This is a genomic window from Neorhizobium descurainiae (assembly GCF_051400715.1).
Lineage (GTDB): Bacteria > Pseudomonadota > Alphaproteobacteria > Rhizobiales > Rhizobiaceae > Neorhizobium.
Genome location: NZ_JBLFFK010000013.1, coordinates 1 through 173,982 on the forward strand (window position 1 = coordinate 1; position 173,982 = coordinate 173,982).

Below are 173,982 nucleotides of genomic sequence, written 5' to 3' on the forward strand. Positions count from 1 at the left end.
CATGCCGAAATCCACCGCGCGGTGGGTGACGTACATGTCGAACTCCTCGAAGGAGCCCTCGTCCAGCAGCACCTCGATGCGCTCGCGCGCCGTCAGCTTCCCCTTGGCATGCTGTGCCTCGATCCGCCTCTCACCACCGCCAAGCCGTGCTTCGGATCGACGCTTCTCGACCTCACCCAGAACTGCGCGCATGTGATCTCCCGGACTTCGCCTGCATGTCTTAAAACCGAAAGCCCGATTGGGCAAACCATTCAGCGCGCCAACATGTAGAATTACTTTCTCCCAATAGCTCGACGAAGGGAATAGATAGTCTATTTATTTTATAGAAAATATCCCACCCTGCCGTGCATCGCTCCCTGCAACCTATAACGGGAAAGATCAACGATGACATTGGCAAAGACATTGAAGACCGCCCTGTTCGGTCTGCTTACCCTCGGCGCGATCCACAGCGCGGCGACTGCCCAGGCGAATGCGCCCCTGCTCCCCAAGGTGCCGCCGGGGACGGTTCTGACGATCGGCGATCCGACGACGCAAAAAGCGCTGGAACTGTCCGGCCTCGTCAAGGAACTCACTTTCGAGGTGAAATGGGCCAATATCAGCGGCGGACCTCAGACTTCCGAAGCTTTTCGCGCCAGGGCGCTGGACGTCGGATCGGTGGCCGAGATCCCGTCGATCTTCGCCAACTGGAACAACCTGCCGGTCCGCAACATCGCCTATCGCGAACGCCGCGATCCGATCGCAAACCCGATCTACCGGTTCGGCATCGCGCCGGGCGCCGATGTCAAGACGCTGGCGGATTTCCGCGGCAAGCGCATCGCGTTCAGCCCCGGCCAGGCGCAGGGCACTCTCGTGCTGCGCGCCATCCATGCCGCGGGCCTGAAGAAGAGCGACGTCACGCTTGTCGAACTGCCGAGCACCGGCGACGTCTATCCGAAGGCGCTGGCGAGCAAGCAGGTCGACATCGCTCCGCTCGGCGGTGTGAACATACGCCGCTATATCGCCCAGTACGGTCCTGACGGCGCAACGCTCGTCGAGCATGGCCTGCGTGACGATCCGGGCCATCTCTACGCGCCGCAATGGGTGCTGGACGATCCCGCCAAGGCGGCGGCCCTCGCCGAATATGTGGGTCTGTGGGCACGGGCAACCGAATGGGTCAACCAGAACCCGGAGACCTGGATCAGGGAATATTACGTCGGCCAGCAGGGCCTCAGCCGCGAGGACGGGGAATATCTCGTCAAGCTGACCGGCGAACAGGTCGTACCCGACAGTTGGAGCGACGTGAAGAAGCGCCACCAGGAGACCATCGACCTGCTGGCGGAAGAGCTCGGCTACGAGCCTTACGACGTGGAAACGATCTTCGACAACCGCTTCGAAAAGCTCGGCGCCGCGGCTCTGGCCAAGAGCCAGTAATCGTCGGCATCCAGTCCAAGAGGAGATCTGAAGCATGGCGACCACCTGGGATGTGGATGGGGGAAAGTCGATCCGGACGCCCCACCGCGACATTGCATATGCCGGTTCAACCGCAACAAAACCGGCCGGCCCGCGCGCCCGCCGCAAACTGGGTCCCGGACCCGCGATACCTTTCGGCCTGCAGATCGGACCGGCGCTGCTCGTGCTGATCTGGGTGGCCGGCTCGGCTCTCGGATGGATCGACCCGCGCATCCTGTCTGCGCCGTGGACGGTCATCGAGGCCTTCGGAAGGCTCATCGAGCAGGGCCGCCTGCAGGACAATTTCGTCACCTCGGCGACGCGCGCCCTGCTCGGCCTCGGCATCGGGCTGGCGGTCGGCACGATCCTCGCCGTCATCGCCGGTCTCTCCCGCATCGGAGAAGCGCTGATCGACGGCCCCGTCCAGATCAAGCGCGCCATTCCGACGCTGGCCCTGATCCCGCTTCTGATCCTGTGGTTCGGCATTGGCGAAAGCATGAAGGTCACGACCATCGTGCTTGCCGTGATCGTGCCGGTCTACATCCACACCCACAATGCGCTTCGCAGCATCGACAGCCGTTATGTCGAACTGGCGGAGACGCTGCGCATGAGCCAGAAGGACTTCATCCTCCAGGTGGTCCTGCCCGGTGCGTTGCCCGGCTTCCTCCTGGGATTGCGGTTTGCCGTGACCCTCTGCTGGGTCTCTCTCGTCGTCGTCGAGCAGATCAACGCCACCAGCGGGCTCGGCTACATGATCGATCTCGCCCGCACCTACGGGCAGACCGACGTCATTCTCGTCGGCCTGGTGGTCTATGTGCTGCTCGGCCTCGTCTCGGACGGTCTCGTCCGGCTGCTCGAACGGAGGGTTCTCTCATGGCGTCGCACTCTGGCCAGCTGAAGCCTGCAACCAAAGCCGTCCATGTCGAAAACCTCGTCAGGAGGTTTGCGGCGAAGACGATCCTGGACGGCGTGGATCTCGATATCGAAAGGGGCGAGTTCGTTGCCCTGCTCGGCAAGAGCGGTTCGGGCAAAAGCACTTTCCTGCGGGCCCTGGCCGGTCTCGACCACGAAGTCGAGGGAACCGGCACGCTCGACGTGCCGGAGAACCTTTCGGTAGTATTTCAGGACGCCCGCCTGTTGCCGTGGCGCAGCGTCATCCAGAACGTCACGCTCGGACTGCCCGGCACGTCCGGCCAGGAGGCGGGACGGAAGGCCCTTGCGGAAGTCGGCCTTCAGGGGCGCGAAAACGCCTGGCCGAACCAGCTTTCGGGCGGAGAGCAGCAGAGGGTCGCTCTGGCCCGCTCCCTCGTTCGCGATCCGGCCCTGCTCCTCGCGGACGAGCCGTTCGGCGCGCTGGACGCGCTGACCCGGCTGAAGATGCACGACCTCCTGCGGGAGTTGTGCGCAAGGCACCGTCCCGCCGTGCTGCTCGTCACCCACGATGTCGACGAGGCGATCTCCCTCGCCGACCGGATACTGGTGCTCGACGAGGGCCGTTTCATCGAGGATCTCAGGATCGACCTGCCGGCGCCGCGCGACCATAGCGATCCGCGGTTCGCGCAGATCCGCAGTCATCTCCTGAGCCGGCTCGGAGTCGACGTCTCGGGCAGCAAGGCAGCGTAGAAAACAACCGGAGGCAAGCCAAATGAGCAAACAAAAGAGACAGATGCGGCTCGGTGCGTTCATCATGGCAACGGGCCATCATGTCGCCGCCTGGCGCCATCCGGACTCACAGGCCGACGCCGGCCTGAACATCGACCACTACCGGGAGCTTGCGCAGACCGCTGAACGGGGCAAGTTCGATCTGGTCTTCGTGGCCGACAGTCCGGCCGGCTGGGAACGGGCCAAGGACCCCGAAGTGCTCCGCCGTACCGCCCAGGGAGCACATTTCGAACCGGTGACGCTCTGGGCGGCGCTGTCGCAGGCCACGAGCCGCATCGGTTTCGTCGCCACGGCATCTACCACCTACGAGGATCCCTATCTTCTGGCCCGCAAATTCGCCTCCCTCGACTATATCTCGAAGGGGCGCGCGGCCTGGAACGTCGTCACCACCGGCGCCGACGTTTCGAAGAATTTTTCGATCCCCGGCCATCCCGCCCATGCCGACCGCTACGCGCGGGCCGAGGAATTCGTCGATCTCGTCAAGGGCCTGTGGGATTCCTACGAGGACGACGCCTTCATCCGAGACAAGGAAAGCGGTATCTATCTCGATCCCGACAAGGTGCATCTCGTCGATCACAAGGGCCAGTTCTTCTCGGTCACCGGCCCGCTCAATGTCGGCCGTCCCGTCCAGGGCTATCCTGTCATCGTGCAGGCCGGCGCTTCGGAGCCCGGGCGGGAACTGGCCGCCCGCACGGCGGAGATGATCTTCACCGCCAACCAGACGCTCGAGGATGCGCAGGAATTCTATTCAGACGTCAAGGGGCGGCTCGCCCGCTACGGACGCAGGCCGGACGAGCTGCTGATCAGCCCCGGCATCTTCGCGGTCCTCGGGGGGACCGAAGCGGAAACCCAGGCGAATTACGACTATCTCCAGTCGCTGGTTCATCCTTCCATCGCCTGGAACATCCTTGCACGCCACTACAAGGGCGTCGACCTTTCCGGCTATTCGCTGGACGATCCGGCTCCGCCCCTGCCGCAGGACACCGAACTCAACAAGAGCCGCCTGAAGCTGGTCTCCGATCTGGTTTCGCGCAACAACCTGACGCTGCGCCAGTTCTATCTGGCGGTCGCGACCGCCCGCGGACACCGGACGGTGGTCGGCACGCCGGAGCAGATCGCCGACGCGATGCAGGAATGGTTCGAGAAGGGCGCCGCGGACGCCTTCAACATCATGCCGCCGATCCTACCCACAGGCCTTGCCGATTTCGTGGACCAGGTGGTCCCGATCCTCCGCAAGCGGGGACTGTTCCGGGACGAATATGAAGGCACGACGCTCAGGGAAAACCTGGGCCTGAAACGTCCGCAGAGCGGCTTTGCGCTTCGGGCACGGCAGGAGCAGGAGACGCGTGCGGCCGGATGACGATCCATCCCGAAGCGGCTCCGGCGGAGAACCTGCCACGCCGATGTTGAGTTCGCCGGTCATCACCAATAGCATTCAGCCGGGATGTCTTCCCGGCGATTTCACCAAGCCAACCATACAGAACTGCAGGCCCATCGCATGAGCAGCAATTCCGAATTTCTCTGGTATATCCCGAACGACGTCAAAGCCGGTCATCGCGGCGATTCAGCGACCGAAAACCACAACAGCCTGGAGACGCTGACCAGCCACGCGAAGGCTTTGGAGGAGCACGGCTGGAAGGGTGCGCTCATCGGCACCGGCTGGGGCCGGCCCGACACTTTCACCGTCGCGGCCTCGCTCGCCGCGCGAACCACCACTTTCGAGCCGCTCATCGCGATCCGGCCGGGCTACTGGCGGCCGGCGAACTTCGCGTCCGCCGCAGCCACGCTGGATCACCTCACCGGCGGCCGCGTGCGGGTCAACATCGTATCGGGCCAGGACAACCTTTCCGCATACGGCGACAGCGAAGGCGATCAGGCGCACCGCTATGCCCGCACCAAGGAGTTCATGCGGCTGGTCCGCAGACTGTGGACGGAAGAGAACGTCACCTATGCGGGCGAGCACTTCCGGGTCACCGGCTCCACCGTGGTGCCGCCCATCGCGGTCCGCGGCGAACGCCGTCACCCGAAGCTCTATTTCGGCGGCGCTTCGGAGGCGGCCGAGCGGGTCGCCGCCACCGAAGCCGATGTCCAGCTCTTCTGGGGCGAACCGCTCGACGGTGTCCGCGAGCGGATCGAGCGGCTCAAGGCGCTGAGCAGCAAGCTGGACCGCGACCTGCCTCCGCTGGAGTTCGGGCTGCGGATCACCACACTGGTCCGCGACACGACGGAAGAGGCCTGGGCCGACGCCGAGGCGAAGGTGACCGAGATGGCGAAGGCCAAGGGCGCCGGCTGGAACGATCACAGGCGGGCGGTCGCGGTCGGACAACGGCGGCTGCTCGACCTGCACGAGCGCGGCGACGTCCTCGACGACAACCTCTATACCGCGCCGGGCAAGTTCGGCGGCGGCGGTGCCGGCACCACCTGGCTGGTCGGCTCAGCGGTGGATGTCGCCGGTTCGCTGCGCAAGTACCGGGATCTGGGCATCACGCATTTCGTGCTCTCTGACACGCCGTACTTGTCGGAAATCAAGCGGCAGGGCGATCAACTGCTGCCGCTCCTTCGCGGGTGACGCCCTGCCAAACGGCTCACTCAAGCAGGACTTGAGGTTCGGGCCAGGAACTCCCGAATGGCGGCTATGACCGTGTCATGTGCCTCCACATGGACCGCGTGGTTGGCGCCGGGCACTTCGAGAAGCTCGCCCTTCGGAATCCGTTCGGCGATCAAGCGCGAGTGGTTGGGCGGGCAGATCCAGTCCTCGGCGCCGCAGACGACGAGTGTGGGAACCGGGATATCCTTGAGGCGATCGCGCAGATCGTAGAGCCGTTCCTTGAAGAGCGCGTTGTGCGTCTCCGCGTGGAGATGCATGGTGCGCGTCCGTTCCAGCGCCGCGTCGGGATCGAATTTTTCGTAGTAGAGCGGCTGCAGCGCCAGCCAGATGAGGCGCAGTTCCGTATCGTCCTTCACCTTGTCGGAAAACATCTTGTCGAGCATCGACAGAGAGGCGCTGGTCGCCTTGTGAATGCGCTCCTTGAACACCACCATCGCATCGTCTTCATGGTGATAGCTCGCCGCCGTGCCGCGCAGGATCAGCCGTGAAAGATTGTGACCGTACTTGACGGCGTAGGTGAGCGCGATCATGCCGCCGAACGAACCGCCTTCGAGAATGATCTTGCGGCCGCCGCAGAGGTTCACGCGGAAGGCTTCGACATCGTCGGCGAGCTGCTCGAACGTATAGGGAGGCGTAAGGCTCGTCTCGCCGCAGCCGCGCTGGTCATAGGCGATCACCCGGTACTTGTCCGCGAGCACCTTGTAGGCGCTGAACTCACCCCGCCGGTCGCCGATGCCCCGCCCGCCATGGAGCGCGATGATGGTTTCCGCGTTCGGATCGCCGATATCGTCGTAGACGAAGGTGGCATTGTTCAAGGTCACTGTCGGCATGGGATATCCTCGGGTCTGGCGGGAAGCATCCCGCGTCCGAAAGGAACGCGGGATGCGGGATCATCAGTTGGCGGGCTTCATGTCGAAGGCGCGCACCCAGTCGTCGCCGCGCGGCGTCCAGGTGATGCGCTTGGAAAGCCCGAAGGTCGCCGGCTGGGTATAGAGGAAGAGCGCGGGCGCCTCGTCGCACATGACCTCGGTCGCCTTCTTGTAGGCGGCCAGACGCTTTTCCTTGTCCATCGTCGACCGGCCCTCTTCGAGAGCCTTGCCGAACTCGGCATTGTTCCAATAAGCGTAGATATTGCCCGGCGCGAAGAGGGTGAGCAGACCGTCCGCATCGATCGTCGGCCAGGCCTGGCTGAGCAGGCTCAGGCGGGCCAGATCCTTGGTCTTGAGATACTTGTCCATATAGGCGCTGAACTGCATCTCGACGATCTTCGTCTTGACGCCGATCTCCTCGAGCTGGCTCGCCACGGCCTGCACGACTTCCTCGCCGTTGAGGTAGGTGCCGCTTGGAACGTCGAACTCGATCGGCTCGGACGGCGCGCCGCCGGCCTGTTCCAGGAGCTCGGCCGCCTTGTCCGGATCGTATGGATAGGGCTTCAGGTCCGGATTGAAGCCGAAATAGGTCTTCGACATGACTTCGCAGCGGGCAATCTCCGCCTGATCGTTGAAGATCGCCTTGACGATGCCTTCCTTGTCGATCGCGTAGTTCAGCGCCTGGCGGAAGAGCTTGTTGTCGAGCGGCGGTTTCTGCGTGTTGAACTTGATGAACACGGTGCGCGTGCTCGGCACGGCACCCGCCTGGGCGCTGCCGGCATCCTGGATGCGCTGGATTTCGGTGGTCGGGATCGAGTTCACGAAGTCCACTTCGCCGGCAAGGAGGGCTGCGACGCGGCTCGCCGGCTCGGGGATCACGCGGACGACCACCTGGTCGAAATCCGGTTTCGGCCCCCAGTATTGCGGATTGGCTTCGAGCGTGAAGCTCTCGCCCGGCTTGACCGCCGTCAGGACGTAGGGACCGCCGGATGCGGTCTCGGTTGCCGGCTTGTGCTCGGCCGCCCATTTTGGGGGCAGCAGGAAGAACATCGAAAGCTGCTCGATCATCGCCGGATAGGGAGAGCTCGTCCTGATCTCGAGCTCGGTCGGGCTCACGACCTTCACATCGGAGATCAGCGTGAACCAGGCCTTGATGCGGGCATTGACGGCCGGATCGCGGACGCGGTCGAAGTTCCACTTGACCGCTTCGGCATCGATCTTCTCGCCGTCGTTGAACACCGCGTCGGAACGCAGCGTGATCCGCCAGGTATTGTCGTCGACGCTTTTCCATTCGGTGGCGAGCGACGGGACGATCTTCATGTCCGGCGCACGCAGCACAAGCGACGGATAGATGTGGCTGAGCAGGCTCAGATCGGTGCCGACCGAGGCCGTCATATGCGGGTCGAACGTGTTGACCGTATTGGTGATGCCGATGGTCAGCGTCTTGCCCTGGGCAAGCGCCGTGGTCGACATCAATGCACCCAGCGAAAAGGCGGCGATTGCCGCCGATATCAGTTTCCTATTCATGCTCCAGCTCCTTCTGAATTGATAAATGCCTTCAATTTCAATGCCCTTATCCGCCGGCGACGATCACTTCGCCTCGACGGGAGTGGAATGGCCGAGCGTGTGCATCAACCGGTTGGCCCAGCCGAAGATCGCCGCCGAATGGATGAGATCGATGATCTCGGCTTTCGACAGGCCGTGATCGCGCAAGGCCTGCACCTGCTCCCTGGTCACACGGGAGGGCGTCTCGGAAAGCGTCCTGCAGAAATCGACGATCGCCTGAACTTTCGGTTCGAAGGGGCCGTCGAGCCCGCGCATGTAGATTTCCTCGACGACATCCGAACGGTCGGAGAGTTCGACATAACGGCGGGCATGCACCGAGGCGCAGTAGACGCAGCGGTTGACCGCCGAGGCGACGAGCGCGCCGAGTTCACGCTCCGCCCGGCCGAGCCCCCCTTTGGCGTACATGATGGCGTTGAAGAGCTTCGTGCGCGCCACATAGGATTCCGGATCGTGCGCAAGGGTCCGCACATAGGGCGATACCTTGGTGTTGGAAGGCGTCACCTGCATGGCGGCGAGCTGTTCCTCCGTCGCCGCCGCGACATCGACCGGTTCGATATAGGGCGCCCAGGAAAGCGCCTTGACCTTGAAGCCCGCCCCGCTCATGCCACCAGCTCCAGAACGCTGAGGCCGACGATGACGCGGGCCTCGAAATTCACGAAGGCGATCAGTTCCGACAGCGCAATGATCTGCGGATTGGTGAGCCCGGCTGCTTCAAGCCGTTCGATATCCGCCCTGATGCTGTCACGCGGCGTTTTTGTAACGAAGTCGGCGTGCCGGACGAGAGCTTTCGTGAAGGCATCGGCCTCGGGTGGCAAATCCCCCGTCGAGGCGATGGCGGCAAGTTCGTCATCGCTGCCGGCTTCATCCAGCATCAGGTCATAGGCGCGGGCGAGATCCTCACGGCCGATAAAGCGCGCCATGCGGGCGGCAAGCGCAGCACGCATAGCATGGCTGATGCCGAAGCCATTGCGCGGCGCAAGCACGGTTTCGCGGCAAAGCTCGGCGCCATCCACGAATTCCGGCCGCTCACGGCGAGCCCGGTAGACTTCGGAGTCCGGTTTGAGGCCGGAGAGGATGTCGATCTGGTCCATGTTTTCAATCCTCATGCTGTTCGCCCAGACGATCCATCCCGAGGGCCGCGCCAGGGACGGATCGAGACCAGGCAGGAATTCGGCGCGGTCGCCTGCGACAAATGCGAGGCAGGCGTGATCGCGGTGAGCGTATTGGGATTGCCGCCGTGGTCGACGCCTGCGGCATCTGGCCGGAACCAGCCGCCGGTCGGCAGGATGGCCACGCCCGGCATCAGGCGATCGTCGACCGCCAAGGCGGCAACCGTGCTGCCCCGGTCGTTATACAGCTCGCAGAGCTCCCCGTCCTTGACGCCGAGCCCATCGGCATCGGCCGCGCTCAGCTGAAACCGCTCGTACCCGTCGAGCTTGGCTCTCCGGCTGACCGGGCCGTATTCAAGCTGTCCATGCAGGCGATGCGCCGGCTGCGGCGAAAGAAGATGGAAGCGATGCCGCGAGGCGAGCGGCGAACCGAGCCATTCCTCCGGCTCATTCCAGGCGGGATGGATGCCGATATCGGGATAGCCGCAATTGCCGATCTTGGCGGAACGGATTTCGATCCTGCCGCTCGGCGTCTTCAGCGGCGCGGCTTCCGGGTCCCCTACGAAACGGCGGAAGTGATCGGCGGGCGCCGGGGCCACCTCGCCCTCGTCCAGCGCCGCGAAACCGCGGAGACGAAACGCCTGGTAATCCGGCAACTCGGGATAGCGGTCGCGATAACCCTCGTAGATGCGCGCCAGCCATTCGTCGATCCCGAGATTTTCGTCGAACCTTTCGCGGCAGCCGAGCTTTTCGGCAATCATCCGATAGGCTTCGTGATCGGTATGCACGCCAGCGGGCGGGTCCATGACGCGGCGGCTGTAGACCAGCCAGTTGTCGCGCGAGGAGGCCGCGATATCGTCCCGCTCGAAGGGAAAGGCAGACGGCAGGACGATATCCGCCATGCGGGCTGTGGCTGTCCACATGTTCTCGGTGACGATCACCGTTTCCGGCCGCCGGAACGCTTCGGAAAGCCGGTTGAGGTCCTGATGGTGGTGAAAGGGATTGCCGCCCGCCCACCAGATAAGCCGGATATCGGGAAGTTCGAGGACTTGGCCATCGTAATCGATCCGGCCGCCGGGATTTTCCAGGAGCTCGGTGATGCGCGCCACCGGAATGAAATGGCGGACCGGGTTGACGCCTTGCTCGAAGGCAGGACCTTTCAGACGCCGCACGGGCTGGCCGACGGAATTCGCGGCCGTGAGACCGAAGGCGAAGCCGCAGCCCCGCTTACCGACATGGCCCGCCATCGAAGCGAGCGCGATCGCCGCCCAGAAAGGCTGTTCGCCAAAGCGGGCCCGCTGCAGAGACCACGCGACGTTGACGAGGCTGCGCAGATCGTGCAGATCCTCGGCGATCTCGACGATCGTTTCGGCCGGCACTCCCGAAATCTTCGCGGCCCATTCGGCATCCTTGGCAACGCCGTCCATCTCTCCGACGAGATAGCTCTCGAACTCCCCGAAACCCACCGTGCAGCGCTTCAGGAACGGGCAGTCGAGCAGGCCTTCCGTGAGCAGCGTGTGGCACATGGCGATCATCACGGCCGTGTCGGTATTGGGCCGCAGCGGAATATGGCGGACATTCGGCCCTTCGGGCGCGTCGCTCGCCGCCGGGCTGAACACGGTGATGCGTACGCCCTTTTCCTGGCAGTGGCGGAGCCATTCGACGGCGCGGTGGCTTCCCGTGCCGCCGGCCTCGACCTGCGAATTCGTCAGCCGGAAGCCGCCGAACCCGACGAGAAGCTCGCAATTGTCCGCGATATCGCTCCAGGACGGCGAGGTATCGCAGGCATCCTTGTGGTCCGGCCCGAGAATATGCGGCAGAAGCACACCGGCCGCGCCGTAGGAATAGGTGTTGACCGAAGACGTGAAGCCGCCGGCAAGATTGAGCAGCCGCTTGAGCTGGCTCTGCGCATGATGGAAACGGCCGGCGCTCGCCCAGCCGTACGAACCGCCGAAGATCGCCTGATTGCCGTGGGTGGAGCGAACGCGCCGCAACTCCTCCGCAATGAGGCTGGCTGCCCTGTTCCAGTCCACCTCGACGAAATCCTCGCGGCCGCGCAAACCGCCCGAGCCGGCGAGCGGTCCCTTCTCCAGCCATGAGCGCCGCGCCATCGGAGCGCGGATGCGTTCCGGATGATCGGCGAGATCGAGATAACCAAGCCCTATTTCCGATGGATCGGGATCGTGCCGGAAAGGCAGGAGCCGTGGCTTTCCGTTCGCATCCGCGCCGACCTCATAGGTTCCGAAATGGGTAGCGAACAGGTGCATGCTGCCTAGACTCCCAGAACGAAGTGCCGGTCTCCGACAGACCGCAACACGGCCTCCTCGGGCGGCAGGTTGGCATTGACGTCGAAAGCGATGGGTCGGCGGTTCCGTTCGATGTCCGGATCGGGAACCGGGATCGCCGAGAGGAGCGCCCTGGTATAGGGATGCTGCGGATTTTCGAAGATCGCCTCGCAGGGACCGATCTCGACGATGCGCCCGCGCAACATCACCGCGACCCGATGGCAGAGATAGCGGATCATCGACAGGTCGTGGGCGATGAAGAGATAGGTGAGTCCGAGCTCGTCCTGCAGGTCCTGGAAGAGGTTGACGATCTGCGCCTGGATCGAGACGTCGAGCGCCGTGATCGGCTCGTCCGCCACGATGAAGGCGGGGTTGAGCGCGATCGCCCGGGCGATGCTGACGCGCTGGCGCTGACCGCCAGAAAACTCGTGCGGATAGCGCTTCATGAAGGAAGGGTCGAGGCCGACTTTCGAAAAGAGCGTTGCGACGCGATCCTCGCGCTCCGATCTGGAGCCCGCAAGGCCATGGACATCAAGCGGTTCGGCAACGAATTCGCCCACCGTCATGCGCGGATTGAGCGATGCATACGGGTCCTGGAAGATGACCTGCATGTCGCGCCGATAGGGTTTCAGCGCCGGCTTCGAAAGGCCAGTGATGTTTTCGCCCTTATAGAGGATGTCGCCGCCGGTCGGCGCTTCGAGCTGCAGCAGGACCCGGCCGGTCGTGCTCTTGCCCGAGCCGGATTCGCCGACGAGGCCCAGTGTTTCGCCGGGCGCAATGTCGAAGCTCACATTGTTGACCGCCTTCAGCAGCGGTACCGCACCGCCTATCAGGCGCCGCTCGCCGCCGTAGTGCTTGCTGAGCCGGTCGACCGAAACGAGCGGCGCATTCATGGGGGCATCCGTCATGGCTGGCCCTCCATGCGCGCGAGCTCAGCGCGCAGATCGTACCAGGCGGCGACCTTGTGGCCTGGCACGCTGTCGGCGGCGTCGAGAAGCGGCGGCGTCTCGACCAGGCATCGCTCGGTCGCAAAAGGATTGCGCGGCGCGAAGGGATCACCGACCGGCTCCTGCGTCAGGTCCGGCGGATTGCCGGGGATCTGATAAAGACGATCGACACCGCGCTTGCCGCCATGCGGCAGGGATTTCAAAAGACCCCAGGTATAGGCGCTGCGGGGATCGTGAAAGACAGAGCGGGCCGGGCCTCGCTCCATGATGCGGCCGCCATACATGACCTGCACCGTATCGGCCAATCCGGCAACCACACCCATGTCGTGGGTGATCCAGATGACCGTCGTGCCGATCTTCCGCTTCAGGTCGCGCACCAGATCGAGGATCTGCGCCTGAACGGTCACGTCGAGCGCGGTCGTCGCCTCGTCGGCGATCAAGAGCTTCGGATTGCAGGAAATGCCGATGGCGATCATCACGCGCTGGCGCATGCCGCCCGAGAATTCGTGCGGGTATTGCCGGGCGCGGCGGGCGGCATCGGGGATGCCGACCAGTTCGAGGAGCTCTATGACGCGCGTGCGGGCCTGGCTCGCCGACATGCCCAAATGGCGGCGGAGCGGCTCGGCGATCTGCCGCTCGATGGTCAGCACGGGATTGAGAGAGGTCATCGGGTCCTGGAAGACGAAGCCGATCTCCTTACCGCGCAGGTCGAAAAGCTCGCGCGGCGAAAGGGCCAGCAGGTTGCGGCCGTTGAAGACCACCTCGCCGCGCACGATACGGCCGGGCGGCGTGGCGATCAGCCCGACCATCGAGAGGGCGTGCACGCTCTTGCCCGAACCCGATTCCCCCACGATGCCGAGCGTCTCGCCTTCCTCAAGGCTGTAGGAGACGTCGTTGACGGCATGCACCGTGCCGGACGGCGTGTCGAACGCGACAGTGAGATTGCGGACCTCGAGCAGCGGAGCCATCGACGCTCAGACCTCCAGATAGCCGCCGGCCGAGCGGGTCAGGTATTCGCGCCCGGTCCCGGTGACGAGCACGGTGTCGGAAATCTGCGTGGCGCAGACGCCCGGCACGCGGATATTCGGCTCGAAGGTGAAGATCATGCCAGGCTCCAGCACCAGCGGCGAGGCGGCATCGAGCGACGAATGCTCGTGCGCGCCAAGGCCGATGCCATGGCCGATGCGGCCAGGGATATTGGCGCCGTAGCCGCGTGCCTTCAGACCTTCACGCGTGCGCTCGAACAGCTCCTTGTAAGGCGTGCCGGGCTTGATATGGGCGTCGACCTCCTCGCGGATTTCGAGGATGGCGTCGAGCGCCCGCTTGTTGACGTCCGGCAGCGGGCCAATGGCGACCGTTCGCTCATTCTCCGCATGGATGCCGTTGGCGATCGTCCAGATGAGGACGGAGACGGTTTCGCCGCGCTCCGGCTTGCGCTGGGTCGGGTTGTCGCAATTGAAGAACATGCGCGGGCCCGAAAGAACCCAGGTCCACAAACCGTTCTGCACGCCGCCTTCTAGCGAGCCGAAATCGCAGACCTCGACATCAGGGTAGTTTGCGGCCCAGAGCTTGTTCATCTCGTGCATGGAGGCGATAGCGACATCCCGTTCCGTGCCGCCGGCGGCGAGTGCCGCAACGGCAGTATCCATGCCGACGTCGGCGATCTTCGCGGCGATCCGGGCATGGGCGATCTCGTCGGGATCCTTGATCAGACGGCAATGGTCGATGAGGTGGCTGACATCGGTAAATTTCGCCTCCGGCAGCGCCTTGCGAAGCTGGTTGAGCCGCTGGATCGAGATGAATTCCTCCTCGATGCCGACCGTCTTTCCGGCAACGCCGAGATCGCCCAGGATCGAGGCCAATGCATCCTGCCAGTTCGGCCCCATCGTCACCTTGGTGGACCAGGCGCCGTAGAGGCGGATATCCGGAACCCAGGCGCTCGCCCGGCCATGATCGTCGCGCAGCGCATGCACCAGCATGATCGGATCGTGGTCGCGGGTGAGGATCGCGATCACCGGATGGGAATAGATGATCGGGTTGAAGCCGGTGAAATAGAAGCTGTTTTCCGGCTTGAAGGATACGATGACGTCGACGTCCTGCCTGGCCATGCCGGCTTTCAGGCGTCCGACGCGGGGCGGCAGGGTGGAACGGGAGAGCTGGTTCATCGCGTGGTCCTCAATTTCGGATCGAAGTAATCGCGCAGCCAGTCACCCAGAAGGTTGACGCTGAGCACGGTGAGAAGGATGGCGATCCCGGGGAAGGTGACGATCCACCAGGCCGTAGAGATGTAGACGCGGCCGTCGGCGAGCATGCGGCCCCAGCTCGGATTGGGAGGCTGGACGCCGAGGCCGAGAAAGGAAAGTGCGGCATCCATGATGATGATGCGCGCAAGCTCCAGCGTCGCGATGACGAGTGCCGGAGTGATCACGTTCGGCAGCAGGTGCTTGATCATGATGCGCCAGGTGCTTGCTCCGATCGCATGCGCCGAGAGGATGAATTCCCGCTCGCGGAGCGCCAAGACCTGGCCACGGATGATGCGGGCGTAACGCAGCCAACTCGTCAGCGCGAGCACGACGACGAGGTTGGTGGTCGAAGGACCGAGCGCTGCGATCACCAGAAGCGCCAGCAGCATCAGCGGCAATGCGAGCTGGATGTCGACGATGCGCATCAGCACGCGATCGACCATGCCGCGATAATAACCGGCGACGATGCCGAGCAGTGTCCCGACGATGCCGCCGAGAACGACCGCTGCAGCCGCGATCGTCAGCGTCACCCGGCTCCCGTAGACAATGCGGGAGAGGATATCGCGGCCGAGCTCGTCGGTGCCGAGCGGATGGGCGCCCGGCGAGAAAAGGCCGGTCCAGGTGGGCGCCGCCATGCGGGCGACGAGATTCGAGCGCGTCGGCACCGGCAGGCCGAGATAGGGTGCGAGCAGCGCCGCCAGAACGAAGATGACGACGAGAACGAAACCGAACAGTCCGGCGCGGCTTTTGAGGAGGGCGAGGAAAAAGGACTTCATGGGCCGCTCCTATCGCCGACGGATGCGCGGATCGAGCACGCCGTAAAGCAGATCGACCAGCAGATTGACGAGGATGAAGATGGCGGCGACGAGCGCGACACCGGCCTGGATGACCGGGAAATCCTGCGCCTGGATGCCTTGCATGATGATGCGGCCGACGCCCGGCCAGGCGAACACCGTCTCGATGACGACCGAGCCGCCGAGAAGCTCGCCGGCGATGATGCCGATCATGGTGACGACGGGGATCAGCGCATTGCGTGCGATATGCCAGAGGAAGACAGTGCGCGGCATCAGGCCCTTGGCGCGCGCCGTACGCACATAGTCCTCGCGCATGATGTCGAGCAGGGAGGAACGCAGCAGCCGGGCGATGGAGGCGGAGACGAAGACCGACAGCGTCAACCCCGGCAGCACGAGATGGGCGACCGTGCCCGAGCCGCCGGTGGGCAGCCAGCCGAGATCGACGGAGAAGAGGAGGATCAGCATGATGCCGAGCCAGAAGACCGGCGTCGCCTGGCCGAGAAGGGCGGCGATCATGACGATGAATTCGGAGATCGTGCCGCGCTTCAGCGCCGCGATCGCCCCGGCGACCGCACCGATCAGGGTTCCGAACAGGAGAGCGGTGCCGGCCAGCTCGAACGTCGCCGGCATGCGCTCCAACACCACGTCGATCGCCGGCCGGTTATGCTGGAAGGAAATGCCGAAATCGCCGCGCAGCATGGCGAGCAGGGAAATCAGATATTGTTCGAGGATCGGCCGGTCGAGGCCAAGCCCCGCACGCAGGGTATCGAGATCCTGCTGGCTCGCGCCGACCGGCAGAAGCAGCACGGCCGGGTCCCCAAGCACGCGACTGACGAAGAAGACGATCGTCACCACGCCCCAGATGGCGACGAGCGCTTCCACCAGCTTGGCGAGGAGGTAGCGGGTCACGGCCGGCGTCCTCCGGTTATGAAGACGGTGCGCTTCATTCGGCGGCACCCTTGCGGAGTTCATCGAGGGTCGCGGCCGAATCGGTCCACTCGTCACCGAGAAGTTCCGGCGTCTCGTAGGCCATGAGGTTGGCGAAGTGCTGCTCCCGATCGGCGACGAAGAGGCTGCGGGCAATGCCGCGCGCCAGCCGCCGGCCGCCGTCGCTGACGGCTGGGATATCGCCGGAAAGCTTGCCGTGGCTCAGCGATGCCGGATAGTTGAAGCAGTGGACGAGGCGCAATGCCGGGCAGGTTCCCGGCACCTTTTCGAGGAATTCGAAATCCGGACCGAGATAGGGGGAGGTCGCAAGCTCGCCGTTCTCCATTTCCTCCGGCGGCGTAAAGGTATCCTGCCAGAAGCGGATGAAGGGCGCGAAGTTCTGCAGTTCGGGACGCCGGTCGAGATCGACGCGGAAGCCGGTGGCAAAGATGACGAAATCGTATTCGAGATCACCGCGGCTCGTTTCGACCACCACGTTGCCGCCGCCCTGACGCAGGCCACGGACAGCGGTGTCGAGAAAGAAGCGGCCGTTCGGATGACGCGACACGCGCAGCGTCGAATCACGCGGCGGCGGCGTCTGGGCGCCGAGCACGTAATCCATGAACTTCCATTTCCAGTCGTCGCTCAAGCCCGCGAAGCCCTGGACGACGCCCTGGCTGGAAATGCCGGTGAACTTGTTGACGCGCGGCATCTCCTTGCGCCGGATGATCATGTCGACGCCGCCCGCTCCCGCCTCGAGCGCGGTGGCGGCGTTGTCCATGGCCGAGGCGCCCGCCCCGATCACCGCAACCCGTTTGCCCCTGAGCGCCGCGAAATCGATGTCGTCGGCGGAATGGGCCCAGAACCTCGGATCGATGCCGTTGGCGAGTTCCGGCACATAACTGCCGCCGAGACCGTCGCGGCCGGTCGCCAGGATGACATGGCGCGCATAAATCCGCTCCTCTCTGCCACTCGCCTTATCGGTTGCGTCGAGCGCGATCAGGTCGTCAGTCACCGCCTCCATGTCGGTAACGGTGACAAGATTGCGAACAGGCAGACGAAGCACCTTCCGGTACCAGACGAGATATTCCATCCACTGGTCCTTGGGGATCTTGCCGAGCGCTTCCCAGGCTTCCGCACCGAACTGCGCCACATACCAGGCCCGGAAGGTCAATGCCGGCAGGCCGATCGCAGGGCCGGTGAGCTGTTTCGGCGAGCGGAGGGTCTCCATGCGGGCATAGGTAATCCAGGGCCCTTCGAGCCCCTCCGGCGCACGATCAAGGCAGATGACATTGAAAATGCCGAGCATCTTCAGCGATGCGGCAGCCACGAGCCCGCACATGCCGGCACCAATGATGACGGCGTCGTAAGCCTGCTGGCCGTCGTATTCGGTTGCCGGCACCCAGTCCTTGGGAGGAAGTTCCAGCAGAGAAAGGTCTTCCGCCAGCCGCTCTTCGAGGCTTGCGAGACCACTTATCGGCTGCGGGTTCTGCACGTCCAAGATCAATGCTCCTGTGTATTCCGATCGGCGCCGAACGTGGCGTCGGCAACGCGCTCGATATGGCCCGGATCATGGGCCACGAAGCCCGGCATGCGGGCGGCCGAAATCCGGATGATCAACTGGATAAGCTCGAGGACATTGTTCGGAAGCGGCCTGGACGCAGCGGAGAAAATTCCCCAGAGGAACGGGATGTCCATGTCGAGCGGGCGGATTTCGGCATTCTTGAGCTCGATGCCATAAGCGGTCGCGGGCTCGACGATCGCGACCCCGAAACCGGTCGAGGCGAGCCGGACCGCATTGAGCGCCGTATTCGTGTCGACGAGCCGCAACGGCCTGACCTTGGCGGCCTCAAGAGCCTGATTGACGCGCCGGCGCAGCCGGAACGGGTTTGCCATGGTGATCAGATTGCGATCGGCGAGATCATGCATGGAGACCGTCGGCTTTGCCGCCAGCGGATCGTTCGAGGCAACCGCTGCCACGCAGGGCGACTGGAAAAGTCCGTGGATTTCAAGACCGGGATGCTCGACGGGCAGCGACGCAACGCAAAAATCAGCCGTCCTTGCAAGCACAGACTGAACCGCCGCCTCGGCGGAAATGCTGCGCAAATGGACGTTTCGCGGCAGGAGGCCCTCCGGCATTTCGGCAAGCGCCAGCGGCACCAGGCCGCTCGCAAAGGCAGAAATCGCGGCAATCTCGACCGGCCCCAGCTCTTCCGACGCGATCGTCTTCGCCCGCTCCTTGAGCTGGCCGATGCCGGTCAGGAACCGCTCCGCATCCGCATGGAAGGTGACCGCTTTCGAGGTCGGCGTGATCCTCGGTCCGTTCCGCTCGAAAAGCGCAAAGCCGATCGAAGCCTCAAGCTCCTGGATCAGCCGCGTCACCTGCGATTGCGAGCGGTCGAGCAACCGTGCAGCGGCAGTGATGCTTCCGGCCGACATGACCGCGAGGAACACTTCGAGCTGCTTGATTTCCATCGCTCACCCATGATGCATATATTGCAGCATTGACCACTATCAATTCAAGAATTGCATAATATAATAATTGTGCAACAAAAACTTTTGCTCCAATTGTGGGCAGAGCGAAATCATTGCCTTCGTGATTGCTGAGGAGGAGCATGGGATTGCGCCCGCTCACCACCCTGCGTATTCAGCCTCGCCAGTGGCCGAACGGCGGTTCTCGAACAGGCGATCGATAGGACCGAGGAGCCAGGGCCGCTGCGGTCGATGCCGGGTTTTTCCTTTTGATTTTGCGGCTTCGACTTTCGGCTAACCACCAAGGGCCTTCATCTACTCCTAAGGATTAATCTTAATGGGCGCTTCGCTCCTTGCAAAGTTTTAGTTATTTCTTAATTTAATTCTACATAATATAATGGTGAATAATCGGGGACGGTTATGTATTTGACCAAGGAGTCAGAACACTTAGTTTCTGATACCGAGAAGCAAAAACTCATACGCGGCTTGCGCAGACTTGCAGAGGACCTGGAACGGGGCTTGTTTCCGCTGGAGAACCTTCCGTGCCTGGTCTCACTTAGCGAGGAAGATCGGGATGAGGCTCATGTCATATGCATCCTTTCTCCGTCGCAAGTCGAAGCCTCCCGGCGGGCCAAGGCACTCCTATCAAGTCTCACCCCCAGGCAGCTCGGCATTCTCGACAGGATCATGGCCGGCAAGTCCGCAAAAGTAATCGCCTATGAACTGGGGGTAAGCCAGCGAACGGTGGAGAACCATATCGGCACCATCCATCGAAAAGCCAAAACTCGCCGATTGCCCGAGTTGCTGGCACTGGCTTATGCTCGATTGCCGTAGTCCGGACCTAAGCGCCTCATCCACCTTCCCGCCGCCCTCGTACTCCGAAAAGAGGGATATGCTTAACGGACCGGACGAGCAAAAATCCGAGAGGATGGAAGCCGCTCTTCCAGTACGAAAATCAGGTTATTGACCTTGAAACGGCGCCGTCTAAAAAAGATTTCGCGTATGGGCCGCAACGCGCGCATTGGCGGCCGTCATGCGTGAGGGCCCGGCGGGCAACCGCCGGGCCTTTTTCTTGCTCCCATGGCTTTCAGGGCGGTGCCGTGCATCGTTATTGCCGATAGCGCCGGACATGAAAATTCCTGCGGCGCTATTCCTCCCTGAAGGCACGCATCATCTGATCGGTGAACGGCTTCGTCAGGTAGGAAAGGGCACTGCGTTCGCCGGTTTGCACATAAACCTCGACGGGCATGCCCGGCATCAGCTCTCGGCCACCGAGTTTCGACACGTCGTCGAGCGAGAGGGTCGCGAGGTAGAACGGCTGGCCGGTGCTTCGATCCGTCGACGTCGCAGCGGCGACGACTTTGACCGCGCCATGAATTTCAGGCGTCGTGCGCTGATTGAAGGCCGTGAACCGCATGCGCGCGGGCTGGCCGGGCGCGATCCGGTCGATATCCACCGGGGCGACACGGATTTCCACATTCATGTCATCGCTTTGCGGGGCAATGGACATAACCGTCGTGCCGGCGCCGATGATGCCGCCGATCGTGTGGATCTGAAGGTCGTATACGAGGCCGTCGACGGGCGCCTTGACTTCCATCCGAGACAAGCGGTCACGAGCGGCGATTTCGCGCTCCCGCATTTCGGCGATCTTAGACTCGATTTCCACAATCTCGCCCTGCGCCTCCTTGCGCATATTCTGGTCGACGGAGAGCAGCTTCATCCGCGTTTCGCTGATCTCGCTTTCGGCCTCGGCGATGCGGGCGGCAAGCTCTCCGTGGGTGCCTTCTATGCGTGCCATCTGGCGCAGCATGTCGCGCAGCTGCGCAACCGGCACCAGACCGCCTTTTACAAGCCGCTCCATCTTGGCAACCTCCTGTGTGACGATTGCCTTTTCGCGGTCATTCGATTCGTCCTGCGCCTGGAAGCCGCGCACCTGCTCCTCCAACTGGCGCACCTGCAGGCGAAGCTGTTCGCGCTGGTTGGAGAGCATCCGCCGGTTCTCCTTGAAGAGCTTGGTTTCGCTTTCGATCAGCCCCTGTGGAACCTGACCGCCGGAGAAATCGATCGCATCCCTGCCGTCGCGCTCCGCCTTGAGGCGGGCCGCCATGGCGACAAGCTGTTGAAGCTGGGTTCTGACGATCGCGAGTTCGACCCGGGTCTGCGTTTCGTCCAGCCTCAACAGCACGTCGCCCTTGCGGACGGCGTCGCCGTTGCGCACGAGAATCTCCGAAACGATGCCGCCGTCCCGGTGCTGGATCATCTTCACCTGCTGCGAGACGACCACCTGGCCCTGCGCGATGATCGCGCCCGAAAGCTTGGCCTGCGCCCCCCACCCCCCAACGCCGAGCACGAGCAAGCCGGCAAGCACGGCCGAGAGACATACCCTCGCGGAGATGCCGAACTGTTCCTTTTTCTGCGCTTTCCTGGTGTCTTCGATCATTTTCATGCCTCCCAATCGCCCCGTCCGTGCCCAGCCTTTCAGCCGCGCGTCGCCAGATCATCCGCCGCGCTCTGCATCGCAGCGAGTATGAAGTCCCTTTCCATCAGCTCATGACGGCCGTAGAGCAGGATCTCGACGTCCTGATCGCGTTCAAGGTCGACGATCGCCTTGACGATCGTCCGCTCGCCGTCGGCGAGCGTCTGATGGTAGAAGGTGACGCGCCGGACATCCGCACCCTCGGCTTCGTCCATCAGGCTGCGGAACACAAGCCCTCCCACCTGCGACGCGATTTCGGAGAAATCTATGCGGTCGCCCACGCCGAAGTCCCTGATTTCGTCCCGGCCAAGTCCTTGGTTCATGACGGAATCGAGGTTGCGGAAGACGAAGACGTCGGCTTGCCCGCCGCCCGCGAGAAAATTCACGGCGCCATTGGCAACGATGGTATCCGCTCCATTTCCACCGATCGCCGCCTCGAAGCCTTCGAGACGGTCGGCCCCGATATCGCAACCGCCTGCCGTGCCGCGATCGAGATCGATCACGACCGCCTGCACCGTGGCGGAGGCATCGTAGGTATCATTGCCCGCACCCCCGCAATAATTGTCGTTGCCGTCGCCGGCAGGTCCGGCGTTGGAAATCACGGTGACCACGATGGTATCGTTGCCCGCACCGCCGGAGACCGTATCGTTGCCGCTACCGCCGGCCAGAATGTCGTCGCCGCCGCGACCGGTCAGCCGATCGTCACCGTCGCCGCCGGCCAGAAGGTTGGCGCCGGAATCTCCGGCCAGCCGGTCGTCGCCGCTGCCGCCGACAACCGCCTCGAAGCCGTACACCCGGTCCGAGCCGACTTCGCCACCGCAAGCGAGTTCGGCTTCGAGATCGGCCAGCACCGCCTGCACCAGTGGCGTCAGATCGAGCGTGTCGAAGCCGTCACCGCCGAAATAGGCGTCGTTGCCGTCCGATGCGGTAGCGTCTTCGACTTGCACTTCCTCTCCACCCTGGCCCGCCACGATCGTGTCGTCGCCCGCACCACCGGTGACCATATCGTCACCGCTATGGCCACTCAGCCGGTCATCCCCGTCACCGCCTGCAATCGCATCGTCCCCTGCTTGGCCGTCGAGACGATTTCCCCCGACATCGCCCGTCAGCAGGTCGTCGCCCGACCCGCCGACAACCGCTTCGATACTTTCGAGCCGATCGCTGCCGATCTCCTCGCCCGTCGCCGTGCCGGCAGCAAGATCGACAACGACGGAATGCTGAGCCGTGCTGGCATCAAGCAGGTCCAGGCCTTCGCCACCGGAATAGACGTCGTCTCCATCCGATGCGGCGATCTCCGCCGTCCGCCCTTCCTCGCCGCCCGTGCCTGCGACGATCTCATCGTCACCCCCGCCTGCGACAACGACGTCATTTTCACTGCCGCCGGTTAGGCTGTCGTCGCCTTCGCCGCCGTCGAGAAGATCTTCACCCTTCCCGCCGAGGAGATCGTCGCGGCCATCGTCTCCGAACAGCCTATCGCCCCCGCTGCCGCCATCGAGCCAGTCGTCGCCACGGCCGGCAAGGAGCTGGTCATCTCCTTCATCGCCGAAGAGCATGTCGTCGCCGTCCCCGCCGAAGAGGATATCCCTGCCGCGCCCTCCGGAAAGGTGATCGCGGCCGGCGTCACCATAAAGCAGATCGTCGCCGTCGCCGCCGAGCAGCCGGTCGTCGCCATCCCCGCCGACGAGGATGTCGTCGGCTTCGCGGCCATAGATGGTATCGCCGCCGCCCAGCCCCGCGACGATGTCTTCCTGGGGCGTCCCGAGAAGCACGTCATCGCCTTCGGTACCGAAGAGTTCGCGCGGCGGATGCTTCAGGAGGTCGAAGACGGCCTGGGAGGCGACCACGCCCTGGCCGTCCGAGACGCCGTAGGAGAAGGTTACCTGCCCGAGATAGCCACGCTCCGGCGTGTAGATCCAGGCGTCGTCGCCATAGGCCCGGATCGCGCCGCTGGAGACGGTCAGGTTCTCGACCGTCAGCACGTCGCCGTCGAGATCACGGACCATCGCCAGCAGGTCGTCCAGCATGATCACCACGGACAGGTTCATCAGGCCGTTTGCAAGCTGGGCCCTGCCAAGCGAGAAAGGCAGCCGGTTGTCACGCGCGCCGTCGTCGTCATCGTCGGTATCCGGCAGCGGATCATCGTCGTCTTCGATTGCAGGATCGTCGTCCCTGTCAGTGCCGGGAAGCCCTCCATTCCCCACCGCGGGCGGTTTCCGGCCAGGGGGCAGGGAGGGGTACTCGAAATTTTCGGTCCGGTCGACGACGCCCAGATCATTGTCGTTGGCACTTCCGGCGCGAAGGGTGCGGCCGCCCGCCGAAAAGCCGGCGACATCGGCGAAAGCAAGGCGCGCGGAAGCGACGCTGCGGACGGGCCCTCCCTCATCTGCGGTAGGGCCTATCTGCGCGGCCATCTCGCGGAGGAAGGCTGCGACCTCCTCGATCACTTCGATATCGGATCTGGCCTCTTCCTGTGGCGGCGCCGTTTCTTCCGGTTCGGCGGCCGGCTGGCCGTCCTCCCGAGCCTGATCGGGCTGAACCTTGCTCAGGACCGCGCCCATGGCGCCGAAGAGGGCGGCAGGAAAAAGCACCATCTTCCTGCGGCCGCCCGTCTTCTCGGCGATTTCGAACTTGTTCATGGGGGCGATCGCCGACTGCGCGTCGGGCAATCCCAAAACCAGCTTCGTCTCCATTCATCCCTACTCCCCGTTTGCGCGCTATTCGCCGACCAGCGATTTCTGGCGCTCGCCGCCCGTGCTCTTCTCGACCACGAGAGGACGCGCCTTCGAAGGCTGGATGATCTGCTCCTTGGGTCCGAAAGCCGTCAGCCGGCCGCCCTGCACCAGACCCACCATGTCGACGGCCTGAAGCGCGCTTGGCCGATGGGCTACGATGACGACGATGCCGCCGCGCTCCCGCACCGCCGTGATCGCCTTGGTCAGGGCCTCCTCGCCTTCCGCATCCAGATTGGAATTCGGCTCGTCCAGCACGACGAGGAACGGATCGCCGTAGAGCGCGCGGGCGAGCGCTATGCGCTGGCGCTGACCCGCCGAAAGCGCCGTTCCATGCGGGCCGAGCTCGGTCTGGTAGCCATCCCGCAGATGGACGATCATTTCGTGAATGCCCGCGGTCTTCGCCGCATGGATGATCTTCCGGGCATCGGGCGTTTCGGCGAAGCGCGAGATGTTTTCCGCGATCGTCCCGTCCATGAGCGCGACGTCCTGCGGAAGATAGCCGACATGTTCGCCGAAGAACGCGTCCGTCCACTGGCCGAGATCGGCTCCGTCGATGCGCACCGAACCCCGCAAGACCGGCCATATTCCGAGTATGCTGCGGGCGAGCGTCGTCTTGCCGCCACCGCTGGGGCCGATAAGGCCGAGCGCCTGACCGGCTCTCACCTCAAGGCTGACATCGCTGAGCAGCACGGCGCCGGTCGTAGGCGCCACCGTCGTGATGTTGTCGACAACCAGGTTTTGTTGCGGAGCCGGCAGGTCGATCAGGGCCGATTTGTCCCTGAGCACGGCCAGCGTTTCGCTGATGCGGTGATAACTGCGGCGGGCGGCGACCACGCCCTTCCATTGCGCAATCGCCTGGTCGACCGGTGCGAGCGCGCGCGCCGTCACGATGGACGAGGCGATGATGGCGCCGGCCGACATTTCCCCCTTTATCGCGAGATAGGCGCCAAGTCCCAGTATCGCCGACTGGAGCATCATGCGAAGGACCTTGGAAATACCGGAAAGCGTGCCGCCGATGTCGGACGTCCTGGTCTGACATTCCAGATGGCGGCGGTTGGCGCGTTCGAACCGCTCCACGGCCCGACGTGTCATGCCCATGGCGTGCAGCACGTCGCTGTTGCGGGTGTTCGAATCCAGGACGGCATTTCGCGTCACCGATATCTTGACCATCGACCGGGCATGCCGTCGCGTCAGGATTTCGGCCACGAGCGTCAAGAGCGCCAGGACCAGAGCTCCGCCGACAGTCAGCATCCCGAGCATGGGGTGGAGCAGCCAGACGAAGATCAGATAGACGGGCATCCAGGGCAGATCGAAGAGCGCCACCGGCCCCTGGCCGGCCAGGAAGCTCCGCAGCGTATCCACGTCGCGGCCCCGCTCGGCGGCCTCGGCGGTGGAGTAGCCGTAACGCGGCATCTCGATCACCACTTCGTGTGCCAGCGGCGCGAGCCGCGAATCCAGCCTTGCTCCGAGCCGGACCAGAATCTGCGAACGCAGGATGTCGAAAATGCCCTGGAAGAGGTAGAGCCCGATCGCCAGCACCGAGAGAGCTATCAAGGTCGATATGCTACCGCTGGTCAGTGCCCGGTCATAGATCTGCAGCATGTAGAAAGCGCCCGTGAGGGCAAGGATATTGATGATGCCCGACAGGCCGAAGAGGTAGACGAAAATGCCGTGCAGCCCTTCGATCCCGGTATGTGATGTCTTCTTCTTCTCGGTCATGACACGCCCCATCCCAATACGGAAAATTCACCCCATGGCCGGACCTGCCGGCCATGGGGCCCCCTCCGGCGGTTACGACACGCCGTTGAAATCGGCAGCGCGCAGATTGTGCGTGCCGGCAAGGGTGAGTTCGAAGTCGGCTCCGGCATCCCCGTCGACATTGCCGCGGATCAGCGTGAGTTCCTCGCCGCCGACGGTCTGATGGCTGACTGAGATCTGGCCCACGGCCGTCAGCGTCCCGGAGGTCAGCGTGAAGTGCTGCACTCCGTTCGCCCCGGCATTCGCATCGATCTGCGAGAAATCGATCTTGTCGCCGGGCTGGAAGCCGTAGATCTTGTCTCCCTGCACCGCCGATGCCGAGGCAAAGCGGAAGACATCGTCGCCGAGACCACCGTCGATGATGTTGGCGACGGCGGAGGCCGTGATCACATCATGGCCGGAACCGCCCACGAAGTTTTCGAAGCCGTAAGAGATTTCCGTTCCGACCCCTCCGCCAGAGACGCTGCCGCGCTGCATATGGCCGTTGCCGAGATCGACCGTCAGGCTTCCGGTGGCTGCGGCGTAGTTCAGCGTGTCGCTTCCCTCTCCGCCCCAGTAGGAATCCGACGCTCCATCGCTGGTGGCCAGGACCGTGTCGTCGCCGGCACCGCCCCAGACCTGGTCGTCGCCGTCTCCGCCTTCGACGATGTCGTTGCCGTCTCCGCCGTGGATCCTGTCGCTTCCGGCATTGCCGAAGAGCATGTCGTTGCCCGCATGGCCGTGGATTTCGTCGTTGCCGGCGCCGCCCGAGGCGACATCGGCGCCGCCGCCGCCGGTCAGGAGGTCATCGCCGTCCTCGCCACGCAGGATGTCGTCTCCATCCTCGCCGGCCAGCAGGTCTGCACCCGCCCCTGCCAGGATGGTGTCTCCGGCAGCGGCGCCGAGCAGCACGTCGGCGCCTACGGTGCCCAGGAGGGTCCGCGCCGCAACCGGCGCGGGCTGACCATTGTCGTCATCCTCCTGCCCGCCGCACCCGTCATCCTCGACGTCGTCATTGCCGCCATCGGGATGATCGTCATCATCATCCTCTTCCTCGTCGTCGACCTCCTCGAAGGTCGGCATGCCGTCGCTTACGAAGGTTATCGTATGCGTGCCGTTGGTCATCGTCTTGACGCCATTGGCTTCGCTGACCGCGTATTCCTCCACCGTCGTGCCGGCCGGAAGCTCGATCACGTCCTGCGAACGAAGCGTGCCGACGATCGTGTCGTTGCCGCCATTGGAGCGGAAGACAATCCGGTGCGCGGAAGTCAGCGCCGAGATATCGACCGTATCGTCGCCCGCATCGCCGTCGATCGTGACGGTGTTCAGGCGCAGATGCGTGCCCGAAAAGTCTCCGATGAGCTCGAAGCTGTCGTTGCCGGCGGTGCCATTGCCGGCGGGATCCGCGCCGTTGATGCGGATCTCCTCGATCTCGGTCAGCTCTGCGACGATCGATGCGTTGTTCACGCCGTTGCGGGTGATCACGATCTCCGTCGCCGGATTGAGGCTGGTGATGATGTTGCCGGGGATCGCGTCCCAGGCCTGCCGCGTGTAGATGCGATAGATCTCGGCCGCCGCATTGCCGTTGACGACGAAAGTATCGCCCGCCGTCGTCTCGGTGTCGCCGTTGACGATGTCGCCGTTGACGATGTCGCGACCGTCGGTCGTCGCCCCAGCATTGGCGTTCCAGACGATCGTGTCGTCACCTGTGCCGCCGGCGATCGTGTCATTGCCGGTGCCGCCGGTGATCGTGTCGTTGCCGGCATTGCCGTTGACCGTATCGTTGCCGCCAAGCGCGTCGATCGTGTCATTGCCGTTCCCGCCGTTCAGCGTGTTGTTGCCGTTGGTCGCACCGCCGACCGGCGCCGATGTCGTCGCGAGGATGAAATCGCTGGCCGTGATGTCCAACCCGTCCACTTCTTCGACGAAGATGGTGCCGATCACGGCGTTGCTCGCATCGCGGACGGTGATGCGGGTATCGTCGGTTCCGGCATCCTGGATATCCTGGATCGTCACGCGGCCGGCGAAGTTGGCGGCCGTGATGCCGAGCGCACTGAGATCGATGCGATCCTGCGTCGCGGCCGTTCCGCCCGAGGCGTCGAAGTTGTTGATCGTATCGTTGCCGAAGCCCGCTGCATTGTAGACGACGACGTCGTTGCCGCTGCCGACATCGACGGTATCATTGCCCGCGCCGCCGATGATCGTATCGGTATCGTTGCCGTCACCGCCGTTCAACGTATCGTCGCCGGTGCCGCCGTCGATGAGATCGCTGCCGTCGCCGCCGTTGACCGCATCGTTGCCGCCGCCGCCGAAGAGCTGGTTGGCGCCCGAATTGCCGACAATGGTGTTGGAGAGTGCGTTGCCTGTGCCGTTGACGGCCGCGTTACCGGTGAGCGTCAGGTTTTCTAGTTCGTTGCCTAGCGTGTAGTTCGCCGCCGATTGGACGGTGTCGGTGCCGCCGTTCGCCGCCTCGACGATGACGTCGCCCGCCGTGACGACATAGGTGTCGTTGCCGGCAAGACCCGTCAGCGTATCGACCCCTGCTCCGCCTTCGATACGGTTGTTCAGGGCATTGCCCGTGCCGGCGAAGGTGGCCGCGCCGGTATAGGTCAGGTTTTCGACGTTTGCGGCCAGCGTGTAGGCGCCGAGCACTGTTTCCACTTCGTCCGTGCCGCCGCCGAGGGCTTCGACCACGACATCACCGGCGTCATCGACCGAATAGGTGTCGTTGTCGGCCCCGCCGACCATGGTATCGGAACCCGTGCCGCCGATCAGCTCGTCGTCTCCCGTGCCGCCGACCAGCAGGTCGTCGCCCGCTCCGCCGTCGAGATCGTCATTACCGCCATGACCGAACAGCAGGTCATCGCCGGTGTTGCCGAGGAGCCCGTCACCGCCGGTCGTGCCGGCAAGCGCCGTATTGACGCCGGCCTGGGCACTTCGTGTTCCGAAGTCGTCGGTGCTGAGCGCATAATCGCCGTCAAGGACGTAACCTTCGTAGGTGCTGCCGCCGAAGTTGATGAATTCGACAGCCTCGCCGGCAGTATCGAAGTGATCGGTGACGGTGATCTGCTGACCGTTGAACTGGATGACCAGGTCATCGTTTCCGGCGCCCGCCGTCGTTTCCGAGAAAGCGAGACCGGTCAGCGTCCCGCCGCTGATCGTGATTCGGTCGATGCCGCCCGTCTCGTTGATCGTGTCGGAACCGTCGGCAAGGCCGAAGGCATAGGTATCGTCGCCGAGGCCGCCGTTCAGCGTGTCGTTGCCGGCGCCGCCCATCAGGATGTCGTTTCCGGCATTGCCGTTGAGCGTATCATTGCCGCCGAGCCCGAGGATCAAATCGTCGCCCGCCGTGCCGTTCAGCGCGGTCGCACCCGTATCGTTGCCGGGCGTCCCGGTGATCACGTTGAGCGAGCTGCCATTGAACTGCAGCCGCTCGATGTTGCGCAGCTTGTCTATGCCGTCGGATACCAGGTTGGCGCCGTCGGGTACGTTGGCGGTATCGAAGCCGGTATGGGAGACCAGCAGCCCTCCATCCGCGTCGAGCGAGAAGCTGTAGTTGTTGCGGACGTCCCAGTAGGCCGCGGTATCGATGTCCCCCGCCACCTCGCCGTCGAGAATTTCGCGAACGATGTTGAGCTGCACCGGATCGATCGCTCCGGACAGCATCAGGGACTGCAGTGTGCGCCCGTTCCACTGGGCGTAGTAGGGATGGTTCTGCGGCAGGGTGATGACGGCCGCCATGCTGTCCACGGTCGCAAGCTGGGTGCCGTTGGTGTCACGGATGCTGATGCGGACATTGAGCCAGGCGTCGCCATCGATGAGATCGTCGCCGCCGCGGCCACGGATCGTGTCGTCACCGCCGCCACCGATGAGGATGTTGCCACCGTCGAAGGCGATCACCTTTTCCAGATCGACGCCCGGGCCGGTCGGCGCGGCCGGCGCCCAGCTTCCCAGGAGCTGCCGCAATCCGGCGATGCGGTCGACGCCGGCCTGGCTCAGCTCATGGCCGACCATCGTGTTTTCCGCCCCCGCCAATCCGGGATTGCCTTCGACCTCGCCTTCCCCGTTCGTGTCGCCACGGTCGTCGCCGCTGAGATGATCGTCCTTTTCCCAGCCGGACAATGCTTCGACGGCATCGAAACGATCGCGCAGGATATCCTGCTCGTCGGTGGTGAAGATCGGCACGGTGAGGTCGGAATCCGCCGTCTGGCTGTTGCCCTTGTGGATCGACCAGTCGTAGCCCAGCATGCCTTCGTTGCGCATGACGCTTTCGCCCTGGACCATGATGTCGTCACCGGTTTCAGCGTCGAAATCATGTTCATTCTGACCGGCGAACATCACGTCGTGACCGATGATCGTGGAGTTGAAGAAGAGCTCCGAATTGTCGCCCGCGGTGGTGTCGAAGCCGTTGCCGCCTTCGATCCAGTCGCTGCCTTCGTTGCCGAGCAGGAAGTCGCCGCCGTCGCCGCCGAGGATGAAGTCGTTGCCCTCACCGCCGAAGATCTCCTTGCCATCGGGGCCGGCGACGAGGAAATCCTGGCCCTGGTTGCCGAAGACCAGCGCAAGGCCGGAGCCGCCGTGGATGACGTCGTTGCCTTCCTCGCCATGCAGCATGTCGGTTTCGCCGATGTCGGTGCCGTTGTTGGTGATGATGTCGTTGCCGGTGCCGCCATGGATCTTATCGACGCCGTAGCCGGCCTCGATGCGGTCATTGCCGCCGCGCCCCCAGACGGAGTCGTCGCCGCCGCCGGAAACGATCTCGTCGGCATTCTCGGTTCCCTGGATCAGGACATGGTCGTTGGTATTGACGCGGATATAGCTTGCGACCGCCGCCGGATTGGCGACCGGGTTGATGAGACTGCCGCTCGCATCGCGGCGCTCCACCATCGGCGAAACCGCTTGCAGGAAGGGATCCTCCTGCTGCGGATCAACGTAGCCGAAGGCGTTCTGCTTGGCGTGATCCATGTAGAGCACATGATCCGGCACCGAGAAGATGTCGCCCGGAAGGGCGTAGCCGCTTTCGCCGAGATCCGTATTGTTGAGCACCATCTTGGCCAACGAGTTGTTTTCCAGCTCGTTGAGCAGGTTGAGCCCCTGGACGCGCGAGAGATAGTAGAACCGGTCGCCGTTCTGGAGGTTCTCGAGCTGCAGTTCGAAGATGAAGGAGAAGGTGGAGCCGAGCATGCCGCCGAAGGCCATCTTCTTTTCAGCGAGACCGCCAACCCACAGATCGACGAGATCGAGACCGCCGAGGTTGTCCGCATAAGCATTGCGGCCGTTCAGGAAGTCCTGCCGGTCGGCCTCGTTGAGCGACGCGTCGCCGAAGACCAGCTTCATCGCCGCGTCGCGCTTGGCGTCGACGGTGGTGGCGCCGGTGATCGTGGCGTGCGTGCCATAGGCGGCGATGAAGTTCACGATCGATGCCGGGTTCTTCATGTTGAGCGCGAAATCCACCCAGCTCTTGTAGGGGTCGAGCTGCGTATCGCCATTGGCCGCTTCCTTGAACAGCGCACGCGCTTCGTTGAGCGAAGGGATGCCGGTGTCGCGGCCGCGGGCGATGTTGATCGCCGCCAGGTCGAGGGGAATGCCGACGAGCTGGTTGCGCAGAACGTGGGTGACGAATTCGTCGATCTCGTTACCGACCTGGCTGGTCATGCCGCGCACGATCGCGCCGGCTGCGGCGTCGTGATCGATCGTATCGGAACCGAAGGCCAGCGGGTTGAGGAAGGCGTCGAAGAGGTCGAGGCTTGCGTCGCTGCCGTCGCTGTTGGTTGCGGCGACCTGCTCACGCAGCATCGAGTGACCGAAGCGATAGACGACGTGGGCGAATTCCGCGAAGATCGCCGGGTTGATGTCGGTGCTGGGGTTGAAGACGAAGGCATCGACGTCCGGCTGCACCTTGCGGGCGAATTCCTCGAAGACCAGGTGCTGGTACTGCATTTCCGTCGTGAAGCGCGCCGCCTGGAAGAGACGCTCGCCATCCCATTGAAGGGCGGCGATAACGGCGGGATCGGTCGGGATCGCCGTCACGTCGACGCGCAGCCAATCGTTGAGGAAGGCGAGATCGCCGGAGGCCAGCGCCTTGTCCTTCACCTGCTGGACCATGTGGTTGTGTTCGGAATGGAAGACGTGATGGACGGCCGAAAGGCCGATGTTCTCGTTGCCGCGTCCGTCGCCGGTGATGTAGTGCGCGTCGAGAAGCTCGTCGTCATAGACGAGGGTTCCGGCGGCAAGGCCCACCTGGTCGTCAGCGTCGGCGGTCAGTACCTGGCCGCGATCATTGACGGTCTTCGCGGCATGGGCGATGTCGTCGAGGAAGGCGTGGCCGGTCCGGAACGCCCCCGCGGGGATGGCGACGCCGAGGCCTCCATTGGCGGCCGGGTTGCCTTCCAGCAGAACGTCGTCGGCCGTGCCGAAATCCCCGTCCGCGCCGAGACCGATGACGAGCTGCGGAAAACCGTTCGGCCCGCGGATGAACTCGCCATAAGCATTGACGGCGAAAAGCGGGATATTGCCGACATCCGCATCGGTGAGCTGGAAACCGAGCTTGGTGGCCGCCTGTTCCTTCACGTCGCCCCAGGTGGCGAGGCCGCGATCCCCCTCCAGAAGCTTGCCCGTCGCGAGCGGCTTGCCGTCGACCATCGCATATTCGCGCAGGAACATCTGATGCGAGGCATGCGACGTGTAGGTCTGGTTCTGGTCGACCCAGGGCGTCGTCAGGTTTTCGGCATCGGGTGTCGTGCGCGTCAGCACCATGAAATTGGTGCGCGGGCTGTCGGGATTGTAGAGCGGGTCATCGGGCTGCAGCGGGATGAAGACGGTGCCGCTCTGCTTGGCCACGAGATCGAGGCCGTGGTCGAAGAACTGCCCGAAGAGCGTGAACCAGGAGTTGTAAGGCGCGGAAAGGCCTTCATCGGGCGCGACGTTGGGGATGATGACGGTATTCCCCTCCATCTCGATGCTATGTGTCTCGAGCAGGGTATCGAGCGCAGCCTGGGCGGCCGCTACGGCTGCGGATGCATCAGAGTTCGCGGCCTGGGCATCGGCCAGAGCCTGTTGTGCGCTTGCCAGTGCCTGCGCGGCGGTCGCGGCTTGCGCGGCCGCCGCCGCTGCCGCAGACGCGGAGGCTGCGGCAGCAGCGCCAAGGGGTTCTGCGACCGCTTCCGCCTGATCGAGGACCGCCTGAGCCTGGGTAACGGCGACGACCGCCGCAGTCTCCGCCTCCGGCTGCGGAATTCCGTCCGTCAACAAGGCAATGAGGGCTGCCGTCGCTGCGGAGACGCCGGCAGCGGCAGTTGCGACATTCGCCTGTGCAGCGTCATAGAGTGCCTGGTCCGCCGCCGCCTGGGCCGCCGCGGCGTTCGCCTGGGATTGAGCCTGGTTGGCCTCAGTCTGGACAGCCGTCACCGCGGCCTGAAGAGCGGGGATGTTCCCTCCCGCCGTGCCGGAATTCCCGATCGCCGTGTCGAGGGTGGATTTGGCCTGGACGATAGCGTTGAGCGCGGTATTGAGCGCGGCCCCGGAATAGCCCGCGTAAAGCAGGGCCGAATAGATCGCGGCGGGATTGTCGAGCGTCTGATCGACGATCAGATTGGATATGATGCGCGGATCGGCATCGACGACGTTTCCGGGCGTACCGTAGTCGTTGTTCTGGTCTACAAGCGGTCCACCGGCGTCGGGAATGGTCGCGTCGGGCCCGACATAGCCCGGAAACGGCATCGCGTCGTCATCCTCGTCGCGATAGACCGGATGGGTGACGTAGGGAAACGGATTGTCCGCAGCACCCCACTCCTCGCGCCCCTCGATCAAGTTGTTGAAGCTGCCGTCAACGGTCCTCAGACCATAGGGGGCCAGCGGATGGCTGATTGCCTGAACGGCTCCGGCCGTGCCGGCGGGCACGACATTGCCCGCCGCATCCACGTAGATTTCCGTCAGCGCAGTGCCGGCCGAATGGGCTTCGGCAATCTTGATCTGCTTCAGAATGAAAGTGAGGTCGTGCGTGTTGATCTGTACCATTTTCCCCTCCTGGGCGCCGGCTGCGCGGCAGTGCCCGTGCGTTGTCAAAGCTTCGCCTCGGCCAGAAGAGCCCGAGCTCCGCTGACAGCGAATTTTCCCTCGATCTGGACGGTTTCCCTCTCCAGCAGCTTTACGCCGTGATCCCATCCTCATCCAAAGCAAGCGACGCGTGAACGGCAGATGGTCGGACGAAATTTTCGATTTTCGTCGCAAGGGAGCGCCGGTCGTTCGGCCGGGATGAGGATGGCCGGCGGCCAGGCAACCAACTGGCCTAGAGGACAGGGTCCTCTCAGCCCTTCGGCCAGGGTCGGAGGGGACTTTTATTTTCTCTAATATATTGTCATCATTGACCTATGACGGCGGGGAGAGGAGCCTTGCTCGAAATGTCTGACACCGGGACTGATGCCATGCCTGCAGCCGCGCGGCCGAGGAACGTATCACTCCCGCTCGACTGGTTCCGGGCGCAGACGCTTTCGATGCAATTCCTCGCGGGAAGCGGCGTGCTCATCCTTTTCACGACCCTGATCGCCGGCTATCTCATATCCGAAATCACTTCCGGCAGCGCCGTGCACAACAAGGCGGGTGCGGCGGCCGTCCTCGTCCAAAGCATGACCGAGCCGATCGTCCAGGCGCTCGCCACGCAGAACATGCTGCCCGCAGAAGCCATCGAGCAGCTGGACGAGCTTCTCGCCGATCCCTCGTTCCGGCAGCGCTTCCCGCATCTGGAAGTGTGGCGGCCGGAGGGAACGGTCGCCTATTCCCTGTCGAAGGAACTGATAAACCGGGAATTCCCTCCGCCTCCCGGACTCAGGCAGGCGCTCTTAGGCGAAGTGGCGGTCTACCGCGCCGACCTGACGGCACCGGAACATACGACGCGCAACTTTCGCATCCCCTATCTGGAAATCTACAGTCCGCTCAGGGAGCATGCGTCCGGCCGGATCATCGCCGTCGCGGAAATCCACGAGGCCGTGCTGGCAGAGGAGGCCGCCAGGCTGCGATGGATGAGCTGGGCCGCGGTGGCCCTCGTCTCAGCCTTCCTGATGGCAGGCCTTTTCGGCATCGTCCAGCGCGGCAGCAGGACGATCGAGCTGCAGAAGCGCCACCTCATGCAGCGCGCGGAGGAAGCAGAGACCACTTCAGCCGAACTCCTGGAGCTGCGAGACCGCGCGCGGCGTGCCTCGCTGGAACTTGCCGACCTCAATGAAAAATTCATCCGGAGCATCGGCGCGGACCTGCATGACGGCCCTTCGCAGCTGCTGGGCTTTGCCATCCTGCAGATAGAGCAGGTTCGCACCGTCAGGACCGCCGCGCGCCGCAGGATTGCGCTCGCCGCACTGAAGGACGCGCTCGATGGCGCGCTTTCCGAAATACGCATCATCGCAAAGGCGCTCGTGCTTCCGGAAATCGAACATCTGGGCGCAGAGGCGATCATCGCCCGGGCCATCAAGCTGCACGAGGCGCGCACCGATACCAAAGTGGCGTTCGAACCGGGCGGCACCGACCTCGACCTGCCGCCGGCGATCAAGACCTGTCTCTACCGCTTCGTGCAGGAGGGCCTCAACAACGCCTACCGCCATGCAGGCGGTCACGATCAGCGGGTCCAATGCCGTATCGATGAGCGGATCATGGAAGTGTCCGTGCATGACAGCGGCAGGCCGATCGGAGCCGGATCGGGTATCGGCAAGAATACCGGAATGGGAATTTACGGATTGCGGCAACGGATCGAAAGTCTCGGAGGAAGGCTCTCGTTCGAGCGCCAGCCGGGCCGGGGCGCCCGATTGAAGATGATTTTCGAACTTGGGGAAGGAACCTGGCTTGGACAAACCGGCGTCACTCATCATCGTTGACGATCATGCGCTCTTCAGGATGGGCGTGGCGCAGACGCTGGCCCACAACGGGGAAATCAAGGTCGTGGGCGAGGGATCATCGAAGGCTGACGCGATCGCGCTGGTCGAAGCCCTGTCGCCCGCGATCGCGCTGCTCGATATATCGATGCCCGGCGGCGGCATGGACGCAGCCCGAGAGATTCATGGCCGCTGGCCCGCCGTCAAGATCGTCATGCTGACCGTTTCCGAAGACGAGGACGACGTGCTGCAGGCGTTGGAAACGGGCGCCGCCGGCTACATACTGAAGGGGATAGGAGCACCGGATCTCGTCGCGGTGCTGACGGCGATCGGCCGAGGAGAGACCTATCTCGACCCCAAAGTCGGCGCGCTCCTCTTTAATGCCATCAAGGCGCAGTCCCATCAACGCGACACGTCACACCTGCTTCAGACGCTCTCGCCAAGGGAGCGGGAGATATTCCGTCTCCTCGGGCGGGGAGCCAGCAATCCGCAAATAGCCGCCGAAATGGGGATACAGGTAAGAACCGTGAAATTCCACGTCTCGCGGATCCTCGTGAAGATGAAGGTGAAAAATCGCATTGAAGCGGCGCTGGTCGCGCAGCATCACCGCCTCGCTCAGCGTCGTGGCGCCGTCAGTTGAATCGTGCGCCCGCCTCGGCGAAGGCCATTTCCACAGAATTATCCAGCTTCTGGGCCGCAAGCACGACTTCGAGCCGGTTGCGCGCGTCAAGCTTCTGCATCAGCGCCGTCATGTAGTGCTTGACAGTTTTTTCGCTGATATCAAGCATCTGGGCGATTTCCCGGTTCGTCTTGCCCATCATCAGGTAGCTGACTATCTGCTCTTCGCGCACGCTCAACCGTTTCTCCACCCGAGTCCGCCGGCGCAGTTCGGACGCCTTCATCGACAGGATGATCTTTGTGGCAAAGCCCGGGGTTATGAAGGTGTTGCCGCCATGAACGATCCTGATCGCTTCGTGCAGATCCCTCGCCGTGCTGCCCTTCAGCACATAGCCGCAGACGCCGAGGTGGAGGATGCGGATCGCGGTTTCGATATTCGAAGCCTCCGTGAACACGATGATTTTCGTGGGATGGCAATTGCGCACGATCTTCTCGATCGTCGCCAGGATGTCGCCGGGGACGTTGAGATCGAGGACAAGGACATCAGGGCGCTTCTCCTCGGCGATCCGTAAGGCATCTATCGCATTCTCACCCTGCGCCGAGACAAAAAGATCGTCCTTGCCGGAATAGAGACTGACGAGTCCTTCGAGCAAGATCGGATGATCATCGACAAACGCAACCGATATCGGCATGTCTTATTCCCCTCCCCATGTTTTATTGAATATATTCTATGATTAAGCAGCAAGAACTCCTTTCATCGGGCACCGATTAGTACTTAAGGCGTATCACAATTGAGAATAACCCTGCGAATTAAGTACTCCATATCGACATAGAAACCTTCCGCATTTCGACAGGTTTTGCCCGCCAGATGGTCCATCGCGGTGACGTTCCATGAGGAGTTCGGGTACCAGCGCCTGTTTCCACAGCCAGCAAAACGGCGCTTTTGACGAGGCAATGAGGAGATAGGGTGCGGCCGGTCCATCACGACGCGAGGCAGCAAGGAAACCCATGATTTCCAGCGGCCTCGGGAGGCTTGGCTACCAATCGTTTTCCCGCCAGCCCCAGCACGGATGTGGCCATGTTTGGCGATGAAGACGGAGGCGGGCCGGATCAAGCCCGGAAGGGCTTTAAAGCGAAGGGCGGCCACGCGTCAATTGCGTCTGATAGCGCGGCGGCTCAACCCGCTCGAAGCCTGCCTTGCGCTTGTTCCATTCCTCTGTCGGGAGGAAGAGCGTGTCCGGCTCGCGAAGATTGGCCTTCACGGCTTCCAGATCGAGATCGAGACCGAGGCCTGGCAGGTCCGGAACCTTCACGTAGCCTTCGTCGAGATAGTTGGGTGCAAGTCCGGTCACAAGGTCCTCCCAGAAGGGGACGTCCAGACCGTGATGCTCCACAGCCATCAGGCTGTTGATCGCCGCCCCGCAATGGACGTTCGCCATGAAGCCGATCGGAGAGCAGCAGGAATGCAGTGCGGTCGCGAGACCGTAGCGGGCACCGTAATCGGCGATGCGCTTGGTTTCCAGCATGCCACCGGACGTCAGGAGATCCGGGTGCAGAACGTCGAAGGCCTGGGTTTCGATCGCTTCACGGAAGCCATCGACGAGATAGAGGTCCTCGCCGCCGGCGACCGGGGTCAGCAGGGCGTCAGCAACCTTCTTGTGCCCCTTGATGTCGTGCCAGATGACCGGGTCCTCGATCCAGGCGAGGTTGAAGGGCTCCAGCGCCTTGCCGATGCGGATCGCCTCGTCGGCGGTGACATAACCTTCGCCGAAATGGTCGACGCAGAGCGATATCTCGCCGCCGACCTCCGCGCGAACGGCACGCACGATCTCGACAGCCGTTTCGATGCCCTTTTCGGAAATCTTGGCGCCGCGGCCGGAACCCGGCGCGCGGGTGCTCCGGCCGAGATCGTATTCGTATTTTGTGGCGGAACCGACGAGCGCGCCTTCAGTCGTTTCGAAGAGCCTCGGCGGCAAGTCGAACTTGATGAAGGTGAGCCCCATATCGGCCCGCGCGCGCACGGCTTTTGCATAGGCTTCGGGCGTCAGCTTTTCAGGCGCCGGCGTGTCGCCGTAAATGCGGACCCGGTCGCGATACTTGCCGCCGAAGAACTGGTGGCAGGGCACGCCGTAGATCTTGCCGACAAGATCCCATAGCGCGATTTCAATGCCCGAGATGCCGCCCCCCTCACGGCCGTCGCCGCCGTAGAGCCGCAGCGCATTGAAGATCATGTCGACATTGCAGGGATTCTGCCCGAGGAGGAAATGCTTGAGCCGGAGCGCACTCTCCGGGTGTCCCCCGTCGCGGACTTCGCCGAGCCCGTAGACGCCCTGATTGGTGTCGATCCGGATGATCGGGTAATAGCAGATCCCCGTCACCACGGCGATGCGCATGTCGGTGATGCGGATGTCGGACGGACGGGAATGCGTCCGGACGGTGTTTTCCACAGCCTCCAGGGCTGCGGCCGCGTCGATGGGCTTGTTCACTCTCATTCTCCTGGTTTGAAAGCCGGTCTTGGGAACCCGGCTTCTGTAAAAGCGCCGCCGGCTTCAGGCTGCGTTCAATCGGGCGCCCGACTGGCGGTCGAAGACGTGCACGAGTTCCGGGGCGACCGAGGCTTCGAAAGCTTCACCAGTCAGGACCTGGCGTTCGCCGTCGACGACGGCGACGATATCGCGCCCGCCGAGATCGAACGTCACATGGGTGAGGGCTCCGGTCGGCTCTACGAACCGGGCCGGACCAGCAAGCCTGGTGCCGCTGCCATGTGCGGTAAGATGTTCCGGACGGAAGCCGATCGTTACGGGCCTGCCCTCTTCCAGACGTATGCCATCGACGCGGATCGCCTCGCCGCCCGGCAATTTCGCGAGCGGACCGAGATCGTCGCTGCCGCCGACCGCATCCACGAAATTCATGGCCGGCGTGCCTATGAAACCCGCGACGAAAAGATTGGCCGGCTTGCGATAGAGTTCCAGCGGATGCCCCTGCTGCTCGATGCGGCCGCCATGCATGACGACGATATGGTCGGCGAGCGTCATGGCCTCGATCTGGTCATGGGTGACGTAGATCGAGGTCGTCCCGACCTTCTGATGCAAGGCCTTGATTTCGGAGCGCATCTGCACGCGCAGCTTCGCGTCGAGATTGGACAACGGCTCGTCGAACAGGAAGACCTGGGGCTTGCGCACGACGGCCCGCCCCATGGCGACGCGCTGACGCTGGCCGCCGGAAAGCTGGGAAGGCCGCCGGCCGAGCAGCGGCGTCAGGCCAAGCATGCGGGCCGCCTCGCTGACGCGGGCATCGATCTCCGCCTGCGGCTTCTTCGCGAGCTTTAGATTGAAGCCCATGTTCTCGGCTACCGACATATGCGGATAGAGCGCATAGTTCTGGAAGACCATCGCGATATTGCGTTCGCGCGGCGTCAGGTCGTTGACCACCTTGCTGCCGATCGAGATTTCCCCGGCCGTGGTTTCCTCCAGCCCAGCGATCATTCGCAGCAGCGTCGACTTTCCGCATCCGGAAGGGCCGACCAGCGCGACGAAGGCGCCGTCCTCGATCTTCAGGTCGAGACTGTGAATGACGTCCAACGCCCCGAAGGTCTTCTTGACACCAGTCATCTGAACGGAAGCCATGGCTTTCTCCTGTCTTGATCGGATGTGCCGGGCGGTTGCCCGCCCGGCAGTTTTCATCAGCCGGCGCGGCGCATCGTGCGTTCCCAACCGGATGCGACCTCATCCATCGCATCCTTCGGGGAGGCCTGCGCGAGCAGCGTCTTGGAGAGGCCAGCGCGAAGCTGGGCTTCGACGGCACCCCAATAAGCATCGCGCGGATTGGCGATCGCAGTCTTGAGCTGGTCGGCCATAACGCCGGTAAAGCCGTAAGTGTTGACGACTTCAGGATCTGTGAGGACGGAGAGGCGCGCCGAGGCATTGCCCTTTTCCATCGAGCGTTTCGCCCATTCACGACTGGTGATGAACTGGACGAATTCGAAGGCCCAGCCGGTGTTGGCGCCTTTGGACGGAACAGCAAAGCTCCAGCCGCCGAGCGAGGAGCGGCTGTTGGCGGCGCTTTCACGGCCCGGCACCATCGCCCATTTCCACTTGCCCTTAGTCTTTGACTTGTCGGAACGGTTGATGGGGGTTGCGGAGGCATTGAGCGTAATCGCCATGGCGTAGCGGTCGTTCTGGCCATTGGCGATGATTTCGTCCCATTCCCAGGTCACGGCGTCCTGCGGCACGACATTGTACTTGTTGAGCAGGCTTGCGTAGAATTCCAGACCGGCAAGCGACTTTTCGTTGTTGATCCAGATGTCCTTGGTCTTGCTGTCGTAGAAACCACCGCCCGCCGACAGGAGATAGGGGCCGAAGTGATCGACGATCGCGCCGCCCTGGCGAGCGCAATAGCCGACACCGAAGCGGTTCGGCTTGCCGGCCTCGGTCAGCTTCTGCGCTGCGTCGAGATATTCGGCGAAGGTAGTCGGCGGCGCCTTTATGCCGACCGCTTCCAAGAGAGCCGGCTGATAGTGCAGGATATAGGTGGTGCTGCGGTAAGGAACGCCGCGCAAGACGCCATCGATGCTGGCTAGATCGAGCGAGGCCTGCGAGAACTCGTCCATGCCGAAGTCTGCCGCGTATTTGCCGCCGGCCTTCTTCAGCAACTCGTTGACGTCCTCCATGTACGTGTGCATCCAGCCGATCATCGATGCGCCCATCTGCATCACGTCGAAACTCGTCGTGCTGCCGCTCGTCAATTCCGCGCGGGCGCGGGTGATCAGCGGCTCGTTCGGCAACTGGATATATTCGACCTCGATTCCAGTTTCCTTGGTGAAAGCCGGAATGGCATCCTCGATGACCGTACCCTTCCACGGCGCGCTGTCACCGAGGACGGTCAGCTTGGCCGGTTTGCTCTGGGCAAGCGCCGGGGTGAAGAGCGTCGAGCTCATCAGCCCGGCGCCGGCGATCGTCGCGGCCGAGCCGATCATCATATTGCGGCGGCTGATCGATGGTCCGCCCAGAATTCCCTTGTTCTTCTCCATTCCCATTTCCTCCTCCGTTGATGCATTCGCGTTCATTTCACCGTTCCCGACGATAGCCCCTGCACCAGGTGCTTCTGGACGATCAGCGAGAAGATGATGACGGGGATGACGACGAGCACGCCCGAAGCGGTGATCGCTCCCCAATTGGTGCCGGTCTCCCCGCCGGCATAACTTGCGAGCAGCACCGGCGAGGTGCGCGTTGCGTTGTTCGTCAGGATCGCCGCGAAGATGAAGTCGTTCCAGGCAAGCAGAAGCGACAGGATCGCGGCGGTCACGATGCCCGGCCGGGCGAGCGGCAGCACGATCTTGCGGAAGGCGAGCATGCGCGAGGCGCCGTCGATATAGGCGGCCTCTTCCAGCTCCTTCGGCAGGTTGGCGAAATAGTCCTTCATCACCCAGACGATCAGCGGCAGGCTGAAGGTCGTGTAGGCGATGATGACCGAAATGCGGGTGTTCGATAGACCGACCGCCTTGAACAGCACGAAGAGCGGCAGAAGGATCGCGACAGGCGGCAGCATGCGCATGATCAGCAGCGTGATCATCGCGACGCCCTGTCCCGGAAAGCGGAAGCGCGCGAACGTGTAGGACGCCGGGATACCGATGAGCAGGGAAAGCGTTACCGAAGCCGTCGTGACGACCAGCGAATTGCCGAAGGACGTCAGGAAATCCGATTGCGTCAGCACCTGCGCATAGTTCTCGAAGGTCGGTATCCAGAAGAAGACCGGCGGATTGGTGAAGATCTGCTCGCGGGTCTTGAGCGAGATGCCGACGATCCACAGAAGCGGGAAGACGAAAACCAGGAAAAGGCTGATCAGTCCCGTATAGGTCAGCACGTAGTGGATCAACTTGCGGCGCCTGCCGCGGGCAAAACCGGACATCACTGAATCTCCTTCCGCTTCGTGGCGAGGATGAAGAACACGCAGAAGATCAGCACGATGAAGAGCATGACCCAGGACGAGGCGGCCGCGAGCGTCAGATCAAAGGACAGGAACGACGCCTCGAACGTGTAGACGGAGAGAAGCTTGGTGGCATTGGCCGGGCCGCCACCCGTCATCACCCAGATGTTCTCGAACGAGCGGAATTCGAAGATCGTGCGGAGAAGAACTGCAACGACCACGTAGGGCATCAGCAGCGGCAGCGTGACGTGGCGAAAGGTCTGCCAGGAATTTGCGCCGTCGACCGCCGCCGCCTCGACCGGTTCGGTCGGCAGCGATTGCAGCCCGGCGAGCAGCAGGATCGCGACGAACGGCGTGTTCTGCCAGATATTGACGATGCCGACGGCTATCAGCGCAAGATCAGGATCGCCGAGCCAGACCGTCTTGGTGCCGAGAATGGCGTTAACCAGACCGTAGCTCGGATCGAGCAGCAGTTTCCAGGTGAGCGCCGCAACGATCGGCGTGATCATCATCGGAATGATGAGCGCTGTACGGAAGATGCGCACGAAAGGCACGCGGCTGTTCAAGAGGAGCGCAATGCCGAGCCCGAGCAGCAACTCGCTCGTGACCGTCGCCATCGTATAGCCAATCGTGAGCGCAAGACTCGAGCGGAACAGCGGATCGGTGAAGAGGTCCTGATAATTGGCGAAGCCGACGAACCTGCCGGCAAACAATCCGCTGTCGATCGTCCAACCCTGGAAGCTCAGAAGCAGCGAGAACGCCAGCGGAATACCGAAGACGAGAAGGCTTGCGACGATCGTCGGCACGATCGTCAGCGGTACGAAGATACGGTCCTGGAATTTGATCCATGCATTGCGGCGCTCGGACGCGACATCCTCGCCAATGACATCGGCGAAGTTGCCCGCCGGCTCGAATTGCTGAGCCACCATTCTCTCTTTCCTCCTCGCGGGGCAGGCCCCTCCAGACCCCAGCGCCGCCTTATCTCAGCCTAACGCCTTGCGTCACTACTCAAAACAAAACATAACGAAATTCAAGTGAAATTTGCTGCTCTGTTATTTTTATCGCTACAATTAGCAGGAAATTTGCCAGAAAGACCCTGCCAGAGGCGGAAAATTCGCCTTAAAGACCCGCAGTAACCTCTTATTCCCTATCGCTGTTATGTTGTTAGGTAAGGCGTGCCGGCGTCCTCACCCGCCAATACTTTTGCGAGAAAGGCACACGCCAGCATGCCGGGATCATCAAGACCGACGCTTTTCCCGGCGAAGAATTTTGCCCGACCCATCCGGCAAGGCCTGTCCCTGAATTCTATCAAAGCCCTATTGAGCGCCTCACAGGCCGCAGACCCAACACTTCCGGCATCCGTCTTGCCGGCCGTCGCAACCGCCACGGCGTCCAACGCATCGAGAACGGTCTTGTCGCCCAGTTTCGCCCCGCCCCGCGCCATCATCCCATCGCGCGCCATGGCAACGAGGCTGGAAAGCTCGCTCCATTGGACGGCCTCGCGCCCTTTCGTCTGCTTCGATAACGAAAGCAGCGCACCGGTGAAAAGCGTTCCCAGGCTCGAACCGGTTGCCGACATGGCGACCCGCGCCAGCCTGCCGAAGGCGTCGCTGACAGATGCCGCCGCCTGCGGTTCGGCTGCCGCCATGGCCGCGATGACGCGGGCGAGCATGGAACCGGTATCGCCATCCCCGAGCTTCGCGTCCGCAACGTTGAGTTCCTGCTCCAGGCGTTCCATGGCCTCGGCGGCGCGCCGAACGCCTACAGCGATCTGGGAGACGGTCAGTTCCATCAGGCACCCCTCCAGAACGGGCATTCTGCCGGCGCCCGCAACAGGGCCTTCAACTCCTCGTCCAGATGGAAGAGGCTGACGGAAGCGCCCTGCATTTCCATCGAGGTCACGTAATTGCCAACCAGGGGGTGAGCGATCGTAAGTCCGGCCTGATCGAGGCGGCTTTTGACGCGCCGGTAGAGGATGAAAAGCTCCTCCAGAGGCGTCGCACCAAGGCCGTTGACCAACACCGAGACTTCGCCGCCGGCTTTCGCGGGGAGGTCGGCCAGAAGCCGGTCGATCATCTCGTCCGCGATCACGTCGGCAGGTCGGAGCCTGTCGCGCCATATGCCGGGCTCGCCATGGATGCCGATGCCCATTTCGATCTCGTCTTCGGCGAGTTCGAAGCTTGGCCTGGCGGCCGAGGGCAAACGGCAGGGTGCAAGGCCGACGCCGATCGTTCGGGTCGCGGCGACAGCCTTCGCCGCGATGCGCGTCACTTCCTCCAGGTCGGCACCCGCTTCGGCGGCAGCACCGGCAGTCTTATAGGCATAGATCAGTCCGGCAACGCCGCGGCGCCTGCCGATCTCATCCGGCCCGCCGCTGGCAATGTCGTCTGTGCCAAGCACGGTCGTGCAGCGGATGCCCTCATCCTCCAGCACCTCGCCGGCCATGTCGAAATTCATCCGATCGCCGCCGTAATTGCCGTAAAGCCTAAGCACTCCGCGCCCGCCGTCCGCAAGCCGGATCGCATCGATGCAGCTATCGATATTCGGCCCTTCGAAGACGTTGCCGATCGCACAGGTATCGATCAGCCCCCTACCGACATAGCCGGTAAAAAGCGGCAGGTGACCGAAGCCCCCGCCCGAAACAATGCCGACCTTGCCTTCGGTCATGCCTTCAGCACGACGGATGACCCGGCCGGCCGCTCCGTCGCGAACGAGTGACGGGAAGGCAAGCGTCAAGCCATCGAGCGACTCGTCGACATAACCGGCGGGATCATTGATCAGCTTCTTCATAAAACAGGTCTTTCAATCGAGATTGGCATAGAAATTTATGGCGTTGTCGTGGAAGAGCATGCGCCGTTCGGCCTCGCTCATCGGCATGACGATCGCCCGCTGCGGGTCATCGAAATCCCAATGCGGATAGTCGGTCGCGAACATCATGCGATCGAAGCCGATGAGTTCGAAAAGCAGCCGCAGGTCGTCGCGATGCTCCGGCTCTTCGGCCGGCTGGGTGGTGAACCAGACATTCTGCTTGAGATATTCCGAGGGTGGCCTTTTGCAGAGCGGTGTTTCGCCGCGCATCTTCCGCCAGTGATTGTCGAGCCGCCAGGCAAGCGACGGCACCCAGGCGAATCCGGCCTCGATCATCACGACGCGGAGCTTGGGAAAGAGCTCGAACACGCCTTCGAGGATCATGCTCGCCACCTGCGCATGGGCGCTGTGGGTCAGCACGTGATGATCCTCGATGTAATAGTCCGGCCAGCCGCTTGGCGAGGGGGCATAGGGAGATGGCCCGCCGACGTGAAAGCCGATCGGCATCTCGTTGCGTTGCGCGGCTTCGAAGATCGGCCAGTATCGCTTGCGGCCGATCGGCTCGACCGACCGCGAGCCGAGCTGGATCTGCGCGAAATTCCGGTCGCCGGCGCGGCGCTCGATCTCCTCGACGGCAAGTTCCGCATCCTCGGCACCGATATGGATCGAGGCTTTCAGGCGCTTGTCCTTCGAGGTGAACTCGTCCACCTGCCAATCGTTGGTGGCCGTGCAAAGCGCCGCCGAAAGGTCCGTGTTGCGGGCGTTGTTGGCGCCGACGATCGGCTCCAGAATGCCGAACCGGATGTTATGCGCGTCGAGATGCTGGACCTGCATGAATTCGAGGTCGGAACCGGGCGGATTGCCGTTCGGCGGCCAGGCATCGCGGCGCGCGGTCTCCGGCGTGAAGCGCGGATACGGGCCGCCGCGGGTTGCGTAGACGCAATGCGCTAAGCTTCCGTAGGTATCGAGATGATCCCGCCAGCGCTTTTCGAGATAGGGATGCAGCGCTTGCCTGTGCTTCAGCGACGGATGGATGTCGCAGTCGATGAACTGGAATTTGGCGGCCGCCTCGGCCGGTTGTTCCAGGGCTTGATCGGGCGCATTCACTGGATCGTCTCCCCCAGCCGCGGATAGGTGGCAAGCGGATTGTCGTTCATCATCTTTTCGATGAGACGGGCCGGCACGCCCTCGGGAAGCACGCGCTCGCCGTCGAACTGCCAGTGCGGATAGTCGGAGGCGAAGAGCAGCATGTCGTCCGAGCCGATCTGGTTCAGCACCCGTTCGAGAACAGCCGGATCGGAGGGGCCGTCGATCGGCTGCGCAGTCAGACGCACGTGCCGACGGACGATGTCGATCGGGGACTCGTCCACCCACGGCACTTCCGGCCGCACGGCCCGCCAGGTCTTGCGCGCGCGCCACAGGAAGCCCGGCAGCCAGGTCACTCCGCTTTCGATCAGGACGATCTTGAGGTCGGGAAATTTGACGAAGACGCCCTGCGCGATGAGGCTTAGCAGCTGACTCTCGAAGGCATGATTATTGCTGACATAGTCCTGCAGGTAATGGCTCGGCCAACCGTTCGTGGTCGGTGCATAACGATAGAGGCTGCCCGCATGCAGGCCGATCGGCAGGTTGTGGCGAACCGCCGCCTTAAAGATCGGCCAGTAATGCTGCTTGCCGAGCATCATGTCGAGCGCCACCGGCATCAGGATTTGCACGAAACGGCGATCATCGGCGAGCCGTTCGATCTCCTCGACGGCGAGATGCGGGTTCTGGGTCGGGACGACGATCGAAGCGCGCAGCCGCGGATCGCGCGCCAGCCACTCCGCCCTCACCCAATCGTTGACCGCCGAGCAGATCGCGGCTCCCATCGTCTCGCTGATCGAAAACGACCCGCCATAGAGCACGTTGCAGATCGCGAACCGGGAGCCGAAACCATCGAGGGCGTGCTTCTGCAGGAGGTCGAAACGGCTGCCGGGAACGGCGTCGCCGTCGCGCCAGTCCGGCCGGCAGGCGATCGGCGAATTCGGCAGGTAGCTCGACGGCTGGAAACCATCCTGCCCGCGGGCAATGAAGGCTTCGCGCCAATAGTCGCTCATGTAAGGCAGCAAAACCTTGATGGTCGGCACACCCGGGTGGATATCGCAATCGATGGCATTCGAAATCGACAAGACGGAACCTCCTCATTCCGGACTTGCGTGGCGGCTAGAACTCCACGACGATGTACTGGCCCTCGACCGAGATGCCGAAAGTCTCGGCGACATAGGGGCCTGCGACCAGCGTCTCGCCGGGCTCGACGCTGAGGTCGTAAGGCTTCGTCCGGAACTTCCGGGGATCGCACCAGGACTGGCCGGTGCGCAGGTCGAACTCCCAGCTATGCCAAGGGCAGCGGACGAACTCGCCCGGCCGCGAATGGCAGAATTTCCCCGGCTCCTTCGAGGTCGTCAGCCCGACCGTCGCACCGGTGGCAAGGCTACCGCCCTGATGCGGGCAGGTATCGGATATGCCGAACAGCTCGCCATTGACGTTGAAGACTGCGATCGCCCGACCCTGCACATGGACGAGCTTCTGCGATCCCGGCGGGATTTCCGCCAGAGCGGCGACGACATGCTTTCCCACGATACTCCATCCCAACGGGCGCCGGATTACTCCTCCCCGGCACCGCAACTTCCTTGATATTGTTAGGAGTGCAAGCTAACAGTTTAAAACAATATGCGCAACATTGTTTTGTAATTTAGCGTGCGACTTGACGTTGAGCCTCTCCTGCGGCACAACAAAATTGAACAGGAACGAGTTCGCCGATGGCCTCCAATCGCGTAACAATTCAGGATCTTGCCGACAATCTCGGCCTTTCGAAATTCTCCGTGTCGCGCGCTCTTTCCGGCAAGCCAGGCGTGGGGGAAGCGACCCGAAACCGTGTCATCCGGGCAGCCCATTCGATGGGTTATCGCGTCAACCAGGATGTGAACTACACGGTCGGGCACATCCTCTTCATCCGCCAGGAAATCGATCCCGTCAGCAGCGAGCTCTGGCTGAACATCATGCACGGCGCGGAGCGGGAAGGCGAAAGGCTTGGGTTTGCAATCCTCCCCCGCCAGGCGCGCCACCTGAACGATGCGGCGCAGCTGGAATCCTCCGTGGTCGGGATCATCCTGGCCGTGCCGCGGCCGTCCGAATGGTCCGCACTTGCCGTCAGAACCGGCGTGCCGGTCGTTTGCGCCAGCTATGCCAGCCCGATGGAACATATCGACCAAGTGGTCGGCGCAGACTGGGAATCCGGCTACGGCGTTGCCCAGATGCTGCTGAAACTTGGCCACCGCAACATGGCTTTCGTGCACGGCAGCGCAACTCCCATGGGCCGCGCCGAGCGCTTCCGCGGCTTTCGCGACGGTGCCTCGACGGCTGACGACACTCATGTGGACGATATCGTCTTCGATGAATCGGAAGGCTTCCGCAGCGCCTTTTTTCGCTATCTGCGCGCCGGAAAGGAGCCAACCGCTCTCTTTTGTGCCCATGACGGCATCGCCATTGCGGTGATATCGGAGCTGCTGCGTCTCGGGATTCGCGTCCCGGAAGACATCTCGGTCGTGGGTTTCAATGATTTCGCCTCGGCCATGCATATGTCACCGCGCCTTACGACGGTTCGGACACCTCAGGTGGAAATGGGCGCCGCAATGGTTCGCTGCATCGCGGAAAGGCTGGCAAGCACCGAGGCGCGCAACCGACCGCCGGTGCGTCTTGCGCTGGTTTCCGAGATCATCGAGCGCGAATCCGCCGCAGAAGCCGGCAAGACCGACTGGCTGCCGCGCGTTCTTGCGATCGCAGGCTGACCCCGAGCTCTACCGCCCGAGCACCCCGTTTATCCGATCACCCGAGCCATGTTTGCCTGGCCGCACATTCCTGCAGCTTGACATTTGCCGATCGCGCTGCAATTCTAATCAGAATTAACAAGGTTCATATTTGAATAGGAAGGATTTCGAGTATGAATCTGGCGCCTCAGGGGGGGTCGGAGTTGCAGGAAGACGATGACAAAAACCAACCTAACAATTAAGCGCAAATAAACGCAACTATATTGCGTTAAATGTTGACGCAAAGCGCAGATGGCGCTTATGCTGATTGCGGGGTGAGGAGGAGGAAGGCCTTGTCCACAAAGGGATTCATCGAGGCCGGCGCGCTGCGGAGGCTGCGTGCCCGCATGGCAATCGGGAGGAGATTGAAATGCTGCAGAAATATCGTGCATTGTTAGGCGCAACCGGGCTGGCCTTCACTCTGGCTCAACCCGCCTTTGGCGCGGAAAAGGCGGAGGTCCTGCATTGGTGGACCACGGAAGCGCAGTCGAAAGCCGTGAAGGTTTTCGCCGATGCGTTCAACGCCGCCGGCGGCCAATGGGTCGACAACGCGATCGTCAACGGCGACGTCGCCAAGCCGACCGGCATCAACCGCATTGTCGGCGGCAATCCGCCGACCGTGATGATGATGAATGCCGGAAAGCAGTTCGGCGAACTGGCCGATCAGGGCCTGCTCAACAATCTCGATGACGTCGCCGCCGCCGATAGCTGGAAGAAATCGCTTCCCGCCGACGTGCTGGAAGCCGTGAGCCGCGACGGGCATATCTATGCCGTGCCGGTGAACCTGCAGACGCCGAACTGGCTCTGGTACAACAAGGCGCTTTTCGAGAAATTCGGCGTGCAGGAGCCGAAAACCTGGGAAGAATTCTTCGCGGCGGCCGATAAGTTCAAGGCCGGCGGCATCATTGCGCTCGCCTTTGGCGCCCAGCCCTGGCAGCAACATCAGCTTTTCAACGGCGTGCTAGTCGGCGCCGGCGGGCGCGATCTCTACCTTGCCGTCTTCCGCGACAAGAACCCCGACGCTACCAAGACGCCGGAATTCAAACGCGTTGCCGAGACCTATGCGAGGATCCGCGACTATACGGACCCGGGCACTCCCAACCGCTCGTTCAACGAGGCCGCATCCATGCTGATCACCGGCAAGGCCGCGATGCACATCATGGGCGACTGGGAAAAGGGCGAGTTCACCGCCGCCGGCTGGGTCGCCGGCAAGGACTATGGCTGTGTGCTCGGCCTTGGCCAGCAGAACCTCCTGATGGATTCCAACGTTTTCATCATGCCGAAAGGCAAGTCGGAAAACGTCGCCAAGGCACAGGCCCTGATGGCGAAGGTCATGTTGGACAAGGACGTGCAGGTGAAGTTCAACAACCTCAAGGGCTCCATGCCCGTCCGCAACGACGTCGACACGTCCGGCCTCGATGCCTGCTCGAAGATCGGCCTTGAAGTGCTTAAGGACCCGAACAAGCAGTTCGCCGGTCCCGACTGGCTGGCAGGCGCCGACATGCTGAACTCGCTCGCCGACGTCGTGGTCGAATATTGGGCGACGCCCTCCGAGACTCCGGATCAGTTCGCCGCCAAATATGCGGCAGTGCTTTCCGAATTTCAGGAATAACAACTTCCCGCCACCTCGGGCGGCAGGCGGCTGCCGCTCTTTTTCGCAGTCCACTCCCGGGAAGTTCCGATGAAGCAGCGTCCCATCCGCTGGAGCGTTTATGCCGGTCTCACGCCGGCGATCCTGATCGTCGTGTTCGCCTATATCGGCACGATCGTCTGGACGGTCGGCATATCCTTCACCGATTCCCGCATGCTGCCCGTCGCCCGTTTTGCCGGCTTCAACCAGTATGTCCGCCTCTTCGGCACCGAGCGGTGGCTGACCTCGATCCAGAACATGGTGATCTTCGGCGTGCTGATGATCGGCATCTCGCTCGTCCTCGGTTTCCTGCTTGCCGTCGCGCTCGACCAGCGCATCCGCGCCGAAGGTTTCCTGCGCACCGTCATCCTCTATCCCTATGCGATGAGCTTCATCGTTACCGGCCTCGTGTGGCAATGGATCCTGAACCCGACGCTCGGCATCGAGCAGACCGTCCGAGGCTGGGGTTTCGAGAATTTCCGTTTCGACTGGATCATCCAGAAGGAAACGGCGATCTATTGCGTCGTGCTCGCCGGCGTCTGGCATGCGGCGGGCCTCGTCATGGCGATCATGCTAGCCGGGCTTCGCGGCATCGATCCGGATCTATGGAAAGCCTCGCGCATCGATGGCATCAAGCCCTGGCGTTGCTACTGGCACATCGTCGTGCCGATCCTGCGGCCGAGCTTCATCAGCGCGACGGTTCTTCTCTCGCTCGGCGTCGTCAAGCTCTACGACCTGGTTCTAGTGCTGACCGGCGGCGGTCCCGGCTTCTCATCCGACGTACCTGCCAAATTCGTGATGGATTACCTGTTCCAGCGCCAGAACATCGGCCTTGCGACGGCGGCCGCCACGACCCTGCTAATCACCGTGCTCTGCGTCCTGACCCCTTGGCTCTATGCGGAATACTTCAGCGCCGAGAAGCGGAAGGACTAGGCCGATGACCACCCCCGAGACCAGGATACGCAGCGTTAGGATGGGAGAAGGTCCGAGCGGCCCGGCTCCGAAGAGCCTGAGCCCCGCCCGCATCGGGATCTATGCATTTCTCGTCATCTCGGCACTGTTCTTCCTGCTGCCGCTCTATGTGATGGTCGTCACGTCCATCAAGCCGATGGAGGAGATACGCCTCGGCGGTCTTTTCGCCCTGCCGACAACTGTGACATTCGAACCCTGGGTCAAGGCCTGGTCCAGTGCCTGCACCGGCCTCGATTGCCGCGGCATCAGCCCGGGCTTCTGGAATTCGGTGAAAATCCTCGTCCCGTCCGTCATCTGCTCTATCTTCGTCGGCGCTTTGACCGGTTACGCCCTCTCCTTCTGGCGCGCTCGCGGTGCGAACCTGCTGTTCGCAGCACTGTTGCTCGGGGCTTTCCTGCCCTATCAGGTCTTCATCTATCCGCTGGTGCGCATCTATTCGGCGACCGGCCTGTTCAGCACGATCTACGCGCTGGTGCTGACACATGTCATCTTCGGCCTGCCGGTGATGACGCTGCTCTTCCGCAATTATTATGCCGGCATACCGATCGACCTTTTCAAGGCGGCGCGTGTCGATGGCGGACGGTTCTTCTCAATCTTCTTCCGGTTGATGCTGCCAATGTCGATCCCGATGCTGGTCGTCGCCGTCATCCTGCAGGTCACGGGCATCTGGAACGACTTCATCATGGGGCTCACCTTCGGCGGCCTCGCCAACCGCCCGATGACGGTGCAGCTCACCAACCTTGTTGCGCCGACGGAGGGCGAGATCGCCTACAACGTCAACATGGCGGCCACCATCATGACCGCCGCCGTTCCGCTCGTCGTATATTTCATCTCGGGCCGCTGGTTCGTGCGCGGCATCGCTGCCGGCGCAGTCAAAGGGTAAGCATTCATGTCCAGCGTTTCCATCCGGAACCTGCAAATCTCCTTCGGTGCGCTGAACGTGCTCGAAACGCTCAACCTCGACGTGGAGGAAGGCGAGTTCATCGTTCTGCTCGGTCCTTCCGGCTGTGGCAAATCCACTTTGCTCAATGCGATTGCGGGTCTCCTGGACATCGCCGAGGGACAGATCTGGATCGACGGCCGCAACGTCACCTGGGCCGAACCGCATGAACGCGGCATCGGCATGGTTTTCCAGTCTTATGCGCTCTATCCGCGCCTGACGGTGGAAGGAAACCTCTCCTTCGGGCTCAGGATGTCCGGAATGCCGAAGGCCGAGATCGCCGAACGTGTTTCGGAAGCGGCGCGCATTCTCCAGCTCGAGCATTTGCTGCAACGCCAGCCGGCACAGCTCTCGGGCGGCCAGCGCCAGCGCGTCGCGATCGGACGTGCGTTGGTCCGTAACGCGAAAGTGCTGCTCTTCGACGAGCCGCTTTCCAATCTTGACGCCAAGCTGCGCACCGAGCTGCGCGTCGAGATCAAGCGGCTGCACAAGAGCCTCGGCTCAACGATGATCTTCGTCACCCATGATCAGGTCGAGGCGCTGACGCTCGCCGACCGCGTCGCCGTCATGCACAAGGGCGTCATCCAGCAGCTTGCGACGCCCAAGGAAATCTACCAACGGCCGATCAACCGCTTCGTCGCCGGTTTCGTCGGCTCGCCGCAGATGAATTTCCTGCCCGGCACCCTGATCCGGCAAGAAAATACGACATGCTTCCGCCTGCGGGACGGCAGCGAAGTGAACTTGGCAGGCTACGTGTTTTCGCGACCGTTCGCCGACGGGCAAACGGCAACGCTCGGAATCCGTCCGGAACAGGCCCTGTTACGCCCCACCGAACGCCAGTATCCGGACCGGCTGGAGGCCGTTCTCACCATCGAAGAGCCCATGGGACCGGATACGCTTCTCTGGGGCACGCTTGCCGGCGAAAGCTTCTCGGTGAGGATTTCTTCGGACCAGACGCCGGTCATCGGGGCAAAGACCGATATTTACGTGAACATGGCTCAGGCATCGCTGTTCGACGAGGCGGGGGACAGATTGTGAAGGCCCTCCTCCATAACCTCCGGCATGCGCTGCCGCCTTTATCGCAGCAGGCTCTGGCCACCGTCGATCCAGACCGGCGACCCTGTGATGTGACGGGAGTGATCGGACGCCAGAAAGGTCACGATCTCGGCGACGTCTTCGCTCGTGCCGGCCTTGCCGCCGGTAATCGGGATGTCGCCTTCCGGCCAGACGACCGGAATGCGCGCGGCATCCTGGTTCCGCTTGATCGTGCTGTCCGGAATGTTCGTGGCGATCAGGCCGGGGCACACCGCATTGATGCGGATACGGGACTTGCCGAGCTCCAGGGCAAGCTGCTGCACCATGGCAAGCTGCGCCGCCTTGGTGGCGGCATAGGCGGTCGCTCCCGCGGTCGTGAACGTGCGCGTGCCATTGATCGAGGACACCACAACGATCGATCCGCCTCCGGCTGCCTTCAGATGCGGCACGGCATAGTGGATCGTAAGATAGGTGCCGCGCAGGTTGACGGCGATCGTCTTGTCCCATTCGTGCGGCTGCATGTCATCGATCGGCGCCCATACCCCGTTGATGCCCGCATTGGCGACCACGATGTCGAGTTGTCCCCAGGCCGAAACCATAGTGTCGATCGCGACCTTCATGTCGCCTTCGAGGCTGACATCGGCGGTGAGCGCCAGTGCTTTGCCACCGGCCGCCTCGATCTCCTCCTTCGTCTTGAGGATCTCGCTCTCCGTCCTGCTGAGCACCGCGACCTTGGCGCCACGGGCCCCCAGCATGATCGCCGACGCCTTTCCGATGCCGGATCCCGCCCCCGTCACCAGCACCACCTTTCCTGTGAAATCCATAGCCGATCCTCCATCCGGATTGAGCGGAAAACCTCGTTATTTTTCTCCGCAACATGGAGATGGTTTTACAAAACATTTCATCCGCTTTCCAGCATAAGTTTTTGTTTTCGAAAGATTTTCTTTCAAATGGCCGCCGCCCCGCAGCGGCCACACAACCCAGAAGGAGATTGACCATGGCGACAGCCGTCCAGACTGCCAAGCCCCCGCGGATCATGCACACGATGATCCGGGTCGGGGACCTCCAGCGTTCGATTGACTTCTATTCGAAGCACTTCGGCATGGATGTCATCCGCACGATCGACGTGCCGGAAGGCAAGTACACCAACGTCTTCATCGGCTATGGCGCCGAAAAGACCGATCCCATGATCGAGCTCACCTACAATTACGGCGTTGAGACCTATGAAAAAGGCACCGGCTTCGGCCATCTCGCCGTCGGTGTGCCGGATATCTACGCGGCCTGCGAAGCGATGCGCAAGGAGGGCGTCAGAATCATCCGCGAGCCCGGCCCGGTCAAGTTCGGCACCACGGTCATCGCCTTTGTCGACGATCCGGACGGCTACCGCATCGAACTCATCCAGGAAAGCAAGTAACTCGGAGTTTTGACGATGGAATATACCAAACTCGGCAAATCGGGTCTTGAGGTCTCGCGCATCTGCCTCGGATGCATGACCTTCGGCGAACCCGATCGAGGCAACCCGAAATGGACGCTTGCCGAAGAGGACAGCCGCCCCCTGATCAGGAAGGCGATCGAACTCGGCGTCAACTTCTTCGACACGGCAAATATCTATTCGAACGGTTCGAGCGAGGAAATCGTCGGCCGGGCGCTCAAGGACTTCGCCAAGCGCGATGAGATCGTGCTCGCGACCAAGATCAATTCGCCGTTGCGCGAGGGCCCGAATGCGAAGGGCCTGTCGCGCAAGGCGATCATGCAGGAGATCGATCACAGCCTGCGCCGTCTCGGTACCGATTACGTGGATCTCTACCAGATCCATCGCTGGGATCCGGTTACGCCGATCGAGGAGACGCTCGAGGCCCTGACAGACCTCATCAGGATCGGCAAGGTTCGTTATATCGGCGCTTCTTCCATGCATGCCTGGAAGTTCGCCAAGTCGCTCTACCTTTCGGATCGGAAGGGCTGGGCGCGCTTCATCTCGATGCAGAATCACTACAACCTGCTCAACCGCGAGGAAGAGCGGGAAATGGTGCCGCTCTGCGCTGCGGAAGGCGTCGGCCTCATTCCGTGGAGCCCGCTCGCCCGTGGTCTTCTCGCCCGCGAGGACGATCATGAGTCTGTCCGAAAAGGGACAGACATCCTGCGCCCTGTCCTCTACGGCGATACGGAAGAGGCGGATGCGAAAGTCATCAACGCGGTCGCCAACGTCGCGAAGCGCCATGGCGTGCCTCGCGCCCGCATCGCCATCGCCTGGCTGCTTTCCAATCCCGCCGTTGCCGCACCGATCGTGGGCGTCAGCCGCGAAAGCCAGATCGTCGACGCGGTCGAGGCCGTCTCGATCAAGCTGACGCCGGAGGACATCAAGGAACTCACGGAGCACTACGTGCCCCACAAGATCATGGGCTTCGAATGAGAAAGGCCGGTCACCCGAAGTGGCCGGCCCCTTCATAAAACCCGGAGAGTACCAAAACCGGCCCTCGCGGCCGGTCTTCCTGTCAGATGTTTTCGTCGAAGAACGGTGCCGGTACGCCGGCTACGGGCGCGCGCATGGCAAAGAGGCTGCCGGATGTCGGAAACTGTGCCATCTCTTCCGGAGGTCTGCGGCTTCCCGCCGTCGTAACGAACAGAGTGCGCATATCCGGGCCGCCGAAGGCCGGCATGGTCGGGCATTTCACTGGCACGGGATATTCTGCCATCAGTTTGCCTGCCGGCGAGAAGCGCTGGACGACGGCGCCACCGAAGATCGCCACCCAGTAACACCCTTCGACGTCGACGGAAGCTCCGTCGGGCCGCGCCGCCGGATTGTCCGGGATATCGATCACTACCCGCTCCCCGGAAATCGTGCCGTTCCTCCCGTCGAAATCGCGGGCCGTGACCTTGGAAACCGGCGAATCCACGTGATAGAGCGTCTTGCCGTCCGGCGAAAATGCCAGGCCGTTCGATGTCATCAACCCCTCGATCAACGGCACGAGGCCATTTCGGTCGTAGCGATAGAGTTTCGCCTTGTTCTGACGGGATTCGTCGACCGTACCGGCATAAAAACGGCCGTCCGGGCCGACCCGGCCATCGTTGAAGCGACTGAATTCGATGCCTTCCGGATTGTCCGCGAGCTTTCCTATCGGATTGCCTTGCCGGTCTAGCCGCCAGATACCGGATCTCAGACCGGCGACAAAACCGCCGTCGCGGATGAGGCCGATGCAGCCGATCTCTTCGGACTGCATGAAGCGCTGGAGCTCGCCGGTGGCGGGATCGAAACGGTTGATCGACGGACCGCGGATATCGACAAAATAGAGCACTCCTTCAGCTTCGCTCCAGACCGGGCTTTCGCCGAGCTGAGAGCGGCTGTCACAGACGAGGCTGAATGCCTTGTCATCGAGCGTGGCGTTTTCCATGGACGGGCCTCACTTCGCAGCCTTGTTCCGGAGCCACTCCTCGTATTCGGTCCGCGCATCGTCATGCAGCGGGTAGTAGCGCTTGAGTTCGCCGCCAGCGAGAAGCTTCTCCTTGGAAAACTCCTCCCATTCATGATGAGTCGAAGCACGCCTTATGAGCTCTTCCGCATGGCTGACGGGCACGACTACGGCGCCATCGTCATCTGCAACGATTATGTCGCCAGGCATGACGAACACGCCGCCGCAAGAGATCGGCACGTTGACGCCCCAAGGCATCAGATCGGTCTGGGTGTGGAAGTTCGGGGTCAGGCCACGGATCCACATTCCGATGTCCAGATGCTTGGCGTTCGGGTAGTCGCGCAAGCATCCGTCGATCACCACCCCGGCACCGCCCTTGCCCTTGAAATAGGTGAGCATCATCTCGCCGAAGATGCCGCTCTTCATGTCGCCGCGGGCGTCCACGACCACGACGTCACCCGGCTGGGTATGGTAGAGGACGTGCCTGTGAAGTTGCTTTTCCGGCTGAGCATATTCGTCCGCGTCCTGAAGATCTTCGCGTTTGGGCACGAACTGCAGCGTCAGCGCCGGACCGCACATCACGGTCCCCTCCCGGCGAGAAACCGGCCCGCAGATATGCGTATTGCGGATGCCCATCTTGCTGAGCTGGCTCGATGACGTCGCAGCGCCGATCTTCTTGATCGCCTCGACCCATTCGCGCGGCGGCCGTTTGATATCCTGTGTCTCGATCATGGTATTCCCTGTGTTTTCGCCCTCGCCGCTCCCTCGGGGAGCCGCTTGGAAAAGCGTTCAAGTGGTCGAAAATTCCGAGCCGCAACAGCACCCGCAATCGTCCTGACGAGCGGAGCGCCGAGCGCGGCGGAACGTGCCTCATTCGAGCTATTTCAATGTCATCCCTCCCAGGAGGCTGGCTCCCACCGGCCTACATCAGTTCATATTTAAACTGACACTATTCATTTCAGAATGAATGTTGACAAAGCCGGTGTCAATGAGGGAATGGTGTCATTGATGAAAAAATCGGATATTGCTCCAAATGGGAATTTGCTTCATTCGAAACTGAATGATGGCCAGGGATATCTGATGAGCGACGAGAGCAGCCAAGACGACAAGGACAAGAACGGCGTCCCGGTATTGGAGAGGATGATGGAGATTCTGTCTTCCCTTGAACTCCAGCCGGCCGGCGAAACCATTCGCGGCCTTTCAGAGCAGCTTTCCGTGCCTCGCAGCACGGTCTACCGTATTCTGAACACGCTGCATGCCCATAACATGGTGCAGCGGCGGCTCGACGGCACCTATGTGCTGGGTCCCCGGCTGCTCAGCCTCGCCTCCAAGGTCCGCTCCGAGGCAACCTTCGATCTCTTGGCAGTCGCTCAACCGACCATGAAGAAACTCGCGGAAACAAGCGGCGAGGCCAACAAGCTTTCGGTGCTCGACAACCAGGCCGTTGTCGTGGTCGCGTCCTTCGCCGGCCAGGGGCAATATGCTCTCAACCCGGCGATCGGCCAGTCCTTCCCGCTCCATGCCGGCGCCGCGAGCAAGATGCTGCTTGCCCATATGGAGCCGGAAACCATCCGCAAATTCCTGGCGACCCCGCTGAAGAAATATACGCCGCGCACGATTACCGACGCAGCCAAGCTTTCGACGGAACTCAACCGCATCCGCAAGCAGGGATGGGCAAGCGACCGCGGCGAGCATGGCGGCAGCGTCTGGGCAGTCGCGGCACCGGTCACCACGCCCTCGGGACGCGTCATTGCGGCGCTGAGCATTCCCTATCTGGCCGCCGACAAGGAAAATGACGAGCGCGACAGGCTGCGCGACATGGTGATCGAGGCGGCCGTCGAGATTTCCAGCAGTATTCCGGATATTTGATCGAGCCGCCGAACCGGCTCAGCGGGAGGACGAATTGAAGATCATCGATGTCAAATGCGCGCTCCTGGGGCGCCACCCCGTCGTGCGCCTTGTAACCGACGAAGGGCTTTCCGGTTACGGTCAGGTCGAATTCTGGAAACCCTATGCCAAGGAACACATCCTGCTGCTGCGCGACATGATCCTCGGCATGGACCCGACCGATGTGGAGCGGGTCATGCTTCGCATCCGCCACCGCGGCGCCTTCAAGCCCTGGGGCAGCGCGATCAGCGCAATCGAGATGGCCTGCTGGGATCTCGCCGGCAAGGCGGCCGGCATACCGGTCTACAAACTGCTCGGCGGCAAGGTGCGCGACCGGGTCCGGGTCTATAACGGCGGGGTCCGGTTTCCGATGAACGGCTGGGGACCGGACGACTATGCGGCCGACGTGAAGAAGATGATGGATTCGCCTGAAGGCTTCACCATCATCAAACAGCCCATCGCCTTCCATAGTCCGATGGCCCGCCAGGTGCCGGATTTCCACTACGGCGAAGTGACGACGAGGCCCACGCCCGGACTCAGGGATACCGGCTATCTGACCGAAAAGGGATTCCACCATGTCGTCGCCTGCGTCGAGGCGATGAAGGAGGTCACCGGCGACAAGGTGGGGCTGGCGCTCGACTGCGGCCCTGGCTGGACCCTGCCGGACGCGAAGAAATTCGCCAAGGCGGTGGAGCCGCTCAACCTGATGTGGATCGAGGATATCCTGACCGGCGACCAGTCGCCCTATGTGGGGGCACCTGCCTATCGCGACCTGACGATGAGCACGTCGACACCGATCCACACCGGCGAACAGATCTATCTGCGTCAGAATTTCCGGGAACTGATCGAGACGCGCGCCGTCAGCATTTTAGGCCCCGATCCCTGCGACGTGGGCGGCATCGCCGAGCTGAAGCGCGTCGCCGAGTATGCCGAAATCCACGGGCTTCTGTTTGCGCCGCATGGCACCGCAAACGGCGTACTCGGACTTGCGGCGCTCGTCCAGGTCTCCGCCACCCTTCCCCAGAACTACATCGCGTTCGAAATCCCGATCGGCGAACCCGACTGGTGGTACGAGATCGTCGAGGGACTGCCGAATCCGATCGTCAAGGACAGTTTCGTCGACGTCTGGGACCGGCCGGGGATGGGCGTCGATTTCGTCATCGATAAGGCGATTGCCTACCTTGCCGAAGAGGATCGCGGTTTCTTCGACTGAACCGGCCACGGAACCGTGCCATCAGGTGCAACGCCGCAATGGCGTGGCTCGATGCAGGCTGCCGTCCAGAACCATGCCGCATGAGCGAACTTTCCCCATATTCGGTCTTTTTTGCTTTTCCCGCCAATGCCGCTTGACAGATCAAAAAACCGAACTCATTCTATTTAGAACATGATGAATTCATATTTGAACTGATTATGTCGGGATGCAAAGGAGGAATGCATGCCCATCCGAGTCGGAATGACGCTTTCAGGCGAACGGCTGAACCGCGACAACGCGAAGTTCGCCCAGCAGCTCGGCATCGAGGATGTCGTCGTTCACCTCGGCCGCTACAAGCGCGCCGAAGACCCGCAGCCTTATCTGGCGGGCGGCCAGCCCGGACCTATCCTCGGAGACTGCACCGAAGAGACGCTCTGGACCTACGACTACATGAAGAGCGTCGTCGACATGCTCGGCGAATACGGGCTGAAGATCGCCGCGATGGAGAATTTCGCACCGAACTTCTGGTCCGACATCCTGCTCGACGGTCCGGAAAAGGTGCGGCAGATGGATGGTCTCAAGCGTCTCATCGAGGACGCCGGCCGTGCCGGCATCAAGGTCATCGGCTACAATTTTTCGATCGCCGGCGTCTGGGGCTGGCGGCGTCTGCCGGTCGGCCGCGGCGGCGCCGTGACTTCAGTCTTCGATGCCGCGAGTTTCGACGCACAGGCGCCGATCCCGGACGGCATGGTCTGGAACATGCGTTATCGCCCGAGCGTGGCAGGCGCCATGCCACTGAAGGTTTCGGAAACCGAACTGTGGCAGCGGCTCGAATGGTTCCTGAAGGAACTCGTCCCGGTCGCGGAAGCAGCAGGAGTTCGCCTTGCCGCTCATCCGGACGATCCGCCGATGGAGACGCTTCGCGGTACGGCACGCCTCGTAAACCAGCCGTCGAAATACGACCGTCTGGTGTCGATCGTGGAGAGCCCGTCGAACGCTCTGGAATTCTGCATCGGCTCGCTGCAGGAAATGACCACCGGCAACGTCTATGAGACGACGCGCCGTTTCGCCCGCGCCAAGCGGATTGCCTACGTCCATTTCCGCAACGTCAGGGGCAAGGTTCCCCGCTACGAAGAGACTTTCGTCGACAACGGCGATGTCGATATGGCGGAAATCGTCCGCATTCTGCGCGACGAGGATTTCGACGGCGTCATGGTCCCCGATCACGTGCCTGACTTGCACAGCAACGCCCCCTGGCATGCCGGCATGGCCTATACGATCGGTTACATGCGGGCGCTCGTCAGCCACGCCCATCTGCTCGGTGCGTCCGCGACGCCGATTTCCATTCACGACGCGATCACCCGGGAGGCGGTGTAGCCGTCGTCAGCGATACGAATTCTAGGGAGGAGAATGTCATGAAGCGCAGAACGAAAATGCTCGTCACCGGCCTTGCCCTGTTGCTGTCGCAGGCAGCTCACACGTCCGCGGCCGATCTCGTCTGGTGGACGATGAATTGGAACGAGCAGAAAGCGAAGGACTATGCCGCCGAGTTCATGAAGGAGAACCCGGGCGTCAATGTCCGCGTCGAGGCGAACGTGGCGGGCGGCCTGCAGAGCCGGATCCTTGTCGCGCTGCAATCCGGCAGCACGCCGGACCTGATCGACGTTCAGAACGGCGCCAATGTCCCGCTCGCCGAGACCGGCAAGCTCGAGCCCCTGCGCGACCGGCTGACGACGGCCGGCGTGAAATTCGACGACATCCTGCCCGCCAGTCTCGATACAGCCACCTACAACGGACAGCTCTACGGCCTGCCCTTCCAGGCGGAAGCCCATGCGCTGATCTATAACAAGGGTGCCTTCAAGGAGGCCGGACTCGATCCGGAAAAGCCGCCGCAAACCTGGGCGGAGTTCGTGGACGCCGCCAAGAAGCTGACCGGCAAGAACAGCAAGGGCCAGCAGGTCTATGGTTACGGTGTCTCCGGCGGTGGTGCCGACCAGCCCGGCAACGCACTGTTCCGTTCCCTGCCCTTCATGTGGATGAACGGCGGCGGCATTCTCGGTCCCGACAACAAGGAAGTCATCATCAATTCGCCGGCCTCGGTGGAGGGCGTGAAGCTCTATGTCGATCTCTTCACCACCTACAAGGTCTCGCCGCCTTCGACGCTCGAGAACGACTCCAATGCCCTGCGTCGTCTCTTCCAGGTGGGCAACGTGGCGATGATCCCCGGCGCCACCTCCGATATCGAGCGCATTCGTGCAGCCGCGCCGGATATCGAGCTTGGCGTCGGCCCGCTGCCGCATCCGGAAGGCAAGGATCCCGCCGTCATACTCGGCGGCTGGAACTTCATCATTCCGAAAGACGCGCCGAACAAGGACGCGGCGATCAAGCTCGCGGCCTTCATGTCGAAGCCGGAGCGGCAGGCCGCCTATACGACCACCTTCCCCGCCGCCATGTCGGGTTTGAACGACAAGCGTTTCGCCGATCCGATCATGGACGCGCACAAGGAAATGCTGAAATATGCGCGTCCGCAGCCGACAATCCCGCAATGGGGCCAGATCGGGCAGATCTACTACAATCACCTCCAGGAAGCGCTGCTGCAGAGCAGCACTGTTCAGGAAGCCATGGACGCCGCGGCAACCGAGATCAAGACGCTTCTGTCACAGTGATACGCGTCACAGTTGATCCAGGAAACAAGGTGGAAGCGCCCGATCTCGTCCGGGTTGGGCGCATAACGTTCGGACTTCCCATGACATTGCGAAACATCAGTCCCGGCATCTGGTTCATCCTGCCGACCATGCTGCTTCTGGCGGCCCTGATCGTCTATCCGATGCTTTCGACCGCCGAGCTTAGCGTCACAGATGCAAACGGCGCCTTCTCAGGCATGCGGAATTTCAACGTCGCCATCAGTGCGCCGTCCACCAGGCTGATCCTTTTCAATACCGCCTACTACGTCATCGGCTCCGTAGTCTTCCAGCTCCTGCTCGGGGTTCTGGCCGGCATCCTGCTGAACCAGCATTTTTCCGGCCGATCGCTGGTGCGCTCCCTGATGCTGATCCCATGGGTGGTGCCGGGCATCGTCGCCGCCATGACCTGGGCCTGGATGTTTCATACCGACTACGGCATCATCAACTACATGCTGATGCAGGTCGGAATCATCTCCGAACCCATCGGCTGGCTTACCAATCCCAACACCGTGATGCCGGCGCTGATCGCGGTCAACGCCTGGAAGATGTTCCCCTTCGTGGCGGTCATGGTGCTCGCCGGCCTGCAATCCGTTCCGGAAGAGCTGTACGAGGCGGTCAGGGTCGATGGCGCCGGTTTCTGGCACGAGATCTGGCATATCATGCTGCCGCAGCTCAGGCCGGTGCTCGTGTCCATCACCCTGCTCCTCACCATATGGGCGCTGGACGGCATCACGATCATCTACTCGATCACCGGCGGTGGCCCCGCCAATCGCTCGATGATCTTTCCGATCCAGATCTATGTGCAGGCGTTCGAGTATTTCGAGTTCAACCGCGCCGCGGCGCTCTCGGTGCTCTATTTCCTGTTCATCTCGGTCATCATCGTGCTCTACATGCGCGTCTTCGCGGCGCAAGAAAAGGACTGAGCCATGAAGGACTCACGCCGCACTCTTCTCATCTCCATGCCGGTCGCGTTCCTGGTAATCGTCGCTGTCTTCCCGTTCCTCTGGATGGCCGTTTCCGCCTTCAAGCCGCTCTCGCAGCTCTACACGATCCCGCCGCAATGGCTGCCCGATCCGCCGACGCTGGTGAACTTCAAGAACGTCCTCTTCGAATCGAACATCCCGCGCTATTTCGTCAACAGCCTGATCATCTCGATCGGCTCCACGTTCCTGGCGCTCGTCTTCGCCGTCTTCGCCGCCTATGGCTTTGCCCGCTTCGATTTCCGTGGCCGCTCGGCGGCGCTTGCCTTCGTGCTGATCGGACAGCTTTTGCCGACGGCAACCGTCATCGTGCCGCTTTACATCGTTCTCAACTATCTCGGCCTGATCAATACCTATCTCGGCCTGATCCTCGTCTACCTCATCCTCACCCTTCCCTTGAGCGTCTGGATGCTGACAGGCTATTTCCGCGGCATTCCCAAGGAGCTCGAGGATGCGGCGATCATCGACGGCGCTTCGCAGCTCGGCGTGCTGTTCCGGATCTCCCTGCCGCTCGTCACTCCGGGCATCATCGCGGTGACGCTCTATTCCTTCGTCGCCACCTGGAACGAATTCGTCTTCGCCCTTTCCTTCGCGACCGAGAAGGAAATGAAGACGCTGCCGATCGGGCTCGCGGAATTTTCGACCGAGTTCGACACCGACTGGGGCGCGGTCATGGCCGCATCCTTCGTCATGACGCTGCCGATCGCGCTCATCTTCCTGGTGATGCAGCGCATGTTCGTCAGCGGCCTCATGTCCGGCGCGACGAAGGGCTGACGGAAACCGAAATTGGGAGGAGGATAGCCTTGGCTCAGGTTGCATTGAACAAGCTGGTGAAGAAATACGGGGCCTATCAAGCACTCCACGAGGTCGACATGACCGTGGAGAACGGAGAGTTCGTCGTTCTGGTCGGGCCCTCCGGCTGCGGAAAATCGACTCTCCTGCGGATGATCGCCGGGCTGGAGGAAATTTCCGGCGGCACGATCAGCATAGGCGGCCGCGTCGTCAATACGGTCCGGCCGAAGGAACGAGACATCGCCATGGTCTTCCAGTCCTACGCGCTCTACCCCCATATGACCGTTCGCAAGAACATGAGCTTCGCCCTGAAGCTTGCGGGCGTCGCACAGCCCGAGATCGACAAGGCGGTGGAACGCGCTGCGGCAATTCTCGGTCTCGAACCGCTGCTCGGCCGTAAACCGAAACAGCTTTCGGGCGGCCAGCGCCAGCGTGTCGCCATGGGCCGGGCGATCGTCCGCAATCCGCAGGTCTTCCTGTTCGACGAACCGCTTTCGAACCTCGACGCCAAGCTGAGGGTCCAGATGCGCGCGGAGATCAAGGAACTGCACCAGCGGCTCGGCGCGACCACCGTCTACGTCACCCACGACCAGATCGAGGCCATGACCATGGCGGACAAGATCGTCGTCATGCGCGACGGCCATATCGAACAGATCGGCCACCCGCTCGAACTTTATGACCGCCCGGCCAACCGCTTCGTTGCCGGTTTCATCGGCTCGCCGGCGATGAATTTCATCGAGGGGCAGATGGATGCTTCGGGTACCGATCGCTTTGTCGCATCGGATGGTACGGCGATCCCCGTCTCCGCCAGGCTCGGCATCCTGAAAGGAAGTCCCGCGGTGCTGGCGATCCGTCCGGAGGATCTGTCGATCGTCGCGGAAAATACTCCAGGCGCCTTCCCCGGCATGATCTCGGTCGTCGAAACGACGGGACCCGAGACGATCGTCATCACCAATGGCTGCGGAACGCGGCTCTCCGTCGTGATCAAAGAGCGTCCGCGATTGAAGCTGGGCGAAAAGGTCTGGCTGTCGGCGGATGCCTCAAAACTGCATTTCTTCGAGACTTCGAAAGAGGGCCGCCGGCTCGCCGCATAGCTTATGAAATCGGTGACGCCATGATCAGCCGTGACGCGAAGCGGCCATCACCAGCATCGCGGCCGTTACCGGTGCTCGACAAGACCACCTCGGAACCCGAAACTTTCGTCTGGATCGCCTTCGAAGCTTCCGTCGTGCGCCATACGCACCTATCCGGCGAAAGGCGCGGATATCCGCTCCCCTGGATCAAGGCCGCCGGATATTGGCGCAGGGCAAGGCGGACGCCCACGAGAGGATCGAGGACTCGGTAAAATTCCCGGTTGCCGAGACCGCTGGCAAAGTCTTCCCGAGTCGGCGTAAACTGCGGTCCGTGCCGCACGCATATCCGACGCCAGCCAACAGGGAGCTTTCTTGACCATCGGACTTGCCCATGCCGAGCTGATCGCGGTGCTTTCCGCCGTCACGCGCGAGGAGCCGCGCGTCATGACGATCAGATCCGGAGACGCCCTGCCCTCAGGTCCCTTCGAACTGGGACACAGAAGCCTTCAGGCGGGCCTCAGGGAATGGGTGCGGGACCAGACAGGCCATCCCCTCGGATATCTGGAGCAGCTCTACACCTTTGCCGATCGCGACCGCACGCAGGAGAACGCCGGTGGCCGGACGATTTCCATCAGCTATCTCGGGCTGGTTCGCGAGCAGGCGGCACCCGGGGCCGGAAAGCCGGAATGGCACGGCTGGTACGAGTATTTTCCCTGGGAGGATCACCGGAAAGGAAGGCCGGACGTTCTTTCCGCCATAACCGGCCGATTGCAGGACTGGGCGGATGCCGAGCCGACACACCGCGAACATCGCCGGCGCCGCATCGATTTCACCTTCGGCCTCCAAGATGCGGCCTGGAACGAGGATTTCACGCTCCAGCGCTATGAACTGATGTACGAAGCCGGGCTTGTGATCGAAGCCGGCTGCGCATCCGGGCGAAGTCTCGGCCGGCAGATGTTCGCCGATCACCGCCGCATTCTCGCGACCGCGATCGCCCGGCTGCGAGCCAAGATCAAATACCGGCCGGTCGTCTTCGAACTGATGCCGGAGAAATTCACTCTCCTGCAACTGCAGCGCACTGTCGAAGCGCTGGCCGGGCTGACGCTGCACAAGCCGAACTTCCGCCGGCTGATCGACCAGCAGGAGCTGATCGAGGAGACGGGCGAAATGACGACCGAGACCGGCGGCCGGCCAGCCAAGCTCTTTCGTTACCGGCACGCGGTGCTCGAGGAGCGGGCACTTTCCGGCTCGAAACTTCCTCTCTCGCGCAATTGACATAAACTCGATTCGAGAATATGTCTTTGCGCCTGATATACTCAGTTCGAGTATAAAGGAGGCGCCTGTGAATTCCCCGATTTCCGCATCCATGCTCTACGACCGTGTCAGCCGCGTCATTCCCAAGGCCGAATGGATGGCCTATGAGGCCGACGTGGAGGCGATCCTGGAGCTCAAACGTCGCCGCAACGCCGTTATCCTGGCCCACAATTACCAGACGCCGGAGATATTCCATGGCGTGGCCGACATCGTCGGAGACAGCCTGGCGCTGGCCCGCAAGGCCGTCGAGGTGGATGCGGACGTCATCGTGCTTGCCGGCGTGCATTTCATGGCGGAGACGGCGAAGCTCCTGAACCCGGAAAAGACGGTGCTGATCCCGGACATGGGGGCGGGCTGTTCGCTGGCGGAATCGATCACTCCGGAAGACGTGGCGCTGCTGAGGCAAGCGCATCCGGGCGTGCCGGTCATCACCTATGTGAACACGTCCGCCGCCGTGAAGGCCGCTTCCGACATCTGCTGCACCTCCGGGAACGCGAAGCAGGTGGTGGAGTCGCTCGGCGTCCCGAAGGTGCTGATGATCCCCGACGAATATCTGGCGCAGAACGTGGCGCGCGAGACCGATGTCGAGATCATCGCCTGGCACGGCCATTGCGAGGTCCATGAGCTATTCAACGCGCAGGACGTCCGCGACCTGCGCGAAGCCCATCCGGGCGTTCTGGTGCTCGCCCACCCCGAATGCCCGCCAGATGTGGTGGCGGAGGCGGATTTCGCCGGATCGACCGCCGTCATGTCGGACTATGTCGGGAGTAAGAAGCCGGCGCGCGTCGTGCTTCTGACGGAATGTTCCATGAGCGACAATGTGGCCGTGCACCATCCCGACGTGGAGTTCGTGCGGCCCTGCAATCTCTGCCCGCATATGAAGCGGATTACCCTTTCCAACATCCGCAAGGCGCTGGAGGAGAACCGCCATGAGGTGACCGTCGATCCGGCGGTTGCAGCGGCCGCCCGCCTGGCGGTGGAAAGGATGCTGGCGATATGACCGACAGGCTCGATCACCTCGCGGGCCGTGTCGCGATCGTCGGCAGCGGGCTGGCGGGACTGGTGACGGCGCTGATGCTGGCGCCGCAGCCGGTCGTGCTCGTCACCCGTGCGGGCCTGGGTGGGGAAACGTCCAGCGCCTGGGCGCAGGGCGGCATTGCCGCGAGCCTTGGCGAGGACGACAGCCCCGAACTCCATCTCGCCGACACGCTGGCCGCCGGTGACGGATTATCCGACGCGGCGGTCGCCGCATCCATTCTCCATGACGCGCCGGCCACCATCGCGATGCTGGAAAGATTCGGCGTGCGCTTCGACAGGACGGGGGACGGCGAACTGGCACTCGGGCTGGAAGCGGCACATAGTCGCCGCCGCATCGTGCATGTGCTGGGCGACGGATCGGGCGCGGCGATCGTCCGGGCACTGATCGACGCCGTTCTCAGGACACCGTCGATCACCGTGCTCGCCGGTGCCGAGGTGCGGCGCCTGCTCACCGACGGCGGCGGGCTATCCGGTCTCGTCTGCGCAACACCCCGTGGGGCCGCGATCCTGCCAACCTCCCGCGTGGTGCTCGCGACCGGCGGGCTCGGCGGGCTTTATGACGCGACCACCAATCCTATCGGCAACTACGGCCAGGGCATCATGCTCGCCGCACGCATCGGCGCCGAGCTCGCCGATATGGAATTCGTGCAGTTTCACCCGACGGCGCTCGATTCTCCCCGGCGGCCGCTGGCGTTGGTGAGCGAGGCGGTGCGCGGCGAGGGCGCCGTGCTCGTCAACGAAAAAGGCGAACGGTTTCTTGCCCGCGAACCCGGAGCCGAACTCGCTCCGAGGGATATTGTGGCCCGCGCGATCAGCGCCGAAATCGCCCGCGGCGGCCGTGCCTTTCTCGATGCCCGCGAAGCGCTTGGCCAGAGATTCGCGGGCCGTTTCCCGGCTATCGATCGGCTGTGCCGCGAGGCCGGCATCGCGCCTTCGGAGGATCACATTCCCGTCCGTCCCGCCGTTCACTACCACATGGGCGGCGTGGCGACCGATATGAACGGCCGCAGTTCGGTCGAGGGATTGTGGGCCGTCGGCGAAACGGCCTGCACCGGCCTGCACGGCGCCAACCGGCTCGCCAGCAATTCGCTGCTCGAAGCGGCCGTCATGGGCATGCGGGCGGCACGGGATATTGCCGGAACGTCCGCCGATAGGGTTCACACGGCATCGGTGGCCAGTCTCCCGCCACCGGCAGATATTTCCGCCGTTCAGCCGATCGTCTCCCGTCATCTCGGCGTATTGCGCAACGCCGGAGCGATCCAGGGCGCGATCGCAAGCCTGCTGCCGCTCGTCCAAAACGAGGGGCCGGCCGCCGACCCCGCCATCGTCGCGCTGCTGGTCGCCGTCTTCGCCTCGCTCAGGCGGGAATCGCGCGGCGCGCATGCCCGCACGGATTTTCCGCTCAAGCTCGCCTATGCCGAGCGGCGCAGGATGCGCCTTGCCGAGGCGCTGGATATCGCGCGGGCGACCGCTTCCCATCCCCTTGCCCGGAGCGCCTAAGGAGTGCCTGACATGAGCCCTGCTCCCCTTCCGCGACTGATCGTCGAACCGCCGGTCCGCGCAGCACTTCTCGAAGATCTCGGCCTTGCCGGCGACATCACCTCGACGTCCGTCATCCCGGCCGAACATCGCTCGACGGTGGTCATGGCCGCCCGCAGGGCCGGCGTGATCGCCGGGCTCGACGCCGCCGAGCTCGCCTTCCAGCTCGTCGATCCCGCGATCAGCGTGACGCGCCATATCCCGGACGGCGCGGCGGTGAAGCCCGGCGATACGATCGCCACGATCGAAGGTCCGTCCCGCGGGCTTTTGACCGCCGAACGCACGGCGCTCAACTTCCTCGGCCATCTATCCGGCATCGCCACCGTCACGGCAGGCGTCGTCGCCGCGATCGAGGGCAGCCGGGCCGCAGTCGTCTGCACCCGCAAGACGACACCGGGGCTCAGGGCACTCGAAAAATACGCGGTTCGCGCCGGCGGCGGCATGAACCATCGCTTCGCGCTTCATGATGCCGTGCTGATCAAGGACAACCACGTTGCGATCGCCGGCGGCGTCGCGGAAGCCATACGCCGTGCCAGGGCGGGCGTCGGCCACATGGTGAAGATCGAGGTGGAAGTCGATACGCTCGACCAGCTTCACGAAGCCATGAAAATCGGCGCGGATGCCGTGCTCCTCGACAACATGACACCGGATGAACTGCGCGAAGCCGTCGCGATCGTCGCCGGACGGGCGATTACCGAAGCTTCCGGCGGCATTACGCCGGAAACAGCCGCGGCCGTCGCGGCATCGGGCGTCGACCTCCTCTCGGTCGGGTGGATCACCCATAGCGCCCCAACACTCGACATCGGCCTGGATTTCCAATCCGCCTCGATCGCAACCTCTTGACCACCGCCGCAGCTTGAAACCCGTTTCGGGGCAGCGGCCAGGGTCATTGTTTGGACCGTTTGACAGGCCTAACGCTCTGCCATCTGTACACTACATTCAATAGCCGCCTATCTTCCCTTCGGAACAACAAGGGATTATGAAATATGCGTCGGGACTCACGAGGAGGAGATTCGCAATGATCAGGAAATTGGCAGCCGAGGCGATCGGAACATTCTGGCTTGTATTCGGCGGGTGCGGCAGTGCCGTGCTTGCAGCGAGCTATCCGGATCTTGGCATCGGTTTTGTTGGTGTTTCGCTTGCGTTCGGATTGACGGTACTGACAATGGCCTATGCGGTGGGCGGGATTTCCGGAGGGCATTTCAATCCAGCCGTTTCGCTCGGTCTGGCCGTCGCCCACCGGTTCGAGTGGAAGGATCTGGTGCCCTATTGGATAGCCCAGGTCATCGGCGGGCTGGTCGGCGCCGCCGTGCTCTATGCCATCGCATCGGGCAAAGCGGATTTCGTTGCGGGTGGCTTTGCTTCAAATGGATATGGCGCCAACTCACCCGGCGGCTACGGCATGACGGCCGCCCTTGTGGCTGAAATCGTTCTGACCGCAGGATTTCTGATTATCATCCTTGGGGCCACCGCAAAGGCTGCGCCGGCGGGTTTTGCCCCCATCGCAATCGGGCTCGGATTGACGCTGATCCATCTGATTTCGATCCCGGTGACAAACACGTCGGTCAATCCCGCCCGGTCGACCGCGGTGGTCTTCTTCGCGGAGAACGGCGCCCTCGGGCAGCTCTGGCTGTTCTGGCTGGCTCCTTTGGTCGGCGCGACGCTCGGCGGCCTCATCTGGAGCATGGTCCTCGCTCCGGGTGAATCTCCTCGCGGCATCGCAGGGGCCGAGACCGCCTAATACCGCTCCGGTGTCTCACCGTCAGGAAGGCCCGTTTCGGCGGGCCTTTTTTTGCAGGCTTGTTGCTCAGGCGTCCTTGTTCCGTGCGAGCGCATCGAGAAGCTGGTTCGTGTTGTCGATCGAAAACTGCACCCGCTCGCCCGGCCAGACCGTTTCCGAATAGGCGATGGGCGTTCCTTTCATGTCGACATCCACTTTCTTCAACACGATGACCGGCCGAGACATGCTCTGGTCGAGCTGCCGCGCCTCTTCAGACGCCGGCATCCGCACCAGAATGTCCGTCCGCAAACGGATGTAATCGGGAACGCCGTATTCGGCCAGGATCACGCTGACGCTCCGCCCGCTGCGCCGCGCCTTGTCGAAACCGGGAAAACGCCGGACCGGATAATAGGCATTCGAAAGGTTGATCGGCTCGTCGTCGGCAAAACCGCGCCGGACGATATGATAGACCGGCTCGCCCCGCGGCAGACGAAGCGCCTCTGCGACCACGGCGGAGGCGGATATCTCCTCTTCGCGGATTGCCTGGCCGAAAGGCTCTCGGCCCTGATCGAGCAGATTCTGCGAAAAGCGGGTGCGCTCGGAAAGGCGATATTCGAGGCGCCCGTCCCGCACGAAGGTGCCCCTGCCCTGCTCGACCTGCACGAGCCCGCGGCTCTGAAGGCGAGAGATGGCCCGCCGGATCGTGTGGCGGCCGACGCCGAACTGCTCCATGAGTTCGGCCTCCTTCGGAAGCTGGGCCAGCGGGGAAAGCCGGCCGGTCAGGATATCCTCGGCGATATCCTCTTCGACCTGCTGCCACTGCCCATGCGACGATTTCTTCTCCATGTCTCTCTTTTGTCCGATTCCGCTCATGCCGTTCGAATGTCGATACCTTTCGGCGCGTCCGGTTTCAATCGCGATTGCCGCTCACTCTCCTGTCATCCACCCGTAGAAGATCGGCGATAGAAGAAAGGAGGCGTCCAAAATGCGCCGGCTGCTTCATATGGGTGTCATCGATCGCCGCTACATCAACATTCGAATATTTCATGATAAATTCGAATGAATTGGAGCGAAGAATGATCGAGATCAGCCGCCGGAAATTCATCGCCGGAGTTGCAGCTGCAACGGGCGCAAGCATGATCACCGCATCGCCGGCGCGTTCGGCCGATGCCTCAATCGAAATTTCGAGCACCTGGGGTTCCGACAAGCCCTTCCAGAAGGTTGTCGACGCATTCAACGCGAAGAAGCTCGGCGTGACCGTGACCAACCGGTTCGACGGCGACTACGAGTCGGCAACCGCCAAGGTCGTGGCCAGCACTGCCGCCGGCCGGCCTCCGGCGATGATGATCACCGGCTGGAAATTCGGTTACTTCGCCAAGCGAACGCTCGGGGCGCGGGACCTGCGGGAAATCGATGCCGCCAAGGCCGAGGCTATCCTCGCCAATTTCCGTCCTTCCGTGCTGCCGCTCGTCACCATCGACGGCTCCCTGATCGGCCTTCCCTGGGCCATGTCGACGCCGATCACCTTCATCAACATCACGCTGTGGCAGGCCGCCGGCCTCGATCCCAACCTGCCGGAAAACCCGGACACGAAATGGCTTTATGAAAATGCCCGCAAGCTGGACGCTGCACTGAAAGGCAAGCACGCCACCTATCGTTCCGCGCTGGCGCTTTCCAACAACGAATGGACAAGCCAGTCGTTCATCCAGAATGCTGGCGGCTTCATCGTCGATCCGGAGGGCAGGCTCGCCCTTAACAGCCCCGAGGCGATTGCCGGTATGGCGGAATATTGCGCACCGGCGCATGAGGGTCTCTGGCTCCCGGTCGGTGCCAAGGACCAGGATGCCGCCTTCGAATCCGGTGCCCTTGCCATCTGCACGACCAGCTCGACACGCGCCGCGATTTTCCCTTTCGGCGGGGCCAAGGCGATCACCGCCAAGTTTCCCGGCCTTGCCGGACATCCGCGCAAGATGAATAGCGGCGGCAACTTCCTCGCCATCTATGCCCGGAACAAGGAACAGGCCGAAGCCTCGCTTGCCTTCCTCGAATTCTGCGCTTCGAAGGAAGGCCAGACGATCTGGTCGGAAGTCGGCTATCTCAACACGTCGGTCCACGATGTTCCGCTGATCAACGACTTCATGAAGCCTGCGGGCGGCCAACTTGCGGACGGTTTGACCGCGGAAACCATCTGGCCCGGCAAGCGGGGCCTCGAAGGCCAGGAGGTCTGGCGCAAATGGGTTTCCCGCATGCTGCTGAAGGAAGTGACGGTGACGGACGGCATGAAGAGTGCCCATCAGGAACTGGCAGCCCTGGTCTCGGCATAAACGGGTGGATCATGGCTTCGCGCCTCAGAATGCTGGTCCCGTATCTCTTCGTGGGGCCGGCCGTTCTTTCCGTCGCAATTTTCCTTTACGGCCCGCTGATCGCCTCGGCACTGCTTTCGGTGCTCGACTGGAACCTTCTTTCCTCCGATGTCCGTTTCGTCGGGCTCGGCAACTACGAAACCGTTTTCGCAAACATGGATTTCAGGACGGCTGCCTGGAACACCCTGCTCTATTGCGTGATCCTCATTCCCGCCCAGATCATCCTGCCGCTCATCCTGGCGTTGATGATCCATGCGGTCCGCCACACCCCCATGCAGGGCCTTTATCGCGGCAGTCTGTTCCTGCCGACGATCGTCGCCTATTCCGTAGCCGGAGTGGCGTGGTCCTGGCTGCTCAATCCCGTCAACGGCCTGTTCAACGAGATCTTCGGGTTCTTCGGCTTTCCGAAATCCCGCTGGCACACGGACCCGGATCTCGCTCTGCTCTGCGTCTCGCTGGTCACCTTCTGGAAGACCTTTGGACTCAACATGCTCCTCTGGCTTGCCGCGCTCGCCACCCTCCCCCATGAACTGCGCGAAGCCTCGCAGCTCGACGGCGCCAGCGCCCGACGCCACTTCTTCACGATCAGCCTGCCGCTGATGACCCCGACCGCCTTTTTCATCAGCATCACGACGTTCTTCCACGTTCTCGACGACATCGTCGGCGTCATCGACGTGCTCACCCAAGGCGGTCCTGCCGGGAGAAGCTCCAGCCTGCTTTATTTCCTCTGGCAGCAAGGATTGCAGTTCTTCCAGTTCGGCCCGGCGAGCGCTGTCGCCGTCATCATCATCGTCGCCGTGCTGGTCGTCACCTGGCTGCAGTTCCGCGTCGGCGAAAAAAGGGTGCATTACGGATGAATGCCATCCCGCCTCACGTCTCGCTCCATCGCCTGGTGATCCACGGCATCCTTCTTGTCACCAGCGTGGCGACCGTGTTCCCGCTTGTATGGATGGTCTCTTCGGCCTTCACGCCAAACGAGATCATCGCCGCCAAGGCCGTCCGCCTGTGGCCTGAAGACCCGACGCTCGCGAATTTTACGGTCGCCGCGAGCCGCCATCCGATCTGGATATGGCTTTGGAATTCCATCCTGACCGCCACCCTGATCACGATCGGAAAACTGCTGCTTGCCGTTCCGGCCGGCTTCGCTTTCGGCCGGATGGAGTTTCCGGGGCGGCAGACGCTTTTCTGGTTCGTGATCGCGACCATGTCCTTCCCGACCGTGCTCGCGATCATCCCGACCTATATCGCCGTGGTGAAAATGCAGGCCTTCGACACCTACGGCGCGATGATCATCCCCTCTATTCCCTATATCGGCTTCTATGTCTTCTACATGCGGCAGGCGTTCCGCTCCCTGCCCGCGTCGATGTTCGAAGCGGCACGGATCGACGGCTCGGGTCTTTGGCGGCAGTTCCTGGAAATCGGCATCCCGAACGTCGTTCCGGCGATTGCTGCCCTGTCTGTGATTTCCTTCATGGGCGCGTGGAACATCTATCTGTGGGGTCAGCTCGTTCTCGAAGACAGGTTCAAGAAAACCCTGACCACGGGGATAGCGACCTTCGCCGATCTCGAGGGAACCGAACGCGTCTGGGGACCGCTGATGGCAACCAGCCTCTTGTCGATCGTGCCCGTCCTCGTCATATTCCTGGCCGCGCAGCGTTTCATCGTCGATGCGCTCGCGCCCGGCCTCGACGAGAGATAGGCACCTCCAATGCATCGCGTCATCGTCATCGGTTCCGTCAATCACGACCGTATCTGGCAGCTTGAGGAGCCGCTGACGCGGGGCGGGCGTCTGCGCTTTTCTAGTCGCCAAGTTCACCTCGGCGGGGGCGGCTTCTATACCGGCTGCCAACTTTTGGACCTTGGCGCAGATGTGGCGCTCGTCACACGCCTCATGCAGGACGAGCAGGGCCTGTCGGCACTGAAGACGTTGAATGCGGCGGGCTTCGACACGACGCATGTGGCAATGCTGCCCGGCGAGACCGAGCCGCTGGAGATCCTGCTCGAACCGAATGGCGAAAGAACGATCATCGCCCCTGCCGGCCGAAGCCGAGCGGCCCTTTTCGCCGGCGGCGCGTTGACGGGCGATGCCGCCTATATCAACGCCCTTCTGCTCGAAGAGGCGCTCGTCGCGAGGCTCCATGATATTCCTCTCGTGGTTTCACAACTGCCGCTCCGATCGGCCACGCCGCGGCCGGCCGATTACGTCGTCACATCGCGCGACGATGCGGGCGAGGAAGCGCCGGCCGTGTGGCGCCGCGTCGTCGAGCTTGCCGGTCCGCGCCTCAAGATGCTGGTTCTGACGGACGGGGCGCGCCGCATAACCCTTTACGACGGCTCGCAATCGATCCAGGTCGATCCGGCACCGGCCGTGAAAGTCGCCAGTACGATCGGTGCAGGCGACCGTTTCAGCGGTGCCTTTCTCTTTGCATTGCTCAATGGTCGGGATGCGGCTTCCGCTGCCGCCGAAGCGAGCCGCCTGACGGCGGATTGGCTGCGCCAGCGCCATCTTCTCTGATGCGGCATTCGAGTGTCGGCAAGTTAGACTGCCTAAGCTCGAAGCTCCGGCGCAAATCGCCTGTTCCATACATACAATTGTCACGGAGAGCTGTTAGAGCTAAAACATCCGAATGAATTTAGGTTCATCCGAATGTATAAGGCAAATGCATCATCCGACAGCCGGCCCCGATGGGGGCAATGGCAGTTCCTTGAAGAACAGATCAGCCGGGACATCGCATCCGGAACCTTCGCTGCCGGCACCCAGTTGCCGACCGAGGCGGAGATCATGCGCAGGTTCGGCGTTGGCCGGCATACCGTGCGGCGCGCCATCGCCGAGCTCGCCGAAGCGGGGAAAGTGCGCGTCGAACAGGGTCGCGGCACTTTCGTCGAGGAACAGTCGGTAATCCGCTACAACATCGCACGGCGGACGCGGTTCAGCCGGAACCTCAAGGAACAGGGGCGCGTCCCCTCCGGCCAGCCGGTGAACGAACTGGAGATCCAGGCGCCGCCGGTCGTCGCCGCTGCCTTGCGTATTCAGGAGGGTTCGCCGGTCTATATGATCGTGCGGCGCGGCTTTGCGGACGACGTGCCGATCAGCCTCAGCCGCGCCTATCATCCTGTCAGCCGTTTTCCCAACATGCACATCCGCCGGCGCGCCGGCATATCGGTGACCGAGATCTACAGGGATTTCGGCATTCCGGATTACCTGCGCCACAGCACGACGATCTTCACCCGCCTGCCGATCGCCGAGGAGGCGCGCCTGCTGGCGCAATCGCAGGAGCAGCCTGTCCTCATCGTCCAAAAGGTCGATGTCGACATGGAAGGCCACCCGATCGCCTATTCCGACGTCGTCTGGGCGGGCGAGAGGATGCAGTTCGTCATCGACAACGAAGACGCGCCCGGCCAAGGGCCGGACAAACGGGACATCCCAGGAAAGGAAGGATTATGACTGAGGTTACCACCGGCAGTCCGGCCATCGGAGCCTATGAGCATGCGCAGGCGCTCGACATTCTCGCCGCGAGCCGGCCCGAGGCGATCAGGGCATGCGCCGAAGACGTGCTGACCGATCTCGGCAGCGTGTCGGTGCTCGCAAACCGCACCGGGCTCGCCATGCTGCCATTCGTGGACACCGTCCGCAACACGGCCTTCCATCTCGGCGAGGTTCTCGTGGCGGAGGCGCATATCCGGGTGCCGGATCGCGACGTCGAAGGATACGGCGCCGTCACCGGCCGCGACCTCGAACACGCCATGGCAATGGCCGTCATCGACGCCGCGATCGCGGCCGGACACAGGACCGACCTCATTCTCGAATTTCTCGACGCCGAACAGCGCCGGCAGGAGGAAAGCGATCGGGAACGGCTGAGAAAGGTCGAGGCGACGCGCGTACAGATGGAAACCTTCTGACCATGGCACTTTCAATTCTTCCCACCGCGGACGACAGCCGTACCAACGCGACCTTCGACGAGCTGATGTGGGCGCTCGCCCGGCCGGGCCTCGTGCGAACGCTACCTTTAGCCGGCTTCGAAACGCTTGCCGAAAGCCTGATCGACCGGGAATGCAGTTTTCACGCGGGCAATGACTCCGCACTGGCAAAAAGGCTTGCCGAAACCGGTGCACGCCCGGTGTCGCTCGACAAGGCCGATTACGTATTCACCACGCTCGGCTCGGAAAGAGACGTTGCGGCAGTTTCGACGCTGCGCATCGGAACGCTTGCCTATCCGGACGAGGCCGCAACGCTCTTTGCGCCCGCCCGGATCGGTTCGGGACAGGCGTTGCGTCTTTCCGGCCCGGGCATCAAGGACGCGCTGACGATCGAAATCGGCGGCGTCGATCCTTCCTTCTGGCCGATGCGCGAAAAGGCGATCCGCTACCCGCTCGGCTGGGACCTCTATCTCGTCGACGGCGCCCGGCTGATCGGCATTCCCCGCTCAACGAAAATCGAGGTGCTCTGATGGCTTATGTGGCAACCCGTGGCGGCGAACGCGCCATCGAACAGGCCGAGAGACTGTTTCGCGACGATCTCGGCGCTATTACCCGCGAGCGGGTCGAGGCGGTGCGCGACGGCCTTCCCTATCTGATCGATCGCGTCATGGGCGAGGCTTCGCTCTATGAACCGGATCTCGCGGCGCTCGCGCTGGCGCAGGCCGGCGGCGACCTTTACGAGGCGGTCCTGCTGCTGCGCGCCTACCGCACGACACAGCCTCGCCTGACGGTCGCCGAACCGGTGGCCCAGACGGACCTCTTCACGGTCCGCCGGATCTCCGCCGCCTTCAAGGATATTCCGGGCGGCCAGATCCTCGGGCCGACGCTCGATTACTCGCACCGCCTGTTGCAAGTGGGCGTCCTGAAGGGCGAGGACTATACGCCCGATCCAGTCATCCCCGCCACGGAGCCGGCACCGGCGGTACAGCCTTCTCTGGCGACCTGGCAGAAGGCGCAAGGCCTGATCAAGGACTATCCGGCCGAGACCGTCGCCCCGGACGATATCCCGGACCTGACGCGCGAGCCGCTGCTCTTTCCGGCCAGCCGCGCGCACAAGCTGCAGTGCCTTGCCCGCGCCGATACCGGCGGCACTCTGGCGCTCGGTTACTCGACCATGCGTGGTTACGGATCGGTGCATCCGACCGTCAACGAGCTGCGGCTTGCCGAAGCGCCGGTGCGCATGCGCCATCCGCGCGGCACGATCTTCAGCACCGGCCGCGTCCGCGTCAGCCAGACCGAGGTGATCTCCAAGGCCAGAGAACTAGAGCTCGGCTTTTCGGCCACATTCGGCTGGAATGAGGTGAAGGTGATCGCCGCCGCGACGCTCGACCTCGCCTCCAACCAGCCGAACCCGCATCCGGCCTCCAACGAGGAATTCGTGCTCTACCATACCGAGCCGGTCGAAAGCTCCGGCTTCTGCATCCATTTCAAGCTTCCCCATTACGTCACCTTCCAATCGAGCCTCGACGCACTGCGGCGGGTCAAGGCGGACCGGCAGGAGAGTGAGCCCGCGAAGATCGTGGCCGAAGAGGAAGATCAATCCGATGAAGAAGAAGAGGTGGCGCTGTGACGCTCCAGGAACTGACCAGACCGTGGACGGCCTTCAATTACGGCTTTCTCGATGAATCGGCCAAGCGCGAACTGCGCCGCCGCATCCTGAAAGCCATCGCGGTACCGGGCTATCAGGTGCCCTATGCGAGCCGCGAGGTCCCGATCGCACGCGGCTGGGGAACCGGCGGCCTGCAGGTGACGCTGACGCTTCTGAAGCCGACTTCAGTGGTGAAAGTCATCGACCAGGGCGCCGACGATTCCGTCAATGCGAGCAGCATCCGCAAGTTCGTCGGCCGGGTCGGCGGCGCCGTCGAAACCGAAGATACGACGGAAGCGACGATCATCCAATCGCGCCACCGCATTCCGGAGGAAAAGCTGCGCGGGGACCAGATCCTCGTGCTGCAGGTGCCGAACCCGGAACCGCTTCGCCCCGTGCAGCCGGACATGTCGGTCGCCCGCGAAATGCACGGCGATGCCGATTACGGTCAGCTCTGGCTGATCCTCTACGAACAGCTCGTCCGGTCCGGCCGCATCATGCAGGGATCGAGCTACCCGAGCATGGTCAACGGCCGGCATGTGATGACGCCGTCGCCAATCCCCCGCTGGGACGTGCCGAAGCTCAACCAGGCGGATCATCTGACGATCCTTTCGGCGGGGCGCGAGAAGCGCATTTTCGCCGTGCCGCCCTATACCAGCGTAGAGCCCTTGGTCTTCGACGACGTGCCCTACCGGGTCGAGGACCATCAGGACAAGACCTGCTACCGCAGCAATGTCACCGGCTTCTTCATGAACGAGCTGCCGCAGGGCGACGGCTCTTCGCTCTACGAACTCTCCGACAGCCATTTCGGCGTCAAGAACATCCAGAAGTCCGAAGGCGAGGCGATCGAGATCGGCGAAACCTGGTACAAGAACGGAAGGATGAAATGATGGCGGCGGCATATTTTGATGGCCGGACCAGTCTCGAACGCCAGCCCCCGCGGCTGATGCTGGCAGAACCGATCCTGACGATGCGCGGCATCGCCCGCTCCTATGGCGATGTGCGGGCGCTCGCCGGTGTCGACGTCACCGTCTATCCGGGCGAGGTGCTCGGCATCGTCGGCGAATCCGGCTCGGGCAAGTCGACGCTGCTCAGGATGATGAACCTGGAAGACACGCCGGATGCCGGCACCTATCATCTCGCTCTTCCGGGCCACGAGGACCGCAATCTCTTCACGCTCGACCGGTTCGAGCGGCGCATGCTGAGGGCCCATCATATCGGCATCGTCTACCAGAACCCGCATCTCGGTCTGCTGATGAACCATACCAGCAGCGGCAATGTGGCCGAGCGTCTGCTGATCGCGGGAAAGCGCAACTTCGCCGAGCTGCGCGAACGCGCCCGGGAATCGCTCGATGCATCGGAGTTCCCGATCGAGCGCATGGACGCCCGGCCACGGGAACTTTCCGGGGGCATGCAGCAGCGCGTGCAGCTTGCGAAGGCGATCGCGCTCGAACCCGCCGTGCTGCTTCTGGACGAGCCGACGACAGGTCTCGACGTCAGCGTTCAAGCGCTGGTGCTCGACACGCTGAAACGGCTGCAGCGAGACCGCAAAATCACCATGGTGCTCGTCTCGCATGACCTCGGTGTCATACGCACGATGGCCGACCGGGTTATGGTGATGCGCAGGGGCGAGGTGGTCGAGCAGGGGCTCGCGGACCAGATCTTTCAGGATCCGCAGCACGAGTATACCCAGCAGCTCGTTCACGCGAAGCTCTGAAGGAAGAGACGACAATGAACGTTCACATATCCACTTCGCGGTCTCCCGCACCGGTGCTGCGTGTCGAGGGCCTTTCGAAGCAGTTCGAGATGCACCACCTGAAGCGTACGCTGTTCGCCTTCGAAAACATTGGGTTCGAACTGGGCGAAGGCGAATTCATCCTTCTGAAGGGCGAAAACGGGGCCGGCAAGTCGACCCTCCTGCGGACCCTCTACCGCTCCTACCTGCCGCGGGCCGGCCACGCCTATTACCATACCAAGGAAGGCGTCATCGACCTCGCCGCCGCTGCCGATGTCGATATCGCCGTGCTGCGCCGCCGGGAAATCGGCTTCGTGACGCAGTTCCTCAACGCCCGGCCGCGTGTGGCCGCCGAGGAGATCGTCGCCGAGCCTTTGCGGCTCGCCGGGATGCCCCACGCGGAAGCGCTTTCGGAAGCCCGCCGCTGGCTTGCCGCCTTCGGCGTGAAACCGCAGCTCTGGCCGGCCTATCCCTCCACCTTCTCCGGTGGCGAGCAGCAGAAGGTCAACCTGGCACGGGCGCTCATCCTGCCGCAGCGTCTCCTGCTTCTGGACGAGCCGACGGCCTCGCTCGACCGGTCGGCGCGGAAGGCGCTGGTCGAGCGTCTGGCGGAGCTCAAGGCGTCCGGTGTGGCGATGATCGGGGTCTTCCACCATCCGGAAGACGTGGCCCACCTGATCGACCGGGAAATTCAACTGGAAACGATAAGGATTGCAGATGAGCCAGACGATGTGGCTGAGTGACTTCGAGATCGTCCTTCGGGATCGGGTCATTGAGCAGGGAGCCGTGAGAATCGAGAATGGTCTGATCGCCGAGGTCCGCGATACTCCGGTACAGGATGCGGATATTTTCGGTGAAGGCCGGCTGCTCCTGCCCGGCTTCGTCGATATGCACGGCGACATGATCGAGAAGGAAATCGAACCCCGCGCCAACGTGCGCATGCCGGTCGAACTCGGCATCTACGAACTGGACAAGAAGCTAGCGACGAGCGGCATCACCACCGCTTATGCGGCGCTTTCCTTCACGCCCGCCACCTATGGGCATATGCGTTCCGTCGATCACACGACGGCGATGATCAAGACTCTCGCTTCGATGCGGGATGAGCTTCTTGTCGATCACCGCGTTCATGGCCGCTTCGAAGTGACGTTCCTCCCCGCGCTGACCACTGCGGACCAATTGTCGAAAGCCGGCGCGCTCGACCTGATTTCGCTGATGGACCACACGCCGGGCCAGGGCCAGTATCGCAATATCGAAACGCATATCGCCAACATGGCGAAGACGAAGAAGATCAGCGAGGCTGAAGCCGCCGAACTCGTCCGGCAGCGTATCGCCAACCGCGAAGAGCACGGCGACGCCACCAATGTGGTCCATGCGCTTGCGGATCTGGCCCGCGAGCGCGGCTTGACCTTGGCATCCCATGACGACGACAGCGTGGAAAAGGTGACGCTGCTGCATGGCCTCGGTGCCAGGATCAGCGAGTTTCCGGTGACGATGGAGGCAGCCGTCGAGGCGCACCGTCTGGGTCTTTCTACCGCCATGGGGGCGCCGAACGCCTTGCGCGGCCTTTCCTATTCCGGAAACCTTTCGGCGCGCGAGGCATTCGCAGCCGGGGTGCTCGACATCCTTGCCAGCGATTATCATCCTTCGGCGATCCTGCCCGCGGTGCTGGCGCTTGCGGAAACCGGCGAAGGAGGGCTGCCCGCAGCCGTGGCGCTGGCAAGCGCCAACCCGGCAGCCGCCCTTAAGCTTTCGGATCGCGGCAGGATCGAGGAGGGCTTGCGAGCCGACCTTGTCATCGCGGAGCGGGGCCGCATCCCTCGCCTGCGGTCGACCATCCGCGGCGGCCGGCAAGTCTGGTCCGACGGCGTTATCGGCAGCAGCCGCAAGGTTGCAGCCTGAAATCACGAAGGCCGAGCACATCGCTCGGCCTTTTGGTTTTTTGTACTATTGTTTCAGCAATTCATCTGAGTATTCCGGATGTTTTTCGGATACTTCAGAATAATTTCCTCTATCCATCAAAATATTATATTTTTGTCATAACGGGCGTTTATTGGTTGTCGCCAGAAGACAGAGCCGAACTCCCGTTAAACGGGAAATTTACACGATTGCTTTAGGTGGGATAGATGCTGGAACTATACTCGCTGAAGAAGTCCTTCGGGCAGGTGAACGCCGTCGATGACGTCACCGTTACCGTCGAGGCCGGCCAGATGGTCGGCATCATCGGCCGCAGCGGCGCCGGCAAATCGACATTGCTGCGCCTGGTCAACCGCTTGATCGAGCCGACGAACGGCAGCATCCTTTTCAACGGCCGGGACATCACCAAGCTCAAAGGGCGGGATCTGCGCCTCTGGCGCGCCTCCTGCGCCATGATCTTCCAGCAGTTCAATCTGGTGGAGCGGATGGATGTCCTCACCAACGTGCTGATCGGCCGTGTCGCTCACCAGGGGCCGCTTTCGACGGTGGCGCGGCGTTTTCGCGAGGAGGAAAGGGCGCTGGCCGTCCAGGCGCTGGATCGCCTCGACCTGCTGTCCCAGGCCTTGCAGAAGGCCGGAACATTGTCCGGAGGACAGCAGCAGCGGGTCGCCATTGCCAAGGCCCTCGTACAACGTCCCGAGATCATGCTCGCGGACGAGCCGATCGCCTCGCTGGATCCGGCGAATGCCACGCGAGTCATGGACGCGTTGCGCAAGATAAACCGGGAGGACGGCATTACCGTCCTCGTCAATCTCCACACGCTCGATACGGCACGCACCTATTGCGACCGCATCATCGCCATGCGGGCAGGCCGCATCGTCTTCGAAGGACTGCCTCATGAGCTGACGCGCGAGCGTCTGCAAACCATCTACGGCATCGACGGCACGGACTTTGAGGTCGACGAAGCCGTAACATCGACGGCTATCGCTCCTCTGGCGAGCAACCAGAGCAGACAGAAGACGATGGCCTGACGCCTTAGCCCGGCAATAGCGCCGGGCGACCATCATCCTTGGAGAAATATGATGAAGAACGTCCTCTTGACGGCGGCCGTAACGGCTGTGCTTGCCTTCACGGGCTCCGCCCATGCGCAGGAATGGAAGCAGAACTACAAGACGATCCGCTTCGGCATTACGTCGGGCGAAAACGAGAAGGACCGCATTGCCCGCTGGACGCCTTTCCAGCAATATCTGGAAAAGGAGCTTGGCGTGAAGGTCGAGATCTTCACCGCCGGCAACTACGACGGCGTGATCCAGGCGCTCGCCTCCGACCAGATCGAGTTCGCCTTTCTCGGTTCGTCGGCCTATGCGGCCGCCTATACCGAGACCAACGGCGGCGTCATCCCTCTCCTTGCCAGCCAGAGCATCAACGGCGCAACCGGCTACTATTCGGTCATCACCGTCCGCTGCGATTCCGGCTACAAGTCGATCGACGATCTGAAAGGCAAGGTTCTCGCCTTCGCCGATCCGGACTCTACCTCCGGCTATGCCGTGCCCTACTACAATCTGGTCCAGCAGGGCTACGATCCCAAGACCTTCTTCTCCGCCATCCCCTTCTCCGGCTCGCACGAGACCGGTGTCATGGCCGTCTTCAACAAGCAGTATGATGCCTCCGCCACGAATATCGACAACGAAACCGACGGCGTTCCCCAGAAAATGGAATCGAAGGGCATGATCCCGAAGGGTCAGATCTGCCGCATCTGGCAGTCGCCGGAAATCACCAACGGTCCCTTCACCACCCGCAAGAACCTGCCCGCCGATCTGATCCAGGAAGTGAAAGCCGCCCTCAAAGCGACGCCGGAGAAGGCTCCGGCCGTCTACAAGGAGATGACCGGCGGTGAAGTCTCCACCGACAAGGGTTATGTCGAAGTGGACCACCAGCGCTATCAATGGATCGTCGATATGCGCGAGTGGCTGAAGAAGCAGCGCCGCCAGGGCTGATCAGCACGAGGAAACGCAGGCGGCACCGGGTACTCCGGTGCCGCTTCCTCCAGACATAAGGCTCTGCTGGACAAAGATCATGACCGATCTCCCCCTTGCGATCCGGAACTTCGAAGCCGAATACACCGGTACGCGAAAAAGCGCACGACGGGTGCAGGTCGTCTCGACTCTACTCTTCCTCGGCGCAGTATTGTTCTCCGCCTATCTCGGCGGCTTCTTCGCATTCACAGAAGTGAGCTTGCCCACGGGCGAGCGCGTCTCAATGTTGAAGATCTGGGCCGGCTTGCCGCGGCTCGGCGAATATCTCGAAAAGACGATCCCCACCCTCAGGCTCGAAAGCCTGGGCTCCGATCTCGCCGAGTGGTTCTGGCGCTGGGAGACCTGGCTGCGTCTGCTCTGGGAGACCATCCTTATCGCCTATGCTGCGACCGCTCTTGCCGTTGTCGGCGGCTTCCTACTCAGCTTTCTGGCGGCCCGCAATCTCAGCCCCCGACGTTTGGTATCGGTCGTCGTCCGCCGCTATCTCGAAATCATCCGCACCGTGCCCGAACTGGTCTGGGCGCTGATCTTCGTGTTCTGCTTCGGCGTCGGTCCGCTGGCCGGCGTCCTCGCGATCGGCCTTCACGCGACCGGTTCGCTCGGCAAGCTCTATTCGGAAGCCAACGAGAATATCGACATGCGGCCGCTGGACGGCATCAAGGCGTCCGGCGGAAGCTGGTTCCAGCAGATGCGTTACGGTGCCGTTCCGCAGGTCATCCCGAATGTCATCAGCTACACATTGCTGAGATTCGAGATCAACGTCCGGTCTTCCTCGATCATCGGCTATGTCGGCGCAGGCGGCCTCGGCCAGGAAATCCGCACCGCCATGTCGCTGCAGGAATATACCGATCTCTCGGCGCTTTTCGTCATCATCCTCGTCAGCGTGACGATCATCGATTTCCTAAGCGAAAGATTGCGTCACCGTATCATCGGTATTTCGGAACATTGGACATGACCGACGCCCCTCTTCACACCGATGCGGATCTCATCAGGGATGCCAAGGCCCGCCTGCCCGGCGCCTACGAAAAGCCCCTGTCGAAATCCGTCACGCCCGCTATCGTCGCACTCGCGCTGATTACGCCGCTCGCCTATAGCGTGGTGGCCTTCGGCGTCGCGCCCGGCAGGCTTCTTGACGGCCTGACGCGGCTTGGCAGCATCCTTGCCTTCATGTTCCCGCCCCATATCTGGACCAACTGGCAGGAATGGAGCCAGATCCTCGAAGCCCTCGGCGAGACCGTCGTCATGGCTTTCCTCGGAACGCTGCTGGGAGCTCTCGCCGCGCTGCCGCTCGCCCTGCTCGGGGCCAAGAACATCATGCCGCTCAACTGGCTCAGGCTTCTTTCCCGCCGCGGCTTCGATGCCCTGCGCGCGGTCGAGCAGATCATCCTTGCGCTGATCTTCATCCGCGCCTTCGGCCTTGGCCCGATGGCAGGCATCCTTGCCATCGCCGTATCGGAGATCGGCACGTTCGCAAAGCTCTTCGCCGAAGCGATCGAGAATACGTCGCGCAAGCCGGTCGACGGGGTGAAGGCGTCGGGCGGCAGCAATATTCAGGCGATACGCTATGCGATCATGCCGCAAGCGTTGCCCGTCATCCTGTCGATCATTCTCTACAACTTCGAGTCCAATGCCCGTTCGGGCACGATCCTCGGCATTGTCGGTGCCGGCGGCATAGGCTTCCTGCTGGCCGATCGCATGCACGCCTTCCGCTGGCCGGAGGCGTGGTCGATCATCTTTCTGATCATCGCGACCGTCTATTGCATAGACGCGGCTTCCGCCTGGATCCGCAAACGGCTGATATGATCCGTCACCCGGCGGCGCGATGACATCGGCCGCCGGCGATCCGGAATCATGCCATCGCGGTGGTCTGATCGTCGGTGGTCGCGCCCGGCGCGTTCGCCTTGATCGATTCGATGGCGTTCACGGCCGATGCCTTGCTCGCATAGCCTTCCGAACTGAACATGACCTGGCCGTTGGAAGCCCGGAAACGGAAACGGAATTCACCAGCCTTGTCCTTGTAGATTTCGAACCTGTACATTTTCTCTCTTCTCCTTGATGAACGACTTCAATTACTTATTTCAAAAACCGCCGCCGGTCCTGAACCCGCCGCTTGATCCACCGCCTCCGATACGGCCGCCACCGCCTCGCGAACCTCCGCCGAATATTCCGCCGCCGGGGCGAGAGGGGAAGCCGGAGCGGCTGCCGCCGGGGCGATAGCCGCTGCGCAGGGCATCTCCGAGCTCGCGGGAGGAAAGCATGCCACCGATGATGCCGCCGATCACGTCGCCGATCAGCTTGTCATTGCTGAAGCCGCCCCCCTGCCGATCGTAGCCGGAGCGGCGGAATTCATCGCGGGACCGATCGATCTCCGCGCGCTTCCTTGCAAGGTCGAGGGCGGTGCGGCGGGCTTCATCGGCCTGCTCCGCATGCCGGGTCAGTTCGCTCTCGACGCTCTGCAGCCGGCGGACGATCCGTTCGTCCTCCGGCGTCGGCGTCTGCAACGCGTCGCGCAGCAGGACACGCAGGTCCTCCCTCTGCATGGATTCGGCAAGCTCGGACAACGCTCCGGTCAGCCCCTGCTGCCCGTCTTCGCCGAGCAGGACTGCGCGTTCCTGCTCCAGTGCGGCATCCTCGCGTTCGAGATCGGCGATGCGGAGATCAGAAGCTTCAAGCTCTTCTTCCGCCTTGCGGTGCGCCGCCTCGCGCCCTCCGATGCCGTCGGCTTCCAGCGCGGCGCGTTCGATCGCGGTCAGCCTCTCCTCTTCCTCCGCAACCTCCGCCTTCAGCCGGTCGGCATGTTCGCGCAACCGCTTCGGGATTTCCGTAAGGGTGAAATAGTTCTGCCGGGCGGGCTCGTATTGGACGACGCGGGCCACATAACCGTCGCCCAGCCGGGCGATCGGACCGCCACGATAGGCCGACGTGCCGTATCCACGTTTCCAGAGGTAGACGAAAAGCGGATCGGCGAGATAGGGCTTCGACTTCTCATCCCGGTCGGTCTCGGATTGCTTCGCCTTGCCGTCGGCTGCCTGGGCCCGGGCCTCGGCACCGGACAGTTTGGCGGCCTGCGCCTGCCAGGCGAGATCCTCCGCCATCCGTTTCTGCGTCGCTTCTTCGAGGTCTGCGATTGCCTCGGCCGCCTCGGCCACTCTCTTTGCCTTGTCCGTACGCTCGTCGCGCGTCTTTGCAAGTTCGGAGAGAAGAGCCTCCCGACGCTTCGAAAGCACCTCCAGATTCTGTTGCTGGCCTTCAACGATGGACAGGGCCTTACGCTCCGCTTCGTCGAGCGTGCCGAGAATCTGGTTCTGCTTGAGAGCGTCCAGGCGGATACGGGCAAGCGACTTGAACAATCCGGCCTGCTCCGTCCTCAGTCGTGCCGTCTCAGTTGCAGCCGCCTCGACGATCCGGGCGAGCCGGTCCTCGTCCTCGCGAAGGCCGCGGCCTGCCCGCTCGATGGAGTTCAAGGCTTCGAATGTACTGATCATCGCCGCCCTACCACTCCGTTATCTCGCCGCCGGAAACGGCCATGGAATAGACCGGCTCCAGCGCGCCCCGCGGTTTGGTCGCAAGAACCTCGCCCTGCAGGATGCCGTCCTCCGTCTTGTCCCTTCGCACGGCCTCATAGGTTTGCTGCGGCACGCGAACGCCCCATTTCGACACGGTTTTCGTCTGGCCGTTTTCCTCGCTCCGGATCGGAAAGGAAAGCAACTGTCCGTCGGGCGTCACCGCTTCGACGATCAGATAGTAATTGCGCGCGCCGGTATTGACGTCGGGTATGCGGAAGATGCCGCTCTGCTCCCCCGGCCGCGACACGATCCTGAGCTCGTAAACCCGCGTGAGATCGCCGCGCACCCGGTCCAGCTCGGCCAGAGCGACACGCGCAGCCTGCGCATCCGAGCGGGCGAGCGCCGCCGAAGCATCGGACTGAAGCTGTTCCACGCGCTCGCGCGCATCCCCGGTTTTGGCTTCGGCGAGTGCCGCCTGACCGGCTGCCGCGATCTGGCGCGGCAACGTCTCCGTCAGCTCGATACGCGCCGCCTCAGCCGCGCGTTCGGCCGCCGTCTGCTGCCAGACGGACCATCCGATCCAGGCGACGGCGAGCACGACGAGCACGGCGAGCGCCTTGCCGAAGGCGCCGCGCCTCACCCAGAGCCCGGCCAGCGTCCGCGACAAGCCGGGCGGCGTCTGCTCATAGGTGAAGCGGCTCTCCTTCAGAGCTTTGATGCCCTCTTCGAGAATGCGGTCGGAGACAGTTAGACCCTGGCTTTCGTAGATGCGCCGAAGCTTTTCCTTCAGGACGTCGTCGCGCCCTTCCTGCGCCAGCTCGCGAAGGGCGACATCCTCCTGATGGCGCAGGGTATCGACCACGTCCATGGCCAGCATCAATTCGTCAAGGGCAGGTCCCTTGGCATCGGAAGGAGCGGAGCTTGCCGCGGCGATGTTTTCGGCCATGGTCGAATCCGGCGCCCGACGCTCAGCCGATCACCAAAGCGTTCCCTTGTTCGGCAAGCCGGGCGATCCGCTTCTTGCCGTCCTCGACCGCATTGCGGATCTCCTCGCTGTTCTTCGTGGAAAGGTCCCGCATCTCGGCAATGATCTCCACGGAACGGGTCTGGAAGTTGATAACGCTGTCGACCAGCTTCTTGACGGCATCGGCGCGGATGGTCGGACCGTAACCGGCCTTCAACGCCTCTTCCTGCACCTTGCCGCCGATCTCCGCCAGCACTTCGAGCGATTTCGAAACGCCTTCCTTCATCTCATTCAGGGTCTGCGTCGCCTCGTGGAGGCCGAACAGGCCGGTGAAGGATGCCTTCAGCGCGGTCAGAACCGATTCGTTGGTCGAGAAGAAGGACACCGCCTGCTGGTAGACCCGCTCCTTGGCATTGGTGGTCTGGACGAGACGCGCCATAACCACTTCCGACGTGTTGTAGCTGATCGTCAGGTTGTCCGCGAGGTCCTTGGCGACCTGATAGCGCCCCTCCTCGTTCTGGACCCGGCGAAGATGCTCGTCGCGCACCAGTTCGAGCTTGGCCCTTTCCGTCAGATCGCCACCTTCCGGGAAGGCGGCAACCGCATCGGACGCTCCCTTCAATCCAGCCTTGGCGCCGTCGAGCTTTGCCTGGGCGGCCTTGAGGATTTCAAGCGCCGCGACTTCGCCATGCTTCAAGGCGCCCCGGAAATCGCGATAGGCCTCCAGAATGGTCTGCTCGCGTTCGATATTGGCCTTGGTGTCCTTGGAGACGGCAAGATAGGTCTCCTTGATCTCGTCGAAACGGGCTGCAATATCACCGCGCGATATCTTCATCCAGACATTGGTGGCGCGCTCGAAGATGTTGAGCTTGCCGTCCTCGATCTGGTCGACCATGGATTTCGCGTCATCGCGAATCGAATCGAAGGCTTTCGAAATCTTTTCGTAGCGCTGGCCGATCGACATCTCGGCGACCTGTTCGCGAACGACTTCGTTGAAGACGCTCATCTGCTGCAGCGTCCGGGTGATGATCGCAATCTTTTCCGGTTCGATATCGGCGATCTTTTCGAGGAGACCGACGATCGGCGCATCCTCCGTCTTATCGCTGACCAGGCCGAGATCGCGCAGGGTAGACATTGCCTTGTCGAGATATTGCAGCGGCGTTTTTACGACGACCTCAGCCATGGGATCCTCCCTTTCAAATCGGCCGGGGTGTTTATCGCCTCAGCCAAAGTTCCCGATAGTCAAGAAATAGCGGATACATTCGCCTTTAATCAAGTAATGTTCCAATCTCATGACGGCCGACGTTCGAAGGTGGTGAACTGAGCGTCACCTCAAAAGAGTTAGGTCGCGCCTGTATCCCGGTCTCCAAACATGCCATGAAGCATAAACTCCAAGTGTCACACTTTTCCGGTGCAGGATCATGAAGAAGATCGGTTTCCTTTCGTTCGGGCACTGGACGCCCTCGCCTCAATCCCAGACGCGGTCGGCATCCGACGCGCTTCTCCAGTCCATCGATCTCGCCGTCGCGGCCGAGGAGCTCGGCGCTGACGGAGCCTATTTCCGCGTCCATCACTTCGCCCGCCAGCTCGCATCGCCCTTTCCGCTGCTTGCGGCGATCGGCGCGAAGACAAGCCGGATCGAGATCGGCACGGCGGTGATCGACATGCGCTACGAGAACCCACTCTACATGGCCGAGGACGCCGGCGCGGCAGACCTCATCGCCTCCGGGCGCCTGCAGCTCGGCATCAGCCGCGGTTCGCCCGAGCAGGTGATCGACGGGTGGCGCTATTTCGGCTACGCTCCTCCCGAGGACCAGACCGAGGCAGATATGGCCCGGCGCCACACGGAGGTCCTGCTCGAAGTGCTGCTCGGCAAGGGGTTCGCGAAGCCCAACCCGCGGCCGATGTTTCCCAATCCGCCCGGCCTCCTGCGCCTGGAGCCCCATTCGGAGGGCCTGCGCGACCGGATCTGGTGGGGTTCGAGCTCGAACGCCACGGCGACCTGGGCGGCCAAGCTGGGGATGAACCTGCAGAGCTCCACGCTGAAGGACGACGAGACCGGCGAACCTTTCCACGTCCAACAGGCCGCTCAGATCCGCATCTACCGCGAGGCGTGGAAGGAAGCCGGTCACGCGCGCGAACCACGGGTATCGGTCAGCCGCAGCATCTTCGCCCTGGTGGACGATCGCGACCGGGCCTATTTCGGATATGGCAACGACAGCGAGGACAAGATCGGCTTCATCGACGAGAAGACCCGGGCGATCTTCGGCCGCAGCTACGCCGCCGAGCCGGACGCCCTCATCGAGGAACTGAAGAAGGACGAAGCCATCACCGAGGCCGACACGCTTCTTCTCACCGTCCCGAACCAGCTCGGCGTGGATTACAACGCGCATGTCATCGAAGCCATCCTGAAGCATATAGCCCCTGCTCTCGGATGGCGCTGAAACAGGAACGCAGCCGGCCCACATGCGGTGATTGCCTATTCCTTACGACGCGCGCGACCTCCGCGCTATCAGAATGCCCGTCAGGACAATCCCGCCTCCGGCCCATCCCGATGGGCCAAGGAGCTCGCCGAGCACGACAATGCCCAGCAAGGAGGCGACTACGGGCTGGAGCAGCAGCGTGAGCGACGAGAAACTCATCGGCAGGAATGCCAGAGCATAGATGATCAGCGCCTGCCCGCCGACATGGCTGATCAGCGCGAGTGCCAGCAGGATTTCCCAGCCCCACAGGGTCGAGGGAAGGATGGAGCTTTCCATCACGAGTGCGACGGGGAGAATGGAAAGCGCCGCGGTTGCCGTGTTCCACAACATCACCCGCATGGTATCGAACCTGCCCCTGGCGCTACCAAGCGCGAGCATGTAGGCGGCGTAGAACACGGCGCCGACGACGGCGGAGAGATCCCCCACCCAATGGCCGCCGCCGAAGCCGCCTCCATCACCGGCTTTCAGGATCATGACGCCCACCAGCGCTATTACGAGGCCCATGATGAAGCCGCGGCTGACCTTCGCACCGAAGAGCAGCCAGCTTCCGAGCGTGACGAAGACCGGCGAAAGGTTCACCAGCAGCGTGGCGTTGGCGATGCTCGTGAGATGGATCGCCAGGTGCCATGCCACGAGATCGGCGGCCAGAAAGACCCCCGGCAACATCAGCAACGCGCAGTCCGACCGACGGTCCGGCAGGCGCAAGGCCTCCGGCCGCCATATCAGCGCGAAGGCACATAGCGGAATAAGCCCCAATGCAAGCCGCCAAAACGCCGTCGCCACCGGCCCGAGTTCGGAGAGCCGGACGAAGATCGGCGACCCGCCGATGGCAATGCCTCCGGCAATCAGGGCCAGGAGCGGGAGATGCCGCCGATCGGAAAGCGGATTTGCATAGGCCATGGGAGCCCCGGAAAGCAGGAGGCGGAAAGGACCGCCTCCGATAGCGTCAGTCGACGACGATGGCAATGACGGCCACGCAATCGCCCGCCTTGACGAGACCCGGGAAATGCCGGGCACACAGGATGCCGCTCATCTTCGCACGGATTTCACGCGGTGCCGCGCCGGTCCGCCCGGTGGGGTAAATGCGGACCAAGACGGCACCTTCACGGACCTCGTCGCCCAGATCGAAGGCAGGTTCGATCAACCCTTCTTCCTCGGCGAAGGAGAAACAGTCGCCATCCGGCATGTCGAGCCAGGTCGTCGGTCCGGTTTCGGCTCGGCCAGCAACAAGGCCGGCATGACGGAGCATGTTCATGACGCCGCGCTTGGCTATCCCTGCGCGTTTCGCCGTCGCCGTGCCGCCGCCGCCGAGTTCCGTGGTGATGAAGACCTTGCCCATCTCCTCGGCCGCCGTGTCGTACATGCCGACTGCGTCGATCTCGAGCATCTTCATCGAATAGGGAGCGGAAAACGCTTTCACAAGTTCGAAGGCGCGGGCTTCCTGATCCTTGTCAGGCAGGATATGCGCTGCACAAAAGGGTAGGAAATCGAGCGTCTTTCCGCCGGAATGGAAATCCAGCACGATATCGGCGCGCGGCAGCAGCTCGCGCTGGAAATAGTCGGCGATCTTCTGCGTGACTGTCCCGTCCGGACGGCCGGGAAAGCTGCGGTTCAGGTTACCCTTGTCGATCGGCGAGGTGCGCGTGCCGGCCAGAAAGGCCGGATAGTTCATCGCCGGAACGATGATCACGGTGCCGCGGACATCCTCCGCCTTGAGGCTGCGGGCGAGATCGAAGAGAGCGATCGGCCCTTCGTACTCGTCGCCGTGATTGCCGCCCGTCAGGAGCGCCGTCGGTCCCTCGCCGTTGCGAACCACCGTGACAGGGATCATGACCGATCCCCAGGCGGAATCGTCGCGGCTGTAGGGCAGCCGCAGGAAACCGTGCTGCACGCCCTCGGCCTCGAAATCCACCGTCGGGCTGATCGGCGACGGCCGCAAAGCTGTCTCGCTCATGACCGCCTCAATCCTTGACCATCAGCTTGCGCGGCACGTTCGCCAGGCATTCGACGCCGGTATCGGTGATGAGAATGCTTTCGGTCGTTTCGAAACCCATATCTTCCAGCCAGAGGCCGGTCATGAAATGGAAGGTCATGCCGGGCTTCAGCTCGGTGCGGTCGCCCGGGCGCAGGCTCATGGTGCGCTCGCCCCAGTCCGGCGGATAGGAAAGACCGATCGGGTAACCCGTGCGGTTGTCCTTGACGATCCCGTACTTCTTGAGAACCGCAAAGAAGGCGTTGGCGATGTCCTCGCAGGTATTGCCGGGTTTTGCGACCGCAAGACCGGCCTCCATGCCCTCCAGCGTCGCATTTTCCGCATCGAGGAAGGCCTGCGTCGGCTTGCCGAGGAAGACGGTGCGCGACAGCGGCAGGTGATAGCGATTGTAGCAGCCGGCGATCTCGAAGAAGGTGCCCTCGCCCTTCTTCATCGGCCGGTCGTCCCAGGTCAGATGCGGCGCGGAGGCCTCGACGCCCGACGGCAGCAAAGGCACGATCGCCGGATAGTCGCCGCCGATGCCATCGACGCCGCGCGTGCCGGCATCGTAGATTTCAGCGACCAGATCGCATTTGCGCATTCCGACCTCGATCTTGTCGAAGATACGGGCATGCATCGCCTCGACGATGCGCGCGGCATTGCGCATATACTGGATCTCGGTCTCGCTCTTCACCGCGCGCTGCCAGTTCACGAGCGCCGTCGCATCCACGAACCGGGCATTCGGCAGGTGTCTTTGCAACGAGGCGAAGGCGGCCGCCGAGAACCAGTAATTGTCCATCTCGACGCCGATCGTCAGCTTGCCAAAGCCGCGATCCGTCAGAATGCCGGAGAGGTAATCCATCGGATGCCGCTCGGTCGACTGCACGTAGTGATCGGGATAACCGACGATGTTCTCGTGTTTCAGATAGGCGGTGAGCTTGGCACCGTTGGCGTCCTGGCCACGGCCGAACCAGACCGGTTCGCCGGACGGCGGCACGATGACGGCCTGATGCACGTAGAACGACCAGCCGTCATAACCCGTCAGCCAGGCCATGTTGGACGGGTCGCTGACGATCAGCAGGTCGATCCCTTTCGTCTCCATGGCGCGTCGCGTCTTTTCCAGCCGCGCGGCATATTCGCCAAGCGAGAATTTGAGATTGGGCTGGGTCATGTTTCTTCCCTTCTTGTCCGGCATAAAGCCGGTTCAGCTTTCGAATGCGGCGCCGGCGCCGGCGGCATCCGCCCGCGCGAAGGCGAGCGTGGCGATGGCAGTATCCTGGATGCCCGTGCCGGTGAGGTCGGTGAGCGTGATCTGCGTGGCGTTTTCGCGCCCGCGACGGAGGCCGGCAACGATCTCGCCGAGTTGCGGAAACTCGGCGCCCGAGGAGATGAGCCCCGCCTCTATGGCATGATGCAATTCTCCGAGCCGGCGCGTCTGCTTAAGGCTGTCGGCAACGTAGACATCGGCCTTTGCGATCGCCGCCGGATCGACCTCGTTCTTGTGCTCGGCATCCGAGCCCATGGCGGTCACATGCTGCCCGGGCCGGAGCCATTCGGCTTTCAGGATCGGGATTTCGGACGGCGTCGTGGTGACGACGATATCGGCGCCGACAACCGCCGCTTCGGGATCGGCCTTTGCGCTCACCGGAAAACCGAGTCTGGCGGACAACTCGGCAGCCGCGGCCTCAGCCTTCGCCCCGTCACGAGCCCAGATGCGCGCCGCGCGGACCGGGCGAACCAGCGAAAGGGCCTCAAGCTGCAATCGAGCCTGCATGCCGGCCCCGAAAATCGCCGCAACCGTTGAGTCGGGACGGGAAAGATGTTTTGCTGCGACGGCACCGGCGGCGGCCGTCCGGACATCGGTGAGATAACCGTTGTCGAGCAGCAGCGCCTGGACCAGCCCCGTACGGCTGGACAAAAGGACCATCATGCCGTTGGTGCTCGGCAGGCCGATCTTCGGATTGTCGAAGAAACCGGGGCTGATCTTGATCGCGAAACCTTCGATGCCCGGCACATAGGCCGTCTTCACATCCACTTCGCCGCGATGTTCGGGAATGTCCAAGCGCAGGATCGGCGGCATGGCGACCGGCTTGGTGGCGAGCGCATGAAAGGCATCCTCGACGCAGGCGACAGCTTCGCCGTCGAGGGGGACAAGCGCACGCAGTTCCTTTTCCGTGAGAATGACAATCCGGCTCATGCGGCATCCTTTCCGTAGATGATCTCGCCGTTCATCACCCGCCGGTGCTGCTCCATGTCGACGTTGCGGCCGGAGAGGATCGTAACGACGGGGCCGCGGCTTTCGACCTTTCCTGCAAGGAGCGCCGCAATGCCGACGGCGGCAGCACCTTCCACAACCTCGCGCTCGACCGCATAGGCATGCCGCATCCCGGCTGCGATCTCGGCTTCGGAGAGAAGGACGACATCGTCCAGCAGGTCGCGGCACAAATCGAAGGTGACACGATTGTCGAGCCCAATGCCGCCGCCGAGCGAATCCGCAAGGCTCGGCAGTTCCTCGACCAGAACGGGCCTGCCTGCATCGAGGCTTGCCTTCATTGCCGCGCCGCACTCCATCGTCAGGCCGATCACCCGCGCCTGCGGTTTCAACCCCTTCACGGCAGCCGCAACCCCGGCGGCAAGCCCGCCGCCGGACAGCGGCACGAGAACGGTACCGACCTCCGGTATCTGCTCAACGATCTCGAGGCCGAGCGTTCCCTGGCCCGCGACGACGGCCGGATAATCGAAGGGCGGCACCATGACCAGCCCTTCTTCGGCGACCAGCCGATCCACTTCCTCCTGCGCCTCGTCCTGCGAACGGCCGATGATGCGGACACGTGCACCGAGGCGGCGGATCTCCGAGACCTTGTTCTGGGGCACAAGCGACGACATGCAGATGGTCGCGACGGAACCTTCCGCTCGCGCGGCAAAGGCCAGCGCCCGGCCATGATTGCCGGTGGAAGCGGCCACAACACCCCGCGCACGCTCGTCCGCAGAAAGGGAAAGAACGGCGTTGGTTGCGCCGCGCAATTTGAAACTGCCGGTGGTCTGGTGGTGTTCGAGCTTCAGATGGACGGGCACGCCGAGGCGCTCGCTCAGGGCTACCGATTCCACCATCGGCGTCCGGAGCACGCGGCCATCGATGCGCGCTGCGGCGCCACGAATATCATCGAGTTGAACCGGCAAGGTCTTTCCGTTCATGACCTCAGCCTTCCGGATAGGGCTTCGTCATCAGCGTGCCGAGTTCGGGACGCGATGCCATCTCGCCGCAAAGCCGCAGGCAGGCCCAGGCTGTGGCAAGATTGCTGCTGACGACCGGCCTGCCGATCTCGGCCTCGATCCTGGCCGCGGCCTGCGCGGCGCGGACAGCCGTGCAGGAGATGAAAAGCGCCTGCGACTCCGGCGCTATTGCCTCACGGGCGAGCGAAACGAGCTCGTCCGGCGCAATGCGCGCCATCTCGCGATCGTCCTCGAAACCCAGACAGGTGAACCGATCGATCATGAAGCCGAGGCCGGCGAAGTAATCGGCCATCGGGCGGCTCGTCTCCACGGTATAGGGCGTCAGGATCGAAATGCGGCTTGCACCCACGGCCTTGAGGCCTTTCACGGAGGCCGCCGTCGGCGTCACGACGGGTACACCCGGCTTGGCGGTACGGATCGCCTCCTCGATACGGGCGTCGCCGATCACCACGGAGGCTGACGTGCAGGAATACATGACGGCATCCAGCGTCTCGTCCGGCAGGATGAGCGACGCGCCTTCGGTCAGCACCGGCTGCATTTTCAGGAGATTTTCCGGCGTGACCGGATTGGCATAGGGGATACGGCCGACATAGACGCCGATACGGCCGCTCGCAACCATGCGCTGGAAATCGACTTCCGTTGTGTGGTCGGTGGCGAGAATGACGAGGCCGATCCGTTTTAGGAGCGGGCGATCGTCGAGTCGCGGCTTCCGGGCCGCCAGGCTTATGTCGACAGAGGTCATGTCAGTCATCCATCCGGGCATACCGCTCTTCGAGCCACCGCAGCCCGACAACGGAGATCAGGCTGACGACAAGGAAAAAGACGCCGACCAGCGTCATCGGCTCGATGTAACGGTAATTGCTGTTGGCGATGCTTTTTGCCTGGTTCATCAGTTCCAGCACGGTGATGGCCGAAAGCAGCGGCGTTTCCTTGAACATCGCGATGAAATAGTTGGCGAGTGCGGGGATCATCGGCGGCACCGCCTGAGGCAGGATGACATGAATCCAGGCCTGCCGCGTGGTGAGGTTGGCAGCCTTCGCCGCCTCCCACTGGCCGCGCGGCACGTTCTCGATGCCGGCCCGATAAACCTCGGCCGTATAGGTCGCATAATGGACGCCGATGCCGATGACGCCGGCCACCAAAGGCGATAGGCGAATGCCGATATCCGGCAGCACGTAGAAGATGAAGTAGAGTTGTACGAGAAGCGGCGTGCCGCGGATGAATTCCGAAACGAAGCCGACCGTACGTGAGACTGCGGCGATCGATGAACGGCGCGCGATGGCGAGCGCGAGACCGACCACCGCAGCCACCGCCGCACCGAGAACGGTCGCCAGAATGGTGATCTTGAACCCTTCGAGCAGGGTCGGCATGATCTGCCAGACGAAATCCCAATCCCATTCCATGGTCAGATCCTCACGCCATCGAGGTTGCGCGTCATCCGCCGCTCCAGCCAGCGCATGGAAACCGAGATAACCCAGGCCATGGCGAAGTAGAGAATGAGGATCGTCGTGAAGGGAATGAGCGTATTGCCGGTCTGCGCGCGGACGACCTGCGCCTGGAAGGTCAGGTCCGTCAGCGAGATCAGCGACACGACCGCCGTGCCTTTCAGGAGTTCGATGGCATTGTTGCAGAAGGTCGGCAGCATCAGGGGCAGCGCCTGCGGCAGGATCACATGACGCATGCGCTGGTAACGGGAGAGATTGAGAGCCGTACAGGCCTCCGTCTGTTCCCGTCCGACGGCCTTGACGGCACCCCGCACGACTTCGGCTGCATAGGCGCCGACGTTGAGCCCCAGCGCCAGCACGCCCGCCTGAAGTGGCGTAAGAGTGAAGCCCGCGAAGGGGAGGACGAAATAGACCCAGAAGAGCTGCACGAAGATCGACGTGCCACGGAAGAACTCGATATAGGTCGTGGCGAGCGCCCGCACGACGAAGAAGCGCGAGAGACGGCCGAGTCCGGCCAGGAAAGCCATCACCAGCGCCAGAGCCGACCCCATGACGGTCAGTTGCAGCGTCACCAGTGCGCCTTCCAGAATCAGCGACAAATAGCCGGACCAATCGATCATCAGGCCTGGGTTCCTAGTCTCTTTCGGTGGCTCTGCCCCTCATCCGCCTGCGAGCACCTTTTCCGCATTCGCGGAGAGGCTGATGCGGCACCGTCAGCGCCCAACGTCCCCTCTCCCGCTTGCGGGGAGAGGGGCAGGGTGAGGGGTAAGTTCTTACTGCGCGGCAGCGCATTGCTTGTCGCGGGTCGTCGACATCGCGGCCTTGGCGGAGAAGCCATAGGGCTCGATGAGCTTGGCGAACTCGCCGGACTCCTTCAGCTTTTTGAGCTCGACGTCGAAGGCATCGCGAAGCGCCACGTCCTGCTTGCGGAAGGCCGCGCCATCGCAATAGACCGGCGCGCCGACCACCGGTGCGACGACTTCGAGATTCGGGTCCTTCGCCTTGTCCATGAGGTCATGGATGGAAAGGACCGGAAGCGAATAGACGTCGATGCGGCCGTCCTGGAGCATCTTGATGCCGCTCTGCCCATCCGGCACGACGATGACACGATCACGCGGCACGCCGGCCTGAAGCGCGAGCTTCTCCTCGGTGCCGCCGCCCGGCGCCCCGATCTTCGCATTCGCGTTGTCGGCAATGTCCTTGTAGCTCGTCAGCTTCAGCGGGTTGCCCTTCTTGACCGCGAAGGCTTCCGCATCGCAAAGGATCGGCTCCGAATAGGCGACCGCGTTGCAGCGCTCCGGCTTCATGAACAGGCCGGCGGTGATGGCATCGTGGCGACCGGCCTGCAGGCCGGGGATCATAGCGCCATATTCGGAGATGGAGGCCACCACTTCCTTGACGCCGAGGCGCTCGAAGATGACGCGGGCGACATCGGGCGCCGCACCCGACACCTTGCCGTCGGCACCGACCGCCGTGTAGGGCGGCTCGTTGGCGATGGCGATACGGGCAAAGCCCTGTTCCTTAAGCTCCCCCAGATCCGCTGCGGATGCAGAAATGCCACCGGCGACGGCAACGAGCGCCATGATGCTGGCGGTGGCTGCAAGAATTCTTGTTTTCATTGTTCCCTACTCCTCTGGTGTTCCTGATTATTCTTCGGGCTATGTCGCCGCCTCCGGCGGTCAGACGCGGTGCCCCGCCGCTATGATCTTGCGCAGGAAAGTCTGGGTGCGTTCCTGCCTGGGATTCTGGAAAATCTCGTCCGGCCTGCCTTCCTCCACGATCCGCCCACGATCGAAGAACAGCACGCGGTCCGCAAAGTCATGAGCAAAACCCATCTCGTGCGTGACGAGAAGCATGGTCATGTCCGTTTCGGCGGCGAGCCGCTTCATGACGCTCAGCACCTCCTCGACGAGTTCCGGATCAAGCGCGGACGTCACCTCGTCGAACAGCATGATTTTCGGCGAAAGCGCCAGGGCGCGGGCAATCGCGGCGCGCTGCTTCTGTCCGCCGGAAAGCTGCGCCGGCACGCTCTTGGCCTTGTCCGCCATGCCGACCATGTCCAGCAGTTCCATTGCCCGCTTTTCGGCATCCGCGCGCGCCACACCCTGGGTCAGCATCGGCGCCAGCGTGACATTGTCGAGGACGCATTTGTGCGGAAACAGATTGAAGTGCTGGAAGACCATGCCGATCTTCTTGCGCATGCGATGCAGATGGCGCTCATCGGCCGGAACGAGATCCGCACCCTTCTTCATGTGATAGAGCTGCTCGCCATCGACCTCGATATGGCCGCCGCTGATCGTTTCCAGCGTCATCAGAATGCGCAGGATGGTCGTCTTGCCCGAGCCGGAGGGGCCGATCAGCGCCAGCTTCTCTCCCGGCATCACGTCCATCGATAGGCCGTCGAGAACGGTCAGCGGGCCGTATCTCTTCACGATGCTGTCGATGCGGATGATGGGCGATGCCATTCATGTCTCTCCCTGTTGAGACAAGCAATACATCAACGATGACGGCCTCAAGAAATCATGTCAATTCGGAAAATAATATCATGACAATATTTATCCGCCTGCACAAACGACAGGCGCTTTCGTCAAATCGCAAGCAGCAGCTCTTCCGGGTTTCCCTGCGCCAGCGAGCCAACGATCCCGAGTCCGGTGCGCAGCTCGCTTTCCGTCGTCGATCCCAAAGAGATGCGCACGGCCGGCGTCCAGCCGTGATCCGTCGTGTGGAACGACTTCCCCGGGGCGATCCCGACGCCGCGCAACCGCGCCTGCGACACGAAAGCATCCTCCGCATGACTGCCGGAAAGCGGCAACCATACATGCAGGCTCTGCGGATGCGACCGGTAGGTCAGGCCCGCCAGCATCTCGGCGGCGATGGCATGGCGACTGAGCAGAGCGCGGCGCTGCCAGTTGACGAGTTCCATGGCGGTGCCGTCACTGACCCAGCGCGTGGCGATCTCGGCCATTGCCGGCGTGGCCATCCAGTTCGAGACCAGATGCCGGTTGGCGACGGCCGCGACGTAGCGGTCCGGCGCGACAAGATAGCCGATGCGCAAGCCTGGAACGGTGATCTTCGTGAAGCTCGTCACGTAGAGCGTTCGTTCCGGAGCGAAAGCAGCCATCGGCGGCGCGCGATCCTCGACCATGGGGCCAAGGATGTCGTTCTCGATGATGGCTACGTCATGTTTGGCGGCCACCGCCGCAAGCGCCTCCCTGCGCTTCGCGCTCATCAGAGCCGCCATGGGGTTGATGACCGAGGGCTGCAGGAAGATCGCCCGGATCGGCCCTTTGCGGCAGGCCTCGTCCAGCGCATCGGGGATCATCCCTTCCTCATCGATCGCCAGCCCTTCGAGATGCAGGCCGAGATAGGTAGAAAGCGGAACGAGAGTATGATGACTGACCGCTTCCGTGGCGACGGTCGAGCCGGGGGGCGCGACGCTCATCAATGCAACCGTCATTCCCGACGTCGCGCCGTTCGTCAGGCTGACGTTCAGCGGCGACACGTCCAGGCCGCAGCGCGCCAGCCATTCGGTCGCAACGGCACGGTGACGGGGAAACACCATGTTCGGCCGGAACGACAGGGCCGAGCTCGCCGGCAGGTTTTCCGAAAGCCAGGCGAAGGCCTGTCGCATCCTTTCGACATGAATCTGCTCGCAGACCGGTTTCAGGATCGAGAGATCGATGACCTCGCCGAGTCTTTCGGGCAGATAGGGCGGTTCGGGCTCCCGCGTCTGCGTCTGCACGAAGCTGCCCCGCCCGATTTCACCGGAAATCAGTCCCCGGCGGATGAGGTCGTCATAGGCTCGGCTCACCGTCTGGACGGAAAGGCCAAGATCGTCTGCCATGCGGCGATGGGTCGGCAGCTTGGTCCCGTTGGCGAGCTTTCTCTCCTGAATGGCGCGCGCGATCTGCTCCGCGAGCGAAAGATAGGCCGGTCGGCGAAGCTGGGATGGATCGGGGCGCCAATTTGTCATGATTTTGACTGTGCTCAAAATCAGTTCAATTGACAATGGCAAAACGAATTTTCATTGTCTTTCTTAACAGCGATGCAGCCGGGAACCCACATGAAACTCGATGCCATAGACCTCCGAATCCTCGAAGCGGTCCAAGGCGATGGCCGGATCACCAAGCTCGCGCTTGCCGAAAAGGTCGGTCTTTCGCCGACACCCTGCTGGATGCGCCTGCGCAAGCTGGAAAAGGCGGGCATCATAGCCGGCTACCATGCCCGGCTTGCACCGCGGAAGATCGCGCCAATTGCCAGCGTCATGGTGGAGATCACGCTCGCCAACCATCGCCAGGCCGATTTCGACCGTTTCGAGCGCGCCGTGGCGGCCATTCCCGAGATCACCGCGTGCTGGTCGGTCGGCGGGGGCGTCGATTATATCGCCAAGATCGTGTCCCCCGACATCGACGCCTATCAGCGTCTGATCGACGGCCTACTCGACCGCGAGCTCGGTATCGAGCGCTACTTCACCTATATCGTGACGAAGACGGTGAAGGAGGAAACGGGCGTGCCTGTCGCCGCTCTCTTCGAGACGGATGCCGGCGAGCGATCGTAGACGGTTTCTCCTCCAGGCCCGACCAGTTTAGACCATCTCTCTCTTTTCCTGCCGCGGAATGGACAATCTCTCGTTCCGGCAAGGCGATACTTGCGCCACGACCCGAACGAGGATCTGGCCATGACCGCAATTTTCGCACGCCCCGCCTATCACGAGGCCCTGACGCGGCTCACCGACCGCCATCTGATGCGCGACCTCGCCTATGTGGATGGACGCTGGGTCGCCGGCTCCGACGGCCGCAGCTTCCAGGTGACCGATCCCGCCTCCTCCGCGACGCTTGCCTGGGTCGCGAGCCTTGGCGCCGAGGAGACCCGTACCGCAATCGACGCCGCCGCGGCTGCCTTTCCTGCCTGGCGGTCGACGCTGCCGCAGGAGCGCGCGGCGATCCTGAAAGAATGGTACCGGCTGATGCTGGCCGCCAGGGAAGACCTTGCCCTCCTCATGACGCTCGAACAGGGAAAGCCGATCGCAGAGTCCCGCGGGGAGATCGATTACGCCGCCTCTTTCATCGAGTGGTATGCCGAGGAAGGCAAGCGGGTCAACGCGGAGAGCGTCACCAGCCACCTTCCTGAAACGGAGATGATCGTCCGCCGAGAGGCGCTTGGCGTCGTCGGCATCGTCACGCCCTGGAATTTCCCTTCCGCCATGGTGACGCGGAAGGCCGCCGCCGCACTTGCCGCCGGCTGCACGGTCGTCGCGCACCCTTCTTCCGAAACGCCGCTTTCGGCACTGGCGCTTGCCGAACTTGCCGAGCGCGCAGGAATGCCCGCAGGCGTGTTCAACGTCGTCACCGGTGACGCAGCGACCATCGTCGGCCGGCTCTGCGAAGACGCACAGGTGCGGGCGATGAGCTTTACCGGCTCCACCGAGATCGGCCGATTGATCGCCGCGCAATGCGCACCAACGATGAAACGGCTGGTGATGGAACTCGGCGGCCATGCGCCTTTGATCGTCTTCGACGATGCCGACATCGATCGCGCCGCCGATATCGCGACCGCCGCCAAATTCGCCACATCCGGGCAGGATTGCCTTGCCGCCAACCGGATTTTCGTCCAGCGACCGATCCTCGAAGCCTTCAACGAGGCCTTCGCCAAGCGGATTATCGCGTTGAAGGTTGGTGATGGGCTGACTGATGGCATCGATATCGGTCCGCTGATGCATGAGCGAGCTGTGACGAAGGTCGAGACGCAGGTGAAGGATGCGCTCGACAGGGGTGCCAAGCTGATTGCCGGCGGCAAGCGCCACAAGGCCGGTCCGCTGTTCTTCGAGCCGACGCTCATCGTGGATGTGCCGCAAGATGCTGCCATCATGCGCGAGGAGACCTTCGGGCCGGTCGCGGCCGTCACCGCCTTCGACACGGAGGAAGAGGTCGTCGCCCGCGCCAACGACACCGAATACGGGCTCGTCGCCTATGCGGTCACCGAAAACGGCGCGCGGCAGATGCGCCTCGGCCGCGCGCTCGAATACGGGATGGTCGCGATCAACCGCGTGAAGATCACCGGCGGACCGGTCCCCTTCGGCGGCTGGAAACAGTCCGGCCTCGGGCGGGAAGGCTCCCGCCACGGCATCGAGGCTTTCACCGAACTCAAATACCTCTGCATCGACACCGCCGGCTGAGCGGTCCCACAACCTTGAAGGAAAAGCCAATGCTCGAAAGAAACAACGAACTCACCGCCTGGGACCGGGACCACTTCTTCCATCCGTCGACCCATATGGGCATGCATGCGCGCGGCGAAACACCGACGCGGGTGATCGGCAGCGGCGAAGGCGTCTACATCACCGACAGGAACGGCCGCACCAGCCTCGACGCCTTCGCCGGCCTCTACTGCGTCAATGTCGGCTACGGCCGACAGAAGATCGCCGATGCGATCGCCGAGCAAGCCCGGAATCTCGCCTATTACCATGCCTATGTCGGCCACGGCACGGAAGCCTCGATCACGCTTTCCAAGATGATCATCGACCGGGCGCCGGAAGGCATGTCGAGGGTCTATTTCGGTCTTTCCGGCTCGGACGCCAACGAGACCAACATCAAGCTGATCTGGTATTACAACAACATCCTCGGACGGCCGGAAAAGAAGAAGATCATCTCGCGCTGGCGCGGCTATCACGGCTCCGGCGTGATGACCGGCAGCCTCACCGGCCTCGAACTCTTCCACAATGCTTTCGACCTGCCGCGCGTGCCGATCCTGCATACCGAAGCACCCTATTACTTCCGCCGCCCGGACCGCTCGATGAGCGAGGAGCAGTTCTCGCAATATTGCGCCGACAAGCTGGAAGAATTGATTGTGGCGGAAGGTCCGGAGACGATCGCGGCCTTCATCGGCGAGCCGATCCTCGGCACCGGCGGCATCGTGCCGCCCCCGAAAGGCTATTGGGAGAAGATCCAGGCCGTGCTCAGTAAGTACGACATCCTGCTCGTGGCCGACGAGGTCGTCACCGGCTTCGGCCGGCTCGGCACCATGTTCGGCTCCGACCATTACGGCATGAAGCCGGACCTCATCACCATCGCCAAGGGACTGACCTCGGCCTATGCGCCTCTCTCCGGCACGATCGTTTCAGACCGGTTCTGGCAGGTCCTCGTGCAGGGTTCCGACGAGCTCGGTGCCATCGGCCATGGCTGGACCTATTCATCCCATCCGATCTGCGCTGCGGCCGGCATCGCCAATCTCGAACTGATCGATGAACTTGGCCTTGTGCACAATGCCGGCGAGACCGGCGCCTATTTCCGGTCCGAGCTGGCCAGGGCCGTGGCGGACCACAAGCATGTGGGCGAGGTGCGCGGCGACGGCCTGATGGCCGCCGTGGAATTCGTGGAAGACAAGGACGACCGCAAGTTCTTCGATGCTTCTCAAAAGATCGGCCCACAGATTGCAGCAGCACTTCTGGAACGCGGCGTCATCGGCCGCGCCATGCCGCAGGGCGATATCCTCGGCTTCGCGCCGCCGCTCTGCCTCACCCGCGAAGAGGCGGATATCGTCGTCAAGGCGACGTCCGAGGCGATCGACAGCGTCTTTGCAAACCGCTGACGGGAGAAGACGCATGACCTCGATTCCCGAAATGATGGCGGCCGTGCTGCTGACCGGCCATGGCGGGCTCGACAAGCTCGTCTACCGGCAGGATGTTCCCGTGCCCAGGCTCGCAGCCGGGGAAGTTCTCATCCGCGTGACTGCCTGCGGCATGAACAATACCGATGTCTGGGTGCGCCAGGGCGCCTACGGCACCGAGGACGATCCCGACGCAGTCTCCACCTGGCGGCGGCAGGGAAATACGCTCACCTTTCCGCGCATACAGGGCACTGATACCGTCGGTCACGTGGTCGCAGTCGGTGAAGGCGTCGATCCTTCCCGCATCGGCGAGCGGGTGATGGTCGATTTCTCCATCTACAATCGCGAGGATGACAGCCTTGCGGATATCGATTACATGGGCCATGGCCGAGACGGCGGCTATGCCGAATACATGGCGCTGCCTGCCGAAAACGCCCATGTGGTCGATACGAACATGAGCGATATCGAGCTTGCGACCTTCTGTTGCGCTTACCTTACCGGCGAACGGATGCTGGAAAGGGCAAGGCTTTCAGCCGGAGAGCGGGTACTCGTGACGGGCGCTTCCGGAGGCGTCGGTTCGGCGATCATCCAGCTTGCGCGGGCACGGGGCGCCATTCCGATCGCCGTCGCAGGTCCGGGCAAGGAAAAGGCGATCCTCGATATCGGCGCGGAAGCCGTGGTGACGCGCGGAAAGAGCGATCTTGTCGAAGCCGTAGCCGAAGCGGCCGGCGGTGCTCCGATCGACGTCGTCGCCGATCTCGTGGCCGGCCCGATGTTCAATGATCTCCTGAAAATTCTTCGTCCGGAAGGCCGCTACACCACGGCAGGGGCGATCGCCGGCCCCGTCGTGCAACTCGATTTGCGCACGATGTATCTGAAACAGCTTGAGCTGCATGGTTCGAGCCAGGGAAGCCGTGCCGATTTTCGCCGCCTCGTCGGCTATATCGAAAGCGGAAAGGTCCGGCCGCTCGTCGGCGGCGTCTATCCGTTATCCGAGTTCCATCGCGCGCAGGGCGATTTCATGGCCAAGAATTTTATCGGCAAGCTGGTCGTCGTTCCCGATCAGGGGTAAGCCGAGGCCAATTGCGGCGCCGTTCGCTATCCTTTTCCCCTCTGCAGGTTTGCGGAGGTAATCTGCCCGTCTTCTTCGATGGGGCGATGGGGGCGGATGGACCTCCTGGCGAGACGGTCGTGATAAAGGGCAACGGCCTCTTCGGGTTGGATTTCATCGTCGGCGATGGCGCGCAGGATTTCGATAAGATCGAGGGGTGCTTCGGCCTGGTTGATCTTGCGGCCGAACAGCGCCAGACGAGCCCCGTAGCGCTTGCCCTGAAACAGGAGTTCGAAAGTATCGCGCGTCGTGCCTGCGGCACCGCCGAGCACGCCGACGATCGTCTCGTCGTCATAGGTCACAAGCTCTTCCATTGCCCGCGGACCGTTATAGGCAACCTTCAGGAAAACCGGTGCGGCGTCGCGATCGATGCCGGCCAGGCAACGCACGATGCAGTCGTTCACGAATGCACCGATATCGTCTCCCTCCAACGTTCCGACATTCGGATTGAAGACCTCCAGGAAATGCCGGAAGCCGAGCCTATTACATTCCGCGCGGAATTCGTTGTAGGCCGTCAGCGTCCGATGATCAGCCTCCACGTCGTTGACAAAGGTCAGGCTGTAGAGACCGAGATCGGCGCCGATGACATCGGACTTCGGCTCGCGGCCGCCGAACATCACCCGCGAGAGATCCGCAGTTCGGAAGGGACGGGAGGCGGACTGGCGATAGGCACCGTGCCTGGGCAGCCAGATTTCCGTCGTGTCGTTGACACGGGCCGCGCGCGCCATGCGGCTGCCTTCGAAAATCTCCTCCTCGATCGCCAGCCGATGCAGATTATAGGGCGAGAGCAGCATCAGATCGACGATATCCTGCCGAACGATCGCGCGGACGGTTTCCAGGAACTCCGCTCGTGTCGCCGGCCTCTCTCGCCCTTCGGCATCACGGACCGTTCCCAGGGCAGCAATCCCGCGCGCCATGTCCGGATCCTTGGCGTCGCAGATCAGGAACTCCTTGCTTCCGGCGGGATCGCGCCGGATGCGCGCCAGTTTCTCATCAAGTCGGCTGTTCCGTTGCAAGGCCTTGCTCCTAAACGAGATTGAGATGGATACGGCCGGGAAGCCGCATCAGGGAAAAGTGAAAGAAGGATCGAAACGGCTCACATCGGCTGCTGTCGGAAGGCCAGCCCGGCCGCCAGGCCGCGTGCATTTCAATGCGGCAACCGCATTCGAGAACGCGATGGCCCGATCGAGCGGCCAATGGCGGGAGAGCGCAAGCGCCAGTGCTCCGTGGAAGGCATCCCCGGCTCCCACGGTGTCGACGACCTCTACCGCGGGCGCACGCACGTTGCGCAGCGTTCCATCGTCCAGCCAATAGAGTCCGTCCGCCCCATCGGTCACGCCTATGAGCCTGTGGGAAGGAAGTGCCGCCCTTTTGAGGCCTGTCCCGATATCATCGACACCTGTCAGTTGAGCCAGACCGGGCCGCGAGAAAACCACATGATCCGCCGCGGATACGATCGCGCTCACGACCGTGCCGTCATGCCGCGATATATCGGCATCCAGCACGGCCGGAATGCCTTGCTTGCGTGCAGCCGCCAGGGATTTCAGCGCACCCTGCGGCCAGGAGAGATCGCAAAGAACGGCGCCGCCGAGATCATCCGGCATCAGCCAATCGGCATCCGCGGGCAGATCGGGATCGGAATAGGCGACGATCAGCCGCTCGCCGTTTGCGTCAACGAGAATCACCGACCCGGGCGACAGATATCCTTCGAAGGATTTCAGCCATGCGGTATCCACCTTTTCGTCGGCAAGCTCTCCGCGCAAAGCTGCGCCCGTCGGATCATCGCCGATCCGGCCGGCGAAGAAGGGCCTTCCTCCAAGCCGGGCAATGGCGACGCTTGCGGTCGCCGCGGGGCCGCCTCCTACATCGCGGCGAGCTTGTGCATAGATCTTGATCGGCTCAGTCGGAATCGAGGCAACCGTCATGATCGTATCCCGGGTCGCGAGACCGACGCAGAAGACTGAACCGGGCCGACGATCAGGCAATGCTGGCACCCGTGTCGGGATGGAAAAGATGCAGGCCGCCGACATCCACCCGGAAACGCCGCTCGGTTTCCCCAGTATGTGCCGATCCCGGCTTCACCCGCGCCATCGCCTCGCGGTTTCCGAGCCTCACGACGGCAATCGAATCGGCCCCATGCTCCTCCACCAGGACGATATCGGATGCAAAGACGGCGCCGGGATCCGAAGGTTCAGCATCGAGCGATATGTGCTCGGCACGCAATCCGACCTCCACATTTGCGACGCCTGCGCGCTCAAGAGCCTTGGCACGCTCTTTCGAAAGGCGGATCTGCTGTCCTTCACCGAAATCGAGGAAAGCGCCTTCTTCGTCCGCGCGGAGCGAAGCCGGCAGCAGGCTCATCGGCGGCGAACCGATGAACGTACCGACGAAACTGTTCACGGGCCGCTGGTAGATTTCGATCGGGGTGCCGATCTGCTGGACCTCGCCGTGCCTCAGCACCACGATCCGGTCGGCCATCGTCATGGCCTCGATCTGGTCATGCGTCACGTAGATGCTGGTCGTCTTCAACGATACCTGCAGCTTCCTGATCTCCATGCGCATGCCGACCCTGAGCTTGGCATCGAGATTGGAGAGAGGCTCGTCAAACAGAAAAATCTTCGGGTTGCGGATCAGCGCCCGCCCAAGGGCAACACGCTGACGCTGTCCTCCGGACAGAGCGCGGGGCTTGCGATCCAGAAGCGTGTCGAGCTCGAGCATCCGGGCGACCTCGGCCACGTTCCGCTCGATTTCCCGGCCCGGCACATCCCGCATCTTCAAGGCGAAGCCGAGATTTTCAGCGACCGTCATATGGGGATAGAGCGCATAGTCCTGGAACACCATCGCCATGTCGCGATCGCGCGGCGCGACTGCGTTCAGGCTTCTTCCGTCGAGAAGAATGTCTCCGCCGGAAATCTCTTCAAGGCCTGCAATAACCCGAAGCAACGTGCTCTTTCCGCAGCCGGACGGTCCGACAAGGACGATAAATTCGCCATCTGCGATGTCGAGATCGAGAGCCTTGACCGCCTCGACCACGCCGAAACGCTTCTCCACCCCCCGCAGTGTCAACTCTGCCACTTTTTCTCTCTCCCGTGTTGACATCGGATTTTTTTAAAGCACACTAATTACACAGTGTAAATATCTAGGATCACAACGTTGGTGCGGTTCACACCGAGAAGCAGACGGGAGACGCGGGCAACGGTTCTGGAGAGCTTGTTGCGATCCGGAGGCGCGTTTCGCCCGTCAATCGCAAGGGAAACCAAACTCACAGAGGCCAGCGTCTCCCGTATTCTGGCTGAATTACGGGCTGAAAATCTAGTTCAAGAAACGCGCCAGCAGGCACCTTATTCCGGCGGACCGACGGCGCGAGTTACATTAAGCAAGGATATTGCCATCGCTGGCATAGAGCTATCCAACAGCCGTCTTTCCTTCGGCATCGGCGATCTGAGCGGCGCACTGAACTATGTCGAGCGCCTGCCTGCGTCTCCGCATCTCGATCAGGACGAATTCGAGCGCATTTTCGTCGAGAGCGTGGGAACGATGCGGGGCTGGATCGACCACCGTGGCGCCACGATACGGCAGGCGGCACTTTCCATCCCCGGATACGGGCGTGCTGCCGGCAACCCGATCTATCCCTGGGACATGGATCGGCTGCAGACCTTTCTTGCCGATACGCTGGGCGGCATATCGGTGACCCTCACCAATTCGGTCATCGCCCAGGCGGCCTTCCATCGTTATTCCAACACGACTAAATATCCGGTATCCGGCGATCACCTCTTCCTGTTCGTGGGCCATGGCGTGGCCGGCGTCATCGTCGACGAGAGCGCCCCGGTCGATGCGTTTTCAGCCTTCGAAATCGGCCACATGGTGATCGAACGCAACGGGCTGCCGTGCCGCTGCGGCCACAAGGGCTGCATCGAGGCCTATACGTCGCTGCGGGCGATCTCGAAGATCATCGGCGTCGCGGACAGCGCCGTGCTGAGCCGCGGCGACAGCTTCATCGAAACGCTGGCTCTGGATCAGAGCGTGCATGATACGCTGCGCGAGCGCCTGTTCATGCTTGGGCTCGGTCTTGGAAATGCGCTCAACCTGCATCCGCTTTCTTCCGTCGTGGTGAGCGGATGGCCTTCCCTTATGCCCGCCGAGGACCGGAAGGCGATTGCCGAAGGGCTGAACGAGAGCCTGCTGGGCGGTTTCCACGAAAGCCGCCTTGCGCTCTCCTTCATCGCGCCGTCGATCGGCAACGATCCGAGAGCGGCGCTCTATTACGCAGCTTATTGTTTCGTGCGCAGCGGGGGGCTGGATGCGAAGGCGGATCCGCGGACCGCGCTGGAGGAGATCGCGTAGATGCTGACCAGAAATCCGCCGGTCGAGACGAAGCAAACACGGGTGGGCGTTCTTTTCGTCGCCTCCTCCCTATTCCCGGAGGCCGCCGCAAATGCCCTGATCGCCGAAACGCAGCGTCTTGCCGATGAAGCGCGTCTGGCAGGCTGCCTCAAGTTTTCAGACAGGCTCGTCCGTGATCCCGCAAGCTGCGCGGTCGCCTTGCAGGAACTCGATCTCGACGCACTGGACGGACTGGTCATTCAGCTTTCGACCTTCTGCACCGCCGAACTGCTCCACACCGTCCTGGCGGCGATAGGCGAGCGCTCGATGCCCATCGCCCTGTGGGCACTCGAGGAGCCGGGCGAAATCGTCACCAATTCGCTTTGCGGAGCCCAGCTTTGGGCCTCGACGCTTTCCCGTTTCGGCCGCAAATTCACGCTTCTGCTGGGCAATCCCGACAACGTGGAACTTGCTCAGGAACTTGCCGGCTTCGCCGCCGGCGCCAGGGCACATGCAAAGATCAAAGGCGCTCGCGTCGCGCTCGTGGGCAGCCATGCGGACTGGTTCACCAATCTCGCCGTCGATCCCTGGGCGCTGAAGCGCGCGCTGGGCATCACGATCGTCCAGAGCACGCTCGTCCGCTTCCTCGAAGGCTGCAAGGCGGAGCCTGCGAAGGAACGGGAAAACGCCGCCCGCTGGAGCGAAGCGGGTTTCGATGGCGGCGGCGCAGAGAACGGCAGGATCACGCTCGGGCGCACCTATGCTCGCCTGGAGGCCGGTCTCGATCGTATCGATGCCGACGCGATCGCCCTGCGCGACTGGCCGGAAATCCTGTACGCCGAGGATTTCAAAGGTACCTGGGCGGCCTTGGGAGAGCTGCAGGACCGCACCGTTCCCTTGGCTCCCGAAGGCGACGTGATGGGTGCTGTCAGCGCACTTGTCGCCCGGGCGTTCGACCCGGCCTCGCTGCCTTTCCTCACGGATATTTCCGGCTTCGACCGCGCCAACGATCGGCTCGTCCTATGGCATTACGGCGTCAGCCCCCGGCTTGCCGATGGGCCGCGCTCGCTCGATACGGCGCTGAAGCAGGAGAGCTTTCCCCTTCGGGCCGGCGATATCACGCTCTTCCGGCTCTCCATGCGGCCGGACGGAACGCTGCGCATCTTCGTGACGGAGGGGGAGATCGAAAAGCAGCGTTCCGGGGCCAATCGCGCGGCGGGCTATTTCCGCCCCACCGGCGGCGGAGCCGAAGCCTTGATCCGCCGGTTCATCGACAACGGCTACGAACATCACGTGACGGCGGTCTACGGCCGCTGGGGGAATGCCGTTCGACATCTGGGCCGGCAGCTCGGCGTAGAGGTGGATCATGGCTGACGGGGACCTGAACACCCTTTCCGCCATGCTGTCCGCAGATGCGCCGTACCGTCCGGCCACCATCGGCTGGCGCAAGCCGGGAGATTCCTGGATATGGGAACCGTTCGAGCGCTGCGGTGCCCGCGTTGAAGAGGAGACCGGGAACAATGGCCGCAGCTTCCGCATCATCGTCTCGAAAAAGGATGCAGCGGCGATCGACATCGCCTTTCCCGTACCCGCATCCTTCCAGGCGTTCGGCGGTGGCGAGCGCTTCGAGACACTCGACCTGCGCGGCCAGTCGGTCCGCTACTATCTGGAGAACTTCGGGCTCGGCAGCGGCACGTATCTTCCAAGTCCGTGGATCGCGACGACACTCGGCTATGCCCTGTTTCTACCCGACGAAGCGCCGGCTGTCTTCCATATCGCCGCTCCGTTCGATCCGCACATGCTGCGCATCCAGGTGGAGGGCGACCGGCTCGAACTGGAAATCCATCTCGGCAGCCTCGGCGATCTCTACAAGGCGCTGATCGGCAGGATCGGCCCGCCGCTGATGCCGGAAGACAGTTTCTTCAGCCTGTGGAAGGCCGGGGATTGGCGTTTCGAGAATGCGAAAACGGTGGCGGCAGATATTGCAGGACATGCCCGGCTCGGCCTGCCCATGGGCATCAAGCTGATCGACGCCTATTGGGCGAGCGAGGTTCATTCCTTCGCCTTCGATACGGAAAAATATCCGGATGCCTGGGACATGGTATCCCGCATGAAGGAGAACGGGACCGGCATCTATCTCTGGCTCTGCCCGTGGGTGGTCGTCGGCACTCGATCCTTCGACCATGCCAGGGAAAACGGCTATGTCATCGTCGACAAGGACGGTCAATTGATCACCCGCCGGCCCGGCGCGAACCCCAATATCGTGGCGGCGTTGATCGACTTCTCCAATCCCGAAGCGAGCGCCTGGTGGTCGGAGAACCTGCGCAATCTGCTGAATCTTGGGATCAAAGGTTTCAAGGCGGATTTCGGCGAACAGCTGCCCGAACATGCGGTCCTGAAATCCGGGGAGACAGGTGGCCGCGCCCATAACGCCTTCGTGCGTTATTATCTGGAAGCCACGATCGACGCATTCGACGGCAGGACACCGGCGATCATCAGCCGATCGGGCTCGCCGCGCGTGCGGGCACCCGTCTGGAGCGGCGACCAGACATCGGACTTCTGCCCCAAGACCGGCCTGTCCTCGGCGATCCGCGCCGCGCAAAGCGCGAGCCTCGCGGGCTGGTCGTTCGTCGGCAGCGATCTCGGCGGCTATTTCGGCACGCCGACGCCGCAGGTCTTTGCGCGCTGGACACAGTTCTCCTGCTTCACGCCGCTGATGATGCTGCACGGGCTCGGATGCCGGGAGCCGTGGGACATGGACGAGGGCTCGATCGAAATCTTCAAGCGCTACGCCAAGCTTCACCTCGCCCTCCTGCCGGTCTTTCGGCGCTACGGCCGCGAGGCTGCCGACGGGGGAATGCCCCTGCTGAGGATGATGCCTCTCACCTTTCCGGAAATCGACTGGAAGAGCATCAACGACTGGGACCAGCAATATATGCTCGGCGACGACATTCTGGTCGCGCCCGTGGCCTTCTACGGAAATACTCGGGCGGTCTATCTGCCCCATGGCGACTGGTACGACGTGCTGGCGGGTGAATGGGTCGCGGGGCCGGCATGGCGGATCCACGACGTGCCGCTCGAAAAGGTGCCCGTCTTTATCCGCCGCGATGCCCAGATTCTCCTCTCGACGGATGAGAAGAACCGCAAGGCGATCCTTCTCCATTTCCAGCCTTCCTCGGGGAGCATGACGGTTCCGGACATGGCATTCGCAGGCGAGGGCGACGCCTGGACCGTGGAGGCGGTCGGAGTCGTCGGAGGCAACGGCATTTCAGGCATTGCGGGCGGTGAAGTTTCGTCGACCTCTCCCCCCATGGGGGCGGATATCGAAAGCTGGATCGGCGAGGACATCATCTGGTTCCCGCCGATCAGGGAGGGGCAGCGGGGGGCTGCCTTGTCCGGAAGAACGGAGACTGACTAGCCGCATACCGAACGACATAGTGGAGGAGATCATGAACGTTCGCAGCATGCTGAAAGGCGGCGCCGCAGCCGCCGTCCTGGCGTTGAGCCTCGGCTCCTCGCCGGCCTTTGCAGATAACATCGTCATGTGGGTCAACGCGGCGTTGGCCAACGGTCCCGATGCACCGCTCTATGAAGAATTGAAGGCTTTCCAGGCCGCCACCGGCCACACCGTCGAAGTGCAGGCGGTACCGCCCATCGAAATGGAGCAGAAGCTGTTCGTCGCCCTGTCCGGCGGCGCCGGGCCGGATGTCATGACGCTCGACATCGCGTGGGTGGCAGGCCTCGCAGATGCCGGCCTCCTGGCCGACATCACGGAAAAGGCAGACCCCGTCGCTTCGGAATACCAGCCGGGGCCTTATTCCAGCGGCCGCTTCGAGCAGAAACAATACGCATTGCCGCTCTACACGAACAATGTCGCGCTTCTCGTGAACGACAAGATGCTCGCGGATGCCGGCATCAAGAAAGCGCCGGCGACATGGCAGGAATTCCATGATGCCGCCGTTGCGATGACCAACAAGGAGAAGCAGACCTACGGCGCGAGCTTCGGCGGCAATCGCATGGGAGCTTTCCAGCTCTACAGCTTCATCTGGCAGAACGGCGGCGATATCATCGATGCGGAAGGCAAATCGCATATCGCCGATCCGGCCTCGATCGAAGCCGTCGATTTCCTGGCGAAGCTTTATTCGGAATCGAAGGCGATGCCGGATTCCGTGCTGACCGCAGGCAACTGGGATGAGGTGCACGCGCCGTTCGTCCAGGAACGCGCCGGCATGGTGGTTACCGGCGACTGGGCGCTGGCCGCCGTGGCCAAGGCCAATCCCAACCTGAAGTTCTCAGTACATCCGCTTCCCGCCGGCAAGGAGGCCGCGACGGTCATCGGCGGCTTTGATCTCTCCATCAAGGCGAATACCTCTGTGCCGGAAGCCAGTTTCGAGCTGGTCCGATGGCTCTCCGGTGAACGCAGCATCGCCCTCATGCGCAAATACAATCGCCTTTCCGCCCTGAAGAAGGCTGCAACGCCCGAGGCCATCGCGGCATTGCCGCCCAACATGCAGCCTTTCATGCAACAGGCGGCCGCAGGGCGTGCGCGGCCGGTCGTCGCCGCCTGGACCCAGATGCATACCGACGTCTTCGCCAATGTCTGGGATTCCGTCATCCGCGGAAAGCCCGCCAAGGACGCCATGACCGAGGCGGATGCGGCGATCAAGAACCTGCTGGAGAAGTGAGATGACCGTGCGCACCGTTCACCGGCCCGGATTGAAACCAACCTGGTCCTCTATATTCGAAACCGGGCTCGGTGCGCGCGTCTATCCCTATATCATGGTCCTGCCGGCAGTGGTCATCGTGCTCGGCGTGGTGGTGTACCCCGTCGTTTCAGGCGTCATGACCGCCTTCTACGATGTGACGCTGCGGAGCCTGAACAGCGGCGACATGGATTTCGTCGGTTTGCGCAATTTCGAGCGTGTCTTTGCCGACCCCAATTTCGTCCGAGCGTTGCAAAACACCATTGTCTGGGTGGTTCTCAACGTTGTCGCCCAGCTTGGCCTCGGCCTTGCGCTTGCGCTTCTCCTGCATCGGGCCATGCCGGGGATCGGCTTCTTCCGCTCCGGCATCCTGGTGCCATGGGTCGTGCCGAGCGTCGTGGCGGTGCTGACCTGGCGGTGGATGTACGATCCGAGCGTCGGCATCGTCAACGAACTGTTGCTGAAACTCGGCGTCATCGATGCCTACCATCCCTGGCTCGGCGATACGGCAACGTCGCTTTACGCCGTCACCGTCGAAAGCATCTGGAAGGGCACGCCTTTCGTCATGCTTCTGCTGCTCGCAGCCTTGCAGCTTGTGCCGAAATCCATCCTCGAAGCGGCATCCATGGATGGCGCATCCGGCTGGAAGAAGCTCTGGTACGTCATCCTGCCGCAGATCCGCGTCTCCTTCGCGATCGCCGCCGTGCTGACTTTCATTCTGACCGTGAACAACTTCAACGCCATCTGGCTGATGACCGAGGGCGGGCCGCTCAATTCCTCGGAAATCCTGTTCACGCTCGCTTACAAATACGGTTTCAAGCGGTTCGATCTCGGATTGGCCTCGGCGGTCGCGACGATGCTCTTTGCCGGCCTCGTCGTCGCTACGACGATCTATCTGAAACTCATCCAGGCCCGGGAGGAGGATTGACCTTGACTGCTGCCATACTCTCCTCCGACAGCCGGGCGTCCGCGGCAACCGGCGTCGCCGCACATCAGCGTACGAAGGCCTTTCGCAAGATTCTCGCCTATGCCGCGCTGTGGATCGCATTCGTCTGGGCGGTCTTCCCGTTCTACTGGATGATCGCAACCTCACTGAGGGCCAAGGACGAGATCTTCCAGCGCCCGCCGAGCCTCGTTCCGCACACGGTGACGATCCAGAATTACATTGACTTGCTCGTCGGAGCACAGTTCTGGCGCTTCGCGATGAACAGCCTGCTCCTGACGGCCAGCGTGACGCTCGTCAGCGTGCTCATTTCGGTGACGGCCGGCTATGCCATGGCGCGGCACCGCTTCAAGGGTTCGGTCGTGCTTCCATTGTTCATGCTGTACGGGCAGATGTTTCCGCCGGTGCTGCTGCTCATTCCCTTCTATGCGCAGCTTCGCCTGCTCGGCTGGCTGGACAGCCTGTGGGGACTGATCCCTGTCTATCTCAGCTATATGCTGCCGCTCTGCGTGTGGCTCATGCGGGGCTTCTTTTCCCAGGTGCCGCATTCCCTTGAAGACGCGGCACGCATGGATGGCTGCACGCGCTGGCAGGCGTTCTGGAAGGTCATACTGCCGATGGCGAAGCCCGGAATCGTGGCCGTCGCGACCTGGGTAATGATCCACAGCTGGAATGAATTTCTCTATGCCAGCACCTTCATCCTCAGTGAAAAGAACCGCACGCTTCCGCTCGGCCTTAGCGGCTTGATCGGCCAGTACACGACCGACTGGGGCGTGCTGATGGCCGGCGGCGTGATCACGGCGCTCCCCATACTGCTCGTCTTCTTCTTCCTGCAAAAACATCTGGTTTCCGGAGTGGGCGGCGGCGCCGTGAAGGGATGAGGCGCTCGTGAGGCGAAGAAAGATAGGAACGAGACCATGACGAAGATAAAGCGTGTCCAGGCCTTTGCGCTCTCCTGCTCGACGCCCGGCGGAGCGGTGTTCGCCGTAGGGCGTTCGGCAAAACGCGACATGGTGCTCGTCCGCATCGAAACCGAAGACGGCATCGTCGGTTATGGCGAAGCGCATCACGCACAGACGCCAAGCACGATCGCCGCCTTCATCAACGACGCGCTCGGCCCTTCGCTTGTCGGCATGGACGCGCACGAGACGGAAGCGATCTGGGACAGGAGCTATAGGCGCTTCATCGCCACTCACGGGCCGGGTGCTGCGGCGGTCATCGGGCTCAGCGGCGTCGATCTGGCGCTTTGGGACATCAAGGGCAAGGATCTTAACCAGCCCGTCTTCCGGTTGCTGGGCGGCGCACGGCGGCCGATCCGTGCCTATGCCGGCGGCATCAGCCTCGGCTTTCAGCCGGTCGATGATCTGAAACGCGAGATCGAGCAGTTCATAGGGCGCGGCTACGACTTCATGAAACTGCGCGTCGGCGACACGATGGAGAAGGACCTCGAACGCGTCAGCGCGATCCGGGCCGCCTTCGGGCCTGAAATCACGCTCGCCGCGGATGCCGGGACGCGCTACAGGACCTCCGATATCGCCCGCATTGCCGAACTCTGCGATGCCGGACGCCTAGCCTGGCTGGAGGAGCCGTTCACACCCGACAATCTGCCGGGGTACCGTCGCCTGCGCGACGTGACACCGACACCGCTCGCTGCCGGCGAAAACCATTTCACCCGGCATGAACTGCGCGCACTGATCTCGGAACAGATCGTCCAGTTCGTTCAGGCGGACTGTTGCAAGACCGGAGGGATCACCGAGATCCTCAAGATCGCCTCGCTGGCGGATACCTGGCATCTTCAATTCGCCCCGCATACGAGTGCCTCGGTCCTGAGCACGGCAGCTTCCCTGCACACGCTTTCCGTGGCGCCCAATGCCTTCATCTATGAGGCGGATGTTTCGGCGATCAATGCCTTCCGCGATGAGCTCGGAAAACCCTTCGAGATCGTTGACGGCATCATTCTGGCGCCGGAAGGTCCTGGTCTCGGCGTCGAAATCAACGAGAGCCTGATCTCCCGATATCCCTTCATTCCCGGCGCTTCATATCAGTAGCCACAGTGCGCGATCCTCCCTTAGTGGGAGGAAGACACCGGTGGCGCCGCCGCGGCAGGAATTGCGTCATGTCCCGGATCGGGCCGCTTCGTGCGCAATACCCTGAGGACGAACACGAAGAAGGCCGGAACGAAGAAAATCGCCAGAACCGTGGCCGAAATCATGCCACCGAGAACGCCGGTGCCGATCGCGTTCTGGCTTGCGGCGCTCGGCCCCGTCGCGATGGCAAGCGGCACCACGCCGAGCGTAAAGGCGAGCGAGGTCATGATGATCGGGCGGAAGCGGACGCGGGCGGCCGCAACCGCCGAATCGGCAAGCGACTTGCCCTCGGCAAAGTAGTCCTTGGCAAATTCGACGATCAGGATGGCGTTCTTGGCAGAGAGACCAATGATCGCAATCAGACCGACCTTGAAGTAGATATCGTTCGGCATGTCGCGCAACATCACCGCGAGCACGGAACCGATAACGCCGAGCGGCACGACGAGCATGACCGACAGCGGAATCGACCAGCTTTCGTAGAGACCGGCGAGCAGAAGGAAGACGAACAGGATGCTGAGCCCGAAGAGGATCGGCGCCTGAGTGCCCGATGTGATCTCCTCCAGCGACTGGCCCGTCCACTCGAAGCCGAAGCCCTCCGGCAGCTCGGATGCAAGACGCTCCATCTCGGCGATCGCGGCACCTGACGACACGCCCGGGGCCGGTTCGCCGGAAATGCGAACGGTCGGATAACCGTTGTAACCCACGATCTGGGCCGGCCCCTTCTGCCATTCGGCGATGGCGAAGGAGGACAGCGGCACCATTCCGCCATGCACGTTCCGGACATTCAGCTTCAGCAGGTCTTCGGCCTGCAGCCGGTCCTTGTCCAGCGCCTGTACGATGACACGCTGCATGCGGCCCGTGTTCGGGAAGTCGTTGATATACGCGGATCCGAGATTTGCCGTGATGGTGTCGTTGATATCGGCGAAGGTGACCCCGAAAGTATTCGCCTTCTCCCGGTCTATGACCAGCAGAAGCTGTGCGGCATCCGGCATGCCTTCCGGCCGGATGCCGACGATGAGGCCGGATTGCGATGCTTTCGCCATCAATTCGCCGGCGGCGGCATTGAGGGCGGCCTGGCCGTTTCCGCCGCGATCCTGCAGACGGAAGGTGAAGCCGTTCGACACGCCGAAACCTTCGATCGGCGGCGGCGAAAGGGCAAAGGTCGTGGCGTCCTTCAGCGCAAACAACTGCATGTTGGCGCGGTTGGCGATTTCCTGGGCGCTATTGCCCTCGCCACGCTCGGCCCAGTCCTTCAGCGTCACGAATACCAGCGCGGCGTTGGGACCCGTGCCGGAGAAACTGAAACCCTGGATCGCGACGGTGTTTTCGACCGCAGGTTCGGCCCGAAACACGTTCTCGATCTGCTCAAGCGACGCAAGCGTGCGGTTTCGGCTGGCCTCCGGCGGTCCCTGCACGTCGACGATCAGGAAGCCTTGGTCCTCGTTCGGAACAAAGCCGCCCGGGAGATTGAGGAACAGATAGCCAAGCCCGGCGAGAAGCGCGAGATAGACCACCATCATGCGCCCGGCGCGGCGCGCCAGACCGGCGACGCTGCCGGAATAGCCATTCGTGAGCCTTCCGAAGCTCCGGTTGAACCAGCCTGCGATTCCGCGCTTCTCGTGATGCCCCTTGGGGATGGGCTTCAACAGAGTGGCGCAAAGCGCGGGAGTGAGCGAAAGCGCCAGGAAGGCGGAAAACAGGATCGAGACGACCATCGTCAGGCTGAACTGCCGGTAGATGATGCCCGTCGAGCCGGGAAAGAACGCCATCGGGACGAAGACGGAGGAGAGGACCAGTGTGATGCCGAGGATGGCGCCGGTGATCTGCCCCATTGCCTTGCGGGTCGCTTCCTTCGGCGGCAGCCCCTCCTCGGCCATGATGCGTTCCACATTCTCGACGACGACGATCGCGTCGTCGACCAGAATGCCGATAGCCAGCACCATGGCGAACATGGTCAGCACGTTGATGGAGAAGCCCGTCGCCAGCATGATCGCCAGGGTGCCTAGCAAGGCGACCGGCACCACCAGCGTGGGGATGAGCGTGTATCGGAAATTCTGGAGGAAAACGAACATCACGACGAAGACGAGGATGATCGCCTCGATCAGCGTATGGATGACTTTTTCGATCGAAGCCGACACGAACGGGCTTGTGTCGTAAGGGATCGAATATTCGATGCCCTGCGGGAAAAACCGCGAAAGTTCCTCCATTTTCGCTTCTACGGCCGCCGCAGTGGCGACAGCATTGCCCGTGGAGGAAAGCTGGACGGCGGCAGCGGCGGTGGGCTTGCCGTTCAGCCGGCTCACGAAGCTGTAGGCCTCCGCGCCGATCTCGATATTCGCCACATCGCGAAGCCGCACCGTCGAGCCATCCGGGTTAGCCCTCAGGATGATATCCCCGAACTGCTGCGGATCGGTCAACTGCCCATGGACCAGCACGGTCGCCGTGAGATCCTGGCTGACCGGATTGGGTGCGGCGCCGATCTGGCCGGCGGCGACCTGCGCGTTCTGGGCGGCTATCGCCGCGCTGATATCGGCCGTGGACAGATTGAGGCCGACCATCTTATCGGGATCGATCCAGACGCGCATCGCGCGCTGGGCCGCGAAAAGCTGCACGCGGCCGACACCGTCCAGACGTCTCAATTCGCCGAGAACGTTGCGGGTCAAATAATCGCCGAGCCCCACATCATCCAGCCGGCCGTCGGTCGAGTTAAGCGAGACCACCATCAAAAAGCCGGAGCCCGCTTCCTCGACATTGATCCCCTGCGACTTCACCGCCTGCGGCAAGCGCGGCTCGACGCGGCGAATGGCGTTCTGCACGTCCACCGAGGCCTGATCGATATCCGTTCCGGCCACGAAGGTTGCCGTGATGGTGATGTAGCCCGAGGCATCCGACGTGGATTCGAAATAGATCAGACCATCCACACCGTTCAGCTCTTCCTCGATCTGACGCGTCACGCCCTGGTAGATTTCCTGCGGCGAGGCGCCGGGATAGTTGGTCGAGATCGTCAGCTGCGGCGGAGCGACCTTCGGGTACTGCGCCACCGGCAGGAACGGCAGCGCAATGACCCCGGCAAGGGAAATGAAAATCGCGAAAACCCAAGCCAGGATCGGCCGGCTGATAAAAAACTGGGCCATTACTGCACCTGATTATCGGAATTGACAGGGGTCGCTTCGACCGCGTTGTCGGGGTTCCAGGGCTCCGGAACCACCTTCCCGCCGGGCTGGGCCTTCTGCGCGCCATCGACGATCACCCGCTCGCCGTTCTTCAGGCCACTTTCAACCACCCATTCGTTGCCGATCGCTTCTCCGAGAATAATGTCGCGGGCCTGCGCAGTCGCATCATCGGTCACCACGTAAACTTGGGCTTTGCCATCGGGGGTACGGACAACGGAACGCTGAGGAATGGTGATCGCCCCCTGACGGACCGCTTGTTCGGCACGGACGCGGACATACATGCCGGGAAGAAGGTCCCCCTTCGGGTTGGGAAACTCGGCGCGCAGCGTCACTTGTCCGGTGGTTGCGTCCACGCTGGCGCTGGCGAACAGAAGCTTGCCCCGCTCCGAATAGATGCTGCCGTCATCGAAGATGAGCTGGACACTCGCCTGGCCCGGTGCCGGGCTTGCAAGTCTTCCTTCATCCACGGCGCGCTTGAGGGCGAGCAATTGCGAAGAGGATTGTGTGAAATCCGCATAAACCGGATCGATCTGCTGAATCAGTGCAAGGTTCTGCCCACCGTCGGCTGCGACCAGGGCGCCCTCCGTGACGAGCGCCGCCCCGATGATGCCGGTAATCGGCGCCCTCACCTCGGTATAATCGAGATTGATCCTGGCTTCGTCGAGCGCGGCTTCCGCGGCCGCGACATCCGCGTCGGCCTGGGCGAGCGCTACAGCGGCGGTGTCGTAGTCGATGCCGCTTGCCACATTGCGATTCCGGAGCGTCCTTTGCCGCTCCAGTTGCTGGCGGGCATTGGCCTGGGTGGCTTTCGCTCTCTGCAGAGCCGCCTCGGCGCTCGCGACCCGAACCCGGAAAAGCTTCGGATCGATGCGATAGAGGATATCCCCTTGCTTGACGAGGGTGCCCTGCTCGAACACACGCTCCTGCAGAATACCCGAGACCTGCGCCCGCACCTCCGAAACCCGCGTCGCCGCAATGCGGCCGGGCAGTTCGCTGACGACAGGGACAGCGCGTTCCTGCAACGTCAATACACTCACCGCCGGCGGCGGCATCTCACCAAATTGCCCGAAGGCGTTGCCGCTCGTCACCATGATGATCGGAGCAGCCAATAGAAGGGCACCGACGCGTGGCCAAGATTTGAAATTCTTCATCGTTCAGTCACCTGCAAATAAATGAATCACGAACCGCTCCATCGGCGGGTCTTCCGTGTCGATATCAGCCGGGTTCGGGGAAGCTGACGAACATCGTCCTGATCCCCTCGAGGATTACCGTCCTCTCCGCCTCGTCCCAACGATGAAAATCGAACAACTCGAAACAGAGGAACCCGCTGAGTGCCAGGTAGGCCAGTAGCGCCGCTTGCGGCCTGCCCGTTGCCTTGACGGCCTGAAGGTCTTCGGCGAACCATTCCCGTATGAGGTCCCGGACCTTGTCTTCGCTCGACATGGCGGCACTGATGGCCAGCGTGACGGCTTTATCCTCATCATCAGGCCCTGCCGACGCAGTGGCGATGCGGCCGTACAATTCCGGATGCGGCGTATCACTGTTGGCTGCCACCGCCGCCTCGGTCCGCTCCTGTTCGGCTTTGATTTTCCGTTGGATCAAAGCTTCGAGCAATCCCGACTTGGACTTGTGATCATAGACGACCCGGGACTTGCTGACACCGGCCTCTCTCGCCACCGCGTCGATCGACAGCCCGGCCGCGCCGGCCCGGAGCACGACACGGACAGCCGCGTCCAGAATGTCATCGATTTCGATCTTGCGATCTCTCGCCATCACAGCCCCAATGCAAGGAAAGGTTGGCCGCCTATACACGAACGTTCGTTCTTTAATCAAGTGGACTTTCCGCCGCACCGGTTACGGCTGGACATGCTGCGGCCTGCGGATGCACGACTAGGACAGCCAAGCCGGACACCCTTCAGGTTCCCCGGCATGCATCCTGATATTTGTAATATTCGCCGCATGATGGATTGACATTCAAGACCTTTTTGTCCGAATAAAGATTACAACATTCCTGTGGTGCTGCTATATGATTGCCATCCTCGCGGACGACCTGACAGGCGCTCTCGATTCGGCGGCGCTCTTCGCCGGGAGGGGCCTGCATACCGATGTGGCGCTGCAATGGGACGCCATTTCGCCCGTCCTGCAGGATGAGCCCGAGGTTCTGGCCATCAATCTGGGATGCCGCGAGCTTGACGACGAGGCGGCAAAAAAGGCGACGGGCCGCGCCATTTCCCTGCTTCCTCCCGGGATATCGCTCTTCAAAAAGATAGACTCCCGCCTCAAGGGCAATATCGCCGCCGAACTCGATGCGATGCCGTTCGGCCGCGCTCTCGTCGCTCCTGCAATTCCCGAATTCGGCCGGTTCGTGGTAGCCGGCTGCCTGGAGGGATTCGGGGTCGATCAGCCGATCTCCATCCGTGAAAAGCTCGGTCGCCACGCCTCTCGTGCGATCATTCCCGACATCCGCTCGGCGGCCGACATGGATAAGGCATTGCAAACGGCTCAAGCAGCAGGGGTGGACCTCCTGATCGGCGCAAGGGGGCTTGCCGATGCCATTGCGCGCCGAATGACCGGAAGGGCGGAAGCCGTACCGGCCGAAATACCCGCAGGCGCGGCGCTCTTCGTCATCGGATCCCGGGACCCGATCACGCTCGTGCAGATAGATGAGCTCAGACGTTCTTATCCGGTACGCTACCTGCAGGCTCCAAATGGCCTGATGACGGCGTCCTTCATCGGCGGGGCAGGTATAACTCTCGTGCAGGCGATGCCCGGACCCGAGGCGCGCAGTCCGCAAGAGGTTTCCGAAGCGCTTGCAGCCAGTGTCGCCGCCAGGGTTACCGATACTGCGAAAACGCTTCTCCTCTCCGGCGGAGCGACCGCGGAAGCGGTCTTGCGCAAGATGGGCATTTCCCGCCTTCGACTGATCGGCGAGTGCCTGCCCGGGCTGGGATTGGCCTATGCAGACGGCCAATGCATAATCGCAAAGTCCGGCGGATTCGGAGGGCCGGACACGCTGAAGTCAATCACAGGCATGATCCGGAAGGCGGGGTAGGAAATGGGGCTGGAGAACGGAATAGCACGCAAGGGGCTCCCCGACATCGTCTTCGAGCGCATGCACCGCGCCATCAAGTCGGGAGCCTACAAGCCCGACGAACGCCTGCCCACGGAACATGATCTGGCAGCGGAGTTCGAAGTGTCTCGGCCGGTGATCCGGGAGGCTTTGCGGCGCCTGCGCGACCAAGGGCTGATCTATTCGCGCCGCGGGGCCGGAAGCTTCGTCCGCTCAGTCGGTCTCAAGGAACCGCTCGGCTTCGGCCAATTGGAGAATATCGCCGACCTGCTCAACTGCTACGAGTTTCGCCTGACGCTCGAACCGGCGGCTGCCGCCGCAGCGGCGACAAGGCATGACAAGGACAGTCTCGCCGCGATCCGGCAAGCATTGGAACTGATGCGCGACGCGACCAATCGGCAATCCCACCGGGAGGATGCCGACTTCCAGTTTCACCTGGCCATCGCCCGGGCGGCTCAAAACAGCTATTTCTCCACGGCGATGGAGGCATTGAAGGATCATATCGCCGTCGGGATGAAATTCCACGGCGTTTCCGTCAAACGGGAGGCCGCAGGGCTCTTGCGGGTATTCGCGGAGCATGAAGCCATTGCAAAAGCCATCGAGGCCAAGGATGGCGAGGCCGCGCAAAAGCTGATGCGCGATCACCTGACCGGATCACGTGACCGCCTCTTCCAATCCTCAAAGCCGTAGCGGCAAGGCAAGCGGATAGCCTTAACAATCCGCTCCCGTCGGACGATCGACACCGCCTTAGAAGGCTGCCTTGTAGATCCCGAGCACGTCATCGGCGCTCATGTCCTTGGGATTGTTGTCCATCAGCCGCCTGATCGCATAGGCGTCTTCGGCAAAGCGCCGAAGATCGGCCTCCTTCGCCCCGTGTGCGGAGAGGGACATTTCAACGCCAAGCTCGGCACAGAACGCATGCGCTGCCGCCAACAGGTCACGTTGCGAAAGCCCCTGCCCAAATCCGAGCGCCTCTGCCACCTCAGCGGTCTTTGCCGACACCGCGGGCTGGTTGAAGGCCAGTACATGGGGGAAGACGATCGCGTTCGCCAGGCCATGCGGAAGATGCAGCAGCGTTCCCAGGGGATAGGCGATTGCATGACCGGCAGCCGTATTCACCGGCCCCAGGCAGACGCCGCCGTAATACGACGCCAGCATCAGGCCTTCGCGGGCCGCGGTATCGCCGCCGTCCCTGACGGCTCTCGCCAGATATCTGCCGACCAGGCGGAAGCCCATCCGCGCGAAATCGTCGATCATCGGGTGGGCGCGGCGATTGGTGAACGCCTCCACGCAATGCGCCATGGCGTCGATCCCCGTCGCGGCCGTGACGGCGGGCGGCAGCGAGAAGGTGAGTTCCGGATCGAGAACCGCGAGATCGGCAATCAGATGCGGGCTTTCGACAGCGATCTTGTTGCCCTTGCCCGGATCCGTGATGAGCGAACGGATTCCAGCCTCGGAACCGGTCCCTGCCGTGGTAGCGACCTGCACAAGCCTGGTGCTGCGGCCCGCAACGCGATTGGGGCCTGCCACGTCGGACAGCGTCTGTTCCGAATTCCACAGGGCTGCGACGAGCTTCGCCACATCGAGCACGGAGCCGCCGCCGACGCCGACGATCAGATCGGGCTCTGCCCGCCGGGCGGCCTCGATCGCCGCATCGAAGATCGCGATATCCGGCTCTCCGGGAATGGCATCGAAAACGGTCACGGCACCGGGCAGGCGCAAACAATCCGTGAAGCCGGCCGTGAAGGGTGTGGCGATGACAAGCGTGCGCTTGGCATCGCCTGCCCAAAGGCCTACCTCGCCAATGGTTCCGGCGCCGACGATCAGGCGCCGGGGTTGATGAATGGTGATCGTCGCACTTGTCATGACGAGCGTCCCTGCTGGGCACGGCCCGCCACGAGCTTGCGCGCGTAGGCGATGGCCGAGTTCATGTTCCCGTGGTTGGCGATGCCTTTGCCGGCGATGTCGAAGGCGGTGCCGTGATCGACGGAGGTCCGGTCGATGGGCAGATCGACGGACACGTTTACCGCCGTGTCGAACGCGACCAGCTTGATCGGGATGTGGCCCTGGTCGTGATACTGGGCCACCACCAGGTCGAAAGCACCGGAATAGGCACGGTGGAAGACGGTGTCGGCAGAGATCGGTCCATATGCGTCGATGCCTTCGGACCGCGCGGCAGCCACGGCCGGCGCGATCTGATCGTCGTCCTCGGTGCCGAACAGGCCGTTTTCCCCGCAATGGGGATTGATGCCGGCAACCGCGATGCGCGGCTTTTCAAAGCCGATCCGCTTGAGGTGCGCATCCCCCGCTCTGATCGTTGCAAGCACCCGCTCGGTCGTCGCCCGCCGGATGGCTTCCTGCAGCGAAACGTGGGTCGAGACATGAATGACCTTCAACCGATCCGAGGCGAGCAGCATGTAGGCCGCCTTGGAGCCCGTCAGGCTGCGGAGCATGCCGGTGTGGCCATCGTAGTGATGACCGGCCAGGTTCAGGGCTTCCTTGTTGATGGGGGCGGTGACGATGCAGCCGATTTCTCCGGCCATCGCATCCTGAACCGCCCTCTCGATGAAGCGGAACGCAGCATCGCCGGCGACAGGCGACAGTTGCCCCCAGGAAAGGGGCGCTCCCTCCACCGCCAGATCGACGACCAGCGGCGCAAGATCAAGCTCAATGCCGGCGACCTCCCGTGCCGCCTCAAGAGTTTTCAGATTGCCGTAGACGCGTGTCGCGGCGCGGTCGGGTTCGGACATTTCCGCCAGGGCCCGGATGGTGATTTCCGGGCCCACGCCGCAGGGATCCCCCATCGTGATTCCGACAATGTTGCTCATCAGCTTCGTGCCCCATTCGCGCCGGCCCAGCCCGGCGCCAGCCGTACGTATTTGATTGCGCGCCTGTGATAGGTGTAGGCGATGTGGAGGCTGCCATCCGCTCCTTCGAACAACCAAGGATAGGAGAGCTCCTTGTTGCGTCCGTCGGTGGAATTGTTCGACAGGCAAGTGCCGGGGCCATCCTCGATGATCAGCCGCACGGGAAAGCTGCGCCCGCCGTCCTCGGACAGGCAAACCGCAACCGGCGCCCGCGGTACGCCCCAGACAGGCACGCAACCGCCCGCGGGATCGGCGTCCGGCCTGCCGTCATCCCCGCCTAGCTCGTCATAAAGCGAGCTGCGGCGTTCCTCCGAAAGCGTCGCATTGACGGGATTGCAGATCAGCGCCAGCCGGCCGTCCTTCAATGCCGTCACGGAAATCGAAGAGTTGTTGTTGGGTAGATCGGTCGCGTCTGGCGCCGACCATGAACGACCTCCGTCCAGGCTCTCCGTCCGATAGACGAAGTCAGCCTGCCGGCGCCGGAAAAAGGCCGCATAGAGCGCCTCCCCGACCGGAACCGGATTCATGTGGACGCAGCCTACCGAATTCGCGACATTGTCGAGAGCCCAGGTGCGACCGCCATCGGGCGAGATCCCGACTGCCGCGTGATCGTGGCTGCCGTTCCATTTCTGCCCCCGACGCTGGACGCAGCGGAAGATAGGAAGCAGCCAGGCCCCATCGTCACGCACGATCAGCGGAGCACGCACGAAACAGCCGAGCGGCAGATCGAGATAACGCTCCTCTCCGACGGCAAGCTTTACCGGATCCGTTTCGTTCCGGATCACCTCGGCCATCCGGATTCGGCATTCGTCCTGATTGCCTGCCGGTTGCGATGTATGAAACAGCCAGAGCCGTCCGTCCGGAGCGGTGAACAGCACCGGATTCTGCTCCGAATGGTCCGGGTCGAAGCTCAACCGCTGAGGCTCGCCCCAGGCCCGCGAACCCGGCATCAGGACGGACGCAAATATCGAAATGTCGGACTTGCCCTCCAGCGTCCCACCGAACCAGGCGCATATAACCCCACCGTTCTCCAGCGGGTGCAGAAAAGCGGCATGATTTTGCACCATGGGAGACGGCAGAAAGGCCTCGGCACGGCCTGCGGCCACCTCCCGGACTTCGCCGGTCATCAGGCGGGCTATGTCGTCTGGACTCATCAGGGCACTCCCTCATTTCGGGCTGGACCATCGCATTAATTTCAAAGTTGTCAAGTTTTAAAATGTCAGATCGCGCTTATATTGGCGCTCCTATATCACAGTTAAATTATTGAATTACAATAATCTTCTTATAAGTAATGTTTTTTGATTCTATTACATTCATAAAACATTTGACAAAATTAGGAAGACGGCCGATGGTCGGGATACCCTGTCGGAGGACGCCACGGGAGGAACCGCAATGCCGACAAACCGCCATAGCCGCCAGGCAGCGACCGCCACCCGGGCCGCCGGCGGAGCTGCGATCTTCGGCGAGGCACGGACGACCCTTGCTGGCGAAACCCTCATCTGTCTGGCCGCCTTCATCGCAGCACGTGCGGGAGAGCCTGCGGCGACCGACTGACGACCGATTATCCAAGGAAAGAGGGAGGAATGGAAATGAGAAAGACCATTATGCTGGCAGCGCTGATTCTGGGTTCAGCACTGTCGCCGGGCTATGCAGCGTCAGGCCCGATCAAGATCGTGCTGCCCGAGGAGGCCGATCTGCTCGAGCCCTGCATGGCAACGCGATCGAATATCGGGCGGGTCATCATGCAGAACGTGAGCGAGACACTCACGGAACTGGACGTGCGCGGAGACAAGGGCCTCATGCCTCGCCTTGCTGAAAAGTGGGAGCAGAAGGCAGACGGCAGCTGGCGCTTCCACCTGCGCCAGGGCGTTGCCTTTTCGGACGGCACGGCCTTCGACGCCAAGGACGTCAAATACAGCTTCGACCGCATCATGAGCGACAAGAACGCCTGCGAGTCGCGGCGATACTTCGGCGGCATGACGGTCAACGCCCAGGTCGTGGACGATCGTACGATCGACTTCAGCGTGGACCCGGTGCAGCCGATCCTTCCCTTGCTGCTGTCCCTGGTGACGATCGTCCCCGAAGGGACCCCTCTGGAGTTCGTGCGCGAACCCGTGGGCACCGGCCCCTACAAGCTGACGAACTGGACGCCGGGCCAGCAGATCGTGCTCACGGCGCGCGACGACTATTGGGGGAAAAAGCCGCAGGTGACCGAGGCGACCTATCTCTTCCGGGCAGATCCGGCCGTTCGTGCCGCGATGGTCCAGACAGGCGAGGCCGATATCTCCCCGTCGATCTCGCAGCTCGATGCCACCAACCCGGCCACCGATTTCTCCTATCTCGACAGTGAAACGGTCTACCTGCGCATCGACCATAACATCGAGCCGCTGAACGACGTCCGCGTCCGTCGCGCACTGAATCTGGCAATCGATCGCGAAGCATTCATCGGAACGCTCGTTCCGGATGGCGCACTTCTCGCCACGGCCATCGTCCCGCCGCCGACTCTCGGCTGGAATCCGGACGTAAAAGTGTTTCCCTACGATCCTGAAGGCGCCAAGAAGCTTCTGGAAGAGGCAAAGGCGGATGGCGTGAAGGTCGAAACGCCGATCACCATCATCGCCCGCACCGCCAACTTTCCCAATGTGACGGAGATCATGGAAGCGATCCAGTCGCAGCTTCAGGAGGCCGGGTTCAAGGTCGATCTGAAGTTCGTGGAAGTCGCCGAGCACGAAGGCTACTATTCAAAACCGTTCAAGGAAGGCCGCGGCCCGCTGCTCGTCGCAGCCATGCACGACAACTCCAAGGGCGATCCTTCCTTCTCCATGTTCTTCAAGTATGCGTCGAAGGGCACGCAGTCCGGCTTCTCGGACCCCAAGGTTGACGACCTGATTCAGCGCGCTTCGGCCGCCGTCGGCGACGAACGGGCCAAGCTCTGGTCGGAATTGATCGCTTATCTGCATGACGAGGTCGTTGCGGACGTTCTTCTCTTTCACATGGTGGGCTTCTCGCGCGTCTCCGAGAAGCTCGATTTCAAGCCTACGATGGCAACGAACTCGATGCTCCAGCTCTCAGAGATCGGCATCAAGTGATTTATCCCCGGCGGAAACCGCCGTACGAAAGCAAGGCGGCGGCTCAAGCTGCCGCCCTAGCCACTTGAGGTATGCATGCTCAGCTTCATACGCAAACGCGCCATCGCCAGCTTGATCTCGCTCGTGGGGCTGCTCGTGCTGGTCTTCTTCCTGTCCAGGTTGACAGGCGATCCGGCATCGCTGTTTCTCCCGGTCGAAGCCTCCGAGGAGATGAAGGTGCAGTTCCGCGAACTGCATGGGCTCAACGATCCGGTCCTCGTCCAGTTCACGCGCTATGTCGGGGATGTTCTTACCGGGGATCTCGGGCAATCGCTGAGAAAGGCCCGCCCGGCTCTCGACGTGGTGGCCGAGGCTTTCATCTGGACGCTCTGGCTCGCCTCCATCACCATGTCGCTGGTGACCGCCGCCGCCATCGCCGTCGGGTCGCTCGCTGCGTTTCGGGCCGGTGGCTTCTTCGACCGCTTGTCATCCATTCTGTCCCTGATCGGCGCGGCGGTACCCGACTTCTGGCTGGCTATCGTCGCCATCGTGATCTTCTCCGTGCAGCTCGCCTGGCTGCCCACCTCGGGCACCGGAACGCTGCTGCACTGGATCCTGCCGATCTGCGTGCTGTTCATCCGCCCCTTCGGCATCATCGTCCAGGTGGTGCGCGGTTCTATGATCACCGCACTCTCTTCGGCCTACGTAAAAACCGCGCGCGCCAAGGGGGTCAAATCCGGACCGATCATCTTCATCCATGCCCTGCGGAACGCCATGCTGCCGGTCATCACCGTCATCGGCGACCAGGCGGCAAGCCTCCTCAACGGCGCGGTGGTCATCGAAACCATCTTCGGCTTTCCGGGCGTCGGCAAGCTGATGATCGATTCCATCCTGCAGCGGGACTTCAATGTCGTGCTTGCGGCCATCCTGGTCACGGCGGTGGCGATCTTCCTCATGAACCTGCTGATCGACATCGCCTATGCGCTTCTCGATCCGCGCATCCGGCATTGAGGAGTTGATCATGGCAATACAAATGACGGAAACTCCGATCGCAGAGGAACCCGGCGTCATCCGCCGGTTCGGGCGCATGCTCTGGGCGGACAAGTTTGCATTCTGCGCCGCGATCTTCCTGATCGTGATGATCTTGCTCGCCATCGTCGGGCCAAGCTGGTTCGGCGAGGTCGCCATCAAGCAGAACCTGCGTGGCCGGAATCTGCCGCCTTTCGACTGGGAACGCGGATGGATCTGGTGGATGGGCGCAGATGCATTGGGCCGGCCCCTGCTGGCGCGCATCATCGTCGCCACCCAGAACACGCTGATGGTGGCGGCCGGCGCGGTAATCATTTCCGCGGTGGTCGGAACGGTTCTGGGATTGATCGCCGGATTCTCGTCGCCGCGGGTCAACCAGGTCATCATGCGGCTGGCGGACGTCATCATGTCCTTTCCGTCGCTGCTGATCGCGGTGATCGTGCTTTACCTCCTCGGCTCGTCGATCCTGAACCTGATGCTCGTTCTGGCAATCACCCGCATCCCCGTCTATCTGCGCACGACGCGGGCGGAAGTGCTCGAAATCCGGGAACGCATGTTCGTGCAGGCTGCCCGCGTCATGGGTGCGTCGCGCAAGCGCATCCTGTTTCGCCACATCCTTCCAGTCGTCTTCCCGACCCTGACCACGCTGGCGACGCTCGACTTCGCCTATGTGATGCTGGCCGAGAGCGCCCTCTCTTTCCTCGGCATCGGCATCCAGCCGCCGGAAATCACCTGGGGCCTCATGATTTCGCAGGGACGGCAGTATCTCACCAACGCCTGGTGGCTCTCCTTCTGGCCGGGGCTTGCGATCATACTGACGACCATGTCGCTGAACCTGCTGTCGAACTGGATGCGCATCGCCTTCGATCCGGTGCAGCGCTGGCGGCTCGAAATGAGGGGGAGCACCAATGGCTGATCACCTTCTCGAAGTCCGCAACCTCTCGGTCGAGTTCCATACCGCCATGGGCACGGTGAAGGCGGTCGACAATATCTCCTATCATGTCGATCGCGGCGAAACGCTGGCCATCCTCGGCGAGAGCGGATCGGGCAAGTCCGTCTCGTCTTCCGCGATCATGAACCTGATCGACATGCCGCCGGGACGCATCGGCTCGGGCGAAATCCTGCTTGACGGTGTTGACCTCCTGAGGATGAACGCGGAGCAGCGCCGCGAGATCAACGGCAAGCGGATCGCCATGATCTTCCAGGACCCGCTGAGCCACCTCAATCCCGTCTATACGGTCGGCTGGCAGATCCGGGAAGCTCTGACGACGCATGGCAAGTCCGCCGCGGAAGCGCAAATGGAGGCCCTGCGCCTGGTGACCCGTGTCGGGCTTCCCGATCCCGAGCACGCATTGAAGAAATACCCGCATCAGTTCTCCGGCGGACAGAGGCAGCGCATCATGATAGCCATGGCGCTCGCGCTGCGGCCGGACCTGCTCGTCGCCGACGAACCGACGACGGCCCTCGACGTGACCGTCCAGGCGGAGGTGCTGGCGCTGCTCAAGGAGTTGCAGCGGGAGACCGGCATGGCAGTGATCATCATCACCCACGACCTCGGCGTCGTCACCGAGATCGCCGACCGCGTCGTCGTCATGGAAAAGGGCGCGCTGGTCGAAAGCGGTACCGTCCGCGAGGTCTACAGGAACCCGCAGCATCCCTATACCCGAAAGCTCATCGCCGCCGCGCCCGGCAAGGGCGAAATGCATGAGCCGCATTCCGAAGGCGAGCCGGTCCTGTCCGTCCGGGATGTCAGGAAAGCCTACGGGAGCTTCCAGGCCCTGAAGGGCATTTCCTTCGATCTGATGCCGGGAGAGACCCTGGCGGTGGTCGGCGAAAGCGGATCGGGCAAATCGACACTTGCGCGCATTCTCCTCCGTCTCGACGAACCCGACAGCGGCAGCGCCCTATGGAAGGGGCGGGATCTGTTCACTCTCGCGCCTGCCGAACTCTACAAGCTTCGGCGCGACCTGCAGATGGTGTTCCAGGATCCGACGCAGTCGCTCAATCCGCGCATGACCGTCTATCAGCTGATCTCCGAAGCCTGGGTCATCCATCCGGACATTCTTCCCCGCCCCAAGTGGCGCGAGAAGGTTGCCGAGCTTCTGGTTCAGGTAGGATTGAGCCCGGAACACATGAAGCGATATCCGCACCAGTTCTCGGGCGGCCAGCGCCAGCGCATCGCCATTGCCCGGGCTTTGGCGCTCGAACCGCAGCTCATCGTCTGCGACGAAGCCGTATCGGCGCTCGACGTGTCGATCCAGGCCCAGGTGATCGCGCTGCTCGACAGGCTGCGAAAGGAGATGGGCATCGCCTTCATCTTCATCGCGCACGACCTGCCGGTGGTTCGCGACTTCGCCGACCACGTCATGGTCATGCAGAAGGGCGAGGTCGTGGAACTCGGCACCGTCCGCCAGGTCTTCGAGGCGCCGCAACGGGAATACACGCGCGCGCTCCTTGCCGCGAGCCTCGATCCGGACCCGGACGTGCAGGCCGCGCATCGCGCCACGCGCATGGAACACGCCTCGTAAGGCGTCTCACAAATCAAGTCGGAGTTTTCGATGCCCAAGCACGCTTTCGTCGCCCTCGTGACCTGCTTCAATGAGGATGAGACCGTCAATTACGAAGCCACGCGAGCGCAGGTGCGGCGCCAGGTTGCGGCCGGCAACAACATCATGTGCGCGGGCACGAACGGGGATTTCACCGCACTCACCTTCGAAGAGAAAGTGAAACTAACCCAAGAGGTGGTCGACGAGGTGGCCGGCCGGGTGAAGGTGATCGTCAATGCCGGCATGCCCGCGACCTTCGAGACGCTGAAGCTCGCAAAGGAATTCGACCGGATCGGCGTGTACGGCATTGCCGTCATCACGCCGTTCTTCATCGCCTGCACCCAGGACGGGCTCGTGCGCCATTTCTCGACGGTTGCCGACGCGGTGAAGGCGCCTGTCTATCTCTATGATATTCCAGCCCGGACGCAGAACCATATCGAGCCGGAAACGGCAAGGAAGCTCGCGGAGCATGGCAACATCGCCGGCATCAAGGATTCCGGCGGAGCCCAGGATACGCTCGAAGCATATCTGCAGGTGGCAAGGGACGTGCGGGGATTCGAAGTCTATTCCGGGCCGGACCATCTCGTCCTCTGGGCCCTGCAGAACGGCGCGGCCGGCTGCATCTCCGGTCTCGGCAACGCCATGCCCGATATTCTGGCGAGCATCGTGAATGCATTCAACGCCGGCGACATTGCCGAGGCGGAACGGCAGCAGGCGATCTACTCCGCCTTCCGCAAGGACCTTTATGCGCTCGGTTTCGCGCCTGCGATGGTGAAACGGTCGCTCTATCTTCAGGACCCGTCGGTCGGCGCCAGCCGGCAACCGGCGCTGCTGCCGGATGAAGAGCAGGACGAGCAGATCAGGGAAGTCCTCCGCCGTTTCGGTCGCCTCTGACCTTCGTGCCAGCCCTATTTTGGAGCGTAGCCGGTCTTCGGCAGCCGCCTCAATCCCGGCTGGCGCTGCGGCTAGATGAAAGCCAGCCCGATCCCTCCCGCCGCCATCGCGACAACCACGATCCATGGCGGCGCTTTCCAGACGGTGAGCATGATGAAGCCCGTCAGCGCCAGGGCGAAGTCATGGGCGCCCAGGATCGCACTCGTCCACACCGGGCTGTAGAGCGCCGCACCGAGGATCCCGACTACGGCGGCATTGGTGCCGCGCATCGCCGCCTGGGCGAGCGGCCGCCTGCGGAAACGGTCCCAGAACGGCAAGGTGCCGACCAGCAGCAGGAAGCCCGGCGCAAAGATCGCGACGAGGCAGATCATGGCTCCCAGGATGCCGTTCGGTGCCGGTCCCATCACCGCGCCGAGATAGGCGGCGAAGGTGAACAGAGGCCCCGGCACCGCCTGGGCAGCGCCGTAACCCGCCAGAAAGTCATCATCCGTGATCCAGCCCGGATTGACGACTTCGGCCTGCAGCATGGGCAGCACGACATGCCCGCCGCCGAACACCAGCGAGCCTGCGCGATAGAAGGCATCCACCAGCGACAGCCCCTGCGAGCCGCCGGCGACGGCGGCGACCGGGAGCAGGAACAAGAGCAGGAAGAACGCCGCGAGGCAGAGGACGCCGACCCGGCGGGACACGCGAAAGGACAAGTGGCTGGCGCCGGCCGCCGGACCGTTGCGGCAAAACAGCAGCCCCGCAAGACCGCCGAAGACGATCGCCGTTACCTGACCTACGGCGCCTGCCGCAAATACAACGATCAGCACAGCCGCCAGAGCGATGCCGGCCCGTTCCCGATCCGGCGCCAGGCTACGCGCCATGCCCCAGACGGCCTGCGCGACGACGGCCACGGCGACAACCTTGAGGCCATGCAGCAGTCCCGATCCGACAGGCCCGCTGAAAGCAGTGGCTGCGTAGGCGAAGATGACGAGGAGGATCGCCGAAGGCAAGGTAAAGGCCGACCAGGCGGCAAGCGCACCCAACGGTCCGCCGCGCAGGAGGCCGAGCGCGAAGCCGACCTTGCTGGAGGCAGGCCCCGGCAGGAACTGGCACAGCGCCACGAGATCGGCATAACCGGCTTCGTCGATCCACTTGCGGCGCACCACAAGCTCGTCACGAAAATAGCCGAGATGGGCGATCGGACCGCCGAAGGAGGTCAATCCGAGCTTGAGAAAGGCGCGGAGGACCTCCCCGGGGGTGCCGCGAGCATCTTCGCCCGCAAGCTCAGGAACTGTTGCCGACGAAGACTTCACGAAACAACTCCCCAGTCCTTTTCCCGGCCACTTCCAAGGCCGCAGCCCTTATCACATTGCGGTGTTGATCTTTCTGCCATGCCAGGTCAACCCCTCGATCGTCCATATTCCATGCGGAGCGCCTTCCGGAGCATGGAGAACGTGAGCCAATGGCCGTGCCGTTCATGCCTCCGGCCTTCTTCACGTGGGTTGATGCAGCCGGTTGGGCCGGTAGTCCAGAAGATAAAAAGAGCCCTGCACGAACGAAAAAGCCGTCCCCGGAGGGACGGCCTTATTTGGTGCTGTCTTAGCTTGTTAACGGCCAGACCGCGTTTTCTGATCTGTAAGTATTACGAGGATTATCGAAACTCAGACTTAAGTCAAGCCGGGCTTAAAATTTACCGTTAGGAAACCATTCCAGTTTTCAGGCTGCAATTTTTATGCGAACTTTCTCCCTCGGGGGCGGAATATGCAAAATCAAAACAACTTTAGCAGTCACGTTTTTGCATTCGATGTGGGATCAAACTCCATCGGCTTCTCTGTCCTTGCTTTGAACCAGGACGAGGAGCCGTATCGTATCCGTGACATAGGAGCCAGAATCTACGCCGATGGCCGCGATCCGCAATCCAAGGCATCGCTGGCTGTCGCGCGCCGCGAGGCCCGCGCCATGTCGCGCCGGCGGGACCGATACCTGGGCCGCCGCAAGGCCGTGTTGCGGACGCTGGTCGAATACGGGCTGATGCCGGCCGACCATGTGGCGCGGCAGGCACTCATCGCCGAAACTGGCGATAAAAAGGAGAAGACAGGCGAGGCCAGCGCCAATCCCTATGCGTTGAGGGCGAAGGCGCTCGACGAAAAACTGCCGCTCTTCCATATCGGCCGGGCTCTCTTCCACCTCAACCAGCGCCGGGGCTTCAAGTCCAACCGGAAAACCGACCGCAAGGACAATGAAAAGGGTATGATCGCGCTCGGCATCGACGAATTGCGGGCTGCGATGCATAAGGCGAAAGCACGCACCTATGGCGAATGGCTGGCCCTGCGCCGCGAAGATGGGCATGTCACGCGGCTGCGCGCCGGGTCGGAGGCTTTCGACGGCGAAGGTTATGCTTTTTATCCCGAGCGGTCTCTGCTGGAGGCGGAATTCCGCGAAATCTGGGCTGCACAATCCGTCTGGTATCCGAATGTCCTGACGCCGGTCCGCGGCGACCACTTGTTCCGGGTCATGTTCTATCAGCGCCCCTTGAAGAAACCACCGATCGGCAAGTGCGCCTTCAACCCGCTCGAACTGCGCCTCGCCAAGGCCCATCCGCTTTTCCAGGAGTTCAGGCTTTACAAGGAAGTCAACGAACTGGAACTGGTGCTGCCCGACCAAAGCCATCGAAAGTTCGACATCGACCAGCGCAATGCGCTGGTGGCGCTGCTGCGCGACAATCGCGAAGTTTCGTTCAAGAAGCTGCGCGTGACGCTGAAGCTCACGCCCGATATCGTCTTCAACAAGGAAAGCGAAAGCCGCGAGAAGCTGAAGGGCGACGAGGTGCATTCCGCCCTGGCGGACAAGAAGCGCTTCGGCCCGCAATGGAGCACGTTTTCGCGCAGGCGCCAGTGGCAGATCATCCGGACGCTGAAGGATGAAGAAGACCCGGAAAAGCTGTTTGCATGGTTGAAGGAGGAATTCGGGTTCGAAGGAGAGAAAGCCGAAGCGGTCGCCAACTGCCCGCTGCCGGAAGGTTACGGGCGGCTCGGCGAGACGGCGCTGTCTTCCATGCTGGACGAGATGAAGGCTGCCGTCATTCCCGAATCACAGGCCGCGGATAACTGCGGCTACGATCATTCCAGGCTTGGGAGCGGCCGGGACGAGGGTGAAGACTTCCTGCCGCCCTACCAGGAAATCCTGACGCGACATATTCCACCCGGAACGAACGATCCGGAGGATCTCTACGATATCCGTATGGGCCGCTTCACCAACCCGACGGTGCATATCGGCCTCAACCAGCTGCGCCGGGTGGTCAATGCGCTGATCGCGCGCCATGGCAAGCCGCAATTCATCGCGCTGGAACTGGCGCGCGAGCTGCAGCTTTCCGACAAGCAGAAGGCCGAGGTGAACCGTACGATCGCGAAGAACACGCGGGACGCGGAGGCACGTTCGAAGAAGCTTGTCGAAATGCGGCAGCTGGATACCGGCTATAACCGGCTGCTGCTGAAATTATGGGAGGAGCTGAACCCCGGCAAACCGGAGGACCGGGTCTGCATCTATTCCGGCAAGGCAATCGGCATCGACATGCTGTTTTCCGGCGAGGTGGATATCGATCATATCCTTCCCTGGTCCAAGACGCTGGACGACAGCCACGCCAACAAGCTCCTCTGCCTGAAATCCGCCAACCGTGAGAAGCGCAACCGCGCGCCGGCCGACGTGCCGGAATGGCGGGACCGTTACGACGAAATCCTGGCCCGCGCCGCGCGGCTGCCGAAGAACAAACGCGAGCGTTTTGCGTCTGACGCCATGAAAAAGTTCGATGAGAAAGGCGGATTTCTCGCGCGGCAGCTGACCGACACGCAGTATCTCTCCCGCATGGCGCGGGAATATCTCCAATGCCTATATCCGGAGGAAGAGGCTGACGAACACGGCGAAATAAAAAGAAAAAGCCGCGTGATCGTATCTCCCGGCCGGCTGACCGAGATGCTGCGCCGGAACTGGGGGCTGAACAATATTCTTCCCGACCACAATCTCGGAGAGATGACGCAGGAGAAAAACCGCAAGGACCATCGGCATCATGCCATCGACGCCGCGGTGGTGGGCGTGACGACACGCAGCCTTCTTCAGCGGATTTCCACGGCCGCCGGGCAGCTTGACGAGGCGGATTTCGAAAACCTCGTGAAGGAGATGGTGTCAAAAAATCCGCCCTGGCCGACTTTCCGGCACGATTTGCAGACAGCAGTGAACGGCATCGTCGTCAGCCATAAACCCGATCACGGAACCGTGTCGCGCAAGGGCTATAACGAAGGCAAGGGACAGACCGCGGGCAAGCTGCACAACGACACGGCCTATGGCTTCGGCACCGACGAAAACGGCAATCCCGTCGCAGTGCGGCGCAAGCCCTTCATGGCGCTGGAGGCCAAGGACTTACCGCTGATCCGCGACGAAGTGCTGCGGGCGGAGCTTCATAACACGATCGGTGGTTTGACGGACAGAAAGGCGCTACAGGAGGCATTGGTCTCGTTCCGGCGAAACCATCCCAGGTTCAAGGGCATTCGCCGGGTTCGCATGGCGGAAACGCTGTCGATCATTCCGATCCGCGACAAAAGCGGCAAGACCTACAAGGGTTACAAGGGAGACGCCAACTACCGCTACGACGTATGGGAAACGCTCGACGGCAAATGGCAGGCTGAAGTGGTTTCCATGTTCGACGCCCACCAGCCGGGCTGGCAATCGACCGTGCACAGGGCGCATCCCACCGCCCGGCGCGTGCTTCGCCTGCAGCAGAACGATATGGTGGCGTACGAGCACCCCAGGGACGGTTATACGATCGGCCGCGTCGTGAAGTTCAATGTCGCGGGTATAATCTATTTCGCTTCACATCGCGAAAGCGGTAGCTTGAAAGCGCGCGATGCCGACAAAGAGGATCCGTTCAAATATTTCTCAAAATCCGCCGCCGGTCTGAAAGACATACAGTGCCGTCAGATCAGGATCGACGAGGCGGGCCGGGTCTTCGATCCGGGGCCGCAGGACCGCGCCTCCAAGCCCGTAAGGAAGAAGAAGGAAAAGGAACGGGTTTTCCATTTATGATTGCTTCATCGATTTGTGATGCAATCAAGCTATGGATCGGATCGTCGACATATCGTCGGATGGCCTGCATCTGGCCATCTATCGCGGCTTTCTCACTGTCTCCCGAGGCGGTGAGGAACAGGGCCGCATCGCACTCGACGATATAGGCGCCTTGATCGTTCATGCGCACGGCACGACATGGTCCAACCACGTCTTCGTGAAAATGGCCGAGCGCGGCGTACCGGTGGTGCTGTGCGGCCCCAATCATGCGCCCGTCTCCGTCGTCTGGCCGCTGGAGGGCCACTATGCGCAAGGCGCGCGGCTGAGGGCGCAGATCGACGCCCCCAGACCGTTACAGAAGCAGCTCTGGCGAAAGATCGTCGCGGCTAAGATCAGGATGCAGGGGCAGGTCCTCGCCGCGAACGGACAGGAAGGCGGAGCCTTCGAGATGCTTGCCCGCAAAGTTCGCTCCGGGGACCCCGACAATACGGAAGCGCAGGCTGCAAGACGCTATTGGAAAGCGCTCTTTGGTCCTGAATTTTATCGCGATCAGGATGCCGACGGGGCCAACGCGCTTCTGAACTACGGATATACGGTGCTGCGCGCCATTCTTTCCCGTGCCATTTGCGCCTCTGGCCTGCACCCCACGATCGGCATCTTTCATTCCAACAGGGCCAATGCCTTCGCGCTTGCCGACGATCTGGTGGAACCCTACCGCCCCTTGATCGACCAGTTGGTTCTGAACCTGATTTCGGGCGGGGAAAGCAGCGTTTCGCGGGACGCCAAACGGGCGCTCACCTCGATTTCTACCTTCGACCTCGAAGGCGGGCCCGGCATTTCGCCGCTCTCCGTACAGGCGGGACGTTTCGTGCACTCGCTTGCCGTCAGCTTCGAGACGGGCGAGGCAAAGCTGGAGCTCCCATCCTTGCCTTCCTTTCTGGAGCTATCCGGGCTTGGCCGGCAGCCTGTGGGGGAGGAGGCATGAGTCAGGCATCACGCAAGGCCAATAGCGGGCCAAGGCATTTAAGCGGGTATCAGATCATGTGGATGCTTGTGACCTTCGATCTTCCGGTGGAAACTCAGAAACAACGTGCGGCAGCAACAAAATTCCGGCAGTTCCTTCTGGACATCGGTTTTGAAATGAGCCAGTTTTCCAATTACTTGCGCTTTTGCAGCGGCAAGGAACAGTTTGAAAGCTATGTGCGTCAGATCGAAGGTGCCTTGCCGGAATGGGGCGATATCTATGTTTTCCAGTTTACTGACCGGCAGTACGAAAACATCGTCCGTTTCTCGGACCAAGCGCGCAAGAAGCGCCGAAAAAATCCGGATCAGCTCGCCCTTTTTTAACGTGCCGTTAGTATTTGCAAGCGCCGACACCGCTCAATTCCTTTTTTGTTTCAAGGAATTGAGCGGTTATCGAGCTTAGCAGATCAGAAAACGCGGTCCAGCCGCAACAACGATAATGTTACGTCGCACCGTGCAGGTAGCTTAGCAGATCAGAAAACGCGGTCCAGCCGCAACGATACGCGAAAAGAACCGACCATCTGCCGCAGCTTAGCAGATCAGAAAACGCGGTCCAGCCGCAACATGAGCCAGTACGGCTCGTCTTTGACGGTGAGCTTAGCAGATCAGAAAACGCGGTCCAGCCGCAACGATTTTGGGCGTCAACCGCCGTCAGGACTTAGCTTAGCAGATCAGAAAACGCGGTCCAGCCGCAACTTGCCATAGGTTTCTCCGATGTTGATGAAGAGCTTAGCAGATCAGAAAACGCGGTCCAGCCGCAATTATCGCACAATATGTTCGAGCGGATGCCTTAGCTTAGCAGATCATCCGCAACCAAGCGATAGGGCGCTTTTTCCGGATAGGGTTGCTTTGGGGCTTATTGCAGACCAAACAGGGCAACCGCATTGTCGCGGAAGATGGCGGAACGTTCGGCCGGCGTCAGCGGCACCTTGAAGGCATAGCGCGGATCGTCGAAGTCCCAGTGCGGATAGTCCGTCGAGAACATCAGCCGGTCCGTGCCGATCCAGCGCAAGATGTCGAGAAGGTGGCGGTTATTCTCGGGCTCCTCGATCGGCTGCGTGGTATACCAGAAATTCTCGCGCACATATTCCGAGGGCTTGCGCTTCACATGCGGCACCTCGCTCTTCATGCGCTTCCATTCCCGGTCGAGTCGCCATACAAGCGACGGCAGCCACGAAAAGCCCCCTTCGACGAGCACGATCTTCAGCTTCGGGAACTGCTCGAACACGCCTTCGAGAATCATGCTGGTCAGCACGGTCTGGAGGCTGTTGGAGGCGGCGTAATGCTCCTCCAGATAGAAGGAGGTCCAGCCGGACGGCGTGTTCGGGCGGTAGCCGAAGGCGCTGGTATGCAGGCCGATCGGCAGGCCGTAATGCTCGGCCGCCTCGTAGATCGGCCAGTAGCGCCGGCGGCCGCATGGCTCCAGCGTGCGCGGCGGCATGGCGATCTGGGCGAAGCGGCGGTCGGTGACGCGCCGGTCGATTTCGGCGACCGATTCCTTCGCATCCTCCTGGGAAATGCAGATGGAGGCTTTCAGGCGCGGCTCGGGTCCCGCCCATTTGTCGATCTGCCAGTCGTTCAGGGCCGCGCAGAGCGCTGCGCCGAGCTCCTGGTTGAAGGCCATGCTGCCTGCCGCAAGCGGCTGGAGGATGCCGTAATCGATATTGCACTGGTCGAGCAGCTGCTCCCGCAGGAAATCGAGGTCGGACGCCGGCGGCCCTCCGTTGGGTGGCCAGGAATCGCGGCGCATGCCGTTACCCGGCGTCATGCGCGGATAGGGCAGCGTGCCGTAGAGCGGGTTCGCAGAGCGGATGGCATAGTCGCGCACATGGCTCTTCCAGCGCTCGGGGAGATAGTCCAGCAACTGGTCCGGCCTCGAGAAGGCAGGATGCACGTCGCAATCCACCACGCCCTGGGTCTGGGCCTTTTCCTCAGTGCGTTCGAGTACGGGCGTTTCCATGGGTCATCCTCCAAGTCTCGGATAGGTGGCAAGAACGTTGTCGCGAAGGATTTTGTTCACCTTGGCCTCCGGAAACCCCTCCGGCAGCGCGTCCAGCTCCTCGAAATGCCAGTGCGGGTAATCCGAGGAGAAGAGCAGCATATCATCGCTGAGCAGGTGATCGAGCGCTTTTGCGACGTCCTCGACCTCATCCGGCCCGTCGAAGGGCTGCGACGTCATGCGGACATGTCTGCGGATGATATCGGCGGGGGCGTCCTTGACCCACGGCACCTCGATACGCGTGCCCTTCCAGTCCTTGCTCATGCGCCACATCAGCGCCGGCACCCAGGTGACCCCGGATTCGATCAGCACCGTCTTCAAGTTCGGGTATTTGACGAAGACGCCTTCGGCAATGAGGCTCGCGACCTGGGTGGAGAAGCCCTGCGGCTGGGCCACGTGGTCCTCGATCAGGAAGGAGTGGAAGCCGCTATGGCTCGGCGCGTTGCGGAAGTTCGATCCGGCGTGGATGCCGATCGGCAGTCCGTGCTTCTCGGCCGCCTCGTAGATCGGCCAATAGGTACGGCGGCCGAGCGGCAGCTCGGTCATGGCAAGCGTCAGGATCTGCACAAAGCGCTTGTCGCCCGCCCGCCGCTCGATCTCTTCCACCGCCGCTTCGACGTTCTGGAACGGCACCAGCATGGAAGCCCTCAGCCGAGGGTCGCGGTCGAGCCATTTGTCTGCGAGCCAGTCGTTGGTGGCGCGGCAGATGGCGGCCGCGAGATAGGGATCGAACAGCGCATGCGCGCCGGAAACTACATTGAGGATGGCATGTTCGAGGCCGAGCGGATCGAGCAGGTTCTTCTGCATCTGCGCCAGCGGATCGCCGCTCCATGCCCAGCCGGGCCGCATATAGGGGCGCGTGCGTTCAGGATAGCCCATCAGCTCCAGAACGTCGACTTCGCGGGAGGTGACGATCTCCTGCCAGTAGTCGTCGAGATAGGGAAGCAGGTCCGCACGGCGGGGTGTCGGCGGATGCACGTCGCAGTCGATCGCGCCAGCGGTATTGTATCTAGGCATATTTCTCGACATCTCGCTCATGGTTGCTCTGTGAACTGTCTTTTCGCGCCCGCCGCCGCGGTGGCGGCGTCATGCCGCCTGCGCTTCCCGCCTCTCCTCGCGGATGAAGTCGGCCGCCTTCTCGGCGATCATGACCGTCGGGGCCTGGGTGTTGCCGGATACGATGACTGGCATGATCGAGGCATCCACGACACGCAGGCCGGTGAGGCCATGGACCCTCAGCCGGTCGTCCACCACCGCCATGCGGTCGCTGCCCATCTTGCAGGTGCCGACGGGATGGAACGTGGTGTTGAGGGTCCGGCGCGCATAATCGAGCATTTCGTCGCGCGACTGGATGGCGGCGGTGGGGGCTATCTCCTCCGGCTGGAAACGGACCATGGCGGGGCTTGCGGCAATGCGCCGGACGGCTTCGATCGATCGCATCAAGATTTCCCGGTCCGCTTCCTCCTTGAGGAAATTGTGCAGTATGCGCGGCTGCAGCGAAGGGTCGCTTGCCGCGACATGGCAATGGCCGCGGCTTTCCGGCCTGAGGATGCAAGCCGACGAGGTGATGCCGGGGAAGGGATGCATCGCGCCGCCGAAACTCGGCGACGTGGAGCCGGAAACGTGGATCTGGATCTCCGGTGCCGGGGCATCCGGCGTGGTCTTGATGAAGGCACCGAGCAGCGTCGGCGAACCACCCAGCGGGCCGCGTTTCGTCGCCAGGTACTGCATGCCGAGCAGCATCCTGCCGAACCGCGTGCCGGCACGGGTATTCAGGGTATGCGTGTTGCGAAGGCGGTGCTGCACCCTGATATGCCAGTGATCGTGCAGGTTTTCGCCGACGCCCGGCAATGCGTGCAGCACCTCTATTCCGGCGGACGCAAGTACCTCCGGCGCACCGATCCCCGAGCGTTCGAGGATGGCCGGAGAGCCGTAGGCGCCAGCGGACAAAAGCACTTCCCGCCCGGCTTTCACCTCGTGCTGTTGTCCATCCAGGCTGAACACGACCCCGCTCGCCCGCGTGCCGTTGAAGGTCACGCGATCGACGAGAGCGCCGGTGACGACGGTCAGGTTGCGGCGGTTGCGGACCGGCGCGAGAAACGCGCGGGCGGTGGAGTGGCGCACGCCGTTCTTGATGGTCGCCACGAAGAAGGCCACGCCTTCATTGTCGCCGCAATTGTAGTCTTCGGCCGCGGGAATGCCCTGCTCGATCGCCGCCTGGCGATAGGCTACCAACGCTTCCCACCGCACGTTGGGATCGGAGACCGCCCATTCGCCCTCAGTGCCATGCGCGTCGGAATCCGGACGATGGAAAGCTTCGGAGCGCTTGAAATAGGGCAGCACGCTTTCCCACGACCAGCCTCGATTGCCGAGCTGCGCCCACTGGTCGTAATCGTAGGCGTGGCCGCGCACATAGATCAGACCGTTGATGCCGGAACTGCCGCCGAGCATTTTCCCGCGCGGCAGGGGAAGCTGCCGTCCGTTCAGATAGGGTTCGGGTTCGCCCTTGTAGAGCCAGTCGTATTGCGGCCTGCCGATCAGGTAGGCGAGACCGAGGGGCATGTCCACGTAGAAACCGCGTCCCTCGCCGCCGCCCTCTATCATCAGCACCTCGACGGTCGGATCGGCCGACAGCCGATTTGCCAGAACGCAGCCGGCCGTACCCCCGCCCACGATGACATAATCGTAGGAACGGGAACGTTCGAACGTACCCATGGTTTGCTCCTCCGCTTGTCGTAGCCGGGATGCCCGGCGATTTACGCGCCAGATCAAGAACCGGAAACGCAAAGACACGACCGCCAGGTCGCGTAACCTCCGGCCGGATCATGGCACACGACCCGGCTCGAAGGAAGCCGTTCGCCAGAAAACTTCACGAAAAAGTATACACGGGATGAGCCTTATTGTAGATTTACCGTGGCAGGACGCCGCAGCTCCGGAGGAGGAGGCCGGCTAGCGGATATTCATGTATGCATTTCTGCCTGCCAGACACGAATCCGTTTCATCAATCTGTTTCATCGGGGAGGAGCCCAAGGGATGAGCGAAAAGCAGATCGGCAGGCCATTCAGCAGCAGCAAAATCAATCGACGGGCGCTTCTTGCGGTCGGCGCGGCGTTTGGAGGCGCCATGCTGTTGCCCGGACGGACATTCGCGCAGGCGCCGCAGCCCAAGGCGGGCGGCACGCTGCGCATCGCCATGCCGTTCAATCCGGCCGCACTCGATCCGATGACCGGACGCAACGTGCCGGATTTCAACGCGCTTTACGCGATCTTCGACGCGCTGATCGCTTTCGATCCGGCGACGCTCGAACTCCGGCCGATGCTGGCGAAGGACTGGACCTTCACGGACCCGACGGCGCTGGTGCTCAACCTTGTGGAGGGCGTGAAATTCCACGACGGCACGCCGTTCAACGCCGACGCGGTGAAGTTCAACCTCGACCGCTCCATCAACGACCCTCGCTCCAACGTGCGGTCGGACCTGGTTTCGGTCAAGGCGGTCGAGGCCACCGGCCCGAGCCAGGTAACGATCCGGCTCAAGCAACCGAACTACTCGCTGCCGACCATCCTTACGGGACGCGTCGGCTGCATCGTGTCGCCCGCCTCCATCCAGGCGGCGGCCAACGGCAATGTCGATCGCAGTCCCGTCGGTACCGGACCGTTCAAGTTCGTCGAGTGGCGCGACAACGACCTGATCCGCGTCGAGAAGAACCCGAACTACTGGCAGCCCGGATTGCCCTATCTCGACGGGATCGACTTCCGCATCATCAACGAACTGAACACCGCCGCCCGGACGGTGACCGCCGGCGAGACCGATCTTTCGCTCAACATGGCCGCGCAACAGATCGCCACTGCGCGCCGCATGCCGGACCTCATCGCCGAAGCTAATCCGTCGATGATCTTCTTCACCCTGATGATGAACTTCGCCAAGCCGCCGCTCAACGATGTCAGGGTCCGGCAAGCAATGAACTACGCGATCAACCGCGACGAGCTGAACAAGGTCCTGATGCTTGGCCTGGGCGAGCCGACCTCGACCATGTTCCCGAAGGATTTCTGGGCGGTCGACGCGGACACGGCGCATTTCTACCAGCACGATCCGGAAAAGGCGCGCAGTCTGCTCAAGGAAGCCGGATATCCGAACGGTCTCGAAATCGAAACCTGGAGCTGGCCGGATCAGACGTCGATCCAGCGCATCGAACTGGTCGGCAACCAGCTTGAGCAGGTCGGCATCCGCCTCAAGATCACGCCCTCGCCCCCTCAGGTGGTCAACCAGCTCTTCTATATCGAGGGCAAAGGCTCGATGATCCTCAATCCGCAGGGCGGCTGGCTTGATCCGAGCCAGACCTACGAGCGGCTGTTCGGTGCGACCGGACAGTTCAACGCAGGCAAGATGGAAGACCCACAGTTCCGCAAATTGCTGGACGCGACAGGTTCCTCGGCCGATGCGGGCGAACGCAAGGCGGCCTTCGCCGCGCTCCAGCGCTTCGTCGTGGAACAGGCGCTGCACCTGCCGCTGGTCACATCGGCGGCCATGTCGATCCGCAACAAGAAGGTCAAGGATTTCCATTACGACCGGCTGCACTCGCCGCGTTTCCACCGCGTCTGGCTCGACCAAAGCGCCTGATTTTCACATCAATTATAGGGTGACGACAACGAAACAGCCCGGCCGTGAGGCCGGGCCGCTCTATATCCGGAGCCATCAGAGAAACCGGCTCACCGACGCTTGATCGTCGGATCGAGAAGCACGCGGATCGACTCGCCCAGCGTATTGAAGGCAAGCGCCGTGAACAGGATGGCGAAGCCCGGCGCGTACATCTGTGCGGGCGCCACTTCCACATAGTGGTAGGCGCGCGCCAGCATGCCGCCCCAGCTCGACTCAGGCGGCTGGACGCCCAGCGACAGGAAGCTCAATCCCGCTTCCGCCAAAAGCGCCACGGCCAGCATCAGGGTAATTTCCACGATTACCGGCTGGATCGCATTGGGCAGGATGTGGCGCAGGACCAAGTGAAGACGCGACGCGCCGAAGCCGGTCGCCGCCTCGACGTAAAGCGCGTTCTTCACCACCAGCGTCTGAGCCCGCATCGTCCGGGCAAGTACCGGCGCGAAGGCGAAGCCGACCGCGATCATCGCGTTGGTGAGGCCGATGCCGAGCGCGCCGGTGACGGCGACTGCCAGCACGAGCGGCGGAAACGCCAGGACGCCGTCGATGATACGGCTGCCCAGCTCATCGATCCAGCCGCCGACAAACCCGATGAACACGCCGAGCGGCACGCCGATCACCACACCGATGCCGACAGCCAGGCCGGCAGCATAGAGCGCGTTGTAGGAACCGTGCATCAGGCGGCTCAGCGTGTCGCGGCCGAGATCGTCCGTGCCGAGCCAGTGTTCGGCGCTCGGCGGCATCAGCAGATCCATCAGGTTCTGCTGGTTGGGGGGATAGGGTGCGATCAGCGGCGCGAAGATCGCCACCAGAACCAGAATGGAGAGGTAGGCAAGGCTTACAAGTGCGCGCTTGTCGGACCATAGCCACGGCCAGAAGCGGAAGCGGATGGGAGGTGGAAGGGTTGGCCGGGTTGCCGGCGCGGCAGGGTTTTCGGTCATCGCTGTCATATTCGTATCGGTCATGTCGAGGCCGCCACTCTGGGATCGAAGGTCGCGTTGAGCACGTCGACCAGAAGGTTGGTGAGGATCACCACCAGCACGAGCACGAGCGCCACGCCCTGCACCACCGGAAAATCCTTGTTGAGCGCCGAATAGCTGATGAGGTTGCCCACACCGGGTATGGCGAAGACCGCCTCGATGATGACGGCGCTCGAGAACAGCCGGTTCACCTGCAGGCCGGCGATGGTCAGCATCGTGGCCGCCACATTGCGGAGCCCGTGCTTCCACAGGATGGCGCTCGAACTCAGCCCCTTGGCGCGCAGGGTGCGGATATATTGCGAGCCCAGCACCTCGAGCAGTGCGCTGCGCACCTGGCGCGCCAAAACGGCAACGACGCCGGTCGAGAGCGCTATCGCCGGAAGGGTCGCATAGTAGAGCGATTCCAGCGGTTTTTCGAAGACGGATACCGCGCCGGTCGCCGGGAACCAGCGATAGCCGAGCGAGAAGAGCGTCACCAGAATGATGCCGAGCCAGAAGTTGGGAACGGCGACGCCAAGCGAGGCGACGCTGGTAATGATCTTGTCGAGCGCGGTACCCTGGCGCGTCGCGGCGAGAATGCCGAGCGGAATGCCGATCACCGCGCCGAGCACCAGCGCATAGACCACGAGCAGGATCGTGTGCGGCAGGCGCGCAAGGATCAGCCGCAGAACCGCTTCGTTGGAGAAGAGCGAGTGGCCGAGATCGCCCTGCAAGACACTACCCAGCCAGGAGAAATACTGCACGAGCATCGGTCGGTCGAAACCGTAGATATGGCGGATTTCCGCGATGCGCTCCGCCGTCGCATAGTCGCCCGCAATCATGACGGCCGGATCGCCCGGCATCAAGTAGACGAGGGAAAACACCACAAAGGTGGCCACGATCATCACGGGCACCAGTTGCATCAGCCTTCGCGCGACCATCCCGGGGACGCCGTCCATCATTTACACTCCGTCGATCCGCTATTGGTACAGGCCGTTAGAGCGGCCCGCAGAAACATCCGATTTGCCGGGCGACGCCCTTGGGGGAGCAGGACAGGCGGACCCGTCCTGCTCCGGTTCCGGACGATACCTCGATCCTGCCAAGCATCGAGGCATCACATCGCTTGACCTCACGCCTCCATCCACACCTTGTGGAAGCGCGGGCGCTGCAGCAGGCTGAAGTTGAAACCATGCACTTTCGGCGTGCGCACGATAATGCCGGCGGACGCAAATTGCGGCAGGTGCAGAGCGTTTTCCAGCACGAAACGCTGCATCTTATGGAGGACTTCCTGACGCTTGGCCTGATCGAACGTATTCATGGACGCATCCATGAGTTCGCGATAGCCCGGCAGCTCGACCTTGGCCGCGTTGCGGTAGGCGGTCGCGGAGAACTGACGGTCGTAGGCCGTGGCCGGATCGGGAAGACCGCCCGTCGGGGTCATCAGCATCTGGCCCTTTTTCTCGGTGAGGAAGTATTGCATCGTCTGCGCCGGCTGCGCCGGGGTGACCTTCAGCCGGATACCCGCCTCTGCAAGCTGGGCGCTCACGACTTCCTGGCGCTGGACCGCCGCCTGGTCGGCCCAGGTGAAGGTTGCGATCTCGATGCCATTGGCAAACCCCGCCTCCTTCAGCAGCGACTTCGCACGATCGATATCCTTCGTGTAGAAGTTCTCGGTCGCAGGATCATTGGCCCAGAAGCCTGTCGGGAACATGCTGCAATGTCCGCCGCCGAGACCGCCCCAGAGGACCTGATTGAGCACCGGACGGTCGAGCGCCCAGTTCATCGCCTGACGAACACGAACGTCTTTCAGCGGTCCCTCGCCGTAGTTCAGGAAGGACGTATAGTAGATCATCGACGGTGTCGCTTCGGCGACCAGTTTGGGGTCGCGCCTGGCAACCGCCATCTGCTGCGCGCTCATGTTGAGGACGATATCGGATTCACCGGCGGTCACCGTGCGCACGGCCGTGTTGAACTCGTTGACGATGCGGACATCGATCGCGTCGAGATAGGGCGCGTCGCCCCAGTAGTTGGCGTTCTTCGTCACCTTGATGATCGTGTTGTCCTGCCATTCCACGAACTTGAACGGCCCGGTGCCAACCGGCGCGCGGTCGACATTGCCGCCGGCGGCAGCCTTGACCGAGGCGGGCGACACGATGAGGCCCGCACGATCCGTCAGGACCGAAGGCAGGGTGGCGTCCGGATATTTCAGCTTCAACGAAACCTGATACGGACCGGTCGCCTCGATCTTATCGACGACAGCAAGGTCCGATTTGACGTTCGAACGCTCGTAAGTCATGCAGCGCTGAAGATGGAAGACCACCGCATCGGCATTGAACGGCGTGCCGTCGTGGAACTCGACGCCCTGACGCAGTTCGAGAACCAGCGTGGTCGGGTCGGTGAACTTCCATGACGTTGCCAGCATCGGCTGGAGTTCGAGCGTCTGCGGATCGAAGCCGATCAGCGCGTCGAACATCATGAGAAGCGTATTGAAATCGGGGTTGTTGCGGCCCGTCAGCGGATCGAGCGCGGCCGGGTTGAACGGTATCACGACCCTGAGGGTTCCGCCCGATCTCGGCTGCGGGGCCTGAGCACGTGCCATTGCCGGCAGCACAGCCAGGCCGCCCACGGCGGCCGTTCCGGCCAGCAGCGAGCGACGGGTAAGGTTCGGTATCCTTCCGTACAGATTTCTGGTCACGTCTTCTCCTCCTTGATCATGACCGGCCGTGCTTGGCCACTATGCGTATTCTGCTTTTCCCGTAACGCCAAAACGCGCTATCTACTTGTTTTCATAGAATTCCGAACGGAAAGCCGCCACGCACGCCCGAAACTGCTCTATGTCAGCGCTTCCGTGGCGGACGCGCCTTGCCCGGCACCGCTCCCTCCCAGGCCAAGGCTCCTCCTCTCCCTTTCGTCGAGCATCTCCTCGGCGAAATGACATGCGACATGCCGCCCCGGCAGCAATTCCCGCTGCTGGGGTTGCTGTGTGCGACAGATGTCCCGCATTCGCGGACAGCGTGTATGGAAACGACATCCGCTCGGCGGCGCGATGGCGCTCGGTATCTCGCCCTGCAGGATGATCCTGCGCCGGGCATCGGCTCCAGCCGGAATAATCTCCGGTTCGGCCGACCGCAGCGCCTCCGTATAGGGATGCAGCGGCGTGTCGATCACAGCGTGGGCGGGGCCGAATTCGACGATCTTGCCGAAATACATCACCGCCACGCGGTCGCTGATATGGCTGACCACCCTGAGATCATGGCTGATGAAGACGTAGGTGAGGCCGAACTGCTCCTGCAGGCGCGCGAAGAGGTTGAGCATGTCGGCCTGGATCGAGACGTCGAGCGCCGCCACTACCTCGTCGCAGACGATCACGTTCGGGTCCAGCATGAGTGCCCGCGCGATATTGGCGCGCTGCTTCTGTCCGCCGGAAATCTCGTGCGGATAACGGTTGGCCATCTCGGGCGACAACGCCACCCGGTCCAGCATTTCGAATGCCTTCTCGCGTCGCTCCGCTTTCGTACCATCGCCGACGATGTTAAGCGGCTCGCAGACGCTCTGAAGGATGGTCATGCGCGGATCGAAGGCCGCATTCGGATCCTGCGATACGATCTGGTACTTGCGCCGGTGACGATTGAGCTCGCGGCGGGAAAATTTGAACGGATCGATGTCGCCATGCAGCACTCCGCCGCCGCTCGGCGTGAGCAGGCCGACAAGACAGCGTCCGAGCGTCGACTTGCCGGAACCGGATTCACCGATCACGCCGAAGATTTCTCCTTCGCGAACGCTGAAGCTGACACCGTCGACGGCGCGGATGAGGGAGCCGCGCCGCGCATTGCCGAAGCTGACGTGAAGGTCGTCGACCTGCAGCGCCATCCGGTCGGGAGAGGCACTTCCACTCATGCTTCGACGCTCCTCAATTCGAGTTCTTCCCAGCGATTGCAGCGCACTTCCCTGCGGTCGGTATTCTCGATGCTTTGAGGCAGCTCGCAGGGCCGTGCGGAATAGGAACAGCGCGGCCCGAAGCGACAGCCCGTCGGCATATGGCGTAGCGAAGGTACGCGACCGGCGATCGACGGCAGGGTGCCGCGCGCGCGGTTGCTGTCGGGTATCGAATGCAGGAGCCCGGACGTGTAGGGATGACGGGGATCGGCGATGACATCCCTCACCGGGCCGCTCTCGACGACCTGTCCTGCATACATCGTGACCATCCGATGACAGCTTTGCGCGACCAGGCCGAGATTATGGGTGATGAACATGATGGCCGTGCCGGTCCTGTCGGCCAGGCCCAGAAGCAGGTCCATGATCTGTGCCTGGATCGTCACGTCGAGGGCCGTGGTCGGCTCGTCGGCGATGAGCAGGCGCGGCTCGCAGACCAGCGCCATGGCGATCATCACACGCTGGCGCATACCGCCCGAAAGGTTCATCGGATAGAGCGTCGCGACGTGCCGCGGTGACGCGATGCCGACCGAATCCAGGGCCGCGACGGCGCGCTCCGCCGCCTCTTTGCGGCTGAGCCTGAAGTGCCGCTGAAGGGTCTCCTCGATCTGGTAGCCCACGGTGAACACCGGATCGAGGGCGCTCATCGGCTCCTGGAAAATCATGCTGATATGTCGCCCGCGAATCCGATTCATCTGCGATTCCGGACAGGAAACGAGGTTCTGGCCGCCGAACACGACCTTTCCGCCGAGGCGGGAATCGCGTGGCGGCAGGAGCCGGAGAATCGAGAGCGCGGTCATCGACTTGCCGCAACCGCTCTCGCCGACGACGCCGAGAATCTCCTTCGGCTTCACCGAAAGCGAAACATTGTTGAGGACTTCGACCCAACCCTGCTCGTCACGCAATGACAAGGTCAGGTTCTGGATATCCAGAAGCGTGTCCTGGTCGGCCGTTGTGGCCTCGGCAAGCTGCTGCATCCGGCCTTGCTCCTCCCCTGTCGGCCCGCCGCCCGCATATTAAACATGTGAAATGCAGGTGGCTGCCACGCTTTTTCCTCCACCACGCCAGAAACCCGTCAAGGATCCTGATACGCAGGGCCGGCTCCTCCCGAAAGCCTCGCCATGTATACAATACACTTCACGAAGGCGAAAGCCCCAGAGCGGTCGGAATGAAAATTGTGGCGGATGAAAGAGGAAGCTGGCGATCAGGCGCTACCGGATATCAGCGACGATCCGTAGGCGCGCCGTCAACTTTGTTCAGATTGCCCCGGACGTTTCGCAATTGTACATGCGCGACGGAATTCTGCGATTTCCGCAGCAGCGGCAACCCTGCACCTGAAACGCTCTAAAGCACGCTTATCCAGCTTGGACGGAGACCTGTCGGATGGAGCCTTGCCGCCCGTAACATGCCTGATCGGAGATCGATGGGATGAACTGCGAGCTGGCTCGTCTTTTCGCTCGCGACAAGCAGGAAACGCCCTGATCGATCCGCCGCCATTACGCGCGGGAACGGCGTGGTCGTGGCCTCGCCAAGCCGTGTCAAACACCCATGCGTGGAAATATCGAATATCCCTATGCGGCCTTCGTTTCGCTCGGCGGCGTAAAGCGCGTTGCTGTCACGGCTTATCCTGATGTCGCTCGCTTTCGGCACGACGGGCGGATGCTGAAGGATCGATAGAACTGCACCGGCCGAGAAGCGATTTTTCTCGTCCTCCACAATCGACGTGACCGTGCCCGCCTTCTCGCTGATGAGAAACCATTGGCCGGTCGTGGGGACCATTGCCAGGTGCCGGGGGCCGCTTCCAGCTGCCAATTTCACCCGATCCGCCAGCCTCACGAGACCGGAAAGTCCGTCGAAATCGTAGATCAGCAGCAGATCGGCGCTCAGCGACGGAACCAGCAGCCGCCGGTTGGCGGCGGTAATCGTCACGAAATGCGGGTTTGGCGGTGTCGGTATAATACGTGTCCGTGCCGGTAGACGATCTTCCCCGATCTCGCTGACCGAGATCACTCCGCCCTCGAATGAAGCGCCGAAGAGGTAACGCCCCGTCGTATCGAAACTGATATGACACATGTCCGCCGGCAGCGGAGCGGTGCCGACATGGCGAAGCTCCGTCTCCGCTATTTCAAACACATAGACCCGGTAAGGAAGGCCGCGAAAGGCCACATAGAGGAACCGCCCGTCAGGACTTGCCGCCATCGGTGCCGAGCCGTTGCGCCCGTCAGCTTCGGGAAGCCTGTACCGGCCGACCAAATGCGGCGTACCGTCCATATCCAGTTCGTAGCTGTCCAGAGAATGATCGCCCGCACAGCAGAGGATAAAGCGGTTTTGCATCGTACGGTGCGGTTATCTGGCGGCGGGAAACAGGCTGATGCCAGCGGCAAACTTCTTAGCTGCCGATGCAGGTCCGCCCCTATGATCCCGACGGCACCGGTCGTGAAAATGCGTTTGCGGATTATGCTGCATCACTTCATCTCCGCAGAGCCGCCGATCATTGGCACGCCAAACTCCGCAGCGGCTTTCTCAAGCCCTGCGACGATGCCGTCGCCAAGTCTTACACCATGCGCCAGCATCTGGCGCCTGAGCGCAAGCCCCCGCTGTCCCGGCAGCCGGACAGGCCGCGACGGATCGCGCGGCGGGTTATTGCGCACCTCGCCCGCGAGCCAGCCCGTTTCCCTCAGGAACGCCGCGCGGCCGCCGAAAAATTCGGGATCGAGCACCTGGATGAAGACCCCCGCCTGCCAGCCTGTCGGGCCGTCCGCGCGTCCGTATCCCGCGAGCGCGTTGGCGAGGGCTTCCACGAGCAGGCCGAGGCCGAAACCCTTGTGGCCGTTCTGCATGCCACCGAGCGGCATGATCGAACCCGGCGCATCCGCAAAACGGACGGCAGGGTCGCCCGTCGGATTGCCCTCTGCGTCGAGCAGCGCGTCATAGCCGAAGGCTTCGCCGGCCTGACGCAGCCGGTTGACCATGCCATTGGTGGTCGCCGACGTGCTGACGTCGATCAGGATCGGATCGCCGTCCGTAGGAATGCCGGCCGCATAGGGGTTGGTCGTATAGAGCGGAACCGTGCCGCCGAAGGGCGCGACCATCGCCTGGGTGGGATCGGAAACCGCCAGCAATGCGACGAGCCCCCTGTCCGTGACCGGTTTCAGATAGGAGGTCAGCGCGGCGGTGTGATGGCTGCGGCGAATGGATAGCGTGAACGTGCCGTGGGTGGCCGCACGCTCGATGCCGAGCTTCATGCCTTCGCAGATGAGCCACGGTCCCGGCAGGCTGCGGCCGTCCCAGATGGCGGCCGCCCCCGTGTCCCGCAAGACGTCCTGATTTCCCTCCGCCGTCATCGTCCCCGCTTTCAACGAAGCGAGATAGGAGGGCAGGAGTTGCAGGCCATGCGTATCATGGCCCATGAGATCTCCTTCCAGCAGAACCTCCGCAACCGTTCGGCCATAACGCTCAGGCAAGCCGGCAGCGGCCAGAAGATCGGCGGCGAAGCGGCGAAGCGCCTCATAGTCGAAGGATGATGCCACGACGCTCAAACTCCCTGCACCATGCCATTGCCCGCCTGCCGGGCCGCTGTGATGTCGCGCGCCATGGCACGGTCGTAATGGTGGCTCGCGTCGAAAAGCATGCGGGAATAGGCCTTGGCGGCACGTCCCGCGGAAAGCGCCTCATAGTCCACGATTTCCTCGATCACCCCCTGCTGCATCACGGCGAGCCGCCGACACATGTGCCCGATCACGGCGAGGTCATGGCTGACGAGAAGATAAGTCAGCCCTTCCCGGTCGCGGATATCGCTCAGCACATTCAGGACTTCCGCCTGGACGGAAACGTCGAGCGCCGATGTGGGCTCGTCGAGCAGCAGTATCGATGGCCTCAGAATAAGCGCGCGGGCGATCGCCACGCGCTGGCGCTGGCCTCCGGAAAGCTGGTGCGGATATCGGAAACGCAGATGCGGCGCCAGTCCGACGTCGCGCAGCGCGTCCGTGATGCGCCGGTCGATGTCGCCGATGCCCTGGATACGCAGGGGTGCGGCGAGCGTGGTCTGCACCGTGTGCTTGGGGTGCAGGGAGCCGTAAGGATCCTGAAAGACCATTTGAATCGTGCGGCAGCGTTCTTTGGTAAGCTGCGGCCCGACCGGCTGCCCGTCCACCAGGATTTCTCCGGTCCAATGGGTGTAAAGGCCGGCGATACAGCGCAACACGGTGGATTTGCCCGAACCGGATTCTCCGACGAGGCCAAATACCTCGCCTTTCTCGACCTCGAAGCTGACATTGTCCAAAACCTTGGCCGCATTGTCGTCCTCACCGAAGACGATCGACAGGTTCCTGACCGATATGGCAGTCATGGCGTTCTCCTATACGGCTTCCAGCCAGCTCGGATCACGCTTGATCACCGGCAGGCGGTCTCGTTTCCGGTCCAGGCGCGGCAGCGAGTTGAGCAGCCCCTGGCTGTAGGGATGCTGCACATTATCGAGGTCGGCGGCGGCGATGGTCTCGACGATACGCCCGGCATACATGATGATGACGCGGTCGCAGAACGAGCGGACGAGGTTCAGGTCGTGGCTGATGAAGATCATGCCCAGTCCACGCTCCTTCACCATGTCGTCGAGAATGGCAAGCACCTGCAGCCTAACCGTGACGTCCAGCGCCGAGGTCGGCTCGTCCGCGATCAGCACCTGCGGGTCCGAGATCAGCATCATCGCGATCATGATGCGCTGACCCATGCCGCCCGAGACCTGGTGCGGATAAAGATCATAGACCCGCTTCGGTGAGCGTATCTGCACGGCTTCGAGCATGCTCAGCGCACGCTCGCGGCTCTCGCGGCGCGAGACCTTGTGATGGGTACGATAGGCTTCCGCAATCTGCTCGCCGACTGTGATGACGGGATTGAGCGAGTATTTCGGGTCCTGCATGATCAAGGAGATGTGGCTGCCGCGCATCTCCCGCAGTTCCTTCTTGCTCGCCGTCAACAGGTCCATGTCCTTGAAAGCGAGCCGTTCGGCCGTCACGATCGCGCTCGGCGGGCTGAGCCTCATGATCGCGCGGCCCACCGTCGATTTTCCGGAACCGGATTCGCCGACAATCGCCAGCTTTTCTCGACCGAGCGTCAAGGACACGCCGTGAATGGCCTGAAAGATGCCGCGCTGCATCTGGAAGCCTATGCGCAGGTCGCGCACCTCGATCAGAGGCGTCTGCACGGCCTCGGCCTCATTTGCTCTTGGGATCGAGGACATCGCGTAATCCATCTCCGAAAAGGTTGAAGGCGAGGCTGACGATCATGATGGCGATGCCCGGTGCGGTGACGATCCACCAGCTGTCGAGCATGTATTCGCGCCCCGCCGACGTCATGGCGCCCCATTCCGGCGTCGGCGGCTGGGCGCCGAGGCCGAGAAAGCCCAGTCCGGCCGCCGTCAGGATCACACTCGCCATGCCGAGCGTGACGCGCACGATCACCGACGACAGGCACACCGGGATGATCGAGCCGAAGATGATGCGGAGCGAGGAGGCTCCTTGCAGCCGGGTCGCCGCTATGTAGTCGGACGACCGGATGGTCATAGTTTCGGCGCGGGCAAGGCGGGCGATCGCGGGCCAACCCGTCAAGGCGATCGCAAGCACCGCCTGTTCCAGGCCCGGGCCAAGGATGGCGACGAAAGTCAAGGTCAGGATCAGGCCAGGGAAAGCGAGAAACAGGTCGGTTATGCGCATGACGATCATGTCGACCAGTCCGCCATAATAGCCCGAGACCGCGCCGATGATCAGGCCCAGCGGACCGACGGTGATCGTCACAAGCGTAACGATGTAGAGCGTGACGCGCGAGCCGTAGACGATACGGCTGAAGATGTCGCGGCCGTACTCGTCGGTTCCGAACCAGTTGTGAGCCGAAGGCGGCTTCAGCGCCATGGAGAGGTTCTGCAGATTGGGATCATGCGTGGCGATCCATGGTGCGAAGATCGCCACGGCGATCAGCAGCAGGATGATGGCGAACCCAACGACCGCCAGTCCGTTGGACAGAAAGGCGTAAATGCCGTTCAGGAGGCGCTGGAGAGATGCCTCGGCGACGGAAGTCGCCTCGCGGTCGAGGAAGGCGACCTTCTTCCGCCGGGCCGGCGCCTCGTGTGCCTCTGCGCTCATTGGACCGTCCTCGGATCGAAGATTTTGTAAAGAAGATCGGCGACTATGTTCAACGTGATGAAGATGACGCCGACGAGCAGCACGCAGACCATGATGGCGTTCATGTCGCCCAGAAGCAGGTTGTTGGTGAGATACTGACCAAATCCCGGCCAGGCGAAGATGGTCTCGATCAGAACCGCGCCTTCCAGCATGCTGCCGTAGGTCAGCGCGATCACGGTCAGAAGCTGGACGCGGATGTTACGGAAAGCGTGATGCCAGACCACGTTCCATTCCGACACGCCCTTCACGCGCGCGGCGGTGATATACTCCTGCGAGAGCTGATCGATCATGAAGCTGCGCGTAAGCCTGCAGAGCGACGCCATGGACGCATAGCCGAGCACGCTTGCCGGCAGGACGATGTGACGGACCGCGCTCCAGAACACCTCGGCATCACCAGCGAGCAACGAATCCACCAGAAGCAGTCCGGTGCGAGGCTCCACGAGGCCGTCATAGTAGATTTCCACACGGCCTCCGCCACCGACCCAGCCGAGATAGGAATAGAAGAGCAGAAGCCCCATCAGGCCGATCCAGAAGATCGGCACCGAATGACCGAGGAGCGTAGCCACGCGTATGATGTGGTCGGCAAGGCGGTTGCGCTGCACGGCCGCCAAGACGCCGAGCGGCACGCCGATGCCGGCACCGATCAGAAGCGCAAGGGTGCCGAGCTCGATGGTGGCCGGAAAGACCCGGAGCAGATCATCGGACACCCGGTTGCCGGTCAGCAAGGCGGTGCCGAAATCGCCCTGCAGCATGCGTGTAATGTAAAGTCCGAACTGGACGATGATGGGCTGGTCCAGCCCGAGGCGCTCGTAAGTCGCCTGATAGGTCGCCTGGTCGGCATCGGGGCCGACAAGGCGCGCCACCACGTCGACCGGCATGACCTGCCCAAGAAAAAAGGTAAGGGTGACGAGTAGCAGCAACGTAGCGAGCACCGATGCAAGCGACTGCGTGGCCTTCTTGAGTTTATTGCGTCTAAGAAACCGGTTCATCGATCTTCCTGCCCCTGTAACCCACCCCTGTAACCCGATGGGGCGGGCCGGCGTGGCGGCCAGGCCGCCACGCCGATGCGATCAACGCTGCTTGTAAGTGTCGCGATAGCGGGTGTTCTGGAACGGATGCGGGATGTAGTTCACCAGATCGGCCTGATAGACGACCGTATCGTAGCTCAGCGAGATCGGCTGCAGGCTCGGTACCAGCTGCTCATAAAGAAGCTGGATATCCTCGTACATCTTCTTCTGCTTGGCGGCGTCCGGTTCGAGAAGTGCCTGATCGAGCATCTCGTTGATCTCGGCGCTGTAGAAGCCGGTCCTCCAGGCCTGAAGCGTAAACAGCTTGGCGTCGTCGGCATTGTTGGGATTGTAGGCCAGCGCCATCAGCGCCGAATACGCGTTGGACCCGTTGCGGTCGCCGCCGCGGCCGACGATCAGTTCGAAGCTCCGGGCGCGCATGGCTCCGTAAACCTGATCGCCGTTGCCGGTCAGGATTTCCGCCTTGATGCCGCCCTGTGCGAGGGTCGCCTGGAGCGCCGTGGCGATGTTGACGAAAGGCGAGTCCGCAAGCACCCGTATCGTGGTGCTGAAGCCGTTCGGATAGCCTGCCTCGGCAAGGTATTTCTTCGCCAGCTCGGCATCGAACTTGTACATCGGATCGGGCAGCGAGCCGGGGAGGCCGGGCGGCACGGGGCGCTGCAGCAGCTTGCCGTAGAAGGGCAGGATCGTGTTGTTGATCCCCTCGTAATCGATCAGATGGCGCAGGGCCAGACGAACGTTCTTGTTGGCATATTTGTCGTCCTTCATGCTCGCGGCGAGATAATAGACGTTGCCGGAGCGGACAGGAGCGGTCTTCAGCTTCTCGTCTTTTTGAAGGGCGGTGATATCGGATACCGCCATGCCCATGGCGATATCGATATCAGCGCGTTGAAGGGCAAGTCGTTGCGACTGCGATTCCGGCATGTGCCGATAGATGATGCGGCGGAGTTTGGGCTTTTCGCCCCAATAGTCATCCGACCGTTCGAGGATGACAGAATTGTTCGCCTGCCAGTTCCGCAGCACATACGGGCCGGAGCCCGCGCTATGGGTGGTCAGCCAAGCCTGCCCCTCGTCGCCATCCTTTGCGTGCTCCAACGCGAGCTTCTTGTCGATGACCATCAGCACGCCGGTGGAGGAAACCACATCCAGAAGCAGCATCGGATCGTTCGGCTTCGGCAGGCGCATCACGATGGTGTGGGGATCGGGCGCGGTGACGAGCTCGCGGATATTATCGGCCGTATAGCCGTAGACGCGCAGCGTGGAGCCACCGATGCCGAGTTTGAAGGCGCGCCAGAAGGACCAGATGAAGTCCTCGGCAGTCAGCGGGTTACCGGAATTGAACTTGACGTCGTCGCGCAGCTTGAACGTGATCGACATGTGGTCGTCGGCGATCTCCCAGCTCTTGGCAAGCCGCGGATGATAAGTGCCGAGGTTGACCGGATCGGACTCGACCAGTTGGTCATAGACGTTGGAGTTCATCTCCATCGACTCGCGGCCGCTCATGGCCGCGGGGTCCAGCGAGAGCATGTTGACAAGACTGACGCCGATGACGAGCTGGTCGTCCGGCGTTTTGGCAAAAGCCGGCACGTTACCAAGACCGACAAGCGCGCTTACGGCAAGCGTAGCCAACAAGGTTCGAAATTTCATGGTCTCCTCCACTGATATCCCGACAAACCAAGCCTCCTAAGGTGATGGCTCACCTTGCGAGGTTGGCTTCGATGTATTCAAAATCGATGTCTTCTCCCAAGCCTGGCTGCGCTGAACCATGGACGTATCCCTCCCCGTCCATCGGATCGACGATGCCGCGCAGATATTCGGGCGGTTGCTCGTAATCGAGGAAAGGGTGCAGGAGCCCCCGCTCGTACCAGTCGCAGTTGGCACTGGACAGGCACAGAGCCAGGTTGGCGGCGCCATTGCCATGCACCTCGCAATTGAGACCGAAGGAATGGGCGGTGTGCATCACCTTCAGCGAAGGCGTGATGCCGCCGGCGTTAAGGACGCCGGTGCGCAGGATATCGCTCGCCTCATGCCTGACCCATTCGGCGCGGCTGCGGTTTTTGCCGGAAATCGTCTCGGGGCCGAGAACCGGGATATCGAGCTTGTCCGCGAGCCAGGCGTAGGACGACATGCTGGTCTCGTCCATCGGCTCCTCGAACCATTCGAAATCCAGCTTCTCGAGGGCGCGGCCGATGCGCAGCGCATCCGTGCGGCTGTACCAGTGGTAACCGTCCAGCATGAGCCTGATGTCGGGTCCGACCGCCTCGCGCACGGCGGCGCAGGCGGCGATTTCCATTTTGGGATCGGGCGCGCCGGGCATGGGCGGGAACCAGGTATGCAGCTTGACCGCCCTGTAACCGCGCTCGACCAGTTTGACCGAATAGGCCGCGTAATCCTCGGGGCTTGAAAGTCCGCCCGGCAGGTCGTCGCCGCACATGATGGAGCCGTAGGCGAGGATTTTGTCGCGATAGGCGCCGATGAGCTTGTAGACGGGCATCCCCGCCTTGCGGCCGGCCAGATCCCATAAGGCCTGGTCGACCGCGCTCAGCGAACGGTCGTTGAAACGGCCTCCGGACCCGCGCTGCCGATGCACCATTTCGTCGAAGAGCCGCTCTCGCGCCAGCGGGTCTTGTCCGGCAAGGACAGGCCGGACATAGGAATCGAGAATTGCGGCGCTGAGTTGCTCGGGATGCTGGAAGGAATAGCCTTCCGTGCCGTCGTCCGCGACGATCCTTAGAAGCGCATGCTTCACCCGCTTGCCCGGGCCGGGATGGGAATGGCCGCCGCTGTCCTGCGAGCGATAACTTGTATGGAAAAAAATATCCGTGCGGATATCTACGACTTTCACAATACCCCTCCCCGACCGAGCCGGCGCCGCCGGACTCGCATGCCTACCGACGACACGTCCCCGTATCGTGTCGAAGTCCTCCCATTCGCATATGATTACTTCGGTACACTCATCATATCTGCCTTGTCAACCGCAAGCGATCGTTGTGCCAACCTCGATCTTCCCGACGATGAAGCCGAAGTTGTATAGTATCAGCTTTCAACACAGTAAATTTGCACCTTGGAGAGAACAGCCCTCTTATTAGAGGCCTGATGCAAAGTAGGCGCCGGTTACCTTTCCGGTTCAGCTTGTATGAAAAATTTCCAGCCTTATCATATATCTCTGAAAGTCCAGATGTTCGGTGAAGGGTGTCAGCACCCGTTATAGCTGCAATCGCCTTCAAGGTAGGCGTGCGGGAGCCAGGCAATCAGACCACAAACCAGTATTCGCAAATGGTTCTCCTGCCCCTTTCGGCTTGCCGGCTGTTGCTTCTCACTCAGGTGAGTCTCAAGTTTCACATCGAAACCGCCATCGACGCGTCCGATCTCTGTCCGCCTTTGTTAGGACTTAATCCCGCACCAATATGCGTGGTCGAGAACAACTGACACGGGCGTCGCCGTAGGGGCGGCCGGCTTGTCTTGGCTCCAATCGAGGAGGACTACGTTCTCTTCCGCACTCCGATACTTTCTGCACAGTTGCATCGACATCGCGCTCCTGGAGCAGTGACTGGCTTGAACTTTGCTGCCGTGGAATTTCTAAGGACGCCTTATTGTCCAACAACAATGGAGTGGCCGTGACCTCCGGCGTCATAAGGGTTGAATTTGGAACACGCTGGAAGGTGCCGGTGTACGTTGCCATTGAGGGCGAGCCGACCCGAAGGGTAACCGGCCCTCAGGACGCCCTTCAATATCTGAGCGACAATCGAGCCATCCAGTCGGGTTTCCCTTACTGGAGAGCGCGCCATCGCTGTTATGACGCTCTGAAGGGTTTGATCACGCCCGAAGAAATGCGTGATGACTTCATCGCCGCATGCGCGCAGGCAGATTTCCGGCTGAGATAATCGCTAAATTTTACGCGGCGTAAGCTCTCTTGCTCGACTGAGCTATTCTTGGCGAGCTATTCCTGGCGGTCGCTGGCCAGCGCCTCATCAAGCGCAGCTTCGGTAATGCTGAAAGCCTCGGTAAGTCCGCCAGACGTCAACATGAAGGTCATCGTCCTGTGATAACCTTCCCACGTGACATCGAGCGGCTCTTCGTCCACCTGCACATCGAATTCGCCGGGCGCGTGGGCCCTCTCCATCCCAGGCAACTTGAAGGGTTTCCGGAAGGCGACCTTTCTAACGCTTGTTCTGTTATTCATTGGACCCTCGCTGGCCGGCTCCGAAAGATGGCGGCTATCCTAAATCCGCAGCCGTGAGCGTATAAATCGTCCCGCGCTTGGGATGATAAAGCCTCGTCGCAGCTTCGTGGATATTGGAGCGGGCGGCATCGAAGGCTCTGAGATAGTCCGCCTCCGACATTCCGGCCGTCGTTTTTGCAAGGGCGGCAGCCTCTACGAAAAACCGGACCTCGAACATGCCGTCATAGCCCAGGAAGCGCACGACGTTGCGCACTTCGTCGAAGCTGCGGCTTCTGTTCGGAAACATAAGGGCCATGACGGCTCCGATTCAAATTGGTCGCCATTGGTTCGAGACCGGCGATCTCGACAGAAGACGCATCGCCTTCCTTCATTGTCGCGAGACCCGCGCCCCGCATCTGACCGCTCGCGCGGAATAGACTACCTTAAGTCCATATGAGTCTGCCTGGAGCAATTGCAAGGGGAGATCGCCATAGTTTGACAGACGAGAAACCCACGCCTCACGCTCGGACTCACTTGTTCTTCAGAAGCCACATTTTGCCAGCCATGGTAATCCCATGGGCGGCCTCCTCCGTCTTCACGTCGGGATTGAGACTGCGCAGAAGGCCGAATTCCCGCAATGTAGCCAATGTCGCGGTCGTCAGAAATTTGATTTTTTGCGGCCGCTCCTGAAACCGGTCGTTCCTTGCGTAGGTGACGGCGGCATTGAGATGCGTCCACTTGTTGGCCTCCTGCGGAAACAGGTCTCCGTCCTTGGCGAGCTTCAGGCCTCTGATCTGTGCGGGTGTAAGCGTAATCGTGTTCAATGTTCAGTCCTTGAATGGGGCGAGCAATCTTTTGAGAATTTACCGCCTGTAGTCTTTGGCTGTGTTCGAAGGTTATCTCAGCATAGCGGTCGGTCCCGCAGATGTAGCATCATGTCAGCGCCGCCGCTTCACGCCCCCCGTCGCGTCAGCGGATATCCCTCGGCCTCGTAAAGCTTGCGCATCTGCACACCGTCAAAACGCGCTTCCTCGACTTCGAGGACAGAACCTCGAAGCAGAGAGGCCGGCATGTCCTCGATTGCGAAACGAAGAGCTTCCGCGGCAGAATCAAACCTCTTATAGCGGAGGCGACTCCTCCTCTTGATGGTTTTGCATGGGTAAAGCCCCGCGCCGGCACTGTAATCGAAAGCTGCCATGTTTTGATTCCTTACGATCAGGGGATTTACCGAGGAGAAGGCTCGGCTTTACGCCCTATGGTCAACGGAAAAGGGCGGGCGGGGCGGCTGGATCCGCGCGCTTGTCAAGGCGCTGTCGCATCTCCGTAAGCTTCATCTCCCGTGTTCGGAGGATTTGCCTGCTGCGGAAGTCTCGCAACTTCGCTGCATTGGACCCATCTTCGACGTCCGGGCGCTTGAACAGGCCTTCGGCGGTGTGGCGGGCGGTATTGATCATGATGGTATCCTCGTTATGGCCTGCGAGACGAACAACGTCCGGTGCAAACATCTCCAGCCGATAAGGCGGAGTTCGAAACGTTCGCAAAATCAAGGTTAGCCAAGCAACCGGCTGAGCCGGGAGGATCAGGTAGCCGAAAAGGCTGAAAACGTGACCCTTCATATAGCGATGTAGTGTGCCTCTTTCAAGGCGAAGTCTCGATGACCAAAGCGCCGCTTGCCAAAGGCGGAAATGAAGTCCAAGGTACCGTGTCGGCTGCAACTGGTCAGGGCGCTGCCGCCTGAGGGACCAATGTGCGCCCTAGCCCCGACAAGAGGAGGACGCGATGTCGTCCCGCTCCTCGCATGCGAATTTCCTCATTTATTTTCAGAAGATACTCGTGAACGCCCGCGGCATCGGCGAGCGGCACCCTCGAAATCACCGAGATGGAATGGCCGCCGTTTTCAAAGGACGACGTCTTCAAGAGCCGCCACTCGCGGGTCCGCAAATATCGCCGGTCTGCATCGATCCTGTGGCAGCTCCGAAAAGAAGTTTGAACCCCCGGTAGGCTCGTACCGCAACAATCTTCGCCCTTTTCCGCCTATCGACCTGACATCCTCCTGAGCCTTCCGGCTTGGAGATGTCGGGCGTAAGCCTATTGGAGACCAACTTATGTACCGACGATCTCACAAGGGCCTGGCCCTGACGACAACCACGCTCCTGCTCCTTTTTGCATCGGTACTCAGCTGTGGGGCGTTCGGCCAGTCCGCGAAGCCGGTTCCTGAAAATGCCAAGGCAAGCCCCTATGGCTCCGGCTGGGAGTGCATCCACGGCTTTCGAAGGCAGGATGACGCCTGCTTTGAGGTGAGGCTTCCGGACAATGCCTTCCTGACCAATGCCACTTACGGCAAGGGCTGGGACTGCCACTATGGATTCATCGAGAAGGGCGATCAATGCCTCGCCGTTCAGATTCCGGACAACGCTTATCTCGACCCATATTCCGGCGATCGCTGGAGATGTCTGCGCGGATACCGCCAAAGCGATGCGCGCTGTGATCCTATCAAAGTTCCAGAGAATGCATTCTTGTCGGATTCGACCCAGGGCTCAGGGTGGGAGTGCGAAAGAGGCTATCGCGCAACCGGTCAGGCATGCGTCAAACTCGAAGTTCCCGCTCATGGCTATCTGACAACCAGCGGCGATGAGTGGAGGTGCGACCGGGGCTTTGAGAAGACGGACCAGGCGTGTGTTGCCGTTCAGGTTCCGAAGAACGCTATTTTCGTCGACGTGCCCTATGGGCAGAAGTGGAAATGCGATCGGGGCTTCGAAATGAAAGCAGACGAATGTTCACCGATCAGGCTTCCTGAGAACGCGCATTTCAATTCGACCGGCAACGCCTGGGACTGCAACCGTCCTTATCAACTCCGCAGCGGCGGCTGCGTCATCGAGTAAATGGCTGCGGAGGCGCCATACCCGGCGCCCCGCCGAAATTCATCTGGGTTTCTTGCCCAGGCTGAGGTTGCCTGCAAGCTTGACCTGCGCCCCCTGGACCGCAACCACCGGAACTGCACTTTTATCCTTCTTCGGTTTTCGTGCTTCCCGATTGCTGCGCATTTGACCTTTGGCCATTTCAGTCTCCCTTGTGTCGATTGTGTGTAAGGTTGTTCACAGCGATGCATGGGTGCCTCGCTGCCGTCCGTCGGCCAAAGCGCGTGAATAGCAGAGGCATTGCTGTATCCCGTCGCTCGTTCAGATAAGCTGCAATGCCGATGGATCCCGTCTCCCCCGAAACCGTAACGCGAGACCTTTTGGGACCATGACCGTTCAAACGAGACAACGTGATCCCTGCTCCGGTGATGCCTGCCCGAAAGAGGCTGATGGCCAATTCTGCATGTCGAGCGCGCTCGCCGGCTTCGCCGAGTTCAATATTCTCCTGATATCCCGAGCCGCTAACCCGGACCAGATTACGAGAAATGCTTTTTGGGTGAAGGATGGAAGACATGGCGTCCTCCTTTCATTGGGGCCAGGGTATGAGAACCCCTGAAGCAGCAGCGCCCTTTAAATGGCTGCCGACGTTTGCAGCATGCACTCTTGCCCTGACAAAGGCAATGGGAGGCGGATAGCGTGATGAAGCCTGGGCAGCTACACATCCCCTCCTTTTAACGGCGCTGACGCTATTCAACGTGCGCGCCTTTCTATGAACACACTTGCAACCTAATGCTCTCGCATCGAGATTGCTTGTCGAGCTTCGTTTTTGCGCATTTGCGCACGAGCTGATCTTTCCTTTCAAAATCGATCTATTGTCGCCGGCACGTTGCCGCGCGGCTGGCATAACGATTGAAAGGATGATCGTCATGAACAATGGTATCGTAAAATTCTTCAACACTGCGAAAGGCTTCGGCTTCATCCAGCCCTCCGACGGCTCGAAGGACGTGTTCGTCCACATCTCCGCGGTCGAGCGCTCGGGCATGACGTATCTTAGCGAAGGCCAGAAGGTCAGCTATGATCTTGTCGAGGACAAGCGCTCGGGCAAGAGCGCCGCAGAAAACCTGCAGGTCGTATAAGCCCATAATCGCTTCCCGTCTTTGACCACGGATGTACCGGCAGGGATTGTCGAAGCGATTGAGAAGGTCGGGTTCTCGCCCGGCCTTTATTTTTTCTCACATAAAAGAGTTTTCATGAAAAAGAGTAATGCTGAGCAGCAGCTGAAAAAGGCCCAGCGCCAAGTTGCGAATACCAGCGGTGGCGGCCATCTTGGCGGCACGAACCACGGTCAGGGTTACGACGCGAAGACGTCGTCGTCTACCAAGACCAAGACGGACAAGGGGCGCAGAAAGTAGCGGCAGGAGCCGATCCAGGCGATCCGCAAGTTGCCGCGGACAGCTGAATGATCCGAGAAGGGGCGCGTCTGCGCCCTTTTGCGTTGCCCGACCAGAGGGCATACAATGCGCCGTGCCATAGCGTATCGATCCGCTTGGATCGCAAGTGGCACCCCCCAGCCTATCCGTGGATAGGCTGTCAGTCGAAGACCGTCGACGCGAAGGCGGCCGGCTAAGCAAGCCTTCAGCACCGGAATGCGAACTCGAGGCGTGACGAATGGCGACATATCTGGTTCAAACATATCTCGACGACATCGATCGCCCCGGTGTGCCTGCCGGAACCGCCCTTGAAGTAGAAGCAGACGACCATTTTCATGCGGCGTCAAAGCTTCTCGGGCACTCCGTCGAGCCCAGTTCGCCGTGTGGCAGGTTGGCTGCCATGGTACGTGAATCTATGCCTGCAGGTTCGGAACCACAATCTTTCGACTTCATTGACTGATTTGCACCTCGAGAGCCGACTGTCAAAAGGAGGAAAGAATGACCGATAGAAACGTAGCTCCGACATCGGGGGAGTTCACGGTCCTGAACTTGAGCGCCGTAGTGACAATGCTTGGGCCGGCACTGCAGACGGTGATCGAAAAACTCGCCGCCACGCGGGCGGAGGAAGGACCGGCCTGGTTCGATGAGCTTGAAAGAGAACTCCTCCTGGAGGCCAAGAACACCATTTCCGAGGGCATTCCCATCGAAGCCGAGGTCGAAGGACTTAAGCTTGGGGTGGACGTGCTACAGGCGACCCTCGATCGTTGCCGCGACAACCTGAGACTTAATCGCGGTGAATGACCGGTGCCGCGATGCCAACAGTATTGCGGGTGCCTTCTGGCAGAAGCCGATGCTGGTAGGATGGCGGCAATTCACCGACGTCCGGAACTTTCATTCCCCTACCGATGCCAGTTCAATCGCGTTCCCGGCGGCGAGCGGCATCTTTTGCATTGACAATGGTACAGTACATTTCTGCCTGCCTCTCGGACAGGTCTACGAGAAACCACGTCGATGGTTTGGCAGGCAAGCCTGTGAAGACGTCATAGACGGTCCAACTCCGATCCATTTCCTCGCGCACAGCATATCGCATTGTCGGGTCCGTCATGCGATCCTCTTGAAGGATGGCAAACGGCCGGGATGGTCTTTGCGTTCATCGATCATCATCAACTTAGCATGCAGGAAGCGGTGAGTCCCCCGCCCCGGTAGACTGAAGAAGAGGCCCGCAGCGAATCGGCAGCCAGAGAATTAACAGCGTCAAGCACCGTATTCCGGTTTCCTTGCCTGCGGTCGATCAAGCGGTTCTTATGCAGCCATACGGCGGCAGCTTTCGGCACACTTACGGCAGGCCTCGACACACTCGTCCATGTCGCCGACCCGCCGGCAATCCGCCGCGCACTCTTCACAGATTTCAGCGCATTCGCCGCACGTGTGCTTGTGGTGCTGCGTACCGATCAACATGAAATGTGCTGCCGTCCGGCAGATTTCGGCGCAAGCCATCATCAGCCTAAAATGCGCAGGCTCCGTATGCTTGCCACCCATTTCAAGGCAATGGTTCATCGCCGTCGAGAGACAGACGGAATAGCAGGTAAGGCAATTGTCGATACATTCCTTCATCTTGGGATCGATATGCGTCATAGGAAATCCTCCGTGAGCTGAGCTTGCTGATCCCGACGGCGGAGGCGGCAGGCCGAACGCGGCCGGCCCAGCCCCCTTCTGTTTCAATTTTCGCCCGAGTTGCCGGATTTCTTGTCGGTCGATCCCTTACGCTTTAGCTCGTTTTCAATGGTCCGGCGCGAGCTGCCCCCTCGAACAGCGAGGAGGAAGAAGAGTTCCCGAGCGGTTATTTCGGATTTTCGCGCTCCTCGTTCTTCAGCCGGGGCAAGATCTCTCGCCCGAAGGCATCTATGAATTCCCGCTGATTGCGCCCGACATTGTGGACGTAGATCTGCTCGAAACCCATGGCCGCATCGGCTTGCAGCCACTCCATGTGCCGACGCGGATCGGCCGAAATGCGCACATGCTGATCCATGTCGTCCGGCCGCACCTTGGCGCAAGCCTGATCGAACTCCTCCGGCAGACGGAGCGTTTCCGAGACCGCCGCGGTCGTCGCGTTGCTCCGCCACTGGTCGAAGGCATTCGCGCGAGCCTCGTCGTCCGAACGGGCATAGGACAGATGCACCTGCAGATAGAGCGGCTTGCCCTCTCCGCCGCCACGCCTGAAAGCGTCGACGATCTTCCGGAGGCTCTCCTGCGGCTGGTTGATTGTGATCAGCGCGTCGGCCCAGCTTCCCGCCCATTCCGCCGTCTCGGGCGACAGGGCGCCGGCGACGAGGCGGGGCAGTTCCCTGGGTAGAGTATGAATGCGCGCCTCGTCCACTCTGATCGGGCCCTCGCGGCTCACCAATTTTCCCGACCAAAGATCGCGGATAATCCCGGCCGCCGCCTGCAGCCGTTCGTTCCGCTCCCGCTTCGATGGCCAGCGTTCGCCCACCACATGCTCGTTCATGGCCTGGCCGCTGCCGACGGCCATCCATGGAAACCGCCCCGGAAACATCTCGGCAACCGTCGCGGCCGCCTGCGCCGTGACGACCGGATGATAGCGCCAGCCCAGGGGAACTGTGATGATGCCGAATGGAATGACCTGCGTCGCCTGCAGCGCCGCCCCGAGCCAGGCCCAGGCGAAACCCGACTGGCCCTGCCGTTCGCTCCATGGCGTCAGGTGGTCGGAAGACATCACCGCCGCAAAACCTGCCGCCTCGGCAGCCTGCACATAGCCGAGGAGTTCACCCGGCGAAAACTGTTCGTGGGAGGCGTGATAGCCGATGAGCGTCATCCTCCGTTCCCTTCGGAAATCAGCCAGCGATAGGAATAGGGCTCGAGTTTCAGGCCCGGATTTTCCGCGACCTCGAATTCGACCTCGTTCATCAGGTCGCGAAAACGCCTGGGCCGCATGCCGCCGAAGTGGATCTCGGTCTCGATCCGCCGGCCGGCCAGATTGTGGACGAGCAACAGCAGGGCACCCGCGTCTTCGAAACCATGCACCAGAACTGCGGGATCGGCCGCGCTGAGCCTCACCGGCCGCCCTTTCGTGAAAATCGGCTGGCTTCGGCGAAGGCTGATGAACCGTTTGATCCTGTTCAACAGGGAACCGGGGTCTTTCTGCTGATCGGCGACATTCACTTTCCTGTAGGAGAAAGGACCTTCGGCTACGGCCGGTTGGCTCAGCGTTCCTGCATTCGCCTTTGAGAACCCACCATTCTTCTCAGCCGACCATTGCATCGGCACCCGAACGGCATTGCGTCCAGGCTGGGAAAGATCTTCGCCGATGCCGATCTCATCTCCGTAGACGATGAGGGGCGGCCCCTTCAGCGAAAAGACGATGCTGAAGGCAAGCTCGATCCGCCGCTGGTCTCCGTTCAGCATAGGTGCGATGCGGCGCCGGATGCCCCGTCCAAAGACCTGCATTTCCTTCTTCGGAGCGAAGGCGTCAAACGCCGCCTGCTTCAAATCCGGCGGCACTCGGGAGAAATCGAGTTCGTCGAGATTGCGCAGGAAATTGACCCAGCCGCAGCCCGGCGGGGGTTCCGGAAGAAGGCTCAGTCCCTGGTTGATTGCCGCAGCTTCCTCCCGGGCGAAGCCGGCGAAAAGATAGCAGGCGAGCATGAAGTTGAGCAGAAGCTGGAGCTGGTCACCCTCGCCGAAGAACGCGTCGGACGCTTCCGGTGGAAGATTGACTTCTCCAAGAAGCACCCCGCCCGGCCGGCGGCTCTGCAGATAGGCTCCGATCTGCCTGAGAATGCCATGCGGATCGCGAGGATTGGCATGTTCGAGCCCCTTGTCCGCGATGATGAGGGGGGCTGCGTCGAGCCGGAAGCCACTGACGCCGAAGGCAATCCAATAGTCAACGATCCGCAGGATTTCCTCGCGCACCTGAGGATTTGCAGCATTCAGCTCCGGCTGAAAGTCGTAGAAGTGATGGAAATAATAAGCACGGGCGACCTCGTCATAAGTCCAGAGACTGTTCACTTCGCCGGGAAAGATCGATTTGGCTCCTGCCGCAACCGGCGGGGGATCGGCGCTCCAGACATAGTAATCGCGATAGCGGGTCTCGTCGTCCCGCCGCGCAGCCTGGAACCAGGGATGCTGGTCGGATGTATGATTGACCACCAGATCGATCACGACGCGGATACCATGTTCTCCGGCGCTGTGCAAAAACGCCAGGAAATCGTCGAGCGTTCCGACCTTCGGATTGACGGAATAGAAGTCGCTGACATCATAGCCGTTATCGCGGTCGGGGCTGCGATAGAACGGCAGGAGCCAGATGCAGGTGATGCCAAGCTCGGAAAGATAGGTCAGCTTCTCCGTCAGCCCGATGAAGTCGCCGATGCCGTCGCCGTTTCCATCGGCGAACTTTTCGACATCGATGCTGTAGATGACCGCCTCTTCATACCAGGTGCTGCTCGGATTCTGCACTCCCGCGGATCTCCTGCCATCTTCTTCTCGAACGTGCATAAACGGTTCGAAGACCGGCAAGTTCCCGCGCCGTTATTTTTGACCTCCCCCCGCGGCGATTTGCGGAAGGTCTTCAACTCGACAGTGCCAATAGGGCGAGTTTTGCCCAGGGAAACGTGAAAGCGCCACCCCTCCTCCGGTAGCCTAAATGCTCAAGGCAGGCAATTCCAGTTGGGTCAGGGACGGACGCCACTCCTATACCGAGCTACGGTTCGTGGATCTCCGCTGGTTTGTCACCGGTCGTGCCGCATACGGCTGGCCGGCTTGAAGCACTTCGCTATCGGAAGTGCCTGGTTCTCTGGCGAAGAGGGTGTCAAGGACTCGCTTTGATCCGTGGATGTTTGCCGATTTCGCCGCGCTGTCGCGGACTGTTTCTCACTCCCGGAAACCGCTATCGGGACATGTATGATGGCGCGTCCTCGGATGGGTCGTGCTTTTGAGCCTGCGGACACGGCCATGAA

At 62.2% G+C, this 173,982-nt stretch carries 156 protein-coding genes and 1 CRISPR repeat array; of the genes, 73 read left to right on the forward strand and 83 right to left on the reverse strand.

Annotated features, from left to right (window positions below):
* Positions 1 to 192, reverse strand: a 192-nt coding sequence (locus tag ACMGE0_RS20660) for a carboxyl transferase domain-containing protein (protein ID WP_436817767.1), incomplete at its 3' end; no start/stop codon positions are given.
* 192 nt (positions 193 to 384) lie between these two features.
* On the opposite strand from ACMGE0_RS20660, the gene ACMGE0_RS20665 reads away from it, so the two are divergent.
* The 5 genes from ACMGE0_RS20665 (at position 385) to ACMGE0_RS20685 (ending at position 5,659) form a co-directional block, all read left to right on the forward strand.
* Complete coding sequence (locus ACMGE0_RS20665) at positions 385 to 1,410, forward strand: ABC transporter substrate-binding protein (RefSeq protein WP_436817768.1); 1,026 nt, start codon at positions 385 to 387, stop codon at positions 1,408 to 1,410.
* Positions 1,411 to 1,444: 34 nt separating this feature from the next.
* Entirely contained in the window at positions 1,445 to 2,326 is an 882-nt protein-coding gene (locus ACMGE0_RS20670; RefSeq protein WP_436817769.1) for an ABC transporter permease, read from the forward strand.
* The gene (locus tag ACMGE0_RS20675) at positions 2,302 to 3,051 is read left to right on the forward strand and encodes an ABC transporter ATP-binding protein (RefSeq protein WP_436817770.1); all 750 of its coding nucleotides are present in this window, start codon (positions 2,302 to 2,304) and stop codon (positions 3,049 to 3,051) included. Before ACMGE0_RS20670 ends, ACMGE0_RS20675 begins: the two co-directional genes overlap by 25 nt.
* Positions 3,052 to 3,073: 22 nt before the next feature.
* On the forward strand, positions 3,074 to 4,450 hold the full coding sequence (locus ACMGE0_RS20680; RefSeq protein ID WP_436817771.1) for an LLM class flavin-dependent oxidoreductase: 1,377 nt from the start codon (positions 3,074 to 3,076) through the stop codon (positions 4,448 to 4,450).
* Between the two features lie 138 nt (positions 4,451 to 4,588).
* Complete coding sequence (locus ACMGE0_RS20685) at positions 4,589 to 5,659, forward strand: LLM class flavin-dependent oxidoreductase (RefSeq protein WP_436817772.1); 1,071 nt, start codon at positions 4,589 to 4,591, stop codon at positions 5,657 to 5,659.
* A gap of 20 nt (positions 5,660 to 5,679) precedes the next feature.
* Here the strand turns inward: ACMGE0_RS20685 and ACMGE0_RS20690 are convergent, their stop codons facing one another.
* The 12 genes from ACMGE0_RS20690 to ACMGE0_RS20745 form a co-directional block, all read right to left on the reverse strand.
* Positions 5,680 to 6,528 carry an alpha/beta fold hydrolase gene (locus ACMGE0_RS20690; protein WP_436817773.1) on the reverse strand — a complete coding sequence of 283 codons (849 nt, stop codon included), beginning with the start codon at positions 6,526 to 6,528 and terminating at the stop codon, positions 5,680 to 5,682.
* 63 nt (positions 6,529 to 6,591) lie between these two features.
* Positions 6,592 to 8,094 carry an ABC transporter substrate-binding protein gene (locus tag ACMGE0_RS20695; protein WP_436817774.1) on the reverse strand — a complete coding sequence of 501 codons (1,503 nt, stop codon included), beginning with the start codon at positions 8,092 to 8,094 and terminating at the stop codon, positions 6,592 to 6,594.
* 63 nt (positions 8,095 to 8,157) lie between these two features.
* Positions 8,158 to 8,736 carry a peroxidase-related enzyme gene (locus tag ACMGE0_RS20700; RefSeq protein ID WP_436817775.1) on the reverse strand — a complete coding sequence of 193 codons (579 nt, stop codon included), beginning with the start codon at positions 8,734 to 8,736 and terminating at the stop codon, positions 8,158 to 8,160.
* Positions 8,733 to 9,224, reverse strand: a complete 492-nt coding sequence (locus ACMGE0_RS20705; protein WP_436817776.1) for a CMD domain-containing protein — start codon at positions 9,222 to 9,224, stop codon at positions 8,733 to 8,735. Before ACMGE0_RS20705 ends, ACMGE0_RS20700 begins: the two co-directional genes overlap by 4 nt.
* Positions 9,225 to 9,235: 11 nt before the next feature.
* A complete protein-coding gene (locus ACMGE0_RS20710) occupies positions 9,236 to 11,509 on the reverse strand; it encodes a molybdopterin-dependent oxidoreductase (protein ID WP_436817777.1) in 2,274 nt (757 codons plus the stop codon).
* A 5-nt stretch (positions 11,510 to 11,514) separates the two neighbouring features.
* A complete protein-coding gene (locus tag ACMGE0_RS20715) occupies positions 11,515 to 12,435 on the reverse strand; it encodes an ABC transporter ATP-binding protein (protein ID WP_436817778.1) in 921 nt (306 codons plus the stop codon).
* Complete coding sequence (locus ACMGE0_RS20720) at positions 12,432 to 13,442, reverse strand: ABC transporter ATP-binding protein (protein WP_436817779.1); 1,011 nt, start codon at positions 13,440 to 13,442, stop codon at positions 12,432 to 12,434. Before ACMGE0_RS20720 ends, ACMGE0_RS20715 begins: the two co-directional genes overlap by 4 nt.
* A 6-nt stretch (positions 13,443 to 13,448) precedes the next feature.
* Positions 13,449 to 14,639 (reverse strand): M24 family metallopeptidase, encoded by a 1,191-nt coding sequence (locus ACMGE0_RS20725; protein WP_436817780.1) that lies wholly within the window; start codon positions 14,637 to 14,639, stop codon positions 13,449 to 13,451.
* On the reverse strand, positions 14,636 to 15,493 hold the full coding sequence (locus tag ACMGE0_RS20730) for an ABC transporter permease (RefSeq protein WP_436817781.1): 858 nt from the start codon (positions 15,491 to 15,493) through the stop codon (positions 14,636 to 14,638). Before ACMGE0_RS20730 ends, ACMGE0_RS20725 begins: the two co-directional genes overlap by 4 nt.
* A gap of 9 nt (positions 15,494 to 15,502) precedes the next feature.
* Positions 15,503 to 16,420, reverse strand: a complete 918-nt coding sequence (locus ACMGE0_RS20735) for an ABC transporter permease (RefSeq protein WP_436817782.1) — start codon at positions 16,418 to 16,420, stop codon at positions 15,503 to 15,505.
* Positions 16,421 to 16,454: 34 nt separating this feature from the next.
* Positions 16,455 to 17,939, reverse strand: coding sequence for an NAD(P)-binding domain-containing protein (locus ACMGE0_RS20740; protein WP_436817783.1), 1,485 nt, complete (start codon positions 17,937 to 17,939; stop codon positions 16,455 to 16,457).
* Between the two features lie 2 nt (positions 17,940 to 17,941).
* Positions 17,942 to 18,913 (reverse strand): LysR family transcriptional regulator, encoded by a 972-nt coding sequence (locus ACMGE0_RS20745; protein WP_436817784.1) that lies wholly within the window; start codon positions 18,911 to 18,913, stop codon positions 17,942 to 17,944.
* A gap of 417 nt (positions 18,914 to 19,330) precedes the next feature.
* Here ACMGE0_RS20745 and ACMGE0_RS20750 point away from each other — a divergent pair, with 417 nt between their 5' ends.
* Positions 19,331 to 19,744: a LuxR C-terminal-related transcriptional regulator gene (locus tag ACMGE0_RS20750; RefSeq protein ID WP_436817785.1), complete on the forward strand. Its 414-nt coding sequence runs from the start codon at positions 19,331 to 19,333 to the stop codon at positions 19,742 to 19,744.
* Positions 19,745 to 20,057: 313 nt separating this feature from the next.
* Here ACMGE0_RS20750 and ACMGE0_RS20755 read toward each other — a convergent pair whose 3' ends face one another.
* The 4 genes from ACMGE0_RS20755 to ACMGE0_RS20770 form a co-directional block, all read right to left on the reverse strand.
* Positions 20,058 to 21,350 carry an HlyD family type I secretion periplasmic adaptor subunit gene (locus ACMGE0_RS20755; RefSeq protein WP_436817786.1) on the reverse strand — a complete coding sequence of 431 codons (1,293 nt, stop codon included), beginning with the start codon at positions 21,348 to 21,350 and terminating at the stop codon, positions 20,058 to 20,060.
* Positions 21,351 to 21,388: 38 nt separating this feature from the next.
* Positions 21,389 to 24,076 (reverse strand): cadherin-like domain-containing protein, encoded by a 2,688-nt coding sequence (locus tag ACMGE0_RS20760; RefSeq protein WP_436817787.1) that lies wholly within the window; start codon positions 24,074 to 24,076, stop codon positions 21,389 to 21,391.
* A 24-nt stretch (positions 24,077 to 24,100) separates the two neighbouring features.
* Positions 24,101 to 25,837 (reverse strand): type I secretion system permease/ATPase, encoded by a 1,737-nt coding sequence (locus ACMGE0_RS20765; RefSeq protein ID WP_436817788.1) that lies wholly within the window; start codon positions 25,835 to 25,837, stop codon positions 24,101 to 24,103.
* Positions 25,838 to 25,909: 72 nt separating this feature from the next.
* Positions 25,910 to 33,871 (reverse strand): peroxidase family protein, encoded by a 7,962-nt coding sequence (locus tag ACMGE0_RS20770; RefSeq protein WP_436817789.1) that lies wholly within the window; start codon positions 33,869 to 33,871, stop codon positions 25,910 to 25,912.
* Positions 33,872 to 34,254: 383 nt separating this feature from the next.
* On the opposite strand from ACMGE0_RS20770, the gene ACMGE0_RS20775 reads away from it, so the two are divergent.
* Both ACMGE0_RS20775 and ACMGE0_RS20780 read left to right on the forward strand, forming a co-directional pair.
* A complete protein-coding gene (locus ACMGE0_RS20775) occupies positions 34,255 to 35,718 on the forward strand; it encodes a sensor histidine kinase (protein WP_436817790.1) in 1,464 nt (487 codons plus the stop codon).
* Entirely contained in the window at positions 35,687 to 36,355 is a 669-nt protein-coding gene (locus tag ACMGE0_RS20780) for a response regulator (RefSeq protein ID WP_436817791.1), read from the forward strand. The genes ACMGE0_RS20775 and ACMGE0_RS20780 overlap by 32 nt, the downstream gene beginning before the upstream one ends.
* Here the strand turns inward: ACMGE0_RS20780 and ACMGE0_RS20785 are convergent.
* From ACMGE0_RS20785 to ACMGE0_RS20835, 11 genes are all read right to left on the reverse strand, one after another.
* Positions 36,348 to 37,025: a LuxR C-terminal-related transcriptional regulator gene (locus tag ACMGE0_RS20785; protein WP_436817792.1), complete on the reverse strand. Its 678-nt coding sequence runs from the start codon at positions 37,023 to 37,025 to the stop codon at positions 36,348 to 36,350. The two genes, ACMGE0_RS20780 and ACMGE0_RS20785, sit on opposite strands and share 8 nt — an antisense overlap.
* A 435-nt stretch (positions 37,026 to 37,460) precedes the next feature.
* The gene (locus ACMGE0_RS20790) at positions 37,461 to 38,819 is read right to left on the reverse strand and encodes a mandelate racemase/muconate lactonizing enzyme family protein (protein ID WP_436817793.1); all 1,359 of its coding nucleotides are present in this window, start codon (positions 38,817 to 38,819) and stop codon (positions 37,461 to 37,463) included.
* Positions 38,820 to 38,882: 63 nt separating this feature from the next.
* Complete coding sequence (locus tag ACMGE0_RS20795) at positions 38,883 to 40,016, reverse strand: ABC transporter ATP-binding protein (protein ID WP_436817794.1); 1,134 nt, start codon at positions 40,014 to 40,016, stop codon at positions 38,883 to 38,885.
* Positions 40,016 to 41,362, reverse strand: a complete 1,347-nt coding sequence (locus ACMGE0_RS20800; protein ID WP_436817795.1) for an ABC transporter substrate-binding protein — start codon at positions 41,360 to 41,362, stop codon at positions 40,016 to 40,018. The genes ACMGE0_RS20795 and ACMGE0_RS20800 overlap by 1 nt, the downstream gene beginning before the upstream one ends.
* A 32-nt stretch (positions 41,363 to 41,394) precedes the next feature.
* The gene (locus ACMGE0_RS20805) at positions 41,395 to 42,240 is read right to left on the reverse strand and encodes a carbohydrate ABC transporter permease (protein WP_436817796.1); all 846 of its coding nucleotides are present in this window, start codon (positions 42,238 to 42,240) and stop codon (positions 41,395 to 41,397) included.
* Positions 42,240 to 43,187, reverse strand: coding sequence for a carbohydrate ABC transporter permease (locus ACMGE0_RS20810; RefSeq protein WP_436817797.1), 948 nt, complete (start codon positions 43,185 to 43,187; stop codon positions 42,240 to 42,242). The genes ACMGE0_RS20805 and ACMGE0_RS20810 overlap by 1 nt, the downstream gene beginning before the upstream one ends.
* Positions 43,188 to 43,414: 227 nt before the next feature.
* Positions 43,415 to 44,050: a dihydroxyacetone kinase subunit L gene (locus ACMGE0_RS20815; RefSeq protein WP_436817798.1), complete on the reverse strand. Its 636-nt coding sequence runs from the start codon at positions 44,048 to 44,050 to the stop codon at positions 43,415 to 43,417.
* Positions 44,050 to 45,048 carry a dihydroxyacetone kinase subunit DhaK gene (locus ACMGE0_RS20820; RefSeq protein WP_436817799.1) on the reverse strand — a complete coding sequence of 333 codons (999 nt, stop codon included), beginning with the start codon at positions 45,046 to 45,048 and terminating at the stop codon, positions 44,050 to 44,052. Before ACMGE0_RS20820 ends, ACMGE0_RS20815 begins: the two co-directional genes overlap by 1 nt.
* Before the next feature lie 12 nt (positions 45,049 to 45,060).
* Positions 45,061 to 46,173, reverse strand: a complete 1,113-nt coding sequence (locus tag ACMGE0_RS20825; protein WP_436817800.1) for an amidohydrolase family protein — start codon at positions 46,171 to 46,173, stop codon at positions 45,061 to 45,063.
* The gene (locus ACMGE0_RS20830; RefSeq protein WP_436817801.1) at positions 46,170 to 47,234 is read right to left on the reverse strand and encodes an amidohydrolase family protein; all 1,065 of its coding nucleotides are present in this window, start codon (positions 47,232 to 47,234) and stop codon (positions 46,170 to 46,172) included. The genes ACMGE0_RS20825 and ACMGE0_RS20830 overlap by 4 nt, the downstream gene beginning before the upstream one ends.
* 34 nt (positions 47,235 to 47,268) lie before the next feature.
* On the reverse strand, positions 47,269 to 47,682 hold the full coding sequence (locus tag ACMGE0_RS20835) for a Rieske (2Fe-2S) protein (RefSeq protein WP_436817802.1): 414 nt from the start codon (positions 47,680 to 47,682) through the stop codon (positions 47,269 to 47,271).
* Between the two features lie 182 nt (positions 47,683 to 47,864).
* Between ACMGE0_RS20835 and ACMGE0_RS20840 the strand changes: the two genes are divergently transcribed.
* From ACMGE0_RS20840 to ACMGE0_RS20860, 5 genes are all read left to right on the forward strand, one after another.
* Complete coding sequence (locus ACMGE0_RS20840; protein ID WP_436817803.1) at positions 47,865 to 48,893, forward strand: LacI family DNA-binding transcriptional regulator; 1,029 nt, start codon at positions 47,865 to 47,867, stop codon at positions 48,891 to 48,893.
* Positions 48,894 to 49,281: 388 nt separating this feature from the next.
* A complete protein-coding gene (locus ACMGE0_RS20845) occupies positions 49,282 to 50,523 on the forward strand; it encodes an ABC transporter substrate-binding protein (protein WP_436817804.1) in 1,242 nt (413 codons plus the stop codon).
* A 69-nt stretch (positions 50,524 to 50,592) separates the two neighbouring features.
* Entirely contained in the window at positions 50,593 to 51,474 is an 882-nt protein-coding gene (locus ACMGE0_RS20850) for a carbohydrate ABC transporter permease (protein WP_436817805.1), read from the forward strand.
* A gap of 4 nt (positions 51,475 to 51,478) precedes the next feature.
* Complete coding sequence (locus tag ACMGE0_RS20855) at positions 51,479 to 52,396, forward strand: carbohydrate ABC transporter permease (RefSeq protein WP_436817806.1); 918 nt, start codon at positions 51,479 to 51,481, stop codon at positions 52,394 to 52,396.
* A gap of 6 nt (positions 52,397 to 52,402) precedes the next feature.
* Positions 52,403 to 53,491 (forward strand): ABC transporter ATP-binding protein, encoded by a 1,089-nt coding sequence (locus ACMGE0_RS20860; protein WP_436817807.1) that lies wholly within the window; start codon positions 52,403 to 52,405, stop codon positions 53,489 to 53,491.
* 38 nt (positions 53,492 to 53,529) lie between these two features.
* Here ACMGE0_RS20860 and ACMGE0_RS20865 read toward each other — a convergent pair whose 3' ends face one another.
* The gene (locus ACMGE0_RS20865; protein ID WP_436817808.1) at positions 53,530 to 54,312 is read right to left on the reverse strand and encodes an SDR family oxidoreductase; all 783 of its coding nucleotides are present in this window, start codon (positions 54,310 to 54,312) and stop codon (positions 53,530 to 53,532) included.
* 173 nt (positions 54,313 to 54,485) lie between these two features.
* Here ACMGE0_RS20865 and gloA point away from each other — a divergent pair, with 173 nt between their 5' ends.
* Positions 54,486 to 54,902: a lactoylglutathione lyase gene (gene gloA / locus ACMGE0_RS20870; protein WP_436817809.1), complete on the forward strand. Its 417-nt coding sequence runs from the start codon at positions 54,486 to 54,488 to the stop codon at positions 54,900 to 54,902.
* Between the two features lie 15 nt (positions 54,903 to 54,917).
* Positions 54,918 to 55,898, forward strand: coding sequence for an aldo/keto reductase (locus tag ACMGE0_RS20875; protein ID WP_436817810.1), 981 nt, complete (start codon positions 54,918 to 54,920; stop codon positions 55,896 to 55,898).
* 82 nt (positions 55,899 to 55,980) lie between these two features.
* On the opposite strand, the gene ACMGE0_RS20880 is transcribed toward ACMGE0_RS20875, so the two are convergent.
* Together ACMGE0_RS20880 and ACMGE0_RS20885 are read right to left on the reverse strand one after the other, a co-directional pair.
* Positions 55,981 to 56,877, reverse strand: a complete 897-nt coding sequence (locus ACMGE0_RS20880) for an SMP-30/gluconolactonase/LRE family protein (protein ID WP_436817811.1) — start codon at positions 56,875 to 56,877, stop codon at positions 55,981 to 55,983.
* A 9-nt stretch (positions 56,878 to 56,886) separates the two neighbouring features.
* Positions 56,887 to 57,627, reverse strand: a complete 741-nt coding sequence (locus tag ACMGE0_RS20885; RefSeq protein ID WP_436817812.1) for a ribonuclease activity regulator RraA — start codon at positions 57,625 to 57,627, stop codon at positions 56,887 to 56,889.
* 348 nt (positions 57,628 to 57,975) lie between these two features.
* On the opposite strand from ACMGE0_RS20885, the gene ACMGE0_RS20890 reads away from it, so the two are divergent.
* The 12 genes from ACMGE0_RS20890 to aqpZ all read left to right on the forward strand — a co-directional run bounded on the left by ACMGE0_RS20890 (position 57,976) and on the right by aqpZ (position 71,135).
* A complete protein-coding gene (locus ACMGE0_RS20890) occupies positions 57,976 to 58,764 on the forward strand; it encodes an IclR family transcriptional regulator (protein ID WP_436817813.1) in 789 nt (262 codons plus the stop codon).
* Between the two features lie 34 nt (positions 58,765 to 58,798).
* Positions 58,799 to 59,995: a mandelate racemase/muconate lactonizing enzyme family protein gene (locus tag ACMGE0_RS20895; RefSeq protein WP_436817814.1), complete on the forward strand. Its 1,197-nt coding sequence runs from the start codon at positions 58,799 to 58,801 to the stop codon at positions 59,993 to 59,995.
* Positions 59,996 to 60,217: 222 nt separating this feature from the next.
* A complete protein-coding gene (locus ACMGE0_RS20900) occupies positions 60,218 to 61,351 on the forward strand; it encodes a mannonate dehydratase (RefSeq protein ID WP_436817815.1) in 1,134 nt (377 codons plus the stop codon).
* Positions 61,352 to 61,389: 38 nt separating this feature from the next.
* Positions 61,390 to 62,640 (forward strand): ABC transporter substrate-binding protein, encoded by a 1,251-nt coding sequence (locus ACMGE0_RS20905; protein WP_436817816.1) that lies wholly within the window; start codon positions 61,390 to 61,392, stop codon positions 62,638 to 62,640.
* Between the two features lie 80 nt (positions 62,641 to 62,720).
* A complete protein-coding gene (locus ACMGE0_RS20910; protein WP_436817817.1) occupies positions 62,721 to 63,581 on the forward strand; it encodes a carbohydrate ABC transporter permease in 861 nt (286 codons plus the stop codon).
* Between the two features lie 3 nt (positions 63,582 to 63,584).
* The gene (locus tag ACMGE0_RS20915; protein WP_436817818.1) at positions 63,585 to 64,412 is read left to right on the forward strand and encodes a carbohydrate ABC transporter permease; all 828 of its coding nucleotides are present in this window, start codon (positions 63,585 to 63,587) and stop codon (positions 64,410 to 64,412) included.
* 29 nt (positions 64,413 to 64,441) lie between these two features.
* On the forward strand, positions 64,442 to 65,524 hold the full coding sequence (locus ACMGE0_RS20920; RefSeq protein ID WP_436817819.1) for an ABC transporter ATP-binding protein: 1,083 nt from the start codon (positions 64,442 to 64,444) through the stop codon (positions 65,522 to 65,524).
* Positions 65,525 to 65,875: 351 nt separating this feature from the next.
* Positions 65,876 to 66,778 carry an NUDIX hydrolase gene (locus ACMGE0_RS20925; protein WP_436817820.1) on the forward strand — a complete coding sequence of 301 codons (903 nt, stop codon included), beginning with the start codon at positions 65,876 to 65,878 and terminating at the stop codon, positions 66,776 to 66,778.
* Between the two features lie 67 nt (positions 66,779 to 66,845).
* Positions 66,846 to 67,817, forward strand: a complete 972-nt coding sequence (gene nadA, locus ACMGE0_RS20930) for a quinolinate synthase NadA (protein WP_436817821.1) — start codon at positions 66,846 to 66,848, stop codon at positions 67,815 to 67,817.
* Positions 67,814 to 69,355, forward strand: a complete 1,542-nt coding sequence (locus tag ACMGE0_RS20935) for an L-aspartate oxidase (RefSeq protein ID WP_436817822.1) — start codon at positions 67,814 to 67,816, stop codon at positions 69,353 to 69,355. Before nadA ends, ACMGE0_RS20935 begins: the two co-directional genes overlap by 4 nt.
* A gap of 12 nt (positions 69,356 to 69,367) precedes the next feature.
* Positions 69,368 to 70,237 (forward strand): carboxylating nicotinate-nucleotide diphosphorylase, encoded by an 870-nt coding sequence (gene nadC / locus ACMGE0_RS20940; protein ID WP_436817823.1) that lies wholly within the window; start codon positions 69,368 to 69,370, stop codon positions 70,235 to 70,237.
* A gap of 175 nt (positions 70,238 to 70,412) precedes the next feature.
* The gene (gene aqpZ / locus ACMGE0_RS20945) at positions 70,413 to 71,135 is read left to right on the forward strand and encodes an aquaporin Z (protein WP_436817824.1); all 723 of its coding nucleotides are present in this window, start codon (positions 70,413 to 70,415) and stop codon (positions 71,133 to 71,135) included.
* A 66-nt stretch (positions 71,136 to 71,201) separates the two neighbouring features.
* Here aqpZ and phnF (ACMGE0_RS20950) read toward each other — a convergent pair whose 3' ends face one another.
* Together phnF (ACMGE0_RS20950) and ACMGE0_RS20955 are read right to left on the reverse strand one after the other, a co-directional pair.
* Positions 71,202 to 71,960, reverse strand: coding sequence for a phosphonate metabolism transcriptional regulator PhnF (phnF, locus tag ACMGE0_RS20950; RefSeq protein ID WP_436817825.1), 759 nt, complete (start codon positions 71,958 to 71,960; stop codon positions 71,202 to 71,204).
* Positions 71,961 to 72,024: 64 nt separating this feature from the next.
* Positions 72,025 to 72,381, reverse strand: coding sequence for a hypothetical protein (locus ACMGE0_RS20955; RefSeq protein WP_436817826.1), 357 nt, complete (start codon positions 72,379 to 72,381; stop codon positions 72,025 to 72,027).
* Between ACMGE0_RS20955 and ACMGE0_RS20960 the strand changes: the two genes are divergently transcribed.
* The 16 genes from ACMGE0_RS20960 to phnE (ACMGE0_RS21035) all read left to right on the forward strand — a co-directional run bounded on the left by ACMGE0_RS20960 (position 72,368) and on the right by phnE (ACMGE0_RS21035) (position 86,531).
* Positions 72,368 to 73,438, forward strand: coding sequence for an extracellular solute-binding protein (locus ACMGE0_RS20960; RefSeq protein ID WP_436817827.1), 1,071 nt, complete (start codon positions 72,368 to 72,370; stop codon positions 73,436 to 73,438). The two genes, ACMGE0_RS20955 and ACMGE0_RS20960, sit on opposite strands and share 14 nt — an antisense overlap.
* Positions 73,439 to 73,449: 11 nt before the next feature.
* Positions 73,450 to 74,334 (forward strand): carbohydrate ABC transporter permease, encoded by an 885-nt coding sequence (locus ACMGE0_RS20965; RefSeq protein WP_436817828.1) that lies wholly within the window; start codon positions 73,450 to 73,452, stop codon positions 74,332 to 74,334.
* On the forward strand, positions 74,331 to 75,176 hold the full coding sequence (locus tag ACMGE0_RS20970) for a carbohydrate ABC transporter permease (RefSeq protein WP_436817829.1): 846 nt from the start codon (positions 74,331 to 74,333) through the stop codon (positions 75,174 to 75,176). Before ACMGE0_RS20965 ends, ACMGE0_RS20970 begins: the two co-directional genes overlap by 4 nt.
* Before the next feature lie 9 nt (positions 75,177 to 75,185).
* Positions 75,186 to 75,992, forward strand: a complete 807-nt coding sequence (locus ACMGE0_RS20975; RefSeq protein WP_436817830.1) for a PfkB family carbohydrate kinase — start codon at positions 75,186 to 75,188, stop codon at positions 75,990 to 75,992.
* Between the two features lie 132 nt (positions 75,993 to 76,124).
* Entirely contained in the window at positions 76,125 to 76,922 is a 798-nt protein-coding gene (gene phnF / locus ACMGE0_RS20980; protein ID WP_436817831.1) for a phosphonate metabolism transcriptional regulator PhnF, read from the forward strand.
* Positions 76,919 to 77,377, forward strand: a complete 459-nt coding sequence (phnG, locus tag ACMGE0_RS20985) for a phosphonate C-P lyase system protein PhnG (protein ID WP_436817832.1) — start codon at positions 76,919 to 76,921, stop codon at positions 77,375 to 77,377. The genes phnF (ACMGE0_RS20980) and phnG overlap by 4 nt, the downstream gene beginning before the upstream one ends.
* 2 nt (positions 77,378 to 77,379) lie before the next feature.
* Positions 77,380 to 77,925, forward strand: coding sequence for a phosphonate C-P lyase system protein PhnH (gene phnH / locus ACMGE0_RS20990; RefSeq protein WP_436817833.1), 546 nt, complete (start codon positions 77,380 to 77,382; stop codon positions 77,923 to 77,925).
* Complete coding sequence (locus ACMGE0_RS20995; protein ID WP_436817834.1) at positions 77,925 to 79,025, forward strand: carbon-phosphorus lyase complex subunit PhnI; 1,101 nt, start codon at positions 77,925 to 77,927, stop codon at positions 79,023 to 79,025. Before phnH ends, ACMGE0_RS20995 begins: the two co-directional genes overlap by 1 nt.
* Positions 79,022 to 79,933: an alpha-D-ribose 1-methylphosphonate 5-phosphate C-P-lyase PhnJ gene (locus tag ACMGE0_RS21000; protein WP_436817835.1), complete on the forward strand. Its 912-nt coding sequence runs from the start codon at positions 79,022 to 79,024 to the stop codon at positions 79,931 to 79,933. The genes ACMGE0_RS20995 and ACMGE0_RS21000 overlap by 4 nt, the downstream gene beginning before the upstream one ends.
* On the forward strand, positions 79,930 to 80,760 hold the full coding sequence (locus tag ACMGE0_RS21005) for an ATP-binding cassette domain-containing protein (RefSeq protein WP_436817836.1): 831 nt from the start codon (positions 79,930 to 79,932) through the stop codon (positions 80,758 to 80,760). The genes ACMGE0_RS21000 and ACMGE0_RS21005 overlap by 4 nt, the downstream gene beginning before the upstream one ends.
* Positions 80,761 to 80,774: 14 nt before the next feature.
* Positions 80,775 to 81,521: an ATP-binding cassette domain-containing protein gene (locus ACMGE0_RS21010; RefSeq protein WP_436817837.1), complete on the forward strand. Its 747-nt coding sequence runs from the start codon at positions 80,775 to 80,777 to the stop codon at positions 81,519 to 81,521.
* A complete protein-coding gene (locus tag ACMGE0_RS21015; protein WP_436817920.1) occupies positions 81,508 to 82,677 on the forward strand; it encodes an alpha-D-ribose 1-methylphosphonate 5-triphosphate diphosphatase in 1,170 nt (389 codons plus the stop codon). Before ACMGE0_RS21010 ends, ACMGE0_RS21015 begins: the two co-directional genes overlap by 14 nt.
* A gap of 224 nt (positions 82,678 to 82,901) precedes the next feature.
* Complete coding sequence (gene phnC, locus ACMGE0_RS21020) at positions 82,902 to 83,723, forward strand: phosphonate ABC transporter ATP-binding protein (RefSeq protein ID WP_436817838.1); 822 nt, start codon at positions 82,902 to 82,904, stop codon at positions 83,721 to 83,723.
* A 51-nt stretch (positions 83,724 to 83,774) separates the two neighbouring features.
* Positions 83,775 to 84,689, forward strand: coding sequence for a phosphonate ABC transporter substrate-binding protein (phnD, locus tag ACMGE0_RS21025; RefSeq protein ID WP_436817839.1), 915 nt, complete (start codon positions 83,775 to 83,777; stop codon positions 84,687 to 84,689).
* Between the two features lie 79 nt (positions 84,690 to 84,768).
* Complete coding sequence (gene phnE, locus ACMGE0_RS21030) at positions 84,769 to 85,683, forward strand: phosphonate ABC transporter, permease protein PhnE (RefSeq protein WP_436817840.1); 915 nt, start codon at positions 84,769 to 84,771, stop codon at positions 85,681 to 85,683.
* Positions 85,680 to 86,531, forward strand: coding sequence for a phosphonate ABC transporter, permease protein PhnE (gene phnE / locus ACMGE0_RS21035; RefSeq protein ID WP_436817841.1), 852 nt, complete (start codon positions 85,680 to 85,682; stop codon positions 86,529 to 86,531). Before phnE (ACMGE0_RS21030) ends, phnE (ACMGE0_RS21035) begins: the two co-directional genes overlap by 4 nt.
* Before the next feature lie 46 nt (positions 86,532 to 86,577).
* Here the strand turns inward: phnE (ACMGE0_RS21035) and ACMGE0_RS21040 are convergent, their stop codons facing one another.
* Genes ACMGE0_RS21040 through ACMGE0_RS21055 form a run of 4 tightly spaced genes read right to left on the reverse strand, consistent with a single transcriptional unit; the run spans position 86,578 to position 90,381 of the window.
* Entirely contained in the window at positions 86,578 to 86,766 is a 189-nt protein-coding gene (locus tag ACMGE0_RS21040; protein ID WP_436817842.1) for a YegP family protein, read from the reverse strand.
* A gap of 40 nt (positions 86,767 to 86,806) precedes the next feature.
* Positions 86,807 to 88,213, reverse strand: coding sequence for a coiled-coil domain-containing protein (locus tag ACMGE0_RS21045; RefSeq protein ID WP_436817843.1), 1,407 nt, complete (start codon positions 88,211 to 88,213; stop codon positions 86,807 to 86,809).
* Positions 88,214 to 88,220: 7 nt separating this feature from the next.
* On the reverse strand, positions 88,221 to 89,180 hold the full coding sequence (locus ACMGE0_RS21050) for a DUF6384 family protein (protein ID WP_436817844.1): 960 nt from the start codon (positions 89,178 to 89,180) through the stop codon (positions 88,221 to 88,223).
* A 22-nt stretch (positions 89,181 to 89,202) separates the two neighbouring features.
* On the reverse strand, positions 89,203 to 90,381 hold the full coding sequence (locus ACMGE0_RS21055) for a cell surface protein (RefSeq protein WP_436817845.1): 1,179 nt from the start codon (positions 90,379 to 90,381) through the stop codon (positions 89,203 to 89,205).
* Positions 90,382 to 90,619: 238 nt separating this feature from the next.
* Between ACMGE0_RS21055 and ACMGE0_RS21060 the strand changes: the two genes are divergently transcribed.
* Positions 90,620 to 91,642 carry an LLM class flavin-dependent oxidoreductase gene (locus ACMGE0_RS21060; protein WP_436817846.1) on the forward strand — a complete coding sequence of 341 codons (1,023 nt, stop codon included), beginning with the start codon at positions 90,620 to 90,622 and terminating at the stop codon, positions 91,640 to 91,642.
* Between the two features lie 42 nt (positions 91,643 to 91,684).
* Here the strand turns inward: ACMGE0_RS21060 and ACMGE0_RS21065 are convergent, their stop codons facing one another.
* From ACMGE0_RS21065 to ehuR, 11 genes are all read right to left on the reverse strand, one after another.
* A complete protein-coding gene (locus tag ACMGE0_RS21065) occupies positions 91,685 to 92,581 on the reverse strand; it encodes a DMT family transporter (protein WP_436817847.1) in 897 nt (298 codons plus the stop codon).
* A 46-nt stretch (positions 92,582 to 92,627) separates the two neighbouring features.
* Positions 92,628 to 93,635, reverse strand: coding sequence for a N(2)-acetyl-L-2,4-diaminobutanoate deacetylase DoeB (doeB, locus tag ACMGE0_RS21070; protein WP_436817848.1), 1,008 nt, complete (start codon positions 93,633 to 93,635; stop codon positions 92,628 to 92,630).
* Positions 93,636 to 93,642: 7 nt separating this feature from the next.
* Positions 93,643 to 94,824: an ectoine hydrolase DoeA gene (doeA, locus tag ACMGE0_RS21075; RefSeq protein WP_436817849.1), complete on the reverse strand. Its 1,182-nt coding sequence runs from the start codon at positions 94,822 to 94,824 to the stop codon at positions 93,643 to 93,645.
* Between the two features lie 33 nt (positions 94,825 to 94,857).
* Positions 94,858 to 95,850, reverse strand: coding sequence for an ectoine utilization protein EutC (gene eutC / locus ACMGE0_RS21080; protein ID WP_436817850.1), 993 nt, complete (start codon positions 95,848 to 95,850; stop codon positions 94,858 to 94,860).
* Positions 95,847 to 96,848 carry a hydroxyectoine utilization dehydratase EutB gene (gene eutB / locus ACMGE0_RS21085; RefSeq protein ID WP_436817851.1) on the reverse strand — a complete coding sequence of 334 codons (1,002 nt, stop codon included), beginning with the start codon at positions 96,846 to 96,848 and terminating at the stop codon, positions 95,847 to 95,849. The genes eutC and eutB overlap by 4 nt, the downstream gene beginning before the upstream one ends.
* A gap of 4 nt (positions 96,849 to 96,852) precedes the next feature.
* Positions 96,853 to 97,629, reverse strand: coding sequence for an ectoine utilization protein EutA (eutA, locus tag ACMGE0_RS21090; RefSeq protein ID WP_436817852.1), 777 nt, complete (start codon positions 97,627 to 97,629; stop codon positions 96,853 to 96,855).
* 1 nt (position 97,630) lies between these two features.
* Positions 97,631 to 98,290 carry an ectoine/hydroxyectoine ABC transporter permease subunit EhuD gene (ehuD, locus tag ACMGE0_RS21095; RefSeq protein WP_436817853.1) on the reverse strand — a complete coding sequence of 220 codons (660 nt, stop codon included), beginning with the start codon at positions 98,288 to 98,290 and terminating at the stop codon, positions 97,631 to 97,633.
* A gap of 2 nt (positions 98,291 to 98,292) precedes the next feature.
* Entirely contained in the window at positions 98,293 to 98,952 is a 660-nt protein-coding gene (gene ehuC / locus ACMGE0_RS21100; protein ID WP_289672440.1) for an ectoine/hydroxyectoine ABC transporter permease subunit EhuC, read from the reverse strand.
* A gap of 153 nt (positions 98,953 to 99,105) precedes the next feature.
* Positions 99,106 to 99,951, reverse strand: a complete 846-nt coding sequence (gene ehuB / locus ACMGE0_RS21105) for an ectoine/hydroxyectoine ABC transporter substrate-binding protein EhuB (RefSeq protein ID WP_436817854.1) — start codon at positions 99,949 to 99,951, stop codon at positions 99,106 to 99,108.
* Positions 99,952 to 100,011: 60 nt separating this feature from the next.
* The gene (gene ehuA / locus ACMGE0_RS21110; RefSeq protein ID WP_436817855.1) at positions 100,012 to 100,797 is read right to left on the reverse strand and encodes an ectoine/hydroxyectoine ABC transporter ATP-binding protein EhuA; all 786 of its coding nucleotides are present in this window, start codon (positions 100,795 to 100,797) and stop codon (positions 100,012 to 100,014) included.
* 122 nt (positions 100,798 to 100,919) lie between these two features.
* Positions 100,920 to 102,305, reverse strand: coding sequence for a MocR-like ectoine utilization transcription factor EhuR (ehuR, locus tag ACMGE0_RS21115; protein WP_436817856.1), 1,386 nt, complete (start codon positions 102,303 to 102,305; stop codon positions 100,920 to 100,922).
* Positions 102,306 to 102,395: 90 nt separating this feature from the next.
* On the opposite strand from ehuR, the gene ACMGE0_RS21120 reads away from it, so the two are divergent.
* The 4 genes from ACMGE0_RS21120 (at position 102,396) to ACMGE0_RS21135 (ending at position 107,006) form a co-directional block, all read left to right on the forward strand.
* Positions 102,396 to 102,890, forward strand: a complete 495-nt coding sequence (locus ACMGE0_RS21120; protein WP_436817857.1) for an Lrp/AsnC family transcriptional regulator — start codon at positions 102,396 to 102,398, stop codon at positions 102,888 to 102,890.
* Positions 102,891 to 103,010: 120 nt separating this feature from the next.
* Positions 103,011 to 104,507, forward strand: a complete 1,497-nt coding sequence (locus ACMGE0_RS21125) for an NAD-dependent succinate-semialdehyde dehydrogenase (RefSeq protein WP_436817858.1) — start codon at positions 103,011 to 103,013, stop codon at positions 104,505 to 104,507.
* A gap of 29 nt (positions 104,508 to 104,536) precedes the next feature.
* Complete coding sequence (locus ACMGE0_RS21130; protein WP_436817859.1) at positions 104,537 to 105,916, forward strand: aspartate aminotransferase family protein; 1,380 nt, start codon at positions 104,537 to 104,539, stop codon at positions 105,914 to 105,916.
* Between the two features lie 13 nt (positions 105,917 to 105,929).
* Positions 105,930 to 107,006, forward strand: coding sequence for an alcohol dehydrogenase family protein (locus ACMGE0_RS21135; protein ID WP_436817860.1), 1,077 nt, complete (start codon positions 105,930 to 105,932; stop codon positions 107,004 to 107,006).
* Between the two features lie 26 nt (positions 107,007 to 107,032).
* On the opposite strand, the gene ACMGE0_RS21140 is transcribed toward ACMGE0_RS21135, so the two are convergent.
* Genes ACMGE0_RS21140 through ACMGE0_RS21150 form a run of 3 tightly spaced genes read right to left on the reverse strand, consistent with a single transcriptional unit; the run spans position 107,033 to position 110,120 of the window.
* The gene (locus ACMGE0_RS21140) at positions 107,033 to 108,061 is read right to left on the reverse strand and encodes a hypothetical protein (RefSeq protein WP_436817861.1); all 1,029 of its coding nucleotides are present in this window, start codon (positions 108,059 to 108,061) and stop codon (positions 107,033 to 107,035) included.
* A 48-nt stretch (positions 108,062 to 108,109) separates the two neighbouring features.
* Positions 108,110 to 109,075, reverse strand: coding sequence for a PfkB family carbohydrate kinase (locus tag ACMGE0_RS21145; protein WP_436817862.1), 966 nt, complete (start codon positions 109,073 to 109,075; stop codon positions 108,110 to 108,112).
* Positions 109,023 to 110,120, reverse strand: coding sequence for an ABC transporter ATP-binding protein (locus tag ACMGE0_RS21150; RefSeq protein ID WP_436817863.1), 1,098 nt, complete (start codon positions 110,118 to 110,120; stop codon positions 109,023 to 109,025). The genes ACMGE0_RS21145 and ACMGE0_RS21150 overlap by 53 nt, the downstream gene beginning before the upstream one ends.
* 138 nt (positions 110,121 to 110,258) lie before the next feature.
* On the opposite strand from ACMGE0_RS21150, the gene ACMGE0_RS21155 reads away from it, so the two are divergent.
* The 7 genes from ACMGE0_RS21155 to ACMGE0_RS21185 are packed head-to-tail and all read left to right on the forward strand — an operon-like array spanning position 110,259 to position 119,062.
* Positions 110,259 to 111,389, forward strand: coding sequence for an ROK family protein (locus tag ACMGE0_RS21155; protein ID WP_436817864.1), 1,131 nt, complete (start codon positions 110,259 to 110,261; stop codon positions 111,387 to 111,389).
* Complete coding sequence (locus tag ACMGE0_RS21160; protein ID WP_436817865.1) at positions 111,390 to 112,742, forward strand: hypothetical protein; 1,353 nt, start codon at positions 111,390 to 111,392, stop codon at positions 112,740 to 112,742. It begins immediately after the preceding gene.
* On the forward strand, positions 112,735 to 114,786 hold the full coding sequence (locus ACMGE0_RS21165; protein ID WP_436817866.1) for a glycoside hydrolase family 31 protein: 2,052 nt from the start codon (positions 112,735 to 112,737) through the stop codon (positions 114,784 to 114,786). The genes ACMGE0_RS21160 and ACMGE0_RS21165 overlap by 8 nt, the downstream gene beginning before the upstream one ends.
* Positions 114,787 to 114,817: 31 nt before the next feature.
* On the forward strand, positions 114,818 to 116,053 hold the full coding sequence (locus tag ACMGE0_RS21170) for an ABC transporter substrate-binding protein (protein ID WP_436817867.1): 1,236 nt from the start codon (positions 114,818 to 114,820) through the stop codon (positions 116,051 to 116,053).
* A 1-nt stretch (position 116,054) separates the two neighbouring features.
* Entirely contained in the window at positions 116,055 to 116,999 is a 945-nt protein-coding gene (locus ACMGE0_RS21175) for a carbohydrate ABC transporter permease (protein ID WP_436817868.1), read from the forward strand.
* A 2-nt stretch (positions 117,000 to 117,001) separates the two neighbouring features.
* A complete protein-coding gene (locus tag ACMGE0_RS21180; protein ID WP_436817869.1) occupies positions 117,002 to 117,895 on the forward strand; it encodes a carbohydrate ABC transporter permease in 894 nt (297 codons plus the stop codon).
* Between the two features lie 36 nt (positions 117,896 to 117,931).
* On the forward strand, positions 117,932 to 119,062 hold the full coding sequence (locus ACMGE0_RS21185; RefSeq protein WP_436817870.1) for a mandelate racemase/muconate lactonizing enzyme family protein: 1,131 nt from the start codon (positions 117,932 to 117,934) through the stop codon (positions 119,060 to 119,062).
* Between the two features lie 20 nt (positions 119,063 to 119,082).
* Here the strand turns inward: ACMGE0_RS21185 and ACMGE0_RS21190 are convergent, their stop codons facing one another.
* The 3 genes from ACMGE0_RS21190 to ACMGE0_RS21200 form a co-directional block, all read right to left on the reverse strand.
* A complete protein-coding gene (locus ACMGE0_RS21190) occupies positions 119,083 to 122,235 on the reverse strand; it encodes a multidrug efflux RND transporter permease subunit (protein ID WP_436817871.1) in 3,153 nt (1,050 codons plus the stop codon).
* A complete protein-coding gene (locus ACMGE0_RS21195) occupies positions 122,235 to 123,365 on the reverse strand; it encodes an efflux RND transporter periplasmic adaptor subunit (protein ID WP_436817921.1) in 1,131 nt (376 codons plus the stop codon). Before ACMGE0_RS21195 ends, ACMGE0_RS21190 begins: the two co-directional genes overlap by 1 nt.
* Positions 123,366 to 123,489: 124 nt before the next feature.
* Positions 123,490 to 124,047, reverse strand: a complete 558-nt coding sequence (locus tag ACMGE0_RS21200; protein WP_436817872.1) for a TetR family transcriptional regulator — start codon at positions 124,045 to 124,047, stop codon at positions 123,490 to 123,492.
* A 253-nt stretch (positions 124,048 to 124,300) separates the two neighbouring features.
* Between ACMGE0_RS21200 and ACMGE0_RS21205 the strand changes: the two genes are divergently transcribed.
* Both ACMGE0_RS21205 and ACMGE0_RS21210 read left to right on the forward strand, forming a co-directional pair.
* Positions 124,301 to 125,326 carry a four-carbon acid sugar kinase family protein gene (locus ACMGE0_RS21205; RefSeq protein WP_436817873.1) on the forward strand — a complete coding sequence of 342 codons (1,026 nt, stop codon included), beginning with the start codon at positions 124,301 to 124,303 and terminating at the stop codon, positions 125,324 to 125,326.
* Between the two features lie 3 nt (positions 125,327 to 125,329).
* Entirely contained in the window at positions 125,330 to 126,034 is a 705-nt protein-coding gene (locus ACMGE0_RS21210) for a FadR/GntR family transcriptional regulator (protein ID WP_436817874.1), read from the forward strand.
* Between the two features lie 57 nt (positions 126,035 to 126,091).
* Here ACMGE0_RS21210 and ACMGE0_RS21215 read toward each other — a convergent pair whose 3' ends face one another.
* The 3 genes from ACMGE0_RS21215 to ACMGE0_RS21225 are packed head-to-tail and all read right to left on the reverse strand — an operon-like array spanning position 126,092 to position 129,365.
* Entirely contained in the window at positions 126,092 to 127,210 is a 1,119-nt protein-coding gene (locus tag ACMGE0_RS21215) for an iron-containing alcohol dehydrogenase (protein WP_436817875.1), read from the reverse strand.
* Positions 127,207 to 128,172 (reverse strand): 4-hydroxythreonine-4-phosphate dehydrogenase PdxA, encoded by a 966-nt coding sequence (gene pdxA, locus ACMGE0_RS21220; RefSeq protein ID WP_436817876.1) that lies wholly within the window; start codon positions 128,170 to 128,172, stop codon positions 127,207 to 127,209. The genes ACMGE0_RS21215 and pdxA overlap by 4 nt, the downstream gene beginning before the upstream one ends.
* Positions 128,172 to 129,365 (reverse strand): sialidase family protein, encoded by a 1,194-nt coding sequence (locus tag ACMGE0_RS21225; RefSeq protein WP_436817877.1) that lies wholly within the window; start codon positions 129,363 to 129,365, stop codon positions 128,172 to 128,174. The genes pdxA and ACMGE0_RS21225 overlap by 1 nt, the downstream gene beginning before the upstream one ends.
* A 238-nt stretch (positions 129,366 to 129,603) precedes the next feature.
* Here ACMGE0_RS21225 and ACMGE0_RS21230 point away from each other — a divergent pair, with 238 nt between their 5' ends.
* The 6 genes from ACMGE0_RS21230 to ACMGE0_RS21255 all read left to right on the forward strand — a co-directional run bounded on the left by ACMGE0_RS21230 (position 129,604) and on the right by ACMGE0_RS21255 (position 135,748).
* Positions 129,604 to 129,765: a hypothetical protein gene (locus ACMGE0_RS21230; protein WP_436817878.1), complete on the forward strand. Its 162-nt coding sequence runs from the start codon at positions 129,604 to 129,606 to the stop codon at positions 129,763 to 129,765.
* A gap of 35 nt (positions 129,766 to 129,800) precedes the next feature.
* Positions 129,801 to 131,300 (forward strand): ABC transporter substrate-binding protein, encoded by a 1,500-nt coding sequence (locus ACMGE0_RS21235; RefSeq protein WP_436817879.1) that lies wholly within the window; start codon positions 129,801 to 129,803, stop codon positions 131,298 to 131,300.
* A gap of 75 nt (positions 131,301 to 131,375) precedes the next feature.
* Positions 131,376 to 132,290, forward strand: coding sequence for an ABC transporter permease (locus ACMGE0_RS21240; protein ID WP_436817880.1), 915 nt, complete (start codon positions 131,376 to 131,378; stop codon positions 132,288 to 132,290).
* A 10-nt stretch (positions 132,291 to 132,300) separates the two neighbouring features.
* Entirely contained in the window at positions 132,301 to 133,224 is a 924-nt protein-coding gene (locus ACMGE0_RS21245) for an ABC transporter permease (RefSeq protein WP_436817881.1), read from the forward strand.
* Positions 133,217 to 134,836 carry an ABC transporter ATP-binding protein gene (locus ACMGE0_RS21250; RefSeq protein WP_436817882.1) on the forward strand — a complete coding sequence of 540 codons (1,620 nt, stop codon included), beginning with the start codon at positions 133,217 to 133,219 and terminating at the stop codon, positions 134,834 to 134,836. Before ACMGE0_RS21245 ends, ACMGE0_RS21250 begins: the two co-directional genes overlap by 8 nt.
* A gap of 30 nt (positions 134,837 to 134,866) precedes the next feature.
* The gene (locus tag ACMGE0_RS21255; RefSeq protein ID WP_436817883.1) at positions 134,867 to 135,748 is read left to right on the forward strand and encodes a dihydrodipicolinate synthase family protein; all 882 of its coding nucleotides are present in this window, start codon (positions 134,867 to 134,869) and stop codon (positions 135,746 to 135,748) included.
* A 71-nt stretch (positions 135,749 to 135,819) separates the two neighbouring features.
* On the opposite strand, the gene chrA is transcribed toward ACMGE0_RS21255, so the two are convergent.
* Entirely contained in the window at positions 135,820 to 137,049 is a 1,230-nt protein-coding gene (chrA, locus tag ACMGE0_RS21260; protein ID WP_436817884.1) for a chromate efflux transporter, read from the reverse strand.
* Between the two features lie 493 nt (positions 137,050 to 137,542).
* Here chrA and cas9 point away from each other — a divergent pair, with 493 nt between their 5' ends.
* Genes cas9 through cas2 form a run of 3 tightly spaced genes read left to right on the forward strand, consistent with a single transcriptional unit; the run spans position 137,543 to position 142,138 of the window.
* A complete protein-coding gene (cas9, locus tag ACMGE0_RS21265) occupies positions 137,543 to 140,812 on the forward strand; it encodes a type II CRISPR RNA-guided endonuclease Cas9 (protein WP_436817885.1) in 3,270 nt (1,089 codons plus the stop codon).
* Between the two features lie 31 nt (positions 140,813 to 140,843).
* Positions 140,844 to 141,776, forward strand: coding sequence for a type II CRISPR-associated endonuclease Cas1 (gene cas1, locus ACMGE0_RS21270; RefSeq protein WP_436817886.1), 933 nt, complete (start codon positions 140,844 to 140,846; stop codon positions 141,774 to 141,776).
* The gene (gene cas2, locus ACMGE0_RS21275) at positions 141,773 to 142,138 is read left to right on the forward strand and encodes a CRISPR-associated endonuclease Cas2 (protein ID WP_436817887.1); all 366 of its coding nucleotides are present in this window, start codon (positions 141,773 to 141,775) and stop codon (positions 142,136 to 142,138) included. Before cas1 ends, cas2 begins: the two co-directional genes overlap by 4 nt.
* 72 nt (positions 142,139 to 142,210) lie before the next feature.
* A CRISPR array of direct repeats spans positions 142,211 to 142,576; the repeat unit is 36 nt; unit sequence AGCTTAGCAGATCAGAAAACGCGGTCCAGCCGCAAC.
* Positions 142,577 to 142,670: 94 nt separating this feature from the next.
* Here the strand turns inward: cas2 and ACMGE0_RS21280 are convergent.
* The 3 genes from ACMGE0_RS21280 to ACMGE0_RS21290 all read right to left on the reverse strand — a co-directional run bounded on the left by ACMGE0_RS21280 (position 142,671) and on the right by ACMGE0_RS21290 (position 146,528).
* On the reverse strand, positions 142,671 to 143,774 hold the full coding sequence (locus ACMGE0_RS21280) for an amidohydrolase family protein (RefSeq protein WP_436817888.1): 1,104 nt from the start codon (positions 143,772 to 143,774) through the stop codon (positions 142,671 to 142,673).
* Between the two features lie 3 nt (positions 143,775 to 143,777).
* A complete protein-coding gene (locus tag ACMGE0_RS21285) occupies positions 143,778 to 144,830 on the reverse strand; it encodes an amidohydrolase family protein (RefSeq protein WP_436817889.1) in 1,053 nt (350 codons plus the stop codon).
* A gap of 69 nt (positions 144,831 to 144,899) precedes the next feature.
* Positions 144,900 to 146,528 (reverse strand): GMC family oxidoreductase, encoded by a 1,629-nt coding sequence (locus ACMGE0_RS21290; protein ID WP_436817890.1) that lies wholly within the window; start codon positions 146,526 to 146,528, stop codon positions 144,900 to 144,902.
* Positions 146,529 to 146,846: 318 nt separating this feature from the next.
* On the opposite strand from ACMGE0_RS21290, the gene ACMGE0_RS21295 reads away from it, so the two are divergent.
* Positions 146,847 to 148,430 carry an ABC transporter substrate-binding protein gene (locus ACMGE0_RS21295; RefSeq protein WP_436817891.1) on the forward strand — a complete coding sequence of 528 codons (1,584 nt, stop codon included), beginning with the start codon at positions 146,847 to 146,849 and terminating at the stop codon, positions 148,428 to 148,430.
* Between the two features lie 89 nt (positions 148,431 to 148,519).
* Here the strand turns inward: ACMGE0_RS21295 and ACMGE0_RS21300 are convergent, their stop codons facing one another.
* From ACMGE0_RS21300 to ACMGE0_RS21360, 13 genes are all read right to left on the reverse strand, one after another.
* Positions 148,520 to 149,431 carry an ABC transporter permease gene (locus tag ACMGE0_RS21300; protein WP_436817892.1) on the reverse strand — a complete coding sequence of 304 codons (912 nt, stop codon included), beginning with the start codon at positions 149,429 to 149,431 and terminating at the stop codon, positions 148,520 to 148,522.
* A complete protein-coding gene (locus ACMGE0_RS21305; protein WP_436817893.1) occupies positions 149,428 to 150,387 on the reverse strand; it encodes an ABC transporter permease in 960 nt (319 codons plus the stop codon). The genes ACMGE0_RS21300 and ACMGE0_RS21305 overlap by 4 nt, the downstream gene beginning before the upstream one ends.
* Positions 150,388 to 150,554: 167 nt before the next feature.
* On the reverse strand, positions 150,555 to 152,120 hold the full coding sequence (locus tag ACMGE0_RS21310) for an ABC transporter substrate-binding protein (RefSeq protein WP_436817894.1): 1,566 nt from the start codon (positions 152,118 to 152,120) through the stop codon (positions 150,555 to 150,557).
* A 137-nt stretch (positions 152,121 to 152,257) separates the two neighbouring features.
* Positions 152,258 to 153,322: an ABC transporter ATP-binding protein gene (locus tag ACMGE0_RS21315; protein WP_436817895.1), complete on the reverse strand. Its 1,065-nt coding sequence runs from the start codon at positions 153,320 to 153,322 to the stop codon at positions 152,258 to 152,260.
* Positions 153,319 to 154,335: an ABC transporter ATP-binding protein gene (locus ACMGE0_RS21320; RefSeq protein WP_436817896.1), complete on the reverse strand. Its 1,017-nt coding sequence runs from the start codon at positions 154,333 to 154,335 to the stop codon at positions 153,319 to 153,321. Before ACMGE0_RS21320 ends, ACMGE0_RS21315 begins: the two co-directional genes overlap by 4 nt.
* 367 nt (positions 154,336 to 154,702) lie before the next feature.
* Positions 154,703 to 155,692 carry a lactonase family protein gene (locus tag ACMGE0_RS21325; protein ID WP_436817897.1) on the reverse strand — a complete coding sequence of 330 codons (990 nt, stop codon included), beginning with the start codon at positions 155,690 to 155,692 and terminating at the stop codon, positions 154,703 to 154,705.
* Positions 155,693 to 155,823: 131 nt separating this feature from the next.
* On the reverse strand, positions 155,824 to 156,888 hold the full coding sequence (locus ACMGE0_RS21330) for an Ldh family oxidoreductase (RefSeq protein WP_436817898.1): 1,065 nt from the start codon (positions 156,886 to 156,888) through the stop codon (positions 155,824 to 155,826).
* Between the two features lie 5 nt (positions 156,889 to 156,893).
* Positions 156,894 to 157,706, reverse strand: coding sequence for an ABC transporter ATP-binding protein (locus tag ACMGE0_RS21335; protein WP_436817899.1), 813 nt, complete (start codon positions 157,704 to 157,706; stop codon positions 156,894 to 156,896).
* Positions 157,707 to 157,715: 9 nt separating this feature from the next.
* Entirely contained in the window at positions 157,716 to 158,558 is an 843-nt protein-coding gene (locus ACMGE0_RS21340; protein ID WP_436817900.1) for an ABC transporter ATP-binding protein, read from the reverse strand.
* A gap of 10 nt (positions 158,559 to 158,568) precedes the next feature.
* The gene (locus tag ACMGE0_RS21345; protein WP_436817901.1) at positions 158,569 to 159,492 is read right to left on the reverse strand and encodes an ABC transporter permease; all 924 of its coding nucleotides are present in this window, start codon (positions 159,490 to 159,492) and stop codon (positions 158,569 to 158,571) included.
* Positions 159,489 to 160,520, reverse strand: a complete 1,032-nt coding sequence (locus ACMGE0_RS21350; RefSeq protein WP_436817902.1) for an ABC transporter permease — start codon at positions 160,518 to 160,520, stop codon at positions 159,489 to 159,491. The genes ACMGE0_RS21345 and ACMGE0_RS21350 overlap by 4 nt, the downstream gene beginning before the upstream one ends.
* Before the next feature lie 81 nt (positions 160,521 to 160,601).
* Positions 160,602 to 162,206, reverse strand: coding sequence for an ABC transporter substrate-binding protein (locus ACMGE0_RS21355; protein WP_436817903.1), 1,605 nt, complete (start codon positions 162,204 to 162,206; stop codon positions 160,602 to 160,604).
* Between the two features lie 49 nt (positions 162,207 to 162,255).
* Positions 162,256 to 163,404 (reverse strand): enolase C-terminal domain-like protein, encoded by a 1,149-nt coding sequence (locus tag ACMGE0_RS21360; protein ID WP_436817904.1) that lies wholly within the window; start codon positions 163,402 to 163,404, stop codon positions 162,256 to 162,258.
* Between the two features lie 748 nt (positions 163,405 to 164,152).
* Here ACMGE0_RS21360 and ACMGE0_RS21365 point away from each other — a divergent pair.
* Entirely contained in the window at positions 164,153 to 164,443 is a 291-nt protein-coding gene (locus tag ACMGE0_RS21365) for a DUF982 domain-containing protein (RefSeq protein ID WP_436817905.1), read from the forward strand.
* 56 nt (positions 164,444 to 164,499) lie between these two features.
* On the opposite strand, the gene ACMGE0_RS21370 is transcribed toward ACMGE0_RS21365, so the two are convergent.
* The 5 genes from ACMGE0_RS21370 to ACMGE0_RS21390 all read right to left on the reverse strand — a co-directional run bounded on the left by ACMGE0_RS21370 (position 164,500) and on the right by ACMGE0_RS21390 (position 166,175).
* Positions 164,500 to 164,682 carry a hypothetical protein gene (locus ACMGE0_RS21370; RefSeq protein WP_436817906.1) on the reverse strand — a complete coding sequence of 61 codons (183 nt, stop codon included), beginning with the start codon at positions 164,680 to 164,682 and terminating at the stop codon, positions 164,500 to 164,502.
* A gap of 94 nt (positions 164,683 to 164,776) precedes the next feature.
* A complete protein-coding gene (locus ACMGE0_RS21375) occupies positions 164,777 to 165,037 on the reverse strand; it encodes a DUF1488 family protein (protein WP_436817907.1) in 261 nt (86 codons plus the stop codon).
* A 214-nt stretch (positions 165,038 to 165,251) separates the two neighbouring features.
* Positions 165,252 to 165,545 carry a hypothetical protein gene (locus ACMGE0_RS21380; RefSeq protein ID WP_436817908.1) on the reverse strand — a complete coding sequence of 98 codons (294 nt, stop codon included), beginning with the start codon at positions 165,543 to 165,545 and terminating at the stop codon, positions 165,252 to 165,254.
* Positions 165,546 to 165,673: 128 nt separating this feature from the next.
* The gene (locus tag ACMGE0_RS21385; protein WP_436817909.1) at positions 165,674 to 165,919 is read right to left on the reverse strand and encodes a hypothetical protein; all 246 of its coding nucleotides are present in this window, start codon (positions 165,917 to 165,919) and stop codon (positions 165,674 to 165,676) included.
* Positions 165,920 to 165,980: 61 nt separating this feature from the next.
* Entirely contained in the window at positions 165,981 to 166,175 is a 195-nt protein-coding gene (locus ACMGE0_RS21390) for a hypothetical protein (protein ID WP_436817910.1), read from the reverse strand.
* Positions 166,176 to 166,826: 651 nt separating this feature from the next.
* Between ACMGE0_RS21390 and ACMGE0_RS21395 the strand changes: the two genes are divergently transcribed.
* Positions 166,827 to 167,603: a hypothetical protein gene (locus tag ACMGE0_RS21395; RefSeq protein WP_436817911.1), complete on the forward strand. Its 777-nt coding sequence runs from the start codon at positions 166,827 to 166,829 to the stop codon at positions 167,601 to 167,603.
* Between the two features lie 39 nt (positions 167,604 to 167,642).
* On the opposite strand, the gene ACMGE0_RS21400 is transcribed toward ACMGE0_RS21395, so the two are convergent.
* Positions 167,643 to 167,780, reverse strand: coding sequence for a hypothetical protein (locus tag ACMGE0_RS21400; RefSeq protein ID WP_436817912.1), 138 nt, complete (start codon positions 167,778 to 167,780; stop codon positions 167,643 to 167,645).
* A gap of 725 nt (positions 167,781 to 168,505) precedes the next feature.
* On the opposite strand from ACMGE0_RS21400, the gene ACMGE0_RS21405 reads away from it, so the two are divergent.
* The 4 genes from ACMGE0_RS21405 to ACMGE0_RS21420 all read left to right on the forward strand — a co-directional run bounded on the left by ACMGE0_RS21405 (position 168,506) and on the right by ACMGE0_RS21420 (position 169,810).
* A complete protein-coding gene (locus ACMGE0_RS21405) occupies positions 168,506 to 168,715 on the forward strand; it encodes a cold-shock protein (RefSeq protein WP_436817913.1) in 210 nt (69 codons plus the stop codon).
* Positions 168,716 to 168,829: 114 nt separating this feature from the next.
* Positions 168,830 to 168,991, forward strand: a complete 162-nt coding sequence (locus ACMGE0_RS21410) for a hypothetical protein (RefSeq protein WP_436817914.1) — start codon at positions 168,830 to 168,832, stop codon at positions 168,989 to 168,991.
* A 256-nt stretch (positions 168,992 to 169,247) separates the two neighbouring features.
* Positions 169,248 to 169,469, forward strand: a complete 222-nt coding sequence (locus tag ACMGE0_RS21415) for a hypothetical protein (RefSeq protein ID WP_436817915.1) — start codon at positions 169,248 to 169,250, stop codon at positions 169,467 to 169,469.
* A 38-nt stretch (positions 169,470 to 169,507) separates the two neighbouring features.
* Positions 169,508 to 169,810 (forward strand): hypothetical protein, encoded by a 303-nt coding sequence (locus tag ACMGE0_RS21420; RefSeq protein WP_436817916.1) that lies wholly within the window; start codon positions 169,508 to 169,510, stop codon positions 169,808 to 169,810.
* 501 nt (positions 169,811 to 170,311) lie between these two features.
* Here the strand turns inward: ACMGE0_RS21420 and ACMGE0_RS21425 are convergent.
* From ACMGE0_RS21425 to ACMGE0_RS21435, 3 genes are all read right to left on the reverse strand, one after another.
* Entirely contained in the window at positions 170,312 to 170,644 is a 333-nt protein-coding gene (locus ACMGE0_RS21425; protein ID WP_436817917.1) for a four-helix bundle copper-binding protein, read from the reverse strand.
* A 205-nt stretch (positions 170,645 to 170,849) separates the two neighbouring features.
* Entirely contained in the window at positions 170,850 to 171,842 is a 993-nt protein-coding gene (locus ACMGE0_RS21430; RefSeq protein ID WP_436817918.1) for a TIGR03885 family FMN-dependent LLM class oxidoreductase, read from the reverse strand.
* Positions 171,839 to 173,482 carry an alpha-amylase family protein gene (locus ACMGE0_RS21435; protein WP_436817919.1) on the reverse strand — a complete coding sequence of 548 codons (1,644 nt, stop codon included), beginning with the start codon at positions 173,480 to 173,482 and terminating at the stop codon, positions 171,839 to 171,841. Before ACMGE0_RS21435 ends, ACMGE0_RS21430 begins: the two co-directional genes overlap by 4 nt.
* Positions 173,483 to 173,982 lie beyond the last annotated feature (500 nt).

Excerpts from the sequence above, each read along its gene's own strand:
- phnE (WP_436817841.1), top strand. The coding sequence starts at position 85,680 with ATGACCGACGCCCCTCTTCACACCGATGCGGATCTCATCAGGGATGCC.
- ACMGE0_RS20815 (WP_436817798.1), bottom strand. The coding sequence starts at position 44,050 with ATGGAACTGACCGTCTCCCAGATCGCTGTAGGCGTTCGGCGCGCCGCC.
- doeB (WP_436817848.1), bottom strand. The coding sequence starts at position 93,635 with ATGAGCGAGACAGCTTTGCGGCCGTCGCCGATCAGCCCGACGGTGGAT.
- ACMGE0_RS20745 (WP_436817784.1), bottom strand. The coding sequence starts at position 18,913 with ATGGAAATCAAGCAGCTCGAAGTGTTCCTCGCGGTCATGTCGGCCGGA.
- phnD (WP_436817839.1), top strand. The coding sequence starts at position 83,775 with ATGAAGAACGTCCTCTTGACGGCGGCCGTAACGGCTGTGCTTGCCTTC.
- eutA (WP_436817852.1), bottom strand. The coding sequence starts at position 97,629 with ATGACCTCTGTCGACATAAGCCTGGCGGCCCGGAAGCCGCGACTCGAC.
- ACMGE0_RS21145 (WP_436817862.1), bottom strand. The coding sequence starts at position 109,075 with ATGTCGGCGGCCTGCATCTTTTCCATCCCGACACGGGTGCCAGCATTG.
- ACMGE0_RS21405 (WP_436817913.1), top strand. The coding sequence starts at position 168,506 with ATGAACAATGGTATCGTAAAATTCTTCAACACTGCGAAAGGCTTCGGC.
- ACMGE0_RS21040 (WP_436817842.1), bottom strand. The coding sequence starts at position 86,766 with ATGTACAGGTTCGAAATCTACAAGGACAAGGCTGGTGAATTCCGTTTC.
- ACMGE0_RS20750 (WP_436817785.1), top strand. The coding sequence starts at position 19,331 with ATGTATTTGACCAAGGAGTCAGAACACTTAGTTTCTGATACCGAGAAG.
- eutB (WP_436817851.1), bottom strand. The coding sequence starts at position 96,848 with ATGAACGGAAAGACCTTGCCGGTTCAACTCGATGATATTCGTGGCGCC.
- ACMGE0_RS21175 (WP_436817868.1), top strand. The coding sequence starts at position 116,055 with ATGACCGTGCGCACCGTTCACCGGCCCGGATTGAAACCAACCTGGTCC.
- ACMGE0_RS20810 (WP_436817797.1), bottom strand. The coding sequence starts at position 43,187 with ATGGTGGCTCAGCAATTCGAGCCGGCGGGCAACTTCGCCGATGTCATT.
- ACMGE0_RS21055 (WP_436817845.1), bottom strand. The coding sequence starts at position 90,381 with ATGGCTGAGGTCGTCGTAAAAACGCCGCTGCAATATCTCGACAAGGCA.
- ACMGE0_RS21410 (WP_436817914.1), top strand. The coding sequence starts at position 168,830 with ATGAAAAAGAGTAATGCTGAGCAGCAGCTGAAAAAGGCCCAGCGCCAA.
- ACMGE0_RS21130 (WP_436817859.1), top strand. The coding sequence starts at position 104,537 with ATGCTCGAAAGAAACAACGAACTCACCGCCTGGGACCGGGACCACTTC.
- ACMGE0_RS20865 (WP_436817808.1), bottom strand. The coding sequence starts at position 54,312 with ATGGATTTCACAGGAAAGGTGGTGCTGGTGACGGGGGCGGGATCCGGC.
- phnE (WP_436817840.1), top strand. The coding sequence starts at position 84,769 with ATGACCGATCTCCCCCTTGCGATCCGGAACTTCGAAGCCGAATACACC.
- ACMGE0_RS21165 (WP_436817866.1), top strand. The coding sequence starts at position 112,735 with ATGGCTGACGGGGACCTGAACACCCTTTCCGCCATGCTGTCCGCAGAT.
- cas1 (WP_436817886.1), top strand. The coding sequence starts at position 140,844 with ATGGATCGGATCGTCGACATATCGTCGGATGGCCTGCATCTGGCCATC.
- ehuB (WP_436817854.1), bottom strand. The coding sequence starts at position 99,951 with ATGAAAACAAGAATTCTTGCAGCCACCGCCAGCATCATGGCGCTCGTT.
- ACMGE0_RS20905 (WP_436817816.1), top strand. The coding sequence starts at position 61,390 with ATGAAGCGCAGAACGAAAATGCTCGTCACCGGCCTTGCCCTGTTGCTG.
- ACMGE0_RS20880 (WP_436817811.1), bottom strand. The coding sequence starts at position 56,877 with ATGGAAAACGCCACGCTCGATGACAAGGCATTCAGCCTCGTCTGTGAC.
- ACMGE0_RS21065 (WP_436817847.1), bottom strand. The coding sequence starts at position 92,581 with ATGGCCTATGCAAATCCGCTTTCCGATCGGCGGCATCTCCCGCTCCTG.
- eutC (WP_436817850.1), bottom strand. The coding sequence starts at position 95,850 with ATGAGCCGGATTGTCATTCTCACGGAAAAGGAACTGCGTGCGCTTGTC.
- ACMGE0_RS20795 (WP_436817794.1), bottom strand. The coding sequence starts at position 40,016 with ATGAAAACTGCCGGGCGGGCAACCGCCCGGCACATCCGATCAAGACAG.
- cas2 (WP_436817887.1), top strand. The coding sequence starts at position 141,773 with ATGAGTCAGGCATCACGCAAGGCCAATAGCGGGCCAAGGCATTTAAGC.
- ACMGE0_RS20705 (WP_436817776.1), bottom strand. The coding sequence starts at position 9,224 with ATGGACCAGATCGACATCCTCTCCGGCCTCAAACCGGACTCCGAAGTC.
- ACMGE0_RS21190 (WP_436817871.1), bottom strand. The coding sequence starts at position 122,235 with ATGGCCCAGTTTTTTATCAGCCGGCCGATCCTGGCTTGGGTTTTCGCG.
- ACMGE0_RS20840 (WP_436817803.1), top strand. The coding sequence starts at position 47,865 with ATGGCCTCCAATCGCGTAACAATTCAGGATCTTGCCGACAATCTCGGC.
- ACMGE0_RS20915 (WP_436817818.1), top strand. The coding sequence starts at position 63,585 with ATGAAGGACTCACGCCGCACTCTTCTCATCTCCATGCCGGTCGCGTTC.
- ACMGE0_RS21215 (WP_436817875.1), bottom strand. The coding sequence starts at position 127,210 with ATGACAAGTGCGACGATCACCATTCATCAACCCCGGCGCCTGATCGTC.
- ACMGE0_RS21210 (WP_436817874.1), top strand. The coding sequence starts at position 125,330 with ATGGGGCTGGAGAACGGAATAGCACGCAAGGGGCTCCCCGACATCGTC.
- ACMGE0_RS20775 (WP_436817790.1), top strand. The coding sequence starts at position 34,255 with ATGTCTGACACCGGGACTGATGCCATGCCTGCAGCCGCGCGGCCGAGG.
- ACMGE0_RS20755 (WP_436817786.1), bottom strand. The coding sequence starts at position 21,350 with ATGATCGAAGACACCAGGAAAGCGCAGAAAAAGGAACAGTTCGGCATC.
- ACMGE0_RS21345 (WP_436817901.1), bottom strand. The coding sequence starts at position 159,492 with ATGAGCGCAGAGGCACACGAGGCGCCGGCCCGGCGGAAGAAGGTCGCC.
- ACMGE0_RS20715 (WP_436817778.1), bottom strand. The coding sequence starts at position 12,435 with ATGACGGATGCCCCCATGAATGCGCCGCTCGTTTCGGTCGACCGGCTC.
- ehuD (WP_436817853.1), bottom strand. The coding sequence starts at position 98,290 with ATGGAATGGGATTGGGATTTCGTCTGGCAGATCATGCCGACCCTGCTC.
- ACMGE0_RS21350 (WP_436817902.1), bottom strand. The coding sequence starts at position 160,520 with ATGAACCGGTTTCTTAGACGCAATAAACTCAAGAAGGCCACGCAGTCG.
- ACMGE0_RS20910 (WP_436817817.1), top strand. The coding sequence starts at position 62,721 with ATGACATTGCGAAACATCAGTCCCGGCATCTGGTTCATCCTGCCGACC.
- ACMGE0_RS21355 (WP_436817903.1), bottom strand. The coding sequence starts at position 162,206 with ATGAAATTTCGAACCTTGTTGGCTACGCTTGCCGTAAGCGCGCTTGTC.
- ACMGE0_RS21245 (WP_436817881.1), top strand. The coding sequence starts at position 132,301 with ATGGCAATACAAATGACGGAAACTCCGATCGCAGAGGAACCCGGCGTC.
- ACMGE0_RS20760 (WP_436817787.1), bottom strand. The coding sequence starts at position 24,076 with ATGGAGACGAAGCTGGTTTTGGGATTGCCCGACGCGCAGTCGGCGATC.
- ACMGE0_RS20860 (WP_436817807.1), top strand. The coding sequence starts at position 52,403 with ATGTCCAGCGTTTCCATCCGGAACCTGCAAATCTCCTTCGGTGCGCTG.
- ACMGE0_RS20800 (WP_436817795.1), bottom strand. The coding sequence starts at position 41,362 with ATGGAGAAGAACAAGGGAATTCTGGGCGGACCATCGATCAGCCGCCGC.
- ACMGE0_RS21205 (WP_436817873.1), top strand. The coding sequence starts at position 124,301 with ATGATTGCCATCCTCGCGGACGACCTGACAGGCGCTCTCGATTCGGCG.
- ACMGE0_RS20675 (WP_436817770.1), top strand. The coding sequence starts at position 2,302 with ATGGCGTCGCACTCTGGCCAGCTGAAGCCTGCAACCAAAGCCGTCCAT.
- ACMGE0_RS20885 (WP_436817812.1), bottom strand. The coding sequence starts at position 57,627 with ATGATCGAGACACAGGATATCAAACGGCCGCCGCGCGAATGGGTCGAG.
- ACMGE0_RS21300 (WP_436817892.1), bottom strand. The coding sequence starts at position 149,431 with ATGACCGATACGAATATGACAGCGATGACCGAAAACCCTGCCGCGCCG.
- ACMGE0_RS21295 (WP_436817891.1), top strand. The coding sequence starts at position 146,847 with ATGAGCGAAAAGCAGATCGGCAGGCCATTCAGCAGCAGCAAAATCAAT.
- ACMGE0_RS21290 (WP_436817890.1), bottom strand. The coding sequence starts at position 146,528 with ATGGGTACGTTCGAACGTTCCCGTTCCTACGATTATGTCATCGTGGGC.
- ACMGE0_RS20710 (WP_436817777.1), bottom strand. The coding sequence starts at position 11,509 with ATGCACCTGTTCGCTACCCATTTCGGAACCTATGAGGTCGGCGCGGAT.
- ACMGE0_RS20900 (WP_436817815.1), top strand. The coding sequence starts at position 60,218 with ATGCCCATCCGAGTCGGAATGACGCTTTCAGGCGAACGGCTGAACCGC.
- phnC (WP_436817838.1), top strand. The coding sequence starts at position 82,902 with ATGCTGGAACTATACTCGCTGAAGAAGTCCTTCGGGCAGGTGAACGCC.
- doeA (WP_436817849.1), bottom strand. The coding sequence starts at position 94,824 with ATGACCCAGCCCAATCTCAAATTCTCGCTTGGCGAATATGCCGCGCGG.
- ACMGE0_RS21185 (WP_436817870.1), top strand. The coding sequence starts at position 117,932 with ATGACGAAGATAAAGCGTGTCCAGGCCTTTGCGCTCTCCTGCTCGACG.
- ACMGE0_RS20765 (WP_436817788.1), bottom strand. The coding sequence starts at position 25,837 with ATGACCGAGAAGAAGAAGACATCACATACCGGGATCGAAGGGCTGCAC.
- ACMGE0_RS21170 (WP_436817867.1), top strand. The coding sequence starts at position 114,818 with ATGAACGTTCGCAGCATGCTGAAAGGCGGCGCCGCAGCCGCCGTCCTG.
- ACMGE0_RS21390 (WP_436817910.1), bottom strand. The coding sequence starts at position 166,175 with ATGATCAATACCGCCCGCCACACCGCCGAAGGCCTGTTCAAGCGCCCG.
- phnG (WP_436817832.1), top strand. The coding sequence starts at position 76,919 with ATGACTGAGGTTACCACCGGCAGTCCGGCCATCGGAGCCTATGAGCAT.
- ACMGE0_RS21370 (WP_436817906.1), bottom strand. The coding sequence starts at position 164,682 with ATGGAGAGGGCCCACGCGCCCGGCGAATTCGATGTGCAGGTGGACGAA.
- ACMGE0_RS20890 (WP_436817813.1), top strand. The coding sequence starts at position 57,976 with ATGAGCGACGAGAGCAGCCAAGACGACAAGGACAAGAACGGCGTCCCG.
- ACMGE0_RS21415 (WP_436817915.1), top strand. The coding sequence starts at position 169,248 with ATGGCGACATATCTGGTTCAAACATATCTCGACGACATCGATCGCCCC.
- ACMGE0_RS20965 (WP_436817828.1), top strand. The coding sequence starts at position 73,450 with ATGGCTTCGCGCCTCAGAATGCTGGTCCCGTATCTCTTCGTGGGGCCG.
- ACMGE0_RS21160 (WP_436817865.1), top strand. The coding sequence starts at position 111,390 with ATGCTGACCAGAAATCCGCCGGTCGAGACGAAGCAAACACGGGTGGGC.
- gloA (WP_436817809.1), top strand. The coding sequence starts at position 54,486 with ATGGCGACAGCCGTCCAGACTGCCAAGCCCCCGCGGATCATGCACACG.
- ACMGE0_RS21395 (WP_436817911.1), top strand. The coding sequence starts at position 166,827 with ATGTACCGACGATCTCACAAGGGCCTGGCCCTGACGACAACCACGCTC.
- ACMGE0_RS21010 (WP_436817837.1), top strand. The coding sequence starts at position 80,775 with ATGAACGTTCACATATCCACTTCGCGGTCTCCCGCACCGGTGCTGCGT.
- ACMGE0_RS21125 (WP_436817858.1), top strand. The coding sequence starts at position 103,011 with ATGACCGCAATTTTCGCACGCCCCGCCTATCACGAGGCCCTGACGCGG.
- ACMGE0_RS20805 (WP_436817796.1), bottom strand. The coding sequence starts at position 42,240 with ATGTCCGGTTTTGCCCGCGGCAGGCGCCGCAAGTTGATCCACTACGTG.
- ACMGE0_RS21305 (WP_436817893.1), bottom strand. The coding sequence starts at position 150,387 with ATGATGGACGGCGTCCCCGGGATGGTCGCGCGAAGGCTGATGCAACTG.
- ACMGE0_RS21375 (WP_436817907.1), bottom strand. The coding sequence starts at position 165,037 with ATGGCCCTTATGTTTCCGAACAGAAGCCGCAGCTTCGACGAAGTGCGC.
- ACMGE0_RS21050 (WP_436817844.1), bottom strand. The coding sequence starts at position 89,180 with ATGGCCGAAAACATCGCCGCGGCAAGCTCCGCTCCTTCCGATGCCAAG.
- phnF (WP_436817831.1), top strand. The coding sequence starts at position 76,125 with ATGTATAAGGCAAATGCATCATCCGACAGCCGGCCCCGATGGGGGCAA.
- ACMGE0_RS20770 (WP_436817789.1), bottom strand. The coding sequence starts at position 33,871 with ATGGTACAGATCAACACGCACGACCTCACTTTCATTCTGAAGCAGATC.
- ACMGE0_RS20995 (WP_436817834.1), top strand. The coding sequence starts at position 77,925 with ATGGCTTATGTGGCAACCCGTGGCGGCGAACGCGCCATCGAACAGGCC.
- ACMGE0_RS21200 (WP_436817872.1), bottom strand. The coding sequence starts at position 124,047 with ATGGCGAGAGATCGCAAGATCGAAATCGATGACATTCTGGACGCGGCT.
- ACMGE0_RS20685 (WP_436817772.1), top strand. The coding sequence starts at position 4,589 with ATGAGCAGCAATTCCGAATTTCTCTGGTATATCCCGAACGACGTCAAA.
- ehuA (WP_436817855.1), bottom strand. The coding sequence starts at position 100,797 with ATGGCATCGCCCATCATCCGCATCGACAGCATCGTGAAGAGATACGGC.
- ACMGE0_RS21420 (WP_436817916.1), top strand. The coding sequence starts at position 169,508 with ATGACCGATAGAAACGTAGCTCCGACATCGGGGGAGTTCACGGTCCTG.
- ACMGE0_RS20850 (WP_436817805.1), top strand. The coding sequence starts at position 50,593 with ATGAAGCAGCGTCCCATCCGCTGGAGCGTTTATGCCGGTCTCACGCCG.
- ACMGE0_RS21005 (WP_436817836.1), top strand. The coding sequence starts at position 79,930 with ATGATGGCGGCGGCATATTTTGATGGCCGGACCAGTCTCGAACGCCAG.
- ACMGE0_RS20695 (WP_436817774.1), bottom strand. The coding sequence starts at position 8,094 with ATGAATAGGAAACTGATATCGGCGGCAATCGCCGCCTTTTCGCTGGGT.
- pdxA (WP_436817876.1), bottom strand. The coding sequence starts at position 128,172 with ATGAGCAACATTGTCGGAATCACGATGGGGGATCCCTGCGGCGTGGGC.
- ACMGE0_RS20785 (WP_436817792.1), bottom strand. The coding sequence starts at position 37,025 with ATGCCGATATCGGTTGCGTTTGTCGATGATCATCCGATCTTGCTCGAA.
- ACMGE0_RS21225 (WP_436817877.1), bottom strand. The coding sequence starts at position 129,365 with ATGAGTCCAGACGACATAGCCCGCCTGATGACCGGCGAAGTCCGGGAG.
- ACMGE0_RS20845 (WP_436817804.1), top strand. The coding sequence starts at position 49,282 with ATGCTGCAGAAATATCGTGCATTGTTAGGCGCAACCGGGCTGGCCTTC.
- ACMGE0_RS20875 (WP_436817810.1), top strand. The coding sequence starts at position 54,918 with ATGGAATATACCAAACTCGGCAAATCGGGTCTTGAGGTCTCGCGCATC.
- ehuR (WP_436817856.1), bottom strand. The coding sequence starts at position 102,305 with ATGACAAATTGGCGCCCCGATCCATCCCAGCTTCGCCGACCGGCCTAT.
- ACMGE0_RS21280 (WP_436817888.1), bottom strand. The coding sequence starts at position 143,774 with ATGGAAACGCCCGTACTCGAACGCACTGAGGAAAAGGCCCAGACCCAG.
- ACMGE0_RS20935 (WP_436817822.1), top strand. The coding sequence starts at position 67,814 with ATGACCGACAGGCTCGATCACCTCGCGGGCCGTGTCGCGATCGTCGGC.
- ACMGE0_RS21135 (WP_436817860.1), top strand. The coding sequence starts at position 105,930 with ATGACCTCGATTCCCGAAATGATGGCGGCCGTGCTGCTGACCGGCCAT.
- ACMGE0_RS21430 (WP_436817918.1), bottom strand. The coding sequence starts at position 171,842 with ATGACGCTCATCGGCTATCACGCCTCCCACGAACAGTTTTCGCCGGGT.
- ACMGE0_RS21285 (WP_436817889.1), bottom strand. The coding sequence starts at position 144,830 with ATGCCTAGATACAATACCGCTGGCGCGATCGACTGCGACGTGCATCCG.
- ACMGE0_RS20680 (WP_436817771.1), top strand. The coding sequence starts at position 3,074 with ATGAGCAAACAAAAGAGACAGATGCGGCTCGGTGCGTTCATCATGGCA.
- ACMGE0_RS20725 (WP_436817780.1), bottom strand. The coding sequence starts at position 14,639 with ATGAACCAGCTCTCCCGTTCCACCCTGCCGCCCCGCGTCGGACGCCTG.
- ACMGE0_RS21060 (WP_436817846.1), top strand. The coding sequence starts at position 90,620 with ATGAAGAAGATCGGTTTCCTTTCGTTCGGGCACTGGACGCCCTCGCCT.
- ACMGE0_RS21240 (WP_436817880.1), top strand. The coding sequence starts at position 131,376 with ATGCTCAGCTTCATACGCAAACGCGCCATCGCCAGCTTGATCTCGCTC.
- ACMGE0_RS21320 (WP_436817896.1), bottom strand. The coding sequence starts at position 154,335 with ATGCAGCAGCTTGCCGAGGCCACAACGGCCGACCAGGACACGCTTCTG.
- ACMGE0_RS21120 (WP_436817857.1), top strand. The coding sequence starts at position 102,396 with ATGAAACTCGATGCCATAGACCTCCGAATCCTCGAAGCGGTCCAAGGC.
- ACMGE0_RS20700 (WP_436817775.1), bottom strand. The coding sequence starts at position 8,736 with ATGAGCGGGGCGGGCTTCAAGGTCAAGGCGCTTTCCTGGGCGCCCTAT.
- ACMGE0_RS21385 (WP_436817909.1), bottom strand. The coding sequence starts at position 165,919 with ATGGCAGCTTTCGATTACAGTGCCGGCGCGGGGCTTTACCCATGCAAA.
- ACMGE0_RS21255 (WP_436817883.1), top strand. The coding sequence starts at position 134,867 with ATGCCCAAGCACGCTTTCGTCGCCCTCGTGACCTGCTTCAATGAGGAT.
- nadC (WP_436817823.1), top strand. The coding sequence starts at position 69,368 with ATGAGCCCTGCTCCCCTTCCGCGACTGATCGTCGAACCGCCGGTCCGC.
- ACMGE0_RS21335 (WP_436817899.1), bottom strand. The coding sequence starts at position 157,706 with ATGACTGCCATATCGGTCAGGAACCTGTCGATCGTCTTCGGTGAGGAC.
- phnF (WP_436817825.1), bottom strand. The coding sequence starts at position 71,960 with ATGGAGAAGAAATCGTCGCATGGGCAGTGGCAGCAGGTCGAAGAGGAT.
- ACMGE0_RS21325 (WP_436817897.1), bottom strand. The coding sequence starts at position 155,692 with ATGCAAAACCGCTTTATCCTCTGCTGTGCGGGCGATCATTCTCTGGAC.
- ACMGE0_RS20665 (WP_436817768.1), top strand. The coding sequence starts at position 385 with ATGACATTGGCAAAGACATTGAAGACCGCCCTGTTCGGTCTGCTTACC.
- ACMGE0_RS21425 (WP_436817917.1), bottom strand. The coding sequence starts at position 170,644 with ATGACGCATATCGATCCCAAGATGAAGGAATGTATCGACAATTGCCTT.
- ACMGE0_RS21250 (WP_436817882.1), top strand. The coding sequence starts at position 133,217 with ATGGCTGATCACCTTCTCGAAGTCCGCAACCTCTCGGTCGAGTTCCAT.
- ACMGE0_RS20855 (WP_436817806.1), top strand. The coding sequence starts at position 51,479 with ATGACCACCCCCGAGACCAGGATACGCAGCGTTAGGATGGGAGAAGGT.
- ACMGE0_RS20670 (WP_436817769.1), top strand. The coding sequence starts at position 1,445 with ATGGCGACCACCTGGGATGTGGATGGGGGAAAGTCGATCCGGACGCCC.
- ACMGE0_RS20730 (WP_436817781.1), bottom strand. The coding sequence starts at position 15,493 with ATGAAGTCCTTTTTCCTCGCCCTCCTCAAAAGCCGCGCCGGACTGTTC.
- ACMGE0_RS21400 (WP_436817912.1), bottom strand. The coding sequence starts at position 167,780 with ATGGCCAAAGGTCAAATGCGCAGCAATCGGGAAGCACGAAAACCGAAG.
- ACMGE0_RS21195 (WP_436817921.1), bottom strand. The coding sequence starts at position 123,365 with ATGGTGACGAGCGGCAACGCCTTCGGGCAATTTGGTGAGATGCCGCCG.
- ACMGE0_RS20975 (WP_436817830.1), top strand. The coding sequence starts at position 75,186 with ATGCATCGCGTCATCGTCATCGGTTCCGTCAATCACGACCGTATCTGG.
- ACMGE0_RS21235 (WP_436817879.1), top strand. The coding sequence starts at position 129,801 with ATGAGAAAGACCATTATGCTGGCAGCGCTGATTCTGGGTTCAGCACTG.
- ACMGE0_RS21230 (WP_436817878.1), top strand. The coding sequence starts at position 129,604 with ATGCCGACAAACCGCCATAGCCGCCAGGCAGCGACCGCCACCCGGGCC.
- ACMGE0_RS21315 (WP_436817895.1), bottom strand. The coding sequence starts at position 153,322 with ATGAGTGGAAGTGCCTCTCCCGACCGGATGGCGCTGCAGGTCGACGAC.
- ACMGE0_RS20690 (WP_436817773.1), bottom strand. The coding sequence starts at position 6,528 with ATGCCGACAGTGACCTTGAACAATGCCACCTTCGTCTACGACGATATC.
- phnH (WP_436817833.1), top strand. The coding sequence starts at position 77,380 with ATGGCACTTTCAATTCTTCCCACCGCGGACGACAGCCGTACCAACGCG.
- aqpZ (WP_436817824.1), top strand. The coding sequence starts at position 70,413 with ATGATCAGGAAATTGGCAGCCGAGGCGATCGGAACATTCTGGCTTGTA.
- ehuC (WP_289672440.1), bottom strand. The coding sequence starts at position 98,952 with ATGATCGATTGGTCCGGCTATTTGTCGCTGATTCTGGAAGGCGCACTG.
- ACMGE0_RS21045 (WP_436817843.1), bottom strand. The coding sequence starts at position 88,213 with ATGATCAGTACATTCGAAGCCTTGAACTCCATCGAGCGGGCAGGCCGC.
- ACMGE0_RS20970 (WP_436817829.1), top strand. The coding sequence starts at position 74,331 with ATGAATGCCATCCCGCCTCACGTCTCGCTCCATCGCCTGGTGATCCAC.
- ACMGE0_RS20720 (WP_436817779.1), bottom strand. The coding sequence starts at position 13,442 with ATGGCTCCGCTGCTCGAGGTCCGCAATCTCACTGTCGCGTTCGACACG.
- ACMGE0_RS20820 (WP_436817799.1), bottom strand. The coding sequence starts at position 45,048 with ATGAAGAAGCTGATCAATGATCCCGCCGGTTATGTCGACGAGTCGCTC.
- ACMGE0_RS21015 (WP_436817920.1), top strand. The coding sequence starts at position 81,508 with ATGTGGCTGAGTGACTTCGAGATCGTCCTTCGGGATCGGGTCATTGAG.